The sequence below is a fragment of the Nocardia sp. NPDC052112 genome (assembly GCF_040680135.1).
GTDB lineage: Bacteria > Actinomycetota > Actinomycetes > Mycobacteriales > Mycobacteriaceae > Nocardia.
In genome coordinates this window covers 56108-224523 of the sequence record NZ_JBFAWD010000014.1, presented here as the reverse complement: position 1 = coordinate 224523, position 168416 = coordinate 56108, and the positions used below count along the sequence as shown (strand labels likewise).

Genomic DNA, 168416 nt, shown 5'->3' with positions numbered 1-168416 from the left:
CGGTCCCATTCCGAACCCGGAAGCTAAGGCCACCAGCGCCGATGGTACTGCACTCGACAGGGTGTGGGAGAGTAGGACACCGCCGGAACATCCTTGCGAAAGGCCCCCAACAACAGTTGGGGGCCTTTTTGCGTCATATACTCTTCGCGCGCTGTGTGGCATGAGGTTTCGTAGCAATCTCACAGGGAACAAGCACACTATGCGGCGCTTCGGCGTTCATGATGGAGAGTGACAGAAAGTAGTAGTCAGCGTCGGCATGCTCGTAGGAGCGGTCGACGCGCATGGAGGTGTTGATGGTCGCAGCGACGACAACCGCCGACCGCGCGCCGGTCGATCCCCTCAGGCCGCTTCGCTCACACTGGTGGCAGCTGAGGCTCCCGGCGACGTTCGGATATCTGGCGGCTCTTGTCGCTGTTACCGCCGTCTTCTCCGTGATGAGCGAGTCTGCGCAGGCGCGGGTGGTGCTGCACGCGAGCACGAATCTGCACAATCTGCTGAACGGCCGGGTGGGCACCATGCTCTCGAGCGCACTGGTGATCGGTGATGTCAGTGCCGCCTGGGTGCTGATTCCGTTGCTGGGTTGTCTGCTCGCCCTTGCCGAGCTGCGGTTCGGTGCGGTGCATATGGTGCGCGTATTCCTGGCCGGACATATCGGTGCCACGCTCCTTGTCGCGGCTGGCCTGTGGATCGCGATCGAGGCCGACTGGTTGCCCGCGAGCATCCGCTGGGCGCAGGACGTCGGCGTCAGCTACGGTGCCATGGCGTTGGTCGGGGCGATTGTGGTCGCTATTCCGCGCCGCTGGCGAATTGCCTGGGCCACCGCGTGGTTTATCGTCGCGGCCGAGGGTGTGTTGATCGAACAGACCTTCACCAATGTCGGTCATCTGCTGGCCTTCGGTATCGGAACCGCGGTCGGCTTCGGCATGCTGCGTGCGAAAGCGGCGTCGACCCGCCGACTTACCCGGGTCGAATCCGGTCTGCTCGTCGTGAGTGCGGTTCTCGCGGCAATCCTGCTCATGGGCTGACCGCCGACGCGCCAGGGGTGACGCTGGCCGGGACCGAGCGCTCACCTACAGTGCTTGGGTGCGCCTAGTGATTGCTCGCTGTCAGGTCGACTACGTAGGGCGACTCACCGCCCATCTCGCAATGGCCCGCCGATTGCTGCTGATCAAAGCGGACGGTTCGGTCCTCGTGCACTCCGATGGTGGTTCGTATAAGCCACTGAACTGGATGAGTCCGCCGTGCTGGTTGGAAGAGCGCGACGGTGATGCGGTGCCGGAGGGAGCGAAGGCATTCTGGGTGGTTACCAATAAGGCCGGTGAGGAACTGCGCATCACCATCGAGGACATCGAGCACGACTCCTCGCATGAACTGGGCGTCGACCCCGGTCTGGTGAAAGACGGTGTGGAGGCTCATCTTCAGGAGCTGCTCGCCGAGCATGTGCAGACTCTCGGCCCCGGCTACACGCTGATCCGCCGCGAGTACATGACTGCCATCGGCCCGGTGGATCTGCTCTGCCGCGACGCCGACGGCGCTACCGTGGCCGTCGAGATCAAGCGCCGCGGCGAAATCGATGGCGTCGAACAGCTGACCCGCTACCTCGAACTGTTGAACCGAGACCCACTTCTCGCCCCGGTCGCCGGCGTCTTCGCCGCCCAACAGATCAAGCCCCAAGCCCGCACCCTGGCCGAGGACCGCGGCATCCGCTGCCTGACCCTCGATTACGATGCCCTACGCGGCACCGAGAGCAACGAATTCCGCCTCTTCTAGCAAAACCCCCACCTTCCGCGTCGGCACAGGAACTCGCCCACAGCGCATAAGCCCGTCGGCCACAATGACTTTGCCTGTTGCCACAGATTCCGCATGAGTCCGTGCGCGCACGGGTTCGTGCACCGCACACGACGTGCCCGCTGCGAATGAATTCACCGGTCGCGCAGAAGTTCGCGCGCGTCAGGTGAGTTCGTTGGCTGCGCACTGGTTTGTCTGCTGTGCCTGGAGTCCTGCACTGTGCACGGGTTCGCCGGTTGCGCTTGAATTCGAGTTGCGCGTGAGTTCGAGTGCCGCGCACGGGTCGGCGTGCTGTGAGGGATCGCGCGCCGCGCAGGGATCTGCCGGGCGATAACGTGCGTGGGGTGCGAAGTCGTGCGTGGGAGGGGATGGACCGCGCTCGCGGTGTGCGGTGGGGCACAACCTAGGCTTGTGGCATGCCTCGACGGAAGCCGCGGATGGAGCGCCAGGTGGGGCGCTCGCAGGAGGGTGTCCCGCCGATCGGCGATGTTTTCGGTCGGCGGGAAGCCGGGCCGGACAGCGACGATGTGTACATCGTGCGAACCGTTCCGGGCAGTCGGGCGATCAAAACCTATCGCTGCCCCGGCTGCGATCACGAAATCCCGCCCGGCGTAGCCCATATCGTCGCCTGGGCGGTCGACGGTGGTGAAGACGGCCGCAGACACTGGCACCGCGGGTGCTGGAACGGCCGCCGCACCCGGCGAATCACCCGTCGCTGGTCCTGAATTGTTGATTTCCGGCTCGAGCCTGGTGCAGGCGAACTTCTCTAGCGCGACTGGCGTCAGGCTGGCCAGCAAGTTTGTCAATGGCTGCGCGGACAGCTCCGCGAGTGGCGAATTGATCGTACGAAATCCGTCGATGAACAGGGTCGGGTGACGGCGCCAGGCTCGGTTCATGGTCGAAGGTCATCTCGACGGTGCGGGAGATACCCCAGATCACGAAAGCCCGGTTGTCGATGGTGTCCTCGCACCGCAGAGCGCCACTGCGCTCCCTATCACCGGGTAGTGAGAGGCCGTCCGGGCCGACCTCCATGGCATTCGGCATCGCGATGTTCTGCGCCAGTATGCGCCGTGTACTTTGCATCGGTGAACAGCTGCGACGGCGACGTCGCCGTCTTTGTCTAGCGGTGGTTGCGCCGCAGGTGATTTCAATTCCCCGGGCAGCGATCTCGCTTGAACCGGTCTGCGTGATCGGGAGCGGCTGTGGCCGGCCGTGTCGGCGATTGTCGACCGGCTCGGTGATATCGGTGTCGTCGAGTATGCGCCGACCGGACCTGGGTGGCTGCGACGGCGGGCCATATTCGCTCGGCGGATCCGGAGTCGTTCGAATTCGGCCTGGACATACTGCTGCGCACGCCGCGGCGCTGATCGGCTCGGTATTGCCGCGGATGCGCGACCGCGCTGGCGGCGAGGTACCGTTCGGGCTCGCTGTCGCGGCCAATGTTCCGGTACCGCAACTGAGCAATGTGGCCGTGGCGCCCGCACCTATCTGCGCAACGTCCACGTATCACTGGCCGACACGAGTGTTTATGCCGGTCTGGTGCAGGTGGCCGGTATGGTCGGTGCCAGCGAATCCGCTGAATACGGTGCCCGGCAATGAATCCGGCGATATTGCTCGCTGCGCTGGACCCGGCGGCGCTTGTCGACGCGGCGTGGGAACCGTACGCGGCGCGTGACCGGTTCGAGACCGCATCGGCATGTGGATTGCGCAGTTCGGCCCGTAGACACACTGCGGTGCAAGGTATTCCAGGATATGCGGGCAGAATTCGAAGCCCTGGAAGGCGAATCCGAGATGCGGGTGTGGCAGCAATGCCCAGTCGGTCGGGACATTAGGAAGGCCGCCCCGGTTACGGGGCGGCCTTGGTGTGAATTCGGTTGGGGTGTTGCGTTTGTCGCCGCTCAGCCCGACGTTGTCAGTTGCTGATTTCGGCGTTCTCGCGCTCGTCGGCGTCGATGTCGTCTTCCTCGGTCGAGACCTCGGGGATCGCCTTGGCGCGCGAACCGGTGACCGACTTGGTGCCGCCGCCGATGGACTTGCGCTGATCCGGAACACCGTCCAGCAGTTCGCTTTCCCGGTTGACCGCCGCGAGCATGGCGGGCACCGAGTCGAGCTGGCCGCGGATACCGAGCAACTGGGCGAGCACCCGGCCGCGCAGTACGCGCATTTCCTCGGCGAGTTCCTTGGCGTGCGCGATCTTGCGCTCGGAGGTCTGGGTGGCGGAGGTGATGAGGCGGTTCGACTCGTCGGTCGCGTCCTTGATCCGCTGAGCGGCCTCGGCGCGGCTGGTGGCCTCGAGCTCCTCCATGGCGCGGGTGAGCTTGGTGCGACGCTCCGCCATGGTGGCCTCGAAGTCCTGCTGGGTCGCCTTGCGCTTGGCATCGGCTTCCTTGCCGAGGCGGTCGGCCTCGGCCTGAGCGGCCTCGATGATCTTGGCGGACTCGGTACGCGCATTCGCGAGGGTCTGCTCGAATTCGATCTCGAGCGCCTCGCGCTTCTCCTTGGTCTCGGCGAGCAGCGATTCGTACTTGCCACGCATTTCGGTGGCCTGCTGCTCGGCGATCGACACCATTTCCGCCGCCTCGGCCTGCGCGAGCGCGCGGACCTCGGAAGCCTCGTCGGAAGCCAGCCGCAGCATCCGAGAGATGCGGTCGGACATGCCTTCCGCGGTGGTCGGCGGAACCGAGAGGCGATCGACCTCCTTGCGGAGCTCGTCGATCTCGTCCCGCGCGTCCTCCAGTTGGCTGGCGAGGTTACGGGCTTGCGCCGCAGCGGCATCCCGATCTGTGGCGGTGACTCTTAGTTCGGCATCGAAACGGTCGAAGTAGTTGCGTACCTCGTCTTGCGCATAACCCTTGCGCACAACGGTGAAGGGCAGTGCAACGAAGCGATTGCGATCGGACTCGGGTGACGACATGGGTCACAAACTACAGCCTACTTGCACATCATGGTGACTCGACCGCGAATGTGACCGCGACGAGTTTTTCAGGCCCGATCTTGATACTAGTGCGTAACATTCGTGCTGGGCTCGACCAACTCGATCAGCACACCGCCAGCATCCTTCGGGTGGATGAAATTGATGCGAGAATCTGCGGTTCCGTGACGCGGGGCGTCGTACAGCAAACGCAGACCTCGATCACGAAGATACACGGAGACGGCCTCGATGTCGGTAACCCGATAGGCGAGTTGCTGCAGGCCCGGACCGCTGCGGTCGATGAACTTGGCGATGGTGGACTCCGCGTTGAGTGGTGCCAGCAACTGCAGGGCAGTCGCGCCGTCCGGTGCACCGGGCAAAGACAGCATCGCCTCGTGCACACCTTGGGCCTCGTTCACCTCGCGGTGGGTCTCGATCATGCCGAGATTGTCGGCATACCAGGCAATTGCGGCATCCAGATCGGGTACGGCGATGCCCACGTGGTCGACGGCGATGATGTAGTCGCCGGGGATGAAGTTCGACGGGTCGATAACGTTGCTCACCACTCGAACGTAGCGCCTGATCCGGCACAGCCGGCCGGAAGGCGTAGGCGAGGGCGCCGCGCACCTGGTAGGGGGCGTTCGAGTAGGGCAAGCTACCGTTGAGTACAGAGGTTGACGTCGCGAGTGCTCGGTCCGCGACGCTGTTCCGATCAATGAATGCGAGGCTCGTCGTGACCACAACCGTGATCGTTTCCGGTGCGCGTACCCCGGTCGGTCGGCTGCTCGGGGGTCTGAAGGACTTCACCGGTTCCGACCTGGGCGGGCTCGCCATCAAGGCCGCGCTGGAGAAGGGCGGCATCGCGCCGGAACAGGTCGACTACGTGATCATGGGACAGGTGCTCACCGCGGGCGCGGGGCAGATCCCGGCCCGGCAGGCCGCCGTGGCCGCGGGCATTCCGATGGATGTGCCCGCCTTGACGGTGAACAAGGTGTGCCTGTCCGGTATCAACGCGATCGCGCTGGCGGATCAGCTGATCCGTGCGGGCGAGTACGAGATCGTCGTCGCGGGCGGGCAGGAATCCATGAGCCAGGCCCCGCATCTGCTCGAAAAGAGCAGGGAGGGCTACAAATACGGCGATGTGACGCTGCGCGACAGCATGGCCTACGACGGTCTGCACGACATCTTCACCGACCAGCCGATGGGTGCGCTCACCGAACAGCGCAACGACGCCGAGCCGGTCAGCCGGGATGATCAGGACGCGTTCGCGGCGGCCTCGCACCAGCGCGCGGCGGCGGCCTGGAAGAACGGCGTCTTCGATGACGAGGTGGCGCCGGTCTCGGTGCCGCAGCGCAAGGGCGATCCGATCGTGGTGAGCACCGACGAGGGCATCCGCGCGGACACCACCGTCGAATCGCTGGCCAAGCTGCGCCCGGCCTTCCGCAAGGACGGCACCATCACCGCGGGCACCGCCTCGCAGATCTCCGACGGCGCGGCCGCGGTGGTCGTGATGAGCAAGGAGAAGGCGCAGTCGCTCGGCCTGAGCTGGATCGCCGAGATCGGGGCTGCGGGCGTGGTGGCGGGCCCGGATTCGACGCTGCAGGATCAGCCCGCCAACGCCATCGCCAAGGCCTGTGCGCGCGAAGGCATTTCGCCCGCCGAGCTGGATCTGGTCGAGATCAACGAGGCGTTCGCGGCGGTCGGCATCGCCTCCACCCGCAAGTTGGGCATTGATCCGGAGAAGGTCAACGTCAACGGTGGTGCCATCGCCATCGGTCACCCGCTCGGCATGTCGGGTGCGCGCATCCTGCTGCATCTGGCGCTGGAGCTGAAGCGACGCGGGGGCGGCATCGGCGCGGCCGCGCTCTGCGGTGGCGGCGGTCAGGGTGACGCGCTGATCATCAAGGTGTAGTTCTCGTCTCCGCCGGCCCGGCATATACCGGGTCGGCGGGGCTCGCCCGCCGCGGTGTGACCGGTTCAACTACGACCCGTCGTAGCAGTCCGGCACAATGGTGGCCATGGGCAATTTCTTCGACTTGAGCACCGTGGCCAAGCGGTTCCGCTTCATCGCCGTGCTGGAGGCGATCTCCTGGGGCTTCCTGATCGTCGGCATGGTGTTCAAGCGCCTCCCCGAACCGGTCCTGTGGCCGGTCAAGGTGTTCGGGATGACGCACGGCATCATCTTCATCCTGTTCGTCATCACCGCGATTCTCGCGGCTCGCGAGCTGGCTTGGAACACCAAGACCACCGTGCTCGCACTGCTGTCCAGCATTCCGCCGTTTTTCACCGTGCTCTTCGAGGTGTGGGCGGTGCGCGCGGGCAAGCTCGGTGAGCTCAGCGATACCGGTTCCGTCGACTCCGGAGCCCCGGCGTCGGTCACGCCGTGACAAACTGGAAGCCGTGACTCGACCTGCTGCCCGCCGTCCTTCGCCAGCCGTCGCCGCCGCCATGTCCGGTGCGGTGGATTTGTCCAGCCTGAAGCAGCCCCCGGCCGGTGCGTCGGGGGCAGGAGGCGGCGACTACGCCGTCTCCGAGGCGGATTTCGAAACGAAGGTGCTGCGTAGGTCCACCCAGGTCCCGGTGGTCGTCGTGCTGTACTCGCAGCGCAGCCCTGGCAGCGTCGAGCTGGTTCGGACGTTGGAGCGGCTCGTCCAGGAAGGTGCGGGCGCATGGGATCTGGCCACGGTCGAGGCCGAGGCCAATATGCGGATCGCGCAGGCCTTCGGTGTGAAGGGCATTCCCACGGTGATCGCGGTGGCTGGCGGTCGGCCGCTCGCGGATTTCGAGGGCGCCCAGCCGGAGCCGCAGGTCCGGCAGTGGTTGAGTGCGGTCGTCGAGGCAGTCGGCGGCCAGTTCGAGGGTGATGAACAGCCGCAGGCCGTGGAGGACCCGCGTTTCACCGCCGCAGAGGCCGCGCTGGAGCGCGGTGACATGGCCGGCGCCGAAGCGGCGTACGAGGCCATCATCGCCGCGGAGCCGGGCAATGAGGAGGCGAAGAGCGCGCTGCGTCAGCTGCGCTTCCTGTCGCGGGCCCAGGCCATATCGGAGACCGCGATCGCCACTGCCGATGCCGATCCGGCCAATGTCGACGCGGCCCTGGACGCCGCGGATGTCGAGATGCTGAGCCAGCAGCCGGAGGCCTCGTTCGATCGGTTGATCGCCGTGATCAAGAAGACGGCGGGCGATGATCGCACCAAGGCGCGTACTCGGCTGCTCGAACTCTTCGAGTTGTTCGACCCGGCAGAGCCTTTCGTGGTCGCTGCCCGCCGCAAGCTCGCCGCCGCGCTGTACTGACCCGGCTGCCGGAGGCACGCCCGACATCGGCGGATAGCCCCGCCGTTCGTCTATCGCTATTTGCCTACGACCTTATGACTCCGGCGCGAGCCAGATCGCGGTATTCGGCGCAAGGGCGACGGTGGCCGAAGCCGGCCGGCCGTGCCACGGCTCATCGGTCGCCTCGACCCCGCCCAGGTTTCCGATGCCGGAGCCGCCGTATTCGACGCCGTCGGTATTGAGGATTTCGCGCCAAGTGCCCGCGCTCGGCAGGCCGACGCGGTATTCGCCGTGCACCGAGCCGGAGAAGTTGAAGACGCAGGCGATCACCGAACCGTCGGAGCCGTAGCGCAGGAAGGCGATCACATTGTTTTCGCGATCGTCGGCCTGGACCCAGGAGTAGCCGCCCGGACTGGTGTCCTGGCTCCACAGCGCGGGATGGGCGCGGTAGACCGCGTTCAGATCCCGGACGGCGGTCGTAATGCCCTGGTGCAGCGGGTTTTCCAGTTCGTACCAGTCCAGGCCGCGGTCGTGTGACCATTCCCGGAACTGGCCGAAATCCTGGCCCATGAACAGCAATTGCTTACCGGGATGCGACCACATGTACGCTAGCAGCGCGCGCACGCCCGCCGCCTTGGCGAACTCGTCACCCGGCATTCTGGTCCACAGCGTGCCCTTGCCGTGCACGACCTCGTCGTGGCTGATGGGCAACACATAGTTCTCGCTCCACGCATACACCAGCGAGAAGGTGATCTCGTTATGGTGCCAGGAGCGGTGGATCGGATCGCGCCCCAGATAGCCGAGGGTGTCGTGCATCCAGCCCATATTCCACTTCATGGTGAAGCCGAGACCGCCGACGTCGGCGCCGCGGGTGACACCGGGCCAGGTAGTGGATTCCTCGGCGATGGTGACGACACCGGGATGGTGGCGGTGCACGGTTTCATTGAGGTCCTGCAGGAAGTCGACGGCCTCCAGATTCTCCCGGCCACCGTGCACATTGGGTTCCCATTCACCTTCGGTGCGTGAGTAGTCCAGGTACAGCATCGAGGCGACCGCGTCCACGCGCAGTCCGTCGATATGGAATTCCTCGATCCAGTACCGCGCATTGGCGACCAGGAAGTTGCGCACCTCATTGCGGCCGAAGTCGAAAACGTAGGTGCCCCAGTCGAGTTGCTCGCCGCGGCGCGGGTCGGCGTGTTCGTAGAGCGCGGTGCCGTCGAAGCGTGCCAGCGCCCATTCGTCCCGGGGGAAGTGTGCGGGCACCCAGTCGAGCAGTACGCCGATGCCCGCGGCGTGCATGCGGTCGACGAAGGCGCGGAAATCGTCGGGTGTGCCGAAGCGGGCGGTGGGTGCGTAATAGGACGTGACCTGATAGCCCCAGGAGCCGCCGAACGGGTGCTCGGCGATCGGCAGCAGTTCGATATGGGTGAATCCGGCCGCGCGCACGTAATCGGCGAGCTGATCGGCCAATTCGCGGTAGCCGAGGCCCGGACGCCACGATCCCGGATGCACTTCGTAGATGCTCATCGGGGCGCGGGTCGGGTCGGTATTTTCGCGGGTGGCGAGCCAATCGCCGTCGGACCACACGTAGTTGCTTTCGGTGATCACCGACGCCGTCGCCGGTGGCAGCTCCGTCGCGAAGGCCAGCGGATCCGCATGATCCACGGTGCGGCCGTCGGCGCCGTGCACCCGGAACTTGTACTTGGTGCCGACGCCGACTCCCGGTACGAAGACCTCCCAAACCCCGGAGGATCCGAGTGAACGCATCGGCGAGGTACTACCGCTCCACCCGTCGAAATCCCCGATGACGGTGACGCCCCGGGCATTCGGTGCCCAGACGGCGAACGAAGTGCCGTCCACCGCACCGTCGAGGGTGGTGTAGCGGCGCGGGTGGGCGCCGAGCACCTCCCACAGGTGTTCGTGGCGGCCCGCGCCGATGAGATGCAGGTCCAGCTCACCGATAGTGGGCAGAAAGCGGTAGCCGTCCGCGCTGATGATCGTCTGCCCGCCTTGGTAATTGGTGACGATGCGGTAATCCATCAGGTCCGGATGCGGTACGACACCGGCGAAAATACCGTGCCCCAACGACTGCAGCGGATGGTCGGAGCCGCCGACCCTGGCGAACACCGTATCGGCATGCGGGCGCAGTACCCGGACGATCGTGCCGTCGGGATGCGGGTGTGCGCCGAGCACGGTATGCGGATCGGTGTGGGTGCCCGCCGCGAGCAACATCAGATCGCGGCGCTTCATCGAAATGTCCTCCGGAAGGCCAGTTCCGCGCGCGCCTGCTGCGGTACCACGGGCAGTGTGAGAATGTGGGCGACTGCGCGTGCCGGATCCAGCCGCACGTAGTTGGTCTGCGCCCAGTGGTATTCCTCGCCGCTGACCTCGTCGAACACCACCGGATGGTCGTGCCATTCGCGCCCGATGGCGGGCAGGTCGAGCGAAATCATGCCCCATTCGGCCGCATAGGGATTCAGATTCACCACGACCAGCACCGCGTCACCGCTGACCGGATCGACCTTCGAGTAGGCCAGCAGCGCGTCGTTGTCGACGTGATGGAAGTGGATGCAGCGCAACTGCTGCAATGCCGGATGTGAGCGGCGGATCTCGTTGAGCCGAGTGATCCAGGGCTCCAACGATTCTCCGCGCGCGAGCGCCTCGGCGAACGGTCGCGGGCGCAGTTCGTACTTCTCCGAATCCAGGTATTCCTCGCTGCCCGGCCGCACCGCCTGATGCTCGAAGAGTTCGAATCCGGAGTAGACACCCCAGGTCGGAGCCATGGTCGCGGCCAGTACCGCGCGAATGGCGAACATGCCTGGCCCGCCGTGCTGCAGGCTCTCGTGCAGGATGTCGGGGGTGTTGACGAACAGGTTCGGTCTGGCCTCGTCGGCCTTGGCGGCCAGTTCGTTGCCGAATTCGGTCAGCTCCCACTTGGCGACGCGCCAGGTGAAGTATGTATAGGACTGACTGAATCCGCGGCGGGCCAGACCGTAGAGCCGGGCCGGTCGGGTGAACGCCTCGGACAGGAAGATCACATCGGGATCGGTTCGCCGCACGGTCGCGATCAGCCAATCCCAGAAGTCGGCGGGTTTGGTGTGCGGGTTGTCGACGCGGAAGATTTTGACGCCCAAGCCGATCCAGTGTCGGACGACGCGCAGTACCTCGGCGTACAGCCCGTCCGGATCGTTGTCGAAGTTGACGGGGTAGATGTCCTGATATTTCTTCGGTGGATTCTCGGCGTAGGCGATGGTGCCGTCCGGCAGCGTCGTGAACCACTCCGGGTGCGCGGCGACCCACGGATGATCCGGTGCACACTGCAGCGCCAGGTCGAGCGCGACTTCGAGGCCGAGTTCGGTTGCGGTGGCTACGAATTCGGTGAAGTCGGCGGTGCTGCCGAGCTCGGGGTGGATCGCGTCGTGCCCGCCTTCCTTCGACCCGATCGCCCACGGCGAGCCGACATCACCGGGTTCGGCGGCGAGCGCGTTATTGCGGCCCTTGCGGTTGATCGCACCGATGGGGTGGATCGGCGGGAGGTAGACCACATCGAAGCCCATACCCGCGATGCGCGGCAATTCCTTTGCGGCGGTGGCGAAATTACCGTGGATCGGGTTGCCCGCGGCATCGCGGCCGCCGGTCGAGCGCGGGAAGAATTCGTACCACGAGCCATACAGTGCGCGTTGACGTTCCACCAGCACCGAATGCTGCGGGCCGCGAGTGACCATGTCCCGCAACGGTGTATCGCGCAGGATCTCGGCGACCTCGGCGCTGAAGGCGGGGGCGACCCTGGCGGGCAGCTGTTCGTCGGCGCGCAACGCAGTCGCGGCGGCGCGCAAGCGCTCGAACTGCTTCTTGGGCACCGCCTGCGCGGCCCGTTCGAACAGCCGGGCGCCGAGCTCGAGGTCGTTGGCGAGGTCGGTGGCGCTCTGTCCGACGGCCAGCTTGGCCTCCACCGCCGCGCGCCAGGTCGCTATCGGATCGCTCCAGCCCTCGATGCGGTAGGTCCACGTGCCGGGCACGTTGGGTACGAAGATGGCGTTGCAGACATCCGGTTCATAGTCCGGGGTCATCCGAATACGCGTGATACGCGTCGAGCCGGGGCCGCGCACCGCCAGCGTTGCCGAGACGGCGTCGTGCCCCTCGCGCCAAACCACTGTGCGCACCGGAAACACCTCGCCGACCACGGCCTTCGCCGAGCGACCGCCGGGGATCGTAGGGGCGGTGTCATCGATGGCGATGCGGCCGGTCACGTCGACCAACCTACCGGGTGCGAATCGGTTGGACGGGATCAGCGTGCGTCGGCCGCCAGACCGAGGCCCAGTGCGACCAAGATCGCGCCGAGTGCGCGCTCCACCCGCTGGCGGATTCCGGTTCGCCGCAGCCAGGTACCGGCCCGGTCCGCCGCCAGCACGATGCCGATGCACCAAGCGGTATCGATGACCAGTTGAATACCCGCCAGGATCAGCACGGTCGGCAGCACCGGACCGCTCGACGGCAGGAACTGCGGCAGGATCGTCAGGCCGAAGACGGCCGCCTTCGGATTCGCCGCGATCGAGATCAGCGAGGCGCGGAAGGCCGAACCGGGGCTGCGTCCGGACGGCAGTAGTTCGGTCGCACGGGGATGGCAGCCGGCGGGGCGGGTAAGCGCCGTGCTGCCGGAATCGTCGTCCTGGCGGGCACCGCGCCAGGCCTGCACGCCGAGCCAGATCAATACCAAAGCCCCGATGACGTGCACCGCGGTATTCATGAACCGGTTCGCGACCAGCAGCACCGACAACCCGGCGCCACCGGCGAGCGTCCACCCGAACACTCCGATCTCATTTCCGGCCACCGCCGCCAGACCGGCCCCGCGACCGTCGCGCACCGCGCGCTGGAGGAACAGCGCCGTTGCCGGTCCGGGCAGTGCGGCCAGAATGAGGCAGGCCAGCAGGAACTGGGGGAGCACATCGATCCAGTGCGGCATCAGCCGATGCTCTCATCCGCGGGAGTCGGCCGCGAGCTGTTATTCCGGGCATCATCAGGTGACCTGGGGCGCTCGGGCGACTCGGGTGGGTCGCATTCGGTAGGGTTCGGCAGGTGAAGGCACTTCGTCGTTTCACCGTCCGTGCCCATCTGCCCGAGCGTTTGGCGGCGCTGGGCGAACTTTCCACGAATCTGCGCTGGTCATGGCATTGGCCCACCCAGGATCTGTTCGCGGAGCTAGATCCCGAGCTGTGGCGCGAACTCGGCCACGACCCGGTGCGGATACTGGGTGAGGTGTCCGCGGCGCGGCTGGACGAGCTCGCCGCCGACGCGGACTACGTCGGGCGGGTGGATGCCGTGGCCGCGGATCTGCGCGACTATCTGACGCGCCCTGGCTGGTTTCCGCGGCAGACCGACGAGCCGGTGCGCGGCATTGCCTACTTCTCGATGGAGTTCGGCGTCACCGAGGTACTGCCGAACTATTCGGGCGGCCTCGGGATTCTCGCCGGTGATCACCTGAAGTCAGCATCGGATCTGGGACTTCCGCTGGTCGGCGTCGGATTGCTCTACCGCTCCGGCTATTTCCGGCAGTCGCTGACCGCGGACGGTTGGCAGTCCGAGCATTATCCGGCGCTGGACCCGCAGGGGCTGCCGTTGCGGTTGCTGACCACCGAGGGTTCGCCGGTATTGATCCATGTGGCCATGCCCGATCAGCGGGTGCTGCGGGCGCGGGTGTGGATCGCGCAGGTCGGGCGGGTGCCATTGCTGCTGCTGGATTCCGATATCGCCGAGAACGATCCGGAACTGCGCGCGGTCACCGACCGGCTCTACGGCGGTGACCAGGACCATCGGATCAAACAGGAGATCCTGGCCGGTATCGGCGGCGTGCGGGCGGTGCGCGCGTATACGCGCGCCGCCGGACTGCCGGATCCCGATGTGTTCCATATGAACGAGGGCCACGCCGGATTCCTCGGCGTCGAGCGGATCCGTGAACTCGTCTCGACCGGACTGGATTTCGATACCGCACTCACTGCCGTGCGGGCAGCTACCGTTTTCACCACGCATACGCCGGTGCCCGCTGGTATCGACAGGTTCCCGATGCCGTTGGTGCGCAGGTATTTCGGCGGCGGGCACGGCGAATCCGAATCCACGATGCTGCCGGGGCTTTCCATCGACCGGATTGTCGCGCTTGGTCGCGAAGCCGATCCTTCGGTATTCAATATGGCGCATATGGGTCTGCGACTCGCCCAGCGCGCCAATGGTGTTTCCGAACTGCACGGCGAGGTGAGCCGCGCCATGTTCGCGCCGCTGTGGCCGGGCTTCGATGCGACCGAGGTGCCGATCGGTTCGGTCACCAATGGTGTACACGCCCCGACCTGGGCCGCGCGCGAATGGTTCGACAAGGCACGCGAATACATCGGTCCCGAGCTGGTCGAGGAGGCGCGTGGCTGGGAGAAGCTGCGCGATGTCGACCTGGGTGAATTGTGGTCGACTCGGAATGCCTTGCGCGCCACCCTCGTTGCCGAGGTGCGTCGGCGGGTGCGTGCGTCCTGGTTGGAGCGCGGTGCGGCTTCGGCCGAATTGGGTTGGGTCGATAGTGTTTTCGATCCGAATGTGCTGACCGTCGGCTTCGCGCGCCGGGTGCCGACCTATAAACGGCTGACGCTGATGCTGCGCGATCCGCAGCGCCTGCGTGCGCTGCTGCTGAATCCCGATCGGCCGATGCAACTGGTCGTCGCGGGGAAGAGCCACCCCGCCGACGATGGCGGCAAGGCGCTGATTCAGCAGGTCGTGCGGTTCGCCGATGATCCGGAAGTGCGTCATCGCATCGTCTTCCTGCCCGACTACGACATGTCGATGGCCCGCTACCTGTACTGGGGTTGCGATGTCTGGTTGAACAATCCGCTGCGTCCGCTGGAGGCCTGCGGTACCTCCGGGATGAAGTCCGCGCTGAACGGCGGGCTCAACCTGTCCATCCGCGACGGCTGGTGGGACGAGATGTACGACGGCGAAAACGGTTGGGCCATACCGACCGCCGACGGTGTCTCCGATGAACACCGGCGCGACGACCTCGAGGCCGCCGCCCTCTACGACCTGTTCGAACGCACCGTCGCACCGCGCTTCTACGACCGCGACGGCTCCGATATGCCGATCCGATGGGTCGAGATGGTGCGTCACACCCTGCAGACGCTCGGTCCGCAGGTGCTGGCCTCGCGCATGGTTCGCGACTACGCCGTCGAGTACTACGCCCCCGCCGCAGCCGCCGGTCGACGCGCGAGCGCCGACGAATTCGCCGGTGCCCGAGCGGTTTCGGAGTATCGCCGCCGCGTCGAGGCCGCTTGGCCCTCGGTCAAGATCATCCAGGTCGACAGCGCGGGACTGCCCGATACCCCGATCATCGGCGCCGAACTCTCGCTCGCCGCCCGCATCGACCTGGGCGGCCTCATCCCGGCCGACGTCACGGTGCAGGCGGTACTCGGTCGGGTCTCACCGACCGACGACCTCTCCGACACCACCACCTTCCCTATGGCCCACACCGGATCCGAATCCGGCGTCGAACTCTTCACCGTCGAAACCCCGGTCCCCCTGTCCGGTGCCGTCGGATACACGGTCCGCGTCCTGCCCCACAACGAACTACTCGCGTCCGACGCCGAACTGGGCCTGGTCATCGCCCCGAGCGTCTGAGGCTGAATCCGGGACCTACTCGGAATCGTTGGCGAGTTCGACCAGGCCCCGCGGGTTCAGGGCGGTGCGCCGGTCCGGGCAGCTGCGACGGGAGTATGCGCGGCGTCCAAGCACAGGTGGGTGGTGCCGTCGAATTGCCCTGCGCGCGGCTGACCAGGGTGTGGCCGAGCTCCGCGCCCGCGACGTGGCTGCGGGTGGAGAGCGTGCGGTCGGTGAGCTGCTCGACGTTCCTCGTGCGGTCGCTCGGCAAGTCGACCGTCAGCTGCGTCCATGGGTCGGGTTCTCGAGGTCAGTGAATTGTCGGCTACCGTGCCCAGGCACCCTTTTCTCGTTTTTCGACTGGAGAGTCCCATGGTTACCGACGTTCTGACGCGAACCCGAGGACGCCTCGACGCGTACTTCGGCATCAGTTCGAACGGTTCGACCACGAAGCGCGAGTTGATGGCCGGAACCATCACCTTCCTCGCCATGTCCTATGTGCTGGCCGTGAATCCGTCGGTGCTCGGCGATCAGGGGGCACTCGGTGCCAAGGGCATCCCGATGCAGGCGGTCTTCACCGCTACGGCCGTAGCCGCGGTCTTCGGCACGTTGGTCATGGGAATCTGGGCCAGATATCCGATCGCGCTCGCACCGGGTATGGGCCTCAATGCCTTCTTCGCCTATTCGGTGGTGCTCGGGATGGGGATTCCGTGGCAAGTGGCGCTGTCGGGGACCTTCCTGTCCGGGGTGATCTTCTTCGTACTCGCGATCACCAAGGTGCGTGAACGCATCCTCAACGCGATTCCGATGCAGATGAAACTGGCCGTCGGCGCGGGCATCGGCATGTTCGTGGCATTCCTCGGTCTGAAGAACGCGGGCATCGTGGTCAATAGCGACGCCACCCTGGTCACGCTCGGCGATTTCACCGAGGGCGCCACGCTGCTGGCACTGTTCGGCCTCGTGACAACCGTGGTGTTCCTGGTCATCGGCTGGCACGGTGCGGTGCTCTACGGCATCGTGCTCACGGCCGTCGTGGGTGTCATCAGCGGTCTGGTCGAGCTGCCCAAGGGTGTCGTCGCGATGCCGAAGGGACTCGAGCACACCTTCGGACAGGCGATCATCCATCTGCCCGATGCGTTTACCGGTCAGATGGCTGTCGTCGTACTCACCATGCTGTTCGTCGACTTCTTCGACTGCTCCGGCACCCTGATCGGTGTCGCGAACCAGGCGGGACTGCTCGACAAGAGGGGCAAACTCCCGCGGGCGGCCAGTGCACTGGCGGCGGACTCGGTGGGCACCATGGCGGGGGCGGTCATCGGCACCTCGACCACGACCGCCTACGTCGAATCGACCGCGGGTGTCTCAGCGGGTGGGCGGACCGGTTTGACCGCCGTGACCACGGCGGGCTGGTTCCTGATCGCCATGTTCTGCTATCCGATCTTCGCGGTGGTCGCCGGTTCGGCCGCTATCACCGCACCCGCGCTGATCGTGGTCGGCGTACTCATGGCCCGCGCGCTCGGCGAGATCGATTGGAATCGGCTGGAGTACTCGATTCCGGCCTTCATCACCGTCGTCATGATGCCGCTGACCTACTCGATCGCGAACGGGCTGGCGATGGGCATGCTGTTCTATCCGATCGTGATGGCGGCGAAGGGGCGCGTCAAAGAGGTGCATCCGGCGATGTGGGCGCTGATGGTGATGTTCCTCGGATATTTCTTCTTCCTCGCGGAATAGGCCGTGGTATCGCGTGGTCGGGATGATCTGTGCGATAATCGGACCGCAGTCCGTTTCATTGCCGAGGCTAAACAACAGCCATTGTTCATAACCGATGCACGGATGGGGACCAGCGCATGACCAACAACGGCACACTCGAACGCCCCACCGGTCCGAGTAACGCGACTCTCGACAATTCCGCCGCCGATTTCGGCCTCCTTGTGCTGCGCGTCGTCTTCGGCGGCTTGCTGGCGGCGCACGGCGCCCAGAAACTGTTCGGCTGGTTCAACGGCCCGGGTTGGAGCGCCAACGCCGCCGGTTTCGATTCCATGGGCTACAACCCCGGCAAACTGTTCGGCACCCTCGCCGGACTGAGTGAATTCACCGGCGGTCTCCTACTGGTGCTCGGCCTGCTGACGCCGCTGGCCTCGGCCATTGTGCTCGGCACCATGATCAATGCGGTCAATGCCACCTGGGGTGGCGGGCTGCTGAGCGGAAAGGGCTACGAAATGCCCTTGCTGTTCGCCACTGTCGGCGCGGTTGTCGCGTTCACCGGCCCCGGCAAGTTCTCCCTCGATCACGGCCGTCCGTGGCAGCGTCAGGGTGTTGTGTGGGGTGTGGCGGCGATCCTGATCGCCGTGATCGCGGCTGTCGTCACGTTGATCCTCAAGTGGACGATCTGATTTCGTAACAGCGCGCGGCTTCGGCTGGGTGGCAGCCGATTTGGCATGTCATCGGAGTTCGAGTGCAGGACCGGCACCGTGGTCGCCCCGCGGTGGAACTCGTCGGCGGGCATGGACCGGATCCGCTGCGATGACGGTGACGCCGAGTTCACTTGCCTCCGCGGTGAAACTCGCTGCGCCGCCTGGGCAGTCGAGGATGCGTTCGTCGAGGTCGGCTTCGGTGAGTGCGAAGATCGTACGTATTCGGCCAAAGATCTTGCGCTGATCAAGAATTCGCCGGGAGTGTCGATATCTGGCTGGTGCGTCAGTGTGAAACCGTCGCACGGGTGGACCAGTCGCGACAGGGGGATTCGTGGCGTCCCCGCGCTGCGTGCAGGGCTTGACGCGGGGACCGCCGATACATCCGGTGCGGGAATTGGGGTGCGCCGAAGTATCCGACCTCAACTTACTTCTGCCTGGAAATATTGGAATGGTTTGTGAGTGGACTCACAATTCGACCAGCTCAGGTGCTTGCGGCGGTGAGTCGATGCAGTGCTTTGGTGACGACCTCGGGATCCGAGGTCTCCCAATACGGCGGCAGTGAAGCCCGCAGATAGCCGCCGTAGCGTGCGGTCGCCAAACGGGAATCCAGGATCGCGACGACACCGCGGTCATCGACGCTGCGCAAGAGCCGGCCGGTCCCCTGGGCCAGCAGCAGCGCGGCGTGATTGGCCGCGACGGTCATGAACCCGTTGCCGCCGCGCGACTCGACGGCTCGCTGTCGCGCGGTCAGCAGCGGATCGTCGGGGCGTGGGAACGGGATGCGATCCAGAATCACCAAACTCAGCGAGGGACCCGGCACATCGACGCCCTGCCACAGCGACAGCGTGCCGAACAGGGAGGTCTCCGGATCGTCGGCGAACTTGCGCACCAGCGCGCCGGTCGCGTCGTCCCCTTGACAGAGCACCGGCGTATTCAGCCGCTCGCGCAGTGCGTCGGTGGCCGCGCGCGCGGCGCGCATCGAGGAGAACAGCCCGAGTGTGCGGCCACCCGCGGCGCTGATCAGCCGCTCGATTTCGTCGAGGTAGGCCGGTGCCAGACCGTCTCGGCCGGGCGCGGGCAGATGCTTGGCGACATACAGGATGCCGGATTTGGCGTGGTCGAACGGCGAGCCGACATCGAGCGAACTCCAGCGCACGGTATCGGCGTCCTTGGGCGCCTCCGCACCGTTGGCGGTCGCGGTGTCGCTGCGACTGGCCGATTGTGCGGGCAGGCCCCAGGTGATGGCCAGCCCGTCGAAAGAGCCGCCGATCTGCAGGGTGGCCGAGGTCAGCACGACGGTGGCGGTGCCGAAAAGTCTGCTGCGCAGCAGCCCGCCCACCGACAGCGGCGCCATCCGCAGCGTGCGCCGGGCGACACCGCGGATCTCGTCGGCGGCGAGCCAGATGACATCGTGGCGCTTTGCCGGATCGGGTTCGTCGAAGGCGGTCAATGCGCGCACCGCGCTGTCGTGCACCTCGTCGATGCCGGCCAGCGCCTGGGTGCGCGCGGCGGCGCTTTCCGGATCGCCCTGTGCGGTGGTGCCGCCCGGTGGTGCGAGTGCGGTGCGGGCGTTCCAGGCGGCGTCGCGGACCAGCGCCAGTACCGGCGCGATGCCGTCGGGCAGTGCGTCCCAGCGGGCGGCGGGCAGTTCGTCGAGCACCGTGTGCCAGGCCTCGGCGGCCTCCTCCAGGCGGTCCACTTCCTGCTGGTCGATGAGTTTGGCGCAGCGCCGAGCCGCGGTGCTGATCGCCGAGGGGGCCAGTTCGGCGGTGGCGACGCCGGTGACCCGGTCGACGAGTTCATGCGCCTCGTCGATGACGACCGCATCGTGTTCGGGCAGGACCTGGATGCCGCTGATCGCATCGATGGCGAGCAGGGCGTGATTGGTCACCACCACATCGGCCTGCGCCGATTCCGCTCTGGCTCGTTCGGCGAAGCAGTCCTGGCCGAACGGGCAGCGCGACTTGCCGAGGCATTCCCGCGAGGACACGCTGACCTGCCGCCACGCCCGATCGGTGACGCCGGGCGCGAGCTCGTCCCGATCGCCGGTTTCGGTATTCGAGGCCCATTCGTTGAGCCGCTGCACCTCCCGGCCCAACCGTGAGATGGCGAATGCGTCGAAGAGCTCCGCCTCCGCGGGCTCGTCCGGAATCGCGCTATTGATCTTGTTCAGGCACAGATAGTTATTGCGTCCCTTGAGGATCGCGAATTTCGCCTCGCGCCCCAGCGGCTTGCTCAGCGCCTCGGCCAGTCGCGGCAGATCCCGGTCGACGAGCTGACGCTGCAGTGCGATCGTCGCGGTCGACACCACCACGGTCCGACCGGTCCGCACCGCATGCCGCAGGCTGGGCACCAGATACGCCAGTGACTTCCCGGTCCCCGTGCCCGCCTGCACCGCGAGGTGCTCCTTGGTATCGATGGCGTGATCCACCGCCGCCGCCATCGTCACCTGCCCGACACGCTCCTTCCCGCCGAGCGCGCGCACAGCGGTGGCCAGAAGCTCGGGGACGGGAGGCAGTTCGGGCACGCGACGAGCCTACTGGTTCGGACCGACACAGATCACCGCCTGATCGGATCCTCGGCGTGCTTCGCACACCTTCCATACGCGCCTTCGGCGTGTCCTGCGGCAGGTCGGGTGGGTGGGCTACAGCTAGCGAACGACCGAGCCCTCGATATCGACTCCGGCCGCGCGCATGCGGTCGAGTGCGGCCGTGGTCGTGTCGGGTGCGACGCCAGCGGTGAAGTCCAGCAGCACCCTGGTGTCGAAACCTTCGATGCGGGCGTCCAGTGCGGTCGCGCGGACGCAGTGGTCGGTGGCGATTCCGACGATGTCGAGTTCATCGATGGCACGCTCGCGCAGCCAGTCCGCGAGGCCGGTGCCGTCCTCGGTGGCGCCTTCGAAACCCGAATAGGCGGCGGAGTACTGGCCCTTGGAGAAGATCTCCTGGATCTGCTCGGTATTCAGCGCGGGATGGAAGTCCGCGCCGGAGGTGCCGACCCGGCAGTGCGGCGGCCAGGTGTCGACGTAATCCGGATGCTCGGAGAAATGACTCCCCGGGTCGATGTGGTAGTCGCGGGTGGCGACGACCGCGCTGTAACGCGCGGAGTTCAGGTAGCCGGTGATGCGCCGGGCGACCGTCGCCCCGCCGGTGACGGCCAGTGATCCGCCCTCGCAGAAATCGTTCTGCACGTCGACGATGATCAACGCTCGGTTCATGTCGACCTCACTTTCCCAAGATCTGAGCGCCGAGGGTGTAAACACTCGGCCTCCTGTCTGTGGATTACATTGTGCCGCCTGATCGATCAGGCGGGCCACGACACTCGGAGGTCCACGTGAGCAGCACCGTCAGAATTTCGATCGCACTCTTCATCGGCTACACCGCCTACCTCGCCACCGCCTTTCTGCTCGGCGACCGACCCGACGAGGTCGGTGACTGGGTGCGGCTGCTGATCAAGGGGTTCCTGATCGTGCTGGTAGCGATCGCTGTCGTGGAATGGCTGGCCAACCGACGCAACGCCGAAGCCATCCGCGCCAGGGTCAATTCACGAACGTCGTCGGAATCGCCGGCTCCCCAGCCGACAGTTTCAGGCCCTCCCACGGCAGGCTGACCAACCCCCGCGCCACCAATTTGCGACTGTCGGCGAGCGTGGGCAGCCCGGCGACCGGTTCGCCACCGCGCACCAGCGGTGTCGGCAATTCGCGAACCTCGAATCCGTTTGCGGCGGGCTGGCTTCCGGCGGCCGGGTAGACGATCTCCTCGACCACGGTGCCGGTCCGGCGGGACAGTCGAATCGCCTTCTTGGTGCCGCCGCGCGATTCCTTGTGGCTGCTGCGCTTGGCGACCGGCAGCCCATCCACCTCGACCAGCTTGTAGACCATGCCGGCGGTCGGCGCTCCGGACCCGGTGACCAGCGACGTCCCGACCCCATAGGCGTCCACTGGTTCCGCGCGCAGTGCGGCGATCGAGTACTCGTCCAGATCGCCGGAGACCACGATGCGCGTGTTGGTCGCGCCGAGTCCGTCGAGTTGCTCGCGCACTTGTCTGGCAAGCACGCCGAGATCGCCGGAATCGATACGCACACCGCCCAATTCGGGTCCGGCGACCTCGATGGCGGTCGCCACCCCCTGGGTGATGTCGAAGGTGTCGACGAGCAGGGTGGTGCCGATGCCGAGCGCCTCGATCTGACCGCGGAACGCGGCCGCCTCGTGCGCGCCGTCCGCCGCACTGTGCAACAGGGTGAACGCATGCGCGCTGGTACCCGCGCCGGGCACGCCGAAGCGGCGCACGGCCTCCAGATTGGAGGTGGCGTCGAAACCGGCCAGATATGCGGCACGCGAGCAGGACGGCGCGGCGAGTTCGTGGGCGCGGCGTGAGCCCATCTCGATCATCCGGCGGCCGCTGGCCGCGCAGACCATGCGAGCGGCGGCCGAGGCGATCGCGCTGTCGTGATTGAGGATCGACAGCGCGAGGGTCTCCAACAGGACGCATTCGGCGAAGCTGCCGCGCACCGAAAGAATCGGGGAGCCCGGGAAATACAGTTCGCCCTCCGGATAGCCGTCGATATCGCCGGTGAAGCGGTAGTCGCGCAGCCAATCAATGGTCTTCGAGTCCAGGAAACCGGCCGCGATCTCCAGCTCGGCCTCCTCGAAACGGAAATGCGCCAGCGCATCGATCAGCCGGCCGGTGCCCGCGACAATGCCGTAGCGGCGACCATTCGGCAAGCGCCGTGCAAATACCTCGAAGGTGCAGCGACGGTGCGCCGAGCCGTCGCCGAGGGCGGCCGCGAGCATGGTCAGTTCGTACTGATCGGTCAGCAGTGCGGTGCTGCGCATGTCCACGCAAGCCACTGTAGACAGCGGTAGCGGGCATGACAGGCCGGTGGCATCGGGGGCGTCTGCCAATTACTGGTGCGCGGGTGTTGTGTATCCGGAGTCGAGTCGTACCCTGAGTGTTATGGGCTTGTGCGAAGCGAACGCGACACTGTCGGCGGCACAGGCGACTCCGGAGGCGGTCGAATACACCGAGATCCTGGAGGCCGAGGACCGTCCGTGGGTGACGGTCGTCTGGGATGATCCGGTCAACCTCATGCACTACGTCGCCTACATCTTCCAGAAGCTGTTCGGCTACAGCAAAGGGAAGGCGACCGAATTGATGCTCAAGGTGCACAACGAGGGCAAGGCAGTGGTGTCGTCGGGTTCGCGAGACAAGATGGAACAGGACGTGAGACGGCTACACGCCGCAGGGCTCTGGGCGACCATGCAACGGGACGACTGACCGGTACGACTACCCTGACGTCAGTGCGTAAGTGGAGCCGGAAAAACTCGCTGAGCGGCCTCAAACTGCGATCCGAAATGGACGCGCGTGAGGCGAGCGTACTGCGGTCCCTGGTCGGCGCCGTATCCGGCCTGCTGACCGAGCGGGCCCAATCCGCGCCCGACGACGAGCTCGCCGAGCTCACCGGGTTGCGTAGCGGTAATACGACCCCACCGGATGATCCCCGGCTGCACCGGCTGCTGCCGGACTTCCACCGGAGTGAACCGGGTTCTCCCGACGCCGATCGGGCCGATCTCAACAGCGCGCTGCGGGGTCTGCACGAGCCGGAGATCATCGACGCAAAGTTGGCGGCGGGCTCGGTGGTGCTCGATACGGTGCCGACCGATGGTGGGAAGATCGTGCTGACGCCGGAGCAGGCCGACGCCTGGTTGACCGCGCTGACCGATGTGCGGCTGGCATTGGGCACGGTGCTCGGAATCGATGCCGAGACACCGGATCACCTCGAACCCGATGATCCGCGGGGGCCGCATCTGGATGTGTACCACTGGCTGACATGGATGCAGGATTCGCTGCTGCAGGCTCTCGCGCCCTGACTCGTCGGCCCTGGATCGGATATGCGGTCGACTCTGCCGCGGACTGCAGCGTTGAATGCCCGCATGGAGATGGCCGTGACGAGTAGTCAGGAGCATATGCAGTGAATGCGCAAGCGGGACCGCGGAATTCGCTCACCGATGTCCCCAGCCTGCTGGTCGGGCACCATCATGTGCTCGATCCGGATGCGACGCCGGGTTCGGGCGCGGCGACCGGCTGCACCGTCGTGCGGGTACCCGGTGGTGCGATCGCGGCCGTCGATGTGCGTGGCGGCGGGCCGGGGACCAGGGAGACCGATCTGCTCGACCCGGGCAACACAGTGCGCCGGGTGAATTCGATCCTGCTCACCGGTGGCAGCGCCTACGGACTCGCGGCCGCCGACGGCGTAATGCGTTGGCTGGAAGAACATCACGAGGGCATACCGATGGATCCAACCGATCCGAGCCGGGTGGTGCCCATCGTCCCCGCCGCGGTGATCTTCGATCTTCCGTTGGGAGACTGGCGAATTCGACCAACCGCCGATTTCGGCTTCCTGGCGGCCGAGGCGGCGGCGGTGGAGTTCGAGCGCGGGTGCGTCGGAGCGGGTGTGGGTGCGCGGGCCGGTTCGATCAAGGGCGGCGTGGGGACGGCGAGCGTCGTGCTCGGCGCGGGTGCCGCTGCGGGCGTCACCGTGGCGGCGCTGGTCGTCGCCAACCCCGTCGGCTCGGTTTTCGACCCGCGCACCGGGTTGCCCTGGGGTACCGGCACCGAAGGCGCCGACGCATTCGGTCTGTACCCCGCCACACCCGAGCAACTGGCCGTTGCCAACGCGCTCCCGGTCAAGGGCACCGTCCTCAACACGACCATCGGCGTGGTCGCCACCGATGCACCCTTGGACCCGACCGGCTGCCAGCGCTTGGCCGTCACCGCACACGACGGCCTCGCCCGCGCCATCCGCCCCGCTCATTCGCCGCTCGACGGCGACACCCTCTTCGCCCTGTCCACCGGCACCGCCGAAACCACCGGCGCCGTGCTCCCGCCCGCTTTCCCCGCCGACCTGCTGGTCCTGGATGAGGTCTGCACCGCCGCCGCGGTTTGTGTCGAGCGCGCCATTGTCGATGCGATCCTGACCGCCCACTCGGTAGCAGGCATCCCCGCCTACTCCGACCTCTTCGCGCGTTCCTAACCGGTCCCACAAGGCCCCGGAGGTCGATGCGCCGCCCGGCCATGCCGTGTGGAATCCGCGAAAGCGCGCCTGAGCGCCGGGAAGGGTACCGGCCGACAGGCGGGTGGGAATAGCCGAATATTCTGGGTCGTTGTCGGGTGCGATATGTCGGCAGCGGATATGCCGAATGCGGAAGGGTTTGAACTCGTGCTGGTGATCAGGACCGACCTGGTGGAGGCGATGGTGGCGCACGCGCGCGCCGATCACCCGGACGAGGCCTGCGGGGTCATCGCCGGTCCGGAGGGTTCGGATCGGCCGGAGCGATTCATCGCCATGGTCAATGCCGAGCGCTCGCCGACGTTCTACCGGTTCGATTCGGGGGAACAGCTGAAGGTGTGGCGGGCGATGGACGACGCGGACGAGACCCCGGTGGTGATCTACCACTCGCATACCGCCACCGAGGCCTACCCGAGCCGCACCGATATCTCCTATGCATCCGAGCCGTTCGCGCATTACGTGTTGATCTCCACCCGCGATCCCGAGCAGCACGAGCTGCGCAGCTACCGGATCGTGGACGGTGTGGTCACCGAGGAACCGGTCGAAATCGTCGATGCGTACCAGACCGTTTAGCACCCCCATGTTCGTCGAATTCGAGGAGTTCTCATGCCGGTGACCGTGTCCATCCCGACCATCATGCGTGGCCTTACCGGAGGCGAGAAGCGCGTCGACGCCCACGGCTCGACCCTGTCCGCGCTGATCGATAACCTCGAGGCCAACCATCCGGGCCTCGCGGAGCGGCTGCTCAAGGACGGCAAACTGAACCGCTACGTCAACATCTACGTCGACGACGAGGATGTGCGCTTCGCGGGTGGTCTGGACGCCGAGGTACCCGAGGGCGCGAGCGTCACCATCCTGCCCGCCGTCGCCGGAGGCTGATCGACCCCGTGGCGCGCTACGAATCGCTGATCGCGACCCTCGGCAACACCCCGCTGGTCGGGCTGCGCAACCTGTCCCCCCAGTGGAACGGTGAGCATCCGGTGCGGCTGTGGGCCAAGCTCGAGGATCACAACCCGACCGGTTCCATCAAGGACCGGCCCGCCCTGCGGATGATCGAACAGGCCGAGGCCGACGGCTTGCTCACACCCGGCTGCACGATCCTGGAGCCGACCAGCGGAAATACCGGCATCTCGCTGGCCATGGCGGCCAAACTCAAGGGCTACCGGCTGATCTGCGTAATGCCGGAGAACACCTCGGTCGAGCGCCGTCAGCTGCTGACCATGTTCGGGGCGCAGATCATCGATTCCCCGGCCGCGGGCGGTTCGAATCAGGCGGTCGCGCTGGCCAAGCAGATCGCGGCCGAGCATCCGGACTGGGTGATGCTGTACCAGTACGGCAATCCGGCCAATGCGCTGGCGCACTACGAGACGACCGGCCCGGAAATTCTCGCCGACCTGCCCGAAATCACACATTTCGTAGCGGGTCTCGGCACCACCGGCACGCTTATGGGGACCGGTCGCTTCCTGCGCGAAAAGGTGCCCGGCATCGAAATCGTCGCGGCCGAGCCGCGCTACGGCGAACTCGTATACGGGCTGCGCAATATCGATGAGGGCTTCATTCCCGAGCTCTACGACGAGTCGGTGCTGACCACTCGTTTTTCGGTCGGTCCCTACGATGCGGTGAAGCGCACGCGCGAGTTGGTGTTGGAAGAGGGCATTTTCGCGGGCATTTCGACCGGCGCGATTCTGCATGCGGCACTCGGTGTCGCGCGCAAATGCGTGCGGGCGGGCACGCGGGCGGATATCGCATTCGTGGTCGCCGATGGTGGGTGGAAGTACCTGTCCACCGGTGCTTACGACGGGACTCTCGAAGAGGCCGAGGAACGCCTCGACGGCCAGCTCTGGGCCTGAGTTTCGACTGGATTCGCGGCCGCTCGGTCGCGAAATGGCCCGGTACCCTCGGAAGAGCGGGGCCTCGCACGTCGAGGTGCCGCTCGACGAGGAGGTTGCGATGACCGACGGTTCGGGAATCGGTTCGTCGTTCGATCCGGAGCGGATCGCCGCATTGCGTGCCCAGCTGGGGCAGCCGATCGGTTCGACTCCCGGGACGCCCGCGAAACCGAACAATTTCGCGCCGATCAAACAGCTCTGGCTGCGCGCGGGCATCATCGTCACCGCATTCGTCGCCCTGCTCTACGGCATCGAGGGCGTCGACGATCTCGACCAGAACAAACTCGATTACAACGGCATCGAACCGCGCGAGGCGGACGGCCTGTGGGGCATTCTCTGGGCCCCGGTCCTGCACCACGGATGGGACCACCTGTTCGCCAATACGCTCCCCGTTCTCGTCCTCGGCTTCATCACCCTGCTCGCGGGCATCGGGCGCGGACTGGCCGCCACCGCGATCATCTGGATCGTGGCCGGAGTGGGTGTCTGGCTCACCGGTGCCACCGGATCGGTGCATCTCGGTGCCTCGTCGCTGATCTTCGGCTGGTTGACCTTCCTCATCTCACGCGGCTGGTTCGCCCGCAATCTCGTGCAGATCGGCATCGGCCTGGTTGTACTGGCGATTTACGGGTCGGTGCTGTGGGGTGTGCTGCCCGGACAGCCCGGAATCTCTTGGCAGGGGCATCTTTTCGGGGCAATGGGTGGAGTGCTGGCCGGCTGGGTACTCTCTGGTGATGCACGCCGAAACCGTCGCGGGGATCGAGCCGGAGTCAATGCGTAGTCGTAGTCGTCGCGCGACTCGTAGCGGAATGTGGGGGATCGGTTCTTGAGTGAGAAATCGTCGTGGCAGCATGGGGGAATGCGCCTTACCGTCCTCGGGTGCTCGGGCAGTGTGTCCGGCCCGGACTCCCCAGCGTCGGGGTACCTATTGACCGGGCCGGATATGTCGCCGGTGGTCATCGATTTCGGACCCGGTGTGCTCGGCGCATTGCAGCGCTACGCCGATCCCGGTGAGGTCGATATCTTCCTCACACATCTGCACGCCGATCACTGCCTGGATCTGCCCGGACTGCTGGTCTGGCGGCGCTACCATCCGACACCCCCGGTGGGTCGGGCGATCGTGCGCGGTCCGGCCGATAGCGCGGTGCGCATCGGCAATGCCTCGGCCGAGGTCGGCGGTGCATGCGACGACTGGTCCGATGTGATCGATCACCAGCCGTGGGTCGAGGGCGCGGCGGTCGAATTCGGTCCGGGCCATACGGTGCTCGCGCGCCGGATGTATCATCCGCCGGAGTCGTACGGGCTGCGCATCACGACCTCGGCCGGGCGGACCTTCGTCTACACCGGCGACACCGCGATGTGTGATGCGGTACTCGAACTCGCGCAGGACGCCGACCTTCTCATGTCGGAGGCATCGTGGACACACGATCCGGCCAACCGGCCGCCCGGCATTCATCTTTCCGGCACCGAGGCGGGCGTTATCGCCGCACGTGCGGGCGTGAAAGAGCTGCTGCTCACCCACATTCCGCCGTGGACGTCGCGCGAGGACGTGATCGCCGAGGCGAAGGCGCAGTTCTCCGGACCGGTGCACGCCGTCGCACCGGGCGAAACCTTCGACATCTGACCGGTTGCCGCGCGCGGTAGGCCATGTGACTAGGCTTGGCGCGTGTCGAGACGAGCCGATGGCAGGGCGGACGATGAGCTCCGCGAGGTACGGATCACCCGTGGCTTCACCACGCATCCAGCCGGTTCGGTGCTGGTGGAGTTCGGGCAGACCCGAGTGATGTGCACCGCGAGCGTCACCGAGGGCGTGCCCCCGTGGCGGCGCGATTCCGGACTCGGCTGGCTGACTGCCGAATACGCGATGCTGCCCGCGGCCACGCATACCCGCAGCGGACGGGAATCGGTGAAGGGCAAGGTCGGCGGGCGCACCCAGGAGATCAGCCGGTTGGTCGGACGGTCGCTGCGCGCGTGCATCGACCTGGCGGCCATCGGTGAGAACACCATTGCCATCGACTGCGATGTGCTGCAAGCCGACGGTGGCACCCGGACCGCGGCCATCACCGGCGCGTATGTCGCGCTCTCGGATGCGGTCACCTACCTCGGTGCGGCGGGCGGTTTGGCCGACCCGCAGCCGATCTCGTGTGCGATCGCCGCGGTGAGCGTCGGCGTCGTCGACGGTCGGGTGCGGTTGGACCTGCCCTACGAAGAGGATTCGCGCGCCGAGGTCGATATGAATGTGGTCGCCACCGATACCGGCACCCTGGTGGAGATCCAGGGCACCGGTGAGGGCGCCACCTTCCCGCGCTCCACCCTGGACAAGCTGCTCGACTCCGCACTTGTCGGATGTGAGCAGCTGTTCGCCATCCAGAAACAGGCGCTCGCACTGCCGTATCCGGGTGTGCTGCCCCAGCCTGCCGAGTCGAAGAAGAAGTGATGTCGCGCCGCGTCCTGGTTGCCAGTCGCAATGCCAAGAAGTTGAACGAACTGCGTCGGATTCTCGCCGACGCGGGTATCGCGGGCATCGACATCGTCGGACTCGGCGATGTGCCCGCCTACGACGAGGCGCCCGAGACCGGCGCGACCTTCGAGGAGAATGCGCTGGCGAAGGCGCGCGATGGTGCGGCCGCCACCGGATTGCCCTGTGTGGCAGACGATTCCGGGATCGCGGTGGATGCGTTGAACGGGATGCCCGGTGTGCTTTCCGCACGCTGGGCCGGGGTACACGGCGACGACGCGGCCAATAACGCCCTGCTGCTCGCCCAGCTCGGTGATGTACCGGATGAGCGGCGCGGCGCCCAGTTCGTTTCCACCTGTGCGCTGGTGGTGCCCGCCGGCACCGAGATCGTGGTGCGCGGTGAATGGCCCGGCGCGATCGGTCGCAAGCCCGTGGGCGATGGCGGATTCGGCTATGACCCGCTGTTCATTCCGGCCGATGGTGATATCACGGCTGCCCAGCTGACACCCGCCGAAAAGGATGCCGTTTCCCACCGCGGACGCGCGCTCGCCCAACTTCTGCCCGCACTCGCGACACTCGCGGAGTCCTGATCGGCCGCACCCCCTGCGGGCGATGGTCTCCCGGTTGGGTCTGACAGTCCGGATGCGCGGGCCTGACCAGATGACCACCAATACCGAGGCCCAAAACTGGTGCGGCTGTTGGCGGAGTCCTGCGTCAGCCCGCAACCGATGCCGCTATTCGGGGATCAGAGGTTGAAGTCTTGCTTGACCTTGTTCGCGTTGACGTGTTCGACGAAGAAGGACAGCAGCGGGATGGTGCCCGCGATCAGGGTGCCGACGGTGCGCGGGATCGGCCAGCGCACCTTGACCGCGAGGTCGGCGGTGACCAGCAGGTAGACGAAGTAGACCCAGCCGTGCACGACCGCGATCCAGTTCGGGGTGTGCACGTCGAAGCCGTACTTGGCGATCATCTCGCCGGTGAGCAGCAGCAGCCACAGACCCGTCGTCCAGGCGAGCACGCGGTAGCGCAGCAGTGCGGGCTTGATCTTCGCGGTATTCGTGGCCGTCGGCTCGGGTGCGAGCGTCGCGGCGGATTCGGTCGAGTTCTCGCTGGTGGTCAACCGGCGCTCCTCTGTATGTCGTGGGCGAGGCCCGCGTCCCGGACGTGTTGGTCGATATCTTTGGCGTGCAGTTCGGCCAGATATTTGTTGTATTCGGCGAGCACCGGATCATCATCGCGGGCCGCCTTGGGCCGCTCGGGCAGCAGTCCGGCCGGAATCTCGCGTGGCGCATCGGCTTTCGCGGGGCGGCGCGTCTTCGCTGGGCCCGGTTCGGCTTTCGGCTCCGCCGTGTTGGCATCCGCCTCGGATTCGGACTCCAGCCGCACGAACCGGAAGTAGGCGAAGACCGCGAATCCGGCGAACAGCGGCCACTGCAATGCGTAGCCGAGATTCTGGCCGGTGCCGCTCGCGGATTCGAACCGCTCCCACTGCCACCAGCCCAGTGCCAGGCAGGCAAGGGCGGCCACGATCACCAGCACGATGAGGGCCGGGCGATTGTGTGCCGAGCGGCGGGGTGGAGCGGACACGGATACCACGGTACCCGTCTACTACACGGTACGTAGGAGCAGGTCGAATCCGCGACCGGCGTCAGAATTTGTAGGTGATCCCGGTCATGCGCTCGGATTCCTCCCACAGGCGGCGTAGTAGCACCGGATTGTTCGACAGTTTGCTCGACGGCGAGGGCTCGACCGGGCCCTGGCTCTGGAACAAGCGGTTCGGACCCCAGTAGGTGTTGGGGTCGGCATCGGGCATGGTGGCCGCGAACAGGGTGGATTGGGCGGCTTGGGCGGGCGGATGGCCGATGATGCGGATGAAGGGCTTACTGATCCGGTCCAGTGGGGTTTCGGTCTTGGCGAACAGGTCGGTCGCCGAGACCCCCGGGTGCACCGCGTAGGAGCGCTTATCGGAGCCCGCCTCGGTCAGCCGCCGCTGCAGTTCGCGGGCGAACATGAGGTTGGCGAGCTTGGACTGGGCGTAGGCGAGGTTGCGCCGGTAGCGGCGGTTCTCGTAGTTGAGATCGTCGATCCACAGCTTCGGGGTCTGCTTGTGCGCGATGCTCGCCAGGCTCACCACCCGGTCCCGGAGGCGATCCAGCAGCAGTCCGGTCAGCGCGAAATGTCCGAGGTGGTTGACGCCGAACTGGGTCTCGAATCCGTCTTTGGTGCGTGAGAACGGAACGTTCATCAGACCGGCGTTATTGATGAGCACATCGAATTCACCGGTCTTGTCGGCGAATTCGCGCACCGACGCCAGATCCGCCAGATCCAGCTGCTCGACCCGGACGTCGCCATCGATCCGGTCGGCGATCGGCTGCGCCTTCTCGACATTGCGGCAGGCCATGATCACGGTGCCGCCCTTGCTGGCCAGCACCGTGGTGGTTTCGACGCCGAGGCCGCCATTGGCGCCGGTGACGATGAAGGTGCGCCCACTCTGGTCGGGTATATCTTGCGGTTTCCACGCCATGTCCCGGACCTTACTCCGGAGTAAGGTCCGAGGAAAGAGTGACACGCAATCCGGCCTATGGTCACCATGTGCCGGTGGCGGCAACCGTCGGGAGTGCAGCCGCGCCGGTGCGCTCTCCGTGAATTGCTGTCGTGTCGCTGGAGGAGCGCTGTGGTGCCGGGTGTCCATACTTGGGGCATGAGCGGTGCAGTTGCTGTCGCTGAGCGGGCTCCAGAACCGCTGAGTCGGGCCAAGACAAATGTCGTGTTTGCCACGATTGTGCTCGGAATGTTGTTGGCGGCGTTGGATCAGACGATCGTGTCGACCGCGCTGCCGACGATCGTCGCCGATCTCGGCGAGGCCGGGCATATGGCGTGGGTGGTCACGGCGTACTTGCTGGCGGAGGCGGTGGCGACCGCGCTCGCGGGTAAGCTCGGCGATCTCTTCGGCCGCAAACTGATCTTCCAGCTCAGCGCGCTGGTCTTCATCATCGGCTCGATGATCGCTGGCCTGGCCAACGGGATGACATTGCTGATCGTCGCCCGCGGCATCCAGGGTTTCGGTGCGGGCGGCCTGATGGTCACCGCGATGGCGCTGATCGCCGACACCATTCCGCTGCGGCAGCGCGGTAAATATCAGGGCGCGCTCGGCGCCGTCTTCGGCGTCACCACGGTGATCGGGCCGACGCTCGGCGGGCTGTTCACCGACCATGCGAGCTGGCGGTGGTGCTTCTACGTCAACGTGCCGGTCGCGGTGATCATGATCGCCATGGCCGCACGCACGATCCCGCGGGTGCGCGCGGTGGTCAAGCCGATCATCGACTACGCGGGCATCGGACTCGTCGCGGCGGGTGTGTCCTGTCTGATTCTCGGACTGGAGTGGGGCGGGCAGGAGTACACATGGGGTTCCGCGACGATCATCGGTCTGTTCGCGGCGGCGGTGCTGCTGCTGGCCGCATTCGTGGCGGTCGAATTGCGGGCCAGGGAGCCGATGCTGCCGATGAGCCTGTTCCGCAGCCGCGTCTTCACCGTGTGCTCGATCCTCAGCTTCATCGTCGGATTCGCGATGCTCGGCTCGATGACCTATCTGCCCGCGTATTTGCAGTACGTGAACGGGGTTTCGGCGACGGCGTCCGGTATCCGCACGCTGCCGCTGGTCGTCGGGTTGTTCATCACATCGATCCTGTCCGGGCAGGTGGTCGGCAAGACCGGTCGCTACAAGTACTTTCCGATCGTCGGCACCTTGGTGATGGCGCTTGGGCTGTATCTGATGTCCACCATGGGGCGCGATACCGGTGTGTGGTTGGAATCGCTGTACATGCTGGTGCTCGGTCTCGGGCTCGGTTTGAGCATGCAGGTATTGACCATCGTCGTACAGAACACCGTGCCGTACGCGCAACTCGGCACCGCGACCTCGGGCGTGACCTTCTTCCGCACGCTCGGAAGTACCTTCGGCACGGCAATTTTCGGCACGCTCTACACCGATCAGATCGGTCCGAAGCTGACCGATGCGCTCACGCGGGTGCGGGTCGTCTCGCCGGAGGTCGCGGCGGATCCGCAGTCGTTGCGTGCGCTGCCGTCGGAGGTATCCGCGCCGATCATCGACGCCTACGCCGAATCGATCGACCATGTCTTCCTCTGGGTGGTGCCGGTCGCGCTGGCCGGTTTCGTGGTCGCCTGGTTTCTGAAGGAAGTGCCGCTGCGCGACAGCGCCCGAGCGGGTGCGACGGATGTGGGTGAGGGCTTCTCCATGCCGGAGTCCCCGGATTGCGTGGTGCTGCTGGAGCGAGCTGTCTCCGACACCATGCGCAAGGCCCATGCGGAGGGGCCGATCGGTCCACGCATTCTCGCGGATTCGGGCAGCGGGCTCAGTCGCGGCGAAGCCTGGGCATTGGGGCAGGTCTATATGCACACCCGAATTCGAGGAACGGCGACCCTGGATGCGATCGCGCAGCGCCACAAGGTGCCCGACGAGGTCATCGAGCCGATCTACGATCGGGTGATCGGCCGCGGTTATCTCGCCGAAGATGGTGCGGGACTGCGACTTACCGATACCGGGCAGGCCGAGGTAGACCGGATTCAGGCGTCGTGGCGGCGCTGGCTCGATACCGAACTCGACGATTGGGACTGCTCCGATCCGGTCGACCGCGCGCTGCTGGATCAAGCTCTGCAGAACATCGCCGCCAAGTTGCTCGATGAGGAGACCAGGGAACGCGAACCCGTCCGCGCCTAATGCTTGTGCCCGAATACTCGTCAACGTATATTCGTAAACGAGTAAGGAGGTGTCCATGGCCATGAAGCGCAAGGTGAACAATCTGCTGGCGCTGGCGGTGCTCGCGACCGTCGTCGAACGGCCGATGCATCGCTACGAAATCGCTTCGCAGATGCGTGAGCGCGGCAAGGACCGCGATATGGACATCAAATGGGGCTCGTTGTACACCGTCGTGCAGAACATGGAGAAGGCGGGCTTCCTCGAGGTTGTCGGCAATGAGCGCGACGGCGCTCGGCCGGAACGCACCATCTACGCGATTACCGATGCCGGTCGCGCCGAAATGGCCGACTGGACAAGGGAACTGATTGCCGAGCCGGCGCCGGAACATCGCCGGTTCACGGCCGGACTCTCCGTCGTGGCGGCATTGCCGCCGGATGAGGTAGTCGAGTTGCTCGGCCAGCGCATAGACGCGCTGAGTCGCATCATCGAGGCTGCGCGCCGAGAACTCGATCAACTGGCGGCCGCCAATCTGCCCCGGCTGTTCGTCGTCGAAGCCGAATACGGTGTGGCGATGCTCGAGGCCGAGGTGGCGTGGGCCGCGTCGTTGCGCGACGAGATCGCCGCGGGTACCTTCCCCGGCGTCGATCTGTGGCGGCATATCCATGCCGTCGGCATGACGCCCGCCGAGGTCGCCGAGCTGGTGGAAAGGGGGATGACGGAATAGACGTCCCGCTCTCGACTCGGTAGGCACCGGGCGGAGTGCGTAGTTGAGATCAGGCCCGGCGGGGTGCGGCAACACCGCCGCCGAGCCCGATGTAACCGTCTCGAACCGCGTCCGCATGCGCGCACCCGGCTACAAGGCTGGCAACCACAGGATAACTGGGTGTGCGATGGGACGGTCGGTTCGGGCTTCGAAGAAACCCGTATCGCACATAATTGGAGTACACCCATGTCCACAACAGAAACGGCCATCGTTATCGGCGGCGGCATCGCCGGACCCGTCACCGCCACCGCACTGCACAAGGCGGGTCTCGCCGCTCGCGTCTACGAGGCCTATCCCGGACCGACCTTCGGCATCGGCAGCGGGCTGGCATTGGCGCCGAACGGTGTTGCCGCCCTTGATATCGTCGGAGCCGGTGACCTCGTTCGCGAGATAGCGAGTCCGGTATCGCATATGCAGATGTCGGTCGGCGGCAAAGTATTGCAGATGCCGGAAATGCCCGACGTGCCGTCGTTGAAGTTGGTCGACCGCAACGAATTGCACCGGACACTGCACGATAACGCGGTCGCCGCTGGCATTCCCTTCGAATACAACAAGCGACTCGTCCGCGTCGACGAGGACGCGGACGGCGTCACCGCGCATTTCGCCGACGGCAGTAGCGCAACCGCCGACGTGCTGATCGGCGCGGACGGTATTCGATCCACGGTGCGCGGCCTGATCGACCCGAATAATCCGGGACCGGAGTACACCGGGATGATCGGATTCGGCGCGATGCTCGACAATGATTTCGGAATTCCTCCGGAGACCATGGTTTTCGCGTTCGGGAAGAAGGCGTACTACCTCTATGGCTCGGTCGATGACGACAAGGTCATGTGGGGTGCGAATCTGCCGCACAAGGAGTATCTGTCGCTGACCGAGGCGCGCGCGATTCCGGCCGAGCGCTGGTTGGCAATCCTGCGGGAGACCTACGCCGAGGACACCCCGGGCGGCGAATTCGCCCGCAGGACCACCGCCGAAAACCTGGAAACGACTGGGGCGCTGCATATTATGCCGCCAGTGCCGACCTGGCATCGGGGGCGTATGGTGCTGGTCGGGGATTCGGTGCACGCACCGTCCAACAGTTCGGGTCAGGGGGCGTCGCTGGCCATCGAGAGTGCCGTGCAGTTGGCGCGTTGTCTGCGGGACCTGCCGGATCACACCGCGGCCTTCGCCGCCTATGAAGGGGTGCGGCGGCCGCGCGTGGAGGGTGTCGCGGCTCGGGCACGCAAGATCAACCACAGCAAGACGCCGGGGCCGGTCGCGCGCCGGATGATGTCCATGCTGATGCCGCTGCTGATCAAAGGGATGAACCCGGAGAAGACCATGGGGGTCGAGCAGCGGTATCGGATCGACTGGGATGCGCCGGTGCAGCAGGAGTTGCTGACCGCGAAGGCGTAGTGCTGGTGCTGCCCGCCGCTGCCGCGGCGGGCGGCATTGGTTCGAACCCGGTGACCGGTTCATCCGTAACGTAGGAGATGGGAACCGAACATCAGGGGGGATAGCGAGTGCGTACCGATCCTGCGCTGCAGCTGACCGGGCTTTATAAGCGATTCGGCGGTCCCTGGGTGGTCGACGATGTCGGCCTCACGGTGCCGCCGGGTTCGTTCTTCGGGCTCGTCGGCCCCAATGGTGCGGGCAAGACGACCACCCTGTCCATGGCCTGCGGACTGTTGCGGCCGGACGCCGGACAGGCGCGGATCTTCGGTGTCGATGTCTGGGCCGATCCGATCGCCGCGAAGACGTTGGCGGGCGTACTGCCGGACGGACTCGCGCTACCGGAGCGCCTGACCGGTAGTGAACTGCTGACTTACACCGGTTTACTGCGTGGCCTGCCCGCGCATACGGTGGCCGAGCGGGCCGAGGAATTGCTCGGCGTTTTCGAATTGACCGCTGCCGAACGGACTCTCGTCGTCGACTACTCCGCGGGTATGCGCAAGAAGATCGGGTTGGCAACGGCGTTGCTGCACGCACCGAAACTGCTGGTGCTCGACGAACCGTTCGAGGCGGTGGATCCGGTGTCGGCAAGCACGATTCGTACCATTCTGCAGCGGTTCGTCGCGGCGGGCGGCGCGGTGGTGCTGTCGAGTCATGTGATGGCGCTGGTGGAGAACCTGTGCGATCGGGTCGCGGTGATCACCGCCGGGCGGGTGGTGGCCGCGGGCACGCTCGATGAGGTGCGCGGGGACAGCACATTGGAGGCGGCGTTCGTGCACCTGGTCGGTGGGCGCGTCGGCGGGGAGGACGGGCTGTCGTGGTTGGCGTCCTGATCCGGATGCGATTGCTGTTGACCAAGCGCGCCTTGGGCAATGGCTGGCAAGGTGTCACATTCGTCAGTGGTCTGATCATCGGCCTCGTATTCGCGCTCGGCACCACGGGTCTCATCGGATTCGGGGTCCGCGACGGCGATGTGTCCGGTGGCATCACGGTGGCCGCCGCGTGGTACGGAATATGGACGCTGGGCTGGCTGTGCGGTCCGGTATTGATGGGCAGCAGCGATGAGACCGTACAGCCCGAACATCTGCGGCTGTTGCCGCTGAGCCATCGGCAGTTGGCTACCGGGTTATTGGCTTCGGCCTTTGTCGGTCCCGCGCCGGTGATCAATCTGCTGGCCTTCTCCGGACTTGTTGTGCTTGCGGCGCAACTGAGTTGGGGTGCGACCGCAGTGGCGCTGGTCGGTGTGGTGTTGCAGCTGATTTTCGTGGTGGTGCTCTCGCGGGTGGTGCTGGCCTGGATCGGTGCCGCAATGCGTTCGCGGCGCGGACGCGATCTCGGGGTGCTGCTCGCCGGTCTCGCCGGTTTGGCCTACTACCCGATGAGCTTCCTGCTGAATCATGTGGATGCGGTGCGGGAATCGGCACCCTGGTCGGCGAGTCTGTTGCGCGCGTTGCCTTCCGGGTGGGCGCCGACGGCGGTTGGTGCGGCGGCGCGCGGGGACTGGGTGACGGCGCTGGCCGCGTTGGTGGGGTTGGCGGCCTCGGCGGCCGTGCTCTGGCAGGCATGGTCGGTGCTGCTGCGGCGACGGTTGACCGCGCCGCTGGATGCGGCGACCGGCGCGACCGGGCGTGGCATGCTGCTGAGCCGGGTGCGGACGTCCGGGCCGGTCGGTGCGGTGGTGGTCAAGGAATTGCGGACCTGGTCGCGCGACAGTCGCCGCCGGGCGGCGCTACTGCCCGTGCTGCTGGTGGGGGCGCTATTGCCGGTATTTCCGGCGATACAGGGCGACAGCACGGGCGGCGTAGTGTTCGCCGGTGTGAGCGCCGCGTGGTTCGCGGGCTTGGCCGCCAATAATCTCTACGGCTACGACGGCACGGCACTCTGGCAGACATTGGTGACGCCCGGTGCGGTGCGCGCGGATGTGCGGGGGCGAATGCTGGCCCTGCTGCTGGTGATCGGCCTGCCGTCTGTGCTGCTCGCGGTGATTTTGCCAGGTGCGCTCGGCCGCTGGGCAATGTACCCGTGGACGCTGTCGCTGCTGTCCACGGTGCTCGGCGTCGGCGCGGGTGCGGCCGTATTCCTATCGGTCACCGCGCCCTATCCGCTGCCCCCGCGCACCGGAAACCCTTTCGCCTCCTCCGGAAATCCGGGCTGTGCAAAGGCATTGGTGCAAGTCGCCACCAGCTTGGGCCAATTGGTTGCGGTGATCCCGGTCCTGATCGTGCTGATCGTCGGCCGAATTCTCGAACTCACCGCCGTGCTGTGGCTGGCCCTGCCGGTCGGGATTGTGATCGGGATCGTCGGTGCCGTGGTCGGTGCCCGTCTCGCCGAAGAGCGGTTGGCCGCCCGTGGTCCGGAGGTGCTTGCTGCTGTGCAGCCGCGTTGATGCTGGTCGGGGTGCGATCGGCTGGTTGGGTATTAGGAGAGAAATACACTTGTCGGGTGGGCGATAGGGATTCCGATGGCAGTCTCGATCTGAATCAGCTGCGGACGTTCCTGGCGGTACATCGCGCCGGATCCATTACGGCGGGCGCGCGATTGGTGGGGTTGTCGCAGCCGACGGTGACAACGCAGTTGCAGGCTTTGGAGAAGCGGCTGGGGTATCGGCTGTTCGAGCGGTTGCCACGTGGGGTCGCATCGACCGCCGCGGCCGTGGAGCTGGCGGCGCGGGTGGCCGGGCCGTTGGATGCGCTCGACGCGGTCACGGGTGCGGCGGTACCCGCCGCCCCGGTGCCACAGCCGCCGGTGCGGCTGGCTGGACCCGCCGAATTGCTTGCGGTGCAGGCTCTTCCGGCTCTCGCACCATTGATCGAGCGCGGTGTGCGGCTGACGGTCACCGCGGGCCTTTCCGAAGAGCTACTGTCCGGTCTGCGCGCCGGACACTACGACCTCATCGTGTCCACGGTGCGCCCCCGCGGCCGCGCGTTGGTCGCCGAACCGCTCGTCGACGAGGAATTCGTTTTGGTCGCCGCGCCCGAGTTGGCCGCAAGCATCGATACCACGCGGCTGCGCGCCGACGGACCGGCCGTCCTCACCGATCAACCCCTGGTCAGCTACTCGGCCGAACTCCCCATCCTGCGCCGTTACTGGCGGCACGTCTTCGGCGTCCGCCTCGCCGCCGAAGCCGCAGTAGTCGTCGCCGACCTGCGCGCCGTCACCGCAACCGTCGCAGCGGGTGCGGGCATCAGTGTCCTCCCCCGATACCTCTGCGCCCCCGAACTCGCCGCGGGCACCCTGGTCGCCCTGCTCGAACCCGACGACCCCCCCATCAACACCGGCTTCCTGGTCCGCCGCCCCGGCACTACCTCCCGCCCCCACGTCGACCTGGTCCACGAGCACCTACGTGTCGCCGCGCGAACCTGGTGAATCGCCGCTGATGTGCGCCCGGCGGTTTGGTGCCGGTTCTCGGTTGGCGGGCGCGTGGTGAATACTGGGCACCCCGTCTCGCGGCCGGGCACCCATGCACGGGGTGCCCGGTCAGGGGGCAGGGTGCCCGGCACCCCTTGTGCCTGATTCTCGGTGTGTATCCCGCACAGCTATTCCCGCACGCGACCAATCGTCCGGCCGCGACCTGCTCGCGGTCCGCGCGCTGGGGTGGTTTGGTGTCGGTTGGCGGGTGCGTGTGGTGAATCGCGCTGAGGTGGGTGCGTCGGATTCGTGCGTTCTCGATGCACCGCGACCTCGTCCGTGCATGGTTCGGGGCAGATGTGCGTCGCGGCGGGTCGGTGCTGACGTGGGCGGCGCTGGTTGTCCGAGGTGGTCTGCTCCTACGCACTTGTCAGTGCCGCAGGTCAGCCGTAGGCGCAGGTGCTCGATGTCGGGCAAGGCCGGCTGCCACAGCGGTGGGTTCGCATTGCCGCGAAAGCTAGTTGATCTGTGCCTGGCGCTGTTCGGAGCGGCGGCGCAGGAATTCCGCGGTTCGGTCGTCGGCGGGGAGGAAGGCTTCGAGGTGGAGTTCGGCGAGGGTTATGTCTACGGCGGTGGCGAAGCTGGTGATGGTGGTGATCAGGCGGAGTTCGCCGTCGGGGCTGGCCAGACGCAGGGGGACGGCGAAGCCGAGATGGTCGGGGCCGGGGGTGGCGTCGGGGAGATAGCCTTCGAGTTCGGCTATGAAGTCGTCGAGGCGGGGGTCCGGACTGCGCAGTGCCTTGCCGCGCAGGCTTTCGGTGACGTGGCGGCCCCATTCGGGCAGATTCAGCACGCGTCGCGCCAGACCGTCGGGGTGCAGGGCCAGGCGAAGCACATTGACGGGCGGGGTGATCAGTTCCGCCGCGGCCCCCTCGGTGAGGATATCGAAGGCGGCATTGGCGGCGACCAATTGGCCGTAGGGGCGGGTGACGACCGCGGGGTAGGGCAGGTGCCCGTCGAGAATGCGGGCCAAGGCGGCCCGTACCGGACCCAATTCCGGTGTGTCCAAATCGGATTCGGGAAATATCGGGGCATAACCCGCGGCAAGCAGCAGGGCGTTGCGCTCCCGCAGCGACAGTTCCAGCGATTCGGCCAGCCGTACCACCATGGTGCGTCCCGGGCGTGAGCGCCCCTGCTCCAGGAAGCTCAGATAGCGCTGGCTGGTATCCGCGCGTATGGCCAGTTCGAGCTGGCTCACATGCCGCTGCGTGCGCCAGCGCCGCAACTGCTGAGCGAACGCGTTCGGCTCTACCACGGTCGTCATGATCTCAGTGATATCCGACCCGGGGTGTCCGTGCCATTCCCTGGAGGGAATCGCGCCGCAGCGCCGCGATCACAAAACTCGGTGCCATGAGCAAGCAACTGGATGACAGCGACCTGGCCCGCTTCGCGGAGCGCTACATGGCCCAATGGAACGAATCCGATCCGCAGCTCCGGCGCAAGCTGATCGAGGAGGTCTGGGCATCCTCCGGCGCTCAGACGCTGGTCGATCCGCCGGTGGAGATCCGCGCGGCGGCGGCGAACCTGAACTTCGCCGTACCCGCCCTGGAAGTGCGCGGCCACGATGCGATGGCAGCCCGGGTGTCGCGGGCCTACGAGATGTTCGTGGCACCCGGCGAATACCTCTTCGAGGTCGGCGTGGCCACCCGGCTGCCCGCCGGTCTGATCGGCCTGCCCTGGTCGATGGTTTCGCGCACCGACGGTTCGGTCGCGGGTGGCGGCTTCGAGGTGATCGGCCTCGACTCCGACGGCCGCATCACCTCCGACCACCAGTTCATCGAAGGCGTGCGATGACCGATACCTTGCGGTTCAGCCGAATCGTGCGCACCGAGGACGGTGGTTCCCGATTCGTCGATGCCGAGCTCGAGCTGACCGGACGGACCCTCGCCGCAGGCGTGCCCGCGATGGCCGTCGCCGGAATGTCGGCGGCGGCAACCGTAACCTACTTGCGCAGTGCGCAATTCGACAGCGAACCCCATCCCGCGCCGGCGCGGCAGTGGGTGGTGATGCTGCGCGGCGTGATCGAGGTGACCACGAGTGACGGCGTGCGGCGCAGATTCGGCCCTGGCGACCTCGTCCATGTCGAGGACACCGCTGGCCGCGGCCACATCACCACCGGTGTCGGAGCAGCGCCCTTCGAGGCGTTGTTCGTCCCGACCACAGGAAGCAGATCATGAATGCCATTGCCTACCACCTCGATCCATTACCGGGTCTGGCCGGTTTGACCGTCCGGGATCAGGAGCTGCCACAGCCGGGGCCGAATCAGGTGGTCATCAGGGTGCGTGCGGCCTCGCTCAACCGGCGCGACCTCATGCTGATGAACGGCAGCTATCCGTTGCCCGCCACCCCGGACATCATCCCGCTGTCCGACGGTGTGGGTGAGGTTATCGCCGTCGGCGACGAGGTGACTCGCACCTCGCTCGGCGATCGGGTGACCGCGTCGTACTTCGTGCACTACATCAACGGCCCGCAGCGGCTGGCGCACGTCGCCGAACAATACGGCGCCAACTACAACGGGATGCTGGCCACCTATGCGGTCATCGAAGAGGATTCGGTGGTGCATGTGCCCGAACATCTCACCGATGTCGAGGCGGCCACCCTGACCTGCGCGGGAGTCGTCGCGTGGGCGGCGCTGACCACACCGGTACCGGTGTCTGCGGACCAGACAATACTGACTGTCGGCACGGGTACCGTCGCGTTGTTCGCAGTGCAGCACGCGAAAATGCTCGGTGCACGGGTTATTTCGATCACCTCCGGCCCGGATAAGGCAGAGCGGCTGCACAAGCTCGGTGCGGACGAGACCATCGACCGCAACGTGACGTTCGACTGGGACCAGCGGGTGCTCGAACTCACCGGCGGCCATGGCGTCGAACATGTGGTGGAGGCCGTCGGACTGCCCACGCTGTCGAAATCGGTGCGTTCCGCGGGCTATAACGCGATGATCACCATGATCGGCGCCGTGCAGCTGCCGCCGGGGCAGCCATTCGAGAATCCGTTCGTCGGACCGTATCTCGCGATCCGCCGGATCGCGGTCGGCAGCAGGGACGATTTCGAGGCGATGAACCGCACCATCACCGCGCATCGCATGCGCCCGGTCATCGATCGGATGTTTCCGCTCGACCAGGCGGAGGAGGCCTACCGCTACTTCCGTGACGACAATCCTTTCGGCAAGGTCGTCATCACCATGCCTTAGTCGGCGCGGCCAGTGGAAGCGATCTCAGGCCTCGAAGGGCACGATATTGCCTGCCGGATCACGGACTCCGATGGCAGCTTCGATGGCGGCCGCCAACTCACCGACGCTGGTCCAGGTGCGTGGCGGCTCCGCCTCGAGATTGCCGATGGTGTACCAGGTCTCGGTCTTGCGATAGCGGACCAGACCTTTACCCGTCGCATCGATGGTCACATCGAGTTCGCCGGAGACCGTTCCTTCCTCTTCGGTCATGACGGCGGCCTTGGCGGAAATCTCGATGATGTCGCTTATTTGAACTCTCCTCGACGGACGCAGTCGTCGACTGCGGTGCGCAGTGCGGTGTGTTCGGCCGGATCAACGTTCAGCGCATATTTTACTTTGATCTTGACGTAATGCTCGAGATAGCCACACCGGAATTTTCCCGGCGGCAGATATCCCGAGACGTCCTGATCACCCTTCGACCTGTTGGCCGAGGGGTCGGAGGCGATCAGATTGACCGCGTCGTTGGCGATCCGGCGGCGGGTATCCTCGTCGCGTTTGTTCGCACCCGAACGCCATGCCTCGGCCAGCGGCACGATGTGTTCGGCGTCGACACCCGCTGGATCGGTAATGAACTTGTACGGCTTGAGTTTTCCGGTCTTCGAATCCAGCACGCCGTACTGGTCCTGCCAGCCACCACCTTTGCCGACGGTGAGCTCACAGGTTTTCGGGTCGAGCTTGACCGGGCCCGTCGCGTCCCTGAGCATCATCACGTCACGGCTGGTGCACTTGCTGTACTGCGTGAAGTCGGGACCGAAGCCGTGCTCGGGCTTGTTGGTATCCCAGTGCGGAAACTTCTCCCGGCTGTAGCCGTCCATCGACTCTTCGGGCGCGTCGACGAGCTGGCCGAGCAGGTCGGTGATGTCCTTGCCGGAAACCGTCGCGGCATTCGCCGGTCCGGATCCCGTACCCGACTTGTCGATAGAGGAACAGGCAACGGCGACAACAACAGCCAATACGATAGGTGCACCAGCAGCGAGTACGCGACGCGCGGTGCGGGACGACAACCACTTCACAAAGATCGAACTTCCTAGCCTCACACCGATGAATTTGTCGGGCGTCAAGCTACCTGCACCCGCTCGTCCCGTATGTGATTGTCGCGTATGACGTTCGGCACATCTAGTCGAAGAACGCACTGCGTGGCAAGGGGACTCGACGGCAGACGCGAAACCACCCCTGATTCGGCGTGCCGGCGCCGTTCCAGGGGTGGTCCTGTCACGAATGAGCTCGTGCCGAGGCCGAATGAACGGGCCGGTTGTCCAGGCCGGATGATCCGTTCACACGGCGCCACGAGGCTGATGAGGGAAGTCTCGTCGAGCCGTGTTGTACCGCGGTAACTCCTCGTGACGGTCTGTGGGAACTTCATTGTTCTTACGTAGATCGACAGTAGATCAATCCGGATTCCTTTGCAATCGCTTTACTTAAGTCTGAGAATCTCCTGAATGGCGCATCGAGCGGTTGAAACATGTACGGCTCACATACGGAAGTTAGGTTTACCTGCAGTTGTGTCGAGACGGGCCGTCCGCGCGACTTCGAGATGGGTGATGAGCGTCACATCGGGTGGCGGTCACAGCGGATGCGGAATGTGTGTCGAAACCGGGTGCAGGCAACAAAAGCCGGATCCAGGAAGGACCCACATCATGGCTACCGTCGACGTTCTCGACTCGTTCATCAACTACACCGACCTCGGTGCCGGTTCGGTACCGGTGGTGTTCCTGCACGGCAACCCGACCTCATCGCACCTGTGGCGCAATGTGATCCCGCATGTCACCGACCAAACCCGGGTGCTCGCACCGGATCTGATCGGGATGGGTGCGTCCGGGAAGCCCGACAGTTCCTACCGCCTCGCCGATCACGCCCGCTATCTGGATGCCTGGTTCGACGCACTCGGCCTCGACCAGGTCGTCATCGTCGGACACGACTGGGGCGGTGCACTCGGTATGCACTGGGCGGCACGGCATCCCGAGCGCATCCGGGGCGTCGCGCTGATCGAGACATTCCTGCGGCCGATGCGCTGGGACGATCTCCCGCCGCTCGGCGCCGAACTGTTCCGCAAATTCCGGACGGCCGAGGGGGAGCGCATGGTGCTCGAGGAGAATATGTTCATCGAGTTCAATCTGCCGAGGGGCATTCTCGATTTGCAGCCCGAAGATCACGATGTGTATCGCGCGCCCTTCCCGACGCCGGAATCGCGCAGGCCGATATTGGCCTGGACGCGCGAATTTCCGCTGGAGGGTGAGCCTGCCGACGTGGTCGCACTGGTGCAGAACTACGACCGGTGGGCGGCGGACTCGCCGGGGGTGCCCAAGCTCCTCATGGCGCTGGACAATGGCGTCGGCCTCGGTTCGCCGGAGGTGATCGCGTGGGCCGGCGAGACCTTCGCCGGCGCCGAGGTCGTCTCGGTCGGCGCGGCGGGACACCACGCGCCGGAGGATCAGCCCGATGCGATCGGGACCGCGGTCGCGACGTGGTTGCGCGCCCACTCGTTGACGACGGCGACCGCGAGTGCGTGAGCCGGGTGCGCCGCGCGGTGAGGTCATCCGCGCGGCACGCCTCGGGTAGGGACCGGACTTGCGCAACGCCGGATACCGCCGAAGGATTGTGCGGTGGAACCCGAGTTATCGCACTCCGTCTCAGCGCATGCCGCAACGGCCGACTCCGCCGCGCGCGTCGAGGACATCGCTCGGGAGCGGGCACTGGTCGATCGAGCCATTGCCGGCGACGGAGCCGCCATCTCGGATGTGGTGCGCCAGCTTCAGGATCCGCTGTACCGGCTGGCGCTGCGGATGGTGTGGCGGCCCGCCGAGGCCGAGGATGCGACGCAGGAAATCCTGCTGCGCGTGGTCGGCAATCTCGCGACATGGCGGGGTGAGGCCAAGCTGCTGACCTGGGCCTACCGGATCGGCGTGAACTATCTGCTGAACCTGGAGCGCCAGACGCCACAAGAGGCGGCACAGCTCAGCCTCGACGCCTACGGTGCCAGTTTGGCGGACGGGCTCGCCGCCGAGGACTATCGCGGACCCGAGGCCGAGTTGCTCTCCCATGAGGTGCGGCTCAACTGCAGCCAGGCCATGCTGCAGTGCCTGGCCCGCGACGAGCGGGTCGCCTTCGTACTCGGCGATGTGTTCGAACTCCGCTCCGCCGACGCGGCCTGGATTCTGGGCATCACGGCACCCGCATTCCGAAAGCGGCTGGAACGAGCCAAGAAACGCATCGGCACTTTCCTGAACTCGGCCTGCGGGGTTGCCGATCCCGAGGCGTTCTGTCGCTGCTCGCGTCGGGTGGACAAGGCATTGGCGCTGGGGCGCGTCGATCCGAAGCGGCCGGTATTCGCCCGGCATGCGGTGAGTCCGGGGGGCCGCACCGTCACCGAGGCCGAGCAGCAGATGATCCGACTGCACGAGGCAGCGGCGGTGATCCGACTGCACCCGGATTACGCTGCGCCGCAGGCGAAAATGGATGCGATCGCCGGACTACTGAGTTCGGGCCGGTTCCCGATGCTCGACTGAACGATTACGCATTGGCCGGGAATCGCACCTCGGTCAGTTCTTCGGATGCGGTCCACAATGCGGCGGCCAGGTCGGCATTCGCGGCGGCGGTGCTGCGGCCGACGACCTTCGGGTAACCGCGGACTTCGAACCAGCCGTCCGGGCCGACATAGCTGCCCGGCGGCAGCTGCTGGCTGGCGGCGAACAGCGTGGGCAGCGCACCGGAACTCGCATTCTGGGCGAGCAGCTTATTGCCGACCCGCATGGCCTCGTGCAGGATCCGGTTGCCGGAATGGCTCTGCAGATTCGTTGCGGACCAGCCGGGATGGGCGCTCAGCGCGAGTCGGGATCCGGATGCGCTGAAACGTCGCTGTAGTTCGAGGGTGAACAGCAGATTGGCGAGTTTGGACTGCCCGTAGGCGGCGGCGGAGTTGTAGGTCCGGGTTTCCCAGTTGAGGTCGTCGAGGTCGATGCTGCCGCGGCGATGCGCCTGCGAGGAGATGGTCACCACGCGGTCGGTGATATGCGGCAGCAGCAGATTCGTCAGCGCGAAATGGCCCAGGTGGTTGGTGCCGAATTGGCGCTCGAAACCATCCTCCGTGCGTCCGGCGGGGACCAGCATGATGCCGGCATTGTTCACCAGCACATCGATATCCCCGGACCAGTCCGCGGCGAAGCGGCGCACGGAGGCCAGGTCGGCGAGATCGAGTTCGCGCACCTCGGTGTGGCCCGGAATACTCTGCGCCGCCTCCGCGCCGCGGGCGGTATCACGCACCGCGAGCACGACGCGGGCGCCGACGCGGGCCAGTTCACGGGCCGTCACCAGACCTATCCCACTATTGGCGCCGGTGACGACGACGGTGCGTCCGTCGAATCGGGGCAGATCTGCGGAAGTCCATTCAGGGTTCGTCATAGCGCCCAATGTAGGCAGTGACTACAAAGTAGTCAATGCCAACACTGCCGCGGAATCGGATATCCTGCAGCAACCATGAGTTTTGTCCGCTCCCGCTCCTATCACCACGGTGACCTGCGCGCCGAACTGCTCCAGCGCGCCGAGGCCACATTGCGCGAGTCCGGCGCGGACGGGCTTTCGCTGCGTCAGCTGGCCCGCGACCTCGGCGTCAGTCATGCCGCGCCGAGCCGGCACTTCCGGGATAAGCAGGCACTGCTCGACGCGCTCGCACTGGTCGGTTTCGACCGGCTCGCCGCGGTGTACGGCGAGGTCGACCCGACCGGATCGTTTTCCGAGCGGCTGCATGCCGTCGCGCGCGCCTACCTGAATTTCGCCATCGACAATCCGGCGTTGCTCGCGCTGATGTTCGCGCGCAAGCACAGTCCGACCTCGGGCGAGGAAATGGTGGCGGCGGTCGGGCGCGCCTTTACCGTGCCCCTCGCATTGATTGCCGAAGGGCAGGCGCGTGGCGAAGTCGTCGTGGGTGATCCGATGCGGATCGGAATTGCCGCCATCGCCGCACTGCACGGGCTGGCCACCTTTGTCGGGTCCGGGTTCGTCGAAGCGCAGGATGCGGAAGCGGCACTGGCCGAGACCATTACCCGATTGACCTACGGTCTGCGCCCCCGCGATTGACCGCGCCCACCTACTCGAGGAGAACGCGATGAGTTCGACCATCACCGCACGGCACGCCTTCGACACCGCGGTCGCGCTGACACCCGACGATGCCGGAAACTTCAGCGGTCGAACGACTCCCGAGTACGCCAATATGGTCGGCCCATTCGGTGGCATCACCGCGGCAACCGTATTGCGTGCGGTGCAACAACATCCGCAATGTCTCGGTGATCCGATCTCGCTCACCGTCAATTTCGCGGGCCCGATCGCCGAGGGGCCTTTCATCATTGCCGCGCAACCGGTGCGGACCAACCGCACCACCCAGCACTGGACGCTGTCGATGAGTCAGGACGGTGTCGTGACCACCACGGCCACCGCGGTTTTCGGCACCCGCCGCGAGACCTGGACCGCAACCGAGGCCGCCGCGCCCGCCGCGCCGGCACCGGACGCCATCGAGCCGGACACCCTGCCCGAATTCATTGCCTGGGTGGACAATTACGAGATGCGCTTCATCGAGGGCGGTATTACCCAACTCGACGGCGCCGCGGAGCAGCCGACTTCCACCACGACGCTCTGGGTTCGTGACCGGCCCGCGCGCCCGCTGGACTACCCGGCCCTCACCGCGCTGAGCGATGTGTTCTTTCCGCGGGTGATGGTGCGACTCGGCCGCGTCGTCCCCGCCGGAACCGTCACGCTGACCGTGTATTTCCACGCCGATACCGAACGCCTCGCGACCCAGGCTGAACACCCGCTGCTGGCCACCGCGCGCTCCCAGCATTTCGGCAAGGGTTTCTTCGATCAGTCGGCCGAACTCTGGGCGCACGACGGTGGATTACTCGCGACGAGTCATCAGTTGGTGTACTTCAAGGCCTGACGATCAGGCCGGTCGGAGCAGCGGCCCGGTGAGTACACCGCGAATGGTTTTGGTGGCGACGACTGCCCAGGCCCCGACCAGTCCGACATACAGCGCGACCGCAGTCACGGCGAAGATATCGGCACCGGTGTGGGTGTAGAGCGCGATGCTACCGGTAATGCAGGTGCCGAGCGGAAAGGTGAAGCCCCACCAGGTCATGTTGAACGTCAATTCGCCTGCGCGAGCGGTCTTTGCGGTCACGGCGGCGGCCAGCGTCAGCCATAGCATCGCGAACCCCCAGGTGATGACGCCGAAGATCACCGAGAAGACGGTCAGCCCCTCGGCGTAGAGGTCGGGCAGGGCCGAGGGCCCGGCATCGGCGAGCAGGCCTGCGGCGGTGACGGATTGGCCGAGCGGGCCGAGCACGAGCCAGAGGGTCGGCACCAGGCCCGACTGCGGGACCCCGTGGTGCACCAGTCGTGACCAGATCATGGTGGTGATGACCAGCGCGGCGATCAGGCTCAGGCCGAACATGGCCAGGCACAGCAGGATCATGGTGAGCCGCAATTGGCCTTCGGGCAGATAGGGGACCAGCAGTGCGCCCATCGCGGCCGACACCATCGGCGGCACCACAGGCATCAGCCATCCGCCGAAAGCGGCATCGGTCTCGATGTTGTCGTGGGTGAACATCCGATAGGGGATGGCGACGGCGGTCAGCAGGCCGAGCGTGGTGCCGAGCGACCACAAAATCCCGTCGATGGCGAGCGCGGCATCGAGGCCGATCAGCTCGCGGCCGAGCAGCAGGGTGCCGGCGCCGACGGTCAGCAGCGCCATGGGTGGCGCGCCGTAGAAATGCGCCATGACCGGGTGATCCTTGTGACTGCGGGCCTGTTCCGGATAGCGCACGCAGTGCCCGACCCAGGCGGCGCACAATGCCACGAGCAGCAGTGCGGCCAGCGTCCAGACGACCGTGGCCGCGCCGCGCAGTCCGGGGAACTGCAGGGGCAGCGTGACCGTGGCATTGGCGACAATGCCGGTGCCCATGACGGCGGCGAACCAGTTGGGTCCGAGATACCGCAGCGAGCGGGGTGCGACGCGGTGGGTCGCATCGAGTCCGAGCTCGCCGAGCAGACGCCGCGGGGGTGCGGGGCGGAAGGTTGCTGTGGCGGTCATGAGTCCAGGTTCGTCGGCGTCGGCGGTGTCGAGTAGCCATCGCATTTCTATGGGTGCATAGACTCGTTCTATGCCCCTGTCGCCGCGTGTGCCCGATCTGGCCGCGCTCGACCTGCTGCTTTCGGTCATCGAACTCGGCAGTCTCGGACGCGCGGCGCAGGCGCACGGCATCAGCCAGCCGTCGGCGTCCTCCCGCATCCGCTATCTGGAGAAGCTGGTCGGGATGCCGGTGCTGGAGCGCACGACCCTCGGTTCTCGGCCGACGCCGGCGGGGGCATTGATCGCCGAATGGGCACGCGGAGTCGTCGATGCGGCGGAGCAATTGGCCGCGGGCATCGACACCTTATGCGCCGAACGCGATTCGCAGCTGCGGGTGGCGGCGAGTCAGACCATTGCCGAATACCTGTTCCCCGGCTGGCTCATGACCTTGCGTGGCAGCGCACCCGATACCGCGATCGCGTTGCGGTCCGGCAATTCCGTCGAGGTCGCACAGGCGGTGCTCGACGGCAAGGACGCCATCGGTTTCATCGAGAGTCCGCGCAATTTCCGTGGGCTGGAGAGTCACGTCGTGGCCCGCGATCGACTGGTCGTTGTGGTTGCGCCGCAACATCGCTGGGCCCGCCACGGCTCGGTCGACCTGGCCGAACTCGCCGTCACCGCGCTGATCCAGCGCGAACCCGGATCGGGCACCCGGACCTGGTTCGAAAATGCTGTCGCACGGGCCATTCCGGGCTGGGCACCCACGGTCGCGCTGGAACTTTCCTCCACCACCGCCATCAAAACCGCGGTCGCCTCCGGTGCGGGCCCCGCCGTGCTCAGCTCCCTGGCCGTGGCTGCCGAAATCACCGCGGGCGCACTCGCATCCCCGACCGTCAACGGTTTGGATCTGACCCGAACCCTGCGCGCGGTCTGGCCCGTGGGCCACCGCCTGACCGGCCCCGCCCGCGATCTCTACGCCATCGCCCGCCGCACCTAAACCGCGTCGGAACTTTGGGCCGTCGGCGGAATTCCGGTGTCCAGGAAGCGGATCAGGCGATCAATGCGGATGGTGTGGTCGATGCAGCGTTCGAGGTCATTGCCCACCAGGGCGATATCGATGGCGGCTTCGGTGGCGGTTCGCTCGGTCAGCGTGGAGTGGAGTTGCCGGTGCAGTCGATTCATTTCCGGGGTGCCGGATTCCGGGGTGGTGGGTTGGCGCCCGGTGGCGACCGATTGACCCGCGAGGGCGGTGTGGTGGGCGGCCAGGCGGCCCATGGTGGTGAGGATATCCATGAGGGGTTGCGGCGCAATGGGTTCTGGATGGCATTTGTAGACCTGGTCGGCGACGCGGCTGATCAGCGTGCCGATCCGGGACAGTTCACCGGCGATCTGGATGGCGGTGACCACATGCCGCAGGTCGCGTGCGACCGGCGCCTGCAGTGCGAGCAGCACGACGGTCCTGGCCTCGCAGGAGGAGTACATCTTCTGTAGCTGCTCGTCGAGCGCGAAGGCTTCGTAGGTGGCGGCGAGATCGGCGTCGCCGAGCGCGGCCGTGACACGCTCGGCGGCGTCGTGGGCGAGTCGACACATGAGCGTCAAATCATTGGTCAACGCGATGAGCTCGCGGGTGAACTGGGTCCGCACTCGGCACATTGTCGCTTATCGCCGCGCCGTCCAGAAGACGAATCTCGACTCGATCATCGCATTGGCCGGAATACACACCCGGGTCGATCGTGCGAACGGATCCACCTGAGCTCGAGCCGCCGGTGCTAGCGTCGGGTCATGGCGAACTTGCGTGATCTTCAGCACCGAGTCGTGACCACAGTCCAGCGGCGGGTGGGGAATCCGATTCTGCGCAGATTGCCGAGGCAGCAGTTGCTCGAGACCGTTGGGCGGGTGAGTGGGCAGCCGCGGATTACGCCGATCGGGGGTCGGCGGGTCGCCCAGGAGTTCTGGCTCGTCTCCGAATTCGGTGACCGGTCGCAATACGTTCGAAATATCAAGGCCGACAATCGGGTTCGCGTGCGGCTGCACGGGCATTGGCACACCGGTACGGCGCATCTGCTGCCCGATGACGATCCGCGTGCCCGGTTGCAATCGCTGCCCAAGGCCAATAGCGCTGCCGTTCGATTGGTCGGTACCGACTTGCTGACCGTACGGATCGATCTCGACGACTGACGTAGCGCCCGGGGAATTTCTGATCTGCGCGAAGCCACATTTCCCTGGGCGCACGAGATCGAATGCGGCCGATTTGCTGACACGATGGAAGTCATGCTCGGTGCGTTGACTTCCCGCTGGACCGTATTCGTCCCTCTGCTCGCCGCGATCACCCTGGCCGCCACCTGGGGACGATCGCTGCCCGCCATCGGCGTGGACGTGGTGGTCGCCGCGCTGGTCGGTGCCGTGCTGGCGGCGGTGCATCATGCCGAGGTCATCGCGCATCGGGTCGGCGAGCCGCTCGGGGCATTGGTGCTCGCGGTCGCGGTGACGGTGATCGAGGTCGGGCTCATCGTCACGATAATGGTCAGCAGCGGAGAGAAGTCCGCGACCCTGGCCCGCGACACCGTCTTCGCGGCGGTCATGATCACCTGCAACGGCATCTTCGGTCTCGCACTGCTGGTCGGTGCGGTCCGCAGACGGGTTGCGGTATTCAATGCCGAGGGCACCGGCGCGGCACTGGGCACCGTGGCGACCCTGGCCACCCTCAGTCTGGTGCTGCCGACCTTCACCACCAGCAAGCCGGGGCCGGAATTCTCCCGCGCTCAGCTGGTCTTCGCCGCGGTGGCTTCGCTGCTGCTCTATGCCCTGTTCGTGATGGTGCAGACGGTGCGGCATCGGGACGACTTCCTGCCCGTCGAGGAATCCGACGGTGTCAGCGCCGAGCGCGGCGAGCGGCCGACAGTGCGCGCGACGCTGCTCAGCCTGATCATGTTGGTGGTTGCCTTGGTCGGGGTCGTCGGTCTGGCCAAAGTGGTGTCGCCGTCGATCGAATCGACCGTCGCCTCGGCGGGACTGCCGCAGTCCGCGGTCGGCGTGGTCATCGCACTGCTCGTCCTCCTGCCGGAAACGCTTGCGGCCGTGCGTGCCGCACGCCGCGATCAGGTGCAGATCAGCCTCAATCTCGCGCTCGGATCGGCAATGGCGAGTATCGGCCTGACCATTCCGGCGATTGCCGTAGCAACCATCTGGCTAGACGGTCCGCTCGTTCTCGGGCTCGGTGCGACGCAGATGGTGCTGCTCGCCTTGACGGTCGTCGTCGGCGTGCTGACGGTGGTGCCCGGCCGGGCGACCTTGCTGCAGGGCGGTGTCCATGTGGCCCTGTTCTCCGCTTTTGTGTTCCTCGCCGCTAGTCCGTAGCCGATGTGACCGGAGCCATGAATAGCAGTGATCTCAGCAGTCTGATCAGCCAGGCGCTGCACGAAACCGGCGATGACGCCGTCCAGGTGCGCGTCGGCATCAAATAAGGCATTACCTGCGCAAACACGCATCGCGAAAGTTGATCTTTTCCTAGCGTGTCTTCGGTAGCCTGCCTGGAGAGCTTTTCGTGAAGGTAGTCCCTACTCGGCACGAAGGCGGTGTGATGGTGAAACCCGGCGGTGCTAGGACACCAACCGATAGTGCTCGCGTCCTGACCATCGCGGCCGTTCTCGCCGCCGCGCTCGCGCTGGTAGTCGCGATAGCGCTGCTGATGAGCTCGAATCAGGATTCGAAGAAGGACACACCGACATCGAGCACGTCGAACACCGACCGCCCGGCCCCCGCGCCGCCGCTCGTGCCGCAGTCGAATCGCCCGACGGCCCCCGCGAAGCAACCGGCACGCAAGCGCGGCGACGATTGCTCGCACGATGGAGTCGTTGCCCAATGGGATGTGCGCAATGGCCTGTGGGTCTGTGCGCCGCGGGAGCAGGCACGCAATCAGCACCAGGTCGGCGACGATTGCTCGCACGATGGGGTCCTCGCGCAATGGGGTCGGTCGCCGGATGGCGGCTGGACCTGCATACCGCAAGGTCAGGGCGTTGCGGAACCGCCGCCGCAGAATCCGGCGCCGCAGAATCAAGTGCCGCAGAATCCGGCGCCCCAGAATCAAGCGCCCCAGAATCCGGCGCCGCAGAATCAGGTGCCGCAGAATCCGGCGCCCAACTCGGTTCCGGTCCCGGACAACCCGAGCCCGAACCCGGTACCGGAGAACCCCAATCCGGTCCCGCAGAACCCCATCCCGATCCCGCCGCCGAATCCGATCATCATCCCGGGCCTGCCCCCGCTGCCCCCGCTGCCCGGACTGCCGTAGCCGACCGACGACGAAATTCGTTCGACACGACTGAGATGCTCGATTGGTGATCGTTGTCCCCGAATTCTTCGCCGAGCGTCTGGTTGCGATGGAGCCATCGGCTCGGGCCTGGCTGGCCGGTCTGCCCGAGCTCGCGGCCCGGTACGCCGAGCGCTGGGACCTTCGGTTCGAGGGCGCGCCTATGCACGGTTATGGTGGTTTGGTGCTGCCCGGCGTACGTGCGGACGGCAGTCGGGTCGTGCTCAAACTCGGTCATCTCACTCCTGAGACGCGCGACGAACCGGTCGCACTGACCGCATGGGCGGGCAATGGCGCGGTGCGGTTGCTCGACAGCGACGCCGAGGACGGTGCACTCCTGCTGGAACGACTCGATCCCACCCGGTCATTGGACTTCGAACCCATCGACGATGCGGTTCGGATCATCTCCGTGCTGCTGCGTCGGCTCGCCATCTCCGCTCCGCCCGGCATTTCCCGCGACCTGCGCGCCGAGGCCGAGCGTCTGGTGACGGAGTTGCCGAAGGACTGGCAGCGTCTCGGCGCCCCCTTTCCGCGCACGATGCTCGACGCGGCCGTCGAAGCCTGCGCCCAGCTCGGCCCGAGCGCGGATCGCCTGCTGGTGAATGAGGATCTGCACTACGAGAACGTCCTCGGCGGCACCCGCGAACCCTGGCTCGTCATCGATCCACAGCCCCTGGCGGGTGACCTCGAATTCACCACGCTTTCGCTGCTGTGGAACCGGCGCACCGAATCCGCCCTGGACGATCGCTTTGCCGCCATCGTCGATATCGCCGGACTCGATCCGGACCGCGCCCGCGCCTGGACCCTGGTCCGCGCGGTGCAGAACTGGCTGTGGTTCGTCGAAGACGAGGACACCGAAGACTTCGGCTGGCCCGCCGTCCAGGCCATCGCCCCGTGGGCCATGCGCTGACTCGTCCGGCGATGCGAAAGAAACGACTCCACGCCACCCGCCCCGCCGACGCGCCCTGGCGAAACCGCTTGCGCGCCAGGCCGACCGAGACCAGACCACCTAACTTCACCGCTCGCCGGTCGGCACGTCGCCGCTACTGGTGAACCGCGCGAACGCTGGTGTCCGCGCCGAGGCCGCGCGGCGGACGGTCAGCTCGGGAGCGCTGCGAAGGCAGGCAGGACGTAGCGTTCTACGAGTGCCCGTTCGGCACCGGGATCGGTTGCGGGCCAGAACAATAGCGAAAGGACCACGCGAACGATCCATTGTCCGGCGAGTGGGTCACCCCCGATTCCGGTGAGTTCGGTTGCGGCGTCGGCCAATCGGGGACTGCCCGCGAGGTGGGTGTCGACCTCGTCCGGGCTGGTCGTTGTCAGGAAGGCGGTGGCGACCTGGTCGGCGCGGACCGCCTCGAGTGCGGCGAGGATCGCGTGGGTGATGCGGTCGGGGCCGGTGTGGGCGGCGACGGCGCGCCGGATGGTCTCGGCTATGCGGGCGGTGGCCCCGGTCAACACGGCGTCGCGCAATGCCGACTTCCCGCCGACATAGCGGTAGACCGTGGCGCGGGAGCATCCGGCCGCGGCGGCGACATGGTCGATATTCAGTCCTGCCATGCCCTGGTGGGCGATGAGGTCGGCCGCGGCGGCGTGGATGCGTTCGATCGCCAGGTCGCGGCGATGGCCGCCGGCGAGCCAGTCGGGTTGTCCGGTCATCACGACCTCCGGATACGGTTCGAGAATTTTGTCTCAGGATGAGACATCCTACGCTCGGATTCGCACTGAATCGGCAGTTCGGCGGCAGGCTTCGAGATACGGTCCGACCTGCGGATTCGACTCCGGAATCTCACTTTTCCCGGGCTATTGACGATGGTGGGCCGCACCGCGAAATCTGGTGTGCGGAAACCGAAACCGTGTGTCGGAGAGGCGAGCGAATGACCCGTGTATTGGATGAGATCGACCTATTCGACCCCGTGGTCCTCGACGATCCGTATCCGCTATACGACCGGCTGCGCACCGAAGCGCCGGTGCACCGCATAGCCGACACCGATTTTTACCTGGTCAGCCGGTGGGAGCTGGTGATGGAGGCGACCACCCGGCCCGCCGACTTCTCTTCCAACCTCACCGCCGCCCTCGTGCGCCAACCCGATGGTTCGGCCGCGGTCTTCGATCTGGACGGCGGTGGCCAGGCCATTCATGTCCTGGCCACCAGTGACGAGCCAACCCACCAGGCCCACCGCAAACTGGTGCTGCCCGCCCTCGTCGCGAAACGCATTCGCGCACTGGAACCCACCATCACCACGGCGGCGGATCGATTGTGGGCGCAAGGTTTCCGCGATGGACATATCGAGTGGGTGTCGGCCATGGGCGACCGATTGCCGATGACCTTGGTGGCGAAACTGATCGGCCTACCCGATGAGGACATTCCCCAGTTGCTCGCCTTGGGCTACACGAGCAATGAACTGCTCGACGGCGTGGTCGGCACCGACCGGTTGTTCGCTGTCGTAACCGCCGCAACGGAACTCGCCGACTATCTGCGCCGTCAACTCGTACAAGCCAGCGACCGTCCTGGCGACAATCTTCTCGGTGATCTGGCAAGAGCCTGTGCCACCCGTGAACTCACCCGCGAAGTCGCCGTTTTGATCCTTGTCCAACTGGTCGGTGCGGGCGGCGAGTCCACCGCGGGCCTGATCGGCAATGCGGCCCGCATACTCGCCACCGATCCCACGCTCCAGACCCGTCTGCGCGCCGAACCCGATCTGCTCGGCACATTCCTCGAAGAGGCCCTGCGTCTGGAATCCCCGTTCCGCGCGCACCATCGCCACGTCGTCCGGGACACCACCCTCGGCGACACGGAACTTCCGGCGGGCAGCCACCTGCTCCTACTGTGGTCCGCCGCCAATCGCGATCCCGCGATCTTCCCCGCCCCCGACGAAATCCGTCTCGACCGCCCGGCCCAGCGCAATCATCTGGCTTTCGGTAAGGGCATCCACTTCTGTGTCGGCGCGGCCCTGGCCCGGCTGGAGGCACGCCTTGCTCTGCAAGTCCTGCTGGCCCGCAGCACGTCATTTCGGCTGTCTCCGAATCCCGATGCCGCCCAATGGGTTCCCAGTATCTTCGTGCGCCGCCACCGTCGCTTGGACCTGTCCATCGCCTGACCAACTCGGCACGGACGAGGTGTGCCGCCACCAGCGCGACCGCGGCCTGTGCTGATTTCGACTGCGGGCCAGGCACTTCTGTGCAGGAAAGCCGGCGTTCCGGTTCCCGCTGGGCCGGGATGTTCGGCTCGAGCGTCCATTCTCGCGCCGATTCGGAGGATGGGCATCCTCCGCCGGGAGGAGTCGCGGTGGGCACCTGCCGGGCATCATGGTCTGCATGGCGGATTCGGGTGTGACCAGGGGTGTGGACTGGCTGCTCGATGTGCGCGCACTGCCGGTGCGTATCGGAGTGCTGTCGGCATCGGGGATCGGTTGCCTGCTGCTGCTTTCGGATGCGCCCGGCCCGGTGGACTGGATCATCGGGCTGCTCGCGGTATTCGTGACGGCGGCCGGCGTCCGCTGGCCGTTTGCCACATCACTGCTGGTGACGGGCCTATTGGTGCTCGGCTATGAGATCGGCGCTACCGGACCGGTGGTGCCCAAGGTGGGTGCCGCGATCGCGCTCACCGAGCTCGCGGCCCGGCGCAGTGGATGGCAGCCGTGGGTGGCGGCGGGGGCATTGGGGGCGGCCTACCTGCTGCATCCCTCGGGAGCGCAGGCGGCGACTGTTTACCGGGCGCTCGTCATGGCGGGTGCACCGCTGCTGATCGGACATCTCTTGTACGCGGCACGCGAGGGCGCCGACCGAGCCAGGCAACTGGCCGGCGAGATTTCGCAGCGTCGCGAGGCCGATATCGCGGCCGCGCGAGCGATGGAGCGTACCGCCATCGCCAGGGAGTTACACGATCTGATCGCACATCACGTCTCGTCCACCGTGCTGCGGGTCGGCGTGGCCCGGCATGCGGTTCCGGACGCGCCGCCCGCGGTCCGGGAGGTACTCGACGATATTCACGCCAGCGGCACCGAAACCCTTGCTGATCTGCGGCTTCTGGTATCGGTACTGCGAGATCCGGCAATGGCTGGCGAATCCTTCATCGCGCCGACGGATCTGCCCGCCGCGATCGCGGCTGTCGCGGAGCGGGCCGGGCAATTGGGCACAAACGTAGCGGTCGAGGTCGACGATGCGGTGACCGCGGTGGATGCCCTGCGGTCATTGACCCTGTTGCGATTGGCACAGGAGGGCGTCGCGAATGTCGTGCAGCACGCGGGTTCGGGGGCGAGCGCCCGATTGGCCATTACGACACGTGCGGATGGAACGGTGGATTTCGTCCTGCGCGACGACGGCATGCAGACCAGCATGGGCAACCGGCAGGGGCTCGGCCTGGTCGGATTGCGCGAGCGGATCGAACTGCTCGGCGGCGAATTCATTGCCGGGCCGGGTGATTCCGGTTGGCGGCTCGACGCATCGCTGCCGACCGCGATTCCCATCGGAAAGGCAGTGGGGCTATGACCATTCGAGTACTCATCGTCGATGACCAGCAGTTGGTACGCGCCGGACTGCACATGCTGTGTGCGACCGATACCGAACTCGAGGTCGTCGGGCAGGCGGCCAGCGGCGCAGAGGCGGTGCGGCTGGCCGAGCGGACCGCCCCCGATGTCGTCCTGATGGATCTGCGCATGCCCGGTATGGACGGAATCCGCGCCACCGAACGCATTCTCGCGACCAGGCCGGCGATCCGCGTCGTGGCTTTGACCACCTTCGACGATGACGACCACCTGTACCCCGCACTCGCGGCGGGAGCATGTGGGTTCTTGGTCAAGGATGCCTCGCCCACCGATCTGCTCGACGGCATCCGCCGCGCGGCTGGGGGCGAGTCACCGTTCAGCCAGGCCGTATTACAGCGACTCGTGGCATCCGCCGTCACCGCGCGGCGGGTCGACCGAAGCGCGGATTCCGCTGCACCACAAGGACTTACCCGGCGTGAGGCCGAAGTGCTCACCTTGGTTTCGGCGGGCCTGTCCAATGCCGAGATCGCCGAGCGCCTACATCTCGGCGTCACCACGGTCAAGACGCATATCGGCAATCTGATGACGAAAACCGGTGCCACCAATCGTGTTCGGCTCGCGGTGCTGGGTGCCGGTCAGCGCTGAGGACCTCAATGCGGATGCTGTGCCGCGTAGGTCGCGCGCTCGAGGGCCCGTCGCCGCGCCCGCTCCGGATTCTCCAAATCCGCTGGCAGTCCGTGTTTGGCCAGGCGGTGTGCCCGATTCATCGGCATGAACGCCGTTGTGTAGAACAGTGCGAGTAGTAACGCCAACAACACCATCGACCCGCGTAGCCACAATTCGCCTGGGAACAGCAGGAATACGGCGAACAACGGTGTGAACGGCACCAACCCGCGCACGAGATGACGTGGCGTCGCGTACTTGCCGGTGAGGTCGTTGCGCACCCACTCGCGCAACGAATCCGGCAGGCGCCGCCCGAAGGCATAGCCGATCCACTGGATGGGATTGGGTCGGGTCATGCGTGCACTCCTCGTGACGTCGCTGGGTCGGCCGCATGGCGCGCGGCCTGGTTGACTCGGGTCAGTACGTCGCGTAACTCCTCCAGATCCGCCAATGTCACGCCGAGTCGTGCCACCACGGCGGGCGGAATCTGCTCGGCCTGCTTGCGCAGCGCACGTCCGTCCGGGGTCAGATCCACCACGAGGTTGCGCTCGTCCCGACTATCGCGGCCCCTGGTGATCAACCCGGCCGACTCCAGCCGCTTGAGCAGCGGCGAGAGTGTCGGCGAATCCAACTGAATCGCCTCGGCAATCGCCTTGACCGACATCGGCGCCTCGCCCCACAGCGCCAACATCACCAGATACTGCGGATGCGTCAGCCCGAGCGGTTCCAGCAGCGGCCGATATATCCCGAGCACCGCCCGATTGGCCACGGCCAGTGCGAAACACACCTGCCGATCCAGCCGCAACGGATCGTCGATCTCCATAGAACCTCCTCGATGCACAACCTTAGCGCATGAATAGTTAATGCATTAAGTATTAGTGTTCGAGTTCACCCGCATGTGTAAGAGTTGGATGCGGCAGGGTTCGCGATACCTTGGACGTGTTCGCCTGTCGTGCTGGTCGTCGCGTGCTGAGGTAAAGCTCTTCTCGAGCGTGCCGGTCGCCGCAACCCGGGCTGAGCTGGGCACTGGATGTGCATGTCTCGAGCCGGGAATCGGGATGAGTCTCGATAGCGTATAGCTATGGATCCCGCCGGTACGCGCCCGCGCAGCCACGAGGTCGACGCGGTGCGCGGTTTCGCGCTGTGCGGGATTCTCATTGCCGATATCTGGCAGCTCACCGATATGCGGGCGACTGTCGCGCCGGGCACCGTGGATCCGATACGGCATGTGCTGTCCGTGCTGTTCGAGGGACGGTTCTTCCCGATCTTCTCGTTCCTGTTCGGGCTCAGCTTCTCGCTGTTTCTCGACCGCGCCGCCGAGTGCGGCGACCGTCCGCGGCTGATACTTACGCGTCGGCTCATCGCACTCGGTGTGTTCGGCCTGATCCACCAGGTATTCCAGCCGGGTGAGGCGCTGCTGCCGTATGCGATCGTCGGGCTGGTGGTGCTGCTGCCCGCGGCCGGGCTGCCGCGCTGGGTGATATTGCTCGCCGGGCTGATCACCACGATCGGCGTGCCGGTCACGATCGGTGGTGGCCTCGGGTTGGTACCGGGCCTGTTCCTGCTCGGCCTGGCCGCCGATCGCTTCGGCCTCGTCGATGACCTGCGCTATTACGGCTGGTGGATCGCGGTGGTCTTGGTGCTGGCCGTGCCCGCTGCACTGGCCGCCGGGGTATGGGAGTACCGCACGCCGTATGTCGATCTGTGGACCGGCAGCGCGGCCCCGGTGGCCGGATTGCTCGGCGCGCTGGCCTATCTCACCGGATTCCTGCTGTTCCTGCGCACCGATTCCGGTGCGGTATTCGCTGAGGTGCTCGAGCCGATGGGACGGATGGCTCTCACCAATTACGTCTCGGCAACCGGACTGATCCTGGCCGCCGACTCATGGCTCGGCCTATCCGATTCCAATCGCTATGACGCACTGCTCGGCTCGGCCACCGGGATCATCGCGGTGCAGGCGCTGTGGAGTTTCTACTGGATGCGCTGGTTCCGCTACGGCCCGCTGGAATGGGTGTGGCGCTGTGTGACCTGGTGGCAGCTGGTGCCCAATCCGCGTGCGGGGGATGAGTCCGAGCGAATACACCAGGTCCGCTCAGCGACTACTTGGCGCCGACGCCCGCGGACCTGATCGCATCGAGTACTTCACCGTAGGAGAGAGTGGAATTGACGGTGATGGTTTCCGCGGTGCGGTCGACGTCGACCGATTGCACGCCGCCGAGGCTGTAGAGCGCGCGTTCGGCGACGACGGCGCGTTCGTCGGAGTAATCGGTCATATCGAAGGTATAGGTCATCACGACCCCCCCTGGTAGGTAGCTGTCCTTCGGTTCGGCAGATAGCCGAATCGGCGGTTTTCAAACGCCGCGACGACCGGGTTTGATTTCGAAATATCCGGGCATAGCCAGAAGGTAATATCAATCAGCGCAACGGGATTGTCATGATCATTATCATCGGGCTCGTCGTTCTCATCGGCGCGGTAATTGTCGGCGTTGCCGGAGTGGCGGCCAATACGGGCGAAGTTCGTACCGCGCCCAGCGATTTCGGGGTATTCGACTATCACTTGACGGTCTCCGCGGGGGAACTTTTCCTCTACGGGATGGCGATCGGGGCGATCGGGATGCTCGGCCTGAGCTTGCTGCTCGCGGGTGTCTGGCGTAGTTCCCGTCGCAGCAGCACCGCACGGCGCGATCTGCGGCAGTCGCGCCGGGAGTTGGCGGCCCAGGAAAAGGCGGCCGAGCAGGCCACCAAGCGTGGCGGCACACCGCCGCCCGCCGCGGCGCCACCGGCGACCAAACCCACCGCGCAAGCCCCTGCGCCGCAGGGCGGTAAGCCGGTGTGGAGCTGGAATCGGTTCCTGCGCAGGCCCAACGGGTCGGCGTCGGCCGAAACATCCGGCCGCACAACGGTCAAGACGACCAAATAAAGGAAAGAACGATGATCATCCTCGGCTTGATACTCCTCATTGTCGGATATCTACTCGGTATCGGTCTGCTCACCACGGCCGGAATCATCTTGCTGATCATCGGCGCGATACTCGCACTCGTCGGGTCGGTGGGCCGGCGCCCGGTCGCCGGTCGGCGGCACTACTACTGACGCCGACGCGCCGCGCACAGGACGGGCCGAAGGTTCCCTTCGGCCCGTCCTCATACCCCGGCAATGCCCGCCAATTGACCGATACCGTAGGTGATCGCCATTGCCAGCGCACCACCGATCACCACCCGCAACACCGCGCGCCCGCGATTGCTGCCGCCGAGCCGGGCGCTGACCGACCCGGTAAGTGCCAGCGCGATCAGCACCGCCGCGAATGTCACCGGAATACGCGCGGTAGTCGGCGGCAAGAGGATCGCCAAGAGCGGCAGTAGCGCACCGACAGTGAACGAGACCGCCGAGGAGACGGCCGCGGCCCACGGGTTGGTCAGCTCGCGCGGGTTCAGCCCCAGTTCGGCGTCGGCGTGGGCGAGGAAGGCGTCGTGCGCGGTCAACTCCTCGGCCACCTTGCGCGCGGTCTCCGGTGTCAGCCCCTTCGACTGGTAGATATCGGCCAGTTCGGCCAGCTCGTAGTCCGGTTCTTCCTTGAGTTCCGTGCGTTCCTTGGCGAGTAGCGCCCGCTCGGAATCCCGCTGGGTGCTCACCGATACGTATTCGCCCGCGGCCATGGAGATCGCACCCGCGGTGATTCCGGCGATGCCCGCGGTGAAAATGGTCGAGGTGCTGGTCGTGGCCGCGGCGACACCGACGACCAGACCCGCGGTCGAAACGATGCCGTCGTTCGCGCCGAGTACACCCGCGCGCAACCAGTTCAGCCGCGACGCCAGCCCCTCACGATGCGGTTCATGCGGGTGCGGCGAAGGCGTCGTGTCCATAGGCCGCAGACTATGCGAAAGTCCGCAAAGTATCAGCTAGCCGAACCGCCAGCGCCACGATCGTCAGGGTCGGATTCGCATGGCCGGTGGTCGGGAAAACCGAACTGCCCGCGACGAACAGATTCCGCACCCCGTGCACCCGGCAGTCGGTGTCGACCACGCCGTCGCGCGGATCCGTCGACATGCGGGTGGTTCCGGTCGGATGTGCCCAATCGGTGAGTACCGGCGGTCGCTTGCTGTCCACCTGCGCCCAGTCGTACAGCGTCGGTGTCGGAAATCCCAGTCGCGCGAACTCCTCGACCGTCACCGCCGCTGCCCGGCGCACGGTGCTGTCTTCCTCCGTATGCACCCGCCAATCGATGCGGGGGAGCGGCACACCGAGCCGATCGGTGCGGTCGGTCAGCGTGATGCGGCTGTCCGGGTTCGGCAGCTGTTCGACCATGCAGCGCAATTCGATTCGATCGAGTTTGTGCGGCAGTCCGGCGTGCTGGATGAGCCGGCGCCGCGCGCCAGCGAGCAGTAATCCGGGATGGCGCACCGCGATCCGCGCATCGTGGCGATCGCCGCGTCCACGCAGTAACTGCTTCACCGACTCCCACGGATCGTCTTCGGCGAGCACCTCCTGCAACCACAGTGCGCAATTGAGCAGGCCCTCGGCCTCCTGGAGCTTCGGCGACAGTGCGACACCATGCAGGAAGGTGTGCCTGCCGTGTGCCGTCTTCACCACATACTTGCCGAAGCGTTCCAGCGCACTGCCCGCCACGGCCGGATCCAATGCACCGACCGCGCCGCAGCGGTGATCCATCAGATAGCGCCCGACCATGTCGTGCCGGTTGCCGATGCCGCCCGGCAAGGATTGCCGAGATACCAACAGCAGCCGCGGATTTCCGATGCCGCCGGTGGCCAGAACGAAGATTCGTGCGCGCACCGAACGCGGCCGTGGGTCTTCCCCGGCGACCCGAACCGAAACCACCCGGTTACCTTCGGGATCGGTGTCGACGTGGGTGACGGTCGCATGCACGAGCACCCGGACATTCGGCGCGACAAGATCTTTCACGTGCGCGCCGAAGCGCTTGCAGTCGAACGGGTCCACCGGATCCCGGCTGATCTGCCAGAAGTACGGACGCAAGCGCGTCGGATCGAGGGCGTCCGCGGGTTGGGCCCGCCCGGCCAACTGCCAGAACGTGTCATCGGTGAAACCGCTGCCGTAGCCGATGCCGATGTGTTCGGCCGCGCGCACCAGATACGGTTCGAGGTCGGCCGCGCGAATCGGCCAGCCGGAACCGGAAACCCAAGGGCGGCGGCGAAAATCGAGGTCGTCGAGCAGACCGCAGCGACCGCTCCAGGTATGCGAGGCGCCACCGAGGATCCGATCGCCCGCGACCCGGTCCGACTGTGCCCGGCCCGCGCCGGCATTCTCGATCTCGGCCAGCGCGTCGACCTGGTCGGTCGCGGTCAGCCCACCGCTTTCCAGCACCAGCACACGCAGCGATGTTCCGGACAGTTCGGTCGCGATGGTCAGGCCGGCGGGACCGGATCCGATAATGACGATATCGGCGGTCAACTCGTCGTCACCGACCGTTCGCAGCTCATCGATTCGCAACGGCGGTCCTCTCCCACAACCGTATCCACCCCTGTGCGGCGCGCGTCTCGTCCAGCGTATGAGACCGGCCATTCGAGCGTTCGCGGTTCAACAACCTCGGGTGAAGAATGCCCGCACGTACCCTGCGGACTGCCGGATGTACATCCAGGTCCAGAACTTCGGGCCGCGGTCGCTGGGGCTGGCGACCATGGTCAATTCGCCGTGGAAGCATTTGCCGACGATGTACCTGGCCCGCGACACATGCGGGGTATAAGTCACGACGATGATGTGGTGCCAGCCGTAAAGGTCTGCCCGCCTTCGGATCTCACGTGCCTCACCGTCGGTCGTCCACGGATCCGGTACGAAACAGCTGACGGTGAACTCGAATCGGGGTGCGCAGTACCGGTCCATTACCGAATCGTTTTCGCCGGTCGATCGGGAGATCAACAATTGCGGTGCGTATCCTCGTTCGGCGAGATCGAGACCGACATCGAATCGTTCATAGGCGGTGCCGCCCAACACCACGATCGCATCGGCCCGGCGCAATGGATCGGTCTGCGGATACACATACACCGGCAGACCCGCCACACCGAGGACGGCGACCAGGGCGAACAGTGTACTGAAATACAAACCAGCACGTCGCAAGCCGGGCACCGTTCCGACGATACCCACATGCGCACCGGTCCGACGTAGGCGCAGTTCACACCTGTTTCGATATCGAATCTCGGTGCGGGACAGGACGACCGCAGCGGTCCGGCCAGCACCAGGATGTTCTGTGCTGGTCCAGGGGCCGCGACCGGGAGCCGACCCGGCATGTCAGGACCTGGCGATTGCGACTCGGAGTTCTTTCAGATGGGGGACGGACCGGGCGCACCGGCAACCGGTGCTGCCGGGGCGACCACGGCGTGCGCGGGCTGTGTGGACCGGACCCGGCGGGCCCGCAGCCGCTGTCGATGCGACGCCCGCGATCGGGTGAACCTGTCGATCAGGAAGACCACTTGTGGGCATGTCGATACGCCTTGCGTACCCCTCGCACACAAGTCGGTATGCAGTGCGCCCGCACAGTGGCCTCCGGCTCCACCCGCGACGGCGATCGCATCGCCCGAGAGAATTCCAGGCAACCATCAGCGCCCGATAAACGTGGAATAAACGCCGCCTAATCCGCGATATCGGCGGTCGGCTCGGCGCTGAACAGCCGGTCGATGGTGGGCGGTGCCAGCCCCGCGCGCCGGAAGATCTCGGCGGCCTCGCCGAATTCCGCCGCGGCCGGGCCGGTGCGTCCCTGCGCGGCCAACGCGCTCGCGTGCAGGGTCATGGCACGCGCCCGATCTATCGGATCGGCGGCCTTGGTGAGCAGCCGAACCGCCTCGGCGGCTTGGGTTTCCGCATCGGCCACATTGTCCGCGCGTAGCTGGATCTGCGCCAATCTGGTTCGCGCCCACCCTTCCCAGAGCCGTACGCCATTGCGTTGCGTGATCCGCACGGCATCATGGCCGAGCTCGAGTGCGCGCTCGTGCTCGCCGCGCATAGATAGCGTGGCCGCCAATTCGTGGGTGGCCCAACCGAGTGCGACCGGATTGGACGACGCCTGCGCCAGCGCGATGGCCCGGCCGGCGATATCGACCGCCTCGTCGTATCGCCCTGCCTCGCAATAGGTTCGGATGACCAAGGCCAGACACCAGGCCTGTATCGACCGGTCACCGAGTTCCCGCGCGAAGCGCATCGCATTCTCGAAATGCCGACGCGATGTTTCGATCTCGCCGAGTCGTCGATCGGCAATGCCGAGCAGTACCTCCGAGAGCACCGCGATCCTGCGATCGGCGTCGTCGGTGGGTGGCCCGGCCGCGGCGTCGAGATATTTCAGACTCGCCTCGACCTCGCCGAGCCCGACCTGCAGCAGCGCACCGAGTGCGACCCGGATGCGGCGTTCGCTCGCGTGCGACTCGCGAATCGCGGTGTCCAGCAAGGCCGTCAGTGCCTCGGACAGTTCTCTGGCGCGGGTACCCGCGTCCATCAGTTCGGCCATGACCCAGGCCAGATCGGCGGCCACCTGCAGGGCGCGGCCACCGACCCGGGCGGCCTGCCGGTGCAGCGCGATCACCACCGGCCGCTCGACGTCGTTCCATACCTGTCCCTCGGCGCCGCTGGCGAACCGTCGGCCGGGCACCGTGGTCGGGATCAACAGACGCGTGGTGTTGCTGTAATCGATGGCGCTCAGCAGGTTCTTCGCACCCGCGAGGTAGTAGTCCAGCAGCCGGACCAGCACCGCCGACTCGTCCTCGTCGGCGACGCTCTGGGCGAACAGACGCAGCAGATCGTGGAATCGGTAGCGACCGGGCACCGTCGTCTCGAGCAGGCTCAGGTCGACCAGTGATTCGCATATCCGCTCGGCCTCGGACTCCGCGATACCGAGCACCGCGGCCACGCCGTCGACCGGCAGATCCGGGAAGTCGACAAGCGCCAGCATGCGAAAGGCCTTGGCCTGCTGCTCGTTCAGCTGCCCGTAGCCGAGCCGGAAGGCGGCCTCGACGCCGAGTTCGCCGGTCTCCAGCACCGCGAGCCGTCCCTTCTCGTCGGCCAGCCGCGCCGCGAACGATCCGATGGTCCATTGCGGTCGCACCGCGAGTCGCGCGCCGACAATGCGCACCGCCAACGGCAGACATCCGCACAACTCGACGACCTGCCGCGCCGCGCTGTCCTCGGCCGCGACACGTTCCGGGCCGAGGATGCGGATCAGCAGCGCGATGGCCTCCTCGCGTTCCAGTACATCGAGGCGCGTGCGGCGCACGGCGGACATCTCGGTCAGCGCCGAACGACTGGTGATCAATACTGCGGTGCCGGGTGTTCCGGCGAGCAGCGGCGCCAATTGCGCACTGCCACGGGCATTGTCGAGCACGATCAGCATGCGCTTACCGGAGAGGCGGGTGCGCAGTTCGGCCGCGCGATCGTCGACGGTGCCCGGAATCGCGCCCTCCGCGATACCGAGCGCACGCAGGAATCCACCGAGCGCATCACCGGGCGAGGTCGGCACCGGATCGACGCCGCGCAGGTTCACATACAGCTGTCCGTCCGGGAAGCGATCGCGCACGTGATGGGCCACATGCAGCGCCAATGTGGTCTTGCCGACGCCGCCCATGCCGCCGACCGCGGAGATGGCGACCGCGCTGCCGCCGCCGGTCAAGTGCTCGGCGATGCGTTCGACCAGTTGCGCGCGGCCGGTGAAATCGGCGATATCCGGCGGCAACTGCGCGGGCACGATCGGCTCCGGGCCGTAGCCGCTCTGTCGCGGTGTCGGCATTTCGGCGCGCAGGATGCGTTCGTGCATGGCGGTCAGCTCCGGACCTGGCTCGACGCCGATACCGTCCACCAGATCGCGGCGGGCCCGCGCGAACACCTCGAGCGCCTCGGCTTGGCGGCCGCAGTGATACAGCGCGGCCATGAGCAGCGCGCGGAACCGTTCGCGCAGCGGATGCTCATCGATCAGCGGCCCCAGTTCGGCGACCGCATCGGCGGCACGGCCGACCTCGATATCGAGGGCGAGCCGGTCCTCGAGAATCGCAAGGCGCCACTGCTCTAGCCGGATGCGGTGTCGTTCGGCGAAAGGTCCGGCCAATCCGCTGAGCGCGGGCCCACGCCAGCGGGCGAGTGCGTCGATCAATGCCGCGCGTGCCGCGTCCGGCGTTTCACCGCGCATCCGTTCGGCCGTGGCCACCAGGGCCTCGACCGCCTCGATATCGGTCGAGCCCGGCGGGATTCGCAGGGCGTAGCCGTCACCGACCGAGACCAGCACCGTCGACGGTGCGCGCGAAGTCCGATCGGGTTCCAGTACCCGACGCAACTGTGCGACGTGGGTACGCAGCGCCGCGATGGCGCGTGGCACCGGATCCTCGCCCCAGATCCCCTCCACCAATTCCGCTGCGGTGACCGACTTTCCGGCACGCAGCAACAGCGCGGTCAGTACCGCGCGACGTTGCGGAGGCCCCAATTCGAGCGGCGTCTCCCCACGCCACCCGCAGACCTCACCCAATACTGAAAACTGCACTGACCCGACCTCCCGGACCCGGGAGCTTACGCGCGCATCCGGCGAACGGCTCGTTCATTCCTTGACTATCCGGCGTTCATCGATCCCTGCTAGCGCGGTTGCCGCGACCTTGGGCCGATGGGGTGGCGGCGCCGCACGTCGTAACCTCCCTCACCGACGAAGGATCGGGCCCGTTCCATCCGGTCTCGGACCGCATCGGCCGATCCGTTGCGGCCCAGGCGTTTCGGCGCGTGGCGCCCGGCGGACATCTCGCCTGGCGCGGAAATATCGGCGGCGATTTTCGGTGCCGCGAGCCCCTAGGACAGGGGTGCTACGCTGCGGCGATATCGGTTTCGATATCGGCTTTCGGCCAGGTCGGTCTTGGACAGGCGGATCGGCACTGTGTTGTCGTGTCGCCATGACAAAGATCGGTAGACACGGGCGGGGCTCGGCTCGTGTGGGGCTGGCCCTGGTGACGACGGTGCTGTTGCTCGGCGCATGTGGAGCCGAGTCCAAGGCTCCGGATCCGGCACCGACTCCGGTGGGGCGATTGGCCGATATCGAGCAGCAGCATCAGGCCAGGCTCGGGGTCTTCGCCGTCGATACCGGTTCGGGAAAGACCGTCGGCTTCCGCCAGGACGAGCGGTTCGCGATGATGTCGACATTCAAGACGCTCGCATGCGCCGCGCTGTTGCGTGAACATCCGTTGGCCACAGGGTATTTCGATCAGATCATGCACTTCACCGAGGCGGATGTGGCGGCCGCCGGCGGTTCGGCGGTCACCGGTACCCGCATCGACAGCGGTATGTCGGTATCGGAACTGTGCGATGCGGCGATTACCCGCAGCGATAATGCCGCGGGCAATGAACTGCTGAAGCTCCTCGGTGGTCCGCAGGCGCTGACGCGGTTCCTGCGATCCATCGGCGATCAGGTCTCCCGCCTGGATCGCTGGGAGCCGCAGCTCAATACCGCCATCCCCGGCGACGAGCGGGACACCACCACACCCGCGGCAATCGCGGCCGACTATCGGGCACTGACGGTCGGTGACACACTTGCCGCACCGGAGCGTGCCCAGCTGACGGCGTGGTTGGTCGCCACCACCACCGGCGGTGCTCGGATTCGCGCCGGACTGCCGGATGATTGGAAGACCGGCGACAAGACCGGCACCGGCGACTACGGCTCGGCCGACGACGTTGCTGTCACCTGGCCAACAGGTAGTGCCGCACCGATAGTGCTCGCGGTGCTGACCACCCATACCGGCCCAGATGCGAAGGCGGACAACGGATTGGTGGCGGAGGCAACCAAGGAGGCCGTCGGTCTACTGCGGTAGCCGGTGCTGCGCGCCTTCGCGGCGAACGGCGGTAGGCGTTGTGCCCCACCATCTTCGGCAGCACCGGGTGAAGGTGGCCTGTTCGGACAGTCCGATCAGCGAGGCGACCTGACTCATCGGCATATCGGTGGTGGTCAGGTAGCGCCGGGCCGCGTCGCGCCGGACGGTATCCAGGATGGTGGCGAACGCGGTGTCCTCGGCCGCGAGGCGACGTTGCAGCGTGCGTGGATGGATCGTCAAAAGCCTTGCCACGGCGGTGATTTCCGGTGGCGCAGTACCGAGCAGTTGTTGTACGGCGGCGTGGACCTTCGGTGCGGTGGCGGCATCCGCGCCGCCGGACTGTTCGGCCAGGAATGCCATGGCCAAGCGGTGCAGATTCTCGTCGCCGCCGCTCAGTGGCCGGGTCGCCAGGCTGATCGGCACGCGCAACGCCGCCGCGGGGCGCTCGACCCGCACGGGTGCGCCGAAGAACTCCTCATAGATCCGGATCGGCGCGACGGGCCGGTACGGCAGTTCGACCGAGCGCAGCCCGTAGCGCACGTCCACCAGCCGTTGAAATGTGCGGTGCACGAAGGCGAGTCCGAGATCGGTGCCCTGGACCGGTGTCGGCCCGCCGGGCTGAACGCCATAGCGCAGGGCGGTGACGCCGCGGTCGCCATACGGGTCGGGTGCGAGGGTCAGGCGCAGCGACCGCGCGTGCAGGAACAGATAGCGCGAACAGCATTCGAGGGCATCGGCGAGCGTCGGCGAGTTCCGGATGGCCAGGGCCAGCGGGCCGAGCATATCCAGATCTTGTCGATACGAAATGCGCAGGCCGAGGTCGGGGCAGTCGAGCCGCTGCGCGGCCAGCTCCAGCGCCGCGGCGACCGCCTGATCCGGTACCAGCAGATCATCGGCATCGAGGGCGGCGATCGGCAGTCCGGCGGCGGTGGCGAACTCCTCGGCGTTTCCGCCCAGCTCGGCCACCGTCGCGCGAAATCCGCGCAACCCCGCGGACCGAATCACCGACATGTCGCTCAGAATCAAATACTTGTCGTGCAAAGTCAAGAATCTGGTCCGCTGGCCTCGCAGACTGGAGTCATGAAGGCTTCGATCAGGGATGGGTCCGAGACCGCCGTACTTCCGGGCCACCTCGATGTCGTGATCGTCGGCGCCGGGTTATCCGGCATCGGCGCGGCATATCGACTGCAGACCGAATGCCCCGGCAAGACCTATGCCGTGCTGGAGGCGCGCGAATCGCTGGGTGGCACGTGGGACCTGTTCCGCTATCCCGGTATTCGCTCGGATTCGGACATGTTCACCCTCGGCTATCCGTTCAAACCGTGGCGAGATGCGAAGTCGATCGCCGACGGTCCGTCCATTCTGCGCTACGTCGAGGAGACGGCCGCGGAATACGGCATCGACCGGCACATCCGCTACCGCACCAAGGTGGTCGGGGCCGACTGGTCCACCGCGTCGGCGCGCTGGACGCTCACCCTCGAGCAGCGCGATCGCACCGGTAACACCACCGAGCGCACGCTGACCTGCAATTTCCTCTATGCCTGCGCCGGATATTACAACTACGAGCAGGGGCACTCCCCGGACTTTCCCGGCATCGACTCCTTCGCCGGGCAGGTCGTACATCCCCAGTTCTGGCCCGAGGATCTCGACTACACGGGCAAGCGCGTCGTGGTCATCGGCAGTGGTGCGACGGCGGTCACCCTGGTGCCCGCCATGGCCGATCAGGCCGAGTCGGTGACGATGCTGCAACGCTCACCGACCTGGATCAGCGCCGTTCCCGGCCGGGACAAGCAGGCCGACAAGATCCGCGAATTGCTGCCGCCGCAGTTGGCGCACCGCGTGATTCGCACCAAGAACATCCTGTTCAGCATTGGTTTCTATCAATACTGCCGCCGCCGCCCGGAGGCCGCGCGCAAGCTGCTCACCGGCTTGACTGCTCGAATCCTCAAAGACGAGCAGGCCGTTGCCGAACATTTCACACCGACGTACGACCCATGGGATCAGCGGCTGTGTGCCGTACCCGATGCCGACTTCTTCAAGGCGATGAAGAAGGGTAAGGCGCAGGTCGCCACCGATCACATCGAAACTTTTGTGCCCGAAGGGATTCGGCTGAAGTCCGGTCGGATCCTGCCGGCGGATATCGTGGTTACCGCGACCGGACTGCAATTGCTGGCCTTCGGCGGCATCGCACCGAAGGTCGACGGAGCGGCGGTGAACCTGTCGGAGCAATTCGTCTGGCAGGGTGCGATGCTCACCGGAGTACCGAATTTCGCGGTCTGCATCGGGTACACGAATGCCTCATGGACGTTGCGCGCCGATCTGACCTCGCGGCTGGTCTGCAAGGTCGTCAACCACCTGGACCGCAATGACTATGCGGCCGTGGTGCCGAAGCCGGAGGGCGCGCTCGACGAGCGCCCGCTGCTCGATCTGGCCTCCGGCTACATTCAGCGCTCGATCGGTGACTTCCCGCGTCAGGGCGATCGGCATCCGTGGAAGGTGCGGCAGAACTATCTGCTCGACTCGGCCACGACCATGCGCACCAACCTGCACAAGACGCTGGCCCCGACCCCCCGCTCGACCGTCCGTCCCGTCGAACTCTCGGCCACCCACTGAGCCGTCGCACATCCAGTGGCTACCGCGCACAGCGTGCACCGGGTGCGGGGTTGTCACGCGGTATGCGCCACCGCACCCGGGTAACGGATCTCCCGAAGCGCTGAAATCCCTCCACAAGTGGGTATTGAGGATCGTCCATGGCGCGGGCTGACATGATCATCGCCATGATCGAATTGCGTAACGCACGGTGGGCAGTGGCAATGGCGGCGGGCGCGGTACTCGTCGCGGGTTGTAGCAGCAAAGACGACTCGACGGATCGCTGGAATGCCGCGGCACCGACCACGCCTCGCGAACAGTTGGTGCTGACCCCGGAGGAATTCCCGACGGGCACCAAGAAGCTCGATCTGCCACCGGAGCAGTTGCAGTCGACGGTCGGCGATCTCGCCGCGACCCAGCAGAACGCCACCTTCACACCGGCGGAATGCGGTTCCACGCAGCAGGATCTCGGAGCGGCGACCAAGGAACTGCTCGGTCAGTCGTCCATCTCCGCGGCGACCGGTAAATCGGGCCAGATTTTTGTCGAATTCGTCTCCGCGCGCACCGGAGATCTGCAACGGATCGCCGACGGCAATAAGCGCTGCGCTTCGGTCGAGGTGGTCGCGAGCTACGACGGCCATCAGGTCACCGCGTCGGAGCGCGTCACGAGTCAGCCGGTGCCTCAGGAACTGAAGGGCGCGAACGCGATCGCCTTCCATGCGACCAGCACCGCGAAGACCGACGCCAGCAGCGCTCCACTGACCCAGAACGCATACCTGGGCTACGCCGAGGTTCGGGGCACCACGGTCGCGGTTCGCGTTGCCGCGCTGGATGATTCGCTCGACCCGGCGGCATTCGATCAGTTCTTCGTGGCCGCGGTGCAGAAGGTGACGAAGGCGGCCTAGCCTACTTGCGGACGATCAGTTCCAACGCGATATTGTCCGGATCCCGGAACTCGAGGATATAGCTGAACCCGATGTCCTTGATGTCCTCACGCGCGACTCCGCAGGCATCGAGATGTGCTGCGGCAGCCTCCAATTCGGCCAGTGATTCGAGAGGGAACGCGAGATGGTCTAGCCCGACCCGGTTTTCGTCGAAGCTGTCGGTGCCGACCGGCCGCAACCCGATCATCCCGTGCTCCATTCGATAGATCACGCCACCGAAGAGAAATCCGAGCTGCTCACGCGTCGCCTCGTCCGCATCGGCGGGCACCTCCAGCGCGACCGGCCATCCGAATACCTTCTCGTAGAACGCCCGCGACCGATCGATATCGCAAACCGTGAGTCGCACATGGGCAATGGCACTAGTGGCAATCGACATACGCTCATGCTCGCATCCACCTCCGACTACCCGCAGGTTATCCCCTCCCACCTGCCGTTTAGGTAAGTGTCCAACCCATGCTGTAGCGTTACCCGAGCCGACGCGGGGTGGAGCAGCTCGGTAGCTCGCTGGGCTCATAACCCAGAGGTCGCAGGTTCAAATCCTGTCCCCGCTACAAACGGCCTGGGCCAGAGAGATTTCGCTCTCTGGCCCAGGCTATTTTTCGGTCTACTGGACCTTTACTCGACATTTCGGCCTGGGACACGGCGTCCTCGATTCAGCGCGACCCGCACTCGCCGGCATCGATTGTTGACGTTCGTCGGGTCGCGCAGCGTTCCGGTGCTCGAACGTCGCCGATCTCGACGGCCCGGCGCTGGTTGCGGTTCTTCTCGATCTGCCCTTCGGCGTTGCCGAACTTGCGCACGGGAAAGGCAAGAGCCGATACCGAACACAAGGCTGAGAGTTCACTGGGACGGAGACGGGTTGGCGGGCCAGCGCACGCCGTGCATTTCTTCGGTGCCTGTCGGGGCGTGCGGCCGCAGAGGTCCCAGGGCGACCACAACAGACGGCTGACAGCGGCGCCGAAACGACTGTCTGAGAGGCTGGAGTCGTGAACCCGTCTACAGCACAGGCGCACGTGGTCGTGGACGAACTCGCGCGTGGTGGTGTCCGGGACGTTGTTCTGTGTCCCGGCTCACGGAACGCGCCGCTGGCCTTCGCTCTGCAGGCGGCGGATGCTGCGGGCCGACTGCGGCTGCACATGCGCATCGACGAACGGACCGCGGGCTTCCTCGCGGTTGGGCTGGCGGTAGCCAGTCGGCTGCCGGTACCTGTTGTGATGACCTCGGGGACCGCGGTGGCCAACCTCGGTCCCGCGGTGCTGGAGGCCAACTACGCGCGGGTGCCGCTGGTGGTGCTCAGCGCCAATCGGCCCTACGAGATGCTCGGCTCCGGCGCCAACCAGACCGTGGAGCAGCTCGGTCTGTTCGGCAGTCAGGTCCGCACCACCATCAGCCTCGGCCTCGCCGAGAAAGAATCCGCGTCCGCCGACTGTGCGTCGTACGGGCACCAGAACAGCTTGTGGCGCTCGGCGGTCTGCCGGGTGCTCGCTGCGGCCCGCGGCACCCGCTCCGGCAACGCGGGCCCGGTGCACTTCGATATCCCGCTGCGCGAGCCACTGGTGCCCGACCTCGCCCCCGGCGAGTATGCGCCCGAGGGACGCGAGGATGGACGGGCCTGGACGCACACCCAGTACGCAACGCTCGATGTGCCGCTCGACATCGACCTGACCCCCGACACGATCGTCATATCCGGCCACGGTGCCAGGCTGCGGCCGGAACTGTCCGAGCTGCCAACCGTCGCCGAACCCACGGCCCCCATGCACGGCACCGCGCTGCACCCGTTGGCGTTGCTGCTGCTGAAGCCGCGCCAGGCCATCGTCACCGGCCGGCCGACCCTGCACCGTCCGGTGGCCAAGGTGCTGGCCGATCCGAACGTCACCGTCTACGCGGTCACCACCGGTCCGCGCTGGCCCGATGTCTCCGGCAATGTGGTCGGCACCGGTACTCGGGTGGTTGTCACCGGCGCACCGCGCCCGGAATGGCTGGGGCATTGCCGTGAGCTCGACGCGATGGCGACCGAGGTGGTCCGGTCCGAACTCGCCGTGCATTCGAAGCCGACCGGCCTGCACGTGGCGGCCGTGGTGATGGACACGCTGCGGGAGGGCGACCAGCTGCTGCTCGGCGCGTCCAATCCGGTGCGCGACGCGGCTCTGGTGTCGTATCCGCGGCCGGGTATCACGGTGCTGTCCAACCGCGGTGTCGCGGGCATCGACGGCACCGTGTCCGCGGCTGTCGGCGCGGCGCTGCAGCACGACGGCCGCACCATCGCGCTGCTGGGTGATCTGACCTTCCTGCACGACGCGTCCGGCCTGCTGATCGGGCCCGGCGAACCCCGCCCGGCCGATCTGACCATTGTGGTCGCCAATGACGACGGCGGCGGTATCTTCGAGCTGCTGGAACAGGGTGAACCGCAGTATGCCGGAGTATTCGAGCGGGTGTTCGGCACCCCGCACGGCATGGATCTGGCCGCGCTGTGCGCCGCCTACCGCATTCCACACAGCCAGGTCGATCCGGAGCAGCTGGCCGTCGAGTTGGCCGGGCACGCACACGGCACGCGGGTGCTCGAGGTGCTCACCGAGCGGTCGCGCCTGCGCGATCTGCACGCGGCCGTGCGCGCCAAGATCGCACCCTGATTCGAGCTATTTCGCCCATATTCGGATGGCGCCGTCAGGCGTCGAAGTCGTCGTCCAGTGGTACCGGGATCGAGTGTTCGATGACATCGGCAGCGCGGGCCTGCATAGCGGCGATATCGGTGTCCATCCGGATATGCCGGGATGGATTGTTCGGCGGGGTCGGCCTCCGGAACCTCGTCCACGACGCGGGGCGTGCTGCGATCGGCGCGGCGTTCTTATCTGGCGCTTTCGAGCCGGGCCACCGCGTTGTCGGTGAGCCAGGAGACCTCGTCCTCGCTCATCGCCATTGCCGTGTACCCGACGCTGAGGTCCAGGCCACCAAGCCGCTCGTTGGCGATCACGAACAGCGACGGGCCGAATATGTCGATCGAAACGGCCCGGGTGACGTCCTCGAGCGTGTAGGCGCCGTAGCTGGTCTGAAGGCCGGACTCGCCTGCCGTGGTAACAGCGAGTCCGTCGATGCGCTGGTTGTTCTTGATTGTCGGGCCGGCTTCGTACCGATACACCTTCCATCCGGGAAGCTTCATGATCGAGGCGGACTCCTGGTCCTTGGCCAGCGCGGCGATCAGTTTGAACGAAGCGTCACGGGCGGTTGCCCAGAAGTCATCGGTTATCGGGTGCTTGGTACGCAGGATGTCGATGTAGCAACCGTAGATCCCGTGCGGCGGCGCGGGTTGACTGAGGCGACGGAGGTCGACCGTGGTCAACACGGTCATGGCGTCGAGCCGGTACCGCTCGCGTATGGCAAGCAGAAAGGCCGCCGTTATCGCACCGTGAAGCGTAGTTCTGTTGGCTTTGACGGCATCCCCGAGCGTTGCCGTTATGCCGGGCCCGAGGCGGCGCGCCAGTACTCGCGTTTCTTCCTTCGGATCGGGCACTGTCTGCTTGGGTAGCCGAATGGCCGGCGTATAGGTGGTCTTCTTGCCACTGCCGGACTTGCTGGGCAGGCCCGCCTCGATCGGCGGCGGCAGGGCAGTGTGGCGCGGGGGTTCCAGTTGCGCCTCGGCTGGATCGGCGAGGAATTCGAGCAGCTGGTGAGCGAGCATGTTGGCGGACTGGGCGTCGAGCGTCGCGTGATCGGCGCAGATGACGATGTGGTTGACGTCGGCATCGGGCGACTGCCGCACTAGCGTTATCCGCAGGCGCGGATGGTTGCCTTTCGGGATCGGTGTGCGGATGTCGGAGGCAAGAACCTGGCGCCAAGCGTCTGGGTCGGTGTCGTCGAGCACCTTCAACGGGATCTCCGTTGTGCCCTCGGTGTCGAACCAGGGCTGGCGATAGGCGAAGGGCGGCAGGCGTCCCCAGATAATCTTGCCGCCGCGGATGTGAGCGCGAAGGATGGGGTGCTGGGTCTGTAGCCAGGCGAGCGCGCGCCTCACCAGCGCCGGATCGAGGCGGCCGCGCACATGCAGCACCTGCACGGCGATCAGCCCGCCATGGGCATGCAAATGGTTGAGCAGTCGTTCCTGCTCGCCCAGCGGGCGCGTGTCGCCCAAGCCGTCCTCCCATGTTTTCGAGCACCATTTCGGGTCGCGATGGAATTGGCTAGTGTGGTTGCTGGATAAGGGATTCGAGTAATGAACGATATCGAACAACCGATAATCGAGTACATTTCCGGCATGGTGGTCGAAACCGGCGGAGTGCCGGTCGATCGCGAGACCCTTCTGCTTCAGGCCGGCGTGCTGGACTCGATCAATCTGGTAAAACTTGTGCGGTTTCTCGAGGAGCGATTCAAGATCAGCATCCCTGATACGGAGATACGGGAGGACCTGTTCGAATCGCCGGCGAACCTAGCCGCCTACGTTTCGCAGCGAGCGGCTCGGCTCGGCTAAAGCTCGCGCAGCCGGGTGCGGAGCAGCTTGCCGGCCGAGCTGCGCGGCAGTGCGTCGATGAACGCGATTTCGGCCGGTACTTTCTGAACCGAAAGCCTCTCGCGGGCATAGCGGATCAACTCGTCGGCCGACACATCTGCCCCTTTGACGACAAACGCGATCAGCCGATTGCCGTTGCGCGGATCTGGGAGACCCGTCACTGCGGCTTCGGCGACGGCGGGCAAGGTCATGAGCGTCTCCTCCACCTCGATGGGGTCGATCTTGTAGCCGGATACCTCGATCAGCTGCTTGCTGCGGCCACGGATGAAGATGCGACCTTCTTCATCGAGCGAGGCAAGATCGCCGGTCCTGAACCAGCCCTCATCGAACGCCTGAGCATTGGCCACGGCATCGCCGAGATAGCCCCGCATGAGCGAGGACGATCTTACTTCCATTTCGCCGACAGACGGGCCGAATTCGGTGTCGAAAGGAACGATGCGGACCCTGGCGTCGCCCGCCGGCTTGCCCACCGAGGCCCAGCTTGCGTCGGGATCGGCGGAGTCATTATGCGAGACCATGCTCGCCTCGGTCGAGCCGTAAGCCTGACGGAGGGGGACACCGAGGCGCTCGCGCACCGCTTCGAAGATCGGCCGCTTCAGCGCGACGCCGCCCGAGAAGGCCAGGCGCAGCCTGAGATCGAAACTGCCGGTCTGACCGGCGGCGATTTCGTACATTGCCGGAATGGCACCCATGACGGTGACGCGCTCGCGGACCATGGTGTCGAGCAGCTTCTTGCGCGAAAGCGCCAGCGGCAGGGGATCGCTCCAGTAGAGCGTCGTCGCACAACGGGCAACGGCTTCCGTAGCGCCCAGTATGAAGCCCAACGAGAAGTTGCCCGGCAGAATGTCGATAACAATATCGTCGGGCTGGAGGTCCCAGGCCGTGCTGCTTCGTTCACCATCAGCGATGAGCTCGGCATGGGTGTGTGGCACCACCTTGGGCAATCCGGTCGAGCCGGACGAGAAGAGGTAGAGCGCCGGTGTGTCGCCTGGCGGTTTCGGCAGCTGGGTGGTCGCACTTGCTTCGGGCAGGCTGCTCGTCAGGAACATGGGAACGCCGGGGGCCGCATCCGCGATCAGCATCTCGGCAGCAGCGGCAAGGCCGGGAGTTGAGATAACGGCCTCGAGTCCGGTCTTTTGCGTGAGCGTGGCAAGTTCGGATCGCGTGGCCGTCACACTCAGCGGCATCGCGATGGCGCCGATGGCGAAGAGCGCGTGGGAAGTTACGAATAGATCGGGTGAATTCGGCATCAGCAGGGCAACGGGATCACCGCTGTCGATGCCGTGTTCGATAAAGCCGGCGGCGAGTCGGCCGATCTGCTCGACCAAAGCGGCGTAGGGCGTAAATGCTTCGCCCTGCCGCAATCCGCTGGTGAGCGGTGCCCGCGCGGTCAGCGCGAGCAGATTGTCGTAGATCATCTCTACTCCGCAGGGTCCGCCCCCTCTGCCCGTAACGATAGGAGTGGGATGCGGCATCTACAAGGCGTCGGCGATCACGCCGGTAGGTCAGGCGGAGAACGCGGGTGTCGAACGATTCCGGTCCGTGGCGGATGGGGGAGCTTCGATCAGGCTCAGGATTCCGGATCGTCCGGATCGGCGAAACGTCGTGATGCGCCGGTGGTGGTCGGGTCGGCCGGGCTGTGGCGACATCGGAATCTCGGGATCGACTCGAGTTGTGCTCGGCTATCTGGTTTTGTCATCCCACATATTCGAAGACGCGCATAGCCGCGAGCGGGGCCGAAAAGTGCAGGTCGCCCGGTCGTTTCGGGGGCGCTGACGCGATCTGGCCCGCGCGAATCCGAAAATCACCTTCCCTCGATGGCGTGCCATCGACTAACGTATCGCTATATAGCGGCACATTGATTGACGGGAAGATAGCTGATGGAGATCGCAACGAAGTCGTTCTGGACGATGCGTCGAGTGGTGATCGTGACGCTGATCAGCATCGCGCTGGTGGCGATCACGATCGCCTCGCCGCATCTTTTCGCGGCCTCGGCCGGACCCCGGGATTCGCACAGCCCCGGAGGCGGCGGTGGCTACGGATCGGGAGCGCGCCCCAATAGCACCGACCACAGCCAGCGCAACAGCGGTTACGGATACGGAGTGCGCTCCAAGAGCGACAGTCACGATCAGTACCGCCGCAACGACAACCCCTGCCAGTACACCCCGACGGGGACCTGCGGAGCGCGCTGATAACGGGTCCACGCCTTCACCGTAGCGGGCGTCTCATGGGACGGCATCCGGCGCAGGGGAACTCGCTTCGGCGGCCGGACCACTGGTCAACCGACGCGGAAGCGCGAACACTCCCGCGGCGACGGCGATCAGAATGCCGATGGCCCACCACAGGGTTCGCGCGAAGGTGCGAGACATGTTGTGCGCGTTGGCTTCCAGTCCCGCCTTCGTGAGCGTTTGCCGAAGTGTTTCGGATGATTGTTGTCCGGAGCGGGGTCGACAGCTGGACGGTACGGCGGTGGGATCCGTTGCGGCGGAGCGATCGTGCACGCAGGCACGGAACTGGGTGAGTATCTGGTCCTGAGCGGTGGCCGGGATGTCCAGGTCGGTGAGTCGCTGCTGGAGGCCGGGGATAGCCGCGGCGGTGCCGTGGGCGGCGGAGGTGTCGAGTTGGGTGAAGAAGAACACCCCGGCCAGCGCGACACCGAGCGCCATGCCGACCTGTTGGATGGTCGACAGCTGTCCCGACGCGGACCCGGCGTCGTGGGCGGGAACCCCGGACAGGATCAGGTCGACAGTGGGCGCGACGAAAAGTCCGAAGCCGAATCCACTGATCGCCAGCGGTGTGAACATCTGCGCGGAGGTGATGGCGGAGCCGTAGTGCGCGGCGAGATACAGGTACAGACCGAATCCGGCGGCATTGATCATCGCGCCCGCGAACAGCACCATGCGCCCGTAGCGCGGCACGAACACCGCCACACTGGTTCCCGCCCCCGCGGCGGCGGCGATCGCGAACGGCGAAGCGCTGAGCCCGGCCCGCAGCGGGGTCCAGCCGAGTCCGGCTTGCAGGTATAGCGTCCACACCAGGAAGTAGCCGCCGAGGGCGATCCAGAACAACAGCCACACGGCCATACCGGCACTGAATGTGCGCTGCCGGAACAGATTCAGCACCACCAGCGGCGATCCGACCGTCTCGCTCCGGTGCCGCTCATAGGCGACGAATACCGCGAGGACCAGTCCGGCGGCGGCCATAAGTGCGAAGGTCCAGACCGGCCAGCCGAGAGCGCGGCCCTCGGTCAGTGGATACGCCAGCAGCAGTACCGCGCCGATCGCGAGGACGGTGCCGATCGGATCCAATCGATCCGCCGTGGCCGAGCGAGACTGTCGCACCAGCATCATGGCCGCAGGAATGGCCAGCATCCCGACGGGCACATTGACGAGGAAGATCGGCCGCCACGCCCAGCCGAAAACGTCGGCCTGCACCAGGATTCCGCCCACGATCAATCCGGCCACCGAAGCCGAACCGAGTACACCGCCCCAGATGCCCAGCACCTTCCCGCGTTCGGCGGCCGGGAACGACACGTGCATGATCGCGAGGATCTGCGGGATCATCAGCCCCGCCGTCGCGCCCTGGACTATTCGCGCGGCGATCAGCCACCCCGGGCCCGGAGCGATTCCGCAGGCCAGCGATGCGAGGGTGAACAGGGTCAGGCCGGCAAGCAGGACGGTTTTGCGCCCGAACAGGTCGCCGAGTCGGCCGCCGGTGATCAGCGTGGCCGCGAATCCGAGCAGATAACCCGACACCACCCACTCCAGATCCGCGTAGGGTGCGTTCAGGTCGCTTTGGATCGTCGGCAGTGCCACATTCACGATCGTCACATCGAGTAGGTCCATGAACCCGGCCACGAGCAATACCACCAATGCGAGCCAGCGCCGCCGATCCGGCGTCGGCACCATGGCTGCCCGGGGCGGGCGCAGGTCGGATGTCTTGTGCATCGGTTCGCCCCTCTGTCCGAGATGGATCCGCGGGCGTGTCATGTCACCGCGGTTTCGGCCGTCATAGATATGACGGAGCACAACCCGTCGACATGACACGCGGATCGGACGGAAGGAGACCGCCGATGACCGAGGAGAGCCAGTGGCTCGCGCAGCGCTTCGAAGATCACCGCGCTCACCTCAGCGCGGTCGCCTATCGCATGCTCGGGTCGGCCAGTGATGCCGACGACGCCGTTCAACAGGCATGGCTGCGGCTCGACCGCGCGGATACCGAAGGTGTGCGCAACCTGCGCAACTGGTTGACCGCAGTCGTCGCCCACATCTGCCTGGACATGTTGCGCGCACGCAAAGCCCGCCGCGAAGATTCGGTCGGCGCGCTACCGACCGATCTGCCCGCCGTTCCCGCGGACACCATGGATCCCGAACAAGAGGCCGTCATGGCGGACTCGGTCGGGCTCGCGCTGCTGGTCGTGCTCGACACCCTTACCCCCGCCGAGCGGCTGACTTTCGTCTTACACGACCTGTTCGATCTGCCTTATGCCGAACTCGCGCCCATCCTCGGCCGCACCCCCGCCGCGGCCGCGCAACTCGCCGCCCGTGCCCGACGCCGCGTCCGTGGTGCAGGCGCTGCCGCGACCAGCCGCAGCGCCGACGAACGGGTGGTCGTCGAGGCCTTCTTGCAGGCGGCGCATGCCGGTGACTTCGATGCGCTGATAGCCGTACTCGACCCGGACGTCGAACTCCATGCGGACGCCGTCGCCGCACCGAGCGGACGCCCGATCCGCATGCGTGGTGCCCGTCCCGTCACGTCCAGCGCTTTGATGTTCTCCACTCGGGCTCGCTATACCCGTCCCGCCCTCATCGATGGCCACATGGGACTGGTCGTCGCACCCCATGGAAACCTGGAGTGCCTCCTCGCCTTCACCATCACCGACCACCGCATAACCACCATCGACATCATCGCCGACCCGGATCGCCTCGCTCACATCTCGCTGGCCGTTCCCGGGGACACGGAGCGGCCGGGGGGCGAAGGCTAGGAACGGCTTTCGCGGACGAGGTGCGGAGCGCAAGTCCGTCGAGCGGTCGTTCGCGTCCGAATCGCCTCGGCGACTTCAGCAATCGCGGTGCGAATCATTGCCCCGTAACCGCCATTGCCGAGCGCGTCCACACATCCTTGCGCCGCCTCGATCTCGCGCTGCGCCGCATCGAATGAACCGAGCCGCCGATAGTTGTCCGCCAAATTCAAATGCAGCGATGGGTAGAAACCCCGCACGTCCAGATTCGCATCGTGTCGGTGCAACCGCTCGTCGGTGAGACTGTCCGCCGCGTCGAGTGACCGAATATCCCAGCAAAGCGACTGTGCCGCATCGTCATACAGGTCGGCGAGATAATGCGCCAACGTGCACCGATGCAATGGATCACCCTGCGGACCGAGCGCCGCCCATATCCCGAGCAGTGCCTCGCGCGCGAGCTCGGGCGAACCTGTTCGCCCGAGCTCGACCGCCTGAACGATGGCGGCCATGGTTTCACCGGGAGCATTCATGCGCCGTACTCCTTCGAATCGGTAATGGCAGTAGGCATTACGAGTGTGGTCAGCTCACCGTCCGTCGCGGAACGAACTACCACCGGTGTGTCGGTCGCCGTGATGTCGAGCATGATTTCCGGACCGATCGCACTCACCAATGCGGGCCGTAATGTCTTGGGGGAGAAGGCAAGTTCGATGTCCGGCCCAGTGACCGCCGCCGGGATGCGCCTTCGCCCGCTCAGCGGATCGGTATGGCTGGGTGAGTCGTGCCCGAGTTGCCGATCGCAAGTCACGAACAACCCGGACCCATCGACGGAGCACACGACCGGCGCGGCGGCGCCTTCGTCCAGCGCGGTGAGCAACACATCACGCCTCACCACCACCCGCGTCCGAACCGCACCCAGCCCAGCCAGCATCGCCCGATAGTCCGGAAACACCGCATCGATGATCCCGCACCGACGCTCGGAGCCATCGCCGGTGAAGACCAGCCCAGCGTCGGTGGCACGCACGGACACCTCAGCCGATCCCCGCAGCCAGGAACCGATTACACCCAACTCGCCCGCATCGACAACCACCGACCACGCCCCACCGCTCGGCCGCACCGGCACCATCGCCCGCGTCGACAGTCGATACCGATCCGTGGCCGTCAACGTCACCGAATCGGCATTCGACTCCATCAAAACCCCAGCCAGCACCGGTATTTCGCGATCACGAGCCGCCGCTGCCCGCACCTGCTCGATGGCCGCCGCCAACACCGCTGCGGACAACACCACGCCCGCCCCGATCTCCGCCTTGATCACCCGCGCAACCGCCGCGGCCTCCCGAGCCCGCTGTGCCAACTCCGCCACATGCTCGTCGAGTAGCCGCTGCGCCCGCGCCCCATCCCCGTTCAAAATCTCCGAAACAACCTCCAGCGGCATCCCGATTCCTCGCAGCCGCCGAATCATCACCCCTCGGTCGACCTGTGCCTTGCTGTAGTACCGATATCCGGTCACCGCATCCACGCGAACCGGAACCAGCAGCCCGCAGTCGTCGTAAAACCGCAGCGCACTTGGCGTGAGCCCGCAGTCCCGCGCCAGTCCGCCGATCGTGATCAACCCATCGCCCGCCACCCGCTCATCATGGAGTCTCACGTAACTCGAAGGTCAAATGGCGGTATGCGATCAGGACCGGTGCACCGGTCCATGCGCCTCCGCGCAGTGCGCATCGTCGGCGGAGATCGTCTGGTCCGACGAGTGGTCCACCTGCAAGGTCGTATGTTCCAAAGCGAATTCGTCGTGCAGCGTCCGCTCGATCGTCGAACGAATCGCATGGCAGTCGGCGGCGTCGTCGACGAGGATATGCGCCGACAGCGACGACTGTCCGGAGGTGATCTGCCAGACGTGCAGGTCGTGGACCTCGGTCACCTGCCGGATCGCGACGATACGCGCACCGATGGCGTCCGGATTCAGATGGGCGGGTGCGGCCTCCAGGAAGATCCGGCCCGATTCCCGAACCAAAGACCAGCCCGCCTTGATCATCAATGCCGCGACGACCAACGCCGCGATCGCATCGGCACGGGCGAATCCGGCCAGCCATACCACCGCGCCCGCGATGGCGGTCCCGATGAAGGCATACAGGTCATTGAGGATGTGCTGGAACGCGCCCTCGACATTCAGACTGGTCCGGTTGGCGCGACTGATGCTCCACGCGGCGGCGATATTGACGACGATCCCGATCAAGGCCGTGATCAACACCAGTGGGCCCGCGACATCCGGCGGATTGATCAGCCGATTGATGCCCTCGTACACGAACCACGCCGCGAGCAGCAGCAGAGTAATCCCATTGGCCTGCGCCGAAAGGATCTCGACCCGCTTGAACCCGTAGGTGTATCGCCCCTGCGCCGGACGTCGAGCCAACCGGATCGCGATCATCGCGAGCACGATCGAGGCGGCATCGGTGAGCATGTGTGCGGCATCGGAGATCAGCGCGAGCGAATGCGCCAACACGCCGACGACCACCTCGGCCAGCATGAACGCGACGATCAACGCGAGTGCTATGGCCAGCCAGCGCGGATTCGAGTCCGCCGAGACACCGTGGTCGTGGCTATGGCCGTGTTTGTCCGAATGGTCGCCGTGTTTGCTCGAATGGTCGCAGTGCGCGTGGTCATGCGAGTGATCATGATCCATGTGCTCAGCCTCGCCGACCACCGCTGCGGACCGCTTCGGCGACACGCACTGCTCGCCCATAGTCGAACGCTCCTTTCCGCTTCACATTGCTGCCGTCCGATAGCGTAGCCGATCTTGCACTCATGCGCATGTATGAATATGGCTCACCGCACAAAGGTCCGATCAACAGTGGCGAATTCGTGATCATTCGGACCGACCGGCCCGACTACTATGCGGACTGCACCTCTCGGTGATCAACAACGCGGTATCCGGCGGTGCGGACCTGGATGGGTTGGTCCGATGGTGAATGCAGAGGGGATGCGATGGACAGGCCGGCGTGGGCGCCCGAGGGCGTGGACATGCAGCAGGCGAGCCCGGCACGGATGTACGACGCGCTGCTGGGTGGCTCACACAACTTCGAGATCGATCGCAAGGCCGCCGAGGCGGGCAGACGACTGGTGCCCGACCTGCCCCGCCTGGCGCTGAGCAACCGCGCCTTCCTGCGTCGCGCCGTCCGGTTCATGGTCGACCAAGGGGTGCGTCAGTTCCTCGATATCGGTTCGGGCATTCCGACCGTGGGCAATGTGCACGAGGTCGCGCAGTCGGTGGACCCGGAGATTCGCGTGCTGTACGCCGATATCGATCCGGTCGCGGTCGCGCACGCCCGCGTGATTCTGGTGGACAACGGCAAGTCCGCGGCCATCGAAGCGGATCTGCGCAAGCCCGACGAGCTGCTCGCGCGAGTCCGCGAGAACGGCCTCATCGATTTCGCCCAACCGGTCGGGGTGCTGCTGGTGGCGGTGCTGCACCTGCTCTCCGACGAGGACCAGCCGGTCGAAAAGGTTTCCGCCGTGCGTGCGGCCGTCCCCGGCGGAAGTTATGTCGCGATCTCGCACCTGACATCGGAGCTACGCCCCGAGGATGCGGGCAAGCTCGGTCGCAATGCGGCCGATGTGACGCGCGTCGGCATCCACTTCCGCTCGAAGGACGCCATCGCCGCGATGTTCCAAGGGTGGGAGCCGGTCGAGCCCGGCGTCGTCGAATTACCCACTTGGCGGCCGGAATCCGACCGCGACCTACATGAGACGCCGGGCCGATCGCTCGGCCTGGCGGGCGTCGGCCGTAAGGTCTGACCGGAGCGGTGGCAGGGGTTCGTGTGGGGATCCGTGAGCTGGCGGTTCGATGGGCGGATGCGCTCGACGGTGCCGTCGCTCCGGTACTCACTCGAAGCCAAATCGAAACTCTGCTAGCGGAACTCGCCGATGTGCTGGTCGCGGCGGTGCGCGGCACACGGGAGGCCGCGGTCGGGCAGGACGCCGCCGCCGTACTCTTCGCGGCGAACTACCGTGACCAGATTGCCGTCAGCCATTCGGTCCTGGTCATCTGCCGGGATATGGTTCGTGAAATCTGCCCCACCGGAACCGAATCCGATTTCGAGGCTGTTCGCGAGCGTGCGATAGTTGTCGCTGCTGAGTTCGCCGCGGGCTTCACCTCAGCGCTGCGGAACGCGGCATTAGGGGAGCAGGAAACCACACTCGCAGCGGCATTTTCGGCCGCGCAGGAGGCCGAGGTGCGAAGGCAGTTGTCGGAGGCCAGGTTCGAAGCGGTCTTCGCGGGAGCATCGGTTGGTATCGGGACGGTCGACGTCACCGGCCGGGTGCTGGAGGTGAACGCGGCCATGGCCGATATGCTCGGCCTACCTGCGGCGATGGTCCCCGGACGGTCGGTCGCCGAATTGCTCGGTCCCGCGAATATCGGTGACGCCTATGCCAATTTGGAGCACCTACTCAGCGGTCGGACCGACCGCTTCCGCCTCGAAACCGACCATCTCCGACGCGACGGCACCATCACCAGCATCGACCTGTCCATGTCCGCGGTCCGCGACAGCAGTGGGCGGGTCCGCTTTCTGATCGGTGTCGCCGTCGATGTCACCGAACGCAAACAGCTCGCCGACCGGCTGTGGCACGACGCCAACCACGACAGTCTGACCGGCCTGCCCAACCGTGTGCTTTTTTTCGACCGATTGGCGAGTGCCGTTCCGCCAGTTGGTGTTTGCTATCTGGACCTCGATGGGTTCAAGGAAGTGAACGATGTGTGGGGGCATACGGTAGGGGACCGGGTGCTGCGCGACGTCGCCCAGCGTCTTCGTGCATCCGTCGAATCCGTCGGCGGACTGGTCGCGCGAATCGGTGGCGACGAATTCATCGTACTCGTCGAAAAGTGCACGGGCGCACAACAATTGGAAACAATGTCGGCACTGCTGCGCGATGGGCTCGCCACCCCGATTCAGGTGGCCGGGCGGCCGGTGGTCGTCGGCGCGAGTATCGGAACGGTTTTCGCCGAAGACCGCCCCACCGATATCGACGAGATGATGCACGCCGTCGATACCGCGATGTACCGCAACAAGGCCACAGGAGGACGCCGCCTCCGGCACGAATTGTCCTAGCCGCCAACGGAAGGTCACGATGTTCTCGATATCCCTCGATGCGGATGGCGCCGAGCTGCGTCCACTCGAACCGCGGCATGCCGCGGAGCTTCTGGAACATATGGACCGAGGCCGGGAGTCCATCGGGCAATACATCAAAGTTCCGGACGCCGTGACGGATCTGGAGTCGAGTCGCGCCTATCTACGCGAGTACGCGGAGAAAGCGGCGGCCGATGCCGGACGGATCTATGGCATCTGGTTGGACGGCAAGTTGGTCGGCAGCGTGCTGTTCCGGACGATGGACCTCGCGCTCGGCATCGCCGAGGCCGGGTGTTGGCTCGAGCCCTCGGCCGCGGGCCGTGGCCTGGCGACCCTGGCCGCCCGTGTGATCATCGACTGGGCGATCCGGGAGCGCGGCATCCACCGCGTGGAGTGGCTGGTCGCATCGCCGAATCACGCCAGCATCGCCGTGGCGCGACGGTTGGGAATGACCAGAGACGGTGTGCTGCGCGAGTTCTACCCGCACCGGGGGCGGCGGCTCGATGTGGAGGTCTGGTCAGTGCTGGCCCCGGAGTGGCGGGCGGCCCGCGGCCAGGCCCATGGTGCTGGTCCCGGCCAGCGCCACCACCGCCCCGTGCTCGCTGATGAGCCACCGTCCGCAGATACAGCGCAGGTAGCTGGTGGAGCCGTGTGACGACACGAGGGTGGGGGATGACCAGGAGCAAGACGGGCAGGTAGCGATCATGCCTTCAGCCTGATGTAATGACCTAGTGCATTTCAACCCTTACGGAGGTGCGGCGGCCGAGCTCGCCGCGCGACTGGTGAACGCGCAACCGCGGCACGATCTGCTGCGACTGCTCGCCGAAGCCGGATACAAGCCGCTCGGCACCCTCGATGCCCGGCAGACCGCCGAGCTGCGTCGCTGGATTTCGCGGCTCGACGAGGTCTTCACCGAACCCACCGTCGACCTGGTCAACGCACTGTTGGCCGAGACGACGAGCCAGCCCTATATCTCCACCCACGACGGCCGCGCACCACACCTGCACTATGCCCGCGAGGATGCCCCGATCGACGAGCGCGTCAAGGCGTACACCGCTGCCGGGCTCGCGGAGCTCTTCTGTGCGGATCCCGGTCGCATCGGGCGTTGCGCTCGCGCGGGGTGCGGCTGGGTCTTCGTCGATACGTCCCGCAATGGTCGGCGCCGGTTCTGCTCGACGCGCTGTTCGAATCGGGTTCATGTGGCCGAACATCGAGCGCGGACCGCTTGAAAGCACCGGCGCGGAACCGGATTCCGGCACGCCGTCCAGCGGTATACCTGCTCATACCGCGATTCAATTGACATCGGTGTTCTCCAAGCACGGCGCGGGATCAGCCCGCAAGCGTGACCGGCAAGGTGACCAATCCATGTGCGCGCCAGGACGGGCGGAATTCCAGCTCGGACTCCGGAATCGACAATCGCGCATGCGGGTATCGCACGAACAGCCCCGGAACTACGGCGTCGACAATCAGATCGGCAACAGGTGCGCCGAGACAGTAGTGCGGTCCGCGGCCGAACATCAGGCTCGGTCGGCCGTCGCGCGCCGGGTCCGAATCCGCACCGAACAGCGAGAGCAAGACGGTGTCACCCCTGGGAATCGGGTGCTCGCCGATCGTCATGTCCTCGATCGCGAAGCGCCGGATCGCGAACGGCAACGGATTGGCCTTCTCCATCACCGTGCCCCGCCGCGCCGACCAGTCCTCGATGGTTGCCAGCGGGTCATCCGATGCCAGCAGTGCCGCAAAGATATTGCCGCACAAATGAACCGCATTCTCCAGTCCGGCCAGCATCATCAGAAAGGCCAGCGAAACCAACTCATCCTCGGACAGGATGTCCGCGTCATCACCCGCCCGCACCCACCCGCTGATCAGATCATCGCCCGGCTCGTTGCGCTTGGCCCGCACCAGGTTCGTGAATGTCCCGGCAAGCCATTCGACGGCCTGCACCAGACGGATCGCGGACTCCTGCGACGAGGCATCGAATGTCACCATCGCGGTAGCGGCATCGCGGAGCTCGCCGTGCTGATCTGCAGGTACGCCGAGCAGTTCGCCGATCACGAGCGCGGGGACCGGAACGCAGAGTTTGTCCAGCAGATCGACGGTGCCGCTGGCATTTTCGCTCAACGATCGAAACATCGCCGCGCTGATCCGCTGAACCAGCTCCCGAAGTGAATCGGCCGACCCGCGCGAGAAGGCGGGCGCGGCGAGTCGCCGAAGCCGACCATGTTCGCCCCCATCCATATTCAGCAGGTTCCGATCCAACGCGGGCGGCAACGAGAACCCCGAATATCCACCCCCCGAGTGGCGCTTGTCCACACTCAGCCGGACATCATTCAACAGCGCGGCCACCGCGCGGTATCCGCTGACCACCCAAACCTGTTGTCCGCCTGAAAGTTCGGCCTTGCGAACCGCCCCACGCCGAGCACCGTGCTCGCGCCACCGAGTTCGACCGGAGGTTCCAATCGGACACCTATCCACCACAACTCCTCACTGCCGCCCACCTCCGAGGATATTGCGCCGGATAAGCCTGGACCTTTCGCCCCAGGCACCCGCTCCGTCATCGAAACATCGAATCGCCTGCTACGAAGCGGAAATGATCCCGCTGTAGATACCCCAGGCCCGCCCCTTGGACTTGCAACTGAAACTGCCATGGAATCCGGACTCGCACCGCGCCCCGGCATGCTCGATATACGAGCCCCAGGTGCCGTCGCCGGTCTTCACGTCCACCAGTTGCGGATTACCTCCCGGCAAGGTGTGCGTTCCGACGGCAAAGGTCGGATGCGCGGGCAACCACGACTGGTCGATCACTATGTCGCGCACCGGAATAAGAATCGGCAAGAAGCTGTACTGAACCTGCGCTTGACTCGTGAAATCGCATCCAACGGTGCCATCGCCCGCGATCGAGCAGTTCATATACCCGGACGAGAAGTACACCGTATCCCCATCATCGGCCTGCGCCGCCCCCGCGAACAACACCGGCACCAACCCCAGCACCGCCAACACTCCGACAACTCGTCTCACGATGTGTCGCATGCAAACTCCTCAACGATGTCGATAGTGCAGAATCCGAACCGACCTTTCTGTCGACCCCACCCGAATATTCGTTTCAACCAGCACCGCAGACGGGGCCCGCTCGTCGATTGCCGCGCGTCGGCGAACCCGTCGATGCGCATGGCTGCTCGATGGGCAGTGGCGGTCCTTTCGTCAAGGCGAGATCGTCCCGGTCGGCCACTGCAACGGCTGCGCCGGATTCACCGCACGGCTTCTTGTCGAGGCGTGGTTGGTCGTAGCCGATGGGGGTGCCGTCGGCGCCGAATTCGAGGCCGGCGAAGCCGGTGGGGTAGGTGGAGGCTTCGTAGAGGAAGCGGATTACGGTGCCGTCGGGGCGCTGATGTCGAGGGCGGCGCCGTAGGGGCCGCGGTCGTGGATTTCGCCGTGCGGTGTGCCGAGGTTGTCGGCGCGTTCGATCAGTTCGGTGAAGGTATCGGGGGAATCGACTCGGAGGGCGAAGGCGTCGAAGTCATCGAGGTGGGGGTGGCTGGCGCAATAGGCACGTTCGCGAAGGCCGATGTGCAGGTCGGCGTTCGGTTCGAGTAGGACTACGCCGCGGACGGCGCCTTCTTCGTAGAACTCGAAGACGGGTACCAGGTCCAGGAGTTGGCGGTACCAGGCGACGCTCTTCACGAGGTTGGTGACGGGGAGTTCGAACTGGCGGATCTTGTTGATTCCGAGCGGCATCGGCGGGGTCCTCCGCGTCGACGGCGGATGGGATAACGCTACTCGGTGCGGCGATGTGTGGGCCATCGATCAGTCGTCCCCGCAGGTCGTGGATCCCCGCGCCACCGGCTGTGGCCGGATTGTTATGGCAAACAACAAATATCTTTGCGAAACGGCTGTGCTTCGGGTCACAGTGGAATATGTTGCATCAAACAACATTCACTGCCCGGCCTGGTCGGGCGGTAGTTCGACGAAAGGCTCGCCCTCATGCGTAAGGGGATCCTCGGCATTGCGGCCGTATCGGTTGCGCTTCTCACCTCGCTCACTGCCTGCGGGGACGACAACAAGGACTCCGGTGGTGGGGGCGCCAAGATCGGTGTGATCCTGCCGGACAGCAAGACATCCGCACGCTGGGAGACCGCGGATCGGAAGTATCTGCAGGCGGCGTTCGACGCGGCGGGGATCAAGGCGGATATCCAGAACGCGCAGGGCGATAAGAACGCCTTTCAGACCATCGCGGACCAGATGATCACCAATGGCGCCTCGGTGCTGATGATCACCAACCTCGACAGCGGTACCGGCAAGGCCGTGATTCAGAAGGCGAAGTCGCAGGGTGTGACCGTAATCGATTACGACAGACTGACTCTCGGCGGTGGGGCGCCGTTCTATGTGTCGTTCGACAATGTGAAGGTCGGCAAGTTGATGGGGGACGGGCTGGCCAAGTGTCTCACCGATAAGAAGGCGGTCAATCCGATCGTCGCCTACCTCAATGGCGGACCCACCGACAATAACGCGACGCTGTTCAAGAACGGTTACGACAGCGTGCTGAAGCCGAAGTTCGATGCCGGCGAGTATGTGAAGGGGCCGGATCAGGCGGTGCCGGAGTGGGATAACACCAAGGCGGGCACCATATTCGAGCAAATGCTCACCGGCGCACCGAATCTCGGCGGTGTGGTCGCGGCAAACGACGGACTCGGCAATGCCGCGATCGCGGTGCTGAAGAAGCAGAAGCTGAACGGCCAGATCCCGGTGACCGGCCAGGATGCCACGGTCCAAGGACTGCAGAACGTGCTCGCGGGCGATCAGTGCATGACCGTCTACAAGGCCATCAAATTGGAGGCCGATGCGGGCGCGAAGTTGGCGATCGCGCTCGCGCGGGGTGAGAAGGGCGAGGCGACCAGCACCGTCGACGACCCCGAGGCGAATGCGAAAGTGCCTGCGGTGCTGTTGGAACCGAAGGCGATTTTCAAGGACAACGTGAACGATGTCGTCGCGGACGGCTATGTCACCAAGGCCGAGCTGTGCACCGGCGAATTCGCCAAGCTCTGCGCGGATAACGGGGTCCGCTGATCGTGTTACCACGCCCCTTCCGCGATTCGATGAGGGGACCGCGGAAGGGGCGCCCCAACCTGAGGAGCTACACCCATGCCGGATACCCCGGTCATCGAATTACGCGGGATAGAAAAGAGTTTCGGTCCCGTCCATGTCTTGCACGAGGTCGCGTTCTCGGCGTACTCGGGTGAGGTGACGGCGCTGGTCGGCGATAACGGCGCGGGCAAGTCCACCCTCGTCAAATGCATCGGCGGCACCCATCCGATCGATTCGGGGGAATTCCTGTTCGAGGGCAGGCCGGTGCATGTGCACAACCCGCGCGACGCCGGCGATCTCGGCATCGAGATCGTGTACCAGGATCTCGCGCTCTGCGACAACCTCGACATCGTGCAGAATATGTTCCTCGGCCGGGAGAAAAAGCACGGTTTGGTCCTCGACGAGTACGGGATGGAGGAACTGGCCGGAAAGACCCTGGCGGGATTATCGGTTCGGACGGTGAAGTCGGTGCGACAGCAGGTGGCGAGTCTGTCCGGCGGTCAGCGCCAGACGGTCGCGATCGCGAAAGCCGTGCTGTGGAACAGCAAGGTGGTGATTCTGGACGAGCCGACGGCCGCGCTTGGTGTCGCGCAGACTCAGCAGGTGCTCGAGTTGGTTCGCCGACTTGCCGACAAAGGCCTCGCGGTGGTGCTGATCTCGCACAATATGAACGACGTCTTCGCGGTTTCGGATCGGATCGCCGCGTTGTATCTCGGCCGGATGGCGGCCCAGGTACGCACCGCCGACGTGACGCACGCGCAGGTTGTCGAATTGATCACCGCCGGTCGCAGCGGAAGTCTCGGCCTCGGGAATGGAGCAAGTGTATGAGCGCCGTGGTTACGGATAAATTCGAGGCCACATCCTCGCCGGTGACCGAGCTGGTCAATACGTATGTCGGGCGGGTGCGCAGCGGGAATATGGGTGCGCTGCCGTCGATTATCGCGCTGGCGGTGCTGTCGGTCGTGTTCTGGATCGCCCGACCGGTTTTCATGACACAGGGCAATTTCGCGAATCTGTTCACCCAGGGCGCGGCCATCGCGGTGATCGCCATGGGGCTGATTTTCGTGCTGTTGCTCGGCGAGATCGATCTGTCGGCCGGATTCGCGAGCGGTGTGTGTGCGGCGGTGCTCGCGGTATTGCTCACCGATAAGGGATGGCCCTGGTATGCGGCGGTTCTCGTCTCGCTGCTCACCGGCGTCGCGATCGGACTCACCATCGGCACGATCGTGGTGAAGATCGGAATCCCGTCGTTCGTAGTGACATTGGCGGCGTTCCTGGCTTTGCAGGGTGTCGCGCTGAAGATCATGGACAACGGGCGCAATATCTCGATCCACGATGAGACGATCGTCGCGATTGCCAATAAGAACGTGCCGCCATGGCTCGGCTGGGTCATGTACGTGGTGCTGCTGGCGGGATTCGCGGTGATCCAATACCGAAAACTACGGGCGCGCACCAAACTCGGGCTCACCGGTGAGACCGCGCCGGTGATCGCATTGCGGATCGCGGCGGTGGCCGTGGTGGCGGGCGCGGCAGTGCTGATCCTGAATGACGAACGCAGCCGCAACCCGGCGATCAACTCGCTCAAGGGCATGCCGATCGTGGTGCCACTGATCGTCGTGCTGCTCCTGCTATGGACGTTCGTGCTCAACCGCACCTCGTTCGGCAGACATATCTACGCGGTCGGCGGTAGTGCCGAAGCGGCGCGGCGCGCCGGCATTCCGGTCGATCGGATCAGAATCAGTGCCTTTGTGCTGTGTTCGACAATGGCCGCGGTGGGTGGGCTGATCGCGGCATCGCGGGCCAATTCCGTCGATCCGAACACCGGCGGCAGTGATGTGTTGCTGACCGCTGTCGGAGCGGCCGTGATCGGCGGTACGAGTTTGTTCGGCGGGCGCGGTCGAATGCTCGACGCCGTGCTCGGTGCCGCGGTGGTCGCGGTGATCAATAACGGAATGGGCCTGATGGGCTACAGCGCGGGCACCAAATTCGTTGTGACAGGATTCGTGCTGCTGTTGGCAGCGGGAGTGGACGCGCTGTCGCGCAAGCGTGCGTTGCCAGGAAGTTGACCGGCTGACCATTTTCGAGCGACCTGACAAAGGTCGCCAGCGACCGGGAGGAGGTTCGCCCGAATGAGAGCTGCACCTTCTCCGGACGAGATCCGGCGGCAGAACCTTGCCGTGCTGCTGCGGCATGTCCACTCGAGCGGGCCCATGTCGCGGGCGGTGCTCGCCGAGCGGATGGGGCTCAATCGCAGCACCATTCTGGCGCTGACCGCCGACCTCGCCGCGGCCGGCCTGGTCAGCGAGGAGCTGCCGGGGCAGACGGGGAAGGCGGGGCGCCCGTCACTGGTGGTGCGGCCGGAATCGGAGCGGGTGTACGGTTTGGCGCTGGATGTCGGGGCGGACCGGCTCGCGGTGGCCAGGGTCGGCTTGGGCGGAGTGATTCTCGATCGGCGGGAGACGCCCCGCCCCAGTGGCACCTTCGATCCGAATGATGTGATCGGTGCGCTGGCGACCCTCGCGGAGACCATGATTCGCGAGTCGGGACCCGAGACCGTATGCGTGGGTGTGGGAGTCGCGTTCTGCGGGATGGTACGCGAAGAGGATGGCGTCGTTCGGTACGGACCGAATATCGGGTGGGTCGATGTGCCGGTCGGGGCGCGGCTTTCGGAACGTCTCGGTTTGCGCGTCGCGGTCGGTAACAATGCCAACCTCGGTGCGCTCGCCGAACGGGAGCGTGGCGTCGGCATCGGTGTCGCGGACATGATCTATCTGCACGGCGAGGTCGGTATCGGCGGCGGAATCATCATGGGCGGCAAGCTGCTCGGCGGTGCGGGCGGCTATGGCGGTGAGGTCGGGCACATGATCGTCAATCCGGGTGGGCGGGCCTGCACGTGCGGATCGTATGGCTGCCTGGAGGCCGAGGCGGGCGAACTCGCATTGATCGCGGCTGCCGGGCGCGCGGATCTCACCGGGCGCGCGGCGGTGGAGGCGATCGTGGATGCCGCCGCGCGCGGTGACGCCACCGCCCGAGATGCGTTGCACCAGGTCGGAGATTGGCTCGGATACGGTGTCGCGAACCTGGTCAATATCTTCAATCCGACGATGGTCGTATTCGGTGGCGTCCTGCGTGAGATCTACCTCGCCTCCGCCGCGCAGGTCCGCAGCAGGCTCGCGGTGAACGGCCTGCTCGCCGTGCGCGAAGGGGTCCGCCTACGCACCTCCGCCCTCGCTGACGACGCCCCCCTCGTCGGTGCCGCCGAACTCGCCTTCGCCGACGTCCTCACCGACCCCCTCCAAACCCTCGCCCGCATCTCCACCGCCTGACGTATCAAGATCAGGTGGAATCTGTGCAGGCATCGCCCGAGAAGCCGCCGCCACCAGTGCCACCTGATCTTGATACGCGCGGCGGTGGAGTGGTCGCTTGGGTGGTTTACGTGGGGGGGATTTTCGTGGGATGCTGGCGTGGTCGGAGCTCGGGGGAGTTGGTCGGATTCAGTGGGGGTGTTGCGTGGAGAGACATCGGTCGGGGTTTTCGTATGCGCCGAGGACCGAGCCGCCGTTGTTGCCGTATCGTCCGGCGGGTAGCGGTGCGGAATTCGAGGATCCGCCGCGGGCGTCGCCGTGCCGCACGCCGATACCGCGGCATGATCAGACCGGACGTTCCGGCCCGCCAGGGGTGCGGCTAGCGCTCGGTGCCGGACATGGCGCGCTGGCGCCGGTCGTCGAATTGGATTCGACGGCACAGCAATTCGTCGAGCGTGCGCTGCGGCTGGCACTCGAGATACTCGACCACCGCCGCCCCGTCGCCCAACTCGCCGCGATGGCCACGCCCGCGGTGGTCGCCGCAGTGCGGACCATAGTCCGAGCCGACCTCGCACCCGGGCGGGCCCTCGGCGTCGCCGTGCTCTACCGCGCGAGCCTCGTGATGGTCGACGCCTCGACGGCGGAAGTCTTCGCCAGCTACGACCGCGGCCGCCAACACTTCGCCATCGCCGCCCGCATCGCCCGGACCCGTACGACGGATTGGCGATTGACTGTCTTCCGGGTGCGGTGAATCCGCGGATAGCTGGTGGCCTTCAGTCCGCTTCGGTGCTATCGCAGTGCGCCGATGCCTGGGGATCTACCACGTTTGCTCGATCCGAGAGTGTGGCCAGTAGTTGCCACGGTGCGGACTTCGGTTCGCATTGTGGCCGGCCGTGCTGTTGGGGGCTGGTTGGCGTGACTGACGGGCCCGTTCTCTCCCGGAGGTGATGCGTCCGTCCGACGTGTGGTTGCCACGGTGCGGACCTCGAGTCCGCTCCGTGTCTGGCGTGCTGCGCGCTTGCGTCCGTGGCGATCACGTGGTGGTTTCGATGACGCCGATCTGCCGCGGTTCGCTTGCACATCTCGCAACCCACCGCGTCATATCGGAACGCGAACTCGGCACGCCGGTGCTGGGCTGGCGGGCCATACTGCTCCACGGCGTAGCCCACGGACTGGCGTTGGGCGTTCAGTCTGCAGCGGGCCGACTGGGTTGCAACTTCCGATGATTCCGGCTCCGCCCAGTCGGTTCGGTGTAGTTCGTACTCGACCTCATCGCGTTCGGTGCCGGGGAGCATGTCGAGCGCTGCCCGCGCGTCCGATGCCTCGGTCGCGGAGGGCGGTGCCGCACCGATTCCGGGATTGCACCTCCGGTTCGGCGAGCTCTCGATGTCCGGGGCGACCATGCCATGGCGGGCGCGGGGTGCGGGGCCGAACTACGCTGGCTGGATGATCGGCACGCGACACAGTTATGACCGGGTGGCGGACCGGTATGCCGATGAGCTCGGGGATGAGTTGCGGGGTAAGCCGTTGGATCGGGGGCTGTTGGAGGTGTTCGCCGAACTCGCGGGTGGGGGTGTGGTCGCGGATGTCGGTTGTGGACCAGGGCATGTCGCTGCTTATCTGGCGGCTCGGGGGGTGCGGATGATCGGGATGGATCTTTCGCCTGCGATGTGTGGGGTTGCGCGTACTTCGGTGGCGGTCGGCGCGGCCGATATGACCGCGCTGCCGGTGCGGGCGCAATCGCTGGTCGGGTTGGTTTGTCTGTATGCGGTCATCCATTTGGATCGGCAGCAGCGTGCCGCGGCCTATGCGGAGTTCGCGCGGGTGTTACGTCCGGGGGGTCATGCGCTTATCGCATTTCACACGAGCGACACGGACTTTCCGGTGGGTGCGGCCAAGACGCTCACCGACTGGTGGGGCCACCAGGTCGACCTCACTTTCCGGTACCTGGACCCGTCGGCGGAATCCGAAGCGCTGGCCACGGCCGGTTTGGTCCCCGTCGCCCGCCTGGACCGCGCACCGCATCCGGATATCGAACATCCGAGTCGGCGCAGCTATCTGCTTGTCCGGCGGCGGCCGTAGGAAAGGGTGCGAATTGTGTTGCGAGCCTTACTTTTCGATGTGCAGGGTACGGCGACGGATTTTCATTCGACCGTCTGCGCGGAAGCGCGACGCATCGGTGGCACCCGATATCGCCACATCGATTGGCCCGGTTTCGTAGACCACTGGCGCGCCGAATACTTCGCCACCCTGCGTAAGGCTGAGCCCGACCGCGACAACTGGGTCACCGTGCATTCGGTCTACGCCGACGCACTGGATGGTCTCTTGGGGGATTATGGCATCGACCTATCGCCTGATGAACGTGCCGATCTCACCCTCGCGTGGCAACGCCTCGAGCCCTGGCCCGATGTCGTCGCCGGATTGGCCAGGCTCGCAAGCAAATTCACGATCGCGACCTTGTCGAATGCAGATGTCGCCGCCGTGGTGAATATTTCGAAACACGCCGCATTGCCGTGGGATGCGGTGTTCACCGCGGAAATGGCGGGCGCGTTCAAGCCCGACCCCACCGTGTATCGCATGGCCGCTCGGTATCTCGGGCTGGCGCCCGCCGAGATCATGATGGTCGCGAGCCACAAATACGATATTCAGGCCGCGGGCGCACTGGGTTTCCGGACGGCGTTCGTCGCCCGACCGCTCGAGTTCGGTGTAGATGGTGACGTGGATGTCTCCTTCGACGACGACTTCGACATCAATGCCACCGATTTCCTCGATCTCGCGGACCAACTCGGCTGCTGACCTACGCGGTTCGGATGGCGCACAGCACATGTGGCGGAACGGTAGCGACCGGTCGCGGCGTGATTCCGAGGTAACCGGCGATGAGGTTCGGTGCGTCGCGATCGTCGACTTGGCTGAATCCCGTCTCCCGCAGCACATTTGCGATCTCGTCGGCCGTGAAGAAGCTCAGCCAGGGTTCACCGATGGCGGCCACCCGATCGGCTCGCGCGGTGCGCTGATCCACTTCCCCGGGCAGGGCGGCCGAAGCGGGATAGAGATAGTCGAACACCAATCGCACCGGTGGCGTCTGGCCCGCCACGAACCGGAGGGTATCCAGAATCGTGTCCCGAGTCAGGTACATGACGACACCGAGCCAGATGAACACGGCCGGTCGACTCCGATCGAACCCTGCGGCGGCCAATCCTGCTGCGAGCGTCTGGCTTTCGAAGTCGACCGGAGCGAAGGTGAGTGCTGCCGGGAGTGCGATGTCGGCGGCATCGAGCCGCTGCCGTTTCCACTCCTGGGTATCGGGATGATCCACCTCGAAAACTCGCACCTCGGGATGTGGGTTGCGGTAGGCGAAGGTATCCAGTCCGGCACCGAGAATCACCACCTGGCGGCTGCCCGCCGCCACCGCATCGGCAACGGTGTCCTCGGCGAAGCGCGCGCGGGCGGCCAGGAACAGCCGACGCCGGCGGCGCATATCGGTGTCGTCTTCCTGGCTCGTCGACGTTTCCAGATCGGCCAGTTGCTCGGGGGTGATGCCTGCGATGCGAACGGCCAGCGGATCGGTGAAGATGCGCGGTTCGCTCGCGATCTGATGGTAGGCGCGAGCGTAGGCGGTGGCGAGGGCCGTGCGACTTGGCTGACCGAGTTGCATATGCCGAACCTACGCGGGCGCTGCCCGTCGCGCTATTCCTCGGTGATGATCAGCGAGGTGGCAATGGGGGCGAGCACCTCGACCAGTTGGGTGATCGGCGGGCGTGGGTCGGCCAGAATCCATTCGTGCGCGACACCATTGACCGCGCCGATGAGTGCGCTTGCCGCCCAGGTGATTCCGCCGCGGACGCGAATTTCCGGACCCGCGATCGAGATGAGCAGCGCCTCGATTACCGCCGCCCATGCGTGGCGGCGCTCGCGGCGGTGCTGTTCCATGCGCTCGCTGACCCCAACCACCTCGACGAAGGCGACCTTCGCCCGGTACGGATCGGAGCTGAGCGAACCGATGAACGCCGTCAGCACCGCCGTGAGCCCGGCCGCGATATCCGTGCCGGGACCCAGCGTCGCGACGGCCTGCCCGACGACCGCGGCGGACTGGTCCTGGATGTAGTCGTAGGACGCGATGAGCACGTCCTCCCTGGTCTGGAACTCCTCGTAGAACTGTCGCTTGGACAATCCGGCCGCGGTACACACATCGGCCAGCGCGCAGTTCGCATAGCCGCGCTCGGCGAATGTCCGGATAGCGGCGTCCAGGAATCGCTGCCGTCGCTCGGCCTTCCGCTCGCTGACCGCGCGGCCGCCGTACTGCCTGTCCACAATGGTCACAGCTCCGCCTCGCCAGCGCTCGGCTCCGCTGTCCGAGGGGCTGTGCCTGTGGTTCCCTCGCTGCGCTCGGTCACAGCACCACGGTATCCGAGCGGCCACGCGGTCTGGTCGGTGCGGGAGGTCGGCTCGGTCAGTCCAGGGCGATGGTCCCGCCCAGCGCATCCTGTGCGCCATAGAAGAGCAAGAAGACGTAATACAGAACCGTCGAGATCGGTTCATTGAGAACGTGCATTTTTCCTCGAGGCTTCCCCAGCGAGCTGTCCGGCACCAACCGGCCGGTTCGGTGAAAGTTACGTCATCTGCGGCCGTTCGGCATACCGAGTCGGCAAATCGGGCCGATATCTGCCCGTGATCGGTGCCGCGCCGCGGCGTTGTTGCGATGCGCATCACGTTTGTGTCATAGTCGGCACATGTGAGACGGAGTGGTCTCACAATCTGCGAAGGGGCTGGAAGTTGATCAATCCGCTGGCGGGGCGCGCCCGGCGAATTATGTTCTCGGCCGGAATCACGGCCATCGCACTAGTCACGACGACGGCGGTTGTGGGCGCCGAGCCGCCGGACGAACCGGTGGCGGTGCAACCCGCGGCGCCGGTGCCACTGCCGCCGGAATTGGATCCGGGTTTCTACCATCCGGCCGCCGAACTGGTGGCGAGCAAGGCGCCGGGCGAGATCATCGCGGCCCGGCAGGTCAATGTCGCCAACTTCGGGTTGATTCCGGTGAATGTCGACGCGTGGCAGGTTTCCTACCGCTCGAATAACAGTCGGGACGAGCCGATTCCCGCGGTTGCGACGGTGGTGAAGCCGCGCGGCTCGGCTCCCGACAAACTCGTCTCGATGCAGATCGCCGAGGACTCATTGGCTGGCTACTGCGCGCCTTCCTATGCGCTGCAACAGTTCTCGGCCGGTCCATTCGTCGGGCAGATCGTCGCACCCGCGGAATGGGTAATCGCTCAGGGCGCGGTGCAGCAGGGCTGGGCGGTTGTCATTCCCGATCATCAGGGACCGAATAATGCTTATGCGGCCGGACCGCTGGCGGGGCGGATCACCCTCGACGGCATCCGCGCGGCACGCAATCTCGAGCCGATGCGGCTCGCACCGGATACCCGGATAGGTATCTACGGATACTCCGGTGGTGCCATTGCCACCGGCCACGCGGCCGAGCTGAAGCGGAGCTACGCGCCCGAGCTCAATATTGTCGGCGCGGCCGAGGGCGGTGTGCCCGCGGATCTGGGCATGACGCTGAATGTCGCCAATAGTCAGCTCACCTCTGGTCTGGTCCTGGCGGCTATCAACGGTCTCACTCGCGAGTATCCGGATTTCGCCCGATTCGTCGACGGCAATATCGATCTGCTCGGCCGGGCGGTGTCGACCGTCCAGGGCGGGCTCTGTGTCCAATACGTATCCGCATTGCTGCCGTTCCTGAACCTGAAGGGCATGCTCCGCGTGCCCGGCGATCCGATCCAGCACCCGGCGGTCGTCGACGTGCTCGACCAGACCCGCATGGGTAAGTCGGTACCCGATATGCCGGTTTACATCTGGCAGGCCAATCCGGATGAAATCATCCCGGTGGGCCAGGTCAATACGCTGGTCGACATTTACTGCCAAAACCATTCCGCAAGTGTGCAATACACTCGAGAACACTTCGCCGAGCATATCGCCACCGAGGCTTCGGGCGCTGCGCCGGCCCTCCTGTGGCTGCGTGAGCGGCTCAATGGTGTTCCGGCGCAACAGGGTTGCCGCACCGCCGATGTCGGCTGGCTGGCATTGGATCCGAACGGCATCGAACTGTTGAAGTCGACCTTCGGTGAAACCTTCGCCTCGTTCTTCGGTAAGCCGATCGGCGTGAAGTGAGCTGGTTCCGGTCCGGATCATCCGATCCGGACCGGAGTTGCACTATCGAGGGCACTCAGTCGGCGGCGAACATCTCCCCCGCACGACGGGTGTCCATGTACTCGCGCACGCGGTGGATCCGGCCGTCGCGCAGCTCGAAGACGAAGCAGTAGTCGTTGTCGTAGTGATTGCCGTTCAGCAATGTCGCCCGCATCCGCTCCTCGACCACGACCATCGCACCCTCGGCAATGATCGCGGTGAACTCCACGCTGCGATCGGAAACGAATACCGACGGAAACTCCTTGGTCAGGAACCGCACGATACGGTCACGGCCGACAAGGTGATTGGTGCCGTCGATGGCACGGGCGGTGGGGTTATCCGGCGGTGCGAGCCATTCGGCGTCCGGGGTGAATACCGCGGCAATGCGGTCGGGATCCTGTGTCGCGAATTCGCGCCAGGCCCGAATGATCACATCTTTGTTCGTCTGCGCGTCCATTCGGCCAATCCTTGGTGGGCGGCGGCCGCCGAGCACGCCACATTCGGACGGGTCGTGTCCGGATATGACTGGTCGGTGCGTGGCCCGGCGCGCAGACTCGGGATATGCGATCGTTCGAAGGCGTCGTCACGACCGGCATCTACTGCGTGCCGCCGTGCCCGGGACGGCCGCGGGCGGAAAATGTCGTCACGTTCACCTCGGCCGCGGGTGCTGAGGCGGCGGGATTTCGGGCATGCCACCGTTGTCGGCCCTATCGGGGCGATCGAAAGCCTGCGAGTGCATCCGAATTGGTCTGTCGGGCTATCGATCTCATCGCAGCCGGTGCGTTGGACGCGGGCAATGCGGCCGAACTCGCCGCGCGGCTCGCGGTTTCGGAACGTCATCTGCGCCGGATGTTCCACGAACAGGTCGGTGCGACGCCGGATCAGCTGGCCCGTTCGCGGCGTGCGCACTTCGCGCGACGACTACTGGACGATACCGATCTGTCGGTCACCGATATCGCCTTCGCCGCCGGATTCGGGAGTCTGCGCCAGTTCAACCGGGTGATGGTCGCGATATTTCGTGCCGCACCGGTCGAGTTGCGCAAACGCCGACGCCGCGCGGATCGCCTTGTCGCGGATGGTGGTCTCGCGCTCCGGGTGCCGGTGGCCGAGGGGACGGATATCGGTCGGCGATTGGCGCAGCTCGCGCGCACCGCAATCGGCGGTGTCGAGAGCGCCACACCGACGTGCTACCGGCGGACGATTGTCGTGGACGGCGATCCAGGTGTCATCGAAATATCGTCGGCCACAGCAGATGCCGTGCGACTCGTGGTGCACCTGCCGCGTATCGAAGGACTGATCCATCTGGTGGCCAGGGTGCAGCGGCTGCTGGCGGGGCAGCCGTGGGACCCATTCGAGGACGACATCCGCGGCATCGTGTCGGACCACGGTGTTCTCGACGATCTCGTCCGCGCCTACGGCGTACCCATAGGCGGATTGCGGAAGTTCGGCCTCGCTTACCTGTTTCCGACGCCGACAACCCTCGCCACCGCCAACTCGAGCGGTCTCGACAAGGTTGGCGCACAGGCTATCCGGGCCAGCAGCGGAACAGTGTGAGCTAGCCGGTCGAGTCGTCCTGACACGGAATCGGCCGCACCGTCGAACGATCGAGTGCATTGAGCACGAGTGCGGCGGTGGTCGGCGAGAAGACCGTGCCGTTGTGTCCGGCTTTGCTACCGGGACAAACATTTTGGAGGACGTAGTTGTCGACACCGGGCTCCGCGAGCATGGCCTGGTTCTGACCGAATGACGAGATCGGATCGAAACGGCTGCTGATGGTGGTGTAGGCGACGCCAGGAACAGTGATCGGTCCGGAGTTCAGCTCCTGTAGGAAGGGCGATCCGGCCAGCAGATCCTTTACCGCGGGCGGTACCGGAAGTCCGTCGCGGAGATTTCCGATATCGAGGACAGTCGCGGCGAGATCGCCCAGCGTGCCGTGCGTCGGCGAGGAGATGGTGGTCACCGAACGGACACCACTGGCAACCTGCGGATCGGTCTTCACGATGTACTGCGCCATGATGCCGCCCTCGGAATGACCGATCAGGTCGACCTCGGCGGCGCCGAGCCGGGCGGTCAGCGCGCTCAGTTTCCGCTTGATCTCGACCGCCGAATCGGCGAGCGGACCATTGCCACCGCCCTGCATGGCACTGCTGCCACCATAGGAGAACGAATAGACGCACAGCCCCGCATTGGCGAGGGCGGGTCCGAGGAAGCCCCAGGCTCGATACTCGTCGCCCGCGAAACCATGCAACAGGACAACGGGAACCGCGCCCGGCACGGTGGAGACGCAGTCGTATCGGTTGACTCCGGGCGGTGTCGGCGCTTCGATCCGGCCCTGTTGCGCCCAGCGCGTTTCCTCGTCCTGTACCTGCTCCCAGGTGGCGGTCGGATACGGTCCCGGCGCGGCGGTGACCACCGGCATCGCCACCGCCCAGACAGCGATTGCGGTGAGGCCCAGGATGATTCGGCGCAATCTCACGCGTGCGGTCCTTCGAGCTGGATGGCGGTCGTCACGCGGATATCGGCAACCGATCGACCGGTCAACAGATCGTGGGCGGTGGTGGGCAGTACCCAGGCTTCCGTTGCCGTATCCCAGGATTCGGCGGTTCGGCGGGGGATCGGAATCGCCACTTCGGCCGCCTCGCCCGGATCGGCTTCGACGACCGCGAAGGCGGCCAGGCGCCGGTCCGGTTGGGATGAAGCGGCGATATATGTCTGGATCGTTTCGCGGCCGCGGCGATCGCCGGTATTGCGTACTCGCACGGTCAGCGTGCCGAGAACACCGAAGGTCACCGGATCGGGAGCGAATGCGGCGGTCTCGTATTCCCAGGTGGTGTATCCGATTCCGTGCCCGAACCAGTATGCCGGTGCGGTCGCAAGACGTCGCCACGCGCGGTATCCGATGTAGATGTCCTCCGCGTAGGCGAGGGTACCGTCGGCGGGGGTGACATTCAGTACCGGCGCATCGTCCTGGTGCGCGGGCCACGTGGTGGGCAGCCGTCCGGTCGGTTCGGCCCGACCCATGAGCACATCGGCCAGTGCCGCGCCGCCTTCCTGTCCCGGAAACCAGGTCAGCAGGATCGCCGCGACGTCCCCGGCCCACGGCATCTGCACGGGAGAGCCCGTATTCACCACGACCACAGTGCGCGGATTGGCGGCGGCGACCCGTGCGACGAGCTCATCCTGGCGACCGGGCAGTGCCAGCGTGGTGCGGTCGAAGCTTTCGCTCTCGACCTCGGGGGTGGTGGCGACGACCACCACGGCCACATCGGCCGAAGCCGCCGCGGCGACCGCCGCTTCGATGAGCGCCTCGGGATCGATATTCGGTTCCTGATGGCCGAGCGAGAACTTCTCGAAGGCGATCGGCAGCTCGGGCAGCGTCGTAACGGTATGCGTAATGCTCACCGAAACCCGTTGTTCTGCAATGAGTTCGACATGGATCAGCGTCTCGGGCGGGCGCAGGAAGGCGGCCAGTGGATCGCCCTGCGGCACGATCCGGTCGTCGAAACAGGTCACATTGCCCACGGTCAGCCGGAATGGCCCGATGCCCGCGATGGCGAAGGTATGCGTTCCCGTCGCCCGTGGGGTGAACGTGCCGGTGACAACGACCCGATGCAATTCCCCGACCGCGATACCGTCCGGGAACTCACCGATCCACTCGATCGTGGCCTCCGGCAGCGGATGCTCGCCGAGTAGACGGTCAGCCGCGCCGTACAGTTGGACCCGCAGCTCGAAGCCCTCCTTGGCGGCGGGAATCTTGATTCGCGGATCCGCACCGACGGCATAGACCAGTTCGGTATCCGCATCGAGCACGGCTCGCAGGCCCTCGAGCGGTGAGACGGTATGCGGCGGAAAGACCTGGGCGCTACCGCCGCCGAGCGCTCTCGGCTGGTCGGCGGTTTGGCCGATCAGCGCGATGCGGCCGATCTTGCCGAGCGGAAGTGCGCCGCTCTCGTTGCGCAGCAGCACAATCGAGCGACGGGCGATCTCGCGAGCCAGCGCAGCGCCGTCGATCGTCGCGGGTAGCGTGGTGACTTCCGGTGGTGCTGCGGCCAATGCGCCGACCCTGGCGGCCAGCCGAAGCACATGCCGTGCCATCTGCGCGACGGTGTCGTCCGGAATCCGGCCCGCGCGAACCGCTTCCGCGAGGGCGTGTCCGAAGACGGTCTGCGGTCCAGGCATCGCAATATCGGTTCCGCCGGTAGCCGCGCCTACGGTATTGCGGGCCGCCGTCCAGTCCGAGACGATCGCGCCGTCGAAACCCCAACGAGCACGTAGGATTTCGTTCTGCAAGGCATTGTGCTCGGTCATCGTGACGCCGTTGACGCTGTTGTACGCCGCCATCAGGGCCCACGGTTCGGCCTGTTCGACCACGGTTTCGAACGGCGCAAGATACAGCTCGTGCAGGGCCCGCCGGGATACCCGCACATCGACGGTGAATCGGTCGGTCTCGGAATCATTGGCCACGAAATGCTTGGGTGTCGCGGCCACACCACCCTCCTGCACGCCGGTCACATAGGCCGCGCCGATGGCCCCGGTCAGCAGCGGATCCTCGGAGTAGCACTCGAAATGCCTGCCACCCAACGGACTTCGATGCAGATTCAGTGTCGGAGCAAGCAGCATGTGCACGCCCTTGCGCCGGGCCTCCTGCGCGAGCAGCTGTCCGGCCCGCCGGGCGAGGGGTGGATCCCAGGTGGCGGCCAGCGCGGTCGGGCTCGGCAGGGCGATCGATGGGTCCTCCGGACTCCAATGCACGCCGCGCACACCGATCGGACCGTCGGACATCACGATGGCGGCCAGTCCGATCTCCGGAATCGCGGGCAGGGACCACATGTCCTGACCGGCGAGCAGGTGGCAGCGGGCATCCAGATCCAGTGCCGCCAATGCCTTTTCGACCACTGCCTCGCGGTCGGCTCGGTGATTCGCCATATCGGTCGACTCCCTTGTTCGTAGGACGCGCGGGCGGCTACCTCGAAGTATGGTCGATCTACCTAGTAATCAGTAGGGAATGTTATCGATACGTTATCAACTCGAGCCGCTGTCCGGCCGGATCAATTGCAGGAATTTGCGCAGTAGCGCGGGCATATCGACATCATCCGGTGACAGCAACCACTGCTGCTGTAATCCGTCCAGGACCGCGATCAGCAATACGGCGGCATCCCGCTGTGAGATGCCGCGCGGCGGATCGCCGCCGAGGTCGCGCTCCAGCAGGGCCGTCAGCATCTCCCTGGCCTGTGCATACCGTTCGACGAAGTAGGCGCGCGCGGGATGGTCCTGAGTGACGCTCTCTGCCGCGAGCACCGTGAACGACTGGACTATTCCGGGCCGCTCGGCATTGCGTTCCACCAGTTCGGCCAGGAAGTTCAGGGTTGTCGCATGCCCCTGTGCGGTGGCAAGCAGGACGTCGAGGTCGTTCTGATCACGCAACGCGAGCACATTCGCCAGCAGTGCCTGCTTATTGGGGAAGTAGTGCAGTACGCCCTGCTGGCTCAACCCGACCCGCTCCGCGACGATCGCGATGGTCGCGCCCTGGTAGCCGCGTTCCGCGAAAACCTCCAGGGCCGCCTCCAGGATTGCCCGGCGTCGATCCTCGTGACCGGCCCGGCCCTGGGCCCGTCTCATGCGGTGCGTTCTTCTGCTGCGTCCATTGTTCGCAGACTAGCGAATCGCCGTTGGCAGCGGCGGTTTCGGCGCGTCGACTTGCTATCAATGCTAGCTCTAGTGTTGATAGAAATCAGAGCAGTGATAGAGAGGCGGCGCGGTGCATTGCCCCGCCCGATGGCCGGGGTTTCACCGCAGTGTGGCGACAACCTGCTGTGCGATGTTCTCTTCGCCAAAGGTGTTGGGGTGCAGAGGAACGAAGGAGGGCGTCGACAGCGAGGGGATCAGCCCGTTGATCCACTGCTGGTCGGGTGTGGCACACATGTCGTGTCCGATGCTGGAGGCGGCGGTGTCGACGAAGATCGCGCCGTGTGCCGCGGCGACATTGTGCAGTAGGGCATTGAGATCGACCAGCACGCCCTGGAGGTAGTCGGCATCGCGCGGCCATGTGGGCTGTTGTTCCGGGCAGGCGCCCGCGCGTGCGGCGGTCGGGTACCCGACGATCACGATCGTGGCTTCGGGGGCACGCGAGCGGATCTCATCGATCGCGTTGCCGTAGCCGGGTGCCAGGGCCTTGGTCCGTTCCGCGAAAGTGTCGGTGCCGTTCGCGGTGAAGGTGTCCGCGCATGACGTGCCGTAGGGCTCCGGCAGCAGATTTCCGCACCGTAGGGCCTGCGATGCCAGGCCGATATCGTTGCCGCCCATGGTCATTGTCACCAGGGTGGTGTCCGGTGTGAGTGCATCGAACTGTGGCGCGGCGGTTCCGGAGACGACGCCGCGCTGCGGGCTCGTCAGGTCGTCCAGTGTGGCCCCACCGCAGGTGACGTCCTTGAAGGACGCGACGCCGAGCTCCTTCGCGACCAGCGCCGGGTAGTTGACCGCGGAGCGCGAACAGGTGGCGAGCTCGGTTTGCGGAAATACGCCCGCGCCAGCGGCGAAGGAATCGCCGAGAGCTACGTAGTGGATGTCCGCCGCCGGATCGGCGCTCGCTTGCCCGGTGATTGCGGCGCTGGCCGCGAGCGTCATCGCGGCCGTGGCGACTGCTGGTCTCACCTTTCCGAACAGGTGGTTCCAGCTGCCGAAAACTTGCATTGTGTCTCCTCGTGAACCCATGACCGGACGAATTCTCGTCCGCAGTCCCGGAAATAACTGGCGCATGCGGATCGAACCCGGATATCCGACCGGTACGGGCAGAGTATAGCCGCGATTCGCCAATCCCGAATAACATGTGGTTTTCCTGTCGAAACATTGCGTCCGCAGTGGGCGCGATGGCGCACCGTCCGGCGGGGGATGTTGGGGGATAGCGCATTTCGCTACATCATCAGCGACTAGGCCCTGTTTCAGATCTATGCCCCCGGGTAGGGTACTGTTGCGTTCCTCACTATTCTTTCGCTACCTGCGAAAAGTCGGATGGTGCTGATCGTGAGGGTTGACATCGCCCGCGCACGCTGGCTACGGTCGCCATTGTTCGCGCTGAGTCATCGCCCGCCTCGGCATTCTTGGCGGCAGGCCGTCCCGTACGGTCCAGCCAAATGTTTCGACCGCGGGGAGGCTGTCGTTATTGCCGCACCCTCTGCGACATCGGTCGCATTCATGAAGAAACACGGCGGACCTTTCTTTGTGACTCGAGACCAGTTTCTCGCGCCTTTTTTAACCGCCGAGACTCCACCGCTTCCTTTCGACGTTAGGCGCCAGTTTGTCCGTCTCGATCGCACTCGCCAAGACCGTGGATGACCTCCCTGGACCGAGCCGGTGGCCGTTGCTGGGGAATCTCCCGCAGATGCGGCCCTCGTTGCTGCACCGTCAGTTCGACCAGTGGTGCGATGAGTACGGCCCGCTCTACCAGTTGAAGATGCCGGGGCGACACATTGTCGTCGTGAGCGATCCCGATCTGAACCGTGAGATCTTTCGGGACCGCCCCGGTGGGTTCCGGCGGCAGTCGGCGATCGAATCGGTCATGGACGAGATGGGTTCCAACGGACTGTTCTCGCTGGAGGGCGAGGCTTGGCGGTTGCGTCGGAAGCTGGCCATGCCCGCCTTCAATGCCGCGCATCTGCGCAGCTTCCACCCCACCTTGGAGACGATCACCGGACGGCTGCAACGGCGCTGGGAACAGGGGTCGCCCAAGGATATTCGCGCCGATCTGACCCGTTACACGGTGGATGCCACCGCCAAGCTGACCTTCGACTACGACATCAACACCATCGAACAGTCCGGCGATATCATCCAGCGGCATCTGGAGCTGATCTTCCCGCTCATCAACCGGCGGATCAACAGCCCGCTCCCGTACTGGCGCTATGTCAAACTTCCGAACGACCGGGCGCTGGAGCGCGCGCTGGCCGCGCTGCGTACCGATCTCAACGGTGTGATCAGCCGGGCCCGCGCGAATCTGCCCCCGGCGCCGACCAATTTCATCGAGGCATTCCTGTTGGCACAGGACGGCAGCACCTCCTTCACCGATGACGAGCTGTTCGCCGAGGCGCTCACCATCCTCATCGCGGGTCAGGACACGACAAGCAATGCCATGGCCTGGCTGCTCTACCACTTGGCGGGCAATCCGGCTGTGCAGGAACGGATTCGCGAGGAGGTCACCGAAATCCCCTCGGCACTGGACCGACAGCCGTATCTGGAAGCCGTTGTCGCCGAATCGATGCGGATGCGGCCGACGACCCCGATCGTCGGACTCGAGGCCATCGCCGACACCACGATCGATGGTGTGCGTATCCCGGCGGGCGCCTGGGTGATCGTCAATGTGCAGCATGCGAGCCTGCAGGAGCAGAACTTCGAGGATGCGTTGCGCTTCGACCCGGATCGCTGGCTGCGCACCGAGCACGGCACCCATCGGCCCGAGGTTTCCACACCGTTCGGGGCCGGTCCGCGGTTCTGTCCGGGGCGCGGGTTGGCGATGTTGGAGATCAAGAATGTGACCGGCATGGTCTGCCGCAACTTCGAGGTGCGCCTGCCCGCGGGCGCGCAGGGGCCGAAGGATCGCTTCCACTTCGCCGTCATCCCCATCGATCTCGAACTCGAACTGATCCGACGGCGCACCGCCGCCGCGTCCTGACGACCCCATTCGCCGAGCACACTCGGGTCGCTCGATCGCCCGAGGGTAAGGATGTAGATGTCATTGCATCGACTGACCGCGACCGACGGCGTCTGGCTGTCGCTCGAATCGCCCGATATGCCCATGCATATCGCCTTCCTGCTGGAATTCACCGCGCCCGAGGGCGGGGCGGCGCAGTTCCTGCGGCAGTGGCGAGCCGGGTTGGACGCACCGGCGAGCCTGCCGCAACCGTGGAACTTCCGCCCGCTGAAGTTCCCGCCGCCGGGTGTCGCGGCGCTGGTGCGTGCGGTCGACGATATCGATCTGAGCGAGCACATCCGGGAGTGGACGCTGCCGGAGCCGGGCAGCCAGGATCAGTTGACCGAACTCGTGTCATCGATCCACCGCAAGCAGCTCGATATGAGCCGTCCGCCATGGGAATTGCACGTCATCGAGGGGCTGGCCCAGGACCGTTTCGCGCTCCTGCTCGAGGTGCACCACAGCCTCCTCGACGGCGCATCGGCCATGCGGCTGTTCACCGACACATTCACCGAGGATGCCGCCGCTCGCGATGTGCCGGACCTGTTCACGGTGCGCCCGGCGGCCGACTCCGCGCAAGCCATTGCGGCCGAGGCGAATCCATTCCGTGCTGTGCTGACCGGCGTCCTGGCCTTGTTGCGCGGTGTCGGATCCGCCGCACGTGATGCCTTCCGGCGCGCCCGCGGCGATAAGACGATGGCACAGAAGGCATATCAGCAACCGGCAACCATTCTCGATGGCACCATTACCGGAGCCCGCGAGCTGTCCAGGCGTCGCTACGATCTGGCGCTGTTCAAGCGCTTGGCGAAGGCGGGCGACTGCACGATCAACGACATCGTGCTGTACCTGGTGAGCACCGCGTTGCGCGATTACCTGACCGAACACGCGACATTGCCCGAAGAGTCGTTGACCGCGGGCGTGCCCACCGATCTGCGCGCGGAGGACGACGCTCGCGCCGGCACCCGTGCCGGGATGATGTTCACCGCGCTCGCCACCGATATCGCCGATCCGCGCGACCGATTGAGTGCGGTCAAGTACTACATCCGTGCCGCGAAACAGCATATGGGCGAGATGGCTCCGAACGAGGTCATCGGCTACGGGCTCGCGGTCACCCTGCCGTGGATACTCGGACTCAGCTTCGGTTTCACGAATACCGCCGCCTCTCATCCCATGGGCATCTCCAATGTGCCTGGACCGCGGAATCCGCTGTACTGGAACGGCGCTCGGCTCGAGACGATCTATCCGATCTCGCTGCTCATGCACGGCAACCCGCTGAACTTCACCTGCATCGGTTACTCGGGCGGGCTGCATTTCGGTGTCCTCGGTGCGCAGGACAAGCTGCCGCCGATGTCGTATCTGACCGGTGCCATGGATGCCGCCCTCGATGAGCTCACCGAACTGCTTCTGCCGGACCACGCGCCGCTGGCCGGATGACTGCAATGTCGAATTACGATGTGGCGATTGTCGGCTCGGGCTTCAGTGGGCTCGGCGTGGCGGTCAACCTGCGCCGTCTCGGCAATGACAACTTCGTCGTCCTCGAGCGATCCGACGCCGTCGGCGGCACTTGGCGCGATAACGTCTATCCCGGCTGCGCGGTGGATGTGCCATCGGTGCTGTACTCGTATTCCTTTGCGCCGAACGCGGATTGGACCCGTGTGTACGCGACCCAGCCCGAATTGCGTGCCTACACCGAGAAGGTCGTCGACAGCTTCGATCTGCGACGGCATGTGCAGCTGAACAGTGATGTGGCCGAGGCGGATTTCGACGACGATGCCGAACTGTGGGTGCTGCGGCTGAGCGACGGCAGACTGGTCCGGGCCCGCGCCGTGGTCATGGGGTACTTCTCCCTGCACGCCGAGGCAATTCCGGATATTCCGGGACGCACCGATTTCACCGGGCCACAGATGCATTCGAGCAAGTGGGACCCGTCGTTCGAATCGACGGGCAAGCGCATCGCGGTGGTCGGCGCCGGGGCGAGTGCGGTGCAAATCGTGCCCGCACTCGCGAAGACGGCGCGTGAGCTCGTCTCGTTCCAGCGCACCCCCGCATGGGTGATTCCGCGTCTGGACCGGCCGATTCCGCGGACCGTGCGCACGATACTGCGCACGGCACCGCCGATTCGGCTGGCGGCGAGGGGATTGGTCTTCCTGTTTCTGGAGGCCATGCACTTCGCCGAATTCCATCCCCGGCTGGTTTCGGTCTACGAGTGGGTCGTCCGCAAGGTGCTCGCCGAACAGGTTCCCGATCCCGAGTTGCGGCGCAAACTCACGCCCGACTACGCGTTCGGCTGTAAGCGACCGATGGTCTCCGACGAGTACTACCGCTCGTTCACCCGCCCGAATGTGCGACTGAGCACGGAGAAGATCACCGAGATCACCGCGACCGGTATCCGCACCGCCGACGGTGAGTTGCACGAGGTCGATGCGATCGTGTGGGCCACCGGATTCCACGTCCAGGATTCCATCGCGCATTTCCCGGAGTTCCGCACCGCGGCGACCTCGACGCGAAAGAAGTTCCAGCGCGATGGTTTCCGTGCCTACCGCGGTATCGCCTTCGCCGGACTGCCGAATCTGTTCGCGGTCACCGGACCGAATACGGCGCTGCCGCACACCTCGCAGTTCCAGGCCATCGAACCCACGACGAAGCTGATCGCCAGGACGATCGAGCATATGCGGACCAAGGGGATTCGCCGCTACAGCCCGTCCGAACGGGCCGAGCGCGAATGGGTCACCCGCGCACGAAAACTGCTCGGCACCCGGGTGTGGTCAACCGGCGGATGCACCAGCTACTTCATCGATGAGGATGGCACCAACACCCTGACCTGGCCGGGTGGAACATTCAGCGTCCGACTCGACCGGCGTCGCATCCGCCCACAGGACTGGGATACCGGAAGGCCCTGACACGCGGTTGGGTAAGGCCGGCAGCTCTGGTTCGGCGGCGGTCGCCATATCTGCCTCGGCGCGAGTCCGACCTATGTGGAGCCGGCGGCCATGACCGCGCCCGGTCGGCCGTGGACCATCACGAAGCGCCGCCACCGCACCAGCGTATTCGTCCCGCTGTACCAGCGATCGGATATCGCGCTTGCTTGATGTGGGTCCGCTTGCCGCGCAGCCGGTTCGGGAGAATGCCTGACAACTTAACACTGGTCCGCACGCCGAGGTGTGCTGTACAGGACGCTGGTGCGAGTCATGGTTGCGTGCCAACGGTGATGCACGTTACTGTACCCACTCGTTGATGGGAACGGGGTAGTTCCTCATTGCCGGGAGGGTTTGGCAAACATGATCCGACGTCGACGTCCGATTAAGGCAGTGGCCGCCGCGATAGCCACCTTCACCGTGTTTGCCGGAGCCGTTGTCGCGGCCGCGCCGACCAAGGCCACCCTGGGCCTCGATGCGCAGCTCACCGCGATTCATCAAGGGCCACAACAGTATCCGAACGTCTACATCGATTGGGATGTCCCGATCACCATGAGTGACGGCACGGTGTTGAAGGCGAATGTGTACCACCCGGCCGATGCGTCCGGCCAGCCGATCGTCGAGCCGACGCCGACCATCGTGAATCTCACGCCCTACACCAAGCTGGTGGCGAATATCGCCGACTCGGTGTTGGCGATCCCCGGCTTGGCGGAGCCGCTGATGCAGGCACTGCACAGCTTCGATCTCTCCGCCTACGGCCTGAGCGGGATCAGTGATCTGGCCCAGGCATTGGCGGGCGGCACCGCGCGCACCTTCGCCGTGGATCGCAAACTGGTGCAGAGCGGCTACACCCAGGTGGTCGTCGACGTGCGCGGCACCGGCTTCTCCCAGGGCACCTGGCAGGTTTTCGGTGAGCGCGAGCAGCAGGACGGCGTCGAGGTCGTCGACTGGGCGGCGGCGCAGCCCTGGTCCAACGGCAAGATCGGGATGAGCGGCATCTCCTATTCGGCGATCAACCAGTTGCAGACCGCGGAGCGCAGACCCGCCGCGCTGCGGGCGATCTTCCCGATCGTGCCGGGCAGCGACCTGATTCGCGATGTGGCCGCGCCCGGTGGCGCCCTCGGTATCGGGTTCATTCCGGAATGGCTGCTCGCCGTCGACGGTTCCAAACTGATTCCCGATGTGGTGTCCATGCTGGCAGGCAAGTTCGACTGGACCTGGCTGGCGGACCGGGTCCGTGATCCGTTCACCTTCTTCAATATGATCATCATGGCGCTGGGCACGCAGAGCATGGATCAGATTCCGCCCGAGATGCATTCGGTGCTCGACGATCGAAGTCCGTTGCGCACCGCCTGGATCGGCCATCCCGATCGCATCGACGTGCCGACCTTCGTCTACGGCGGTTGGCAGGACATCTTCGCCTACTCCTCACCGCGGGTCTACAACGCGATCGAGGTACCGGACAGCCAGAAGAAACTGGTGATGGACAACAACTATCACATCACCACCGGCTCGGGCATGGGTGATGCCGGCGGTCCGGCGGCCCTGGATGTCTTGCAGCGCGCATGGTTCGACAAGTGGCTCAAGGGCATCGACAACGGCATCGATGACTACGACCAGGTCACCCTGTGGCAGCAGGGTGGCGGCTGGACCCACACCTCGGCCTTCCCGCGGCCCGATATGGATTACCGCCGTATGTATCTGAATGCGGCGGCCTCGGGCACCGCACCGGGCAGCGCCTACGACGGCAGCCTCACCGTCGCTCCGGGCGGTCCCGCGCGGGTTTCGATCGCGCCCGGCCTGACCACGCTCTGCTCGCGTGACGGTGCACAGGGCACGGCGGGCATCCTGCCGCTCCCGGATATCTGCACGAAAGATTCGAGGATCGCCGAGACCAACGGTTTGACCTTCACCAGCGCGCCGGTCGCCGTACCGACGCAGATCTCCGGCCCGATCGCGATACACCTCGACACGGTCCTCGATACCACCGACGGCTACTGGACCGTGACCCTGAACGATGTTGCGCCGGACGGACGTTCGACCCAATGGACGCACGGTCAGCGCACCGCGTCCCTGCGCGCGGTCGACGAGAGCAAGTCCACCCGCTCGGCGAACGGCGACTACACCGACCCCTACCCCTACCTGACCCTGGACACCCGCGAACCGATCGTGCCCGGCCAGCCGACGGTCATCGATATCGGCATGTTCGCCACCGACGGCGTACTGCAGTCCGGTCACCGGCTGCGCGTCGACATCTTCGCCGGAAACTTCCCGAGCAGTCTTCCGTTGCGCCCCTTGCTGAATGAGAGCGGGTTGCGGCCGCAACACCTCGAGCTGGACCCGAATCAGCCGAGCTGGGTGAACATTCCGGTCGACGGTGAGCCGGGCTGGTGAATCAGGCCGGGCCCGAGCCGAGCAAGACCAACGCGGCGCGAGTCAGTGTGGGCGCCAAGGCCGGTAGCTCCTGCGGCCCGGATTCGATCAAGGTGGCCCGGACTCGATCGTCGATGCCGCCGAGCAGCACATCGATCAGTCCGGGATCGGGTTCGGCGCGAACTTCGCCCGCGCGCACGCCGATTCGGGCCGCGGCCACCATGCGGTAGCCGAACATGCGGTGCGTGCGGGCCCGGCGGGCGATGAGTCCCGGTCCGGCGGCAAGGGTTTCGATATGCAGCGCACGCGCTGCGGCAGGCTCGGCGGCCAGGAATTCCAGATATGTCTGCAGTGTCGTGCGCACCAACTCGACGAAGGTGTCCGCACCGGACTCCGCGACCACCCGGTCGAGTTCACGGGTGATGACATCGACCGCGAAATCGAAAGCGGCGGTGAAGCATTCCTCTTTGCTCTCGAACAGCCCGTAGAACGTGCGCCGGGCCACCCTGGCCCGGCCGACGATATCGGTGATGGTGGTCGGGCCGTAGCCGAGTTCGGCGACCGCCTCCAATGCGGCGAGAAATAGCCGCTCGCGCTGTGACGTCACGACCTCGTCTCGGGTCAAGCGATGCGGCCCGCGTGGCAATCGGTCCGGAGAAGCGCTGGTCAAGACGGTCATAATGCCGACGATTCTGCCACACCGGACACTTTCGCCCGGAAATTCCGGTGTGGCCCACAGAAGCTCAGCGCTGTGCGCTGCAAAGGCTCAGTGCAGCGCGCTGCCCTGGACCCACTCATCCCACGACACGCCCCAGTCCCCGTTCTGCCAGACCTGCAGCGGTGCGCCGCCGGTATTGCGGACCTCAACCACATCGCCCGGAATCGCGAAGTTGTAGAACCACTGGGCATTCGCGCCACTCAGGTTCAGACAGCCGTGCGAGAGGTTCTGGCTGCCCTGCGCCCAGACCGTGGAATCGAGCTGGTGCAGATAGATGCCGTCGGTGCTGATACGGGTGGCCCAGCCGATGGCCTCCTTGTAGCCGAGCCGGGAATTGACCGGCAGGCCGTAGGTGGAGGAGTCCATGATCACCGGATTGCCCTTGTCCATCACGGTGTAGATGCCCGGCTGGGTCCAGAAGGTCAGCGTCTTACCCGCGATGACCTCGCTGCCACCCATCCCCATCGAGGTCGGCATGGTGCGGATCAGGTTGCCGTTCTCGAAGACCTGTACCTGTTTGGTGTTGTCGTCGGCGATGGAGACGTGTGACGGGCCGATGGTGAAGGTGGTCTTGCTGTCTTCCTGGCCGTAGAGACCGCCGCCGAGATCCGCGCCGTAGATATTCGCCGCGACGGTCACCTTGGTGCCCGGTGCGAAGTACTGCTGCGGCCGCCAGTGCGCGTTGCGCTTGTCGAGCCAATACCAGGAACCCTCGACCGGCGGATTGGTTGTCACCGAGAGTCGCTTCTCCGCGACGGCCTTATCCGGAACATCCTCGTCGAAGTGTGCGACGACCACGGTGCCGACACCGAAGGTGCCGCCGTCGGCCAGCGGGGTGCCGCCGGTGGTGGTCAGATAGACCTTGGTCTGGTTGTTCGGCGCCAGCGTGCTGAAGGTCGAGGTGGTCGGCCCGACGCGACCGGTAATGGTGAGACTTTCGGCGCTGATCGTGTAGGTGTGCCCGTAACCGAGCGGTTCGGAGGGCTTCCATACCGTCTTGTCCGGGGTATAGATTCCCTCGATCGAGCGGCCTGCCTCATTGGTCAGCGACACCGAGGTCAGCATGCCGTCGTTCGCGGTCACCTCGACCGGCGCGAGCGGGTCGACATTATTGCCGCCGCCGGGAGTGATGACGATCGCGGGCGGCGGCGGTCCGGCCTTGGTAGTCGGAGCTTCCGACTTCGAGGAACATCCGGCGATAAGCAACGTCATCACCAATGCAAAACCCGCAGCTGCTCTCCAGCGGAAGCGGCGACTCGACATGACTCTCCTGTGTTGCGCCGTGCGTTCCCTGCGGTGCACCTGCGACGTACTGGCCCGTGCCGTAGTTTACCGGCCATTTCGGGCCTACTTCGCCGCTGCGGGTGTGACCTGCGCGGATACCCGGCATCAGTTGACGCAGGGCACGCTGCTGCCGATTGTGGTCGCGACCGGCTTGCCCGCATCGGGTGCGGGCACGGCGGAGGTGGTGGTCGGGGTCGCGCCGGTGGTCGGCACGAGTTCGGTCGGCATGGTGAAATCGCTGCCGACGACCACGGCGATGTGGCCGGGTTCGACATTCGGTGATGCGCTCGGCGTGAGGCCGAGGAGCTCGCCCAACTGCGTGGCATCGGCCTCGGTACCGGTGCCGTAGGTGATGGTGGAGGTCACGCCGTTGGTGCGGGTACTGGTGGCCAAGGTGCCCGCCGGATAGCCGCGCTTGGTGAGTGCGGCGGAGAGCTGAGCGGCCCGGCCGGTGTATCCGCTTGCATTGTTGACATCGACGATGCTGGTCGGGTTGCGTGTCGAGGTGGTCGGCGCGGTTTCGATACCGAAGGCGGCGCGCACTTCCTTCTTGATGGCCGCCGGATCGACGATATTGACGTCCTGACCGTCGATATTGTCGTAGCGCAGCACTGGCAGCGTCCGGAATTCGACCGAAATCGAGCCGGCCGCGCCGAGGTCGCGGGCGAAGTCGAGCAGGTTCCAGCCGTCGGACAGCACGATATCGCGGTGCGCCACGTCCATGAGTCCGGAGAGTTTGCTCAAGTTGGTCAGCGTGCCGGTGTCCTTCAGCGATTTGGCGACCGAGGTGAGGAAGGCCTGCTGGCGGTGGGTGCGGTCGAGGTCGCCGTTCTCCAATCCGTGGCGTTGGCGTACGAACGACAGCGCGTTGGCGGCATCGAGGTGCTGCGGACCCGCGGGGAAGACGGCGCCGGAGTAGTAGCTGTCGTCGACTGCGTGGTTGAGACAGACATCGACGCCGCCGAGCTTATCGGCCAGGTCGTAGAAGCCGACGAGTGAGATTTCGGCGAAGCGGTCGATGGGGACGCCGACCAGGTTGCGCACCGTCTGCACAATGGATGCCCGTCCCGCCTCGCGGCCCGCCCGCTCCAGGGCCACCTTGTCCTTCATGCCCGAGTTTTCCAGTTTTGTCTCGGTGGCGGCCTTCTTCAGCCCGTAGGCCTCCTTGATCTTGGCGTGGTCGTAGCCCGGAATGCCGGAGACCGCGACGTAGTCGTCGCGCGGGATGGAGAAGGCCACGATTTTGTGCATATCCGCAGGAATATGCAGCAGGATGAGGGAATTCGCGTTGTAGCCACCGTTGTCACCGTCGCCGGCGTGCAGCTGGTCCAGGATTTCCTTGGGCAAATCCTTGCCGTCGAGATCCTTGCGGGTGTCAAGGCCGATCAGCAGGATATTCAGGTCGCCGCCGAGTGAGTGCGGCGCGTCCTTGCCGATCGCGTCGGTATGGGTGAAGCCGCTATCGAATTCGTTCTTGGCCGACCAGGCGAATCCGGTGCCGGACAGCACGGCGAGCGCGGCCAGCGCTGTCAGGACCCGCGCCGTGATCTTGGCTGCTTTGCGCCCGCGATGGGGTTCGGTTGTTGCTCGTCGGTGTCTGGCGCGGCTGGGCTCGCTGATTCTGGGGATCTCGACGGTGTCGTCATCCATGGCGGCGGCCTAGGTGCCGGATCATTCTCGCCGCCTCAGCTTTCATCTCGAGTCATTCGACACAGCGCACGTCCGGGTCATGCCCGTTACCGACTGGTTGCACTCGCCAGTGACTGCTTGCAGGTCACTCGAAGGGGTTTGCTCAACCTTTCCAGTGTTACCGACTCCGTTCCGGGCAGGCAAGAATCGGACATTGTGACCTGCGCAGATTTGACGATCTAGTCTCGTATACATGACTGCTCCCGTACTGCTCGTCCTCGGTGCCGGTCCCGGCATCGGGTTGTCTGTCGGCCGTCTTTTCGCGCGCGACGGATATGTAGTGGTGCTGGCTTGTCGCCTGGTTGCCGAGGCGGAACCGTTGGCGAAGGAATTGCTGGGCGAAGGTTTCGATGCCGAAGGCGTCGGTGTTGATCTGGCGGATCCCGCCGATATCACTCGTGTGGTGACCGAGGTGGGCGAGCGGCACGGACGGATCGATGTGCTGCACTTCAACCCGAGCATCTTCCGGGAGGCGGATCCGTTGCGGTTGACGGTCGCGGAGCTGATCGAGGACTTCACGATCGGCGCCGCGGCGCTGCTGCCCGCCGTGCAGGCCGCGCGGCCGTTGTTCGCCGAGGGTGCGCGCGTGCTCGTCACGGGGAGCGCGGCCGCGGATAGACCATGGAATCAGGCGGCCTCGCTCGGCGTGCAGAAGGCGGCGGCGCGCAATCTCGTCACCAGCTTGGACACCACTCTGGCACCCGAGGGTTTCCGTGCCGTCGCGGTGCAGATCAATGGAGTGCTCGGGGAGGGGGCATTCACTCGGGAGCGGGTCGCCGCGGCATTGCACGCCGCCGCCGTCCGTCCCCTCGACGACTGGACACCGCATGTGTCCTACAGCGGCTGATCCGCGCGGACACACCGACCGACGACGCGCCCGCGCCGCAGTCTCCTTCGCGCCGAAGGGAACCCATGCGGCCAGCACCGTCTGCACCGAAGTATCGGCCAAGGGCCGTGGCGAAGGAGGACGGATGCGGTACTTCAAGGTAACGACGGCTTTAGTTGCCGCACTGATGATTTCGGTGCTGACGACTATCGGGGCGACCTCGGCCCAACCGGTCCCGGTACGCCTTTACGGGCTGCAGGCCCGGCTGGATGACCTGGTCCGTCTGGCTACCGTTCCAGGTGCGCAGCTGATCGTCACCGCCAACGGCGACGCGACTCAGATCAACAGCGGTGTCGGCGATATTGTGACCGGCGCCGCGTTTCCGGATGACGCGCAGGTCCGGATCGCGAGCAATACCAAGACATTCGTGGCGGCCGTGGTGCTGCAGTTGGTGGGGGAGGGGCGAATTCAGCTCGACGATCCGGTCGAGCGCTATCTGCCCGGTGTGGTGCGCGGTCCCGGCGGCGACGGGAATCTGATCACCGTCCGTAATCTGCTGCAGCACACCAGCGGTATTCCGGACTATCTCGTTCACTTGAACCTCGGGTCTCCCGAGGCATTGCAGCAGTACCGAACCCCGGATGAGCTGATCCGACTCAGCCTGGATACGCCCGCGCGGTTCCCGCCCGGTTCGAGGTTCGGCTACTCCAATACCGATTACCTGCTGGCCGGAAAGCTGATCGAGCAGGTCACGGGACGGTCGGTAGCGGTCGAGGTGACCAATCGGATCCTGATTCCGTTGGAACTGCACGACACCTACTGGCCCGCATTTCCAGGGGAGAACGTGATTCGCGGTCCACACCCGCGCGCATATCAGATCGTCAACGGCATCCGGGTCGACATCACCGATATCGACCCTGGCTGGGGCCTGGCCGATGGCGCGCTCATCTCCACCGGCGCCGACCTGAACCGCTTCTTCAGTGACCTGCTCGACGGAAAACTGCTTCGCCCATCCGAACTCGCCGAAATGCTGCACACCATCCAGACCATGGACCCGGCGCTACCCAGTGAGGTCGGCCTCGGCATCTTCCGCCGTATCAACTCCTGCGGTATCGATATCTGGAGCCACGGCGGCGCCATGGACGGTTTCTTCGTCTTCGGCGGCTACACCCCCACCCGGTCGATAACCATCAGCCTCAACCAACTCCCACCCCTGTTCGGCTTCGGCTACAAGCCCATCATGGATGACCTGGTAGACGCGGCTTTCTGCGGGTGAGCGCGTCAGTGCTCCGGCGTGCGGTTGCGCGCTACCGCCGATGCGTTCGCGCCGGTCAGGAAGGGCGACATGGCCGCGGCCACGGCTTCCGGACGGTCGAGCATGGACAGGACGTAGGCGTCGTCGATTTCGACCAATCGGCCCTTCGGAAGCAATTCGGCCAGCTTGCGGCCGTGCGCGCGCGGCATGACCTTGCCCGCGGATGACCACAGGATCAGTGCGTCGCCGGAAAACCGTCGCAGCGCCTCGGTATTCGCGACGAGTTCGGGCTTCGGGAAACCGGACTTCGCATACTTCAGCAGATCCCGCCGAATCGCCTTATCGCGCAATGCGGGCTCGGTCCAGTCGTGTACGAGAGCGTCGGGCAGCGGCCTGCGTGCCATCCAGCCCATCATCAGCGGCGAATTGCGTAGCCAGCGAATTCGCAACTGCCGCAGGGCGAACGGAATGCCGCCGGGCAGCGCTGCCGCGATGGCGACCATCTTCCCCGGCAGGCCCGGCGGGAAGTTGTCGAACGCCTCGCAGGGGAGTGCGATGATCCGGCCGACGCGCTCATCCAGACCGTATGCGGTGAGGAACAGTCCGCCACCCCAGTCGCTGTGCACCAGTGTGACATCGCGCAGATCCAGTGCGCTGAGGAAATCGGCGATGATCCGGTTCAGTCCGCGCAGTGACAGATCGGCGTCGGGATGCATCGGTGTCGCGTGCGCGCCGAGCGGCAGGTCGGGCAGTACATAGCGAAAGCCGTTGGGCAGCAAGCCGATTACCTGATCCCACTGGGTGTGGTTCATCAGCAACCCGTGTAGTAGCACCACCGCGGGTCCCGCGCCGCGTTCGACGTAGTCGATTCGACCGGCGGCTATTTCGACAGTTGGCATCGGCGAACCTCCGCTAGAGTAGTCGCTCTAGAGCGTATGCTCTAGTCTTACGGCGTGGATGCAGCGATGTCAACCAGGGAGCGGATCCGGACCGCTATGGCCGAGCTGATGCGCCGTCAGGGCTACGGCGTCACGACCGTCAAGCAGGTGAGCGAGCTGGCGCAGGCGCCGATGGGTTCGCTGTACCACCATTTTCCGGAAGGCAAGCAGCAGATCGCCGCCGAGGCGCTACGTGCGGCGGGTGCGGCCTACATCCAGTTGCTGCCACTACTATTCGATCCGCACGAGGACCTGCGCGCGGCGGTGCCCGCCGCCTTCGCCGAAGCGGCCGAACAGATGGAGCGGGCCGGGTGGGTCAATATGTGCCCGGTCGTCACGATCGCGGGTGAAATCGCGGACAGCGAGCCGGCGTTGCGTGAGGTCGCGGCCGAGGTCGTCAATTTATGGGTGCGCGAATGCACCGACTACTTCACCCGTCGCGGACTGGACCCCGCCGAGGCACGCCGATTCGGCTTCGCGCTGTTGAGCGCACTCGAGGGCGCGTTCATTCTGAGCCGCACCCTGCACTCCACCGAACCGTTACGCGCGGCGGGACAGTCGCTGGCTTTTCAGATGGCCGGCGACCGGGTATAGCCGAGTCGAATGTTGGTCGGCGAGCGACCACTCGACTCGGCTCGGCATGGCCCACCCACCTTGTGCACGCGAGCCTGCGGCGGCCAGCGGCAAGGCCGGAGCGACCACTGACTCGTCTCGGCATCGCCGCATTTCGTGCGCCGAGTCTGTTGCGGCGAGCAGTGCCCAGGGCCGCCGCAACCCGACCCGGCTCGGCAGAACTACCTCGGTGCGGCAGGAGTGGTCGCCGCGGGCTGGAGGGTCGTCGTCTTATCCGCGAACCGGGTGGTGCCATCCGGAGCCATCATCGTATTGACGTAATCCACGCCGGAGGCGATCAGGACCGGCCCGCCCACCGCAATTGTGCCGATGATCCCGCCGAGGGTCGCGCCGGTGACCAAGCCCGCGATACATCCGGCGACAATGGTGGCGACACATCCGACGACCGCGCCGATGGCGGTTCCGACGAAGCCGCCGACCGCCGTGGCCAGACCGAACTGGGTGGCGAATTCATTACGGGCGCGCTGGTTTTCGGTCAGCGATGCCACCGGCTTGACGGCCAGTGGCTGGGAGATGTCGAGTCCGGCGGGCATCTGCGGCGCCAGCTCCAGTACCGTGCCGTCCTTGTCGAGCGACGGCTTGACCGGGATATCGGTATCGGCGACCCGGAACCGCAGTGGCAGCGTCAGGACGACGTGGCCGTCGGGATCGGCAAGATCGACGACATCGACCACATCTGCGATATCGGCGGCCTTGCCGTCTTTGTCGACCAGCGTGCCGTCCTTGTCGGCCAGTCGCCCGTCGCCGCCCGCCTCGAGTTCGCTCTCCGCTGCCTTGGACAGGGTGAAGGTGCCGCCGCGCACGCTGGCAACAACGGTCTTGTCGACCAGTTTGACCGAGTAGGTGATGTCCTGCCGCGCCGGCTCGGCATGTGAGACTCCGGCGCCCAGGGTCACGGCACCGATGACAAGGATCGCCGCCGCAGTGCTATCGCAAAGCTTCATTCGGTATTCCATTCCGTCATCACGTTATTCGCTTTTCGAAAACGCCCGCGCAGACTCGACTCTGCTGCTCGGGATGCTCCCCGTGCAATGTAGTCGTATGCGCGGCAAGGAGGTCGAGGGGAGCCTAGCCGAGCCTGCGGTGCGAGGCGAGCAGATTCGGAACGAAAAATCGATGTCAGCTATGACACGGTTACTTCCTTCGGCGTGTCGAGCTGCGGCGCGGGACGCGTGCGCAGCAGGGCCAGCCCGAGGAGGGCGGCGGCGATACTGAAGCCCGCGCTGATCCAGGCGCCGGTCGACATGGCGTCGGTGAACGCTTCCTTGGCCGGCTCGATATATCCGAGTTGGAATGCGGCGCCGATGGATTCACGCGCGGCCTCGGGTGCGTCATCGGGCATGTGCGCGGTGAACACACCGGCCAGTACGCTACCGAGTATCGCGATGCTGATCGCCATGCCGACCTGCTGCAGGGTGTCGTTCATGGCCGAGCCGACGCCCGCATGCGCCAGCGGAATGGCGCTCATGATCGCGGCATACGCGGCCGGACCCGCCAGACCGCCGCCGATCCCCATGACCAGCATGCTGGCCAGGACCGCGAAATATCCGGTACCGACGGCCAGGATCGCGAATGCCCCGCCCATCACGAGCAGACCGGCGACGATGAGCGTCTTATTGCTGAGCTTCTTACCCAGCGTGGCACCGAGACCGTTGCATACCGCGGCGGCGACCGCATATGGCAGCAGCGCCAGCCCCGCCTTCATCGGCCCGTAGCCGAGTACGAACTGCAGGTACTGGGTGAGCATCAGCATGATCGCGCCCATGCCGAACACCATCAGCAGCAGTGTGCAGCAGGTGCCGGTGAAGTCGCGATTGCGGAACACCGCAAGCGGCAGCATCGGATGCGCCGACCGGCTCTCCCAGAACACGAATGCCAGTCCCGTGACCACAGCGAGTCCGATCATCGGGATATTCCAGTCGCGCTCGATGATCACGTAGACCGTCGAGGTGAGCGCGATGATGGACAGCAGCACGCCGACCAGGTCGACCGGCCGCTGTTCGCCGGTGGATTCCGGCATCAGCACCAGCGCGGCGACAATCGCGAGCACCGCGACCGGGATATTGAGCAGGAATACCGAACCCCACCAATAGTGCTGCAGCAGAAAGCCGCCCAACGTCGGCCCGAGGACGATGCCGACCATCGAGACGGTGGACCAGGCGGCCATCGCCTTGCGCCGCTCGTCCTCGGCGAAGGTGGTCATCAGAATGGACAGGGTCGATGGCATCAGCAGCGAACCGCCGACACCCATGAGGGCGCGGGCACCGACCACCTGCCACGGCTCGGTCGCCAGCACGGCGGCGAGCGACGCCGCGCCGAACAGTCCGAGACCGAGCACCAGCATGCGCCGTCGCCCGAACCGGTCGGACAGGCTGCCCGCGGTGAGCAACAGTCCAGCGAAGACGAGGACATAGGCATCGAGGATCCACTGGATATCCGACGGCGTCGCGTCGAGTTCCCGGATCAGCGACGGAATGGCGATATTGAGCACGGTGCCATCGATCATCAGCACCAGCAGAGACAGACAGAGGACCCCCAGAATCCACCAACGGCGAGGATCTCGTACAACGTTCGATTCCACTCGCACACTGTACGATAGAATCGAACAGTGTGCGAGAGAATTATGCTGACCGTGTGACAAAGCAGTTCTCCTCGGTGTGGACCCGCGAGCCGCGCCAGCCGAAGGCGGCCGGACTGCGCCGCGAGCAGATCGTCGCCACCGCACTCGAAGTGCTCGACGCCGAGGGACTCGGCGCACTGAGCATGCGCAAACTCGGTGCCAAGCTCGATGCGGGAGCGACCAGTCTCTACTGGCATGTGGCGAACAAGGACGAATTGCTCGAACTCACCCTCGACGAGATCTGGGGTCTGGTCCACATTCCGGATCCGGACCGGACCTCGTGGCGCGAGGTCGCGACGACCTTCGCCTACAACTTCCGGCGCACCATGCTCGACCACCCCTGGGTCGCCACCTTGATCGGCTCCATGCCGAGCGTTGGTCCGAAGGCCTTCGAACTCAGTGATCGGCTGCGCCGCACCTTCATCAGCGCCGGATTCAGCGGCATCGATGTCTACCTCGCGAGTGGCACCGTGATGAGTTATGTACTCGGACAGGTCATCCCGGAAATCGCTGCGGAGAAGGTATTCGGCGACAAGGGTTTGGACGCGAAGATGGTGCTCGATGCGATGGATACGCTGGCCGCCGACTATCCGGAGATGCTCGCGGACTATCGGGAGACGCTCCCTACCGAGCCTCGGACCGCCCGCGCGATGGCCTTCGATTTCGGGCTGCTCTGCATGCTGGACGGCCTGGAATCCCGCCTGCGCAAATGATCGGGTAGCGGCCCGGATGGATCCTCGGGAATAGATGACGACACCGCCCTGTTGGTTGCCATATCCACCAAATGGGTGTCAGACTTTGCGAGAGGAGGCGGCGTGCAGTTCGGAATCTTCACCGTGGGCGATGTGACGGTCGACCCGACGACCGGTCGGGCCCCGACCGAGCACGAGCGCATCAAGGCGATGGTGGCGATCGCGCGCAAGGCCGAAGAGGTCGGCCTGGACGTATTCGCCACCGGCGAACATCACAACCCACCGTTCGTGCCGTCGTCGCCGACCACGATGCTCGGCTATATCGCGGCACAGACTGAGCGGTTGCAGCTGTCCACGGCGACGACCCTCATCACCACCAACGATCCGGTGAAGATCGCCGAGGACTTCGCCATGCTGCAGCATCTGGCCGACGGTCGCGTCGACCTGATGCTCGGTCGCGGCAATACCGGTCCGGTCTATCCCTGGTTCGGCAAGGATATTCGCGACGGCATCCCGCTGGCCATCGAGAACTATCATCTGCTGCACCGGCTTTGGCGCGAGGATGTGGTCGACTGGGAGGGGCGATTCCGTACTCCGTTGCAGGCGTTCACCGCAACGCCGCGACCGCTGGACGGTGTGGCTCCGTTCGTCTGGCACGGTTCGATCCGCAGTCCGGAAATCGCCGAGCAGGCCGCCTATTACGGTGACGGCTTCTTCGCGAACAATATCTTCTGGCCGAAGGAACACTTCCAGCGGTTGATCGAGCTGTACCGGCGCCGCTTCGAGCACTACGGCCACGGCTCCGCCGATCAGGCCATTGTCGGCCTCGGTGGACAGGTGTTCATGCACCGGAACTCGCAGGACGCGGTGCGCGAATTCCGGCCCTACTTCGATAACGCGCCGGTGTACGGCCACGGACCGTCGCTCGAGGATTTCACCGAGCAGACGCCGCTGACCGTCGGCAGCCCGCAGCAGGTCATCGAAAAGACCATGACATTCCGGGAAAGCTTCGGCGACTATCAGCGACAGCTGTTTCTGATGGACCATGCGGGTCTACCGTTGAAAACGGTACTGGAGCAACTCGATCTGCTCGGTGCGGAAGTAGTTCCGGTGCTGCGCAAGGAGTTCGACGCACTGCGTCCGGCTCATGTCCCGGACGCGCCGACTCACGCGTCATTGGTGGCGGCTCGGGACAAGGCTGTGGAGGTTGCGCGGTGATCGTGCTCTCCGAACTGTCGTCTACCCCATCAATCCTGCGGCAGTGGAATTCGCCGTAGCGACCTGATCTCCGGTGCAACGGCGCACCGATCCGGTAACGCCAGAACTGAATATGCGTTCCCCATCCAAGTAGTTGAAATCTCAATCACATGAGGAGACCGACAATGTCGACCACCACTGCCAGGGACCTGACCGCAGGCACCTGGGTCATCGATCCCGCCCACTCCACCCTCGGCTTCACCGTGCGCCACCTGATGGTCAGCAAGGTTCGCGGTCGCTTCGCGGACTTCTCCGGCAAGCTGGTCGTCAATGAAGACGGCACCGCATCGGCCGAGGCCGAGATCCGGGTCGAGTCGGTGACCACCGACAACGATCAGCGCGACGCCCACCTGCGCACTGCCGACTTCTTCCACGCCGCCGATTTCCCGGTGGCCACCTTCAAGTCGACCGGATTCCGCGTCAACGGCGAAGATTTCATCGTCGACGGAGAATTCACCATCCGCGGCACCACCCGCCCGGTTTCCCTCGATGTCGAATTCCTCGGCGTCAACCCGGGGATGGGCCAGGGCCCCGTCGCCGGTTTCGAGGCCAAGACCGTCATCAACCGCCGCGACTTCGGCATCACCATCGATATGCCGCTCCCCGACGGCGGCGCGGTGATCGGCGACAAGATCACCCTGACCCTGGAGGTCGAGGTCGGCCTCCAGGCCTGATCGGCACCGATGTAGTGCCCGCGACGCCGCCCGGGGTCATCGACCGGGCGGCTGCGCTTCCCCACCCGCCGGCTGCCGTCCCCCGCGCTTACTCTGAATTCCATGGCCGCTCGCAATTCCGAATCCGACGCATCCGCTGCCGAGCGGTTGTGTGGGCTGCTGGTGGGGCGGCAGGTCGCGGTGCTGACGGGCGCCGGGGTATCGACCGACAGCGGGATTCCGGATTATCGGGGGCCGGAGTCGCCGGTGCGGACGCCGATGACGTATCAGCAGTTCGTGGGGGATGCGGCGTTTCGGCAGCGGTATTGGGCGCGCAACCATATCGGATGGTGGGCCATGGACGGGTCACGGCCGAATGCGGCGCATCGGGCATTGGCCCGGTTGGAGCGGGCGGGCATTGTGACCGGACTGATTACCCAGAATGTCGATCTGCTGCATACGAAGGCGGGGCATCGACGCGTCATCGATCTACACGGGACCTATGCGCGCGTGCGGTGTCTCGGTTGCGAGGCCCTGATTTCGCGGATGACCTTGGCCGAGCAGTTGGAGGCGGCCAATCCGGGTTTCGCGGCATCGGCTACGGCGACCGGAGTCGAGGTCGCCCCCGACGCGGATGCGGTGGTCGCCGATACCGCGAGTTTCCGGATGGTCGATTGCGTGCGCTGCGGCGGCATGCTCAAACCGGACATCGTGTACTTCGGGGAGAACGTCCCCAAGGAGCGCGTCGCCGCCGCGTTCGAAATGGTCGAGGCGGCGGACGCGCTGTTGGTGGCGGGATCGTCGTTGACGGTGATGTCCGGGCTGCGATTCGTACGATCTGCGGCGAAACAGGGCAAGCCGGTCGCAATCGTGAACCGCGGCCCGACCCGAGGTGATGAACTCGCCACGCTCACCGTGGCGGCCGGGTGCGCGGAGGCGCTCGGCGCGGTTGCCGATGCCCTGGCTCCGGCGCGGGCCGAAGCGCTCGGTGCGACGGCGTAGGCCCTGACCGGTTCAGCCGTAGTGGCACACGTAGTGCACCGTCGAAAGCACCTCGATCTCGAATGAGCTATTGCCCGGCACCTCGAACGATTCGCCGCCGCGGTAGGTCGCGGCATCGGACTCACCGGCCCGGGTGACTTTGCACTCGCCCTGGACCAGCTCCATGATCTCCGGCTCGACGGTATTGAACGTCAGGGTGGACGGCAGGATGACGCCGACCGACTTCGCGGTGCCATCGGCCAGCTCGATGTTGTGGCTGATGCACTTGCCGTCGAAGTACACATTGGCCTTCTTGGCCACACTGACGTTCTCGAACCGCGTCATGATCTCTTTCCCGAGGTGCAGAAGGTGGAGCCGTCAGCGTACGTGACCACGGGCGACCGCCCGGACGGGTGGCCGGTGGGTGCGTTAGCGTCGCTGCCATGCGGCTTCACGTGGGATGTGCGATGTGGACGCACGCGGCATGGCAGGAATATCAACCGGTGCCTGCGGAGCGGTTGCGCCACTACGCCTCGTGGTGCTCTGCGGTAGAAGGCAATACGACGTTCTATGCGACGCCGACGCGCAACACGGTGGCGTCGTGGGCGAAGCAGACCGATCCCGACTTCCGGTTCGTCGTCAAATTGCCCAGGCCGATTACGCACGAGCGCAGGCTGCACGGTGCGGAGTCCGAACTGCGCACCTTTCTGGACGCGATGGAGCCGCTCGGCCCGCGCATCCATGCGCTGTGGGTGCAGTTGCCCGGCTCCTTCGGTCCGACCGATCTCGGGACGCTGGCCGGATTCCTGCGCACGCTGCCCGGCTCGTATCGGTCCGCCGTCGAGGTCCGGCATCCGGCGTTCTTCGAAAATGACAGCGCCGCACGGCAATTGGAGCAGGTGCTCGCGCGCGTCGGCGCCGAATGGGTGCCCTTCGACACCAGAGTGCTTTTCGACGGACCCGCGGAGAGCGCGGCGGAGGCCGAGGCGCGGTCGAAGAAGCCGCGGGTACCCCGCCGCACGCGAGTACTCACGGAGTTCCCGATCGTCCGCTATCACGGCCGCGATTCGGCGGAGCGTACGGTTGCCGGCTGGCAACCGTGGCTCGAGATCGTCAGCGCATGGCTGCGCGAGGGGCGCTCACCCACGGTTTTCATCCACACCCCGGACAACGCTTCCTCGCTGCACCTCGCCCGTCGCTTCCACGACGAGGTCCGCGCCTGCCTGCCCGAACTCGAGCCGCTGCCCGAACCCATCCCGACCGAACCGATGACTTTATTCTGAAATATCTCGAATAAATAACAATCCCGAATGTGTGCTCGGTTAGAATGGAAGGTGTTGCCGCACTAGTGCCGAGCACGCCGATGGAGGAAACCGATGAGTCACGCCACCGCGCACTCCACATCCTGCACCCTGCGTGGCGGGGCGGGCACACTGGCCGCCTGGGAATCCGTGCCGCCGCATGGCGTCGAGATGCGCGGCACGGTGCTATTGGTCCCCGGCTTCACCGGCTCCAAAGAGGACTTCGAGCCCATGCTGCCGATACTGTCCGCGGCCGGATTCCGTTGCGTCGCCTACGATCAGCGCGGACAGTGGCAATCCGACGGTCCCGATGATATATCGGGATACACCATGGCCGATTTCGCCGATGACCTGGTTCTCGTCGTCGACCAGATCTCGGACCACACACCGATTCACCTGGTGGGCTATTCGTTCGGCGGTTATGTCGCGCGCGCCGCCCTGGCTGCCCATCCGGACCGCTTCCGCAGCCTCACCCTGCTCGCCTCGGGTCCGTCCGCGACCTCCGATATCAACTTCGCGCCACCGCAATTGGTCGCCCAACTCATCGAAAGCGGTGGCCAGCAAGCGCTGTGGGAGCAGTTGCGGCAGAGTTTTGCGGCACTGGTCCCACCCGCCGAACTCGAATTCCTGCGGAATCGCATCTTCACGACCAAGAAGGCCAATATGGTCGGCATCATGCGGGCCATGGAGGGCCCGACCGACTACACCGCCGCCCTGCGCGCCACCGGCCTGCCGATCCTGCTCGCCTACGGCAACTCCGGCGATCTCTGGCCGCCGAGCGTTCATGAACGCTATGCCGAGGAATTGGACGCGCGCACCGCGGTTTACCAGAGTGTCGGCCACCGACCGGACGCGGAACTTCCGGCCCGAGTCTGCGCCGACCTGGTCGCCTTCTGGGCCGATGCCGCGCACCGAGCGGCCCGGTGAGATGTAGGCGGTACCTGTCTGAGAAGGCGCCTGCTAGCGTGCAGGCATGCACGACAGTGTGACGGTTCGAATGGCAGCACCCGCCGACCAGATCTGGGACCTGGTCAGCGATATCACGAATACCGGGAAGTTCTCACCGGAGACCTTCGACACCGAATGGCTCGGTGGGGCAAAAGCTCCCGCCGTCGGCGTCAAATTCCGGGGGCACGTCAACCGCAATGGCTGGGGGCTGAAGTATTGGACGGTCTGCCGGATCGTCGCCTGCGAGCCCGGCCGCGAGTTCGCATTCACCGTGCTCGGCCCACGCGGAATGGCTGTCAACACCTGGCGCTACCAATTCGAGCCCGTCGAGGGCGGCACCGACGTCACCGAATCCTTCCACCTGAACGAAACCAACCTCCCATTACGCCTCTACTGGCTTCTAGCGGGCCGCGCTCGCGGCAAAACCAACCGCAACGGCATGCGCCAAACCCTCGAACGCATCAAATCCCACGTCGAGGAGTAATCAAGATCAGGTGGCAGCCATGGCGGCATCTGCCCGAGAAGCCGCCGCCATGAGTTCCACCTGATCTTGATCCCCGCCGCCCGTCAGGCGGGTTCACCCCGGAGCGGGTCAGTGGCCGCGTGCTATCCAGTCGGCGAGCGCGGGTTTCTCGGTGCCGATGGTGGTGCCGTCGCCGTGGCCGGTGTGGACTGTGGTCTCTTCGGGGAGGGTCAACAATCGGTCTCGGATGGAGTCGATGATGGTGTCGAAGTCGGAGAACGAGCGGCCGGTGGCGCCCGGACCACCGTGGAAGAGGGTGTCGCCGGTGCAGAGGGCGGCAGCCTCGGGCAGGTACAAAGAGACCGAGCCGGGGGAGTGGCCGGGGGTGTGCAAGACTTCGATATCGGTGCCCGCCACGGTGATTCGCTGGGTGTCGGCCAGTGATGCGTAGTCGACGTCGGGGTGGGTCATGCGCCAGAGCGGATCGTCGCCGGGGTGCAGCAGGATCGGGGCGTCGAGGCGTTCGGCGAGCTCCGGTGCGACGGTGATGTGGTCGTTGTGACCGTGGGTGCAGACGACCGCGCGGACATCGCGCTTTCCGACGGCTTCGATGATCGCGTCCGCATCGTGGGCCGCATCGATGACGACCACCTCGGTATCGTCGCCGATCAACCACACATTGTTGTCGACATCCCAGGTGCCGCCGTCCAGCGAGAAGGTGCCGGAGGTGACGACCCGGTCGATGCGCAGGCTCACCAGACCACCACCGAACGCAGCACCTCACCCGCATGCATTGCGGCGAAGGCCTTTTCGACCTCTTCCAGGGCGATGCGCTCGGTGACGAAGCGCTCCAAGGGAAGTCGGCCCTGCAGGTACAGATCGATCAGCATCGGGAAATCACGTTCGGGCAGACTGTCGCCGTACCACGAGGATTTCAGTGCGCCGCCATGGGAGAACAGGTCGATCAGCGGCATGTCGAGGGTCATATCCGGGGTCGGGACACCGACCAGCACGACCGTGCCCGCCAGATCGCGTCCGTAAAAGGCCTGCTTCCAGGTTTCCGGGCGCCCGACCGCGTCGATGACCACGTCGGCGCCGAATCCGTCGGTGTATTCCTGGATCTTCTCGACGACATCGGTTTTGGTCGCATCGATCGTGTGGGTGGCGCCGAATTCCGTTGCCCAGCTGAGCTTCCGGGGATCACGGTCGATCGCGATTATGGTCCGCGCCCCGGCCAGCCGCGCACCCGCGATGGCGGCATCCCCGACACCCCCGCAGCCGATGACCGCGACGGTATCGCCGCGCGATACATTGCCGGTATTCATCGCCGCGCCGATACCCGCCATGACGCCGCAGCCGAGCAGTCCGGCGACGGCCGGGTCGGCATCCGGGTCGACCTTGGTGCACTGCCCCTCATGTACCAGCGTCTTATCCGCGAATGCGCCGATGCCGAGGGCGGGGCTGAGTTCGGTGCCGTCGGTGAGGGTCATCTTCTTGCTGGCATTGTGGCTGGCGAAGCAGTACCACGGGCGGCCCCGCTTACACGCGCGACATTCACCGCACACCGCGCGCCAGTTCAGGACGACGAAGTCGCCCGCGACGACATGGGTGACCGCATCCCCGACGGTCTCCACGGTGCCGGCGGCCTCGTGCCCGAGCAGGAACGGGAATTCGTCGTTGATACCGCCGTCGCGGTAGTGCAGATCGGTGTGGCACACCCCGCAGGACTCGATGCGCACCACCACATCATGCGGCCCGGGGTCCGGAATCACGATATCGACGAGTTCGACCGGTGCACCCTTGCTACGGGCGACCACGCCACGCACGGTTTCGGACACGAATCCTCCTAGAAGCTAGAGATGCCGCCGACTGCCATATAAGTATTGAGCCACATATGGCGGATCCACTCGTGCCATTGCCCCAGGAGAGTGACCGTGAAATATTTCGACCTCGGGAAATACTCGCGTCCCGTGACCGCGACCGCTGTCGCGCAGCTGTGGTTCGATCGCGGGTTGATCTGGACGTATGCCTTCAACCATGAGGAGGCCATCCGATGTTTCTCGCGGGCATCGGATGAGGATCCGGCTTGTGCGATGGCATCGTGGGGTGTCGCCTACGCGCTCGGGCCGAACTACAACAAGCCGTGGGAGTTCTTCGACGAGGCGGAGTTGGCCGAGACGGTCGCGCGGACGCACGCGGCGGTGCGCAAGGCGGCCGACCTCGATGGGTCCGTGGTCGAGCGCGCGTTGATCGAGGCGTTGGCCGCGCGATATCCGGCGGACGTGCCCGACGGCGACGGTTCGGTCTGGAATGCCGATTACGCCGCGGCGATGCGCGGAGTCTACGAGCGATTTCCGGACGATCTCGATGTCGCGGTGCTGTTCGCCGATGCGTTGATGAATCTGACGCCGTGGGCGCTGTGGGATCAGCGCAGCGGCGCGCCTGCCGACGGAGCGTGCACCCTGGAGGCCAAGGCGGTGCTGGAGCAGGCGTTGGGGACCGCCGAGGGACGCACTCATCCGGGTGCGCTGCATCTGTACATCCACTTGATGGAGATGTCGCCCACGCCGGAGGCCGCGCAGGTGGTGGCCGATCGGCTGCGCGGTTTGGTGCCCGATGCGGGGCATCTCGCGCACATGCCGTCGCACCTCGATGTGTTGTGCGGTGATTATCGTGCCGTCGTGGCCGCGAATTCGGCCGCGATCGCCGCGGACGAGAAGTATGTGCGTGCGGCGGGGGAGATCAACTTCTACACCCTCTATCGGGCACACAATTATCACTTCAAGATCTATGGCGCGATGTTCCTCGGGCAGTCCGAGACCGCGCTGGAAACCGCAGCGCAGCTGGCGAATTCCATTCCGGAAGAGCTGCTGCGGGTGCAGTCGCCGCCGATGGCGGACTGGTTGGAGAGCTTCCTGTCGATGCGGGTGCACGCGCTCATCAGGTTCGGGAAATGGGCCGATATCATCGACCTGCCGCTGCCGAAAGATCAAGAGCTGTACTGCGTCACCACGGCGATGCTGCATTACGCGAAGGGTGTCGCCTATTCCGCGACCGTGCACATCGCCGAGGCCGAGCAACAACAGCGGCTCTTCCGCACCGCCCTCGACCGTGTCCCGGAATCGCGAACCCTGTTCAACAACACCTGCCGCGATATCCTCGCCGTCGCCGCGGCCATGCTCGACGGTGAACTCGAATATCGGAAAGGCAACTACGACAACGCCTTCGAGGCGCTGCGCCGCGCCGTCGACCTCGATGACAACCTGCCCTACGACGAACCGTGGGGCTGGATGCAGCCGACGCGGCACGCGTACGGTGCGCTATTGCTCGAACAAGGCCACGTCGCGGCGGCCGAGGCGGTCTATCGCGCCGATCTCGGCCTCGACGACACCCTGCCGCGTGCCTGCCAGCACCCCGGAAATGTGTGGAGCCTGCACGGATTCCACGAATGCCTGGTGCGCCTCGGTAAGACCGGCGAGGCCGCGATCATTGCCCAGCAGCTCACATTGGCTGCGGCGGTGGCGGATGTGCCGATCGACGCCTCGTGCTTCTGCCGATTGTCCGCGATCGGTCGTGCACAGGGCGATACGCACTGCTGCACCGCCGACGAATGAGTCAGGGGATATCGTCGAGACCATTCGCGAGAACGGGCCACGAATCCTTCAGTGCGCGTTCCCAATACCCCCAGGAGTGGGTGCCGGTGGGTTCGAGGTCATAGGTGGCGGGGATGTCGAGTTCGTGCAACTTGTCCCGCAGGTTGCGCGTGCACCAGGCCGTCGCCCCCTCGATCGCGCCACCCATCGTCACCTGCAGGGGCAACCCACCCTCGGGCCAGCTCTGCGTATGCGGATCGGTGGGATTGTCGTAGGGCCCGGGTAATCCACTCCCCGCCGACAGGTACAGATTCAACCCACGCAACCGCTCGGCATTGACGTACGGATCATTCGCCGCCCACATCGGATCCTGTGGCGGCCCATACATATTCACCGGATCACCACCACCCTTGCGCACCGACAGCGCGACGAACGTCTGTCCAACCGGATCGCTGATCTGCGCACACCCGCTGAATGCGCCGACGGACTTGTACAGCCCCGGACGCGAAATCGCCAGTGAAAGCACCGATGTACCCGAGGTGGAGATCCCCGCGACGGCATTGCGCCCATTGGTGCCCAACGTGGCATCGATCAACGGCGGCAATTCCCGAGTCAAATACGTCTGCCACCTATTGACCCCCAACGCCGGATCTTCCGCCCGCCAATCGGCGTAATAGCTGTATGCCCCACCGAGCGGCTGCACCACGTTGACATCCTTATCCCCGAAAAAGCCCATGACATCGGTCTTCGTACCCCACGTCGAGCCATCGACCCCGCCATCGACCCCGGCCAGCAGATACAACGTCGGGCGCGGCACCCCGGTATCCCGGGGCCGCTGCACCTCCACCGAAAACTCCCGCCCCATCGCCCCCGAATACACCGTCAGCGTGAGATGCCGATCATCCCGAATCCGGACCCCGGTAATCCTCGACCCATCCTTCGTCACCATCGAACCAGGTTCCGAAGCGTCGTTCGGTGCCGCGTGCGAACGAGGTCCGGCCATAACGGATCCACTGCCGAGCACAACGGCGGCGGCGAGAACCGAGGCCAATCGAAGACCACCAACACCCATCAGCTACCACCTCTCCCGGCTCGGCCTTTTCGAAGTCTCACCGCCTGCGACAGTAGTTGCGGCGGATAGCTCGGAATCAGGGGGTGGCGGTCGAGTCGTCGGCGCTGGGACCAGTAGGTGCGGGCGCGGCCGCAGGCAGGTCGAGTGATGACCGACGGTACCTACAGCCCGGAGAAATCGCGCAGGACAACGTGGTTGCGGTCGGCGCAGCTGCCGAGGGCGTGATCCGGATGCAGGCCGAGGTATTGGCGGCGGGTGCGGGTGCTCCAGCGGCGGGCCGACTCGGTACGGGTCTTGTAGAAGTTGACCGTGTAACCGCCCTCGTAGACGCGCAGCAGGGCGTAGCCGCCCGGATATTCCTTGGTCGCGGCGACTTCCAGGAACTCCACGTCCACACCGGAGTCCGGGCGGTTGCGCCGGTTGCGGTGCGTGTGGCCGCAGTGGTGCAGGAATACGCCGGGGGTGTCGCGGTAGAGCGCGTGCAGCGCGGCGGCATTCGTGCGATCGAGCACGAAACCGGGCCCGCCCGGATTGCTCACCGCCGCATGGGAAGTCACGGGATGATGGCCGAACACCAGGGTGGGCCGCTCCGGATCGGCCGCCAGGAGTTCGCGCAGATGCGCCAATTGCGGTGCGACGATGGTGCCCCCGGATCCGCGCAGTCGGGTGGTGTCGAGGCCGATCATGCGCAGCTCCCCGACGTGATATTCGACCAGGCGCTGTCGAGCGTGAAATACCGTGCCCCAGTGGTCGATTCGTTGTTCGTCCGGTTTGTCGTGATTACCGCGGCAGACGAAATAGTCGCGGCCGAGCACACCCCACTCGTCCAGCCGCGCCCGCACGCCCAGGCACTGTTCGAGGGTGCCGGTATCGGTGAGATCGCCCGCGACGATCAGTTGATCGGCCGCGCGGTCCGGTCGGCGCAGATCATCGAGCAATGCGGTCAGCATGAACTCCGGATATTGCTCGGATTCGTGGCGCAGGCCGGTGGGGAGCCCGGCCACGATCAGGCCGCTGCTGTACTCGCCGAAGTGCACGTCGTTGGCGAGTGCGATGGTGTGCAGCAAACGTCCCGGTGGCGGATCTGCGGTGGTGAATGTGCCGGTGGATTCCGGTGTTCCCGAGCGACGGGTCACCAGGGTGCGGGCGGGCGCGGCGCGGTGGCCATCGGAATAGGCCTCGAATCGGTAGGTGCGGCCGGGTTCGAGATCGTCGATCTCGGCATAGTGGTATGCGGTCGGCCGGGAATCCAGATAGCGCGGTCGCGCCGGCGACCGGCCGGCGACCGGCGCGATCCGGACCTCGGTATCGGCCGGGACCGGACGGGTCCGGCCGTAGCGGTCGCGGGTGCAGGTGGTCCAGGTCAGGATTGCGGAGCGGTCGGTCACCGTGACCACCTCCAGGTCCGTGGCCAGCATCGAATCCCGTTGCACACGAACGGAAGGGGTGGTTCCGGGGCGGGCGTAGCGTGGGGTTCGCACGGTCACGGCGGCCGCGCCCACGGCCACATTCGCCAGCCACAGGGTTCGAAGTCGCGGCTCGAGCATGGGGATCTCCGTTCACCTCTGCCTCGAACGGTACGGTTGCCGATTGAACGCTGGGGTCCCCGCACATGACGGGTCGGCTTCCGGTATCGGACATTCATATCGCCGGGTCTGGGAATTTGACTCCGGGCCGGATCCGGGTCGACAGTTCGCGGATGGATGGAACGCCCGAGGTGTCCCGCGCGACGTTGCGCAAGGTCACGATTCGTCTGGTGCCCTATCTCGGGCTGCTGTATTTCATCAACTATCTGGACCGGGTCAATATCGGTTTCGCCGGGCCCAGCGGTATGAAAACCGAGCTTGGGCTGACCGAGACGGCCTTCGGCTTCGCTTCCGGCATCTTCTTCATCGGCTATCTCGTACTCGAGGTACCGAGCAATCTCGCGTTGCACCGGTTCGGTGCGCGCCGCTGGATAGCCAGAATCATGGTGAGTTGGGGTGTGGTCGCCACTGCCATGGCATTCGTGCCCAACCAAACCTGGCTCTATATCCTGCGGTTCACCCTCGGCGTGGTCGAGGCCGGATTCTTTCCGGGCATTCTGCTGTATCTCACCTACTGGTTTCCGCAGACCCAGCGCGCGAAGATCGTCGCATTGTTCATGACGGCGGTGCCGATTTCGACCGCCTTGGGTTCGACGGTGTCGAGTCTGATCATCCAGTACGGCGACGGTGTATTCGGCCTCAGCGGTTGGCGATTCATGTTCCTGGTGGAGGGCGTGCCCGCGATCGTCCTCGCGGTGGTCACCTGGTTCTTCCTCACCGACCGTCCCACGCAGGCGAAGTGGCTGACGCCGACCGAAAGCGAGTGGCTCACCTCGGAGCTCGAGAAGGAGCAGGCAGCACGGGTCGAACACTGGACGGTGCGCAAGGCGCTCACCCATCCCCGTGTGCTCGGCCTCGCCTTCATCTACGGCGGCATCGTCTACGGCCTGTATGCGCTCGGATTCTTCCTGCCCACCATCATCAACGGCTTCCAACAGCAGTACGACGCGCACTATTCGGTGGTGCAGCGGGGGCTCATCAATGCGGTGCCCTATGTGATCGGCGCCGTCGTGATGGTGCTGTGGAGCAGGCACGGCGACCGAACCGGTGAGCGGGCCTGGCATGTCGCGCTGCCCGCACTGGTCGGTGGGCTCGCGATTCCGGTCGCGCTCTATCTGGGAAATCCGTTCGCCGCCATGGCCGCGGTCACCGTCTGTGCCGTCGGAGTGCTCGCCGCGCTGCCCACCTTTTGGGCGCTGCCGAGCACCTTCCTCTCCGGCGCGGCCGCGGCGGGCGGCATCGCCCTGATCAACTCCATCGGCAATGTCAGCGGATTCGTCGCACCGTATGTCACCGGCGCACTGAAGGACCTCACCGGCACCCAGCGAGCCGGACTGTGGGTCGTCGGCCTGGCGATGATCGGCTCGGCCGCAGGCGTTCTCGCACTGCGATCCCGCATCCGCACCGACTGACGCGTCAGCCCGCGCGCTCGGCCCGGCTCCGCTCGACGCAGAACTCATTGCCCTCGGGGTCCACCAGCGTGACCCAGCCGAACCCGTCGTGGGTGCGATGGTCCTCGTACATCGTCGCGCCCAGCTCGATGATCCGCCGCACCTCCTCGTCACGGCTACGTTCGGTGGGCATCCAGTCGAAGTGGATCCGGTTCTTCACCTGCTTGCCCTCGGGCACCCGGATGAACAGCAAGCCCGGCGTTCCGGGCGGTGCCTCGACCAGTGCCTCGTCGGCCTGCGGTCCGTCCAGTTCGGAAACCGGCCACCCGGTGACGGAGCTCCAGAATGTCGCCTGCGCATACGGATCGGCGCAATCGACGGTCACATGGCGAAGGATCATCCGACCGAGCGTAGCCGCTGGAAGGGTTGTGCCGCGGATCACCGGCCGCTGCCTCGTCCTGACGGATACACCGACATCCGGCACTGGCACGAGGCACTGTGGCCGTCTTCGAGCGGGCCCGCCGCGAGGGTTTCCTGCTCACGATGCACTGCGATATCGATCAGGAAGGCTCCATCGAACACATCAGGCAGGCGCTGGAGGATATCGGCGTCGACCGCATCGACCACGGCACCGATATCGTCGAGGACGAGCGCCTGGTCGAACTCGCCAAGGCCAAGGGCATCGGATTCACCTGCTGTCCGGTGTCGAATTCCTTTGTGACCGAACAGATGAAGTCCAGCGAGATCCGCACGCTGCTGGATCGTGGCCTCGCGGTGACCGTCAACAGTGACGATCCGCCTACTTCGGCGCCTATGCGGCCGACAACTATCTGTCACTCGCCGCCAACGCGAACCTCGATCTCGACCGTATCGTCGAACTCGCCAAGAACTCGTTCCGCGCCTCCTGGCTGACACCGGGACGCCGGGACGGCTTCCTGCGCGAGATCGATGACTACGTCGCGGCGCATCGGCCCGGCGGTTCCGAAATCGCCTGACCTATCGACCAGTTGGGGGCGACACGCCCGAATGTGCCGACGCCCCCTCGAGCGGACCGACTGGTTGGCTGTTTGCTGGCGGCAAGTAGTCGCGTCGCAGCGAATCCGGGCCGGTGAACCGGATGTTCATCGCGCCGCGAGTGGCCTTCGTGAGTACCGAATCGTCGTTAAATCGAAACTTCGGATGCGTGTGTCGCGCGCGGCACGCCGCAGGACGACCCACTGGCGGCAAATTGACAGTTTCGCTGGCAACGGTGAATCGACTATGAATGTCTGGTGCCGTTCCCACGCGTGATCACTTGTCTGCCGTCGAATCTCTCCCGCGGGGAGTCGAATTGACCATCGAGCACCACCCCATCGAGGACGAGGTCGGACAGCTCGCGCGAAGGGTCGAGCGGGCCCGGGGTCGACTGGCCTATCAGTTCGATCCAGCGCTGACCGAGGCGCTCTCCGAGGACGAACTGGTCGCCGAGCGTGAGCTCGCGGAGAAGATCCGCGGCGAGGATCGCGCACAGCGATGGAAACAGGTTCAGGCCGCGGCCGCCGCGGCCGACCGCAGCAGGCAGACCACCGAAGCGATCGAGAAGGCCGACATCAGAGATCTATTGGTAGCCCGCAAGGCAATTGCCGCACAGCGGCGGGAGTCCAGCCCGCACGCCAAGCTGGCGTCGCTGTACCGGCACCGGGGATGGTCACTGCGCGCGCTGGCGGGCGTGGTGGCGGCGGGCATGCTGTGGTCCGCGGTCAATGTGCAGCACAACATCGCGCCGGGCGGGCCGAGCGATCCGCTGTACTGGTTCAGCTACCTCATCGAGGCGATGATCAGCGTCTGCCTGATCATCATCATGGTCGGCACCAATAAGGTCGCCGAATGGGGCGTGATCGACAACCGCCGACAGGTCGCCGCGGCCGAAATCGCCCTGCTGTCACTGACTGTCACCCTCAACACCTACCCGTATCTGCGCGACGGGGAATGGTACGAGACCGGTGTGCACGCGGTCGCGCCGGTGATGATCGGTGTCGCCCTGCTCATTCACGACGCGGCCAGCGCACGCTACGGCCTGGCCATCTACCGGGCCACCGAGCAGGTCCGCGAGTTGCCCGATCCGGCCGAACAACTCAAGCGGACGATGCCATCGATCGCCTCCTATCGCGCGAACACCCAGGCGGCCCTGGTGGCGCCGGGGGCGGATAAGGAGTCCGGGGAGTCCGACGCGCTGGCGAGCGCCGAGGGTGCGGGACAGGACGCGGAGCTGGAAGTCGACGCGATCGTGGAGGCCGAAGAGGTCTCGGTCGAGGAGTCGGTCGACGGGGAAGGCCCTGCCGCACAGGAGGGCTCGGACGCGCCCGAGAAGCGTCGCGCGCCGACCAACGGCCAGGCGCCGGGGAATGCGGAGCCCAAGCCACCTCAGCGGCGGCCCGCGCCCGCGCAGACCGAGACCCGCCCCACGGTCGTCAAGGAGCCGACACCACCGGTGGTCGCGAAGAACAACCCCTTCGCACCGCCCCAGGAGCCGATCGCCGCGGCCGACACCAAACCTGTCGCGAAGGTCGAGACCCCACCGCCACCGGCCAAGGCACCCGCGCGCAAGCCGGCCGCGGCCAGCCCGGAAAAACCGACCGCCGAGAGCAAGCCGTCGGTCGTGTCGGCGCTGCGCAGGGGCAACGGCTCGGCCGCGGCGACGGCGCGCAAGCCCAGTTCGCTCGAGGGCAGGAAGGACAGCCGGACGACCGAGAATGCGAACGTCCGCGCCAAGGGCAACGCACCGTCCGAGCCGGATTCGCACCTGCAGGTGGTTCGCACGCCCGACATCCACGACACCGGGCAGTTCCGCATCGCTGAGATGCTCGAACAAGAACTCGCCGAACTACAGGCGGAGCGCAGGCGGGCAAGGGCCAGTAGGCAACGATGATCCCGTCGCTTGCTTGCCCCGGCACTTCGGGGCATGATGCAGGCTCGGGTCATTAGGTACGTTAAGAGCTGGCTGTCGCCGTAGTACAGCGGGTGCGGGATGAAGGGATGGATCGGTCCGTGATGAGGTCTTACCACCCAGCAGGATCCTGTACCACGAATCCTGCGACGGTATTGCCTCGGTCATAGCGGATCGGTGCGAGACACCCGGAAGCTGGAGTTTCCGCGTACGGGACCAGCGATATACCTGGTCGCCGGGAGCGCCCTGCTCTCGATGATCCTGCTCTTCACCACCATCGATCCCTTCCTGGACAAGGGCGGGTTCCTGGTCGGTGGCCTCGATGTGCATATCTATCGGGACGGTGCGTTTCGCATCGTGCACCAGCTGCCGCTGTACACCGAGCCGACCATGCGTGGCCTGCTGTACACCTACACGCCGTTCTCCACGATCGCGTTCGTGCCGATCTACATGGTGCCGTGGGGGTACGTGACGAACACCTGGCTGGTGTTCAATCTCTCCGTACTCATCGCCTGTGTGCTGCTCAGCTGGCGGCTGCTGGGCTATCGGATCACGACTCGGCTGGTGGTGGTCAGTGTGCTGATCGCGGCCACCTTGGTATTCATCGAGCCGGTCCGCCAGACGCTCTACTTCGGGCAGATCAACCTCGTGTTGATGCTGCTGGTGCTGTTGGACGCGCTGCGCGCGGATCGAAGCAAACTGGGTGGCCTCGGTGTCGGCCTCGCGGCGGGTATCAAACTCACCCCGATCTACTTCGTCGCCTACTTGGCCGCCCTGCGGCAGTGGCGTTCGGCGGCTGTCGCGTTCGCCACCTTCGTCGCCTCGATCGCCTTCGCCTGGGCGATCCTGCCCGCCGACTCCCGCCAGTACTGGACCTCGACGTTCTTCCAATCCAATCGAATCGCGGTGGACAACCACCCGTCCAATCAGTCCATCCGTGGCGTCATCGCGCATCTGCTCGACGGTCCCGCCCCGGTGTGGTTGTGGGTGCTCATCGCGGGCTCGGTCGCGACCGCCAGCCTGATCGTCACGACGGCGCTGTATCAGCGAGGTGAGCGGCTGCTCTCGATCACCCTGGCCGGTCTCACCGCGTGCGCGGTGTCGCCGTTCTCCTGGGGACACCACTGGGTGTGGTTCGTGCCGCTGTTCGTCTTCCTCGTGCACAAGGGGCTGGACAACTGGCGCTGGTGGGTGGTGGCGGCGGTGCTGTTCACCGTGACTGCCTCGTGGACCTACCACTGGAGCAAGACCTGGGTGTCGATCGGGGTGTTCCTGCTGCCGCCGTGGTGGGCGGTCACCAAGGTATTGATCAACGGCTACGTCATCGAATTCCTCGTCGTCCTGATCGCGGCAGGGATACACCTGCGCAGGGACGGCTGGTCGGCCCTCAGCGAGCGTTCGGCCGAACGCTCGATCCGCTTGCCACTCCTGCGCCGCCGCAGCCCGGAGTCTTCTTCGTGCCCAACCCCTTCCCCTTGACCGACACCGGAACCCGGTGGCGGACACGGTAGCCCGCGAGATCGCGACCGGCGAGCCGATGTCGGGGCGTTGATCCGGAACGGAACTTCTCCGGACGATGAGGCTTGGTGGGTGCCGACGCGGGTTCGTGCGCGCAGAACCATCGGGGTGTGTCCGGCACGGTCGGCTACCGCAGTTCGGGAACGAGCATGGATCAGGCCCACGATGCGCCGGGGGTGGCGGCGCCACGGTTGCTGTGGCCACGGATCAGACCTCCGTTGCGCGCAGCGGCACCTACGGCTGCCGTACCGTATCGGCAATGGCCCCAGAGCCTTTGCGATCTCTTTACCTGCGGATTCCCTTCGGTTTCCGCCCGAAATCGGCCTCTTGCCGGGCACGTCAACCGGAGTTACGGTTGCTTCCTGCGTCGCGAACCAACCGGTCACCACCAGGTTGCTGAACCTACCGGTCGACGGGAGGTGCTACTTCGATGTCGCACGAACATTTCGCTCGAACGGGCCGGAGGTTTCCCACCATGACGAAGAAGAAGGCTCAGCCCAATCCGATGTTCGCGGTGACCATGGTCAACGCCATCCATAAGGATGTCGATGGTTACGGAGACAGATGGGTGGCCACCGTCGACCACGGGAATATGCGTGCCGACTGGATCGCCGAGGCCGTGGCCAAGGACGCGCGTACGGTCCGCATCTGGTGCGACGATTGCGGGAACAGCGTCCACCTGTGTGCCGAAATCCGGGACTACCTGCCCGTGGACGTGCGCAAGGCACTGGCCGACGCCTGGGAGCACTACCACCCGACGCACCACGCCTCGTAGTAAGCCGATCCCCAGGGCAATTCGAGGACCTGAACAACGGACGGCGCGTCGACCGCGCCGTCCGTTCTTCGCGCCACGAACGGCCTTCCAGCACACCGCCGCCGCCGATCTCGGCCAGGCATTCCGCGAGCCACCACGCACCGGCATCACCTTCCGCGAAGCCGATCGCCTTCCCGCCGAAATCGAGTCGCGCATCAGCGGATTCGCGGCGGAGCGGAACGCATTACCCGGCGGAAACGCTGGTTGTCGCTGCTGTGTCCGTGGGATAGATCATCCGGTCCGGCGGGTTGCTCGTGCGACGTGCGAGCGGATAGTAGATGGCGGCCGTGAATACGATGCCTACGATCCAGGAGATATCCGCCCCGCCGAGCAGATCGGTGATCGGGCCGGTGTAGAGCTTCTGTGCGAGGAACGGGATCTGGGCGACAATGCCGAGGGTGTAGCAGGCCAGGGCGGCCAGGTTCCACCGTCCGTAGCGGCCGTCCGGATCGTAGAGCGCCGGGATATCGATGCGTTCGCGCGAGATCAGGTAGTAATCGATCAGATTGATCGCACTCCACGGGGTGAACACCATGAGCAGGACGAGCACGAAATTCTTGAAGTTGTTGAGGAAGTCGGCGCTGGCCCCGATGGCGATCAGCATCGAAACCACGGTGAAGCCGACGATATAGGCCGCACGCGCGGCCTGAGTGGTGTGCGACCGACCGTTGAATGCGGTCACCGAGGTCAGGATGGACATGAACCCGCCGTAGGCGTTGAGACAGTTCACCGTCAGCTTGCCCACCACGATCACCAGGTAGATCAGCAGCGCGATCGCGGATGGCCCGGCGAGATCGCCGATGAAGCCGACTTGATTGCCCAAGAACGCCTTTCCGGCGACGGCGGCCACCAGCGCGCCGAGCGTCATCGCCCACTGTGAGCCGAGCACGCTGCCGGCGAAGGTGGCCCAGAAGGTGGTCCGCGCACTGGTTGTGCGGGGCAGATAGCGTGAATAGTCCGCGACGTACGGTCCGAAGGTCAGCTGCCACCCCGCGCCGAGGGAGGCCGCGAGGACGAAGGTCACGGTATCGAAGGATTTGGTACCGACGTAGGCGCTGACGTCGTATTCGGCGAACAGTCGGATCGTCAGGTAGGTGAAGCCGACAATGCCGACCACGGTGGCGATTCGCCCGATGACATGGATCAGTCGATAGCCGGTTACCGCGACCACGGCCGTGAGCGCACCGAAGACGAGAATGCCGACGGTCGGATTATCCACGTGCAGAATCTTGTTCACCGCCTGACCGGCCAAAACCGTTCCGGTCGCGGCGAAGCCGAGATACATCACGATCACAAGCAGCAGTGGCATAACCGCACCGAGCACGCCGAATTGGGCGCGGCTGGAGATCATCTGCGGCAAGCCGAGACGCGGGCCCTGCGCCGAATGCAATGCCATGACGATGCCGCCGAGAATATTGCCGAGCAGCAGTCCGACGATCGCCCACAGCGCGTCGGCCCCGAATACCACCGCCAGCGCACCGTCGACGATTGCGGTGATCTGCATATTCGCCCCGAACCACAGAGTGAATTGATTGCGCGGGGTGCCGTGGCGTTCGGCATCCGGGATAACTTCGATGGTGCGGCGCTCGATCGGCAGTCCGGCGTCGATTTCGTCTTTGTGCGGCATGGATCCGCCTTCCGTCAGGAGAAGGGGAGCAGCTGCGACAGGTGCAGTGCGGGAGGTCCCGGCATGCGCTCTCGGTCTGTGCTCTGGGCCGTTGGAAGCTGCCCAGATGCATGGTCCTGTATATACAAGTGGCTGTCAACCGGAACGGCTACAGTGACGCAGACGCCGCGATCCGAGCGAAGGGCCCGGCGGCGGTTGGCGGACCCGCGCGCCCGCCGAATAGATACCGAGAGGTGGTAGGGGATGAACCGCCCGGTGGGCGATGCGAACCTGGCCGAGGTGTTCGCGGCGTCCGGACCACGCGCGGCACCGGCGTATGAGCGGATAAAGAACCTCATCCGCACGCAGATCGACGCCGGGCGCTGGCGCGCGGGTGATCTGCTGCCCTCGGAGCATCAACTGGTCGACGCACTCGGGATCTCCCGCATGACGGTCAACCGTGCGCTCCGCGAACTGGCCGCGGCGGGCGTGGTCGTTCGGATGATGGGTGTCGGCACCTTCGTGGCACCTGCGAAGGTGGCCTCGCCACTGTTCGAAGTGCGCAATATCGCCGATGAGATCCAGCAGCGCGGCCACCGGCATCGCACCGAGGTTATCTTCCTGCGCACCGAGTCCCTCGACACCGACAACCCAGCACTCGATGGATGGCCGACCGATTCGGTATTCCATTCGCTGCTGGTGCATTTCGACGACGACGTACCGATCCAGGTGGAGGACCGCTACGTCAACCCCGCCGCCGCACCCGGCTACCTCGACCAGAACTTCGTCGAAACCACCCCGAACCGATACCTGAGCGAGGTCGCTCCACTGATGCGCGGCGAACATGTCGTCGAGGCGGTGCAGGGCAGCCAAGAGGACTGCCGACTGCTGCGCATCCGCCGCACCGAACCCTGCCTCCAGATCCGCCGCCGCACCTGGTCCGCCACCGCCCTGGTCAGCGTGGCCCGCCTCGTCCACCCCGGCTCCCGCAGCCGCCTCGAAGGCGCCTTCGGAGCCTGAACGGCATCAGGTGCCGAAGTGCAGGGCGTGGGTGACGATGGCGTCCAGTCGGGCGTGGTGAGCGCCCTTCCAGTAAGTGCGGCCGCAGTCCAGGCATTGGGCGAAGGCGTCGTAGGTGCTTTCGGTGTCGCTTGGGAGATGGCCGCGGAGGGTTTGTTTATCGGTTATGCGTAGGGCGCCGTTGCAGGCGGTGCAGCGGGTCCATGGGGCCAGTGGTGGTGCGAAGCGGGATAGTACGTCGTCGAGTTGTTCGGCGGGGCGATGGCTGTAAATGTAGGCGCCCGCGAAGATTTCGCGGCGGTGCAGCAGTCCGCGATCGCGCGAGAGCAGGATGCGATGTTCGGTTGCCGAACGCGTGGCGAGCGCGGCGTCGCCGATATCCGGATTCTCGTAGGCGGTGTCGACGCCGAGCAGCCGCAGCCGGCGCGCCAACGTGCCGAGATGGATATCCAGCAGGAATCGCAGCGGCTCCGCGAATCGCTGAGGGCGCACCACCGCGTGCACCGAGACCGCCGCGCCGTCGGCGGGCAGATACCCCGACGGCACCAACCGACCGTCGACCACCAGCTCGCCGACCTCGGTGAGCGGTACGCCGAGGGATTCCACGATGTGTCCCAGCGTCGACACGCGGTCGATCGGCACGGGCGAACGACCCTCCCGCTGTGCGGCAGCGACGAACAGCCGCAATTCGGGCGCGAAATCGATGGTGATCTGCGCGGTGGTCACGCGGCCAGCATGCCAGGGCATGCGGTCCGGCGACCACCCGGTTTTACAGCGCCCAGGGTTGGGCGCGGCGTCGGACCGGAGGTTCCGCGTTGGCCATGGCCTCGAGATCCTCGAGGAATCTGTCGATGCTGTCGGCCGCCACGTGGGTGGCGCCGATCTCGTAGCGGACCTTGTCCTCGGTGCTGTCCATGACCGTGGTGATGAGCTCTTCCTTCAGATCGCGGATGAGCTGGGTGCGCATCTGCGCGATCTGGTCCCGGCCCTGGCTGCGGACCCGGGCGACCTCGGCATCGGCGAATTCGCGCATCTTGGCGATGATGCGTTCGGCGTCGGCCCGCGCATCCTCGCGGATGTGCTCGAGTTCGGCCTGGGCGTCGGTGACCGCATTGTCATAGGCCCGTTTGGCCTCGACGAGGCGGTCCGCCGCTTGCTCGTTCTCGTCGATCTGTTTCTGAATATTGTTCTGTGCCTTGGCCATCAGCCGTCCCACCGGCGGTGCCACCCATTTGACGATGACGAAGATGATCACGGCGAAACCGAAGAGCTGGCTGAAGAAGATCGGCCAGTCGAAGGTGATGTGGAAAATGCCCGAGTCCTCGGACCCGGCTGCGCGGATGGCCCCTTCGGCAAGGATGCCGCTGTTGAGGTTCATTGGCTACGCTCGTTCTGAGTGATGGCCGGCGCTGGTGCCGGCGTGCCGATCCTTGATGCCGAGCACACGATCGGCCAATGTCTCGGCGAGCGGTTCGACAGCCTCACGCAACTCCGCGGCCACTTGGTCCGCCTGGGCCCGCAGTTCCGTCGCGGATTCCGCGACGATCCTGTCGGCCTCGTTCTGCGCCTCGCTTCGCAACTGCTCGAGGATAACTCGGCCCTCGTGCCTTGCCTGGTTCCTGATCTCGACCGCTTCACTGCGCGCCTGCGCGACGGCCGCCTGATATTTCGCTTCGGCGTCGGCGAACAAGGCTTTGGCTTCCTTGTTGTCGACCGCGGTCTCCGCGACTCTCGCCTCGCGTTCCGCCAATACTTTGCGTATCGGCGGAACGACGAACAGCCACATGACCCCGAGCACGATCAGGAAGATCAACAGCTCGGCGAAGAATGTGCCGTTGGGAATGAGGAAGTTCCCCTCGGCAACAACATCCGTTCGCGGAGTCATACTGAATTACTTACCTGGAGTAGCGAATACGAAAAGCGCCATGAACGCTAGATTGATGAAGTACGCCGCCTCGACCAGACCGACGGTCAGGAAGAAGTTACCGCGGAGGCGACCCTCGGCTTCCGGCTGACGGGCAACGCCGTTGATCAACGCGGCGCCGGCGAGTCCGTCACCGATTCCCGCGCCGATGGCGCCACCGCCCATAATGATGCCGCCGCCGATGAGCGCGCCCTGGACGATGGCCGCCGTGGTTGCGTCTGCCATTTTTCACTTCCTGTTCTTTACTGAGCTCGATCGGCGGCGCCGATCTGTTGTTGTTTCGAGCGACCCGAAAGCGGTCGCCGGGGCTAGTGTTCGTGCTCCAGCGACATCGACTGGCTGAAGTAGAGAACGGTCAACAGCGAGAAGATAAATGCCTGGATGGCTCCGACGAAGAGATCGAAGAGTTTCCAGATGGCATTCGGCCCCCAGCTGATCCAGAACGGGAACAGTGCGATCACCGAGACCATCACACCACCCGCGAACATGTTGCCGAACAATCGGAGCGACAGCGAGAGCGGTTTGGCGACTTCCTCGATGACATTGATGAAAACCATCGGACCCCAGCCGGTGTGGCCCTTCAGCAACTGCTTGGCATGTCCACCGGGACCGCGCCTGTATATGCCCGCGCCCTGATACATGATGAAGACGAACAGGGCCAGCGCATAGACGAAATTGACATCCGATGCGGGCGGTGCGATCAATTCGCCGTGGCCGTACTGCACCGGCAGCACGGACAGCCAGTTGGACAACAGGATGTAGATGAACAGCGTGACGGCCAGTGGCAGCGCGAACGGCGCGACCTTCATGCCGATGGCGCTTTCCACCTGGTTGCGCATCTGGACCGTCACGGTCTCGAAGAACAGCTGCACGCCGTTGGGCACGCCCGAAGTCAGCTTCGCCCGCAGGTAGAACGCCAAACCGAGCACGATCGCCGCCGCGATGGCGGTCGAGATGATCGTGTCGACATTGAAGTCCATACCCCACAGATGCGCGACCGCGTGTTCGCCGACCTTGATTTTCGGCTCTTCGGCGGGCGCTTCCTCGGCGAGGACCGGGAGCGCCGATCGGGCGATGAAGGCGAGTTGGTTCGTCATGATTGCTGGCGAAGCTCCTTCACTTCAGGCACGACGGTGACCAACACCAGAATCACTTGAAAGGCGGCCAAGCCGAAGAAGATTCCGATGCCATGCGGTCTTGCCAGGAAACCCACTGCGAGTGAACCGCCGGTTATCGCGATCAGCCGAGTCGCCGAGGATAGGTACAAGCCCTGTTTCCTCGGTTTCTCGGCATCGGCGACTCGATTGACCGTCAATCGGGTCAGTTGTGCATTCACCCAACCGAGCCCGAGTCCGATGCAGATGAACAGGCCGAGCAGCAGTCGGTCGAGCGGTCCCGTCGCTGCCAGGGTCAGCACGCCGACGCCGATTGCGAAGACAGTCGCACGGCGCATTCGGAGGGCATTGACATCCATTGCGACACCGCCTTCGCCGGTCATCCCACGCCGTAGTGGGGTCTTAATTGATGGATAGCATACACATTAACAACCCTTTTGGAAGGCAACGTTTTTGATCTTTCTCCGGCGAGATTTCGAACGATGTCCGTTGGGCGACAGTGTCACACGGGAGACCGCAAGATCAACTAGCGATCTTGGTCGGCATCGCGATAAATCGGACAAACCGGTCACCGTACCGCTTTTCCGCTATTCCTCGGCGTATTCAATCGTCGTGCCTAATTTCGGTCATGTTTTTGTAAAGAGATTCCAAAGCAGCGGCAGATATGCGGAGCTGGAGTCGGCTCGCGGCACTGAATCGCGCGATCGCCGCGATATCCCGATACCGCATCCGGGTGCTGCCTTGCGATAGCTGGCGCGCTGCCGCTCGGGCCGCGATGTGCCGGTGCCGTGATCATCGAACAGTTGATCCACCTGTGGATTCGGGCGTGCCGACCCAAGCGGTGAGTGCTTCGGTCAAGCCCCCGACGGTGGGTTCGCCGGTAGCCCAAGCGACGTAGCCGTCGGGGCGCAGCAAGACGGCGGCGGGGGCTTGGATCGCACCGGAACCGGGAATGGTCCAATGCTCGGCGCGGCCGACGGCGCTGATGATCGCGACCCGGTCGTGCCATTCCGGGATCGCCGGGACGTCGTTCCCGTTGAGCACCAGCAGGACTGGGTGGCTCGCGCGCAGCAGCTCGTGCACCCGGGTGTCGCCCTCCGCGGTGGTGAGGTCGGCATCCGGGACGCGATGGCCGATGAGCGGGTGCTCGCCCTTGATGTCGTAGCGGATATCGAGTGCGGTGATCATCAGGCCGAGGCGGTGGCGCACCTGGTCCATATCGATCAGATCGCTCATGATGTCGCGCAGTGCGTCGGTGTGCGGGCCGGGCCGCCCGAGTGCGGTCTGTGCGCGGGTGTTGTGCAGGACGCGGGCGGCGATGGGGTGGCGCTCGGACTCGTAAGTGTCGAGGAGTTCGTCGGATGCGTTGCCGCGCAAGGTGGCGGCGAGCTTCCAGCCGAGATTCACCGCATCCTGTAGGCCCAGGTTCTGGCCCTGACCGCCCGCGGGGTAGTGGATATGCGCGGCATCCCCGGCCAGGAAGACGCGGCCCACCCGGTAGCGATGGGCCTGGCGGGCGGCGTCACCGTAGTGCGAGATCCAGCGCGGGCTGTGCATGCCGAAGTCGGTGCCCGCGATCTCGATGAAGCTGGCGCGGAAGTCCTCGAAGCTCAGTTCGGTGCCGCGCTCCAGGATCTGGTCGTGGCGTTGGACGACGAGTCGGTACCAGCCGGGCTCGAACTGGACCGCGGAGAAGTCGCCCGCACCGGCGCGGTGTCCGAAGAAGGGCTGTGCGGGCGGGTCGGCCAGTTCGACATCGGCGAGCATGCCTGTCACCGTCGCGTCGGTGCCGACATAGTCGATACCCGCCAGCTTGCGCACCGCACTGCGGCCACCGTCGCAGCCGACCAGGTAGGCCGCGCGAATCCGGCGGGGATTCGGACCGCCGATTTCCACCGCCACCCCTGTCTCGTCCTGATCGAAGCCGACAACCGGCGAACCCCACCGCACGATCGCACCGAGTTCGGTTGCGTGCCGGTCGAGTTCGCGTTCGATCACCGACTGCAGCACGGCGAGGGTGAAGGGATAGCGGGTATTGAAGTCGGCGAAATCCAGGGGTAGGCCGCCGAAATGCCCGGCCTGCATGACGCGGCCGAGTGGGAGCAGATCGTCGAGCAGGCCGCGCTGATCGAGGATCTCCATGGTGCGGGCGTGGATGCCACCCGCCCGTGATTCGCCGGTGCGCGCCGGAAGTCCGTCGACGAGCGCGACGTCCACACCGGCCAGGCGCAGTTCGTAGGCCAGCATCAGCCCGGTCGGTCCGGCGCCCGCGATCACCACATCGGTCGTTTCCACGGCGGTCTCCTTAACGTTGTTAAGTGATTTAACGTTGTTAAGGAGACCAGAACATTGTTAAGGTGTCAAGGGGGCGGAGAACGCGAGGTGACAGTGAAGATCGATGCGAAGGTGCTCGCCGAGGCAGCGTTGGGTTTGCTCGACGAGGTCGGTCTCGATGGGCTGACCATGCGGAAGGTGGCCGCGGCCCTGGATGTGCAGGCGCCCGCGCTGTATTGGCATGTCAAGAACAAGCGCGAACTGCTGGACGCGATGGCCAGGCGGATATTCGTCTCCGCTGTCGACGGGGTCGAGGCGCCGCGGCAGGGGGAGGACTGGCAGGACTGGGTGGTGGCGTTGGCCGGGCGGTTGCGCCGGTCGATGCTGCGCTATCGGGACGGAGCGAAGGTGCTGGCCGGAACCTATGTCAGCGACGAGGCCATGTGGCGCACCGTGGAACTGACCTTGCGCACACTCGAGGACGCGGGTTTCCAGGTGGTCGATGCCGAGCGGGTGTTTCCGATCCTGCTGCACTACACGGTCGGGTTCGTTATAGAGGAACAGGCACAATCCGGCGCGGAGTACGCCGACGGCAACCCCTACGATCGCGTGCGGCTGGCGCAGGCCGTCGATGCCGACCGTTACCCGCGGACCGCCCGCATGGTGGCCGATCTCTTCGACGCCGATACCGATATGGAATTCGATCGCGGACTGCGGGTCATCCTGGCCGGAATCCTCGCCACCCGAACGGCGTCGTCGTAGTCGCTCAGCGGCCGAAGCGCGCCAGGCCGTCGGCGAGGGTGCTGATGTTCAGTGCGTCGAGTACCTGTTGCCGGACGTCCGGACATTCCATGGTGGTGATGCGATCGATGGCGTCAGCTCGTAGACGACGTAGGCAGTGCGCACCACCGGCTGGGCCACATTGCGCACCCGGATTCCGCCCGGTGTGGTGCCGCGTTCGGTGCCCGCGTGTGCGTGCCCGTGGATCGCGAGGTCGGCGTGCTGGTCGTCGATGGTTTCGCCGAGTAGATAGGAACCGAGGAACGGGTAGATCTCGCGCGGCTCGCCGTGCAGGGTGTCGCTGATCGGGGAGTAGTGAGTCAGCGCGATGGTGATATCGGTGTGCAGGCCCGCCAGTGCCTCGCGCAGCATCTCCGCGAGGTCGACGGTGTGCGATGCGAATTCACGCATGACGCGTTCGCCGAAGACGCTCGCGCATTTGCCCGCGAAGCCACCGCCGAAGCCCTTCGTCCCCGCGATGCCCAGGGTGTGTCCGTCGACCGCGAATTCTGTCGCGGTGCCTTCCAAGACCGTGATGCCGTGATCGGTGAGCTCGGCGGTGATCTCGTCCTGCGCATCGCTGTGGTGGTCGTGATTGCCGAGCACCGCGACGACCGGGATACCGAGATCGGCGAATTCCGCCGCGACGACGCGACCTTCCTCGACCGTGCCGTGCCTGGTGAGATCACCGGCCAGCAGCAGCACATCGGCGCGGTCGGGCAGTTGCGCGAGTGCCGGACGGAATTCGCCGCCCGACTCGGCGCCCAGATGGACGTCACCGATTGCCGCGATCCGCATGTGCCCCACTCCTTTCCGGGCTCAGTCCGCCAGCGCCTCGGCGGCCCCCGGCGCACAAGGCGGCGTGACGTGCACGTCGTTGTGGATGCGGGCGCGCGGGAGCTGTTCGCGCACTACCTTTTCCATTTGCAGCTTGCGTTCGACACTGCTCACCTCGCCACCGAGGACGACGACATCGCCGCGGATCGTGACCTGCACACCGAGTTCCGCGGTGCGCGGATCCTCGGCCAGCGCTCGGCGCAGGTGCGCGACCAGATACTGCGGTCGATCCATTTACACCACCCGCTTCGGCTCGATTATTCCGAGATCGTCCAGCAGGCCGAGGAAGGCCCGCGCATAGGGCGAAACATCGGTGTCGTTGCGCACCCGCTCCCACTCCACTTGTTCGCGCAGGTCGCGTGCGATCGTCAGCAGCGGGCTCAGGTCCAGTCGGTGTGCGTCGAAGACCAGTAATTTGTCGATCATCAGATCGGTCGCGCTGATTACCGGTGCCACCGTCGGGCCGACGCGCATCATGTCGGCGCGATCGAGTAGTTCGTCGGTGACGGCACGGTTGTTCGGCCGGTAGATCAGGTCGATGAGGACGCCGCCGTCATAGACCTTGGTCAGCCAGTCTTCGGGCGGATCAGCGATCCGCAGTCCACCGCGGACCAGCGCGCTGCGGGCCTGTGCCAGGTCGGCGGGTTTGATCAGGATGTCGACATCGTGCTCCGTGGTGGGTCCGCCGCGTGCGTACACCGCGCAGCCACCCGCGACCGCGAAGCGGATACCGGCATCCGCCAGCGTATTCACCGCGCGGGTGAGCGCGTGGAGTAGTTGGTCGATCGTGGGGACCATATGTACGCGATACCCGCGGTTCGTTCGGTTAATCGCCGCCGCGGTTGCGCGGTCAGTGTTTGCGGGCGATACCGCCGACCATCAGGCGTTCGATGACGGTCGGTTTGTCGCGCACGATGCGGTTCGGGCGCCATTGCGGCAGGTAGGCGAGGCCGGGTTGACCAAGTCGAGGCCGCGGAACAGGTCGCGTATCGCGTTGTCGGTGCGGAAGCGGCCGGTGCCGAGGTAGTCGATCGGGGCCGAGATCAGCGTCGATATGCTGGCCGGGTGAAGGTGGTTCCTGGCACGTTGGTGACCGTCGCCGATGATCTGGACGCGGTGACGACGGTCGGGCACGAGGACGATCCGGCGGCTGCCGGGTTGACGGAGGGGGACGTCGCGGCGCTGTGGGCGTCGGTACAGGCCTGGTACCGGATGGGGACGACACCTGCGATTCAGACCTGTCTGCGGCGCGACGGAAAGATCGTGCTGAACCGGGCGATCGGACACGGCTGGGGCAATGCGCCGAGCGACGGTCCGGATGCGGAGAAGGTGCTCGCGACGCCGGAGACGCTGTTCTGCGGGTTCTCCACGGCCAAGGGGGTATCCGCGACGCTGATGTTCATGCTGATCGAACAGGGGGCGTTCGAGCTGAATGATCCGGTGTGCAAATACATTCCGGAGTTCGCGGCGCACGGCAAGGATGCGATCACCATCGGCGATGTGCTGTCGCATTCGGCGGGCGTGCCATTCATTACGCCGCCGTACAAGGGCGTCGAGTTGGTGCTCGACGAGGAGTTGGCCGTGCAGGGGCTGGCCGATCTGGTGCCGAGTTGGCGGCCGGGTCGGTTCCGGGTCTACCACGCGTTGACCAGCGGTTTGATCCAACGGCTGCTGGTGCAGCGGGCGACCGGGAAGCGGATGCGCGAGCATCTCGCCGAACAGGTACTCGAACCGTTGGGCTTCCGCTGGAACAACTTCGGGGTTCGGCCGGAGGATGTCGACCAGGTCGTACCCAGCGTGAAGACCGGCCCGCCACCGTCGCGAATGTCGATGCTCTTGACGCGCAAGGCACTCGGCGGCCGGATGGACGGCGCGACCGCCCGGTCCGCGAATCGGGATTTCCTGACCGCTGAACTGCCGTCGGGCAATATCGTCACCACCGCCTACGAATTATCTCGCTTCTATGAGATCCTCACCCGCGGTGGCGAACTCGACGGCGTCCGGATCATCGAGCCCGACACGCTCCGCCAAGCGATCCGTCCCGCACGCCGCATCCCCGGCCTGGCCGGACGGGTAAGCCGCGCGGGCTTCGAACTCGGCGCTCGTCGCTCGAAGTTCGGGCGAAACACCCAGTCCCACTTCGGCCGCAGTGGCCTGACAACCCAATACGGCTGGGCGGACCCCACCCGCGGACTCGCCGGCGCGATCCTCACCAGCGGTAAGGCCACCACCGATAGCCAACGCCCCTGGTCCCTGGTCGCCCAGATCTCCAACACCATCGGCCAACTCGCGCCCGCCGATCGGCGGTTCGACACCGACTGATTCAGCCCTCGCAGCGTCGAGCTCTTCGATATCGAATCCTGTTGCAAGGTGTGCGGCACACCCTGATTGCCTGCCCGTTCGCTGGGTATCACCGGTCTGACCAGCCCGGATATCAACAGGAGATCCTCATGAAACAACAGGTTGGCGACTACGTCCTGCAACGATTGCGGGAGTGGGGCGTAAACCAAGTCTTCGGATACCCCGGCGACGGCATCAACGGTCTGGTCGCCGCCTTCGGTCGCGCGCGGAACAAACCGCAATTCGTGCAGGCCAGGCACGAGGAAATGGCGGCCTTCCAAGCCACCGGCTTCGCCAAATTCAGCGGTAGGGTCGGCGTCTGCACCGCCACCTCGGGGCCCGGCGCGATCCATCTGCTCAACGGTCTCTACGACGCCAAACTCGACCATGTCCCGGTCGTCGCGATCGTCGGTCAGACCGCGCGCAGCGCCATGGGCGGCAGCTATCAGCAGGAAGTCGATCTGCAGAGCCTGTTCAAGGATGTCGCCAGCGATTATCTGGTCGAGGTCAATGTCTCGAGCCAACTGCCCAACGCGCTGGATCGGGCGTTCCGTACCGCGATGACCCGGCATGCGCCCACCGCGGTGATCATTCCCGCCGATCTGCAGGAGGAGCCCTACGAGCCGCCCGAACACGAGTACAAACAGGTGCCGTCCAGCCCACCGCATCCGGTGACCACGACCGTGATCGCGCCGTACACCGAGATCGAACGCGCGGCCGAGATCATCGACGCCGGCTCGAAGGTCGCGGTGCTGGTCGGTCAGGGTGCCCGCGCGGCCGCGCGCGAGGTGGTGGAACTCGCCGAAATCGCCGGTGCGGGCGTGGCGAAGGCGCTGCTCGGCAAGGATGTGCTGCCGGACGATCTGCCCTTCGTCACCGGGTCGATCGGGCTGCTCGGCAGCAGGCCGAGCTATGAGATGATGCGCGACTGCGACACCCTGGTCATCGTCGGATCGAACTTCCCGTACACCCAGTTCATGCCGGAATTCGGTCAGGCGCGCGCCGTGCAGATCGATATCGACGGCACCATGATCGGCATGCGCTATCCGACCGAGGTGAATCTGGTCGGTGACGCGAAAGCCACACTGGCCGAACTCGTTCCGCTGTTGCGCCGCAAGGGGGATCGATCCTGGCGGGCGCGGATCGAGCAGAATGTGGCCCGCTGGTGGGAGACGGTCGAGCGGCAATCGATGTTGCAGGCCAAGCCGGTCAACCCGATGCGCGTGGTTTGGGAGCTGTCGCAACAGCTTCCGGACAATGCGATCGTCACCGCGGACTCCGGCTCATCCACCAACTGGTACGCACGCTGCCTGCGCTTCCATCTCGGTGTGCGCGGCTCGCTGTCGGGCACCCTGGCTACCATGGGACCCGGTGTGCCCTATGCCATCGGCGCCAAGTTCGCGCATCCGGAGCGACCGGTGATCGCGCTGGTCGGCGACGGTGCCATGCAGATGAACGGACTGGCCGAACTGCTCACCATCGCACGCTACTACCGGCAGTGGAGTGATCCCCGGCTGGTCGTCTGTGTCTTCCACAACAACGATCTCAACCAGGTCACCTGGGAGTTGCGCGCCATGGGCGGCGCACCGAAATTCGAAGAGTCGCAGATACTTCCGGAGACCTCCTACGCGGATCTCGCGCGCTGTATGGGCCTGCCGTCGGTCGCGATCGATGATCCGGAGCAGCTCGCCGACGCATGGAGCCAGGCGCTGAGCGCGGATCGTCCGGTGCTGCTCGACGTGCGTTGCGATCCCGAGGTACCACCGATTCCACCGCATGCGACCTTCGAACAGATGAAGGACACCGCGGAGGCGATCATGCGCGGCGATCCGGACGGCTGGCACCTGATGCTGCAGGGCGCCAAGACCAAGGCCCAGGAATTCGTGCCGCATCGACCACTTAAAACCTGGGCCGACCCGAGCTAGCCTCGGCATATGTGCCGAAATATCACTGCTCTGCGTGGGCTGGAGCCCGCGGCCACCCCGGAAGAAGTGCATGCGGCGGCGTTGCAGTACGTCCGCAAGGTCGGTGGGCTGTCCAGTATTTCCGCGGCGACGCGCCCTGCGGTCGATGCCGCCGTCGCCGATATCGCGGCCGCGACCATGCGGTTGCTCGAACAATTGCCCGAGCGCAAGGTGCCGCCGAAGGCCGTGCCGCCGCTGCGGCGGCCCGAGGTGCAGGCGCGCATCCACGCGCATTCGCACGACTGACGACGCTGCTGTGGGCAGATCTGCTGTGGGCAGCGTGGTGAGATTTTTTCGGTAGGTGCCGGGCACGGTGGAGTCATGGCTCACGATGACAAGACACCGATGTTCAGTTGGCGCGCCAGAGAGCAGCTGCTCAGTAGGCGGATTCTGGTGCTGGACGGTCCGCTCGACGACGATAACGGCACACTGCTGATGACACAGCTGCTCACCTCGGCGGCCGAGGATGCCGATGCCGGAATCTCATTGTGGATCCATTCCCCCGGTGGTTCGGTTCCGGCAATGCTCGCCATTCGCGATGTGATGCGACTGGTGCCATGCGAGGTATCCACCTTGGCACTCGGATTGGCTTGCAGCGCAGGGCAATTCCTGCTGTCCGCGGGTACGCCGGGGCGGCGGTTCGCCTTGCCGCACGCCAGGGTGCTGATGCATCAGGGCTCGGCCGGAATCGGCGGCAGTGCCGTCGATGTCGAGGTGCAGGCCGATGACCTGCGCTACACCGTGGAGACGGTGCTCGGCATTATCGCGGGGGATACCGGCCAGCCGTACGACCGCATCTACGAGGATTCGCTGCACGACCGCTGGTTCAGCGCGACGCAGGCCAAGGAGTACGGCTTCATCGACCACATTGTCGACTCGTTCGGGCAGATCGTGCCCCAGCGCCAGCGGATCGGAATTTCGGCATGACCTACACCATTCCCAATGTGATCGCCCAGCATCCGCGCGGCGGTGAGCGGATCACCGATATCTACTCGCATCTGCTCGCCGAGCGGATCGTCTACCTCGGCACTCCGATCGATTCCGGTGTCGCCAATGCGCTCATCGCACAGCTGTTGCACCTGGAGTCGGAGAGTCCGGAGCAGGAGATCAGCCTGTACATCAACTGCGAGGGCGGCGACCTGTCCGCCATGCTCGCGGTGTACGACACCATGCAATTCATCAAGGCGCCGGTGGCGACCACCTGTGTCGGCCAGGCCATCGCGGTCGGCGCGGTGCTGCTGGCCGGTGGCGCACCCGGTCGCCGCTCGCTGCTGCCGCACGCCAGGGTCGTCCTGCATCAACCCGCCGCCCGCGGTCAGGGCGCGATTCCCGACCTGATCCTGCAGGCCGACGAACTGGTGCGTATGCGCGCCGAAATCGAGTCCATCCTGTCGCGGCACACCGGGCAACCGGTCGAGCGGTTGCGCCACGACACCGACCGCGACCGTGTCTTCACCGCACCGGCTGCCGTCGACTACGGCCTGGTCGACAACGTGCTGGGCGCGCGCGTGGTCTGATCAGGTACGGCTCAGGCCGCGAGCGCCATGAGGGTGGGCGTGGCACCCGCCCGCGGCGCGGACTGCCGAGCGAAGGTGAGCCGATGATGGGCGCGCAATTCGTCGGCCACCTGCTCGGTGAGACCGAACAGGGTGGTGCCGAGCGCACCGGCCAGTGCCGCGATCATCTCGCTCGACGGTTCCTTGCGACCGCGCTCCACCTCGGACAGGTACTGCGGCGAAATACCAGCTCGGCCAGCGGTTTCCACGAGCGTCTCGCATTGTTCCCGCCGCAGCGTGCGCAACCGTTCGCCGAGCACCTCACGCCACAGCGGTTCCTCGGTGTGCCGAGGTCGGTCGTCGCGTCCGCCCTGAATCGAGTGCAGCTCGGTCATGGGAAGAGCCTACGGCGGGGCCACCGATCCGACCGGGCATTACGCTGTGGGCGGACAAACGACGAAGGCCCCATGTCCCAACGGACACAGGGCCTTTCGCATCGAGTCGAGATCAGGGCAGCGGAATCCACTGACCGAAGAACCAGAATCCGTGGCCCTGCTGATCCTGGCGCGGCTGGTCTTGACGCTGATCCCCCCGCTGCTGATCGTGGCCCTGCTGTTGCTGTTCGATGCCCGGACGCTGATCCTGGCCCGGATCAGCGCTCGCCACACCCGCACCGACGCCGAGCAGGCCGACCAGCACACCGCCCGCGATCGCACCCTTCGCCAGCTTCGACTTGATCTTCATCCACGTTCCTCCTGTTGTCGGTCTCGGTCCGAGACCGTCGACCCGACCGATCCGGACCGACAAGACAATCTTGGAATCGCAATATTTGCGCACCCTAGCCCGTGGCTGTGAGTTAGCTGGGACCGCTGACCGAATCCAGGGGCCCGCGCCGAAGGCCGCCGCCGTGCTCACGACCACCCGGCCTTCTTCCTCGATGCGGTAGTGCAGCCGACTCGGCGCTCGACTCTCACCGGTCATCGGCTCATGGTGTACAGCGGTTGCGCACTCGATTGCCCGGAGTACGCTCATTAATGAGTCCACTCAGTTGTGAGTTGGAGGCCATTGCTGACCGAGTCGCCCGAATCGAGAGTTGTGGGACGTCGCGTCCGGAATATGCGCGATAAGCAGTCGCGCATATTCGAGGCCGCTGCCTCGCTGTTCGCCGAACGCGGCTTCGAGAGCGTCACCACGCAGGAGATTTCCGACCGCGCGGATATCGCGGCGGGGACGCTGTTCCGGTACGCGTCGTCGAAGGGCGAGCTGCTGCTGATGGTCTACAACGCGGACTTTCGTTCGGCGCTGGAGCGCGGCGACCGGGAATCGCGTTCGCACAGCAATCCGGTCACGGCGGTGCTGAGCATGGTGCGGCCGACCGTCGAGGCCGCCGAACGACATCGCGAGAACGTGGCGGCCTACCAGCGCGAGCTCATGGTCGGGCCGGCGACCGAAAAGTACCGTGCGGAGGGGCTCGCCCTGGTCGAACGGCTCGAGGCGATGATCGCCGACCGGCTCGTCGCGGCCGCGAACGAATGCGGCCTGAAGTCGAAACCGCTGGACAAACCGGCCCTGCTGGCTGGGCGCAGCGTCTTCGCGGCGCTGCATCTGATCCTGGCCCGGCCCTCGACCGGCGCGCATCCCGGTCGCGATGCCGTAGCAGACCTGCATGATCAGATCGCGCAAATCGTGGGCGGATTCTTCGCCGCCCTCGACGACACCGATGACATCCCGGGGCGGACCGTGCCCCGTAGAGGAAGGAGATAGCAATGGCCATCCGCAAGGTGACCGTCCTCGGCACCGGGGTACTGGGATCGCAGATCGCATTCCAGACCGCATTCCACGGATTCGATGTCACCGCCTATGACATCAGCGACGAGGCCATCGCCGGTGCCCGCGACCGTTTGGCCAAGCTCGCGGCAACCTATCGCGACGAAGTCGCCGGCGCGGGTGACGACAAGGCCGAGCAGACCCGGGCTGGCATTGTCCTGACCACCGATCTGGCCGCGGCCGTGCAGGATGCCGACCTCGTGATCGAGGCGGTGCCGGAGGTGCTCACCATCAAGGAGCAGACCTACCGGCAGCTGGGCAAACTCGCGCCGGAGCAGACGATCTTCGCCACCAATTCGTCCACCCTGCTGCCCAGCGATATGAAGGACTACACCGGCCGCCCCGACAAGTTCCTCGCACTGCATTTCGCGAATCGGGTGTGGCGGTACAACACCGCCGAGGTGATGGGTACACCCGAGACCGATCCGGAGGTCTTTCGGGCGGTTGTCGAGTTCGCTGCCGCCATCGGTATGGAGCCGATCGAACTGCACAGGGAAAAGGCGGGCTACGTCCTCAATTCGCTGCTCGTGCCGTTGCTCAATGCGGCCATGGCCCTCGGCGCGGGCGGATTCGCCGAACCGGAGGCGGTGGACAAGACCTGGCGGATCGGCACGGGCGCACCGGTCGGACCGTTCCAGATGCTCGACATCATCGGTCTGACCACTCCCTACAACATCCTGGTCAATAGCGACGATGAGGACGCACAGCGGCTCGCGGCCTGGCTCAAGACCAGCTACATCGACAAGGGCAAGCTCGGTGTCGCCACCGGCGAGGGTTTCTACAGGTACTCCGCTTAGCTCACACTCCGCCAACCCGCCGTGCGACAACACTATTCGGGTGCGGGTTCGGGTGATTCGGGGGGCGGTGCGGTGCGGACATCTATTTGTTCGCCGACGTAGCGCGCTACCACGCCCGCCGCGATCGCCACAATGCACAGCGACCATTTGGCCAGCCACATGAATCCGGCGCCGATCGCGTCACCGCGGTCGCGGGTCGGTGGGCGGATCTTCGCGGTGCCGTCCTGCTCACTCACGCCGTCAGTCTGGCACGGGAGACGGCCGCCCGCTGAAAGCCAGGACCGGTGCCGAGTGGCGAATTAGACTCGACTCGGTGGGGCAGGACGATGGCTGATGCGAAGCGGCTCACCGTAATCGGTGGTGCCGTGGTGGCGGCCGTGCTGGTCGCCATCGTGGCATTCGTGGTCGCGAGCGGCAGTGACTCGGGCAGCGTCGCGGCTTCGACCGAGCGCCCGGACGATACGACGCCGGTGGCCGCGGTGTGGGCGGTGCCGAAAGTCTTTCTGGGCGAATGGCAGGGCGTCGCGACCGACGGCGTCGCCGCACACGACATCGTGCTCACCATCAGATCCGGTAAGAATGCCGAGGAGGTCGCCACCTCGTCGGATACCGATCAGAGCTCCGGCAATCGCTGTGACCGCATCGGACGGCTGATCAGCGGTACCGAGACCGAACTCGTATTCGCCGCGCGCGTGGCCGCCGGGGTCGGATGCGAAGAAGGTATGTCCTCGACGGTCGAGTTGCGGCCGGATGGCACCATCACCTACCGGGCGGGGCGGGGTGGTGCCATCACCGGCACGCTGCACAGGAGTTAGCGGCTCAGTATCTTTTCCGCTTCGTTCATCTTTTCCGCTTCGTTCGAGACCTTTTCCGCGAACCAGGTCCGGTAGAAGGTGCCCGCCAGACCGGCGCAGACGCCGAGGATCGCGACGCCGAACGGGAACGGATAATTCGCCATCTGCAGCGCGAGGAAACGCACGCACAACAGCACCCCGGCGAAGGTCGCGATGCCGAAGGCCACGACCTGAACGCGGCCACGGTCCCAACCGCGGTCCGGATCGCGCAGGACGGATTCGACGGTCAGGCACAGTGCCGCGCCCGCGACGAGGTCGACGCCGTAGTGGGCGCCGAGACCGAGCGTCGCGACCAGGGTGCACAACAGCCAGCACACCCCACCCCAGCGCAACCAGAGCGGCCCGCGCCGGGAGTGGATGAACAGCGACAGCGCCCACGCCGTATGCAGCGACGGCATGCAGTTCCGTGGTGTAATGCCGTCGAAAGGCATCGAATCGACCGAGAACGGCAGTGCCGGAACGATATTCGGCCAGACATCGGCGAGTTCGAACCCCTGCCCCTCCGGGCCGAACGCGAGCACCGGCCCGACCACCGGGAAGACCACATAGAACAGCGGGCCGACTACACCGAGCGTCAGGAAGGTGCGCACCAGATAGTGCCGCGGCCACACCCCCGCGGTCACGCCGCGCAGCTGCCATGCCGCGACCACAATGGCCGCGACCGGGAGTTCGAAATACACCCAACGCACCACACCCAACGGCACCGGTCCGGCCGCGTCGAGTGCCTGTCCGACGAGCCACGACGGATTGCCGAGCGCGTGATCGGCCAGTTCCGCATACGGATCGAGCACCGTCGGGCAAGCCCATGCGGTGATGTCAAGCCAGATCTCGCCGACCTTTGTCGCCAGAATCAGCAGCGCGCCGAGAGCGATTGTCCGCAGCGCGGTTTCGCGCCGCGCACCGGTCCAGCGCACGGCGGCGATCACCGCCAGCGCGGTGAGCACAATGGTCGGACCGTTCCCGACCGTGAACGCCCGCCCCTCGATCGCCCGAATGATCACGAAGACCAGATCGATGCCGACCGCGGCCGCCAGCGCGCGCACCCGCACATGCCACGAGACGCCGATCAGCGCGAGCAGAAACCCGGCCCACGGCGTCGTCGCCGACTTGGGCCGCCCGACGTAATCCCAAGAAAGGCTCGTCAGCGGCCCGAGCGCGTTGATATGCATTGCCATCAACTGCCCCGCGATCAAGACCACAACCGCGCCGACGACACTGCCCAAGATCAACCGAGATCGCTCCGGACGCGCAGTCCTCACTTCCCCCGGGGGTGCGGCCGATCTTTCCTGCGCGTCCTGAATCAACATCCCGACATCGTAAACAGGATGTGAACACCATCGTGCGCCCCGATTAACACAGCCTGGGAACTCGCTGCGTCCTTGCTCGGAGCGACCGCATCCTGGCTTCCGATCGGGTCTAGGGCAGGGGCGCGGACCAGCGCAGCACCGTGCCGCCGTCCGGTCCCCTCGCAATGCGGAAACTGCCGCCCGCCTGTTCGGCGCGCGCCGCCAGATTCGACAATCCGCTCAGTCGCGCGACATCGTCGGGTAGGCCGATGCCGTCGTCGGTTACTTCGATAGTGACGTCGTCACGCACCCGGAGATGGACCGATACCGTGGTGGCGTGCGCGTGTCGCACGGCGTTGCTGACTGCTTCGCGCAGGACCGCTTCGACATCCTCCGACAGCGGCGGCGCCAGTACCGAGACCGGCCCCGCCAGCCGAATCGTGGTGCGCAGCCCGCTTTCTCCGATCATGTCGGCGATGATCCCGTGCAACCGCTTGCGCAGCGTCGGGGCATCCGCGGTGGTGGTGCTGTGCAGATCGAAGATCGAATGCCGGATTTCCTGCACGATCGACTGGATGTCCTGAATGGTCTCGGTGAGCCGGGATTTCACCTCGGGGACGCGGGCGCGCTGGGCGGTGCTCTGCAGCGAGAGGCCGACTGCGAACAAGCGCTGGATGACATGGTCGTGCAGGTCGCGCGCGATCCGATCGCGGTCGGAGAGCACATCGAGTTCGCGCATCCGTCGCTGGGTGGTCGCCTGCTGCAAGGCCAGCGCGGCCTGATCGGAGAAGGCGGCCATCATCGACTGCCCGGCCTCGTCCAACGGCTGCGCACCCGCCGGTTGTACGGTGGCGAGCACGCCGATGACCGAATCCTCGGCCCGCAGCGGCAGGATCAGCGCCGGTCCGAACTTCGATGACACATCGAAGATCGGCGTGAAGTTCATTTCGTCGACCGCGACGACCCGGCCGTGTCGGAACGCTGCACCGGAATTGGATTCGCCCATCGGAATGCGCTCGCCGATGAGTTCGTCGGCGCCGACACCAGCGGCGGCGACCACTACCAGTTCCGCAACATCTTCGGCGGGGATATCGGGGTCCTCGGGCAGGGCGAGGAAGGTGCACGCCGAGTGTGTGAGCGTCAAGGCCCGGTCGGCGACCAGTTCGAGTGCGGTGCCCGGTTCACCGCCCGCGAGCAGTTCGGTGGCCACATCGCGATTGGCCTCCAGCCATTGCTGGCGGATCCGGGACTGCTCGTAGAGGCGGGCATTGGCGATCGCGATACCCGCCGCGGCGGCCAGCGCCTGCACCACGACCTCGTCGTCCTCGGTGAATTCCTGACCACCGGCCTTCTCGGTCAGGTACAGGTTGCCGAAGATCTCGTCGCGCACCTTCACCGGCACGCCGAGGAAGCTGTGCATCGGCGGGTGGTGGGCCGGGAAGCCGACCGATGATGGATGCTTCGAAAGATCGGGCAGCCTAATGGGTTTCGGTTGTTCGAAGAGCAGGCCGAGGACACCGTGACCGCGCGGCAGATCGCCGATCATGACCCGGGTCCGGTCGTCGATGCCTTCGTAGACGAATTCGGCGAGTCGGATGCTCGTCTTATCGGTTTCGCGCACGCCGAGCGCACCGTATTCGGCATCGACCAACTCGATGGCGGTGTGCACGATCGAGCGCAGAGTGTTGTCCAGGTCCAGTCCGGCGGTGACGACCAGCATGGCCTCGATCAGGCGGTCCATCTGGTCGCGGACGCCGGCTATCTGGGCGATCCGGTCCTGGACTTCGCCGAGCAATTCACGAAGTCGCAGTTGAGACAATGTTTCCGTCACCGGAGACTGGCCGGACCCGGTGGACATGCCTTCCATGGTCGTATCTTCGCATGAGCAGGTGTACCGATGCGCGGTGCTGGGTACCCCTTAGTCCTGTTTCGTCGGCGGTTTGAGTTTCGAGGCCAGCACCGCAGCCTGGGTGCGGCGTTCGACCCCGAGTTTGGTCAGCAGCCGCGAGACGTAGTTCTTCACGGTTTTCTCCGCGAGGAACATCCGGCCGGCGATCTGTCGGTTCGTCAGCCCCTCACCGAGCAGACCGAGCAGGGTCCGTTCTTGTTCGCTGAGACTGGCCAGTGGCCCGGTCTTCGCCTCGGCCTCCTCGCGCAATTTCGCCATGAGGGCCGCGGCCGCGCGATTATCGAGCA

The 168416-nt window shown here is 65.6% G+C and carries 166 protein-coding genes, 1 tRNA gene and 1 rRNA gene (1 of these 168 cut by a window edge); 96 read left to right on the top strand and 72 right to left on the bottom strand.

Going from position 1 to position 168416, the window contains the following annotated elements:
- From rrf to AB0L58_RS26515, 4 genes are all read left to right on the top strand, one after another.
- A 5S ribosomal RNA gene (gene rrf, locus AB0L58_RS26530) occupies positions 1–88 on the top strand; the annotation flags it as partial.
- A 193-nt stretch (positions 89–281) separates the two neighbouring features.
- Positions 282–1025 carry a rhomboid-like protein gene (locus tag AB0L58_RS26525; RefSeq protein WP_364390456.1) on the top strand — a complete coding sequence of 248 codons (744 nt, stop codon included), beginning with the start codon at positions 282–284 and terminating at the stop codon, positions 1023–1025.
- A 58-nt stretch (positions 1026–1083) separates the two neighbouring features.
- Complete coding sequence (gene nucS / locus AB0L58_RS26520) at positions 1084–1770, top strand: endonuclease NucS (RefSeq protein WP_364390455.1); 687 nt, start codon at positions 1084–1086, stop codon at positions 1768–1770.
- A 434-nt stretch (positions 1771–2204) separates the two neighbouring features.
- Positions 2205–2513, top strand: coding sequence for an ATP/GTP-binding protein (locus AB0L58_RS26515; RefSeq protein WP_364390454.1), 309 nt, complete (start codon positions 2205–2207; stop codon positions 2511–2513).
- A gap of 1187 nt (positions 2514–3700) precedes the next feature.
- Here AB0L58_RS26515 and AB0L58_RS26510 read toward each other — a convergent pair.
- The gene (locus AB0L58_RS26510) at positions 3701–4702 is read right to left on the bottom strand and encodes a hypothetical protein (protein WP_364390453.1); all 1002 of its coding nucleotides are present in this window, start codon (positions 4700–4702) and stop codon (positions 3701–3703) included.
- Between the two features lie 86 nt (positions 4703–4788).
- Positions 4789–5262: a methylmalonyl-CoA epimerase gene (gene mce / locus AB0L58_RS26505; protein ID WP_364390452.1), complete on the bottom strand. Its 474-nt coding sequence runs from the start codon at positions 5260–5262 to the stop codon at positions 4789–4791.
- 170 nt (positions 5263–5432) lie between these two features.
- On the opposite strand from mce, the gene AB0L58_RS26500 reads away from it, so the two are divergent.
- The 3 genes from AB0L58_RS26500 to AB0L58_RS26490 all read left to right on the top strand — a co-directional run bounded on the left by AB0L58_RS26500 (position 5433) and on the right by AB0L58_RS26490 (position 7993).
- On the top strand, positions 5433–6611 hold the full coding sequence (locus AB0L58_RS26500; RefSeq protein ID WP_364390450.1) for an acetyl-CoA C-acetyltransferase: 1179 nt from the start codon (positions 5433–5435) through the stop codon (positions 6609–6611).
- Between the two features lie 106 nt (positions 6612–6717).
- Positions 6718–7086 (top strand): DUF3817 domain-containing protein, encoded by a 369-nt coding sequence (locus AB0L58_RS26495; RefSeq protein WP_364390449.1) that lies wholly within the window; start codon positions 6718–6720, stop codon positions 7084–7086.
- Between the two features lie 61 nt (positions 7087–7147).
- Entirely contained in the window at positions 7148–7993 is an 846-nt protein-coding gene (locus AB0L58_RS26490; protein ID WP_364390478.1) for a tetratricopeptide repeat protein, read from the top strand.
- 72 nt (positions 7994–8065) lie between these two features.
- Here AB0L58_RS26490 and glgB read toward each other — a convergent pair whose 3' ends face one another.
- Genes glgB through AB0L58_RS26475 form a run of 3 tightly spaced genes read right to left on the bottom strand, consistent with a single transcriptional unit; the run spans position 8066 to position 12935 of the window.
- Positions 8066–10222 carry a 1,4-alpha-glucan branching protein GlgB gene (gene glgB / locus AB0L58_RS26485; RefSeq protein WP_364390447.1) on the bottom strand — a complete coding sequence of 719 codons (2157 nt, stop codon included), beginning with the start codon at positions 10220–10222 and terminating at the stop codon, positions 8066–8068.
- Positions 10219–12222, bottom strand: a complete 2004-nt coding sequence (locus AB0L58_RS26480; protein ID WP_364390446.1) for an alpha-1,4-glucan--maltose-1-phosphate maltosyltransferase — start codon at positions 12220–12222, stop codon at positions 10219–10221. Before AB0L58_RS26480 ends, glgB begins: the two co-directional genes overlap by 4 nt.
- Before the next feature lie 38 nt (positions 12223–12260).
- The gene (locus AB0L58_RS26475; protein ID WP_364390445.1) at positions 12261–12935 is read right to left on the bottom strand and encodes a LysE family translocator; all 675 of its coding nucleotides are present in this window, start codon (positions 12933–12935) and stop codon (positions 12261–12263) included.
- 113 nt (positions 12936–13048) lie between these two features.
- Here AB0L58_RS26475 and glgP point away from each other — a divergent pair, with 113 nt between their 5' ends.
- The 3 genes from glgP (at position 13049) to AB0L58_RS26460 (ending at position 17994) form a co-directional block, all read left to right on the top strand.
- A complete protein-coding gene (gene glgP / locus AB0L58_RS26470; protein ID WP_364390444.1) occupies positions 13049–15619 on the top strand; it encodes an alpha-glucan family phosphorylase in 2571 nt (856 codons plus the stop codon).
- 351 nt (positions 15620–15970) lie between these two features.
- A complete protein-coding gene (locus AB0L58_RS26465; protein WP_364390443.1) occupies positions 15971–17332 on the top strand; it encodes an NCS2 family permease in 1362 nt (453 codons plus the stop codon).
- Positions 17333–17448: 116 nt separating this feature from the next.
- Complete coding sequence (locus AB0L58_RS26460; RefSeq protein WP_364390442.1) at positions 17449–17994, top strand: DoxX family protein; 546 nt, start codon at positions 17449–17451, stop codon at positions 17992–17994.
- A gap of 502 nt (positions 17995–18496) precedes the next feature.
- On the opposite strand, the gene AB0L58_RS26455 is transcribed toward AB0L58_RS26460, so the two are convergent.
- Positions 18497–20542: an ATP-dependent DNA helicase gene (locus tag AB0L58_RS26455; protein WP_364390441.1), complete on the bottom strand. Its 2046-nt coding sequence runs from the start codon at positions 20540–20542 to the stop codon at positions 18497–18499.
- 123 nt (positions 20543–20665) lie between these two features.
- A complete protein-coding gene (locus AB0L58_RS26450; RefSeq protein WP_364390440.1) occupies positions 20666–21232 on the bottom strand; it encodes a nicotinamidase in 567 nt (188 codons plus the stop codon).
- Positions 21233–21348: 116 nt separating this feature from the next.
- Between AB0L58_RS26450 and AB0L58_RS26445 the strand changes: the two genes are divergently transcribed.
- Entirely contained in the window at positions 21349–21624 is a 276-nt protein-coding gene (locus AB0L58_RS26445; RefSeq protein WP_364390439.1) for a hypothetical protein, read from the top strand.
- On the opposite strand, the gene AB0L58_RS26440 is transcribed toward AB0L58_RS26445, so the two are convergent.
- On the bottom strand, positions 21554–22849 hold the full coding sequence (locus AB0L58_RS26440; RefSeq protein ID WP_364390476.1) for a nicotinate phosphoribosyltransferase: 1296 nt from the start codon (positions 22847–22849) through the stop codon (positions 21554–21556). The genes AB0L58_RS26445 and AB0L58_RS26440 overlap by 71 nt on opposite strands.
- Before the next feature lie 121 nt (positions 22850–22970).
- Here AB0L58_RS26440 and clpS point away from each other — a divergent pair, with 121 nt between their 5' ends.
- The 10 genes from clpS (at position 22971) to rdgB (ending at position 30017) form a co-directional block, all read left to right on the top strand.
- The gene (clpS, locus tag AB0L58_RS26435) at positions 22971–23291 is read left to right on the top strand and encodes an ATP-dependent Clp protease adapter ClpS (RefSeq protein ID WP_364390438.1); all 321 of its coding nucleotides are present in this window, start codon (positions 22971–22973) and stop codon (positions 23289–23291) included.
- Between the two features lie 23 nt (positions 23292–23314).
- Positions 23315–23884, top strand: a complete 570-nt coding sequence (locus AB0L58_RS26430) for a DUF2017 domain-containing protein (RefSeq protein ID WP_364390437.1) — start codon at positions 23315–23317, stop codon at positions 23882–23884.
- A gap of 101 nt (positions 23885–23985) precedes the next feature.
- Entirely contained in the window at positions 23986–25047 is a 1062-nt protein-coding gene (locus tag AB0L58_RS26425) for a P1 family peptidase (RefSeq protein ID WP_364390435.1), read from the top strand.
- A gap of 186 nt (positions 25048–25233) precedes the next feature.
- Positions 25234–25656, top strand: coding sequence for a M67 family metallopeptidase (locus tag AB0L58_RS26420; RefSeq protein ID WP_364390474.1), 423 nt, complete (start codon positions 25234–25236; stop codon positions 25654–25656).
- Positions 25657–25689: 33 nt separating this feature from the next.
- The gene (locus tag AB0L58_RS26415) at positions 25690–25962 is read left to right on the top strand and encodes a MoaD/ThiS family protein (RefSeq protein ID WP_364390433.1); all 273 of its coding nucleotides are present in this window, start codon (positions 25690–25692) and stop codon (positions 25960–25962) included.
- A gap of 8 nt (positions 25963–25970) precedes the next feature.
- Positions 25971–26933 carry a cysteine synthase gene (locus tag AB0L58_RS26410; protein WP_364390432.1) on the top strand — a complete coding sequence of 321 codons (963 nt, stop codon included), beginning with the start codon at positions 25971–25973 and terminating at the stop codon, positions 26931–26933.
- Between the two features lie 100 nt (positions 26934–27033).
- On the top strand, positions 27034–27750 hold the full coding sequence (locus AB0L58_RS26405) for a rhomboid family intramembrane serine protease (RefSeq protein ID WP_364390431.1): 717 nt from the start codon (positions 27034–27036) through the stop codon (positions 27748–27750).
- A gap of 78 nt (positions 27751–27828) precedes the next feature.
- The gene (locus tag AB0L58_RS26400; RefSeq protein ID WP_364390429.1) at positions 27829–28593 is read left to right on the top strand and encodes a cyclic nucleotide-degrading phosphodiesterase; all 765 of its coding nucleotides are present in this window, start codon (positions 27829–27831) and stop codon (positions 28591–28593) included.
- Between the two features lie 42 nt (positions 28594–28635).
- Positions 28636–29406, top strand: coding sequence for a ribonuclease PH (gene rph / locus AB0L58_RS26395; protein WP_364390427.1), 771 nt, complete (start codon positions 28636–28638; stop codon positions 29404–29406).
- On the top strand, positions 29406–30017 hold the full coding sequence (rdgB, locus tag AB0L58_RS26390) for an RdgB/HAM1 family non-canonical purine NTP pyrophosphatase (RefSeq protein WP_364390425.1): 612 nt from the start codon (positions 29406–29408) through the stop codon (positions 30015–30017). The genes rph and rdgB overlap by 1 nt, the downstream gene beginning before the upstream one ends.
- 155 nt (positions 30018–30172) lie before the next feature.
- Here the strand turns inward: rdgB and AB0L58_RS26385 are convergent, their stop codons facing one another.
- From AB0L58_RS26385 to AB0L58_RS26375, 3 genes are read right to left on the bottom strand one after another with little or no spacing between them, the layout of a single operon-like run.
- Complete coding sequence (locus tag AB0L58_RS26385; protein WP_364390424.1) at positions 30173–30547, bottom strand: DUF3817 domain-containing protein; 375 nt, start codon at positions 30545–30547, stop codon at positions 30173–30175.
- Positions 30544–31023: a transcriptional regulator gene (locus AB0L58_RS26380; protein ID WP_364390423.1), complete on the bottom strand. Its 480-nt coding sequence runs from the start codon at positions 31021–31023 to the stop codon at positions 30544–30546. The genes AB0L58_RS26385 and AB0L58_RS26380 overlap by 4 nt, the downstream gene beginning before the upstream one ends.
- Before the next feature lie 52 nt (positions 31024–31075).
- Positions 31076–31951, bottom strand: a complete 876-nt coding sequence (locus tag AB0L58_RS26375; RefSeq protein WP_364390421.1) for an oxidoreductase — start codon at positions 31949–31951, stop codon at positions 31076–31078.
- Between the two features lie 177 nt (positions 31952–32128).
- Between AB0L58_RS26375 and AB0L58_RS26370 the strand changes: the two genes are divergently transcribed.
- The 6 genes from AB0L58_RS26370 (at position 32129) to AB0L58_RS26345 (ending at position 39701) form a co-directional block, all read left to right on the top strand.
- A complete protein-coding gene (locus AB0L58_RS26370; RefSeq protein ID WP_364390420.1) occupies positions 32129–34162 on the top strand; it encodes an MDR family MFS transporter in 2034 nt (677 codons plus the stop codon).
- A gap of 55 nt (positions 34163–34217) precedes the next feature.
- On the top strand, positions 34218–34865 hold the full coding sequence (locus tag AB0L58_RS26365) for a PadR family transcriptional regulator (protein WP_364390419.1): 648 nt from the start codon (positions 34218–34220) through the stop codon (positions 34863–34865).
- Between the two features lie 225 nt (positions 34866–35090).
- Complete coding sequence (locus tag AB0L58_RS26360; RefSeq protein WP_364390417.1) at positions 35091–36299, top strand: FAD-dependent monooxygenase; 1209 nt, start codon at positions 35091–35093, stop codon at positions 36297–36299.
- 125 nt (positions 36300–36424) lie between these two features.
- Positions 36425–37168 carry an ABC transporter ATP-binding protein gene (locus AB0L58_RS26355; protein WP_364390472.1) on the top strand — a complete coding sequence of 248 codons (744 nt, stop codon included), beginning with the start codon at positions 36425–36427 and terminating at the stop codon, positions 37166–37168.
- Positions 37153–38721, top strand: coding sequence for a hypothetical protein (locus tag AB0L58_RS26350; protein ID WP_364390416.1), 1569 nt, complete (start codon positions 37153–37155; stop codon positions 38719–38721). Before AB0L58_RS26355 ends, AB0L58_RS26350 begins: the two co-directional genes overlap by 16 nt.
- 56 nt (positions 38722–38777) lie before the next feature.
- Positions 38778–39701: a LysR family transcriptional regulator gene (locus AB0L58_RS26345; RefSeq protein ID WP_364390414.1), complete on the top strand. Its 924-nt coding sequence runs from the start codon at positions 38778–38780 to the stop codon at positions 39699–39701.
- Positions 39702–40200: 499 nt separating this feature from the next.
- Here the strand turns inward: AB0L58_RS26345 and AB0L58_RS26340 are convergent, their stop codons facing one another.
- Positions 40201–41007, bottom strand: coding sequence for a helix-turn-helix transcriptional regulator (locus AB0L58_RS26340; RefSeq protein WP_364390412.1), 807 nt, complete (start codon positions 41005–41007; stop codon positions 40201–40203).
- An 86-nt stretch (positions 41008–41093) separates the two neighbouring features.
- Here AB0L58_RS26340 and AB0L58_RS26335 point away from each other — a divergent pair, with 86 nt between their 5' ends.
- From AB0L58_RS26335 to AB0L58_RS26325, 3 genes are read left to right on the top strand one after another with little or no spacing between them, the layout of a single operon-like run.
- Entirely contained in the window at positions 41094–41537 is a 444-nt protein-coding gene (locus AB0L58_RS26335) for a hypothetical protein (RefSeq protein WP_364390410.1), read from the top strand.
- The gene (locus AB0L58_RS26330; RefSeq protein WP_364390409.1) at positions 41534–41920 is read left to right on the top strand and encodes a hypothetical protein; all 387 of its coding nucleotides are present in this window, start codon (positions 41534–41536) and stop codon (positions 41918–41920) included. The genes AB0L58_RS26335 and AB0L58_RS26330 overlap by 4 nt, the downstream gene beginning before the upstream one ends.
- The gene (locus AB0L58_RS26325; protein WP_364390408.1) at positions 41917–42936 is read left to right on the top strand and encodes an NAD(P)-dependent alcohol dehydrogenase; all 1020 of its coding nucleotides are present in this window, start codon (positions 41917–41919) and stop codon (positions 42934–42936) included. Before AB0L58_RS26330 ends, AB0L58_RS26325 begins: the two co-directional genes overlap by 4 nt.
- A 24-nt stretch (positions 42937–42960) precedes the next feature.
- On the opposite strand, the gene AB0L58_RS26320 is transcribed toward AB0L58_RS26325, so the two are convergent.
- The gene (locus AB0L58_RS26320) at positions 42961–43185 is read right to left on the bottom strand and encodes a hypothetical protein (RefSeq protein WP_364390406.1); all 225 of its coding nucleotides are present in this window, start codon (positions 43183–43185) and stop codon (positions 42961–42963) included.
- A gap of 35 nt (positions 43186–43220) precedes the next feature.
- Positions 43221–43988 carry an HNH endonuclease family protein gene (locus AB0L58_RS26315; RefSeq protein WP_364390405.1) on the bottom strand — a complete coding sequence of 256 codons (768 nt, stop codon included), beginning with the start codon at positions 43986–43988 and terminating at the stop codon, positions 43221–43223.
- Between the two features lie 624 nt (positions 43989–44612).
- On the opposite strand from AB0L58_RS26315, the gene AB0L58_RS26310 reads away from it, so the two are divergent.
- On the top strand, positions 44613–45485 hold the full coding sequence (locus AB0L58_RS26310; RefSeq protein ID WP_364390403.1) for a haloalkane dehalogenase: 873 nt from the start codon (positions 44613–44615) through the stop codon (positions 45483–45485).
- Between the two features lie 93 nt (positions 45486–45578).
- Positions 45579–46481 carry an RNA polymerase sigma factor gene (locus AB0L58_RS26305; RefSeq protein ID WP_364390402.1) on the top strand — a complete coding sequence of 301 codons (903 nt, stop codon included), beginning with the start codon at positions 45579–45581 and terminating at the stop codon, positions 46479–46481.
- Positions 46482–46485: 4 nt separating this feature from the next.
- Here the strand turns inward: AB0L58_RS26305 and AB0L58_RS26300 are convergent, their stop codons facing one another.
- On the bottom strand, positions 46486–47373 hold the full coding sequence (locus tag AB0L58_RS26300) for an oxidoreductase (protein WP_364390400.1): 888 nt from the start codon (positions 47371–47373) through the stop codon (positions 46486–46488).
- Between the two features lie 75 nt (positions 47374–47448).
- On the opposite strand from AB0L58_RS26300, the gene AB0L58_RS26295 reads away from it, so the two are divergent.
- Positions 47449–48048 (top strand): WHG domain-containing protein, encoded by a 600-nt coding sequence (locus AB0L58_RS26295; RefSeq protein WP_364390398.1) that lies wholly within the window; start codon positions 47449–47451, stop codon positions 48046–48048.
- A gap of 28 nt (positions 48049–48076) precedes the next feature.
- Positions 48077–48901, top strand: a complete 825-nt coding sequence (locus tag AB0L58_RS26290) for a thioesterase family protein (protein WP_364390396.1) — start codon at positions 48077–48079, stop codon at positions 48899–48901.
- A gap of 3 nt (positions 48902–48904) precedes the next feature.
- On the opposite strand, the gene AB0L58_RS26285 is transcribed toward AB0L58_RS26290, so the two are convergent.
- The gene (locus AB0L58_RS26285) at positions 48905–50053 is read right to left on the bottom strand and encodes a TDT family transporter (protein ID WP_364390395.1); all 1149 of its coding nucleotides are present in this window, start codon (positions 50051–50053) and stop codon (positions 48905–48907) included.
- Positions 50054–50123: 70 nt separating this feature from the next.
- Between AB0L58_RS26285 and AB0L58_RS26280 the strand changes: the two genes are divergently transcribed.
- Positions 50124–51029, top strand: coding sequence for a LysR family transcriptional regulator (locus tag AB0L58_RS26280; RefSeq protein WP_364390394.1), 906 nt, complete (start codon positions 50124–50126; stop codon positions 51027–51029).
- On the opposite strand, the gene AB0L58_RS26275 is transcribed toward AB0L58_RS26280, so the two are convergent.
- Positions 51026–51685, bottom strand: a complete 660-nt coding sequence (locus tag AB0L58_RS26275) for a PhoU domain-containing protein (RefSeq protein ID WP_364390393.1) — start codon at positions 51683–51685, stop codon at positions 51026–51028. The two genes, AB0L58_RS26280 and AB0L58_RS26275, sit on opposite strands and share 4 nt — an antisense overlap.
- A 129-nt stretch (positions 51686–51814) precedes the next feature.
- On the opposite strand from AB0L58_RS26275, the gene AB0L58_RS26270 reads away from it, so the two are divergent.
- The 4 genes from AB0L58_RS26270 to AB0L58_RS26255 all read left to right on the top strand — a co-directional run bounded on the left by AB0L58_RS26270 (position 51815) and on the right by AB0L58_RS26255 (position 55248).
- A complete protein-coding gene (locus AB0L58_RS26270; RefSeq protein WP_364390391.1) occupies positions 51815–52210 on the top strand; it encodes a nitroreductase/quinone reductase family protein in 396 nt (131 codons plus the stop codon).
- A 93-nt stretch (positions 52211–52303) separates the two neighbouring features.
- Positions 52304–53389 carry an ionic transporter y4hA gene (locus AB0L58_RS26265; RefSeq protein WP_364390470.1) on the top strand — a complete coding sequence of 362 codons (1086 nt, stop codon included), beginning with the start codon at positions 52304–52306 and terminating at the stop codon, positions 53387–53389.
- 223 nt (positions 53390–53612) lie between these two features.
- The gene (locus tag AB0L58_RS26260; RefSeq protein WP_364390389.1) at positions 53613–54320 is read left to right on the top strand and encodes a hypothetical protein; all 708 of its coding nucleotides are present in this window, start codon (positions 53613–53615) and stop codon (positions 54318–54320) included.
- Positions 54321–54366: 46 nt separating this feature from the next.
- Positions 54367–55248 (top strand): aminoglycoside phosphotransferase family protein, encoded by an 882-nt coding sequence (locus AB0L58_RS26255; RefSeq protein WP_364390388.1) that lies wholly within the window; start codon positions 54367–54369, stop codon positions 55246–55248.
- Between the two features lie 188 nt (positions 55249–55436).
- Here the strand turns inward: AB0L58_RS26255 and AB0L58_RS26250 are convergent, their stop codons facing one another.
- On the bottom strand, positions 55437–55997 hold the full coding sequence (locus AB0L58_RS26250) for a TetR/AcrR family transcriptional regulator (protein ID WP_364390387.1): 561 nt from the start codon (positions 55995–55997) through the stop codon (positions 55437–55439).
- Between the two features lie 218 nt (positions 55998–56215).
- On the opposite strand from AB0L58_RS26250, the gene AB0L58_RS26245 reads away from it, so the two are divergent.
- The 3 genes from AB0L58_RS26245 (at position 56216) to AB0L58_RS26235 (ending at position 59470) form a co-directional block, all read left to right on the top strand.
- On the top strand, positions 56216–57439 hold the full coding sequence (locus AB0L58_RS26245; protein WP_364390386.1) for a cytochrome P450: 1224 nt from the start codon (positions 56216–56218) through the stop codon (positions 57437–57439).
- A 217-nt stretch (positions 57440–57656) separates the two neighbouring features.
- Complete coding sequence (locus AB0L58_RS26240; protein ID WP_364390385.1) at positions 57657–58829, top strand: histidine kinase; 1173 nt, start codon at positions 57657–57659, stop codon at positions 58827–58829.
- Entirely contained in the window at positions 58826–59470 is a 645-nt protein-coding gene (locus tag AB0L58_RS26235) for a response regulator transcription factor (RefSeq protein ID WP_364390383.1), read from the top strand. Before AB0L58_RS26240 ends, AB0L58_RS26235 begins: the two co-directional genes overlap by 4 nt.
- 5 nt (positions 59471–59475) lie before the next feature.
- On the opposite strand, the gene AB0L58_RS26230 is transcribed toward AB0L58_RS26235, so the two are convergent.
- Positions 59476–59844: a DUF5313 family protein gene (locus AB0L58_RS26230; RefSeq protein WP_364390381.1), complete on the bottom strand. Its 369-nt coding sequence runs from the start codon at positions 59842–59844 to the stop codon at positions 59476–59478.
- Positions 59841–60311 (bottom strand): MarR family transcriptional regulator, encoded by a 471-nt coding sequence (locus AB0L58_RS26225; protein WP_364390379.1) that lies wholly within the window; start codon positions 60309–60311, stop codon positions 59841–59843. Before AB0L58_RS26225 ends, AB0L58_RS26230 begins: the two co-directional genes overlap by 4 nt.
- A 258-nt stretch (positions 60312–60569) precedes the next feature.
- On the opposite strand from AB0L58_RS26225, the gene AB0L58_RS26220 reads away from it, so the two are divergent.
- Entirely contained in the window at positions 60570–61616 is a 1047-nt protein-coding gene (locus AB0L58_RS26220; protein ID WP_364390378.1) for a DUF418 domain-containing protein, read from the top strand.
- On the opposite strand, the gene AB0L58_RS26215 is transcribed toward AB0L58_RS26220, so the two are convergent.
- A complete protein-coding gene (locus tag AB0L58_RS26215; protein WP_364390377.1) occupies positions 61588–61779 on the bottom strand; it encodes a heavy metal-associated domain-containing protein in 192 nt (63 codons plus the stop codon). The genes AB0L58_RS26220 and AB0L58_RS26215 overlap by 29 nt on opposite strands.
- A 143-nt stretch (positions 61780–61922) precedes the next feature.
- Between AB0L58_RS26215 and AB0L58_RS26210 the strand changes: the two genes are divergently transcribed.
- Positions 61923–62408 (top strand): hypothetical protein, encoded by a 486-nt coding sequence (locus tag AB0L58_RS26210; protein WP_364390376.1) that lies wholly within the window; start codon positions 61923–61925, stop codon positions 62406–62408.
- Between the two features lie 11 nt (positions 62409–62419).
- Positions 62420–62578, top strand: coding sequence for a hypothetical protein (locus AB0L58_RS26205; RefSeq protein ID WP_364390374.1), 159 nt, complete (start codon positions 62420–62422; stop codon positions 62576–62578).
- 50 nt (positions 62579–62628) lie between these two features.
- On the opposite strand, the gene AB0L58_RS26200 is transcribed toward AB0L58_RS26205, so the two are convergent.
- The 4 genes from AB0L58_RS26200 to AB0L58_RS26185 form a co-directional block, all read right to left on the bottom strand.
- Positions 62629–63348, bottom strand: coding sequence for a VIT family protein (locus AB0L58_RS26200; RefSeq protein ID WP_364390372.1), 720 nt, complete (start codon positions 63346–63348; stop codon positions 62629–62631).
- A 10-nt stretch (positions 63349–63358) separates the two neighbouring features.
- The gene (locus tag AB0L58_RS26195) at positions 63359–64951 is read right to left on the bottom strand and encodes a GMC family oxidoreductase (protein ID WP_364390370.1); all 1593 of its coding nucleotides are present in this window, start codon (positions 64949–64951) and stop codon (positions 63359–63361) included.
- A gap of 87 nt (positions 64952–65038) precedes the next feature.
- Positions 65039–65560 (bottom strand): YdcF family protein, encoded by a 522-nt coding sequence (locus AB0L58_RS26190; protein ID WP_364390469.1) that lies wholly within the window; start codon positions 65558–65560, stop codon positions 65039–65041.
- 526 nt (positions 65561–66086) lie between these two features.
- Entirely contained in the window at positions 66087–68972 is a 2886-nt protein-coding gene (locus tag AB0L58_RS26185) for a BTAD domain-containing putative transcriptional regulator (protein WP_364390369.1), read from the bottom strand.
- 397 nt (positions 68973–69369) lie between these two features.
- On the opposite strand from AB0L58_RS26185, the gene bla reads away from it, so the two are divergent.
- Entirely contained in the window at positions 69370–70281 is a 912-nt protein-coding gene (gene bla / locus AB0L58_RS26180; RefSeq protein WP_364390368.1) for a class A beta-lactamase, read from the top strand.
- On the opposite strand, the gene AB0L58_RS26175 is transcribed toward bla, so the two are convergent.
- On the bottom strand, positions 70270–71292 hold the full coding sequence (locus AB0L58_RS26175; protein ID WP_364390367.1) for an AraC family transcriptional regulator: 1023 nt from the start codon (positions 71290–71292) through the stop codon (positions 70270–70272). The genes bla and AB0L58_RS26175 overlap by 12 nt on opposite strands.
- 69 nt (positions 71293–71361) lie before the next feature.
- Here AB0L58_RS26175 and AB0L58_RS26170 point away from each other — a divergent pair, with 69 nt between their 5' ends.
- Both AB0L58_RS26170 and AB0L58_RS26165 read left to right on the top strand, forming a co-directional pair.
- The gene (locus AB0L58_RS26170; RefSeq protein WP_364390366.1) at positions 71362–72894 is read left to right on the top strand and encodes an NAD(P)/FAD-dependent oxidoreductase; all 1533 of its coding nucleotides are present in this window, start codon (positions 71362–71364) and stop codon (positions 72892–72894) included.
- A gap of 137 nt (positions 72895–73031) precedes the next feature.
- A complete protein-coding gene (locus AB0L58_RS26165; RefSeq protein WP_364390364.1) occupies positions 73032–73775 on the top strand; it encodes a hypothetical protein in 744 nt (247 codons plus the stop codon).
- A 1-nt stretch (position 73776) separates the two neighbouring features.
- Here AB0L58_RS26165 and AB0L58_RS26160 read toward each other — a convergent pair whose 3' ends face one another.
- On the bottom strand, positions 73777–74190 hold the full coding sequence (locus AB0L58_RS26160; protein ID WP_364390362.1) for a VOC family protein: 414 nt from the start codon (positions 74188–74190) through the stop codon (positions 73777–73779).
- Between the two features lie 101 nt (positions 74191–74291).
- Between AB0L58_RS26160 and AB0L58_RS26155 the strand changes: the two genes are divergently transcribed.
- Positions 74292–74365, top strand: a tRNA-Met gene (locus tag AB0L58_RS26155).
- Positions 74366–74800: 435 nt separating this feature from the next.
- Entirely contained in the window at positions 74801–76444 is a 1644-nt protein-coding gene (gene menD / locus AB0L58_RS26150; RefSeq protein WP_364390360.1) for a 2-succinyl-5-enolpyruvyl-6-hydroxy-3-cyclohexene-1-carboxylic-acid synthase, read from the top strand.
- A gap of 215 nt (positions 76445–76659) precedes the next feature.
- On the opposite strand, the gene AB0L58_RS26145 is transcribed toward menD, so the two are convergent.
- On the bottom strand, positions 76660–77940 hold the full coding sequence (locus AB0L58_RS26145) for a hypothetical protein (protein WP_364390359.1): 1281 nt from the start codon (positions 77938–77940) through the stop codon (positions 76660–76662).
- Positions 77941–78021: 81 nt separating this feature from the next.
- Between AB0L58_RS26145 and AB0L58_RS26140 the strand changes: the two genes are divergently transcribed.
- Positions 78022–78276 (top strand): acyl carrier protein, encoded by a 255-nt coding sequence (locus AB0L58_RS26140; RefSeq protein ID WP_364390357.1) that lies wholly within the window; start codon positions 78022–78024, stop codon positions 78274–78276.
- Here AB0L58_RS26140 and AB0L58_RS26135 read toward each other — a convergent pair.
- Positions 78273–79733: a class I adenylate-forming enzyme family protein gene (locus tag AB0L58_RS26135; protein ID WP_364390355.1), complete on the bottom strand. Its 1461-nt coding sequence runs from the start codon at positions 79731–79733 to the stop codon at positions 78273–78275. The genes AB0L58_RS26140 and AB0L58_RS26135 overlap by 4 nt on opposite strands.
- Before the next feature lie 462 nt (positions 79734–80195).
- On the opposite strand from AB0L58_RS26135, the gene AB0L58_RS26130 reads away from it, so the two are divergent.
- On the top strand, positions 80196–80507 hold the full coding sequence (locus AB0L58_RS26130; RefSeq protein ID WP_364390353.1) for a hypothetical protein: 312 nt from the start codon (positions 80196–80198) through the stop codon (positions 80505–80507).
- Between the two features lie 33 nt (positions 80508–80540).
- On the opposite strand, the gene AB0L58_RS26125 is transcribed toward AB0L58_RS26130, so the two are convergent.
- Positions 80541–82262, bottom strand: a complete 1722-nt coding sequence (locus tag AB0L58_RS26125; RefSeq protein ID WP_364390352.1) for an MFS transporter — start codon at positions 82260–82262, stop codon at positions 80541–80543.
- A 125-nt stretch (positions 82263–82387) separates the two neighbouring features.
- Here AB0L58_RS26125 and AB0L58_RS26120 point away from each other — a divergent pair, with 125 nt between their 5' ends.
- Positions 82388–83299, top strand: a complete 912-nt coding sequence (locus AB0L58_RS26120; protein ID WP_364390350.1) for a sigma-70 family RNA polymerase sigma factor — start codon at positions 82388–82390, stop codon at positions 83297–83299.
- On the opposite strand, the gene AB0L58_RS26115 is transcribed toward AB0L58_RS26120, so the two are convergent.
- Genes AB0L58_RS26115 through AB0L58_RS26105 form a run of 3 tightly spaced genes read right to left on the bottom strand, consistent with a single transcriptional unit; the run spans position 83296 to position 85955 of the window.
- On the bottom strand, positions 83296–83805 hold the full coding sequence (locus AB0L58_RS26115) for a hypothetical protein (protein WP_364390349.1): 510 nt from the start codon (positions 83803–83805) through the stop codon (positions 83296–83298). The genes AB0L58_RS26120 and AB0L58_RS26115 overlap by 4 nt on opposite strands.
- Positions 83802–84920 carry a MerR family transcriptional regulator gene (locus tag AB0L58_RS26110; RefSeq protein ID WP_364390348.1) on the bottom strand — a complete coding sequence of 373 codons (1119 nt, stop codon included), beginning with the start codon at positions 84918–84920 and terminating at the stop codon, positions 83802–83804. The genes AB0L58_RS26115 and AB0L58_RS26110 overlap by 4 nt, the downstream gene beginning before the upstream one ends.
- A 30-nt stretch (positions 84921–84950) precedes the next feature.
- Complete coding sequence (locus AB0L58_RS26105; protein WP_364390346.1) at positions 84951–85955, bottom strand: cation diffusion facilitator family transporter; 1005 nt, start codon at positions 85953–85955, stop codon at positions 84951–84953.
- Positions 85956–86257: 302 nt separating this feature from the next.
- Between AB0L58_RS26105 and AB0L58_RS26100 the strand changes: the two genes are divergently transcribed.
- The 4 genes from AB0L58_RS26100 to AB0L58_RS26085 all read left to right on the top strand — a co-directional run bounded on the left by AB0L58_RS26100 (position 86258) and on the right by AB0L58_RS26085 (position 89627).
- On the top strand, positions 86258–87067 hold the full coding sequence (locus tag AB0L58_RS26100) for an SAM-dependent methyltransferase (RefSeq protein WP_364390345.1): 810 nt from the start codon (positions 86258–86260) through the stop codon (positions 87065–87067).
- A gap of 23 nt (positions 87068–87090) precedes the next feature.
- Complete coding sequence (locus AB0L58_RS26095; protein WP_364390343.1) at positions 87091–88380, top strand: sensor domain-containing diguanylate cyclase; 1290 nt, start codon at positions 87091–87093, stop codon at positions 88378–88380.
- Positions 88381–88399: 19 nt separating this feature from the next.
- Positions 88400–89053 carry a GNAT family protein gene (locus AB0L58_RS26090; protein ID WP_364390342.1) on the top strand — a complete coding sequence of 218 codons (654 nt, stop codon included), beginning with the start codon at positions 88400–88402 and terminating at the stop codon, positions 89051–89053.
- Between the two features lie 76 nt (positions 89054–89129).
- Entirely contained in the window at positions 89130–89627 is a 498-nt protein-coding gene (locus tag AB0L58_RS26085) for a CGNR zinc finger domain-containing protein (protein ID WP_364390341.1), read from the top strand.
- Between the two features lie 100 nt (positions 89628–89727).
- On the opposite strand, the gene AB0L58_RS26080 is transcribed toward AB0L58_RS26085, so the two are convergent.
- From AB0L58_RS26080 to AB0L58_RS26070, 3 genes are all read right to left on the bottom strand, one after another.
- The gene (locus AB0L58_RS26080; RefSeq protein WP_364390340.1) at positions 89728–90519 is read right to left on the bottom strand and encodes a hypothetical protein; all 792 of its coding nucleotides are present in this window, start codon (positions 90517–90519) and stop codon (positions 89728–89730) included.
- Between the two features lie 456 nt (positions 90520–90975).
- Complete coding sequence (locus AB0L58_RS26075; protein WP_364390338.1) at positions 90976–91428, bottom strand: hypothetical protein; 453 nt, start codon at positions 91426–91428, stop codon at positions 90976–90978.
- A gap of 336 nt (positions 91429–91764) precedes the next feature.
- Complete coding sequence (locus tag AB0L58_RS26070; RefSeq protein WP_364390337.1) at positions 91765–92133, bottom strand: VOC family protein; 369 nt, start codon at positions 92131–92133, stop codon at positions 91765–91767.
- Between the two features lie 246 nt (positions 92134–92379).
- Between AB0L58_RS26070 and AB0L58_RS26065 the strand changes: the two genes are divergently transcribed.
- The 7 genes from AB0L58_RS26065 (at position 92380) to AB0L58_RS26035 (ending at position 99581) form a co-directional block, all read left to right on the top strand.
- A complete protein-coding gene (locus AB0L58_RS26065; protein ID WP_364390335.1) occupies positions 92380–93462 on the top strand; it encodes a substrate-binding domain-containing protein in 1083 nt (360 codons plus the stop codon).
- A gap of 75 nt (positions 93463–93537) precedes the next feature.
- The gene (locus AB0L58_RS26060; RefSeq protein WP_364390333.1) at positions 93538–94308 is read left to right on the top strand and encodes an ATP-binding cassette domain-containing protein; all 771 of its coding nucleotides are present in this window, start codon (positions 93538–93540) and stop codon (positions 94306–94308) included.
- Positions 94305–95546: an ABC transporter permease gene (locus AB0L58_RS26055; protein WP_364390331.1), complete on the top strand. Its 1242-nt coding sequence runs from the start codon at positions 94305–94307 to the stop codon at positions 95544–95546. The genes AB0L58_RS26060 and AB0L58_RS26055 overlap by 4 nt, the downstream gene beginning before the upstream one ends.
- A 63-nt stretch (positions 95547–95609) precedes the next feature.
- The gene (locus AB0L58_RS26050) at positions 95610–96806 is read left to right on the top strand and encodes an ROK family protein (protein ID WP_364390330.1); all 1197 of its coding nucleotides are present in this window, start codon (positions 95610–95612) and stop codon (positions 96804–96806) included.
- Positions 96807–97044: 238 nt separating this feature from the next.
- The gene (locus AB0L58_RS26045) at positions 97045–97536 is read left to right on the top strand and encodes an Rv3235 family protein (protein ID WP_364390329.1); all 492 of its coding nucleotides are present in this window, start codon (positions 97045–97047) and stop codon (positions 97534–97536) included.
- Between the two features lie 542 nt (positions 97537–98078).
- Positions 98079–98867, top strand: a complete 789-nt coding sequence (locus tag AB0L58_RS26040) for a class I SAM-dependent methyltransferase (RefSeq protein ID WP_364390327.1) — start codon at positions 98079–98081, stop codon at positions 98865–98867.
- 6 nt (positions 98868–98873) lie between these two features.
- A complete protein-coding gene (locus AB0L58_RS26035; protein ID WP_364390325.1) occupies positions 98874–99581 on the top strand; it encodes a haloacid dehalogenase type II in 708 nt (235 codons plus the stop codon).
- Between the two features lies 1 nt (position 99582).
- Here AB0L58_RS26035 and AB0L58_RS26030 read toward each other — a convergent pair whose 3' ends face one another.
- Together AB0L58_RS26030 and AB0L58_RS26025 are read right to left on the bottom strand one after the other, a co-directional pair.
- Positions 99583–100440 carry an SAM-dependent methyltransferase gene (locus tag AB0L58_RS26030; RefSeq protein WP_364390324.1) on the bottom strand — a complete coding sequence of 286 codons (858 nt, stop codon included), beginning with the start codon at positions 100438–100440 and terminating at the stop codon, positions 99583–99585.
- 32 nt (positions 100441–100472) lie between these two features.
- Positions 100473–101105 (bottom strand): TetR/AcrR family transcriptional regulator, encoded by a 633-nt coding sequence (locus tag AB0L58_RS26025; RefSeq protein ID WP_364390323.1) that lies wholly within the window; start codon positions 101103–101105, stop codon positions 100473–100475.
- A gap of 453 nt (positions 101106–101558) precedes the next feature.
- Between AB0L58_RS26025 and AB0L58_RS26020 the strand changes: the two genes are divergently transcribed.
- A complete protein-coding gene (locus tag AB0L58_RS26020) occupies positions 101559–102956 on the top strand; it encodes a lipase family protein (RefSeq protein ID WP_364390322.1) in 1398 nt (465 codons plus the stop codon).
- A 55-nt stretch (positions 102957–103011) separates the two neighbouring features.
- Here the strand turns inward: AB0L58_RS26020 and AB0L58_RS26015 are convergent, their stop codons facing one another.
- Entirely contained in the window at positions 103012–103431 is a 420-nt protein-coding gene (locus AB0L58_RS26015) for a nuclear transport factor 2 family protein (RefSeq protein ID WP_364390321.1), read from the bottom strand.
- 104 nt (positions 103432–103535) lie between these two features.
- Between AB0L58_RS26015 and AB0L58_RS26010 the strand changes: the two genes are divergently transcribed.
- Positions 103536–104528 (top strand): helix-turn-helix domain-containing protein, encoded by a 993-nt coding sequence (locus tag AB0L58_RS26010; protein WP_364390320.1) that lies wholly within the window; start codon positions 103536–103538, stop codon positions 104526–104528.
- Between the two features lies 1 nt (position 104529).
- Here the strand turns inward: AB0L58_RS26010 and AB0L58_RS26005 are convergent, their stop codons facing one another.
- From AB0L58_RS26005 to AB0L58_RS25990, 4 genes are all read right to left on the bottom strand, one after another.
- A complete protein-coding gene (locus AB0L58_RS26005) occupies positions 104530–105450 on the bottom strand; it encodes an alpha/beta fold hydrolase (RefSeq protein WP_364390319.1) in 921 nt (306 codons plus the stop codon).
- Complete coding sequence (locus tag AB0L58_RS26000; RefSeq protein ID WP_364390318.1) at positions 105447–107900, bottom strand: glycoside hydrolase family 3 C-terminal domain-containing protein; 2454 nt, start codon at positions 107898–107900, stop codon at positions 105447–105449. Before AB0L58_RS26000 ends, AB0L58_RS26005 begins: the two co-directional genes overlap by 4 nt.
- A gap of 96 nt (positions 107901–107996) precedes the next feature.
- Positions 107997–108593 carry a TetR/AcrR family transcriptional regulator gene (locus AB0L58_RS25995; RefSeq protein ID WP_364390317.1) on the bottom strand — a complete coding sequence of 199 codons (597 nt, stop codon included), beginning with the start codon at positions 108591–108593 and terminating at the stop codon, positions 107997–107999.
- A 168-nt stretch (positions 108594–108761) separates the two neighbouring features.
- The gene (locus tag AB0L58_RS25990; RefSeq protein ID WP_364390316.1) at positions 108762–109664 is read right to left on the bottom strand and encodes an SGNH/GDSL hydrolase family protein; all 903 of its coding nucleotides are present in this window, start codon (positions 109662–109664) and stop codon (positions 108762–108764) included.
- 604 nt (positions 109665–110268) lie between these two features.
- Here AB0L58_RS25990 and AB0L58_RS25985 point away from each other — a divergent pair.
- The 4 genes from AB0L58_RS25985 (at position 110269) to AB0L58_RS25970 (ending at position 116963) form a co-directional block, all read left to right on the top strand.
- Entirely contained in the window at positions 110269–111636 is a 1368-nt protein-coding gene (locus AB0L58_RS25985) for a cytochrome P450 (protein WP_364390314.1), read from the top strand.
- A gap of 57 nt (positions 111637–111693) precedes the next feature.
- Positions 111694–113088, top strand: a complete 1395-nt coding sequence (locus AB0L58_RS25980) for a wax ester/triacylglycerol synthase family O-acyltransferase (protein ID WP_364390313.1) — start codon at positions 111694–111696, stop codon at positions 113086–113088.
- A gap of 5 nt (positions 113089–113093) precedes the next feature.
- Complete coding sequence (locus AB0L58_RS25975; RefSeq protein WP_364390311.1) at positions 113094–114554, top strand: NAD(P)/FAD-dependent oxidoreductase; 1461 nt, start codon at positions 113094–113096, stop codon at positions 114552–114554.
- A gap of 378 nt (positions 114555–114932) precedes the next feature.
- Complete coding sequence (locus AB0L58_RS25970) at positions 114933–116963, top strand: CocE/NonD family hydrolase (RefSeq protein WP_364390310.1); 2031 nt, start codon at positions 114933–114935, stop codon at positions 116961–116963.
- A 1-nt stretch (position 116964) separates the two neighbouring features.
- Here AB0L58_RS25970 and AB0L58_RS25965 read toward each other — a convergent pair whose 3' ends face one another.
- From AB0L58_RS25965 to AB0L58_RS25955, 3 genes are all read right to left on the bottom strand, one after another.
- Positions 116965–117621 (bottom strand): TetR/AcrR family transcriptional regulator, encoded by a 657-nt coding sequence (locus AB0L58_RS25965; protein WP_364390308.1) that lies wholly within the window; start codon positions 117619–117621, stop codon positions 116965–116967.
- Positions 117622–117708: 87 nt separating this feature from the next.
- Complete coding sequence (locus AB0L58_RS25960; protein WP_364390306.1) at positions 117709–118923, bottom strand: Ig-like domain-containing protein; 1215 nt, start codon at positions 118921–118923, stop codon at positions 117709–117711.
- A 126-nt stretch (positions 118924–119049) separates the two neighbouring features.
- Positions 119050–120594, bottom strand: coding sequence for an LCP family protein (locus AB0L58_RS25955; protein WP_364390305.1), 1545 nt, complete (start codon positions 120592–120594; stop codon positions 119050–119052).
- Positions 120595–120826: 232 nt separating this feature from the next.
- Between AB0L58_RS25955 and AB0L58_RS25950 the strand changes: the two genes are divergently transcribed.
- A complete protein-coding gene (locus AB0L58_RS25950) occupies positions 120827–121480 on the top strand; it encodes an SDR family oxidoreductase (protein WP_364390303.1) in 654 nt (217 codons plus the stop codon).
- A gap of 124 nt (positions 121481–121604) precedes the next feature.
- Entirely contained in the window at positions 121605–122735 is a 1131-nt protein-coding gene (locus tag AB0L58_RS25945) for a serine hydrolase domain-containing protein (RefSeq protein WP_364390301.1), read from the top strand.
- 5 nt (positions 122736–122740) lie between these two features.
- On the opposite strand, the gene AB0L58_RS25940 is transcribed toward AB0L58_RS25945, so the two are convergent.
- A complete protein-coding gene (locus AB0L58_RS25940; RefSeq protein ID WP_364390300.1) occupies positions 122741–123613 on the bottom strand; it encodes an alpha/beta fold hydrolase in 873 nt (290 codons plus the stop codon).
- A gap of 66 nt (positions 123614–123679) precedes the next feature.
- On the opposite strand from AB0L58_RS25940, the gene AB0L58_RS25935 reads away from it, so the two are divergent.
- The gene (locus AB0L58_RS25935; RefSeq protein WP_364390298.1) at positions 123680–124246 is read left to right on the top strand and encodes a TetR/AcrR family transcriptional regulator; all 567 of its coding nucleotides are present in this window, start codon (positions 123680–123682) and stop codon (positions 124244–124246) included.
- A 200-nt stretch (positions 124247–124446) separates the two neighbouring features.
- On the opposite strand, the gene AB0L58_RS25930 is transcribed toward AB0L58_RS25935, so the two are convergent.
- The gene (locus AB0L58_RS25930) at positions 124447–125229 is read right to left on the bottom strand and encodes a hypothetical protein (protein ID WP_364390297.1); all 783 of its coding nucleotides are present in this window, start codon (positions 125227–125229) and stop codon (positions 124447–124449) included.
- Between the two features lie 179 nt (positions 125230–125408).
- On the bottom strand, positions 125409–126866 hold the full coding sequence (locus AB0L58_RS25925; protein WP_364390295.1) for an MFS transporter: 1458 nt from the start codon (positions 126864–126866) through the stop codon (positions 125409–125411).
- 53 nt (positions 126867–126919) lie between these two features.
- Between AB0L58_RS25925 and AB0L58_RS25920 the strand changes: the two genes are divergently transcribed.
- From AB0L58_RS25920 to AB0L58_RS25905, 4 genes are all read left to right on the top strand, one after another.
- Positions 126920–127618 (top strand): TetR/AcrR family transcriptional regulator C-terminal domain-containing protein, encoded by a 699-nt coding sequence (locus AB0L58_RS25920; RefSeq protein WP_364390293.1) that lies wholly within the window; start codon positions 126920–126922, stop codon positions 127616–127618.
- Positions 127619–127720: 102 nt separating this feature from the next.
- A complete protein-coding gene (locus AB0L58_RS25915; protein ID WP_364390292.1) occupies positions 127721–128815 on the top strand; it encodes an LLM class flavin-dependent oxidoreductase in 1095 nt (364 codons plus the stop codon).
- Positions 128816–128979: 164 nt separating this feature from the next.
- Complete coding sequence (locus AB0L58_RS25910; RefSeq protein WP_364390291.1) at positions 128980–129528, top strand: YceI family protein; 549 nt, start codon at positions 128980–128982, stop codon at positions 129526–129528.
- Between the two features lie 102 nt (positions 129529–129630).
- A complete protein-coding gene (locus AB0L58_RS25905) occupies positions 129631–130509 on the top strand; it encodes an NAD-dependent protein deacetylase (RefSeq protein WP_364390290.1) in 879 nt (292 codons plus the stop codon).
- A 12-nt stretch (positions 130510–130521) separates the two neighbouring features.
- Here the strand turns inward: AB0L58_RS25905 and AB0L58_RS25900 are convergent, their stop codons facing one another.
- Positions 130522–130833 (bottom strand): pyrimidine/purine nucleoside phosphorylase, encoded by a 312-nt coding sequence (locus AB0L58_RS25900; RefSeq protein WP_364390289.1) that lies wholly within the window; start codon positions 130831–130833, stop codon positions 130522–130524.
- 98 nt (positions 130834–130931) lie between these two features.
- Between AB0L58_RS25900 and AB0L58_RS25895 the strand changes: the two genes are divergently transcribed.
- The 3 genes from AB0L58_RS25895 (at position 130932) to AB0L58_RS25885 (ending at position 133221) form a co-directional block, all read left to right on the top strand.
- Positions 130932–131771, top strand: a complete 840-nt coding sequence (locus tag AB0L58_RS25895; protein ID WP_364390287.1) for a DUF72 domain-containing protein — start codon at positions 130932–130934, stop codon at positions 131769–131771.
- Between the two features lie 93 nt (positions 131772–131864).
- Entirely contained in the window at positions 131865–132716 is an 852-nt protein-coding gene (locus AB0L58_RS25890) for an alpha/beta hydrolase (RefSeq protein WP_364390285.1), read from the top strand.
- A 46-nt stretch (positions 132717–132762) separates the two neighbouring features.
- Positions 132763–133221 (top strand): SRPBCC family protein, encoded by a 459-nt coding sequence (locus AB0L58_RS25885; RefSeq protein WP_364390284.1) that lies wholly within the window; start codon positions 132763–132765, stop codon positions 133219–133221.
- Between the two features lie 108 nt (positions 133222–133329).
- Here the strand turns inward: AB0L58_RS25885 and AB0L58_RS25880 are convergent, their stop codons facing one another.
- Together AB0L58_RS25880 and AB0L58_RS25875 are read right to left on the bottom strand one after the other, a co-directional pair.
- Positions 133330–133956 carry an MBL fold metallo-hydrolase gene (locus AB0L58_RS25880; protein ID WP_364390283.1) on the bottom strand — a complete coding sequence of 209 codons (627 nt, stop codon included), beginning with the start codon at positions 133954–133956 and terminating at the stop codon, positions 133330–133332.
- Positions 133953–135038, bottom strand: coding sequence for an S-(hydroxymethyl)mycothiol dehydrogenase (locus tag AB0L58_RS25875; RefSeq protein WP_364390281.1), 1086 nt, complete (start codon positions 135036–135038; stop codon positions 133953–133955). Before AB0L58_RS25875 ends, AB0L58_RS25880 begins: the two co-directional genes overlap by 4 nt.
- Positions 135039–135134: 96 nt before the next feature.
- Between AB0L58_RS25875 and AB0L58_RS25870 the strand changes: the two genes are divergently transcribed.
- Entirely contained in the window at positions 135135–136814 is a 1680-nt protein-coding gene (locus AB0L58_RS25870) for a hypothetical protein (protein WP_364390279.1), read from the top strand.
- A gap of 1 nt (position 136815) precedes the next feature.
- On the opposite strand, the gene AB0L58_RS25865 is transcribed toward AB0L58_RS25870, so the two are convergent.
- Both AB0L58_RS25865 and AB0L58_RS25860 read right to left on the bottom strand, forming a co-directional pair.
- On the bottom strand, positions 136816–137742 hold the full coding sequence (locus AB0L58_RS25865; RefSeq protein ID WP_364390277.1) for an alpha/beta hydrolase family protein: 927 nt from the start codon (positions 137740–137742) through the stop codon (positions 136816–136818).
- A gap of 284 nt (positions 137743–138026) precedes the next feature.
- On the bottom strand, positions 138027–139412 hold the full coding sequence (locus AB0L58_RS25860) for a metallophosphoesterase (RefSeq protein ID WP_364390276.1): 1386 nt from the start codon (positions 139410–139412) through the stop codon (positions 138027–138029).
- Between the two features lie 152 nt (positions 139413–139564).
- Here AB0L58_RS25860 and AB0L58_RS25855 point away from each other — a divergent pair, with 152 nt between their 5' ends.
- Positions 139565–140863: an MFS transporter gene (locus tag AB0L58_RS25855; protein ID WP_364390275.1), complete on the top strand. Its 1299-nt coding sequence runs from the start codon at positions 139565–139567 to the stop codon at positions 140861–140863.
- Positions 140864–140867: 4 nt separating this feature from the next.
- Here the strand turns inward: AB0L58_RS25855 and AB0L58_RS25850 are convergent, their stop codons facing one another.
- Positions 140868–141242, bottom strand: coding sequence for a VOC family protein (locus tag AB0L58_RS25850; protein ID WP_364390274.1), 375 nt, complete (start codon positions 141240–141242; stop codon positions 140868–140870).
- A gap of 98 nt (positions 141243–141340) precedes the next feature.
- Here AB0L58_RS25850 and AB0L58_RS25845 point away from each other — a divergent pair, with 98 nt between their 5' ends.
- The 4 genes from AB0L58_RS25845 to AB0L58_RS25830 all read left to right on the top strand — a co-directional run bounded on the left by AB0L58_RS25845 (position 141341) and on the right by AB0L58_RS25830 (position 146061).
- Positions 141341–141754, top strand: a complete 414-nt coding sequence (locus tag AB0L58_RS25845; protein WP_364390273.1) for a hypothetical protein — start codon at positions 141341–141343, stop codon at positions 141752–141754.
- Between the two features lie 418 nt (positions 141755–142172).
- A complete protein-coding gene (locus AB0L58_RS25840) occupies positions 142173–143750 on the top strand; it encodes a hypothetical protein (RefSeq protein ID WP_364390271.1) in 1578 nt (525 codons plus the stop codon).
- A gap of 195 nt (positions 143751–143945) precedes the next feature.
- Positions 143946–145247 (top strand): glycosyltransferase 87 family protein, encoded by a 1302-nt coding sequence (locus AB0L58_RS25835; protein WP_364390270.1) that lies wholly within the window; start codon positions 143946–143948, stop codon positions 145245–145247.
- A 514-nt stretch (positions 145248–145761) separates the two neighbouring features.
- Positions 145762–146061 carry a hypothetical protein gene (locus tag AB0L58_RS25830; protein ID WP_364390269.1) on the top strand — a complete coding sequence of 100 codons (300 nt, stop codon included), beginning with the start codon at positions 145762–145764 and terminating at the stop codon, positions 146059–146061.
- A gap of 223 nt (positions 146062–146284) precedes the next feature.
- On the opposite strand, the gene AB0L58_RS25825 is transcribed toward AB0L58_RS25830, so the two are convergent.
- The gene (locus AB0L58_RS25825; RefSeq protein WP_364390268.1) at positions 146285–147727 is read right to left on the bottom strand and encodes a cytosine permease; all 1443 of its coding nucleotides are present in this window, start codon (positions 147725–147727) and stop codon (positions 146285–146287) included.
- Between the two features lie 243 nt (positions 147728–147970).
- Between AB0L58_RS25825 and hutC the strand changes: the two genes are divergently transcribed.
- Positions 147971–148726 carry a histidine utilization repressor gene (hutC, locus tag AB0L58_RS25820; RefSeq protein ID WP_364390266.1) on the top strand — a complete coding sequence of 252 codons (756 nt, stop codon included), beginning with the start codon at positions 147971–147973 and terminating at the stop codon, positions 148724–148726.
- A gap of 6 nt (positions 148727–148732) precedes the next feature.
- Here hutC and AB0L58_RS25815 read toward each other — a convergent pair whose 3' ends face one another.
- The 7 genes from AB0L58_RS25815 to AB0L58_RS25785 form a co-directional block, all read right to left on the bottom strand.
- Complete coding sequence (locus AB0L58_RS25815) at positions 148733–149452, bottom strand: Mut7-C RNAse domain-containing protein (RefSeq protein ID WP_364390265.1); 720 nt, start codon at positions 149450–149452, stop codon at positions 148733–148735.
- A 43-nt stretch (positions 149453–149495) separates the two neighbouring features.
- Positions 149496–150104: a hypothetical protein gene (locus tag AB0L58_RS25810; protein ID WP_364390264.1), complete on the bottom strand. Its 609-nt coding sequence runs from the start codon at positions 150102–150104 to the stop codon at positions 149496–149498.
- A 3-nt stretch (positions 150105–150107) separates the two neighbouring features.
- A complete protein-coding gene (locus tag AB0L58_RS25805) occupies positions 150108–150611 on the bottom strand; it encodes a F0F1 ATP synthase subunit B (protein ID WP_364390263.1) in 504 nt (167 codons plus the stop codon).
- A gap of 6 nt (positions 150612–150617) precedes the next feature.
- On the bottom strand, positions 150618–150875 hold the full coding sequence (locus AB0L58_RS25800) for a F0F1 ATP synthase subunit C (protein WP_040687366.1): 258 nt from the start codon (positions 150873–150875) through the stop codon (positions 150618–150620).
- Positions 150876–150958: 83 nt separating this feature from the next.
- On the bottom strand, positions 150959–151630 hold the full coding sequence (gene atpB, locus AB0L58_RS25795) for a F0F1 ATP synthase subunit A (protein ID WP_364390468.1): 672 nt from the start codon (positions 151628–151630) through the stop codon (positions 150959–150961).
- 113 nt (positions 151631–151743) lie between these two features.
- Positions 151744–152124, bottom strand: coding sequence for a hypothetical protein (locus AB0L58_RS25790; protein ID WP_364390262.1), 381 nt, complete (start codon positions 152122–152124; stop codon positions 151744–151746).
- 433 nt (positions 152125–152557) lie between these two features.
- The gene (locus AB0L58_RS25785; protein WP_364390466.1) at positions 152558–154012 is read right to left on the bottom strand and encodes an FAD-dependent monooxygenase; all 1455 of its coding nucleotides are present in this window, start codon (positions 154010–154012) and stop codon (positions 152558–152560) included.
- A gap of 135 nt (positions 154013–154147) precedes the next feature.
- On the opposite strand from AB0L58_RS25785, the gene AB0L58_RS25780 reads away from it, so the two are divergent.
- The gene (locus tag AB0L58_RS25780; RefSeq protein ID WP_364390261.1) at positions 154148–154801 is read left to right on the top strand and encodes a TetR/AcrR family transcriptional regulator C-terminal domain-containing protein; all 654 of its coding nucleotides are present in this window, start codon (positions 154148–154150) and stop codon (positions 154799–154801) included.
- A gap of 48 nt (positions 154802–154849) precedes the next feature.
- Here AB0L58_RS25780 and AB0L58_RS25775 read toward each other — a convergent pair whose 3' ends face one another.
- The 3 genes from AB0L58_RS25775 to AB0L58_RS25765 are packed head-to-tail and all read right to left on the bottom strand — an operon-like array spanning position 154850 to position 156454.
- On the bottom strand, positions 154850–155617 hold the full coding sequence (locus AB0L58_RS25775) for a metallophosphoesterase (protein WP_364390260.1): 768 nt from the start codon (positions 155615–155617) through the stop codon (positions 154850–154852).
- Positions 155618–155638: 21 nt separating this feature from the next.
- Positions 155639–155890, bottom strand: coding sequence for a BON domain-containing protein (locus AB0L58_RS25770; RefSeq protein WP_364390258.1), 252 nt, complete (start codon positions 155888–155890; stop codon positions 155639–155641).
- Positions 155891–156454, bottom strand: coding sequence for a nucleotidyltransferase family protein (locus AB0L58_RS25765; RefSeq protein ID WP_364390256.1), 564 nt, complete (start codon positions 156452–156454; stop codon positions 155891–155893).
- Positions 156455–156721: 267 nt separating this feature from the next.
- Between AB0L58_RS25765 and AB0L58_RS25760 the strand changes: the two genes are divergently transcribed.
- From AB0L58_RS25760 to AB0L58_RS25740, 5 genes are all read left to right on the top strand, one after another.
- A complete protein-coding gene (locus AB0L58_RS25760) occupies positions 156722–157978 on the top strand; it encodes a serine hydrolase domain-containing protein (protein WP_364390255.1) in 1257 nt (418 codons plus the stop codon).
- 128 nt (positions 157979–158106) lie between these two features.
- Complete coding sequence (locus AB0L58_RS25755) at positions 158107–159921, top strand: thiamine pyrophosphate-requiring protein (RefSeq protein ID WP_364390253.1); 1815 nt, start codon at positions 158107–158109, stop codon at positions 159919–159921.
- A 9-nt stretch (positions 159922–159930) separates the two neighbouring features.
- Positions 159931–160206: a DUF2277 domain-containing protein gene (locus tag AB0L58_RS25750; RefSeq protein WP_364390252.1), complete on the top strand. Its 276-nt coding sequence runs from the start codon at positions 159931–159933 to the stop codon at positions 160204–160206.
- Between the two features lie 75 nt (positions 160207–160281).
- Entirely contained in the window at positions 160282–160887 is a 606-nt protein-coding gene (locus tag AB0L58_RS25745; protein ID WP_364390251.1) for an ATP-dependent Clp protease proteolytic subunit, read from the top strand.
- Positions 160884–161477 (top strand): ATP-dependent Clp protease proteolytic subunit, encoded by a 594-nt coding sequence (locus AB0L58_RS25740; protein ID WP_364390250.1) that lies wholly within the window; start codon positions 160884–160886, stop codon positions 161475–161477. Before AB0L58_RS25745 ends, AB0L58_RS25740 begins: the two co-directional genes overlap by 4 nt.
- 11 nt (positions 161478–161488) lie before the next feature.
- Here the strand turns inward: AB0L58_RS25740 and AB0L58_RS25735 are convergent, their stop codons facing one another.
- On the bottom strand, positions 161489–161851 hold the full coding sequence (locus AB0L58_RS25735; RefSeq protein ID WP_364390249.1) for a helix-turn-helix transcriptional regulator: 363 nt from the start codon (positions 161849–161851) through the stop codon (positions 161489–161491).
- A gap of 112 nt (positions 161852–161963) precedes the next feature.
- Positions 161964–162200, bottom strand: a complete 237-nt coding sequence (locus tag AB0L58_RS25730; RefSeq protein WP_364390248.1) for a hypothetical protein — start codon at positions 162198–162200, stop codon at positions 161964–161966.
- Between the two features lie 372 nt (positions 162201–162572).
- On the opposite strand from AB0L58_RS25730, the gene AB0L58_RS25725 reads away from it, so the two are divergent.
- The gene (locus AB0L58_RS25725; protein WP_364390246.1) at positions 162573–163220 is read left to right on the top strand and encodes a helix-turn-helix domain-containing protein; all 648 of its coding nucleotides are present in this window, start codon (positions 162573–162575) and stop codon (positions 163218–163220) included.
- A complete protein-coding gene (locus AB0L58_RS25720) occupies positions 163217–164080 on the top strand; it encodes a 3-hydroxyacyl-CoA dehydrogenase (protein WP_364390463.1) in 864 nt (287 codons plus the stop codon). The genes AB0L58_RS25725 and AB0L58_RS25720 overlap by 4 nt, the downstream gene beginning before the upstream one ends.
- Before the next feature lie 32 nt (positions 164081–164112).
- Here AB0L58_RS25720 and AB0L58_RS25715 read toward each other — a convergent pair whose 3' ends face one another.
- Positions 164113–164316, bottom strand: a complete 204-nt coding sequence (locus AB0L58_RS25715; RefSeq protein WP_364390245.1) for a hypothetical protein — start codon at positions 164314–164316, stop codon at positions 164113–164115.
- Between the two features lie 90 nt (positions 164317–164406).
- Here AB0L58_RS25715 and AB0L58_RS25710 point away from each other — a divergent pair, with 90 nt between their 5' ends.
- Complete coding sequence (locus AB0L58_RS25710; protein ID WP_364390243.1) at positions 164407–164895, top strand: hypothetical protein; 489 nt, start codon at positions 164407–164409, stop codon at positions 164893–164895.
- On the opposite strand, the gene AB0L58_RS25705 is transcribed toward AB0L58_RS25710, so the two are convergent.
- The 3 genes from AB0L58_RS25705 to AB0L58_RS25695 form a co-directional block, all read right to left on the bottom strand.
- Positions 164892–166241, bottom strand: coding sequence for a DUF5933 domain-containing protein (locus tag AB0L58_RS25705; RefSeq protein ID WP_364390241.1), 1350 nt, complete (start codon positions 166239–166241; stop codon positions 164892–164894). The two genes, AB0L58_RS25710 and AB0L58_RS25705, sit on opposite strands and share 4 nt — an antisense overlap.
- Before the next feature lie 109 nt (positions 166242–166350).
- A complete protein-coding gene (locus tag AB0L58_RS25700; RefSeq protein WP_364390239.1) occupies positions 166351–168087 on the bottom strand; it encodes a GAF domain-containing sensor histidine kinase in 1737 nt (578 codons plus the stop codon).
- 51 nt (positions 168088–168138) lie between these two features.
- Positions 168139–168416, bottom strand: partial view of a response regulator transcription factor gene (locus tag AB0L58_RS25695; protein WP_364390237.1) — the end only. It continues 370 nt past the right edge of the window; 278 of the gene's 648 nt are visible here — the last part of the coding sequence; its start codon lies off the right edge, out of view; the stop codon is at positions 168139–168141.

Bases quoted from the DNA above. Each gene is read 5' to 3' on its own strand.
- hutC (WP_364390266.1), top strand. From the start codon at position 147,971: ATGAACCGCCCGGTGGGCGATGCGAACCTGGCCGAGGTGTTCGCGGCG.
- AB0L58_RS25745 (WP_364390251.1), top strand. From the start codon at position 160,282: ATGGCTCACGATGACAAGACACCGATGTTCAGTTGGCGCGCCAGAGAG.
- AB0L58_RS25950 (WP_364390303.1), top strand. From the start codon at position 120,827: ATGACTGCTCCCGTACTGCTCGTCCTCGGTGCCGGTCCCGGCATCGGG.
- AB0L58_RS26450 (WP_364390440.1), bottom strand. From the start codon at position 21,232: ATGAACCGAGCGTTGATCATCGTCGACGTGCAGAACGATTTCTGCGAG.
- AB0L58_RS26340 (WP_364390412.1), bottom strand. From the start codon at position 41,007: ATGACGACCGTGGTAGAGCCGAACGCGTTCGCTCAGCAGTTGCGGCGC.
- AB0L58_RS26120 (WP_364390350.1), top strand. From the start codon at position 82,388: ATGACCGAGGAGAGCCAGTGGCTCGCGCAGCGCTTCGAAGATCACCGC.
- AB0L58_RS25805 (WP_364390263.1), bottom strand. From the start codon at position 150,611: ATGACTCCGCGAACGGATGTTGTTGCCGAGGGGAACTTCCTCATTCCC.
- AB0L58_RS26270 (WP_364390391.1), top strand. From the start codon at position 51,815: ATGGCGAACTTGCGTGATCTTCAGCACCGAGTCGTGACCACAGTCCAG.
- AB0L58_RS26115 (WP_364390349.1), bottom strand. From the start codon at position 83,805: ATGAATGCTCCCGGTGAAACCATGGCCGCCATCGTTCAGGCGGTCGAG.
- clpS (WP_364390438.1), top strand. From the start codon at position 22,971: ATGGGCTTGTGCGAAGCGAACGCGACACTGTCGGCGGCACAGGCGACT.
- AB0L58_RS26090 (WP_364390342.1), top strand. From the start codon at position 88,400: ATGTTCTCGATATCCCTCGATGCGGATGGCGCCGAGCTGCGTCCACTC.
- AB0L58_RS25755 (WP_364390253.1), top strand. From the start codon at position 158,107: ATGAAACAACAGGTTGGCGACTACGTCCTGCAACGATTGCGGGAGTGG.
- AB0L58_RS26075 (WP_364390338.1), bottom strand. From the start codon at position 91,428: ATGCGACACATCGTGAGACGAGTTGTCGGAGTGTTGGCGGTGCTGGGG.
- AB0L58_RS25995 (WP_364390317.1), bottom strand. From the start codon at position 108,593: ATGAGACGGGCCCAGGGCCGGGCCGGTCACGAGGATCGACGCCGGGCA.
- AB0L58_RS26440 (WP_364390476.1), bottom strand. From the start codon at position 22,849: ATGCGCAGCACCGCACTGCTGACCGATCAGTACGAACTGACCATGCTC.
- AB0L58_RS26250 (WP_364390387.1), bottom strand. From the start codon at position 55,997: ATGACCGGACAACCCGACTGGCTCGCCGGCGGCCATCGCCGCGACCTG.
- AB0L58_RS26105 (WP_364390346.1), bottom strand. From the start codon at position 85,955: ATGGATCATGATCACTCGCATGACCACGCGCACTGCGACCATTCGAGC.
- AB0L58_RS25990 (WP_364390316.1), bottom strand. From the start codon at position 109,664: ATGCAAGTTTTCGGCAGCTGGAACCACCTGTTCGGAAAGGTGAGACCA.
- AB0L58_RS26235 (WP_364390383.1), top strand. From the start codon at position 58,826: ATGACCATTCGAGTACTCATCGTCGATGACCAGCAGTTGGTACGCGCC.
- AB0L58_RS26475 (WP_364390445.1), bottom strand. From the start codon at position 12,935: ATGCCGCACTGGATCGATGTGCTCCCCCAGTTCCTGCTGGCCTGCCTC.
- AB0L58_RS25860 (WP_364390276.1), bottom strand. From the start codon at position 139,412: ATGCTCGAGCCGCGACTTCGAACCCTGTGGCTGGCGAATGTGGCCGTG.
- AB0L58_RS25940 (WP_364390300.1), bottom strand. From the start codon at position 123,613: ATGCCAACTGTCGAAATAGCCGCCGGTCGAATCGACTACGTCGAACGC.
- AB0L58_RS26010 (WP_364390320.1), top strand. From the start codon at position 103,536: ATGCGATCGTTCGAAGGCGTCGTCACGACCGGCATCTACTGCGTGCCG.
- AB0L58_RS26365 (WP_364390419.1), top strand. From the start codon at position 34,218: ATGGCCATGAAGCGCAAGGTGAACAATCTGCTGGCGCTGGCGGTGCTC.
- AB0L58_RS25970 (WP_364390310.1), top strand. From the start codon at position 114,933: ATGATCCGACGTCGACGTCCGATTAAGGCAGTGGCCGCCGCGATAGCC.
- AB0L58_RS26060 (WP_364390333.1), top strand. From the start codon at position 93,538: ATGCCGGATACCCCGGTCATCGAATTACGCGGGATAGAAAAGAGTTTC.
- AB0L58_RS26050 (WP_364390330.1), top strand. From the start codon at position 95,610: ATGAGAGCTGCACCTTCTCCGGACGAGATCCGGCGGCAGAACCTTGCC.
- AB0L58_RS26225 (WP_364390379.1), bottom strand. From the start codon at position 60,311: ATGGAGATCGACGATCCGTTGCGGCTGGATCGGCAGGTGTGTTTCGCA.
- AB0L58_RS26490 (WP_364390478.1), top strand. From the start codon at position 7,148: ATGTCCGGTGCGGTGGATTTGTCCAGCCTGAAGCAGCCCCCGGCCGGT.
- AB0L58_RS26070 (WP_364390337.1), bottom strand. From the start codon at position 92,133: ATGCCGCTCGGAATCAACAAGATCCGCCAGTTCGAACTCCCCGTCACC.
- AB0L58_RS25900 (WP_364390289.1), bottom strand. From the start codon at position 130,833: ATGACGCGGTTCGAGAACGTCAGTGTGGCCAAGAAGGCCAATGTGTAC.
- AB0L58_RS25735 (WP_364390249.1), bottom strand. From the start codon at position 161,851: ATGACCGAGCTGCACTCGATTCAGGGCGGACGCGACGACCGACCTCGG.
- AB0L58_RS25710 (WP_364390243.1), top strand. From the start codon at position 164,407: ATGGCTGATGCGAAGCGGCTCACCGTAATCGGTGGTGCCGTGGTGGCG.
- AB0L58_RS26515 (WP_364390454.1), top strand. From the start codon at position 2,205: ATGCCTCGACGGAAGCCGCGGATGGAGCGCCAGGTGGGGCGCTCGCAG.
- AB0L58_RS25740 (WP_364390250.1), top strand. From the start codon at position 160,884: ATGACCTACACCATTCCCAATGTGATCGCCCAGCATCCGCGCGGCGGT.
- AB0L58_RS25830 (WP_364390269.1), top strand. From the start codon at position 145,762: ATGACGAAGAAGAAGGCTCAGCCCAATCCGATGTTCGCGGTGACCATG.
- AB0L58_RS26415 (WP_364390433.1), top strand. From the start codon at position 25,690: ATGCCGGTGACCGTGTCCATCCCGACCATCATGCGTGGCCTTACCGGA.
- AB0L58_RS25930 (WP_364390297.1), bottom strand. From the start codon at position 125,229: ATGAAGCTTTGCGATAGCACTGCGGCGGCGATCCTTGTCATCGGTGCC.
- AB0L58_RS26130 (WP_364390353.1), top strand. From the start codon at position 80,196: ATGGAGATCGCAACGAAGTCGTTCTGGACGATGCGTCGAGTGGTGATC.
- atpB (WP_364390468.1), bottom strand. From the start codon at position 151,630: ATGGACTTCAATGTCGACACGATCATCTCGACCGCCATCGCGGCGGCG.
- AB0L58_RS26065 (WP_364390335.1), top strand. From the start codon at position 92,380: ATGCGTAAGGGGATCCTCGGCATTGCGGCCGTATCGGTTGCGCTTCTC.
- AB0L58_RS26030 (WP_364390324.1), bottom strand. From the start codon at position 100,440: ATGCAACTCGGTCAGCCAAGTCGCACGGCCCTCGCCACCGCCTACGCT.
- AB0L58_RS26370 (WP_364390420.1), top strand. From the start codon at position 32,129: ATGAGCGGTGCAGTTGCTGTCGCTGAGCGGGCTCCAGAACCGCTGAGT.
- AB0L58_RS25790 (WP_364390262.1), bottom strand. From the start codon at position 152,124: ATGGATGTCAATGCCCTCCGAATGCGCCGTGCGACTGTCTTCGCAATC.
- AB0L58_RS26165 (WP_364390364.1), top strand. From the start codon at position 73,032: ATGGCGCGGGCTGACATGATCATCGCCATGATCGAATTGCGTAACGCA.
- AB0L58_RS26175 (WP_364390367.1), bottom strand. From the start codon at position 71,292: ATGTCGGTGATTCGGTCCGCGGGGTTGCGCGGATTTCGCGCGACGGTG.
- AB0L58_RS25975 (WP_364390311.1), top strand. From the start codon at position 113,094: ATGTCGAATTACGATGTGGCGATTGTCGGCTCGGGCTTCAGTGGGCTC.
- AB0L58_RS26245 (WP_364390386.1), top strand. From the start codon at position 56,216: ATGACCCGTGTATTGGATGAGATCGACCTATTCGACCCCGTGGTCCTC.
- AB0L58_RS26135 (WP_364390355.1), bottom strand. From the start codon at position 79,733: ATGATCTACGACAATCTGCTCGCGCTGACCGCGCGGGCACCGCTCACC.
- glgB (WP_364390447.1), bottom strand. From the start codon at position 10,222: ATGAAGCGCCGCGATCTGATGTTGCTCGCGGCGGGCACCCACACCGAT.
- AB0L58_RS25730 (WP_364390248.1), bottom strand. From the start codon at position 162,200: ATGAAGATCAAGTCGAAGCTGGCGAAGGGTGCGATCGCGGGCGGTGTG.
- AB0L58_RS26300 (WP_364390400.1), bottom strand. From the start codon at position 47,373: ATGACGAACCCTGAATGGACTTCCGCAGATCTGCCCCGATTCGACGGA.
- AB0L58_RS26275 (WP_364390393.1), bottom strand. From the start codon at position 51,685: ATGTGCCGAGTGCGGACCCAGTTCACCCGCGAGCTCATCGCGTTGACC.
- AB0L58_RS26360 (WP_364390417.1), top strand. From the start codon at position 35,091: ATGTCCACAACAGAAACGGCCATCGTTATCGGCGGCGGCATCGCCGGA.
- AB0L58_RS26055 (WP_364390331.1), top strand. From the start codon at position 94,305: ATGAGCGCCGTGGTTACGGATAAATTCGAGGCCACATCCTCGCCGGTG.
- AB0L58_RS25905 (WP_364390290.1), top strand. From the start codon at position 129,631: ATGGCCGCTCGCAATTCCGAATCCGACGCATCCGCTGCCGAGCGGTTG.
- AB0L58_RS25955 (WP_364390305.1), bottom strand. From the start codon at position 120,594: ATGGATGACGACACCGTCGAGATCCCCAGAATCAGCGAGCCCAGCCGC.
- AB0L58_RS26015 (WP_364390321.1), bottom strand. From the start codon at position 103,431: ATGGACGCGCAGACGAACAAAGATGTGATCATTCGGGCCTGGCGCGAA.
- AB0L58_RS25945 (WP_364390301.1), top strand. From the start codon at position 121,605: ATGCGGTACTTCAAGGTAACGACGGCTTTAGTTGCCGCACTGATGATT.
- AB0L58_RS26465 (WP_364390443.1), top strand. From the start codon at position 15,971: ATGGTTACCGACGTTCTGACGCGAACCCGAGGACGCCTCGACGCGTAC.
- AB0L58_RS26335 (WP_364390410.1), top strand. From the start codon at position 41,094: ATGAGCAAGCAACTGGATGACAGCGACCTGGCCCGCTTCGCGGAGCGC.
- AB0L58_RS25965 (WP_364390308.1), bottom strand. From the start codon at position 117,621: ATGACCGTCTTGACCAGCGCTTCTCCGGACCGATTGCCACGCGGGCCG.
- AB0L58_RS26100 (WP_364390345.1), top strand. From the start codon at position 86,258: ATGGACAGGCCGGCGTGGGCGCCCGAGGGCGTGGACATGCAGCAGGCG.
- AB0L58_RS25885 (WP_364390284.1), top strand. From the start codon at position 132,763: ATGCACGACAGTGTGACGGTTCGAATGGCAGCACCCGCCGACCAGATC.
- AB0L58_RS26265 (WP_364390470.1), top strand. From the start codon at position 52,304: ATGCTCGGTGCGTTGACTTCCCGCTGGACCGTATTCGTCCCTCTGCTC.
- AB0L58_RS25980 (WP_364390313.1), top strand. From the start codon at position 111,694: ATGTCATTGCATCGACTGACCGCGACCGACGGCGTCTGGCTGTCGCTC.
- AB0L58_RS26405 (WP_364390431.1), top strand. From the start codon at position 27,034: ATGACCGACGGTTCGGGAATCGGTTCGTCGTTCGATCCGGAGCGGATC.
- AB0L58_RS25705 (WP_364390241.1), bottom strand. From the start codon at position 166,241: ATGTTGATTCAGGACGCGCAGGAAAGATCGGCCGCACCCCCGGGGGAA.
- AB0L58_RS26285 (WP_364390395.1), bottom strand. From the start codon at position 50,053: ATGACCGCCACAGCAACCTTCCGCCCCGCACCCCCGCGGCGTCTGCTC.
- AB0L58_RS26215 (WP_364390377.1), bottom strand. From the start codon at position 61,779: ATGACCTATACCTTCGATATGACCGATTACTCCGACGAACGCGCCGTC.
- AB0L58_RS25935 (WP_364390298.1), top strand. From the start codon at position 123,680: ATGTCAACCAGGGAGCGGATCCGGACCGCTATGGCCGAGCTGATGCGC.
- AB0L58_RS25850 (WP_364390274.1), bottom strand. From the start codon at position 141,242: ATGATCCTTCGCCATGTGACCGTCGATTGCGCCGATCCGTATGCGCAG.
- rdgB (WP_364390425.1), top strand. From the start codon at position 29,406: ATGTCGCGCCGCGTCCTGGTTGCCAGTCGCAATGCCAAGAAGTTGAAC.
- AB0L58_RS25895 (WP_364390287.1), top strand. From the start codon at position 130,932: ATGCGGCTTCACGTGGGATGTGCGATGTGGACGCACGCGGCATGGCAG.
- AB0L58_RS26210 (WP_364390376.1), top strand. From the start codon at position 61,923: ATGATCATTATCATCGGGCTCGTCGTTCTCATCGGCGCGGTAATTGTC.
- AB0L58_RS26495 (WP_364390449.1), top strand. From the start codon at position 6,718: ATGGGCAATTTCTTCGACTTGAGCACCGTGGCCAAGCGGTTCCGCTTC.
- AB0L58_RS26200 (WP_364390372.1), bottom strand. From the start codon at position 63,348: ATGGACACGACGCCTTCGCCGCACCCGCATGAACCGCATCGTGAGGGG.
- AB0L58_RS26310 (WP_364390403.1), top strand. From the start codon at position 44,613: ATGGCTACCGTCGACGTTCTCGACTCGTTCATCAACTACACCGACCTC.
- AB0L58_RS26320 (WP_364390406.1), bottom strand. From the start codon at position 43,185: ATGACCGAAGAGGAAGGAACGGTCTCCGGCGAACTCGATGTGACCATC.
- AB0L58_RS26375 (WP_364390421.1), bottom strand. From the start codon at position 31,951: ATGGCGTGGAAACCGCAAGATATACCCGACCAGAGTGGGCGCACCTTC.
- AB0L58_RS25960 (WP_364390306.1), bottom strand. From the start codon at position 118,923: ATGTCGAGTCGCCGCTTCCGCTGGAGAGCAGCTGCGGGTTTTGCATTG.
- AB0L58_RS26330 (WP_364390409.1), top strand. From the start codon at position 41,534: ATGACCGATACCTTGCGGTTCAGCCGAATCGTGCGCACCGAGGACGGT.
- AB0L58_RS26325 (WP_364390408.1), top strand. From the start codon at position 41,917: ATGAATGCCATTGCCTACCACCTCGATCCATTACCGGGTCTGGCCGGT.
- AB0L58_RS25725 (WP_364390246.1), top strand. From the start codon at position 162,573: ATGCGCGATAAGCAGTCGCGCATATTCGAGGCCGCTGCCTCGCTGTTC.
- AB0L58_RS25825 (WP_364390268.1), bottom strand. From the start codon at position 147,727: ATGCCGCACAAAGACGAAATCGACGCCGGACTGCCGATCGAGCGCCGC.
- AB0L58_RS25750 (WP_364390252.1), top strand. From the start codon at position 159,931: ATGTGCCGAAATATCACTGCTCTGCGTGGGCTGGAGCCCGCGGCCACC.
- AB0L58_RS26140 (WP_364390357.1), top strand. From the start codon at position 78,022: ATGAACGATATCGAACAACCGATAATCGAGTACATTTCCGGCATGGTG.
- AB0L58_RS26260 (WP_364390389.1), top strand. From the start codon at position 53,613: ATGGTGAAACCCGGCGGTGCTAGGACACCAACCGATAGTGCTCGCGTC.
- AB0L58_RS26230 (WP_364390381.1), bottom strand. From the start codon at position 59,844: ATGACCCGACCCAATCCCATCCAGTGGATCGGCTATGCCTTCGGGCGG.
- AB0L58_RS26240 (WP_364390385.1), top strand. From the start codon at position 57,657: ATGGCGGATTCGGGTGTGACCAGGGGTGTGGACTGGCTGCTCGATGTG.
- AB0L58_RS26000 (WP_364390318.1), bottom strand. From the start codon at position 107,900: ATGGCGAATCACCGAGCCGACCGCGAGGCAGTGGTCGAAAAGGCATTG.
- AB0L58_RS26170 (WP_364390366.1), top strand. From the start codon at position 71,362: ATGAAGGCTTCGATCAGGGATGGGTCCGAGACCGCCGTACTTCCGGGC.
- AB0L58_RS25700 (WP_364390239.1), bottom strand. From the start codon at position 168,087: ATGGAAGGCATGTCCACCGGGTCCGGCCAGTCTCCGGTGACGGAAACA.
- AB0L58_RS26205 (WP_364390374.1), top strand. From the start codon at position 62,420: ATGATCATCCTCGGCTTGATACTCCTCATTGTCGGATATCTACTCGGT.
- AB0L58_RS26290 (WP_364390396.1), top strand. From the start codon at position 48,077: ATGAGTTCGACCATCACCGCACGGCACGCCTTCGACACCGCGGTCGCG.
- AB0L58_RS26400 (WP_364390429.1), top strand. From the start codon at position 27,829: ATGCGCCTTACCGTCCTCGGGTGCTCGGGCAGTGTGTCCGGCCCGGAC.
- AB0L58_RS25890 (WP_364390285.1), top strand. From the start codon at position 131,865: ATGAGTCACGCCACCGCGCACTCCACATCCTGCACCCTGCGTGGCGGG.
- AB0L58_RS25765 (WP_364390256.1), bottom strand. From the start codon at position 156,454: ATGGTCCCCACGATCGACCAACTACTCCACGCGCTCACCCGCGCGGTG.
- AB0L58_RS26280 (WP_364390394.1), top strand. From the start codon at position 50,124: ATGCCCCTGTCGCCGCGTGTGCCCGATCTGGCCGCGCTCGACCTGCTG.
- AB0L58_RS25810 (WP_364390264.1), bottom strand. From the start codon at position 150,104: ATGAACCTCAACAGCGGCATCCTTGCCGAAGGGGCCATCCGCGCAGCC.
- AB0L58_RS26160 (WP_364390362.1), bottom strand. From the start codon at position 74,190: ATGTCGATTGCCACTAGTGCCATTGCCCATGTGCGACTCACGGTTTGC.
- AB0L58_RS25855 (WP_364390275.1), top strand. From the start codon at position 139,565: ATGGATGGAACGCCCGAGGTGTCCCGCGCGACGTTGCGCAAGGTCACG.
- AB0L58_RS26220 (WP_364390378.1), top strand. From the start codon at position 60,570: ATGGATCCCGCCGGTACGCGCCCGCGCAGCCACGAGGTCGACGCGGTG.
- AB0L58_RS26040 (WP_364390327.1), top strand. From the start codon at position 98,079: ATGTCGAGCGCTGCCCGCGCGTCCGATGCCTCGGTCGCGGAGGGCGGT.
- AB0L58_RS26460 (WP_364390442.1), top strand. From the start codon at position 17,449: ATGACCAACAACGGCACACTCGAACGCCCCACCGGTCCGAGTAACGCG.
- AB0L58_RS26295 (WP_364390398.1), top strand. From the start codon at position 47,449: ATGAGTTTTGTCCGCTCCCGCTCCTATCACCACGGTGACCTGCGCGCC.
- AB0L58_RS25775 (WP_364390260.1), bottom strand. From the start codon at position 155,617: ATGCGGATCGCGGCAATCGGTGACGTCCATCTGGGCGCCGAGTCGGGC.
- AB0L58_RS25865 (WP_364390277.1), bottom strand. From the start codon at position 137,742: ATGGTGACGAAGGATGGGTCGAGGATTACCGGGGTCCGGATTCGGGAT.
- AB0L58_RS25770 (WP_364390258.1), bottom strand. From the start codon at position 155,890: ATGGATCGACCGCAGTATCTGGTCGCGCACCTGCGCCGAGCGCTGGCC.
- bla (WP_364390368.1), top strand. From the start codon at position 69,370: ATGACAAAGATCGGTAGACACGGGCGGGGCTCGGCTCGTGTGGGGCTG.
- AB0L58_RS25785 (WP_364390466.1), bottom strand. From the start codon at position 154,012: ATGCTGGCCTACGAACTGCGCCTGGCCGGTGTGGACGTCGCGCTCGTC.
- AB0L58_RS26510 (WP_364390453.1), bottom strand. From the start codon at position 4,702: ATGTCGTCACCCGAGTCCGATCGCAATCGCTTCGTTGCACTGCCCTTC.
- AB0L58_RS26525 (WP_364390456.1), top strand. From the start codon at position 282: ATGGAGGTGTTGATGGTCGCAGCGACGACAACCGCCGACCGCGCGCCG.
- AB0L58_RS25910 (WP_364390291.1), top strand. From the start codon at position 128,980: ATGTCGACCACCACTGCCAGGGACCTGACCGCAGGCACCTGGGTCATC.
- AB0L58_RS26125 (WP_364390352.1), bottom strand. From the start codon at position 82,262: ATGCACAAGACATCCGACCTGCGCCCGCCCCGGGCAGCCATGGTGCCG.
- AB0L58_RS25800 (WP_040687366.1), bottom strand. From the start codon at position 150,875: ATGGCAGACGCAACCACGGCGGCCATCGTCCAGGGCGCGCTCATCGGC.